This is a genomic window from Dyadobacter endophyticus (genome assembly GCF_014641595.1).
In the GTDB taxonomy this organism is placed as follows: domain Bacteria; phylum Bacteroidota; class Bacteroidia; order Cytophagales; family Spirosomataceae; genus Dyadobacter; species Dyadobacter endophyticus.
On the sequence record NZ_BMIA01000003.1, the window covers coordinates 1 to 230686 of the forward strand.

Here is a 230686-nt window from a genome sequence, read left to right on the forward strand (position 1 = left end):
GACTGATCCATAATGCGTTATGTTTTTGCCAAAAGTAATCAGGCGGCCGCTGCTAAAAAATATGCACTTGATAGGCCGGATACATTGTATCCACCACCTGAGCATTGGCGCTTACAGTTACGTATAGAAAGATTATAATTTGTTTTAATAGCGTCATCGGTATGTAAACTGTGAAAGCCCAAATATAGCGTGTTGTGATAAAGTTAGAAAAGTCGCGCCTCCTTGCACTATAGCAAGAACTTCGCAAAAAGCCACAGAACCCCTTGTTCTGTGTTTTCATCTTTAACATAAAATCCGTTATCTGAACAAAAGCGGATTTTCTCGGTTTTGTTCTACTTGTATCCAATATGTCTACCTATTCTTGTAATATGGAAAATTTCCTCAGGACTAAACTCCCGCCATTTCCCCGTGCGATCATCATATGAATAATGACCCGCTTCTAAAACCTGACCGTATAGCGTACCAAAATATTCCTTTAATGCGTTGATGTCGTTTCCGAGTATTTCGGCGGAAGATTCATATGACATGGTCCGGTTACCTGCCAACTTTATTGGGCTACTTTGGAGGCTACCATACTTCCAAATCCTTGAAATCACATAATGATTTAGTGAAGGGCATAGCCGAAGGGAGATTTCGATATTCTCGGGGACGGCGGTTTCTGAAAATTCATCGAAAAGGTCGTGTATCGAAAATTTGTCCTCATGACGTACCCGACGGTAGGCACCGACCAAAAAGGGAATAGTTGGCGAAACGTTCATTTCGCTTAAGAAGCTATACCAAAACATGCTCCAGTTATAAGGGTTAACTTGAAAGCCCTCTTAGACGGGCGCTGGGAACAAAAACTACGATCTCAAAAAGCTTAAAATCGGTGAGCTCAATAATTACATGGATTTTTCTCCAAATAGCTCACGCCGAATTTGCCAATAATCTAGCAGACAAAATAGCATGCTCCTTAGCTCAACGGTAGCCGTATTGTGTGACACGAAAAGGCGATTCATTGCTAACGACTCGAACTCCCTCGCTACATTAAAGAGACTTCTCGCCACATCATTTTTTGCGAAATATTCTCCCAATATCATTGTATTAAGCGCTTCAAACTGGCTATCAACGCTGCTCTTAAGTTGGCGAGCAATTGCTGAACCATCTTTTATGTTTTCCTCAATCAGGCCCATAGCAACATTAATGATTTTCTTTATACCGAGATTCCCTCTTGTACCATAGGTAAATCCTTCCTTCAACAATTTGCTTCGATCAGACTGCTCGTAGAAAGAGATTTCCTTCAAATTATAATCGATCGCTACGGCTATAAATGAGCAGATTAAGTAAAGACATCGCAAGGGCAATTCGCGACGATTTTCCTTAGTAATTGCCTGTTCAGCAAAAAATTTTGCGTGAGTCAACCATTCGTTACATGCGTCGAATGAAAGGGGGCTTGCCAATAAACTTTTACAAAGATTCAGACGCCCCTTCCAATCGCCATCTAATTTGCTTAGGGAGTATTCACTAATTTGCCGATATAGATCTTCGTCTGAAATCCTATCGAATTGATCTCCCGATGTAGCAAGTTTATTCAAAAAGTTCCCGTCTAATACGACGACACCTAGATCTCTTCCAAAATCTTTAACTTCCTGTCTCCTATCTGTGGTAGCAACGATCGCACTTGACGCCTTGGTTGCTATGCGCAATCCTTGAACCCAGAATATGCGCTCAATCGCTTGCGGAGTCTTCTTATTTTTGGCGTCAACAATTGTAACTTCTCTAGCAACAGATGATGTTCTGCCATACATCCAGAGATCTATATCTGTGACATCAAACCCTTCATACACAAACGGCACTCCACGAACAACGAAATACCCAGACCGAAGGAAGTAATTCCTCAATGTCTCTTCCATCCGGTATCCTTTAGGCGGTGTCTTATTAAGTATCTCAGTCATAGCTTTCCTCCAGTTCGAAGAATTGTTAACATGTCATTTGTTGCTTTGGGACTAAAACTAGTCTGTTTTTTTCGAACTTTCTCTCGGTTTTGTTCCGGTCCTTGAAATTTTGTGACTGCGGCAGATGGCAAGGCTGTAAGAGAATGTTCGCTTACATCTCCCTGTCTAATCGCTTGGAGGGCGAGTTCCCCAACTTCCTTTTTTAATAAAGTTAACATTGGCCCGTACCGGCCCTTCTTTGATCCGGGGGATACTCTCACTACGCCTTTCATCTCCAAAATTTTATAGTCTTCCGCAATCGCAGGAACCGGTCCGACCGGTTCACCTCTTACAAGAGTCGCGAGCAATGCTTCCACCATGGTAATTTGTCCACGGGAATTCGAGCTTTTCGTCATACCATAAGTAATTGAACTTACGAACGCTTTAGCTAAGTCAAAAGCATCATCTACCATTGAGTTACTGAACTTTGAAAAGGCGGATGGCAGCGTCATAAATCCGACATCCTCAGTCGAATTACTGACTACATTAATATCAAATATTCCAATGGCTGTAACCTTCTGGAAAAGAGCGTCCCCTAACATTGATTGTGCGGTGTCCACACTAATACATGCCTTTCTCTTCAACAGTTCGGTCATTTCAGTCAGCTTCGTTTGCTCGAAAGGTTTAAGAGAATCAAGAACGTTCTTTATTTTCTGAGCAGTATTTCGGCGAAATAGGTTGCCGTTGAAGAGCAACTTACTGTTGCCTACATCCTCAACATCAACGAAACCGATGCTTTCTGCATCAGAAAATAGCTGAGTTGTCTCGGCCGACGACAATTTAAATTCATCTGAAAGCCGCCCTGATAAGTCGCGCACAAACTCAGGGCTTAACGAAACATTCTCAGCTAGATCCAATGTCGCCAACTCGACTGGCTTTGGGTCAAGGGAATGAAAAATATCTGATGTATGGCTCAAAACAGTGCCGCCGGTCACACCAAGAACGGCAATTCCCTTAGACGCAGTGTCAATGTATTCTCCCTCCTTTAAAACTTCAACTAATTTAGGGAGCTCGAAGATCAGATTGATATTTGCAGCTTGCGCAAGCGCATTTAGGCGATCATTATCAATTGTAATGTTGTCATTAGCAGAAATTGCAGAAAGAAGGATACCAGCTTTGCCCGCTAAAAATGTTTTCTCGTAACCTGACTGATTTGTGACACTTTGTAGCTTATTCGTATTGTGGATCAACCAAGAACCTTCAGTTTTATTATCCATATGCATGCTTTAAGAGGGTTTTCCTAGTAAAGCTTTATTAATACAGATTCTAATGACTTCGAATTTTCGTTACATGATACCTTCTTATTTGAAATATTAAAGTTAGACTGGCTACAGGTAGTGTTGGGGAATTTGGCGGAGATAATGGGAAAATAGTATAAAAACGCAAATTATAATTGCAAGATGACGGTGTCGGATTCACGGACGCCGATTTTTAGGCAGAGATCCCGTAATGCGCGAATGCCGGTAGGGCGACGATTCGACATTTTTTTATTTATTACCTTTTGATCTACTATAGACTAATCCTGTTGCTGAGTTCCTGTCTGTGTGTTGGTCGAATCTTCCTGCCGGTTGGCGTTCCTCTATTCTCCATTCTGTCTGTCCTGAGTCGAAACTGTTTCTTTGAGCGTTTCCCAAGAGCTGAAGGGGTATAGAAAGTCCTAGGCAAACAACACGACGTTGATTGCCCGGACACCCCGCCAAAGTATGGTCGCAACAGTTTCCCAGTCGCGCCCCCCTTTCGCATCGTTCCAACCAATTCGAAGATCAACAGGTAGTTGGAATGTAGATATACTTACGGTTGCCTGTCCGTTGTAAGCTCTTCAGGTTATCCTTTGTCTCTGGCTGCGGTTATCGCCTACTGTCCCACGGTACCGCTAGTTCGATTGTCTGCCCGCCGTCTTAACATATCATGCTATCCCGACACAACCAATGCCATCTCGTAGCAAAGCAATCTATTGACTTAGAAGTTGAATTTATCAAGTCTGTCAAACTCGGTCATTCAATATTCTGTTATTAAATGACGATATTACGATAATGAAATGTAAGGCATTTTGGTTCCAGGTATTTGTCCGAATTTTGCCCTGGTCATTTCGAACTCATCTATTTTGAACTTAATGTCGATCGAGTTATTGTCCTCGCATTTCCGCAGCGATCTTATGAGTTCCGTAAATGACAAAATCTGTCTTGTCTCCCTTCGCCGTTTGCATCTGAGTGAACGAACGCTCAGTAAAAGGATTCCCTCTGATGACATCCATAGTGCCATTCTTGACGTGGTACGTTTGTTGTCCTACGTTAGAAATACCAGAAGGAGCGATTACAAGGCTTATTAATTGCAGAACCTCCATCGACGCTAAGTGTGAGCTAAAAGCGAAAACATTTTCCTTCGCTTCAACTATCGCTCTATCTTCCATACCATTTATGTAGTCTGGGTCATCCAACAAGCCATTTCGTTCGAGAGTTGCCATCGCCACGGTATATTGACCCCACTGTTCTAAGCATGGACGGCCTGGGCCAACAGTTTGAACTTTCCAATCCGCCCCTTTCATCTTTGTATTATTCGGGTTTGTTGAGACTTTGATGCCGCCGTCAATCACTGGAATCAGGTGGGCATAAGCAATAACATTGAGCACCTGTCTAGGCCAAGGTCTATCGACGCAGCTAAAAAGGACGTCGCAATCCAAGGCGGCACGAAACCCAGATTCTTCGCATACACTAAAAGGTACTTCAAAAATTGAAATCGAATCAGCAGTACTACTACGCCGTAGTCTCTTTCCGATCGCAGAGACTTTTAGCCTTCCGATATCAGATGCAAAAACGTTCATTAAACGATCCAGGTTCTTTGCTTCCACTCTGTCAAAGTCCAGTAGCACAATTTTTCTAAAACCTTTCCTTGCGAGGATTTCAGCAACCATACTCCCGACGCTACCAAGTCCAACAATTCCCACTGTAAGATTTGTGAGCTCTTTTTGTGCTTTTTCTCCCCATGCAGAAATTGTTCTTAGAAGCATCTCGTGGTTCAGTATACGTTGCTCAGTTGATGGTGAGAGCGAAACTTTTAGCCGCTCGCCAACTACTCGCACGGACGCGCATTGCTTTTTCACATAAGCGCGGCGTTTTGACTGATGTTTTGACCAGAACCTAGCACTCCACGTCTCATCAGAACCGATTGTTAGCCCTAGCAAAGGTAAACCAGTTGCGGCTATGGCTCCGGCGCTCAACCTAGATTCCGCTCTGATGTCATCCCGACTCATTGACTGCCAACCAGGGAAGGGATGAGAATGTAGAAACACTAGTCCTTCTCCTCGACTATTTGCGATTTGAAGTGCTCGCTGAAAGTAAGATGCGGTAAAAGAAACATTCCCATGAACATACCTGTCCCCTTCCTCTGGTAAGATAATTGATGAGATCAGGCCTGAAAATCTTTGTGTTCCCTTGCTTGGTGAATATGTAGCAAAACACAAATCCTCTTGTCCGTCCTCGCGAATCAGATGGTCGGCTAATGAGTGGTGAATATCACCACTCATTGCCACGCTATATGCCTGTTTCATTCGTTCAAAAGCAGGTTTCTTATGTGAGCCATGTACTCCTTAACCGTCAAACTGGTAGCAGTCCAGTTTGGATGTGGGCGGCTCCAGTAGATCCATTCTTGGCCAAAACCATTATAGTTCTGGATAGCATTACCTGGGTTAACCCAACCATCATCTATCGCCTTAAAATGAGGCCCAGACGGACAATTAGCAGGAAATTCATCTCCAATTTGAAACCCAAGCCATACCTTTTTCCCAGCATTTCTGCCAACATTCACAACATATTCTATGACGACCTGATTACCTGCAGGTTCCAACACCGCATATCCCTGTGCGGACAGTTGGGATACAAAATCTGTCTTCATCGTTTACGAAACTGGCATGTCACCACGGTAGATACTAATAAATCTTTTCTCTGGCTTGTGGGTAAGTACAATTTCCTCGTCGGGGTTGTCTTTATATGACTTCTGCCCCCCTCCTTCAAGAAGCTCAACCAGATAGTAGTCAGACGGTTTGTAAGTTGCACGTTTCAGAATCTGATTAGCTGTTAACGTTTTCCTGTCAGACGTTTCAGTGTCGTCATCAACGTAATAGTTGAAAACGATGCTTTCTTTAACGACAAATTTCTCAAAGCCCGGCTGGGATAAATCTATTTTATCGTTTGCATCGATGACTATCAGATCTGAATCATCAATGATCTGAAAGACCATCAGCTTCGTTTCGTTTTCGAGGCCAACCTTTCGTACAATTTGACTTCTACTAATGATCAAGTCATCAAATACGTGCGGGTCCCCATTAATTGTAATCAAGTACTTTTTCCCTAGCGGGATCTCAATGCCCTTCGCAATGAATTCTGCGACATTGACTACCTCGTCCCTGATCTCGGCCGATGCAGCATTAAATTCCAATGAGTTTTTCATCCTAAGTAGTGTTTAATGTTAGATGAATAGCTAGAACCCCTAGCTATCAACAGAACGAACACCGGAATGAAATCGTTTCATTACTGACACAGTTTTATGTGTAATACATGAAATAAAATCTTTCGTGAGACAAAAACTAGTATATTTGGCCAATTTGACACTTTAAAAAGTAGACAGACACGTAACATTTAACCAACTCTTATGCAGCATGAAGTCAATGTAAAGGCCTTAGGCGAGGCCATACAACGCCACCGAGACGCGAAAAAATTGACTGTGCGAGCAGCTGCTGAGCAAATGGAGAACGTCAGCGCTTCCACACTGTCACGGATTGAACGAGGAAATGTCCCAGATTTGGACACTTATATGAGGCTATGCCGCTGGTTGGAGGTTGACCCCTCATTTTTCGCGGTAGATGTTACCGATAAGCCTCAGACCGTTAAGGAATCTGCTTTGAAAACAGACGATATTATCGTACATTTAAGAGCAGATAAATTATTAAATCACTCGACACGGGAAGCACTTATTACCATGATAGAGGTTGCTTATGCCGCTGCCCGGCGAAATGTTTTACCGAATGAAACCCAACTCACTGAGGAAGGGATTTAAGCCACAAGCTGAATCTATTTCACTTGATCTTAGAAGTAGGCTAAATCTCAAGGCAACTGACGCATGTCCAGCTCGACAGGTAGCACATCTATTACAGATCCAGGTTGTTTCTATTCAAATGCTACGGAAAATTGCCGAACAGCATTTAACCATCGAATTCCCAAATAGTGCTCATTTAGACACGAGCCTGAAAACTCTTGAAAATCGAGATACGCAATTCTCAGCGATGGCAACGATCATTGGTGAGCATCGTATTATAATTTTCAATGAATTGAATTCCATTGCTCGTCAAGAAAGCGATATAATGCATGAGCTTGCGCATGTCATCTGTGAGCATCCTGGAAATTGTCTTTCTCAAAAACTGAGAAAATATGATCCGCAGCATGAAAATGAGGCAATTTGGCTCGGTGCTACAATTCAGATACCCGAAGCAGGACTGTTTCAACTAGTCAGGGAGGGCAGAACAAATCAACAAATTGCTGACAATTACGGATCTAGCCTGCAAATGGCAACCTACCGCCGAAATATTCTCGGTATTGATATTCGAATTTCGAGATCAAACAAGAGCACCACTGGACCAGTCATTAATAAAGCTTAATCTCAATTAATAAAACGGTCTGCAATCCTGCCTCCTAACTATGTTCAACATCCGTTGCCTACGAGTTACGCCTAGCGCACTTTAGCAGGATTCTTGGTCCAGCCCTCGATTTCGATACCTTCGTGTCTTAGATAATTATATAATGTTGTTTTGCTCCCAATTTGTAATTGTTTGCAAATTTGATTGATAGTATATTTTTTACTCAGGTAAAGCGTCGCAGCAAGGCTCGCGAGCTCTTGTGATTTTTTAGTAAGCCCTTTGGGTCTGCCTCCTACTCTTCCTCTGGCCCGAGCCGCTTCCATTCCTGCCAAAGTTCTTTCCATCAGAATCTCTCGCTCGTTTTCTGCAAACACGGAACTGAGCATGTACCATAACCTGCCCATCTTGGTGGACGTATCAATTCCCTCAGAAATACTCCGAAAGTCGACACCCATCTCCTTCCACTCGACCATCAGTTTGATGAGTTCATAGGTGGCCCTGCCTAAGCGGTCAATTCTCCAGACAACGATGACATCCCCCTTCCGTAGCTCGGAAACCATCTTGCCATACTCGGGGCGATCCTTCGATGCACCCGACACCTTCTCATGAAAAATCTTCTCGCAACCTGCCTTCCGAAGAGCATCAAATTGCAGGTCCTGGCTCTGCTCATTCTTCGAAACCCGTATGTATCCAAATATCATCTTCAATTACAGTTTAACCCCTAATATCGCAATATACTGTAATTAGATTTCGTGTACCACTAAAATGAACTCTCTTTAGACGGTTTTTGGCATAAAAATGAATACTTCAAACAAAGTGGGAAGAGTACAGAAATACGACCGTAAAATCGAACTTCAGAAGAACTTCGATAAGCGTTTAACTTTGCAACCGGTCACTGGGAACTGGTACCGACCCGCCGCCGTACTAGGTGCAAAAACAGAAGTTGGGGACAACGCTGACTATGGCCATCAGGTATGCCGGCACCTAAAGGATAGGGCATGGCAAGATCAACCGATTCGGAGCTGCCAGTTGTCTCGAATCTCATCACGGAGCATGACCGCGGCCAATACTATCCTGGGATTTTCATCCGGAGTGTACCTGATACAAAATTCAGGCGTGTAAACCTGTTTCATTCCCTCATAGACATATTCCACAGAAACCGTCTTATAGATATATTTCTCTCGAAATCCAGTAAGCTAAAAAAGTCCCGCCCCAACTCGGTCTTAAAATGGTCCGCCTGGACCTGGATATTCAAAAATATACTTTCCTTCAACTCGCCTACTTTGGCAAAAACGGGCATGTTTTCGTTCGGATTTTCCCATCTACTTTGGAAATTAACATCTACCAACAATTTTCCCGAAAACAACAGTACCTCCCAGCGTTGACACCCAACTGCTAGCCGATCTTTACAATGCTTTGCTGCTGTTCGCCCTATTGAATTATAACCTTGCCTGCCAAATTCGAGCTAAAAATCACTCAATCACTTGATTATCAATACAATAATGAAATGCAATAACAAGCTAAAAATATTTCACAATATTATTGGAAGTCAATTTTTTCTTAATATAATTGTATTAAATATTCGGTTACAAATTTCCCGCTAGCCGAAGCATCTCTAAGCACCCGCATAAAGTAATTCCCAACCCGATGGTGTATATCGGGTAGCAGTTCTATGCATCAATCAAAGACTCTATCAATATCACACAGAGTTATATTAATCGCATTTAACTCACTTGATTTCTAAATCGACAGGAGATTCATTTCGCAGAAACAATTGATACCTTATTCGAGCCCGTAACCTTAGGACTCTAACAGACCAATAGTACAATTTTTCACTTTCAACTAAACAGATTAAGAATGAAAACACTGCGACCTTCCATTTCAGGGCTGATGTTCTTTTTTGCAGCCATTTTTTCGTTAACACAATGTCATAAAGATGAGATATCATCTAAGCCAGATGAAAACAGCAAAATAAAAGATGATTTTGTTGTCTCGGCCAAAGAAGCTATTGAAGTCGCGCAGCAATTTACACTAACGAACGGAAAAGGGAACATGGATCCCAATGCAAGAGTTGGAGCAGTCATGGAGGTTACAGGTCAGCAAACCGTGCTGGACTCCGCCGACCAGAAGCCACTGATTCATGTTATCAACCTGAAAAAGGGGTATGCGATAGTTTCCGCTGATCTGCGGGCAATGCCTGTGATTGCTTTTTCCGAGGACGGTAAGTTTGATTTGAACGATGTCCCGAATGGAGTAAATCTCTGGCTCCAATCAGCGAAGGAAAAGCTGAAAGAAATTAAACAGAAAAATTTCAAAAGTAACGATATTGTTAATAAGGAGTGGAGAAAATATCTTTCGGATAAGAATGGTAGAGTTCAGGACACTAACTGCATTGAGTGGTACCAATATGGTCAATTCCAGTGCCAGGGCAGGTTTACAACTTTTGGCCCATTGCTTAATACAGGCTGGACACAATCTGGTGTTTCTTCATCCATGCTCATGCCTGGATTTAAAGATTGCGATGGGTGTGGTAGATATTTGGCTGGGTGTGGCCCGGTTGCTATCGCCCAGATTGATGAATTTTATCACCCAAATCCTGACAGGCCCAGAGCCACGTCAAGCGGCAACTGTGGATCCATGTTACCTGGTCAACAAAGCTTAGGAAACTTGATGAAATGGGCCGGGTATTACTCTAGCGCCAACTACGATTATCTCGGCACCTGTAACACAATGACTTGGCCCAGCGATATCCCAAATGGATTTACAGGACTGGGATATTCAAGTGGGGGTACCTCCTATGCCGCCAACAACTATGAAAAAATCAAAATTGATCTTACAGGAAACCATCCGGTTGTCTTCTCCGGTTCAACTTGCCTGACCTGCTTTAACGATTACCATATTTGGGTGTGCGACGGTCTAAGGGAAAACAATTACAGTGAATTCAATTGCGCAACGAAAACTTGTAATGAATGGTCATTCAGCTACTTACACATGAACTGGGGCTGGAATCGTTTAAATGATTGGTATGCATTTGGTTCTTATCATCCAGACGGAGCAAACTATGATGCAAACATGAAGGTAATTACAGGAATAAGACCTTAATTGAAGATTTATGAAAAATGTAATTTGGCTAATTTTACTCGTAATCCCGCTATTCATATCCTGTGAAAGGCAAAAGGGATTCGATGCTGCAGGACCGATTTCCAGCTACTTATCAGGAAAATGGCAACTGGAAAAGATTGTGTCCCCAACCCAAACAAAAATCGGGGAACAGATTGGATACGCTGAAATTTTGGAATCAGGAAATGACCAGGAAGATGACTACGACCGCATTTTCAAAGACGGCAAACTCGACACGACTTACATTTGGAGCCGAAATCCCGGCACTGATTCTGATGCAAAAAAGATGACCGTGTTGGTCAATTACGAGGGTGGTATCAAACGATTTTACAAAATTTACCGGCAGCTGGGCAAGCCAACAACGCTAGAAGCATCCTCCTATCTTTCAGAGGTAGGAGGCGCAGCAGATACGGTCAAGTACTATTATGTTCAGCTTCCATAATTGAACTCCGATGCGGTCCATCATATTTATGATAACCACGCTCCTATTTGTAATAGGAACATTGGATTTACTTGCGCAAGTTGACAGCATCCCCCAGAGACACGCTAATTCGGGCCCTACAAAACGCGCGAAAGCTATCTATGTGGAAGCATTAGGCAGGAGCAGTTTCGGCCTTTCCCTGCTCTATGATATGCGCCTTAGAAATGGACATGATGGTTTCGGGTTCAACCTTGGTATATCGCAACCAAAAATCGATCCACGCGCGACAACATACTCTTTCCCAATTTTCGTCAATCATATAAGCTCCGAGAAAAGGGTGGCACTGGAGATCGGTGGGGGGATTATCATTGCATATCGAAGGTGGTGGACAGAAGATCAAAACCAAGATATACACCGCTTCCATCAAATATCTGTACCCGCGATGGCAAATTTGGGGTTACGGATTCAGCCAATTAACACCGGGGTGGTATGGCGGCTATTTTGGGCTCCAAACTGGAGGATCGGGGCTGAATCTGATCTTAATGGAAAACTATTCTGGTTTGGAACTTCATTGGGAATTGGCTTCAATTAGCTATACCTAGTTGAAATAATTTCGTCTAATTTTAAGCCCATTTCGTCGAAATTATCGTCATGGAGAAACTAACAGTTTGATTTTTAATCTTTAAAATTCTACTATTATACGTTTAATTACTTATTTTTTCCCTCAATGATCATAGCCTATGAAACGAACAATCTTTGCGTTATTTCTATTCTTTGGAATACTGAATGTGATAATTCAGAGTTGTACTAATTTACCGGTACCCCTAGAACAAAACGGGAGTTTTATTTCCAAATCTTTTAAAATTGATGCTGTAAAGGACAGTTATCAAAGGACGATGTCACTTGGCTTAATTCAGACATTCAACGATAAGAGAGAAAGAACTCTTAAAAGGCAGGTAATGTGGGAGAACGCTTATTCCATAAGCACGCCAGATGGCGAAAAACTTGTGGTGCCATTTACCCTGGAAAATGAAATTTTTGTGAATGGTGGAAGTAAAAACAGGGATTCATACGGCTCCATAACCAGGCTCTTGGTATCCAACGAAGGCGGCAATTACAAATTTGAAACAGCAACATACCTTGCAGATTATCACTTGGATTCAACGAAAGTTTCAAATGAATGGTCAGGCCAAATTATCGTAGAAAATGCATTAGGGGATTTTGTAGATGCATTTTACGTTGACAATGGAAAGATAACGGGGTACGCAGTTAAAAATAGCCAAAATAGCAGAACAAACATACTGGTTTGTTATGAGATTGAATACTGGTCATGTGCATATGTGCCGTTAATAGGTTATTATGCACCTTGTCAATACATGTATAGTGAATTTAATCATTGTTATTCATCAACACCATCCGCCACTGGTTCTTCTGGTGGATATTTAACAGTTATCGGAAAAAGCGGAACGTCCGGCTCCGGGGGCGCTCCCTCGCCATGGGTTGATCGGTTTAGTGAGATCAGCAAAATGTCTGTATTTTCAGCATCTGCTAGGGTCGCGGTAAATGAAATCTTAGACAACTTAATGGGTAAGTGCTTAGGCAAGTCACTATTCGTTGGACTCGTGTCCAGGGAAACAAGAATCGAATGGAAAATCGACCCGGCGGGAACAACGCCAGGTGCCTATAATCCAGTTAACAAAACGATAAAATTTCAGACCGAGTCGCAAATTAGCCCAAACACCTTAGAGGAAGAACTTTTCCATGCGTACCAAGATAAGTATTACTCAGGCGGCACCACGCAATATCTTTCCACAGGCTCTCAGAATATTGAATTCGAATCAAAGCTATTTCGAGACATCATGGGTTTAATAGCGTCGGGCGGCGGGATGTCCAGTTTTACTGTCGGTGAACAATACAATAACCAATACATGTCATGGCTTCTCGATATTACGGATGGGGCGACAAAGGTTCCTGCAACATATTCCGTAGTGGCATCACAATATTTCTTTTGGTTGGATAAATTTGTGCAATCAAATCCTTTATACAATCAGCCTGGCATGACAACTATCAGCACATTTACGCCTGGCGCACTTTTTGATCTTATCGATAAATCAAGCTGTTCTAAGAAACCATGAAAATATTTTCTTTAATAATATTCGCATCGCTCTTTTTTCATTTGCCACTCAGTGCTCAACGGATTACCGAAGGTACAGCAAAGTCCGGTGATAACGAGTTTGTCATTAAGCGATCAAATAACCGACTCATAGTGGCCAACAAGAAAAATGGGTTACTAAAAACCTCCAATGAGATCCCGGATGAACTTAAGAAGTTAGGTATTTCCAGCTTCCTAACTTATAATCAAGATGAAGCCAATCAGGTTTTATCTATCATAAAAGATGACTTTAAGAAGCGTGGTAAGATTATCCCTTCGGAACGCCCACTTGGCGTGTTCTATGTTGGAAAAAATGGCAATATTTTGGAGATGGACTTCATCATCAGTGAGAACAGTATCCTTACTGCTGATGATATTAGTGCAATGGAGGTTGCGCTAAAAAAAGATTATCGGTTCAAAACCAAGGAAGCTAAGCTAGGGAATGCTAAATATGTTATCTGGAATACCGTTCTTAGACTAGACGAAATAGCCAGCAAGTAACGTTTGCGTTACACGGCTATATCTCCTAGCAAGAGGCACGGCATCGGAACTTTGACTTAAAGCCCAGTATGGAACTTTTGTGCCAGCTGGGCTTTATTTATTACACTTGTCAGTTACAATCTAAGCGGCAGCTTCTTCTTCGGTTACTTTTCGCTTTCTGCCCCTGGGCTTTCCTGTATATAGTTCCTTTGGCGCTTCGATTTCTATTGCCAACTCGTAACCAACTACTCCTTCGGTGTAGTTGAATATCGTGACTGTGAAAACATGCTTCGCAGCTTCATAGTCGATGCCGCCACGCTTCAATATAACAGAGAGCGCAATTCCTGAGCCTCGCCCGATCCTTGCAAATGCAAATGCACCTTCTTGTTCCTCGGTAGAGATCAGGTACAGGGATTTTATTTTTCGTTTCCCTTCCGCTGTTCCGACTTTGAAAAGGGCTGTTTCTGGCTCGACCCCGATCTCTTCGAGAGTAGCCTTAGGGAAAACAAGCGTTCCATTATCTGAAATATACCCGGATGGCTTAGGCTTGGCTTTCCCTGCCGCCTTCGAAACCGGCTCCGTATTGTCTTCGGGCGAAAAAAATTTGATTTGAGGTGTCTTCATTTGAAATGGATTATGTGAAAAAAATTGTCTACAAAATTGCGATCGCAGCGAGCTGCGCTAGATCCAGGATGAAAGAAATGTCTACAATTTCGCGCGAGATCTCCTGATTTTTTGACCGGATTCAGCGCTCGTTTGGCTACACTTCGCAAGGCTGGCGAGCGCTGCGGCGGGACTGTCTACATTATATGAATCGGATATCGCCATGACCTTTAATAACCGCATCCAGATCGGCATACAATTCCAGTACAGTTTTGTCGTAGGGATAGTCTGTGTGATTCAGAATCCAGTAAAGACAAGACCTGGTTCGTCCCCAATCCTCGGTTCCCATCGTAACCATATCTGATATCAATCCTTTGATCCCTACTTCGTGGGATGAATAGCCCAGAGCCAAATCGCCTCACCCAGACCAGGGGCAAGTACGCGGCCAAGTATGGACACGAGATCGACGACTGGTCAGCCCTGTTTCTGACAGAAACCCAGGAGCATTTTCAAAGTTTGGAAATCAGGGTCGGGAAATCCATTGCAGCCATCGACCGGGCTGCAATGGAGCTGAAAGGCAGGAAACGGTTCCTGCAGTTTCAAGACCGAGGCCAAGCCCTATTCTACGGTTTGGGTGTAAGCGCTCCTTATTCAATTGCTGGCATTGTCATATCAGTCTTGTTCTATGTATTGATACGCCATAGACAGCAGTATGCGGAGCACCAAAGGATTTTGGACGAGTATCAAAATGCACCGGCTTACAGGCAGATCATGGAGCAGGGAAAGATTATCGAGTATGATAAGATGCTGTACTTACAACTGACGCCTCTACCCAAAAAGGGGAAAGTCCAGATCGGTAAACACTATGTCTACGATTCCCAGGGCAAACGTGTGCTGGTACCGCTAGGCAGCCAGTGAAAGACAGCTGTATAGTAAAATCGATCTTAGAAAATGAGGTGTATAGTTAAAGTACTCTTAGTCCCAAAAAGTGTATAGCTATTCTGCGTAAGCACACTGTTTTTTCGAACGATTTCGAACAAAAGCGAACAACTTCAAACGCTTTCGAACGAATTCAAACACTTTCAAACAAATCCGAATTTTTTAGAATGGAAGCGAACGCTTTCGAACAGTTTCGAACGTGAGCGGTGGTTTCCTCCACAGCCAGCTATCGCCGGTACGTCGCAAAATGCGACTCCCCGGCGGGCTGGCCATGGGAAAACCCCTGGACCCCTGCTATTCGCCTATCGGCTCATAGCTAAACCAATAAAACACAATGAAAAATCAAATCAAGAAAGGCAGACCGCCCAAGGAAAAGGGCGCTGCCAAACGGGAGCACTTTTCGGTCTGGGTAAGCTCGGACCAGAAAAACCAAATCAATCAGCTCATCGAGAAAAGCGGGCTTTCTGCCAGTCAGTTCTTTCTGACTTTGGCGCTGGATATCCCTTTTAAAAGACCCCAGAAAAGAACGCTGCCAAAGGCCACTGCCGAAACAATCCGGATTCTCGAGCAGCTGGCCGGAATTCTATCGCTCGCTATTTTAAAGACCAAAGACCATCAGATGCTTTCGGCGCAGTGGCAGCAAGGCAGCCAGCGGGTACGTCTGCTCGCAGACCTTATCACCCGCTGGGTTTTTGAAAGCTTCGAGATCCGCAGCTTTCAAAAGACGCTTACTGAAATCGAGGCATGGATTCAGTCCCTGCCCGATTATCTGGGCCATGTCCTCGGAGCCGGGGAAAGCAAAGAACAAATCCTTGGGGAAGCCCAAGACATGTCCCGGTCGGCGCGCGAGCTGCTTTCAAAATATGAAAGCTACTACGCAGGCCCCTTCCAGGATCTTGCACCTGCCTGGAAAAACGAGGCGGCAGATATCGCCTCTGTCCACTACGAGATTGAAAATGCCATCAAAGAATTCATCCGGCAAACCAGCAAATGATCGGAAAAGCAGGACTGGGCAGCTACGCCAAAGGAATTTTGGAGTACTGCTATTATCAGAAAGGTCAGCAGACCACGGCAAGCGAGCAAAGTAAGCAGCAAAGCGTCAGAGGAGAGCTGGTTTACATTCAGAACCTTGCCCTTAAAACCGCTCCTGATGGGACGCTGGATCTGGACTACCTTGCCCGGCAGTACACAGACAACCACTCTAAAAACAAGAAGCTGGCCAGATACGTCTGGCATCAGTCGTTCAGCTTTTCGCCCGGCGAAAAGCCCGGCAACGACAAGATCATGCGGATCTGCAGAGAATTTGCCAAGGAGTTTGGCTTCGAGCAGAACCAGATGGTTGTCTTTAAACACGAGGATTCAGCCAATGAGCACTTTCATATTATCGCCAACCGCATCAATTATAACGGAAAGAACACCGCCGACCATTTCAAAAACTACGCGCGGACCGGCAAGTTCTGCCGCAGGATGGAACACGAGCTGAGCATTGTGCCGACGCATGATATGCGGATCAACCGCGCGCTGGGCCAGCAGATTCATTTAGCGGACAAGGCGAATTTGAAGCTTAAATCGTTAATTGACCGTTTGATCCCACAAGTCTCTTCGATCCAGGAGTTGAAAGAACACTTACTTGGGCATGGATACAAAACCTATGTGGGGCGGGGCATTGCATTTTTTCATATGCACAGCAAAATAAAGATAAAGGGTTCTGATATCGGCCGGGATTACTCGCTGGGCCTGCTGGAAAACCGGATTGGCTTTAATGCTACAACTACCCAGAATCCAGAGCTTAAAAAGAGGAAAAGGAAGCGCAAAGGCTTAGGGCTTCATTTGTAAATAATAGGCTAAACCAAACCGTTGCCTTATTTTAGCCTAAAATAACCCATAACACCATGAAGCTAAAAGCAATTAAGTTCTTTTCCCCAGAGGAAAACCTACCTAAGACCCAGCAGGCCAAGGCTGCGCCGCTGCCAGCTGGCTACATTTCCAGTTCCGGCAAGCTAGTTTTCCCGGCTGTCGCATTACGAGATCTGGGAATTGACCCTGAGTCTACAAATTTCAAGATCGGCACCCAGGATGGAAAAAGAAAAATCAAATCCTTATATATTGTTCCGGCTGCAAGTTCGGATCAAACCTTTTCCTTTGAGAAAAGTGGCAGGGGCCATGTAATTCCGTTGGCTGTCATATTGAAAAGGGGAGGCCTCAATTTCGAGGGTGAAAAACTGATCTTCAAGATCTCTACTTTTGATTTTGACAAGGCTACCAAAGGCTATGAGCTGACCATTGAAAGCGAAACGCCGAAACCGGAGTACACCGGAAAACCGCGTGGCAGAAAGCCTCGCGTACAGACGGCGTAGTATTCGCTTTATCGCAAAATATCTCCCAAATGAAAAAGCCGCAGGATCGCGGCTTTTTTGCGATTACTTATTTTTTAGAAGTTCTATTTTTTCTCGCTCGCTCTGCAAAAGACGTTCGTATAATTCAATCACCTTGTCCAGTGGGTTAAAATTGCAAACGTTGTATGAGCCTATCGGCCCCTGGTTTATACTGTTGTCGCTGAAATTGTTAAAGTAATTGAAGACTGCTTCTTCACTAAAATTCTTAATTCCTTCTGGGGTCACTCCAAGAATTTCTGCAATCTGCTCCAGTATCTGATCTTCCACCGTTTCGCTCTGCTCGATTTTCGATACGGTTTGCTGGCTGACGTTCAGTTCGTGCGCGACATACTCCTGCTTAAGACCACGTAATTCACGGATACGTGAGATCTTGTGACCGATATGGTCGGGTTTTGTTGCTGTGCTCATGGTTACAAATAAAGTAAATATCGCAATGAAGGTCAACCCAAAGTCCGGAAGTATTATACAAGCCGTGCGTAGTCGGATACAACCGCCCATGGTTCGCTACGTCAGACCTGATTGGCTCTTTGCTTCTAAAAGCTTGGATCATGGAAAATTTAGGTATCAATGCATCGCAGCCATCACAAAACTATAACGGCGAAGTAGCAGCAGCGCTTCAAGAGATCTTGGTGTTCTTTCAACCTGGGGATCTGGAATACTTGCGTGTGGATTTGTGGCATTGGTTGAAGGCGGTGACGGGTGAAAGGCCATTCCTTTTCCGTGGAGAGCCATCAACGGTTATCTCCCTGTATAAGCAGTTGTCCAAAATGATGGATACCGGAAGGCTGATCCTTGATACGACAGGGGCGCTTGGGGATGATAAGCAGCCCAACAATTTTCCACCATTTAGCGAAGAGCAGATTGCGAACGATTTCCAATATATGCGAGAGATCAAGCAGCTGGCAGCTAAATACGGAGGGACGATAAGAAGATTGTCGCTCTTGGAAGCTGAACGACCTGTGCTTGCAATTAGACGCTTTTTTAATGCTTACAGCCAGGATGAATGGAATCAGATTCTGGAAGACTGGGTCGAGTATGGTTTAAGCAAGATGAGTATCTGCGAGGCGACGGGAGAATGCAATGAGGTCTTCCAGTATGAGCTACTCGAAGCACTCATTGAAGCTTTTTCCATAATCTTGAAAGCGGAGCAAAAGGCCTTGCCGCAAAGGTGAAAGCTACGCAGCGACTTTCGATGCGTAGCCTTGATGTTTCTTGACTGTACCGCTTAAAATATCCACGTCCAAGCAGGCCTTTTACCACTGCACCGAAAGCATCTGATAGCCCTTGGTCTTCAAGGTGGCAAAAGACAAAACACCTGCAAGTTGTTCCGAGATCAGGATCGTGCCAGCAGTCGCTTTGGGAAGCGTTTTTTCCTGGGCCTTTTGAACGGTATTCTCAGCGCCGGTGTCAGAAAAACCTGGCTGGCTGAAAGCCCACCTTTCTCGATGAGCCCACTCACTTGTCGCTTCTGATCCATTCCTGCCCAGCTTATTGTGTGACACAATGGAAAAGCCGCCATTATTCCGTAAGCTTTGAGCGGCTTTCAGTAGTCATCCATAAATCGGGACACTTATTTAGCTGCTGTTATGACGAGTTTGCTTGCCAAATGTTAACTTGATTTAATTCCTATTTTCTCGCCAACACCTCGCTCAATGCTTTCATATCTTCGCCGACCTTTTTGTCAATTATTTTTGCGTAGTGCTGGGTTGTCCGTATGTTCCTATGTCCAAGCATCTTAGAGACGCTCTCCATTGACACCCCATTTGCCAAGGTGACCGTCGTAGCGAAAGTATGTCTAGCGAGGTGAAATGTTATATTCTTATCAATATGGCACAGATCTCCTATCTCCTTCAAATATGAATTCATCTTCTGATTTGACAGTACAGGTAAAAGCTGGTCAGCTAGTGTGCACTGCGAGTGATCTTTGTATTTATCTAGAATTTCCGCTGCGGGTGCCAGAAGGGGAACGCGCGAGGCGGTGTCTGTTTTCTGTCGTTTTATAGTAATCCAACGACTATTGTCCGTTCCTACAATTACTTCTCTTCGTTTGAGCTTGTGGACATCCGCATATGAAAGACCCGTGTAGCAACAACACAAAAATGTCCCGAACCTGATCCAAACGACTGGTCGGCATCTTTTTCACAACTACCTTGTTTAACTCTGCCTCCGTCAGCACCTCGCGATCAACCTCATGCTTACCCATTTTAAACGACTCAAATGGGTCTTTAAGCAGCCACCCTCGTTTCACACAGGACAAAACAATCTTCTTGAAATTGGCTAGGTATTTCATGGTCGTGTTGTGGTTGCATTTTCGTTGACTTTTTAGCCAAAACTCATAATCTTCGATAAACTGGAAATCTAGGCGGGTGATTTCAATGTCCTCAAGTTGGTATCGCCAGCGAATAAACTCGCGAGTATGAGTCATGGATGTCACATATCGTTTATGGGTGTTGTGTGAAAATTCGCTACCGACTAGCGCACTCAGCCTATCGTTGTGTTCCTGAAACAATTGTATAATCATCCTTTTATCCTGCTTCGCCCCACTTAGTTCGGCCTTTATTTGCTCAGACGTTACCTCAACTCCCTTCGAAACAAGCTCACGATAGATATCGTAAACCTTGCCTTGTAGTATGTCCAGATATGTATTCAATTTCCTGATTTCTTCCTTATTACCAGACGCCCGTCCCGACGATGGATTCCAACGAGCAGGTTCGCACTCCGATTTCACAGCAATTTCGGTGCGTCTCCCGTCAATCGTAATGCGCATGTATACTGGCAATTTTCCTTTTGATTTGCCAGATCTCTTTTTCAAGTAAAAGAGTAAACCAAAGCTTTTTGTCAACATAACATTCATGATTTGAGATTAAAGAAACACTTCATGTCGGCAAAAATCAAGATGTCTACCACACAAACAGGCTTTAAATCAGATAGTTACGACAATTTTGGTGAGCACTATATTAACTTCAAAATTGCTCACCGAAATGCTCACCAGAACTTTGAGAACTTTTGAAAGTTTTGGCAGGGCCGAAAAACGAAAAAAGTCTGTAAATCAGCGATTTACAGACTTTTGATAGCTTTTGGTATTGCTTTTCGTGGAGATGCGGGTACCGACACCTACGCCATTTCCGCTTCACTTTGACCGATTTTGACTATACCGTAGTCGATTATGTGGTCTTTATATTAGAATTAAGCCCTTTCGGAACTATCCCAGAATGTCACGGACCTGGTCCATGATATCAGGAATTATTGTTCCAGGGACGCGAACCGATATGTTCCGTGAAGTCTTGCGAACGCGTGGCAGTTTCAATGTATCTGCCGTTATGCGCTTACGAATTACACGAGTCATATCTGGGCAAAGGATCGCGCCCTCAGACTTTTTTAAAGAGCCGGCACTTTGCAGTACCAGCTTTTCCATCGCCTTCTCATACAAACCCTGAATAAACTCTTTCTCAGTTTGCAGCTTCTGAATTTCCTCCTTATGGGAAGAATCATCGTTTGGGACTTCTGTCGCAAAAATATCTCCGACTCCCATCAGCAGCCAGTCTGAACTAACCTTCGGGTACACTTCCTTGATTTTTGCATAAATCTCAACACTGGGGTTCTTGGTCTCTCCACGGATTACCTTATTTATTCTCTCCGTTCCGATTTCCAAATCTTTCGCAAGTCGATAGGAGGTAACTCCAAGCGCTTCGATAAGCCTTTCAAACTTTTCTTGCTCTGTCATGTATAAAAAAAGTTGTAGTTACGTAGGATAATACACAATAAAAGTTGTATATTCGTGACTATTATATGACTAATATACAACCATTAGTTAAAAAGCAATAAAATATGGACTCAAATTTTTTGAATGCGGCCCGCATTAAGAGAATAAAGGAACTCCGGGCTAAGCTCCCTGTGAGGTGCTCATTTGCCCAGATAATATCTCAAAATCTTGATAAACAAGGCATTAGTGTCCCGACTGAGCACATTTACCAGATGGTTCGAGGGCACCGTACCGTTAACTCAAAAGTGATCGAGGAGATGCAAAAATTAGTGTCCGAAGTGGGCGAATGCAACACGCTGGAACCGGCATAATACAACTTTCTTCGTGTATTGATATCGAAATGCTCTTCTTAAAATACGGCTGGGGATTGTCTCAGCCGAACCTCTCCCTCAGTCAAGTACAATGATCGAGCTGAATAATATCCGAATGCTATTGGGACTTTCCTGGAACGAATTCTACCTGTGCTATCTCGTAAATGAAAAGGCGGGATCGGATGGTCTGTGTCAGCTATCCCGAAATGACATTTCAGAAAACACTGGTCTATCAACGCGCGCAATCATTGATCTGGTTAAGAAAATAGAGGCTTTGGGTTATCTGCAAAATGTCTCAGGTAAACTAAAATGCTCGGACAAATGGAGGATAGCACTTCTAGAAGCGCGCGACTTTTCCGGATCGGCAAGTGAAGAAACTTCCGGTGAAGAAACTTCACCTATCACACCAAAAAGTGAAGAAACTTCACCGGCTATACATTCGATAGTGAAGAAACTTCACCATGAGGACTATACGGTAGGTGAAGAAACTTCACTTTCTCGAATTTCCGAGGTGAAGAAACTTCACCACTATACAAATGATAGTGAAGAAACTTCACCGGCAAATCAGGTCGAAGTGAAGAAACTTCACCGGCAAAACACAGAAAGCATTGTATATATCCCAGAAAGTGAAGAAACTTCACCGGAAGAAACTTCACTTGGTGACCTATATATATTAAATAATAATATTAATAATATATCTAAAGGGGTAAGTATAGAGAAAGAAAAGGGGTGTGGGGAAAAACAAAAATCGAAGCCTTTCGAAATTACCACCGACTCCAACGGAGTTTCAACCTGTCAAACTCTTCGACAAGCCTGCCTGACATACGACGCAACCCACCCCGGCCTTTACACGCCGGAAATGTACAAAGCCTTCATTCGACACTGGTCGGCTATTAAAGCTGGAAAACCTGCATGGTACCGCGAACTAACGCGAACAAAAGGCACGTGGGACCTACCGCTGCGCCTCTCCACGTGGCATCAAAACGATCTAAAATTCAATTCAAAATCAACCAATGGAAAATCAAACCAACGAAGCGGCGGCGCGCTACGCCCTACGTCCATCGCTGAACCATCTAAGCGAACGGGAGCTGGAAACGTTGCGCACGTGGAATTCTAGTGATTACGTTTTGCCGGAATTAACCGAGGAAGAAGAATTTGCGGTAAGGGAGGTAGCAATTAGACTCGCATTAGCAAAAGCTCGGCAAGACAAAGGGCAAGCGGAATACAATGCCGCCTATGCCAAAAAGGTCAACCAGGGGCCCGTTTTCCCTACGCTGGACAAGTACAAATTCAGAGAAGCCGTAATGACGATCGGACAGGCAAGATCGACGGATAGAAGCTGGCCTGATCCTTTTTCCATCGACGAAGAGAATAAAGGCGTCGTGAACACACTTTGCATGTACTTCACCGGCGATATGGACTTTTTGAAGCTGCGCCCCGATTTCTCCTTCTCAAAAGGACTTTTACTCATCGGGCCTATCGGATGCGGGAAAACTGAGCTTATGAAAATTTGCAACGAAAACCCGAAGCTATCATTTGCTCAGCACGATTGTCAGGACATAGTCGATGAGTACACCACGAAGGAAATCGGCGAAGATGTGTTTGATAAATATTGCAGTAGCCCGATAAACAAGAGCAACGATAAGTACTTCGGGCAATCGCATTTGGGCAGATTCTTCGATGATTTGGGCTCCGAATCGCTCGGAAATCACATGGGCAACATCCGCAACGTGATGGGCGAGATAATCAGGATACGCCACAAGGAACTTCCGCGCCACTTCACGCACTTTACATCGAATTTGGACATGGATGCCTTGAAATCCTTTTACGGGGAACGCGCCGCGGACCGTTTGAAAGAAATGTGTAATGTGATCGAGTATCCGTCAACCGCCAAATCCCGCCGACGATGAGCACGCACAGCGAGATACTTCAAATGCCTGACGGATCATACGCCTTCGTCGACGGTATTCCCGACAAATGTCAGCACGACGATAAAGGCGATCAAATTCTTTGGTCTGCGTCGGGGAAGACGATCCACTGGCACACATACCGTCAGTGGGCACACCTGCCGGCTGATACGCGGCACGAACTGGTATACCAGCATCACCACGACATAGACGATCCGGTTGTCGGCGGTTGTGTCAGCTGCTCGAAATGCAAGAAGCCCTTTTCACCTCCAATGTTCTGAGTTATGCCGATACAATACAAAGCCTATGGATGCCAGTTCAAATGTGGACGCAAACATTCCGAAGACCAAAAGAAGATCGTTCAGCACGAAACTACCTGTTATAAAAACCCGGATTATAAAACCTGCCTAACATGTACATACCAGGAAGCATATTGGGATGGATGCGACCACCCAGAGCGTCCGGGATGTCCACCTGAGCGATGGTTCGTTAGAATGTGCGATTTGCCCGAAGGCGACGAACTAATTGAATCCAAGTTACTCGAATTGAAAACGGAAACCGGATGGGTTAAGCCGATTGTACAATGTCCTTTCCATCAATCAAAATGAAATTCATCCCCCGCTCAAACTGCCCAACCCCCTACCTGGTTGCCATCGATCCCGACCTGAACAAATCCGGCTTGGCCGCTTGGAGTACGAAAGACCGCGAATGGATCATCGCTAAGACCGTCAGCATTGAAAACGTTCTTTCCGAGCTTTCAGAACTTCCGCCGACCGAAACCACGGTTTACGTGGAAGCGGGATGGTTGATCAAAAAAGCCAATCTTAGGGGCGGTAACTATCGCGCAGCTCAGGCGAAAGCCCGGAACGTCGGCGAGAATCACGGAGCTGGCAAGCTGATCTGTAAGTTACTGAAAGCGGCCGGGTACACGGTGACCGAATTCAAGCCACTGAAAAAGGGGGCATTCAAGACACTGGCCGGCGCCTGGTCCGACACCGGCCGCAGGTATGTCGAGAAAGAATCCGGGTTATCCCACCGAATGAATGACGATGTCCGGGATGCCATTTATACAGTTTTACATTTTAGGTAATTTGGCAATCATGAGATTGGTAGCTTTTCAATAGCCCAAAAAGTTTCCAATAAGTCCACCGACATGAACTCGGCGAGGACAAATTGATGATCTATCATAAGTTCCTTGCGCCGATTTTGGTTTCCTTTTGCAATGAATTCAGCGCTCCTTAAATAAGGGATTGCATTGACATACAAATTTTCTAAATCATGCCCCCGAGCAGTTAAAAACCATTTTGGAAGTAATATTACCTTACCATTTATAAGCTTACATTGAACCGATTCTTTCTCATTTTCGATGACTACATCGCACGTTTCCATGTTTTTTGTTTCCAAAATAGAAATTATTCGATTAGACATCTCTTGTAAATCTGCATCGGTAATTTCAAAAAAGGCAACTATGTTGAGATCTGGGAGGGAGATAAGTTGCTGGGCAAGTGGGCGATTAGCCTGAACTAAAAAAATTATGAACGCGATCGGATCAAATATGTAGTTCTCCAGGGAATGTCTTCTCCCTAAGCCACATTTGACAATTTTAGAGCCCTTTATAGCAATGCCCGAATTGTCTCCATCCACGACACCGCATATCATCCTATTGCCAGCATCATTTAATAATCTTACTAATTCGCCTACTCTCTGCTTTCCATTTCCCGTTGAAATTACTAATTTATCAGCCCCCTCATTTGATGTTGCTTGAACTTCAACAATATCCTTGGATCCAGAAGCCAGAAAGTGAATCAATATTTCTGAATTTAAATGATTTAAAAGTTTTGATAAAAGGATCTTAAAGAACATTTCGTCAAATTTATCTTCCACAAATACCTGTTTACAATGCTCGTAATAGACATTCAGCGATATGAGACCAGTCGTAAGTGACTTAATCGCATCGGACTTGGTAACTTTGGACAATGTTCCGGTTTTACGGGACATTTTGAATAAACTTGGCTCTGGTGTCAAGGCAATAGTAGATGGAGAATGGGTTGTTATTATCACCTTGACATTCTTATCTTCAATAAATGACTTCTTAAAAACCTTTAACATTTGATGTACCATTGATGGATGTAGGTAAGCATCAGGTTCGTCAAATAAAATAGCATCTGGAAATGGCTGATCATTTTTTGAATTATAAATCGCGAGAATCAATGTCATTAAAGTCCGTTCTCCTGACGAAAGACTTTCAAGTGAGATAGCTAAATCATTTTCCAAATTCACTAATTCTATTTCAGTGTTGATTAGCGAATCCGTAAGAATTGGAATTTTCAGCCTGTATCCAAAACCGACCTCCTCCATGGCCCGATTGAAAATTTGCCAAGGCGCTTCGCCTGGATCAAATCCAAGTTTTATTCTTATTTGGTATTGTAAATACAAGAATGTTAAATTTGTCTCAAAAACACCAGTATATCCTTGATCCAAATAAACTATGCATTCATCCAATGTGGCGGGGGTATATGGATTCTTTCTTTTTTCGAAGATCGATCTGATAGCCAAATAATCTTCGTGAGATATTTTTGATGGATAGGGGGCACTTGGGTGCTCCTTTTCATATTTTGTATCCAGAAGAAATCTAATATTTAATTCTTTTTCATTGAATTGACTGTGCCCTAGGTATGAAATGCAATTCAAATATGAGAGATAAATGTAAGGTAATCGCCCCCATTTATTCATGAGATCAACCATGTTATACGGGCGCCCAAGGGAGAAATTGTGCTCGTTCGGGCTGACCGAAACAATATTCCCAGTCTGAACACCATTGATGAAAAGTCGAAAATTATTGGGAATGTGGCTCTGTGTTTCTGGATCGAAAATTATTAAATTATTATTGGTTGATAGCAAATTTAATAGCTGCGTCTTTCCGGACCCATTCTCGCCAGTGATAACAACAAGGTCTGGCAAATCGTCAATTACAAATGGATTAATCGCTTTGAACTTTGCAATAGCTTCAATTCTCATTTTCTATATTAAAAGTTTTATGTCTCAATTATCAATACTAATTTTATGTCTCTTTCTAATTGCCTGATCTCAGACTTATATAATGCGTTAGAAACTTCATCTATGAGACTATCGTCTTTACCACGAATTATTCTTTCAGCCCAATATCGGCATTCGCGTTATCGTGACGACTACCTCCCTTTGGTGTATTCTTTACCCGAAAGTTCAGATCTCGGATTTGATCGATCGAGTCGCTCGTAAAGGATGATTTTATTACGTCCCGACTTCTCAATGCGAAATGTTTTTTTTACGACGCCAGACTCGGATTCAGCCTCCATGACGCCACCATTGATGGTGAATTTATACGTAGCGGTAGTGAACGTAGGTGCGGAGATTGTTTCGTATTCGTTCACAGCAGTTGCTGAACTCATAATATTGACCTCGCTTCTAAACGATATGGTTTCCGTCCAGTATTTACTACCCTTCCCGAGTAAAGAGTAAGTCCATTTGCCTGGTAGCATTTCTACAAGCTCCTTATCATCGACAGCGCCCGCCAATGTCGGATCAACATCATTTTTGGAGCACCCGCAAAGTAATAGAATGGCAATAAAGGGGTAGAGTAGAAATTTCATTTTGATAGGGTAAGGTAATTTTTTCAACGTTTGCTATTGCAGCTTTTGAAGAACAACGATGCCCTGAGTAAGGCTCTCTTCCATAGTAGTCGGATCTTTCAAGAAAAGTGTTCTGGGGCCGAATTTGTGAGGTCGCACGAACCAAGTAAGCCGCTTCTTCTCAACTACATACCCGATTTCAAGGCCTCCTTTATCGACATACTTGTTTTCCAGATAGTCGTGAGACTCCTTTACGTCATTCGAAGACATTTGTTTCAGATTATCGTATGCCTTTATCAAGTCTGCAAAATCTTCCGAGGCCACAGAGCCGGAATATTGACCACTCGTAACTTGGTAGTAGATCTTCGTCTCCTTTCCAGCAGCGACCTTTCTTATTCGGGTTTCACCATATGAAAGCTGCAAAATCATCCTCGTGAGGGCGAAATCTTCGATTTTGACAAATCCGTCGTGCTTCGAGACAAACTCATCGAAATTCGTAGGAGGGGACTTTTCTTCGACTTGTGCTACGCAGGTCGAGTAAATCAGAAAGAGCGCAATAAGGCAAGATAAAAATTTGAACATCCGATCGAAGAGTAAGTAGTAACTGACCGTAATCTTACCACAATCCTACAAAATGTCAAAATAGTTTTTATCGTAAGAGATTGACAATCAAATAAGTGCATATTTATACATTAAAAAGTGCATAAATAATGCATTTATTTTTGCACAAACGCTTGACTAATATACAACTATTAGTGTATATTTGTATCAAGCAATTCGGAAACGAAAAGCACTAAACCAAAAAACACCCGGCCAGCATAGCCGAACCGGATGTAAACATTATCTAAAATCATGACAAAGGTAAACAACTTCACCTCGCAAGCATTGAGCCTTGCAGACTTCACCCAGGATCTTTACGAATGCCTGGAACTTCCCTACGAAAAGGACAGCATTGTCCGCGGAAACCTGATCACGGTAACAGTTGAGACAGAGCACGGTGACTTCAAAATGTCGGTAGCAGTTCGGTTTGACGACACAGTTGAGAGCCTGAAAGAAAGATTTGACGCGCTGCTCGCTCAGGAATATGACATCATCGATAGCTACCAGAAATGGGAGGCCGACAACTACGAGCATGCCTTAGTAATTCAAGGTCGCGCATTCGATTCACTCACCTGTTAACCACCTCCCGGGAAACCGGGTTTATCCCTCACTGATCATGGAAGTAACATTTGACATCAGCAAATTTCCTGACCTGGTATTAGCAGCAAAGGAAATCCTCGAATACGCAGCCGGCAAAACAGAATCCGTAGACTTCAAAATGATTGACTCTGCCATTGCTGACCTGGAACGGGCACGCAAGACCTGCGAAGAAGTTCAGCATCTGCAAGCAGCATAAAACCCCGATCGGGTGAAACTCCCGATCACTCCACATTTCCTCATATCTAAATCTCAAAGCTATGTCAGTCGAATTACTTGACTCGCCAGAAGTCGAAAAACTGGCCCCGATTACAAAAGTTGAAACCGAAATCGCCCGGATGCAAAAGGAATACTCCGGCCTTACAATCAATGGCCAGTCCGATAAGGAAGGTTTCGCGAAAGTGGTTTCAGCACGGAAAGATGTAAAAGCCGTCCGTGTCCAGGTTGAGAAAGAGCGTAAAGCTCTGGTTGACGACGCTGTAAAATGGCAACGTCAGGTCAACGAGGCTGCCAACGGCATCAAGGATAAGCTCGTTGCAATCGAAGAGCCGCTGCAACAGCTGGAAGATGATTATTTGGCTGAAAAGGAGCGTATCAAACAGGAATTCGAGCGCAAGCGCAAGGAGAAAATTCAGAACCGCGTGCAGGTGATTATGTCGGTTACCGGCGTGAATTTCAACGGGGTTACCTATTCCCTCGGAAAGTTCAAAATCGATCAGTCAGAGATCGAAGCCATGGCTGATTCTGATTTTCAGTCAGAAATCGAATCACTCGAAGCTGAATATCAGATCATTCTTGAAGAAAAACTCGCAGCTGAACAGGCGGCAAAGGAAGAAGCTGATCGCCTTGAAGCACAGCGCAAAGAGCAGGAAGCAGCAGCGGCTGAAATTAAACGTCAACAGGAAGAAATTGCCGCCGAACGCAAAAGGCTCGAAGACGAGAAAGCTGCACACGAAGCCGCATTGAAACGTGAGCAGGAAGCACAGGAAGCCGAAGCCAGACGCATTCAGGCAGAAGCTGATCAAAAGGCAGCGGAAGAGCAACGTCGGGCCGAAATAGAAGCTGCACGTGTTGAAGCCGCTGAACAAGCTCGTATTGCCGCCGAATTGAAAGCAAAACAGGAGGCCGAAGCCAAAGCGGAAGCTGAACGCGTTGCGAAAGAGAAGGAAACGCGTAAACTAGCCCGCCGCCCGGATATCGAAAAGTTCAACGATATGACTTCGCAGTTGATCGCCCTAGCTGAAAAGTTCGAGTTCAAGACAATGGAGGGCAACGCTGCAAAGAATATCGTGTTGCAAAGCATTCAGTCAGCAATCGCGATTAACCCGCTAAACAAAGCCGAGTAATGCGCCAGGCCGCAATATTCATCACACTCGCAGTGGCATCAATGGCAGGCAAATACTTAAAATCTGCCATTGATACACTGACCTGGCCAGCACTGACCGGCATCGCTCTCACCATGTTTTCAGGCTTCTTCATTTTCACCGTCATGACTGCAAAATCTCCCGTTCAATTTAAATGGAAACCACAGGTTCGAATTTCACCGGAAGTAATGGAGCTACTGAGAAATCTATCTCACCTGATGGGAGTGCTCCTCATAATGGCTGCCACTGCGGTGATCCTTGTTGCAATTGCGGCTACTGGCCCCGACCTGACATTCACGGAAGCCGTGCTGATGATGATCAAAAGTCTGCCCCGGATGCTCGACGTATAATCATAACCGATCTCAAGAAAAATATCTCATGAGCCAACTATTAACATTTGAAGCCGCCTTAAAGAAAGTTGCACAGAAGCACGGCCACAAGACATTTGGGAATTTAATTTTTTGGGAAAAAGGAGACCCTTATTGGAAAGAAGCCGCCGAGCTTTATGCTCGATGGATGTGCAACGAGGCAGTGAAAGCGGATCGCAGCTTTGTAATTGACCAAATGGTTGCTAGCGAAACATCAAGGGTGATACACAAGCAAGTTGCGGGAAAACTACCACTCCCGTTCCCGGACGAGATCTAAAATATCAACCATTATCTAAATCACAAATACAATGACAACAATTGCAAAAACCGAAGACGTGGCAGTAGCCACCCGCCCATTGGGCCAAGTGTTTGATCTGACCGGCTCAGTAGTGAGCCTCCCCGACCTGAGCAAGGCGGTAGAAATGCCGCTCGATCTGATGTCCGATTATTGGACGCCGGAAAATCCGGGAGAAACCAAATTCGTGTTCTTTGACCGCATCGACGTATCGCAGGTACTTACCCAGGATGAAAGCCCCGTGTTGATCGATCTTGAATGTGCATATTTCCTCGAACAGGATAGCCGCATGGAAATCAAATCGGTTCGCAATGGATCGAAGCGTCTCGTCGGCGCGCTGCTCGCCCAGAATGTACAGCGCGGCACCGCGTTGAAGATCACCTATCTCGGGAAGAAAAAGAACCGCAGCAATGCATTCAAATCCGATAGCTGGTCAATCAAGCCTTTAATTCTCAACATCGACTAAAACCAACGGCAGGGTGTAACAGCCCTGCCGACCCAAACCGGCTATGAACTTCGATTTCTCCATGCTCCGCGACGCCCAGGAAGGGCCCGAGCTAAACCCGATCATCACTGACCCGACTCAGTACACTCCGCTTGAAGATGTGCTCACGTTCATGAAAAAGCGCAAGAAGGTGATGGACATCCGGCCCCTCCTACCCCAGCTAAGCCGCAACGGCCGAGTTCTGGAAGAAGACATGCAGATATACCTGGATGCAAAGGCGTGCTCATCCGGATCATTGAAAGAGGCTTTAAAATCGCCACTGCATTATCTGATATCAACTGAGGAAAAGCAGGTGCGACCAGAAAAAAGCCATTTTGAGCTCGGCACGTTTTGCCATACGGCTTTCCTGGAACCGGAAAAGTTCAACATGCTAGCTCTGGAACCGGCCGTGAGCGCTGCGACAAAAGAAGGAGTACAAAAGCTTATGGAGTTCTGGGAGGATCTGGCCACACAGAAGGATCCGGAAATCCCTGCCGAAGCCTACATGCAAGTGCTTGGCTCAGGCCTGAGCATTGACAAGATCGACGGAATGCGCAGCTACATCACCCAATTGAAGAAACGAACCGGAAAAGTGTCCGTCGATCCGAAATCATACCAGATCGTCGACCTGATCAAACGCAACTACTACCGGTATGGCGGCGGCATCATTCCCGAACTGCTAAAAGGATCCGTGCCGGAGGTGAGCATTTACGGTACCGACGAAGAAACAGGTCTGCCGGTTAAGATTCGCCCGGATGCGTTCCAGATCGAAGAAAACATCGGCTGCAATGCAATCATCAGCTTCAAAACCACGCACGCCGACAACATTGGTAAAATGCAGTACGACGCTGCCAAGTACATGTATTACCTCTCCGAGGCTATGTATTGCGAAGTATTCCAGCAGGTCACCGGCCGCAAATGTACCGGCGTGTTCTGCATCATGCTGCAAACAGTTTTGCCATATCTGCCCGTCGTGTTCTACTATGATGCCGATGACCTGGCCAACGGAAAGTACCGGTACCGGACCGCATTGCGAAATGTGAAAGAAGCCATCGCGAGAAACAGCTGGCCAGGCTTCGACTCATACGGTGAAGAAGGCGAAAGCGGCATCATCCGCATGAACCTTCCGGAATGGAGCAGAAGAGAAGTGATACCTCAAATCATCGAATAACCAATGAAAATGAAGTTCACGCGGCCCATCGCCTTTATCGACCTTGAAACGACCGGCACAGACACGGAAAAAGACCGGATCGTCGAAATCGCAGTTTGTAAACTCGATCCATCATCCGGCCAGTATGCGACATCCTGCCGGTTGATCAACCCGACAATTCCAATTCCGGCCGGTGCATCCGAAGTGCATGGCATCAAGGATGAAGATGTGGCAAACGAACCTACCTTCAAGCAGATTGCAAAAGGCCTGCTCGCTTTTCTCGAAGGATGCGACATTGCCGGATTTAACAGCAACAGGTTCGACATTCCGTTACTCTTCAACGAATTTCACCGCGCTGGCCTGTTCTGGGATTATAGTCAATTCCTGATGATCGATGTCGGGAATCTGTTCAAGATCAAACACCCACGTACTTTGTCCGACGCTGTTCGCATCTACCTGGGCCGTGAAATGGAAAACGCGCATAGCGCCGAAGCAGATATCGAAGCGACACTCGACGTTTTCCTTGCCCAAATCGAAAAGCACGAGAATGACGAAGGATTCCCTCAAACACTGGAAGATCTCGCCTTGTATACCAATTTCGATAAGAAAGTGATTGACCTGGGCGGCAAGTTCACGTACAACAACGAAGGTGAAATCGTACTGACTATCGGAGAGCACAAAGGCAAACCAGCCAAAGACTACATTGGATTTCTTCAATGGATGGTAGGCCCAAAAGCCAACTTCTCAGCAGACACCAAAGCCGTGGCCCAGCAGATAATTGATTCGGCTCGGCAGAAAACATGATTTAGTTAAGGGTTTAGGACCGTGCCGCCAGACATACTGCTTCGGCATCTGGCCCCGCGCCTGCGGGTATTTTAAAATTCAACTCAAACCTATCGATATCAGATGATCACTACCGTAAGAATACTTTACGCCGGAATATGGATGCTCGCCACGATCATCGCCGTGATAGCAATATCGCCCTGGCTCATCCTGCTCTGGCTGACAAAGCTTGTCAAATCAATTTTCAATATCTAAATCTCTCATATCATGCCGAGCTGGTACTTATCAAAAATCCGCTATCAGAAAGAAGACGAAGCGGGAAAACTTCAAACCATCGATGAAGCCTATTTGTTCGATGCGGTATCCTTCACGGAGGCCGAAGCAAAGTCATACGGGCAGATCGTAACTGACGCGAGCGATTTCAGCGTCCACAGCATTGCCCGCATGCGACTGGCTGACCTGTTTACTTACGAAGAAGGGGAACAGTGGTTCAAAGCGAAGGTCATTTACTTCTCCGTGGATGAAAAAAGCGGAAAGGAAAAGAAGATCGTCAATTACATGCTGGTCAACGCCGAAGGTATTCAGCAGGCCCTGGACCGTGTAAACGAAAACATGCGCAATTTCCTAATCCCTTATGAGATCACCGACATGATCCTCACTCCGATTTTGGATGTGTTCCCGCACAAATCGGAAGAAGATCAGGGGCCGGAAATCCCGGCCAACATGCGCCCGCTGGCCGAAGTAATGGCAGAGCGCCAGCAGCAAGAAGAAGTTTTTGAATAACCCACCAGTCCGGGGGAGCAATCCCCCGCCCTTTCACTCCTACCCCTATGGACAAGCAAAAGAAGAAACCTACGATTAAAAGCGACATTTCAACAATTAAGACCATCGCTGTTTCACACGACACATGCTTCTCTCAATATTTCTACCAAACTGGCGAGCAGATCAGGAGGCTGAGAAACGAAAATATCGTTCACGTCAAAATCCTCAGGGTTGCGCCTGTTGCAACGCCAGATGGTAAAATATTCTACCGGGATACTCCCATCGTGTTTTTCAATAATTGAATCCATGAGAAAGCTCAACTTCAAACAGTTCCGGCACCTGATGTCGGCGATGCTGTTCATCAGCGATGTGCTCGACAAAGACGAACAGATTCATCAGCTGTATGTCGAATACAAAGAGCAGGACAACCAGCCGGATCCTGTTGCATGGACTCGTGACGCGCTAGACGGATGCAAGCCAGGATCGCACGATATGTATATCCGCAGGTCATTCTCGCCGCGGACTTATCCGGAAGTGAAACCCGGGTGATGTCGCTTCTCGGAAAAGGGCATTACCTCAAATATTACCTACCATGAGAAATCCACCAATGACACTCGATTTCGCGCAGTTGTTCTTCCGAATGCGCAACATGCCAATGACAAATCATTGGCACATCGGAGCTGGTTACAAACCACGCCACAAGCTTGAAAACACGCTTTTCTTCGAAGTGATGAAGTGGAGAAATCGGACCAGTTTTAAACCTTAAACGATTAGAACCCCTATGAATTTCAAGACAATTTATATCGGCCAATACAATGCCACTGTTTGCTTGCGTCGGTGGAGAAATGACCTGATGGAAGAGTACGTTCATATCAATGCATTCGTGGAAGACGAAGACAACGAATACCTTTTCGAAGATCAAATTCTCTTCCCATCAGCCGAGCTCGCTCGATCTTTTGTGCAGGATTTCTCTGACGAATCTGCCTTCGATTGGCTTGAAGGGAAAGCGGATATTGAAGGAATTGAAAAGGAACCTTAAACGAGCCGAACCCATGACAACAGAGGAGCGAATAATTCGCGGCGACAGATTTGCAATAACTGGACGACCGGGAGTGTACAACGTGGACGCCGACGAAGATTTTGGTTGCCATTCGCTTATGCGATTCCATCAGGAAGATTCCCCTGGGAGCTATCAAGGCTTTGCTGACTTCACAAAGAAAACGATGATTTTCAATTACACCCTGCTTGGCAGGTTTGGTAAACTGATGATACCGTTGGCGAGCATTGACTTTGAAAAGCTCTAATACGACGACGATTTGCCCTTTTAACCACCTTAACAGAGTCGAACCCCTATGCATCCTGAATACATTGTAATAGATCTTTTTTGCGGAGCCGGCGGAACAACGCTCGGTTTCGATATGGCAATGATCAACGGAAGGAAAGCTGCATTTGTAGTAGCATGCGTTAACCATGATCCTTTGGCGATTGACTCTCATTGGGAGAATCACCCAGAAGTTTATCACTTCTTGGAAGACATCACCCTGCTTTACGGTCGCGTGCTGAATGGATTCCTGTTCATGACCGAACACATGCGCCAACTGGTCCGCATTGTCAATATTTACCGAGCCTTCTATCCGGAAGCAAAAGTGATCCTGTGGGCAAGCCTGGAATGCACCAATTTCAGCAAAGCCAAGGGTGGCAAGGAGCGCGACGCTGACAGTCGCACATTAGCCCACCATCTGGACCGCTACGTTGTTGCACTCGATCCGGATTACGTACAGATTGAAAACGTGGTGGAGTTTATGAGCTGGGGACCGATGAACGAAAAGGGCAAGCCGATTTCTTCGAAAAACGGGCGAGACTGGATACGCTGGAAGCAACACCTTTGCAGCTTCGGATACCGCGACGAATGGAGAGAGCTGAACAGTGCGGATTTTGGAGCCTATACCAGCCGTAACAGGCTGTTCGGAATTTTCGCAAAACCAGGTATGCCGATAATTTGGCCGAAGCCAACTCATTCGAAAAAGCCATCAAAGGGCGGGATGTTTGGCGATTTGAAGAAATGGAAGGCTGTGAAAGATGTGCTCGATTTCGATGATGAAGGACAAAGCATTTTCGGTAGAAAGAAGCCGCTGGTAGATGCCTCTCTCGAAAGGATCTATGCCGGTTTGGTTAAGTTTGTCGCTGGCGGCAAGGATGCATTCATTTTGAAATACAATTCGCTGAGCTCTGCCGGGAAGCACGTGCCGCCCTCAATTGATGAGCCGTGTCCGACAATAGCCTGTCAAAATCGACTTGGCATCGTTAATGCTTCATTCATTGCCAAATATTACAGCGGGAAACCAGCGGGGAAGGTGATTCCGGTAACCGGTCCTGCGGGAACTATTGCAACGGCCGGAACCCAGGCCCTGGTAAATGCCTCCTTCCTCACTAAGTATTACAGCGGCGACCCAGATAGTAAAGTTACCTCGGTAGAAGAGCCGGCAGCGGTCATCAGGACGAAGGATGGGCAATCATTAATTCAGTGTCAGCCGTTCATCCTCAATACCAATTTCAACAATGTAGGTAAATCGATCGATGAACCAGCCCCTACACTTGTTTCCAGCAGACGGCACCCCTATTTACTGTCACCTGCTTTTCTGACTCAATATTATAGCAGCGGCGGGCAGCTTGGATCAATCGACGAACCGGCCAGGACCTTAGGCACACGCGACACCATTGCCAAGATTCAAACCGAGTGGATTGAACGACAATTTGGGAAGTCGCAAGTTTCGTCCGTGGAAAGCCCTGCCGGAACGCTCATGCCGAATGACAAACATCGGCTTATCAGCTGCGACCCGTTCATTTTGAATCCCTCGCATGGCGGGCACACTACATCCACAATGCAACCGTGCCCGGTGATCATCGCTCGCCAGGACAAAGCGCCGCTGTACCTGATCCAGTTCGATATAGATCCTGAAATCGGAATCCCAGTTTATGACGACGATCCCGAAGTGATGATCCGGATTAAGATTTTCATGTCGATGTACGGGATTGCCGATATCAAAATGAGAATGTTGAAAGTGCCGGAGCTGCTTTGTATTCAGGGGTTCCCTGCAAACTACAAGCTGGCCGGAAACCAGTCGGATCAGAAAAAGTTCATCGGTAATAGCGTGGTCCCGCATGTGGTCAAAGCCTGGACCGAATCACTTGCAGCGTAAATGTAAACTTCATTGAAGTCGAACCCGCATGATGTAACTATTTAGATATTTTTGTCCACACAGGAAACTTTTCTACTTTCGGCATCTGTTGTATTGGGCTGGTTCACTCAGTTCCAGTGTAAAATACAATAAAATGGATATCTTTTTTGAACATGTCTACGTGACAAACTGGTTTGAAAATCATGTCTCGCAGCTGCGAGGAAATCTCATGAAAACCCTCGCCCAGGGTATTGAATCGGGGAAATTCGAAAAAACGTTCGAAGCGGAAGGGGTGGTTGTTTACAAGTATTTGGGAGGAAAGTACCCCGGGGACACTTTTATGTTTGATCGACGTGGGGATGACTACCATTTGCGCGGGACAACGAAAAGGCCGGATTTTTTAAATCCACGGGGACCAATAGTTTTCGATGGAACCAGAAGGATTTAAGGGCGAAAGCCCTTTTCCTTTTTATCGGCCTAGTATAATGTTTGACTCTCAGTGTAATATGTTTTCCCGCTGCCCAGCTTACCGACAATAATTTCCTCTCCCTCGGGCGAAGTTTTCTTTTTTGGATTGTGCACGAAGCGGTGATCCTTGTTTTCCATTTCAAAAACGTCATCCGAGGTTTTGATCTTCGCGAGCTCCTCGGTTGCTTCCACCGTCACAGTCTTAATTGCGTTGTGTAATTCTTTCACCTTGTCAGCCGGAATGTTCTTGGCAACAGAATAGGGCGAGATTTTCGCGCACCACAGGATTTCGTCGGCGTAGGCACTGCCGATACCCCGGATTTTATCCTGCTTCTGGATCACTTCCTTGATTTTGCCCGACGCTTTGGAAAGGTATTTTGCAAAGTATTCCAACGTGAAATCATCGCTCAGGATATCGGGGACATTGGGCACCTCGGGATTCAGTATCGGTTTTGCCTGTCCCATGCCATCCAGGACCATAACGCCCGCGCCGTTCTCGAATAGAAGTTCGAAGATCGGATTTTTCAGGTTCTCTTCTGTCGGCAGCAGGATCATTTTGCCGGTGAGCATCATGTGGATACCCAGCACATTCCCGTTGTCGAAATGTAGGTGTAACTCCTTCCCGTTCCTGTCGACATATTCGAGTTTGGAGCCCTTGAATGCCTCGTTGAATTCTTCGTTACTGGCTTTGACACGCTTTTTCCATAGGACGTCGATGCTCTTGAACTTCTGCCCTTTGAAATGCTTTTGAAGCGTAATTCCGACGATGTTGAGTTCTGGTACTTCTGGCATGGCTGTGGTGTTTATTGGTGAAGGTGATTTTATTGAATATGCGCAGTGAGGAATGCCGTAATATCAAGAAGATATTTCTCAACCGGGCTTACTTCCATTGGAAGCCTAAGAATTCCCATTTCTCGCACGGTGACGTTAAATGCTCCGTATGCATGAGCTTGCGACAGAGTGATCATCGTTTCCATCACTGAAACCGCGCGGTCAGTTACTCCAAACGTTAGGAGCTCGGGAGTCTGCAACTTGAAGACTGTTTTGCCTTTGAAAGTCATCAGCCGTTGTGGTTCTGCGATGTCCGCAGTCCCCTCCTTCACTCTACCGATCTCGATCGTGGTCAAAAAAGTGATCATGTCGCCTGCGTAGTCGGAAACATCAGTATGCACCAAAAGGCCATGTCGGGTGATATTTTCCTGGTTGATTGCGTCGAGTTGCGCTTTGTCAAAGTCAAATAGCTTGGAATCAGATGTTAAGATAAAAAAATCCATATGGTTTATCTGGCAGTGTTGAATTGCAACTTAAAAGAAGTTTTTCCTATTTTGTTGTCTAAACTCGATGTTCCATGGAAATAGATAAAAACTTTAAAGGGTACAAAACCTGGAAGGAAGGGTCAAAGCAGACGATCATCGGTGAGCCAGGCGATACCAAGGAAGATGCGATCAAGTTCATGCACGCCCACCTTGACTATTTTGATCTCAGGGGAGATTTCACTTTTAATGCCGGAAATATCGTCCAAAATGGAAACGAATTTATCTTCACTATGAACCGCTTGGGCCACGTTCAAGTACCCAGGAAATTTCGTCTTGGTAATGGAGTTCAAGTTGAAATTGATTAGACCTTAAAAAAGTGACAGCTGCGCCGGCGGAGTTTCATTCGCGATTGTCTGGTCCAACGGCGGCATTTCAGGATATATGAAAGGGATCGTTGGTTCTTCCGAAGTCCGAAAATCCTGCATTATGGTGCATGCTTGCATTTTTTCAGTATCGTACTGAGTGGTTGCAATCTCTGTGATCCGTTGCTCAGATAAATCACCCGTAATCCATTCCCAAGCCAAATTGCTGTCCAAAATCGTCGGCATTCGGTTCTTCGCATTGTGAACCTGTGACATCAGCTTATTTGCCTCCGTGGTGACGATGGTAACCGTTTCGATGTGCTCCCCACTTTTCCGATCCGTCCAGGGATTCCAAACGCCGGCCATGAAGAAGTATTCCTGATCTTTCAGGCTGACGAAATACGGGTATTTATCTGCTGTTTTTAATGGCTCCCCGGTCTTCTTATTCCGGCGATACACATGGCGCCAGTCGAAGAAACCAGTTGATAGCACAAGGCACCGGCGATTCAATGCAGCATCCCTGAACATCTTTTCGCGGCCAGTCTTTGGATCGATCGAAAGCAACTCTTCGCCGCGGGCATTTAGCGTCGTGATGCCTTGCTGATAACTTCCATCAGGCTTTTTATACCCGTTCCGGAATTCCTTCGCTCGGTCCCGGTCAGAAACATAATTCGGCAGGTATCCCCATTCCATTTCCACGATATCATAGTCGTTTTTGGAATAGTTGGGCTTGATAACAAAAATTGGGGCATAGTCGAAACCGTTGTTGATCGGCTTGGCCTGGTCGAGCTTGTACTTTTTGATATCCTTCTCAATGTCCTTCAACGTCACATACTCCGTTTTAAGGACCTTTTGCCTATTGTAGTTACACATTTTTCTGAACTTTAAAGTAAGCAACAATTTCACGGCCTATTTCAATGGCTTGGGTTTGCCGCTTCGGATCTTCCGGTACCGTCATCCAGTAACGCTTTCCGTCGGACAGCGTGGCCCTGGTGATAAACAAATCATCCTGGAAATCGGAGAAGATAATCCGGAAAACAGTTCGCTCCTGCATTTCAAGGACTTTGATATGAAGAATTACTCCGAAGTGATCTATCTCAAAATCGTCTGCCGTAAAAGCCATGATTACCTGTTGAATGTCTAAAGTAGTAAATCTGGTAAATCACCTTATACCTTTCGGTTGAATATTGTTGTGAACAATCTCGCAAATCCCTGAGAACGGGCCCTGCCAAAAGTAAATTTGAGATGGTGGATCGTTATACATTTCTTCGCAATAGACCCATTGCATACCCTCTTTAAAGATTATTTTGGTAATGACATAGCTACCGTGCGGGAGCATCAGTTTGTATAATGGAGCATTGCGGATTTGATGGAATAGAAACCTGTCAAGAATACTGATGTCGAGCGGGATAGACATCTCTTTAAATATGTTGATAATCCGCTCTCTGACCTCCATTCGCTCGATGAATACATCTTCCCGGCTACAATATTCGACTCCGAGCTTAAATCTGCCGTCGCCCACTTTTTCATCAAAAGGGCTCATGTGCGGCCCCAGGACCCTCACCTGAACATTATGGCAACCCACCGTCATCCCTTTGGGTAGGTATAACATGTCACCGACCTTTAAACTTCCGTATCGCATTGCTTGTTGATGAAATTTGTATCAAAAAAATGATAACAAAAGTATCAAAATGACATACAAGTTTCAAAACGATTTTTTAACTTTGGTTATCAAACACCAAACATGGGTCAGAACATGGAAAACATTCGTATAGCTCCCGAAGTCGATCTAGGCACCGACGAGGTTCAGGGTAGCGAAAAAGCCTGGGTTATTCAGACTTATGAAACCAAATTTCTTGTTAAGCCTGAGGTTTTTGTTAGAAAATTTCGTGAGATAGAGGCCGAATGGGATGAAATTTCCAAGAACGATGCCTCCCTAAAATTGATCGATGAAGAAGAGCTCGAACGCAAGAAGGATGAGTTTTTTGTCCGGCGATGTAAAGAAGAAAAGATCAGAATAAGCGTGCCCGTACAGCAGGTAGCATTCTACGATTTGCAGTTGGCAAAATACGTCGCACCCTACATTATCGGTAGTATTCCCCCCGTACTTATGGACACCAAGGATATCCATGTGCAAGTTGATAGGTACAGAAATGAAGCACTTGATAGAAAAATTCCATTTTATGTTACCCTTGAAAACGGGAAGCCTGCAACGGAAGACAATCCGTACGAAATATTTAAAATTCAAAGACCATCTCGTGACCCAGGCTATCCTGCGATTTATTCTGGCACTTTTTGGGCCAAAGATTCCCTTGAAGCGATAAGAGATGCCATATACCTGTCAACCAGGTGGAATGGCTAACAACGATTTCAACAACTATAATTCATCAACTACTATGAAATTTGGAACAGTTAAAAACGAGAAGGAGGAATTCGAGGAATTCAGCATGGAGGCAATGAAGCTGCAACTGGCCGCTGAATATACTGCCTGGCGGGAGGAAGTCGCGGCGAAATTGGAGCCGGTAGTATATCCGAACCATGCTTGGGTGGTATATGCCGGAAACGACACGCAGCAGCCGCAGGCCGCCTTCACCAACCGCGAGTACGCGGAGATTCTGGCCAGCCACATGCAGGGTGCGATCGATCCGGTTCTGCGCGAGCGAAGTGAGATCGATGCAATGGACATCAAAGTTGACAAGTATCTCGAACAGGTCAGCTTCGGCAAAATGCCATTTGAAATAATCCTGCGCAAGGACGGGGAAGTATTTGATGCATGGGGCCCGGAAGACGGCATGCCGACCATAGACACTCCGAAGGTTTCAGAATCGGACCGTCATATTCTGGGAGGAACATTCTGGGGCTGGACGAAAGGAGAGGCAATCGAAGAAGCTCAGAATCTGCTGGAAGCAATGAAGGCGGCAGGAGACATATGAAATTGAAGTAAGCATGAGAAATCATGTTTTAGAAGTGTAAATTTCGACACCTCGTATGCATTGTATGCGAGGTGTTTTATTTTTACGAGAAATCACGCCTTATGATCGAAATTTCTGTAACAATTACCGAAGATGATACTAATCCCATCATCACACATTCTTTGAGGATGCCGGTTGGCTTGATACCAAATATCGGCGAAGAAGTCTTGGTGTCAAACAACACTTACCCCTATCGGAGATTAATGATTACTGGAAAAGGGATAATTGTGATGGAGCGCGGATATGCCGTCGCGTGCAAAGCGGAACTAGTAAATGACGACGAATGACAGCACAAGAACTTAAAGAATGGTTTGATGGCCGGGAGCTCCCAGCGGAAACAGTGTGGATACACAAATCAATGAAAGTCGACGATCCAAAACGGTTCGTTGAGCTTCACTTCAATTCAATGGACGCCGATGGCAATGAGAGGGCGAATGAGCCGCTGATACTTCGGCTACTTTTGATGAAAAAATGGCTGGAAGAAAACGGACATGCATAAAAAAGGGGCTTCGCGCCCCTTTAATAATTCTCCCACTGAAAATGCATTCCATCTTTCGAGGCTGCCGACCAATCAGCACCACATATCCATCCAATATCTCTCCATACTTTCAGAAATGAAGCGGACCAGGTAACCTTTCCCCGGAACGGGTTCAGGCCCGCATTCAGATCAACAGCAATCCCCCAAGAATGCAGAGATATTCCAGAGCTGCCGCGCTTCGGTCGGATGTTGAAAACGCCGTCATAGCTTACAATTTCCGTATGCAGGCCGAGTTCAATAAGCTTTCGCAGGGTCTTTTCCAGAACATCCCGGATAAGCCTGTTTAAATAAATTCTGGAAGGCAAACAGGGAATGGCCGCACGGATGTCAGCCGGGACAATCCACAGCACCATCCATTTGCGTTCAAACCCGAGCCGGTCATTGTATGGATCGCCAAATTTGGCAATCAGTTGCGCTTGCGATTTCATGGCTGCGTCGTTTTGGCTTCTTCTTCCTCCCTGGCCATCGAAAGCAAATCTTTATAATCACCAGTCTGTCGGAACTTCCGGAATGGCGCGCTGAACCACTTCGGCAGCAGGTTCGGCAGTATCTGATCAATCAGATCGCACGACTTGATGAAATAGTACGTGAACATCACTCCGTATCCAGCGAAAATGAAATACAGCGCAACGCCTGGTACAGGATTGGCGCCATCAACCGATGACGTTACGATCTTGAAGACCACAGAAAGGATGATTGAAGCGATGTATCCGAGAAGGACGACCGAAACCATTACAACAAACTGCTCGACAGTCTTTCGCATAAATATCTCAGCCTTCGCCTCGCCAGACTTATAGTGCTTAACCAGCCCCAAAAAAGTCATCAAAGCAAAGCCGATGCCAGTAGCGGCAACCAGATCAATGGTCAAATCTTTTCGGTAGTTGAAGACCTGAATAAATCCCACTGTGGATGATGATAGCAAAAGGAAGGTGGGACTTGTGATCATTCCTTTTATTGTCAAACCGATAGATGCAAACATTGAGGTAAGGTTAAAATGCTCGAAAAACTTCATGTTTTTACAGTTATTGGGCTTTTCGCCCGGTTAAGAATCCCACTATTGCCCCGAAAATGGATCCATCTCGGAAACCTTTCCAATATTTGGTTCCAGTGGACCTGAGGGCGGCTTCGTATTTTTCCTTTTGCACGACATTTTGCAATTCGGACAGACGCAGCGCATTTCGGATGTCTTCGACTTCCTTTCCTCGGTATTCATAGGCTGACTTTAAACTGAAAAAAGTGGGTTTCAAAAGTTCGTATCGGTAGGCACTATCAAGGAGTGCGGCTTCGTAAACTGTCCTTTGCCTGGGCGTCGCGGTAGATCCTTGCGCCCAAACTGTCCCGGCCAGAAGGAAGAGAATCCCAGCGAACGTATTTGTGATGATTGATTTCATATTGCTGCTGATGACTTTTTGCTGTATCTGCATTCCGGTCGGCACGTCGTTTGTTTTCTCGGATTGTGTCGGCAAAACTCGGAGCTTCCGGGTTTGGTGTTGGCTGCCGGAAGCCGCGATACCAAAGGATGCAGGCAAGGGCCAGGATCACAACCAGCAACCCGGCGATGATTTTCCAGTGTGCGTCTCTCATGGCTTCGCCTATTGCCGTTTGTAAATCTGATCTACCATTTTACGCACTTCGATATTCTGCCAGTAGGTTTTATCGTAGCTGGAATCCGTGAAGATCGTCCACGCGTACTCACCCTCCAGAATGGTGGTGCCGGGGCCGTTAGCGGCTTCACTAACATACTTACCATCTTTGATCATCACCCCCACTCCCCAATCGCTCCAACCGCGCGAGGTCGGCGTTTTTAGGATATCGAAAACCCTTTCATTGAGCACGCGCCGACCCTTGAACATGCCTTTGTCGCGTATCATACCGATGAAGTTCATCCATTGGTTCACGCTGCATTGCAGACCATATCCGGCCAGCGGGTTCAATGGCTTACCAGGTATCGGCCCTTCGCTCGGATTGAATTCTGCATCGCCCATTTCGCATGGATCTGCGAGGATTTCCCGAAACAAATCCTTCCAGGCCTTTCCCGTCACGATTTCAGCCATGCGGGCCGCGACTTGGTAGGAAACGGAAGAGTACGAGAACGTCGCACCTGGTGTGAATTTCAAAGGGACATTCGCCAGCCAGTCTACGTACTGATCAAGTCGATCCATCCCTTCATGAGACTGGTCGTCAGGAATCCCGGAAAGGTGGCCCATAATCTGGCTGAGCGTGATTCCTGAGCCCTCCGCGTTCTTCCATGATGGAATTACATCGCCGACTTTCGTGTCGAGCGACAGCTTGCCCTTTTCTATCAGATAGGAGATAATTACACCCGTGACAAACTTGGAGTGCGACATCACTTTGAATCGCGTATCTTTCGTTTTGCCACCCTTCTCGAATGAGTACAGCTCGCCAGATGGCGACCTCAAATCAAATACGGCATTCCAATTGTAGGCGTTAGCGAGATTCGCTTCGACGTACGATTTGACCGGCGAGTAATCTTTCGACGGTTGCGGTGCCGGGCCGCCTCCATCACCTACCTCCGGGCTTACGCCGCCAAAGAAGTTATAGTCTGTGTATTTTACGAACTTGTTTTCTAGGTCGGTAATGTCCCCCATTAAGTCAATGCTCTGCCGGTATTTGTCCGTGACGTTCACAGTTACGGTATTGGAGGCATTGACATTCGGCCACTTGTATTCGTGGCCCACAAAGTCCTGTTTCAGGCGGTACAATGCAGGTTCAGCACCTTTTATTTCAGACACACACCACGACATTGCGAAATTCATAGCCATCAGCCCCCTCGAAAAGAGGGATCGGGTCGTATTTTCAAAAACATCGTAATAAATCCCCCCTACACAATACGGAGGCATCTTGCCGCGATTATTCTCCTTGTATGTGGTAACGTCGTCCACATCCTGCTCAGCCATAGACACCTTGCCCGGGAAAGTTCCCAGGTTAAGGGCGTTAACCTTAAATTTGGCTTTCTGATCGCCTATCCCGTCGCCATCACTTCCATACAGTCCGTCCGCTTTGGCAGCTATGTAATTGATATTAGGGCTCGCGATGGAGCGAAGTTGCTGGTTAGAAGTAACAGAATAGAAATAAGTGACAACCAGCTTATTAGTCTCGCTCCTTACAGCTTCCGCAAAGCTATCAAAGGCCTTTTTTATCCCGTAGGTTGTAAATCGGCCAAACTCAATCGCCAGTGAATCTTTATCGTTCCAATCTGGGTGCGGCCAGTCATTCCAAGTGCCCTGGATCATTGGCGGTCGGCCGACTTTTTTAGCTATGCCTCTTGCCCGCTGCCAGGTAGTAAACGTGTTCTGGTTGTCGTCTGAAAAGTCAGCGGCCTCTCGGTATTCTTTTCCGGGAAATACGTAGTTAACCTGCTCCCCGGCTCCGCCACCCCCAAGGGTGATGTAAAAAGATTTCTCATACGTAGCCATGAGCCGGGCGATAGATTTGATCGCCCCGGCTGACAAGGCATTGACACGATCATTCGCATACCCGGCATAGACAGAGCCAAAACCCTGCACCCCCTCAATGTAAGGAGTGCCATTGCTGCCTAAAATAATCTCGCTATCCTTGATGAATCCATCACCCTGCGCTCGGCGGCGCATAAAAACCACGCTCAATGAAAGATCACGAGCGCGGCAAAATTCGATCACACGCTTAAACCCGGCCTCCTGATAATTGCCCGGAGTGGGCTCGTAGGTATCCCACGGAACCCAAAGGGCAATTCCTGATATTCCGTATCCCCAACTGAATTTGGCCGCCTCAATCCGGTCTAACCACCCCTCGTAATAACTACCGTCGGGATTAAAGCCACCCTCTTTAATTCCATGCGTTGCATTTGGATCGAAACCACTGCCAGTGGTCCCCATAATAATCTGATAGGTGAACTTCCTATCCGTAGGAGGCGGCGAGTTGTTCCCCTCACCATTGCCGCTACCCGGATCGGTTGTACCGCCGCCCTGATCAGTCTTTATCTCAAAGGCTTTTATGTTATCAGGGGATTTGCAGGAAAACCCGCGTATTTTCAACGTATAAACCCCGTTTGATTGAGCCGGATAGGTCAACTGGACGCGGGCACTACTCGGCTTCTTGGTGCCGCGATAGAGCTGAGCACCGGAGGAATTCAGTATATCAAACTCCAATTCAAAAACATTGTTTGCATCAAACTCCAAACTCAGGCTGTTTGATTTGATGGCCGAAATGCTGATAATCTTCGGGTCTCTTCCAATTTCAGCGCAATTCTTGCGGGTATCCGGGGTAGGCTTAACAGTATCCGGTTTCGGACCGGTTACCTTAAACAGGCTGTCAGCATAGGCTTTCTGCTTTATCTCCGAAGCTTTGATTTTGGAATCAATGATCTGATCGATCGATTGGGAAAAGGCTGCGAACTGGATATAGCTCAGCAGCAGAAAAAGAAGCTTTTTCATAGTGTGGTATAAAAACAGAGGGAGACGAATCCCCCTCTGTCGATGGAATTATGAAGCGATGAGCTTGGCGGCGAAGATGCCGGAAACGCCGTGCAGGATATTGTTAGTATCCTCGGTGAACCATCCGTTTGGACGGATGTACATACCAGCAGGAAGGGCGATGGTCGCAGTAGCCACCGCGAAATCGTTTGCATCGCGCTTACGGGTAACACGCACATCCACATCGCGGATGTACGAGTTCGCCACGTTTTGCAGGATTGATTCTTCCTCGGGCAGGCTCAGGAACATGATGCGCGCCTTTTCGTCAACGGTATCGTCGCTGTTGGTAGGATCACCGAATTTCTCAGCAAAATCCGCATAACAGAACGTTTCAACCGCAGCGGCTCCGGAGTCGATCAAAAGGATCTGGCCAGCGCCGTACACAACATCGATCAGCTCGTCATAGTAGAAATCTACCGGCGTGCGACCAAACATTGTTCCCCAGTTGTAGCCGGCGTCGTTGATAGCCAGGATGCCTTCGCGACGCATTGCGCGCTGCGCCAAAGTGCCGCCGATCATGATCAGGTTGCCGCTGATCTTGTTGGCGATCTTGGTTTCATTGATGAAATCCCAGAACTCAGCTTTCAGTGAGCGGTCTGCGTTGAACGTCGGAACGTCAACGAGCGGAGCGGCGGCAGTCGGTGTTGCGGCACCAGGCGCAGCTGCATTTTTCCCGATACGTGCGATCAGGGAGCTCAATACATACTGTGCGAAAGGCTTCGCGATACCGCTGTCGAAGTCCTGCATCACTTGGAGAGCGAGGCGGTCAACCAGCGCGCGGTACTTAGGTTCGCCGATTTCACTGATTTTGCCGGAAACCAGGTTTTCCATGTAGGCAATCGCCTTAGGTTCGTAGAACTCGCGAGCGATCTGACGGTTGATTTTGATCTCTTTATAGAAATCATAGGCAACGTCGACTGTCAACGGATCAGAGAATTCCTCCCCGTTCAAATCGCGGGTTCTCTCGTCATATCCGGTTACCAGACGGGCAGGGTAAGTATTCACCTGCACTTTGGGAACTTGAATATCACGACCAGGGACGGTTCCCCAGATCACCGAAGTGGTATCCTTCGGCCCGTAAGGGCTGATCTGGCTTCTTACTTCCGCAACAGCAGGAGATAGCATAGCTTGGAGCGCTCCATATCGCCCGAATTTCAAGCCGTTGTTCGTGGTATGCATCAGGGCCGCTTGAACGGTCCGCGCAATACCCAGGTTTACATTATTTGGCATTGTTAGAATCTTTTACGGTTTACACTTCGCGTGGCACAGGGCGCAGCATATCGGCCTTGGTCACTTTTGGAGGGTCGTTTCCTTCCCGCTCAAATTGTGATTTCGGTGGCGTCGGCCCGGCGTTCTGCCTGAACTTGTTTTCCGAGAGCGCTTCTTCGAACATTTCGTCCAGCGTTACGACCTTTGCGCCTTTGATGTAAGGGGTTCCGTGCTCCTTTGTGACAACATCCAACTTGTCGGGGTTAATTTTGAGCCCTTTACTATCAATGTATTGCTTGATCTTCGGCAAGACGAGCATTTTCAGCGCGTCCTCGTTCGAATACGGTTCCAGGATGTCCTTTCTTCCTTGTAGCTTCGCAAGCACATTGAAGTCAAACAGCTTCCCTTCGTATTCGGATTTTACTTGTTCAACTGCGGCGGTTTTATCTGCTTCCAGAGTTTGCGCTTTCTGTTGAAGGGTGACAATTTCGGCTTTGAGCTTTTCCAGATCAGGGTTTTTACCGTCCGCCGCAGCGGTTTTGGCTTCCTCGATCTTGGCAGCAATCTGCGCTTTGATCTTTTGGAGCTTTTGGGTGCCTTTCTCCTTGGCGATGGTTTTCACATCATCACCGAGAAGGTCTGCCCAATCAGCGAGTCCATCATCGAATTTGTCAAGGTTTGAGGCTTTTGCAGCGATCTTCGCAAGTTCGCTGGTTGCCTGATTCGCCGCAGTATCAAACAGAGTTTGAATTGTGGCCGATACTTCGTCTTGTGGCAACTCGGCCAAAACGGCCGTTTGCTCGTCAGTCAATTTGACCCCGGCCGCAGCCAGAATCTTGGTGATATTGTCAGCTAATTTTGCCATGTGTGTAAGGTCGCAACCTTGATTATAGTGTTTGAAATGCCCGCAGGCGGTTTACTTGGTATTCAAAATCGGTGTCAGAATTCTATCACTTTCCCAGAATCGTCGACGTATCCGAACAGCTTCGCGCCTCTCAGGGTTGAATATGTCGGATTGCCTTTATCGTCTTTTTTGAGCCCTTGCCAGAAAGCGTATTTAACGTGCTGCTTGACGACCTCTTTGGTGATGGAGTTCTCGCCATCTTCGGAAACCGCTACCGGGTTTTTGAAGGTGACAACCACTTCGTCACTGGATTTCAGGTCGGCAATGGTTTTCTTTTTGGCTGACTTCTTAGCTTCGGCGGCAGCGGCTTTATCAGCGGCTTCCTTTTCCGCAGCGGCCTTAGCTGCTGCTTCTTCCTGCGCTTTCTTCTCGGCAGCGGCTTTATCAGCGGCTTCCTTTTCCGCAGCGGCCTTAGCTGCTGCTTCTGCTTTTTCTTCCGGAGTCATAACTCGGTTTTGTTTGATTGAAAAACTGATTACTTAAATGAGTATCCTGATTTACAGCACTTTACTCCTTGATCGTGTAAATCCGCAGACTGGATCCAGTCGCGGTGTAGGCGATGGCAGGAATCGGCTTATATCTGCCAGTTTTCGGGCTACGGATCGATTTGAAGATCAAACTCTTCCCCGCCGGTATGGAAACCGTCTGCCCGGCAACGACAATGGAGCTGGCCGCACTGGCATGATCATTCGCGACCTCGATGTAGCTGTAAGTGCTGGCCGCAAGTGTACCGGTGGTCGTGCTATTGATGATTGCCTGATCAGCAACCAGGTCGGCACTGGTGACGAAAGCGGCGATTACGTCACTCACTGTGGTTCCGTAGGTTGTGCCATCCGCACGAAGCACCTGAGATGGCAATAACTTCAATCCGAATCCGGTAAACGTGAAACCGATCTTGCTGCCACTAGGAGTGACTTTCAAATCGTTATCGGAACTGATTTTGTGCAGACCTCCATTGGCCGAATCAATACGGATCTGGGTGCCTGTGGTGCGATAAATGCGCCAGTTCTGGGCATTTGCAGCAAAGCCTACCAAAAGGCTTAGGGAGAAGAAAAGAGCAATGAACTTTTTCATAATTGATTGTTTGGTTTAATTGTTATTCTTTAATCTTTTGTAAAGCTGTTCGGTAATCGGCCGGAGCACATCAATACAGTTGTAGCCGCCGCAAAGCCAGAATATTGATTCCTTCGTGGTGCCGGGAATCTTGCCTTGCCAGTCTTCTTTAACCCATTCTTCCACTTCCTCTTTGGTGAAGACCTTCCCTTTGCGTTTCAGGCAAAAACCCCGACTATGCTGCACCGCAACGCCATCGTAATAGAAGTGCTTCAAGTCTAGCGCGGTGCCGATGGATCCTGAATAGTTCCGGTGAAACATCCACAGGCTTTGTTTTGCCTGGTTGTACACGTAATTGGCGGGCAGCTCGCTTTCGACTACGATTTCTTTCAGTTGCCGGCGCATGTCGGGCAGGCTTTGCCCGCGCATCACCGCGTTTTCCAGTGCCTGCGAAACCGGTTCGATGAATGCGGTTTCCGGGATCACGTCGATCAGCTGCGTTTTCACCCGGTCCAGGGCCTGCTGGCCAGCGGTATGGAAAAAGTCAGAATACTTACTCATTCCATACGGCTCGTAATAGCTTTCGATTGAAATGGAAACCTCCGTCATTCCCTTCAACAGCGCTTCGACGGATACATCATAACCTGCATTTGCCAGCACGGTGCGGAGAATCAGCCGGTACCGCGTCACTGTCTGCCAGTCCTGCATTCTGGTCGTCGACTTCATTTCCAGATCGTCCATGATGTCGATGATCGAATCCATGAAGGCGCGTGCTACTTTCTTGATGTTTGCCAGGAACGTGGTCAGTAACTTTTCCTGTTTGGTTTCCGCGACTTCAAGGAGTTCCAGCTCTTCCATTATTCCTGCATCTGATTTACATCCTTGGCATTGACCAACGGAGCCAACGTGCTCATTTCAATCGGTTGGCCGGCAGGTCGAACTGAGAAATATGCTTTGTTTGCCTGGATCAGCAATTCATATTGCTTTTCAATCGGCAACTGAAAGAATTTATCTTGCTTCAAAACCACATCGCGAAGCGCCGTTTCGAAATTGATCGAGAATTGCAGTTGCTCAACTGTGTGACTGAACTCTTCCGATTCTCTGTCCATCGTCAGGTAGGCTTGCGACAACAGAAATGACTTGGTTTCATCCGTCTTGTTGCGGTGCGGGTCAAGCTGCATTTTCACTCGAAACGTTTTGTATTCGGTAGAATCCTTGCCGCCCATTTGATTCAAATACCGCAGTTGAAGCATATCTTTTAACTCTTCCGAATAGTTGTTGGTCATGGCATCGTTCAGCTCTTCGCGGGTCATATCGATACTGCTGATGTCAAACCGCTTCGGCGATACGATGATCGGGACCTGTTCGCCGGCCTTTCCAATTGGCCCATATCGGATCGCGTCAGTTGCCGCATACATGGGTTGAAGCAAATTGCTGACGAAATGCTTTGAGGTATCCATCGTCATCTTTTCGCCCTCGTCACGGTCGTAATGCTTTGACGTGCCCGACGTGTTCATGAATATTTGGTCAGCGATGTGTCCTAATCCGACTGTCTGATAAGCTTCAATCATGTTGCGTCGGTATTCCTCCCGGAACTCCTTGATAGCGTTCGGTGATCGCTCTATCATGCCCGCTGGCGGAGTTGGCAGGTTTACCGGTTTTGTGTCGTCAAATCCTTCTGCCGCCGGCGTGCTGATCAGTATCTTTTCAAGATGGGAATCATAGATATCCCAGCCATTGCCGCCACATTTCGTACACTTCGTCGTGGTTGCCTTATCCTTTCCACTTCTGGTGGTGGTGAAAGACTTAATCTTGCCTTCTCCCGAACACACGCCGCATTTCTTTGTCACATACTGCCATTCGAGCGAACCTGTATGCAGTAGCGCTTCGATATCGATGTCGGATGATCGTTGCAAAACCGACTTTAACGCCGGGATGGCGTCGGCGACGTAGCTTTCGAAAAGCTTGAGCACTCCGTCTTCGCTGGTTTTGCGGATCTGCGAACCTAATTTGAAAACTGGCATTGTCCGGAAGTGATGCAGCGGGAATGCCTGATTGTAATCGATTTTCCCGCTTTCATCCTGGACCACCTCGATACCGAGTATCTCCCACGTCGTTCGCCCGCCGTTCGCTGATTTTTGTTCGGCAATGCAGTAGCTTTCTCGGTCGAAGAAATACAGGATCAGGCCTTCCTTTACCTTTTTGCTATTTACCAGTATGTCGCTCTTCGCCTGGGCGCAGATCACCGCCTTTTCACCTTCGGCATAGTACCAAACCTGATCGGACATCGCCCAGATCGGAACCACCTCGCGGTAATCGGTTGGGTTTTCCGGAATCTTTGGCAGCAGGACCGCGCACGCGTTCGGGTCGTCAATGAAATGCTGGATACCCTGTTCCCAGAACCATTGTTCAAGCGACTTCCAGGCGCCGAAGTTTTCTGTCGTGTAAAAGTTTAATGTCTCATTGAATGGAATTGTCGATTCCACTTGTGGGAATTCGATGGTGAAGTCGTCGGCGTTCCGGATCGCAGACAGCGTACGAATCAACCTTCGACGGAATGGCTTTGTCACGGCCTTATAAATAGCCTCACGGAATTTCCGGTGACTTGGTTTGTCTTTTTCTTTCGGACGGTCGACCTGAAGAAATTCAGGGTAAGCGTCACCGAAAACACTTTCAACGAGCTTTGCATGATCTATCGATTCCTGATAGAACTTGTGCAGAAGCTTTTTGTCTGGCTTCGTTTCCCCATGCTTTAACAGGTAGGGGGCTATGTCTCGTTGAAAATCCAGCATTTGAAAAGTGTGTGTTTAAAAGTGGCCCTCGCATTCAAGGAGGGCCATTTTCGGATGTCGCGCCATCGTTCAGATCATGAAATCGTCATCGAAATCACCTCCAAACGACGGCTGTGTTAGTTTACCAATACTTCGACGAATATTTCTCCTTTGACGCCAGTGGCGTTTACGCAGAAGATTTTATACACGTATTTGCCTGCTTGCAGGGTATTGGGAAGGGTCAAAGTGGCCGTACCGCTGTTGAACGATCCCTTTCCAGCAGGAGGCAGTGGCGAACCGTCTTGTTGGGTACAATACCAGTCAAGGCATGCATTTGCCGGGTTTGCTGCAAAAATGAGCGTCCCTGCATCGGCAAGAAGTTTCGTATACTTCTTACGGCCAGCGGTCGAGCACGTTGCCACGGTCACATCTTCGCTTGCGGTCGGATCGGCAATTACGAACTTCACGTCGTTTTTCAGATCAGTTATTGAAACACCAAATTCGACGGGCAGGAAGCCGGAAAGCGATTTGTACATGGTAGTGAAACCACCTGTAATCTTGGCATCCTTATTCGATTTCGCATTGGAAATTGCGGTGTAGGAAACGCCATGTTCGTCAAAATAGGCAGCTTCAACGCTGTTATTTGTGAACATGAACAGATCGAACTCCCGATTGGCCATCAGCATATTCAGGAAATTACGGGCTGAGTAGGCATGATATAGCCGCCACGCGGTCGTTCCGATCAAAGTATCAGTCAAACGGGGCCCGGCCACGTTTCCAAATACTTCCGCTTCGGCGGTCACTGCCGGATCCGCTTCTTGTCCGATGATGTCAGCATTTCCAAAGAAATAAGCGAGGTCTTCCTTACAAAGTCCCTTGATGATGCTTACGATGTTTGTACCCGAGACGGTTTCGGCTTCATAAGTGCCGCCGATGCGCAGGCCGACAGATGGATCGACAAACCCAAGCGCAATGTACGCGCCGAGCGTCTGATCTGCCTCGCTGTTATAGTTGTGAAGGCGCTGTAAGTCAACCCCCTCCGATGTTAAAAGATAACCTAGCATGAGCAGTTAAGTTTAAATGATTACTGTTCTGGTTTTGTGAGCACTTCTGCCCGGATTCTATATTCATTCGGGAGTGCCCCCGACAGTTGGATGCTGACTTTGCCGTCAACGACCTTGTAGGCTCCCTTGCGGATGTCATTCACAAAGAGCTTTATCCAGCCATTGAACTCGGGTACTGTGACATGAACCAGCGGGCCGGTTTTGTCGATCTCGATGATTGCTTTGGGCTTTTTGACCTTCGCCACAGACTTAACCACGTCAGCGACGTTTGCCGCCTTTTTTGCTTTCGCTCTCATGAGAAGTAATTGTTTAGTTTGATTTGCCTTACCAGCAGCTGCAATCCATCGCTGAGCTTTCTGCACCGGATGGTGTATTCTCCTTCGTCGACAAAATGTACCGGACCTTCGTATCGGCCAGTCTCTCCCGGCGCACTGCCGGTTCCTGATGCAATGGCCCAGGTATGCACTCCGTCGATTTGCACTTCCACAGGGACAGATGAATAAACTATGACGCGGACTGGACGAAGCCCTGGCGAGGTTGCATTTCCATAGTCGGCATGATAGGTCAAGTCGACAACGGTGGTTCCAAATTCCACCACGGCAGTCGGCATGGTCAGATTGTAAGTCTTAATGACCGCATCAGCCTCGGTCTCATTGATTCCCCAAATCTTGACCTGGTAAGCACCGTTGACGCTGTACACTTTGGAGGTCGAAGTTCCTATCACATCAGAATCGAACTTTGTTTTAAAGCCACCGATGGCGCCCTGAACGTCTTCAATAATAACTTGCACATTCCCGGCTTGGCTTTCGATCTGCCGGAGCGTGAAAGTGATCGGAGTGTTAATTACCCTGCCGATGGCGTCCATGTCACGGGAGATGTTTCTGCAGTTCGCTGGGTCGTATACGTCCGGCTGCTGCTCCCCTCCCGCTTCGAGATATTCTTCGTAAGGTTGCCCGTCAACGGTTTCGGGCGTTTTCCACCCAGTCGTTTCATTTTCGGAATCCACTACGATCACCGCACCGAAAGTATCTTGACCGAACGCCGTTAGATATGCTATGATCCGCTGCCCTTCGAATAGCTCGGGAGCGACCGTAACATCTACAACTCCATCAGTTGTTACGTCGGAACCGAGCAGGGATTTTGTCTCATCATCGTAAACCAACACGGCAGTGCCATCTGCAACATCGGCAGTAATTGAAACCGACGAGCTTCCCGCAACAAATCCAGATGTGATGATCGCCAGTTCCATTATCGCAGTGATTGAATAGCGCCCATGTAAATGTCTCCCATCTGTTTGAACCCGTCGGGGCTCAAATGCACGTAATCCAGATCGTTCAGCTCTCGCAGTGTTCCCGAATAATCAGCAAAGGGAAGTACCGGCTGTGGATCAAATCCATATATCCGGTCCACCGTTGAATGATAATCTGCCACAACAATCCCTTCCGCTTCACGGCCGCCGTAATCGGTGATCAAATTCTTGGCAAGGAGCCAATATGCCATTTTCCTGCGCTCGGTTTCGACGACGCCATAATCTCCTTGACGACCCGAACTGACCGGAATGCCAATAACCACTTTGATGCTGGCATTGTCGGCCTTGAAGCTGGTGATCATTGCATCCATTCTGGTTTTATACAAGGAGTAGATTGAGGTAAATCCAGCTGGATCCGTTACAGAAAAATCATTTGTTCCGAGAAGCACGTGAGCAATATCGATCGTTGGACAGCTGTACAGCGTGCGATATTTTGCAAAGTTGAACGTAAAAGTCAATCCGGTTACGGCAACCCACGCAGATCCATCCCACCGGCGATACTCGCTTGCAGAATTCACATACATCACATCATTCGTGGCCGGGGCCAATAACAGGCCGGACGTTCCGTCATAAAGTGCCCGGATTGCGGCGTCGACATAACCCGCATCGTAATTCGTGTTGCCAGCATTGGTAGGGTTTGCAATGGCTGCGATCCAGTAGGAGGTGTTGCCGTAATACTTGTAAGGTGACTGCGGCTGCATGAACGGAGAAAACAGGGTGGTGCTTACCGTGTGGTAGCTCGTCATTGTCCATCCACCTCTGCCTTCATGATTGACAGTAGGCGAGCTTTGTGTCGACGTACGCATGCCGTGGAAGGTGAGTCCGGTTGCTGATGCGCCGTTGTTCACCTTATCGACAAATGTTTCCCGCAGCGTAAAGCTATCGCCGATGTTCATTACCTTTTTCGCCGTGGTCAGATTCTGATCAACTGGCTGAATGGTAAAGTTTAGCGTATTTAAAAGATCGTAATCCTTGCCATACGATTTAACTGAGCCAGAGATGGCCGTCAAACTGGTGTTTCCAACAAGCTGCTTCCATTTGATCGATCTGCCGCGAACTGTTAATTCCGTCGTTGGCACCCCCGACAAGGTAATTTCAGTCCGAGCCTTGCCTTCCGTTTCATAGTACCGGCAAAGGTTTTCAAAATAAATCGATAGTTCTTTTTGTCTTGGAATGTAGATTTTAGGAGCCAGGACAGGAGCGGTTATCGATTCAGCTTTAACGAGCGTATTCTTAGGAATTACGGGGATAGTTCCAATCTTATCTATGTAGTAAGCGAATGACTCGAATGCGGTTTGAGATGACCCCAATTCGACCTGAAAAGTGGACCATGATGCCAATGCAACAGTAGCCCTGAGATACGCAGCTCCCGCTGGCGCCGTCTGGTTTTTGTTAACGTCCGAAGAATTGCTGCCGCTGATGTACACCTTGCTCGAATTGTACCAAGCGATTTGGTGCTTAAAGCTCAATGTGTAGGTCTGCCCCGCGGTTACAGGGATAAATCCAGTGCTATTGTATGAAGCATTGGCGGCCGGAATACCATTGTTGTACTGAATGAAGCTCCCCAACAAAACATCAGGATCATTCGGATTAGCAAGGTTCTTGCCAAATGTATAATTAAGATTGGTGGCTGATAGCTGGCTTGTCGGCGCAACCGTGTGGGATATGGACGCCACAGCCGAAGAGTCGGCAAGTTTCGCATGCTTAGGAAGCACCGGAATGATGCCTACTTTATCAATGTAGTACGCATATGCCTCATAGGAGGTTTGTGAGCTGCCAGATTCTACCTGAAAAGTGGACCAGGAAGTTGCCAATACCGAGCAGCGCAGATATGCTGCACCTGCCGGGGCGGTCTGCGTTTTATTCGCATCCGTGAAATTACTGCCGCTGATATAAACCTTGTTGGCGTCATACCATGCGATTTGATGTTTGTAGCTGAGCGTGTACGATTGCCCGGCCGTCACCGGGATGTACCCTGTACTATTGTACGTCGCGTTTGCGAATGGGATGCCGTTGTTGTATTGAATAAACTGACCGATCAGTACATCTGCATCATTGGGATTAAAACGGTTCTTCCCAATAACATAATTCAGGTTGGTCGCCGACAGTAATGAGGTCGGCAGAATTGTTGCAGCAAAGGAAGCCACATTGGCCGTGTCGGCGAGCCTTGATCTGATGATCTTGACGGGCACACTGCCAACGGAGTTATAATTCAGAGTGTATGCCTCAAATGATGTTTGCAAACTCCCTTCTTCTACCTGAAAGGTGCTCCATGATGCCAGGGCTACGGTGCAACGCATATAATAGGCACTTGCGGGTGCTGTCTGCGTTTTACTCGCATCTGAGCTTAATGATTGTGACAAGTAAACCTTATTCTGATCGTACCATGCAATATTGTGCTTGTAACTTACGGTGTATTGATGTCCAGGTATAACCGGGATGACATGCGTAACGTTGTACCCTGCGACCGCATCAATCTGCTTCCCATTAATGAATCTTCCAAGAAAATTATCGGCGCTGGCGAGATTGAAAAGGTTTTTCCCAGGGACGAGATGTAGGTTGTTTGCCGACAGAGGGAATGTTTCGGAAAGAGCATTTGAGACAAGGCTTGAACCGCTCGATGTGTTCAAAATACCTTTGAATGGCTCGAAATTGGTTTGATTCGTGCCCTTTTCCACCTGCAAAGTGCTCCACGTTAGCGAGGTGATATTTACGGACACCCGCATGAACTCGGCGTTTGATGGCGCCTGAGCCCAAACGGTTCCAATCAATGCCCCAGAAATAAATGTCTTGTTGGAATCGTACCAAATGACACGGCAGCCAAATGCATTGCCGCTTGAAACCGAAATATTTTGAAGCGGATCAATGTCAATAAAATGGCTGGTATTTTGATTGGCATTCGAAGTCAGGGCTCCCGATGTCTGATCAATAAAGCTCCCGATGACGTTATCTTCATCATTGACATTGAATAGGTTCTTTCCCGGCACAAACAGATCGGTCTTCCGAAATGTCACACCTGCATCTTTCAGCTCGGTTTTGCCAATTGTTTTAGGGCTGATAGCAAAAGGGATCCTGTCCCATTTCGTACCTGCGCTGATGATCTTGTCACCAACTCCCCATGCTGTCGATACGCCCGTAACCGAGTTTGTGCCGGCGACAACTACATCGTAGTATTTGCCTTTTGAACCAACAGGCGGGGTAGTCGTGGGAGTGCTGGTTGCACCTGTTTCCGAAACGGTCGCAACGCCTGTTGTAGCATTGTAAGTGCCGAGCCGGTCGGCGAGTGAAATTGTACCGTAGATCGCATCGATAGCATCAGCCGACGCTGTAAACACACTTCTGATCTTGGAAGCGGTTATCTGCTTTGCTGAATTGCTGGGTAAATCTTGGTTGATTTTTTGCCGAAAAGTGGCCGTTCCTGTCTGCGCAACACTAAGTTGTGAGATCAGAACCGAAATCGTCAGAAAACTCACCGAAAGCAGGCTTTTCAATCGTTTCGCAGTCATAGATTATAGTATGTGTCTTTGATTCTTCGCAGATGTAAATGATCTCAGGGATCGAATAGCAGGCGTCGGCCAGGCTCGTCTGAATTATCCAGTTGCTGCCGGTTTCAAACTTGATAAAACCTGAAAGTCGGACGCGCTGGCCTTTTGGGAGAAATGCGGTTAAATAGCGGTTTCCATCTCGATAAATTGAAAGGTTTACATTATCAAAAGTTTCAGCGATCAGCTGATAAGATGCAGTGTTAAGCAACTGCCAGTCTTCGATTTGCCTTACAATTTCAGATGAGCGTAGCCATATCTGTAAGCGACCAGCGCAGTCATGCGCCAAAACTTTGCAATATCCTCCGTAAGACCCTGATTGATAATAGTTTGACCTGTACCTTAAAAAGTTGTTTTTTTCTTTGGATAGCTCGACGATATCAGTGGTTGCTTGGCGCCTGCCGGTGCTGGGATCGAGCAAGGTTTCAGCATACTCGCCTGAATTATAGTACTGCTTGCCGCCAATTCGCAGATGGCTGTGTTTCAGAAAGCTCGCGATCGTTGTATGTAATGGAAGCAAACCGCCGATGGTAACCAGTTTGCTTACAAATTCGATTTTGGTGGTGGTCCGATCATAGCCTCCCATGAATTTCACAATCCGGTCTTCTTCGGATTGATGCCTTGGCGGCTGGATGAATACGGGCAGACGCATACGTTGTGTCAATCCGTTTTCGTAGTACTCGAATCCGAATACGTCACCTTGATCAGCTGCTTCGAAAATTTCGCCCTTCGCCTTTGACTTCACGATGATTTGATTACCGAGCGATAAAAGAGTAGCTTCTTCTGGCTTAGTATCGATCAAAGCAAGCCGGTATGTTCCCGGATCAATGTCACAATTGAACTCCGCTTCGAAAACATATTGAGAAGATCGGGCCAGGCGCGGCCCGTCGGAAATAGTCACGTCGGCAATATTGCTATCTTGGTACAGATAACCTTTTAACGCATATGCGTCGGGCGCTGCTGAAACCTCCGTTTCAACGGTGAAGCTGACAGAATCATAGCCGAAGTGCGAAGCGATATCAAGGGCGGTATCGCCGTCTGATACCGTATAGGCCAAATCATCCAAATGGAAAATATTTCCCGCTCGAAGATCCGGGCCGATAATGATTCTCCAACGCCTTACGGAGTGGCTCGGAATGTTTTGATAGCCGGTCAGCTTGATCGTCGGGCTATTGGTGTTGTCTACTGTTTGAATTCCAGCAATGAAGCTGACCTGAGGGATCACGCCTCCGTCTACAATGTAAAACCCACCGGTTTCTGAGTTGAAGTAATCTTCGATATCGGAAAGCGCGTCTCCGAGCAAAACGGTGTAGCTTTTTGTCGTTTTCCCTGTCGCCGACACCTGGATTACGTTGCCCGGCTGCAATGCGCCGTTGATTTTGATCAGGTAGCGATCGTCGCCACTCAATGCGCTATCAAATACAGCCTGTACGTTCAGTTTGTTGGTATTGGAGATCGTTCGCGTACCGGCTTCAACTGAAACGGTTACCGCACTATCTTCAAGCACAACGTACCGATCTCCCGTGAATAGTTTTTCACGGACAGATTGGGGCGTATCGCCCGCCACGGCGATGTAAGTTTCGCTATCAAGATTGAAGATATTACCTTCCAGAACGCTGGGTCCTATTTCTACCAAATAGCTGTCACTGGCCGGGTATGTAAATTCTCCCAGGTCGATTTTATCAATGCTCGGATTGTTGGTATTCGTGACGTCCGTTGTGCCCAGGCCGACGAGCAAGCCTTCATCGGCGAGCTTGAAAACACCCTGCTTTTCCCAAATTCGGATTCGCATTTTACTGCCATCGACATCACAAAGCACCTTGGTATAGGGGAGAGACTCGTAAAATTCTTTCAGTGCATTCATGTAGGCGGTTCGGGTGGTTTGCTGCCCCTTGAATGTGCCGATTACGATCTGTCCATTAGCGCGTTGGATGGCAAATTGCTTCCAAGTTCCGGGCGTAGGCAGCGCGTTGACCCAAATGCTTAGATCAACGTATTTTTCTGACTCTTGCGCTCGCACGCGGCCGATATGATACCGAATTGCGTTGACCTCCAACGGATCGCCGCATTGAGGTTTGTACAAAGGGCTGACCAAAGCAATGGCAGCGTACCGATGATCAATACCCTGAATCATCGATTTCGGCGCCAACCACCGCCAGGTGTCGCCGATTTGAGCTTCGAGCGAGTCATGGAGCGCCTTGGCGTGGAAGTATGTGTTGTCATTGCCATCTGCTTTGTCGAAGCAGATCACATGCTCATATATATTCATCGGTCAACTGGATTGCTTGAATGGATACTTTGCCGGAAGAAAATCGGTAGGTGTCTTCGTTGACTAGTGCGGCCCTGGTTTCGCCATCATGGTCGGTGTATTCAATAACTTCACCCATCTGGGAGTACTGCCGCATGGTCATTTCAGTTTCGATCATCACTGACCTGTCAGAAAATACCTGCGGGACTGATTCCAAGTCGACATCGGAGCTTTCGACCTCTCCGAAAGTAGACGCCGAGTAATTGCCGGTACCGGCCGCAAAAGATGCTTTTCCATTTATGCCGAGCACATTCGCCCACCGCTTTAAAATTTGGCGAGGTGAAAGTGAAGCATTGATCACGCTTTCAGCATTCAGCACGCCGGATACATCCCCGATTTTGGCGACATAGACATTGCCTGTCCTCTGGGCTTCAATCACGAACAATCGTTCATCCTGATTGGTATCGGCCTTGTCGGAGCTGGGATTTCTGCGCAGCACTTCCATTGCCTTGCCTGCCGCTGACAAGGAATTGACCACAACAGAAAGCGGGGATTTTATTTTTTGCTGGTTTGTGATATAGCTGCGACTTGTGCAAAACTCGTCTCGGCCGGCGGCTGTTTCAGATTGCCAGTTGGCATACCCTACTTCACAGGTTGAATGAAAAAAAGGCGATGGAGCATGTTCGAGCTTTTCATAGTCATAAACCCTGGAACGAGGTAGTTTTTTTACCATATCGGCCTTGGTTTCCAGATATAACTTCCCGTCTCGTTTCCAGCAAGCAAGGTTTTCAATGGCGTTGAAGTCGTCGAATAGGGACTTGAAGGAAACGAGCAAGGGGGATCGGTATCCGCGCAGGTTGCGCTCACTGGTTAGGACCCGCGAAGCCCCATTTCCTTTCGTCAGAAAATCGCTCGATACGGTAACGGTTCCATTGGTGAGCTTCTCAACCAAAGCCTCAAAGGCCTGCTTCCAGGTAAGACCCCAGATTAGCGATGATTCCGCATTCGAGTTTTCGTAAATAGTCAGAAAGCTCTCTGTACTGTACGAGGCCGTCATTCCGGCAGAACCAACGACGGTCACGCGCAGGTATGCCCCTTGCGGCACTTCGATTCGATCTGATATGTAAAAGTCCTGTTGCGATCCGGAAGCCGACAATATGGTTAGCGTTCGGCTATCCTTCACTGCGCCGTCCTGGGTTACTTCGGCAACGAAATTGACGTTGCCGGATCCGCTCCACATCCCTATTACCTTGCCTTGAAGAGTCAATACAGCTTTCCGGTCGGTACTGTTTCGATAAATCGGCTCGACGACTGATTGTGTGCTGACCGAAAGGCCGTTACCCTCCCCATTTTTCGAAGATGCCAAAGGAATGGAATGCTGCGTCCCTGATACGTAGAATGGGCTGGAAAGACCATCAGCGATCGAATATGCAATCCCGTCCGAGATTGTTTGTTCAGGAAACCTGATTTCAATTTTCGGTTCGATCGAAACAGTAAGGCCAGACAGCGATTCGAGCTCAGTATCTTCATCCCGGAAGCTAACCTTGAAGTATCGGCCATCGTCCGAATGGATGGCGAAATCAACCTCGCCCTGATAGATGATCTCACCACCTTCTTCCACTTCAAAGATCGCGCTGGCATTTATCCGGTGCTTCTTCCACAACGAAAGCAGGATGCTGCGTGCTTCGCCGGTAAATCCCACCTCGCCTACACCCAGAACCTTGGCGGTACGGTGCCGCCAGATACCGAAGTATCCTGTATGCCGCACCCTGGTCCAGTATACGCCAGTCCAGCCTATCGGCTCGTCGATTTGTGTCCCGTTCAGGTAAAACATCAGTCAGCCAGTTTATAATACTCGGTTGCGCGCCTGCGGTATCCTCGAAGATCAGCCTGTAATTTTCGGGCATTGGCCTTGATGTTCACGCGGGTTTGCGGCGTCTCGTTTTCCATATTGATCAGCATTCCGAGCGAATTCAGGATTTTGTCCAGTTCAGAGATGTCGAATACGGCAACGGGCGTTACGGTCTTAACCTTGCGCTCCTTTTTGGCTGACTTTTTCGAGGGGGTGGGCATATTAGTCTTTAAAAAATGTGTTGTAATAGTTGATCTTCTGCTGGTTTCGCATTTCAGAGATTCCTACTCCGTTCTGATCGACGTTGATGTTGACAAGGGATTTCTTTTCGAAAGCCTTTCTCATTTCGCGGATTTCATTTTCCAGCCGCTCAGTAGAAATTGAGGCTGGCCCGGACATTGAGAAGTCCGGTAGCACCATTTCCGGTATTTTCGGAATTTCTGTACTCGGTAGCCGGTCCATCAGATTCGCATATTGCAGGTATCCGTGCACCAAATCTTGGTTGGAGACTCTTGGCCCAAGGAATTGATTGAGGTATGTGGGCATTACGCGCTCACCTTCGTGAATACGGGTGTAGATTTCATCAATTCCGTAATTGGCGTCCGGATCCCATTTGTCCCGCGTCACCCAGGGATCACCGTGGAATCGTGGGCGACCAGGACGGTTTGGCGTTCCACCCCCTCCACCTCCATCTACCGTTGTCCCTCCCCCTACTGGAACGTTTTCGCGAGGCCTTGAAGGGCTGGAAGGACGGGATGATCCTGGAATGCCCGGAGCATAAATCTGGTACGCCCCTCCTATTCCAGAAAATGGATTTTGCATGTTTTCCAGCTCAATAACCTGAGACATAGCGATAGCATGCCCTTTCCCATTTCCTTTCCCTAGAGCGACAGCCGCAGCCGCTTTGAGCTCAGCAATCGCAAATCTTCGCATAGCCTCCCACTTCTGTTCTTCGATGGCGATCTGAGCCAAAGCCGCATTATGCTGAACTACCACCATAGCCTGTTGCATTTGAACCTGCGCATCATACAGCTTGGTTCTCAGCTCATCCAATGCACCTTGCAGATTCCATTCGATTTCTGAAACAGCATCCGCTTCCTGTGCTTTAACCTCCTGATTGGCAAGGGATGTTTCTTTTGTCACGTTGCCCTGAGCGTCCTGATATTCCTTGTGCTTATCAGTAATCAGTTGCTCGAAAGCGGTAACGATGCGGGCGACTTCTTCGGCAGTTGCACCTCGTTCCTGAGCAGCCTTCACCTGCCTGTCTCGCGCATCCATAAGGGCCTGAACCTCGCGAGCTTCACCGGCCTTCAAAAGCTCTTGCCGGTAAACGTCATCTTTCTGTAAGCGCAACTGAGAGTCGGAGTAAAATTGTTCTTCCTGAGCTTTAAGAGCCGCGTATTTTGCCTCAGTAGCTTCAATTTCTTTGTTTATGGCTTCTACCTTGGCATCGTAGGCGTCCTGAATCGCTTTTTGTTGTATTTGGAGCAGCTTTTCAATATTCGCAATTTCCTGATCGTATTTGGCTTGCTCCTGTTCCATTTCCAGGCGGCGCATTTCCTTCTCATCTTCGGCGAGTCGCTTTTTGGCCTGAAAAATATTGGTGATTCCATTAATGACAGCCGCGAAATACTTGCCCTCGGATAGCAACTGAGTGAACTTATTCATATTGGCATCCACCTCCTTCATGTTCTCAATGATGTTCTTCATGTTGGCGGCGGCGGTGTCGAAGGACTGCTTTGATTCCAAGGTCATCCGTTGTCTTTCGGCGTAGGTTTCCCACATAGCGGTCATTTGCTCCAATGAGTATTCGGAGTTTTCCAACTGATACTCGAAGGCCTTTTTGTTTGCCTCCATTGCATAATCGTAGAACTTATCGACCGCTTCGGTGGCAGCATCCCATGAGCTGGCCATTGCTTCATAATCAGCCTGTGACAATTGAGCCACCGCGTCCAAAGCGACATTGAAATACTCTTTAACCCGAGCGAGCTTTTCTTTGATCAGGGCATCGTGTTTATCGAAGTTTTCCTTTTCCGCATCTGTTATTTTTCCGGTTAGAACGGCTATGTCGACCAGAATTTGCTTGTATTTCTCTTGTTCGAGGACGCTGTCTTTGTAGGTATCTGCCAGTTGTTCAAGTGCCGCTTTTCTGTCTCGCATATTAGCCAACTCCAGCTCTCCGAAGCTGATGGATGCCTCCAAATACAATTCCTCGCGAGTTTTCCAGAAATGACCTTCATTGGCCGCCATTTCAGCGTACATGTCCTTATTGAGCTTAATGCGCTTCTCATTCTGCTCGGCCTGGATGTCGACGAGCTGTTCGTCCAACTCCTTAATTTTCTTGTTGTGCTTTTCAATATCCCATTCTTGGACCTCACGGAGGGCACGCAGTTTCCCGTCCTTCTTCTGATGTTGATCAACCTGATCATCAAGCCACTTTTTCAAGCTGGCCAGTTCCTTGGTAGCATATTCCAGGGCGAGGGCGCCACGCTTATTCGCCGATTCCTTTTCAATGGAAAGAATGCGGGCCTCCTGGTCCTCCTTGTCGGTGATAGCCCGCTTCGCCTGCTCGATTTTCAGCTTTTCCTCGGTATTGATGATCTGCATCTTAACCTCGTAGGTCTTCTGCATAGATTTCAGCTCGGCCAGGTCGTTTTCAAGGGACAGTTCAAGGCTGGTTTTTTTTGCCTTTTTCTTCTTATCCTCGCCTTCCTCCACTGCTTTCACCTGCTTCGACACCGATTCTTTCCCAAGGGCTTCGACCTTTTTATTGAATTCATCGACGGTGATTTCATGGTTTCGCAACTGCCGGCGCAGCTCCACAATCTTCTGGTTTTGCTCGGATGCATCGATTTTGACCCGAATACCGGCCTGCTCGTTCAGATTCTTGGTGATACTTTCTTGGACCTTTTTGGTTTCAGCTTCCAGCGTGCGGGCATTCATGATCATCTGCTGGGTCACACCACCATCGGAGAAATTACCGCCTCCAAGGGAAACACCTGTCTGACTTACACTTTGAACACCTGACTGGATCAGTTGCAGGCGGCGATTCAGTTCAGCAATGAACTGGCTGTCGTCCGAAAATTTCAGGGAGATTGCAGAGTTTTCTTCCCTGAGTTTCTTTACGATTTCATACCGCTGCTTTTCAAGGTCGATCTGCTGTTCGAGAAGGGTGTTATTCTTCGCATCGATGATGGCCAGCTGAATCTTTTCACGGTATTGGGCATTTACGCGCTTCAACACGGTTTCAAGTTGCGCATTACCCAACGCTTCGGCATCCAAGTGTTTGAACAGTTCGGGATATTTGGCTATCAACTCTTCCGTAGCCTTTTTCCGTTCGGCAGTACCGACAGTGAGGCCTTTCACCCGCTGGATGGCGTTCTCAATCTCCGTATTGGTCTTTCTCAGGTTTTCAGCTTCAATGCTTTGAGCTTCCGAAACCTCGATGGTTGCGGCCTTGAAGGTGTAGAAAAGGCTGATCAGCGAAGTAACGGCCGTAGCCACAAAACCAAATGGATTAGCCATGAAAGCCACTTTCAGCCCATTCAGAGCGCCCGAAAGGCTGGCCGTAACTCCTGTCAGTCCGACAGTAGCAACAGTGGATGCTTCAATACTGGCAAGTCCAGCGAGTGTCGTAACGTTATTCGCCTTTTTGGCCGCATCCACTGATAGAACGGCCGTACGGTAGCTGATCCAGACCGCTAGCGCTGCTTTCAATGCGGTGAGCGTGCGAGTGATTGCATTCTCGCTACCGATCGTCGCAGTGATGAACTCGCCGGTCGCCTTGATTCCGCTACGAATACCATTTTCAAAGTAATCGCCGATACGCGCCTTCGCCTGTGTGTACAAATCGCCAAGGTTGGATACCTGGCCGGCGAGCTGTTTAGACTGAGCCGCCATCTGGCCGTAATAGAGCCCACCCTTTTGGGTTGCATCCATCAGGGCCTTTTCAACTTCCACGAAAGTTAACTTGTGCACGGTAGCTAGCTTCCGGATCTCTTCGACCGGCTTCTGCATGGATTTTGCAAGGAGATCGTAAAGCGGCACACCATTATCGGTGAACTGTTTTATTTCCTGCGCCATCAGCACATGCTTGCTCTGCACGTCGGTGAGAGCTTTGGCAATGAGCGGTAGCTTCTGACTCCCAACGATCGCGGAGATGTCGCCGAGCATGTTGATGTACGGAATGAGCTTTTCCGTTTCAACGCCCATACCTTGCAGCTTCTTGGTAACCTCTTGAAGCTGGTCAATGTTGAACGGGGATTTCAGAGCGATGTTGATCAGTTTGGCATTCAGTTCTTCCGCTTTCAGGCGGGAGCCGAGCATTTGCTCCATCGAGGCGACAAAGCCGTCATTGGCCGATTTGGCCTTGATTACCTCCTGAACGTAAGTTTTAAGCTGACCAACTGCCCAGGCGCCAGCCGCGAGCTGGGCAAGTCCGGATAGCTGACGGGAAAGTAGGTCGTACTCCTTCCGAAGCGCGCCCATCATGTCCGTCTGCTGCTTTACGCCCGCTGACGAAGTAGAATTCGCTTTGGTTTGGGCAGAAGAAAGCTGCTCGATCTGTTCCCGCTGCCGTTGAATGGCCAGCGCAGTCGAAGTTGTGTTCTGCTGGGTAAGTTCGTTTTGTGTTCGTTGAAGCGAAATAAGCTGCTCCAACTGCTTATTGATATCAGGAATATTTGAGGTTGCCTCAATTATCCATCTTGTTCGTTTGTCTGCCACGGATCGCTGTCACGTTTGCGTCCTGGCCCTTGGCGAATTTGATCATTCTTTTGTTTGGCTTTTTTGTTCTGCTCGACGTAATAAGTCATCAGTTTATGGAACTCGTAGGCAGGTGTTCTAAGGTATCGTTCACATTTGCCCATGTCTCCGTTTGCGAGTTCAAGGAGTCGCGTAGTTCGCTGCTTATCTTTGAATACACGCCACTCTGCGATTGAGTGAATATCTGGTTCTGCAATATTTCCGACAGATTCAGATCCCTTATAGCATTCAGCAAAGATGTGTCTAAGGACACGGGCAAAGGATTCCATACGTTCTTTGCCCATCTCTGAAAAAAACCGATAAGCTCTTGCCTGGTTTTAAAGTCAGCAACTTTCTTTTGGTTGATCATTGGATCGTTGATCTCGGGATCGTCGTCGTCACGTAGGAACCAAATAGCCGATATCTCCCAAATACGTTCTATACTGGCGCCGATGTTCAGCCGCTGTTTGATCGTCTGAGCGCGGTATTTGGCCTGCATGATCAAGTCCAAGCAATCTTTCGGCTCGGTGTTGACTACCATTAGTGCCTCGGTCAGCACTTCATCGATCAACTGCATGCCAGCGTGCAGGTCCTCTTTCTTGGCAACGAAGCGATTGCTTTCGTCCAGGAAGTCCGAGAATGCATAAAGCCGTGATTGCGTGAGCTTTTCGCCTTTATTGGTGTAAACGAAGTAGTTGTGCCCGTTGATGATCAGCGGCTCGCCTTCCGGATTTGATTCCGTGGCGATTTTGACGGGCTCGACGTAGCCGCAATCGAGGGCGAATTGGAGTTGTGGGTGCATAGTGTCAGTCTAAATCGGTCAATCCTTCCAGAAACATGAGATCATCACGATCCAGGGTTGGCAGTGTGTATGAATAGGCAATTCTGAATGCATTGTATTCCGGGTTTTGTCCGAAATCTTCGCGTTTTATCCCCCAATAAGAGGTAAGGACCCGTTCCGTGTTGTTGTCGAATTCTGATGCGTAAATGTTGCTGGATTCCAGGCTTTCAAACACCGAGAATGCCAGCAGGCCGCCCGTTTTCGTTTTCCCAACACCAACAAGGCTACATTCAACAGTGTAAACCGGAATGTTGAAATCAGCCCTTGTTTTACGCACGCGATCAACGATGTGACAGGTTTGAAGATGGAATTTATCATCACGGACAATCCATTCGTCTGACTGATCATGAATGCGAACGCCTTTGTCCTGGCTGCTCCACACGAGTTTGCCGAGACCGTTAATCTGACAATCCCATACATTCTCCCCGCATTTCCGTGGCACATGACATGCCAAACTGGCGTTTATCGTACTGACGTGATGGTGGATCATTTTTTGTTAGATGGAAGTTTCATTTTAATCAAAACATTATGAGATATTTTATCGTCACTCTACTTCATTTCAGTAACGACCCAAAAAGATCCGAGTACATTTCCCATGGTATAGAATTACCAAAGTTTCCTAGAATCGCAGACTTCGCAGATACCGTGTTTCTTCAACATCACAAGCTGATTGAATCGGTCGCTGATCGGCCAGAGTTCATTTCTATCGTGGAAGTTTCGAAACAGGATATAATCGATGCTGAAGTGTAATTTAAGGGGCCTAGCCGCCCCTTAAATTTTCTCTATCAGATTTTCAATCCTTGACATAGCATCATCCATAATCTCATCTTCCTCCTTTTCGCTCGGGACGAATATCTCGGTACCGTAGTAGTTTTCAAGCCATTCCGCGCGCTCATCCATTTCGTCACTGGTGAAGCCAACGCCGACAGATCGCGGCGATCGCTCAGTTAGATTGTAAGCTGGCATCAAGTCCCCATCCATAAAAAGGTCCACGCGATCAATCTGACGGCCTTTTTCGCGTCGTCGGGCAGCATACCTTTTCGAATATCCGCCATCGGTCTTTTTGGCCTTAGTTTTAAGCGCTCTTCCGGTCGCATCCTCGCCTGCGCGCTTGATACGGTGAGAAACCACGACCACCACATCGGCCCCAGCGCGGAGCAACTCCCGCTCCAAATCTTCGTCGATGATCTTGCCAAGGCTTTGCAAGGATAGTGCAACTTCGTACACTTCGCGGCTGTCGGATTTCTGAATCATACATAATCGCCGACAAAGTATCCCTGCTGATCATCCGGCCGCGACACAAGCGCAAGCTTCTCCATTTCGAGCTGTCCGTAAATCTGACGGCACGCGCCGGCTGTTTCCTTTTTCAGATCTTCTTTAAGGTCAGCCAGGTTCTGAAATTCTGCCTCGCGATTCACAAGTGTGTACCGATTCGCTTTCTTGGATTTCAGTGCACGGTCAATGATGCCGGCACCGCAAAGTAATCCGTAGCACCGGCGCAGCTTGTCTTTGAAAAGCTCGGTTACCTTGTCCATGCTCAGCCTGATCTCGTAATCCAGCGCGACAAAGCAATCATCCATTTCCTGCATGTCGGCAAGTAGTGAAGGCTCGTCAGGATCAAAGCTGTGCAGGTCGTTGATGCTGTACATGCAATCAGCTGCCCATCCCATTGATTTAAGCGTCGCACCATCAGGAACGAGCACGCCGATGAAAATGGAGCGATTACCAGCCTTTGCACAATCCACGGTAACATTGACCGGGAATTCGAATGAGTCGGCAGTTACAGGCGCGGTGATGTCGGCGCCGATCTGCGTTCCTCTGTCCCCATCGTAAAGGCGAATGGTCAAATCAGTGGGCGCGTCGGATGCAAACTGAACGTAAAGAGCGCGGACATACAGCTGCTGGTACCGGCTCTTCGGCATGGTGACGGTCACGCCCACCATCGTATCGACTGTGAAGTTGAGCTCTTCGGGATCGCTGATCATGTCAGGCGTTTCCGACTGCTGCACTACCTCGCGGAAGTTAGCGCGCTTTGCAAACTCAGAGAGCAGGCAGGATTTGAGCTGATCATAGGCTTCTTCTTTTACTTCCTGCCAGACAGTTTCCAGGCCGGTGGGATCGTCGACAGACTTCTCATCAGATTCCGCAATTGCCTTGATCAGCTCCGCGCTGACATTCGGAAGACGGTTGACGAACATCCGTTCGGAGCCAGTATCTACCGGCGAAAGGCCGACAAGCGATTCGAGTGGGTTCATACTGCTTTTGGTTTGTATTGAGCTTCACGCATGGCAATGAGCCTGCGGGTGTGGTTTCTAATTCCATTGAAGAACCCCTGCCATGTCTTTGGCCGGATGCAGATAATACCTTCCGATCCGTAAAACGTTACCTGACCAATGAATCCGTTGAAGCGCATAAAGTGGCATTTATTCCCTTCTGTGCACTTGTGAGTAAAATCCAGCGCTCCCGAGCAACTTTCTTCCGTCATTTCATATCCGAAATACTGGAAAATGGTTTTAACATGCCGGGAATGCGGATCAGTGGCCAGGTCGAGCCGAAAGATGTGGCCGACTGTACTGTCAAAGAAGGCGATGTCTTTATTTTTGAGCCTCTTCATTGGTTCGGGTCGTTGTAAAAGTCGTGGTACGGCGCCCTTGTGTTCATTTCTTTGTAGAACCTATCTTTCACCGACCGCATCTTCGAAATTTGCCAGGCCAGATGGCGTAACGTGGAAGGTGTCATGTGGACTGTAAACGGGGTATTAGTTTTTGAATCGCTCATTCCACACCATGGGTTTTAAGTGCCATTTGAAACTGTTCACTGTGCGCGCCATACGGATCAAGGCCAGATTCACGGAATACTTCGGCGAACTGCTCTTCCAGGCTTTTCTGCTGGATGGACAGGTCGATAAACTTCTTCAAGGGCTTTGCCTGTTGGCTTGCAAGCGCCCGGCGTTCTCGTCTTGCTTGTGACATTATTGTACTTTTTGAAGTAGAGGTGTTTTTCTCATGGGATACTTTCAAACATTGGATTTTAGTAAGAACAATAGGCCAGCCAAATAGACTGGCTATTGTCACACCACATACACACTACTTGGAGTTAATCTTTCCAGGTTAGAGCCTTTACTGCCCACATTTGAGCTGTTTGGGCTTCTGTGATGGCAACGGAAGCCATCCGCATCACCTCGCCGCTGGTTGTTGTGCTTCTCAGATCATTAAGCTGATCGATGGCATCTGCGAAAATTTGCTTTGCCTTTCCTACTGCGTCGTCGCCTGATGGGTTAAATGATAAACCGACTGCTTTCTGACCAAATGTTTGATTGTCCATAATGTATGTTTATTGTTTAGTATGCGTTGTTTTTGGCATTGTTATCGTCTCCCTCGAACTCCTTCGGTACCGAAATTCCTTTTTTCACGTCTAGCCAAACATCCCAGCAGTATACCCAGACAAAATAGCGGCCAGTGTCTAGCAAGTGCCCTATATCGTTATCATCACAGAACTTCTTATCCATGTCGCCTTCCGCATCTAGCGGAACGGATATAATATCTGCCCAGAATTCAGTACAATCCTCGTCAATCTGGAAGTTGGCCCCGAGCTCCTTAGTAATCGCGTTCATCACAAACCGGCACTTCTTTCTGCGTGGATTGCTAACCAGCTTGTTATAAGTAAGGAATTCGCACCCGTGCTTTTTCAGATACCCATACACCAGCTTAAATGCTTCTGCGTTGCCTTTTGTAAGGGCGCTCTTGTTATTTCCTGATGAATCACCGCTGAAACTGATCTGATATTCGCCGTAGTCACTTGCTAAAATCTCGCAGATGGCTTCCAAATCAGTTTCTTCCGTACCTCCGATTCGTATTTCACGCAGGCACCTGACCTGCCATTGATCTTCTTCGTCAGTCCATTTCTGCCAGACCGTAACCGAATTTTTTACGTTGAAGTCGAACGAGAATATTACACCTTCTTCCTCGTTCAACTCCAGTTTTCGGGCATTCAAAGAGCGTTTTAGATGTAACAAATATGGATTTCCCGCCTTGATCACACCCCAATTCCCTAGCACGTTGATCTGATACTGATCGTCATCGAAAAGTTTCAGCCTTTCGTATTTTGCCAGGGTTTTCTCGTCGCGATAACCAAATGTTCCGCATGGACTGCCGACGGTCCAGTAATTGTCCTCGTAGATCGTCTTGATCAGTGCGCGGTTCCGCGTTTTATTGATTTTGACGAAACTGTGCTTGCTGGGCAGTTGATAATCTGTATCAAACCATTCGTCCTTGTCGATCAGATCTTTCTTTACCCAGCTATTTTCACTGACCGGATTCCAGGTTCCAAAGAACGCTTTCGCGACCTCTCCGCGAAACGATAATATCAGTTGCTCGTATTCTTCATAAGTAAAGTGGTTGAGCTCGTCGAATAAAACATAGCTGTAACCTTCGATACCTTTTGCCTTTTCGTCATCGTCCAGGCCTCGGAACACTATTTCATTTCCATTAACGGACCGAAACATGAAGTCCATCGGCTTGTACCCGTTTTGGAGTCTCGCCATATCGATGGCCAGCTTCATACTGGGCTTCACGGTCGTTTTAATCAGCGTGCCCTCCTTGCGGAATATCAGGGCATTTTGCAGCCTTAAAAGGCATTCAACCGCTATTAGCTGGCAGACGGTAACCGTTTTAGAGCTGCTCTTCCCGCCGTATATGTAAAATTCACTGATTCCTTCCTTTAAGAGCTCCCGGATGACGAAGTACAAGGGATTGAACCAGTTCTTTTTGAACCGAACTTTCTCATTCGTAGACATCATCGGCAGCCATGCCAAGTTTAACCTTATGATTGTTGTCAGTCTTATCGACCAGACCGAGATCGCGGCTGATAATATTGGCGTTCAGGAAGCCAGCAGCGGCAAGCGTAAATTTCTGTTCATAAATCGTTTCCTCTATACGCGTAATGACCCAAGAAAAACCTTGCTGATCTGCTTTTAGATTGTGTTTGAACTGCCTGAAATAGTCGGTGTTACAATCTAAATGGCGACAAAGGCCCTGCATTGTGAAAACGCGTGCCTTTGGCAGCTCAACTTCATCAGCATCCTTCCCACGGAAATCAACTTCCTTCAAATCATTGTCTTCACACCATTTGAAATACTCACATGCTGCTTCCCACATCAATTCAGGTGACGCGAAGAGAATGTCGCGGCCGTGTTTGCTGCGCTGCTCCCAGAATCGGTTACCAATCGGAGCGCTCATGTCGTTTCAACCGGTTTTTCCTCAAACACTCTGCAAGTGTGCGTCATCCGCACAAAGAAATGCCCGATACCACACTTGAAGCGTGGTGTCGGGCTTTGATTGTCTTTGCCAGGTGTTTGGGATAATTCGAGATGAAGGCAGTTATCGCAGATTGTAGCTGTGCGATTACGTTTGTAATCCTGGTCTGCCTGAGCCTCCTTGAACCTGTTGGCCATGAGAGAGTGTGAGTATAGAGTGGGTAGAGTCCAAAGATATAAAACTGAATCAATATTTTTTGATTCAAATAAAAAAAAATAAAGGCCAGTGGCCTTTACTGGTTACTGCATGAAGGTAATAAAGAGTCCCCACCAAATTAGGTTCTCAAAGGCTCGTTTGATCCATTTAATGAATCTGCCCTTAATTTCGATTTTGTCTTTTGTGATTAATATATGCATGGTTATCAAGAAATTTCAGAAAAAAAGATTTCCGATAACACACGGGCGGGACCATTCGCAAAAATCTATTGAAGATACTTTTTAGATTTCTAATGCCGATAAGACACGGCAGCTGGGGCGATGCATAGAGTACACCGAACGACCATTTTTAGTTCCTGCATTTTGTTATTAATTAAACAGGGTAACAATTTTTTTGCCGAAATCCGTAAGAGAGTAATGGATGTAATATGATTCGCGGCGGGAGACCATAATGCCAGCCTGCTCCATTTCCTTCAAATACATCGTGATCAGGTTTGCTTTAATACCGGTCCGCTCGCTGAGCTCGTCGGCGGTTGATTCTTTCAGTGCGTGTATTGAGGTAGCAATTTTGAGCTTCTTAACATTGGAGTAGACGCTCGAAATGATCTTGGTTTTATCTTCTTCTGTTAGTATACGTTCGGTCATAGGAGTGAAAATCTGTTCTGGGCTTACGCGAATTCTACTTTATCCTTCCATTCGGCTAAGATCCGGCGCTCCTTTATCTTTCCGTAGTATCTCACCTGCCTGGTTGTTGTATGGCCGAGCATGGAGGCGACAACTTCCTCCTTAATCCCAAGATCGTTCAAACACCAGTCGGTAAATGTCTTACGGGCTATTTTATTGGTTAGGTTCTTTTCGATGTTTACACCCGAGGCAATCAGTTTCAGGTAGTCATTCGACTTTTGGCCGGAAATTTTCGGCATTTTGTTTAGTCCACCATATTTATCGATCAACTCGACAACTTCACTACATAGCGGAAAGATCGCCTCGACGCCAGTTTTCACTCTTTTGATCTTCATGAACTGTATCCCTTGAAATAAATACCGGTCCGTCTCGATAACATTTTGATAGTCGGAGATGTGAAGGCCGGTGTAACACATAAAAACGAATGAGTCTGCTACCCTTTGGAGCCGGTCATTCCATTTGTGGGTTTTGATTGCTTCGAGCTCTTCCGCTGAAAGGCACGTCGTGTCCAGTTCCTTTGTCCATTCCAGTGCGGTACCGGCAAACGGACTGAAATCAGTCAATCCCTCGCGGATTGCATATCTGAACATTCCGATACATGCCTGCACAATCTTATTACAATAGTCACTGTGAAATCCCTTCCGGCTTAACCACATCCAGAATCCGGCCACGTGTCGGCGCTCGATTCTCGAAACGGGCAGGTCATTTTTCAGAAATTCTCCCAGGTAGTCGAAACACCTGCGGTACCGGTTCAATGTCGACTTTGCCCTACCCCTACCTTCTAGCTCTGCCCGGTATCGCTGGTTCAAGTCTGAATAATTACAGGAGATCTTTGCCTTCCCGGTGTAAAAGTCCTTCACCTCGTGAGCTGACAAAAACACACCCCTGGCCCTGGCCGAAAGATAAATCTCGTTGATCTCCGATTTTACTATTTCTAAGTGTCGATTCGTGTCAATGGAAGTTGTGGAGTTCCCTTTCACTCTCTGCACCTTACTGTCCCATTTTTTTGGATCGACCGAAACACCCACCGAAAACTCAGTGGCCTTTATCCCATCGATGGTGATCCTGCAATTCACTGGACAGACTCCTGCTTTATTGGTACTTGTTTTACGAAGGACGAAAAGTGTCCGCATTTTGATGATTTTTTTAAGAAGGGTGATCATGATGTCAAAATAGTTTTAACTAAAACTACAATGACACAGAAATACATTTAGTATCCTCATTTCGACTACATACTTTTTGCATGTAGTCGAATTTGAGACCACACAGTTTTGTCACCTGCGAGTCGCAAACCAGTCTTAACAAATCAGGCGAGGCTTCTGACCTCGCCTGCGGCTCAATTCTAATTGTAATAGTGGAGATGCGGGGAGTCGAACCCCGGTCCAGAACAGGGAAAACCTGCGCCTTCTACATGCTTATCCGTGATTAGATTTTCGAGCCAGACAAGGTGCACGGCGGACCCGCGTCTAAGCCTTAGATACTAGGGTCTCGTTGGTTTTACGCATCAATATACCAACCAGCGCTGCGGTTCGACACCTCTGGACCCACCCGGCAGCACGTGAGGTGGAGAGATGATGGCATTTGGTTAATCCTCCGGATTAAGCAGCCATGGCGTAAGTAGATTCGCCAGTTATTGTTTGAGAATATTATTTACGGGAGGTACTCTCAACTCCCGACATGCTTACACACAAGCCCTCAGCCCGCTGTCAATTCCAGTCACCCCCATTTTGGTAGCGCAGTCTCGGACAAAGCCAAAGTTTGATTGCAAATAAGGTTACGTTTTAAAAACCAGGAAAGTTCGCCTGAATTTTAAAATTTGTGAGCCCCTAAAATCAAGCCCCTGAAAAAGAACTATTTACCGAGAAAAATATTCAATCATTCAATCATTCAATCATTCAATCATTCAAAATTCTAAAACTCCCACCGGTAACTCAGCACCGGAATCAGTCCCAGCTGTTTTTGTCTGACTATCTTCTGCTGATAAGCATCGTAGTAGCTAAATGCCTCATTTCTTGTTCCGGACACATTTTGCAAGTCGAGCGCGAGCGTTGTACTGTATGATGTCCTGCTCTTTTTGAGGTAAATCCGCAGATCCGGACGGAAATAATCTTTCAATTTCGACGCGAATGGATCGCCGGACTGGTACATGGTCTGCTGACTTGTTTTCGATGCGTCAAGGTCAATCGGCGTCTCGCGGAACCCGCCCAGCCAGAGTATTTTGGTATTGATACCCCAAAGGCGTGAGCCGGATTTAAACTCTTTTCCTCCCGTAAAGCTGAATGTATGCCCACCGTCGAAGCGCCCCTTTTCCCGCTCGCCATTCATAACATAGGTGGCACTATACAATGAGCCGGAAGCCATCATGTAAAAATCCTGGCTCAATAGCTTCTGGTACGTAGCTTCCAGGCCGTAGTTGCGTCCCTTACCATTACTTCCGAGGCCCTCACCCACTCTCGTTTCAATGAGGTTCAAAGCAGAAAAACCCGAACTATTGGCCGGCACGTCGAAATGCTCCTGCCAGTAGGCCTCTATTTTCAGGCTGTTGTTCCTTCGAAAATTGCGTTGGTAGCTGACTACAAAATGATGCGCTTTGGCAGGCCGCAGATTGGGGTTTCCCGAAAAGCGGGTTGTGGAATAACTCGCGGCATAAAGTTGGGTAAGCGGCAACTGGCTGTGAAGGCCGTACGAGAAACTTAACTTTTGGTTTTCGGCCAGCTGCCAGCGCAATGCAGCCCGCGGTTCGAGCGTACGATGTGTTTGGGCACGCCAGAGGTCCACTTTACTAATGGTAGCGTTCAATCCGAGCTCGCCCACGACGCCGGGAGCGATCGGCAATGTCCATTCGGCAAACGGCTGAAAGAGCTTCGATTTTATTTCCTCATAATTGTACAGCGGTGCCAGGCGGTCGTACTGGAACGTAAAATAGCCTCCAACTTTCAGCTTTCCGCCGCCTGTAAACCGGTAGTTGAGGACCATATTACCATTGATCTTAACCTTATTAAGCGAATCATCTTCAATAGGATACGAATATTCAGGAACATTGGTATCACCTTTATAAAATGCTCGCGAGGTTTGTAGTCCCGACATGACAAACGCAGTATTCAATACAGCGCGGCCACCAATAGGAAGTGCATGCGTAACCCCCGCAGCCCCCATTTTGTTCTTATAAATGATATTATGAGAATCCTTGTAGAACTCCCACTTGGTAGAGTCTGGCTCTGCTTTGAAAGTGTTGCTGCTGATTCCACCCAACCCGAAAACAGTAATTTTGCCGCCTTTTTTCATCGGGAAATGCAGATTGAACGAGAGGTCCTGAAAACGAATGTCCTCCCCTCCGAAATTGACACCCATCGAACCCAGCAGACCAGTGAACGAGTAGCGGTAATTGGCCAGGTACGACGCCCTCGATTTCTTTGAAAAAGGCCCCTCCGCAGCAACGTCCAGCCCTATTAGCCCTGCCTGTGCCGTAAACTCATGCCGCTCATCATTTCCCTTTCTCAGGCGCATGTCCATCACGCCCGAGATCGCATTCCCATACTGTGCGGGGAAAGCGCCGTTCAGAAAGTATGATGTCGCCAGCAATTGGGTACTAAGGATATTCACGCCTCCACCAGCAGACGTCGGGCGGTCGCTGAATGTCCCGGCATTCGACAAATGGTTCGGATTCACGATTTCCACGCCTTCGAGCCGCCATTGCATGCTGTTGGGCGAGTTCCCGCGTATGACGAGCCCGTTGGCCTGGTCGTTGGCGGCGGCAACACCCGCAAAGGAGGTCGCTACACGCGCGGGATCGAGGTAAGTGGCCGCGTAACGCAGGGTTTGCTCGGCTGTAATGGCTTGCACGCTGTTGAATGCCGGCGGCCTACTGCCTGATACGGTCGCTTCCTGCAATTGCCTGCCGCTGGCACCGAGCCGCACTTCCTGCACATTTTCTTTTCCCGATTCGAGCAGTATTTCCGATATCACCAAAGTCTGATAGCCTACATATGAGACCGTCAGCACATGCCTTCCCACTTCCACACCCTCGAAGCGGAACGCACCCGATTCGTCGGTAATGCCGCCTTTCCCGTCGAGCTGCACCGTGGCCTGCGCCAGCGGCAAGCCAGAGTCGGCATCCTTCACACTCCCGCGCACAATGGATGTCAATTCCTGCGCATAAATAAAACTGGTGGAAAGCAGGAAAAGTAAAAGTGTACGGATCATAAGATTGTTAATTGACATTCAAAACTATCAGTTACAAAAATAGGCCGGATCGTTGCATCGAATATTTTTATTTTTCAATTTTTATTCTACATTTGTAGAGTATACTATATTTTTGTAGAGCAAAGAGCCACGGTCATGTCACTCACCAAAGCCGAAGAACAACTCATGGAATACCTCTGGCAAAAAGAGAAGGTCTTCATGAAAGATCTGATCGAATGCTTTCCTGATCCGAAGCCCGCCACCACAACGGTCGCGACACTGCTTAAAAGAATGCAGGACAAGGGGTTTGTAGCATATACCCTGTTTGGCAATTCACGCGAATACTATCCGCTGGTGGAAAAGAAGGACTACTTCTCGAAGCATGTGAATGGTATCATCAAAAACTTCTTCAACGACTCCGTTGCTCAGTTCGGCTCGTTCTTCGCGCGCGATACGAGCATGAGCACCCGTGAGCTGGAAGAATTACGGAACATCATCGACGAAGAAATCAAACGCAAACAAAATGGTTAGCTATCTCATCAAATCCATCGTGTGCTCGGGGCTTTTGCTTGTGGTGTACCATTTCATTCTCGAACGTGAGAAAATGCTGCGGTTCAACCGGTTTTATTTGCTGCTGGCGATGGTATTCACTTTGCTCGTCCCGCTTGCCACGATTGATATGCCCTCGCAGGTAGTCGAAGAGCTGGTTCCGGACAATATAGCCACCGTGCCGACCGTGCATACCGCAGCGGTTAACGCGCCACTCCCGGTTTCACGATATGACAAGCCTGTTATCCCCGATTACCTGCCCTGGCTGGCCTATGGGATAATCAGCACGGTTCTGCTCTTGCGGATCGGCATTCAAATTCTGACTGTTCTACGGTCCAAATCCGGCCGCAGGATAATTCCTTTCGAAACGGCGAAACTGGTGTTGATGCCCGACGACACACCGACCTACAGTTTTTTCAACTTCATTTTCATCTCGCAGAAAGCATTTGACTTTGAGGCTGTTCCAAAAGAAATTCTCGCACACGAGCTCGCGCATTCGAAGCAAGCGCATTCGATTGATATCCTCTTTACGGAAGTACTGCTTGCATTCTGCTGGTTCAACCCGCTGTTCCTGCTTTACCGCCGCGCCATCCGGCTAAACCATGAATACCTCGCCGACGACGCGGTGCTAGCTGGCCCTACCGGCGTGAAAGAATACCAGTTACTCCTGCTCGATACCCTCCTCGCCCACCGCACGACCGCACTTGTCAGTTCCTTCAATTATCCTGTCACTAAAAAACGATTAGCCATGATGACTACGAAGATTAATCTACGCAATCAGTTTATCAAAAAGGCATTGGTTGCATTGCTGCTACCGGTGCTGGCATTTGTTGTTGCAGAAAAGACCTATTCACAGCAAGCCGCAACGAAAAAGGAACCGACATCGGAAAGGAAAGCTGAAAATGTACCCGTGTCCGGCAATGAAGCTGTTTCCGAAGCCGAAATGGAGGATTTCTTTGCAACAATCGAGAAAAACACCCGGTATGTCACGAACAAAAAAGGCCGTACAGATCCTGTTACAGAAATCATTCCCGAACTCGAAAACCAGCTATATACAGTCTACGAAAGGATGAATGACACACAAAAACAGCAGGTTAAGGCGAAAAACATCTCGGTTTTCAGGATGAAAATTCCAGTGAAGAAAGCTCCCACTCCTGAAATATTCGAAAACTGGAAAAAACCAACGGTTTTCGGAGTCTGGCTCAACGGCAAACGAGTCCCTAATACAGAATTGAATAAATATAAGTATTCCGACATTGTAGAATACTGGCACAGCAAATTGTACGGAGCCGCGAAAAAAGGCCGCATTTACAAATACCAGCTGGAACTGACGACCAACGACTACTTTGACAAAACCTACGAAGAACGGGTCAATGACCGCGTCATTATCACCCGTGCAGGCTGGATAGGCACGAAACCGGCGACTATTAAAAAATAGGAATCAACCCCATTGGAGTCAAAAAAGCAGAATTAACGTTCTGCTTTTTTTCATGCCTCCCTACTACATATTATCGTACTTTTGGGCATTGGAATAAGCGTTCAAATATGAAAGTTGAAGATATAGAATCCTTTTTTAAAGATTTACAAGACCGCATTTGTGCTGCCATCGAAACTGCCGACGGCGGCGCCGCATTTCTCGAAGATCTCTGGCAGCACCATTCCGGCGGCGGCGGCCGCACGAGACTAATCCAGAACGGCGCCGTGATCGAAAAGGGTGGTGTGAATTTTTCGAGTGTTAAAGGCGAGGTTCATCCCAGGCTACGGGCGCAAATGAACCTGAGCGAAAACGAAAGCCATCAGTTTACAGCCACGGGCGTGTCCATCGTGATGCACCCGCGCAACCCGCACGTACCTATTATACATATGAACGTGCGCTATTTCGAGCTCGACAATGGCACCTGCTGGTTCGGCGGCGGGATCGACCTCACGCCGCATTACGTGGTCGAGGAAGACGCCCGTGCATTTCACCAGACCTTGAAAGCCGCCTGCGACAAGCACCACGCCGAGTTTTACCCTAAATTCAAAACCTGGGCCGATGATTACTTCTTCATCCAGCACCGCAACGAAACACGGGGAGTAGGCGGTATTTTCTTCGATTACCTCAAACCGGACGAGCCCGGCAACGGGCAAGGACTCTCCAAAACGCAGCTTTTCGAATTTGTAAAAGAAGTGGGTGAAAATTTCGCCCCTGTTTACACCGCATTCATGCAGAAATATGCAGATAAGCCTTTTACCGAAGATCAAAAACAATGGCAATACCTGCGCCGGGGACGCTATGTGGAGTTCAATCTGGTGTGGGATCGCGGCACGAAGTTCGGGCTTGAAACCAATGGCCGGACGGAATCGATCCTGATGAGTTTGCCACCTCAGGCCAACTGGGAATATAATTTCATTCCGGAGCCTGGTTCGGCGGAAGCGGAAACCTTAGGCTGGCTCCGCAAGGGCGTGGCCTGGTAATGTCCAGGCAACTTCCTTCTTGTAATACAAATGTCCGTTTTCAACCGTCAGCGGCGAATCGAAGTTGTTAGTGTAAAGCTGGCCGGTACCCAGTCCCTGCGGCAATGGATTGTTAAATTTGGCCGCATACTGCGCAATGGCGTTCAATCCGATGTTGGATTCCAATGCGGAGGTAATCCACCAGCCTATATGCAGCCTGTTGGCGATCTCGATCCATTCGCTTGTGGCCGTAAAGCCGCCCAGCAAAGTAGGTTTGAGAATAATAAAAGGCGGCGCCAGTTTTTTGAGCAAGGCAAACTTGTCGCGGTAATTGGTAATGCCTATCAATTCTTCATCCAAAGCAACCGGTACAGGAGAGGATGCACAAAGATCAGCCATCAACTCGTGCTGCCCGGCTTTCACAGGCTGCTCGATCGAATGCAGGTCGAATGCGCTTAGTAGGGAAAGCCTTTCCTTTGCATTATCTGCCGTAAATGCTCCATTGGCATCGACGCGCAAAGTAATCGTGCCTTTATCAAATCTTTGCCGAATGGCTTCGAGGATCCGGCATTCCTGCTCAAAATCGATCGCCCCTACCTTCATTTTTAGGGTAGTGAAACCCAGCGAAAGCTTCTCTTCCACCTGCGCCAGCATGTTTTCGTAAGAGCCCATCCAGATCAGCCCGTTCATCAGAATGCCTTCCCCATTATTAGAAAAAGCATTTTTGAAAAGGACCCGCTGACCGCCATTCATGATATCGAGCAACGCCATTTCGATGCCGGCGCGAACAGAAGGCAGGTTTTCAGGAATCAGTTGTTCAAGGATAATACCCAGGTTGAATGGAAACACATCCAGATCAAGTTCATTGAAAATCCCACATACATCCGCCAGCCGTGCCTCGAAATCCGGGACATCGTCGACGCTCAAACCTTGTAACGGCCCGCATTCGCCGTAACCGGCCACACCGGGCTTCTCCGAGTCGGTTACGATGATGATCCAGGAAGTTTTTTGTGTAAGTACCCCGCGAGAGGTGCCCGCTTCCTTGCGAAAATGAAGCGTATGTGGCTTATACACAATTTTTAACGGCATGATTTTGTGGTGTCAGATTTTAAAAGGGGCACAATATTAGACAAAATTTACGTAATTATGCACCAGGATGAAAGAGCTGCCCTGGATAAAAAATGCATTCCTGCCCCTCTCGTGGATTTACGGTGCCATTACCGACGTGCGCAACTTTCTTTTCGACAAAGGCATCCTCCATTCCGAAAAAGTACCGCAAAAAGTAGTCGTCGTAGGCAACCTCACCGTCGGCGGAACGGGCAAAACGCCGGTTATAGAATACCTTACCCGCTTACTTTCGAAACAAATACCGACTGCGATCCTCAGCCGTGGTTATGGGCGGCAGACGAGCGGCTTTGTCGAAGCAGATGGTAATGCCTCAGCAACAACTATTGGCGACGAGCCTTTTCAGTTTTATACCAAATTCGGCCAGAGAGCAATTGTTGCCGTGTGCGAAAAACGCGTGGAGGGTGCTTTGAAAATCCATGAAAGACATCCTCACGTCGAACTACTCCTGCTCGACGATGCATTCCAGCACCGAGCCATTCTCCGCGACATTAATATCCTGCTGAATGACTACAACAGGCCGTTTTATCAGGATTACCCCTTCCCTGCCGGCCGTCTGCGCGAGCGACGCCATGGTGCCGGGCGAGCCGATGCCGTGATCGTAACCAAATGCCCGGCAATGCTCACTGTTTTGGAAAAAGAAAATATTATTGAAAATATCCATCGCTATACCCGCGCTGCTGTACCGGTTTTCTTCGCGACCACCCGCTACGACGTCCCGCAGTCCTACGAAGGCGGGCCTATTGAGTTAAAGAATGTTAAAATAGCAGCCGGAATCGCAAATCCGCAGCCATTCGCCGCATATTTGACCACCCGGTTCAGCGTTACAGATCAGAAGGTTTTTCCGGATCATCACAATTACACGCCAAGTGACGTCGAAGACCTGATTAAGAACCTAAAAAACGATACTTTTGTGGTCACGACTGAAAAGGATATGGTCAAATTAAAACCGTTGGTTGTCTCGAAAGGCTGCGCAGCACGTTTTGCGTACGTTCCGGTTTCCGTGGATTTCGGAGACGCAGAAGGGGCTTTCAAACAATGGGTCACATCACAGACCGACAACCGGTTTTAAAACGGCAGAACGAGTTTCCCTCTATGAGAATTGTTTTATATAGCTTCCTGTGTGTTTTATGCAGCTTCCTCCTAACCATACCGACAGCCAGCGGCCAGGTGAAGCTTCCGGGCAACATAAGGATGCCAAGCGGCGGCGGAGGCGGGGGCGGTTCACGGGGGGGCGGAGGACAGTCGATCCTCGACGATAGCACCAAGAACGTCTACGGCCCGCAAACGACCCTGCATTTTTACGAGCACGATATTCTCTACAACAAGGATTCGGTACGCTACCTGGTGGACACCGGCCTGACCAACTTCCACCGCTGGATGCCCATGGACAAGGCCTGGGGCAAGCTCGCGGACCTGGGCAACCACGTGACGGCATCGCGCAACCTGCTTTTTCAGCCACGGGAAGACATCGGAACACAGCTCGGCCTCCGGTCTTATGACGCCTATGCGATTAAACAGGACGAAGTCGCTTACGTCGATACCAAATCGCAGCATACCGAGCTGGATTTTATGTCGGGCCCGAAAAAAACCTCGCTCGGAACGTTCGCTTATACCCAGAACGTCCATTCGCGGTTCAATTTCGGAATGCGGGCAACGCGCCTGACGTCCAACAAGATCTATGGTTTTGCCAATACCATCGGCTCAGCGGCGTTGCTCGGCCGGAACTGGACTTTTCTGGCACATACCAGCTTTTTTTCCAAAAACAAAAAATACCTCATCCTGGCACATTACCGGCACATGAATATGAAGGTATCGGAACAGGGCGGCGTGATCCCCAATGTCGACGAAGCGGGTGTGGTAGATAAATATTCCTACGACGGTGCCGCGAAGATCAGCGACAATGCCAACTCTTGGGAGCGCCGCCACGTTTTCCACGTTTACCAGCAATACCGGCTCCTCAACGGATTCCAGGTTTTCCAGCAAGCCGATTTCCAGAGTACCATCGACCATTATACCGACCTGAGTTTGACGCGTGGTCGTCAAAAAGGCATTTATCCGGCAACCAAATTTGATACCAGCCAGACCCGCCAGGACATTTATTACAAGCTTTTCGACAATAAAGTAGGTATTAAGGGGTTTTACGAAGGTTTCAATTACCGGGCCTACATCCGGCAGCGCTTTTACAGCATGCGGGGCGGCGCACAGTCGGTTAACGAAACGGGCGCTCCTTTTGCAACATACCGAACGGGGCTGAAATTCGACAATATCATAGGCGCCTGGCTGGGTTATTACCTGAAAGATTCGGTGCAGTACCTTACCGCGGAAGCCGATTTGAATCTGGGCAAGAATGTCGAATACCGCCTCAAAGCCGAGTTGAATACGCGTTGGGGGAAAGCCGGTTTCCAGAGCATTCAAACAGCCCCCGATCTGCTGGTACAGCGCTACCTGAACAACCATTTCGACTGGCGTAACAATTTCGACCCTACCAAGGTCCAGACGATCTTCGCGTCGCTGGTCCTGAAAACGAAAAAGATCGAGTTTGTACCCGAAGCGCAGATACACCAGATCAACGACTATATTTATTATGACACAGCCGCGGTGCCACGTCAGCTCAATGCAGGTTTCAGATTGCTGCGCGTTGGTTTCAATTCCGGCATTCATTTGAACCGGTGGAATTTCACCACGATGGGATACCTCACGCTAAACGATAATAAGGACGTGATGCGCATTCCGACGGTATTCGCGAGCGGAGAAGTCACCTTTGATTTTGTGTATGCCAAAGTGCTTTTCATCCAGCTCGGACTGGCGGCGCGTTACCGCTCCTCATACCTAGCTGATGCTTATATGCCCGTTACCCAACAATTCCATTTACAGAACAATACAAGATTAAATGAGAATGTTGTCGTGGATGGCTTCGCCAATGTGCGGATCAAGCGGGTAAGGTTATTCTTTAAAATGTCTTATCTTAACCAGGGCGGCAACTTCGGCCTTTTCCCGAAAGGTTATTATGTGACGCCCGATTACCTGGGTCTTGCAAGGTCATTTTCATTCGGGATCAATTGGCCGCTGTTCGACTAGGACAAACTTTTTGACCAATATGGCAACATCACTCACGACGCTCGGGCTGGAACTCCCGACAGATCCCCGCTGGACCGACATTGCTGCCATGCAGATCGGCGATGTATTGATAGACCACGCCTATTGCGAGCAAAAAGCCGCTTCCAGCTGCATCTCCCTGATCGTCCATTATCCTGAAAAAGCATCGCTCGTAGAAACCCTGACACCCATCGTAGCCGAAGAATGGGGGCACTTTCAAAGGGTTTTGAAGGAATTGAAGAAAAGAAATATCCCGCTGGGCCGGCAGCGTAAAGATGAGTACGTGAACCAACTCATGCAGCTCGTTACCAAAGGCGATACCAACAAAATGTTCCTGGACAGGCTGCTGATCTGCGGATTGATCGAAGCGCGTAGCTGCGAACGTTTCAAGCTGCTTTCGGAAAACCTGGAAGATGAATCACTGCAAAAGTTCTACCGCGAACTGATGATTTCGGAAGCCGGGCATTACCGCACATTTCTTGAACTGGCCGAAACTTACGTTCCGGTCGAAAAAGTAAGGGCGCGCTGGAAAGAACTCCTGCACGCCGAAGCCGAGATCATGCAATCGCTCTCACCACGCGGCGACCGCATTCACTGACATATCCCGCATTTCCGATGCCATCATTCCTGAACCTCGTCGCCAAACGCATTCTGGCCAACCATACCTCGCTCGACCACGTGCAAATAGTGGTACCGACGCGGCGGGCAGCCTTTTTTCTGATGCAGGAATTGGCCGGGGAAACCACCGAGGCACTTATGAGCCCTGGTATCATGGCGATCGACGACTTTGTGGAAAGCATTTGCAGCCTTGAAATCGAGGACCCGGTACACCTGCTGTTCGATCTGTACGAAACCTTCCGGGAGATCGACCCGGATGTGCAATTCGACCGTTTTATGGGCTGGGCGTCGGTACTGCTGGCCGACCTGGACAAGATTGACCAGTACCTCGTCAAAACGGATTTTCTTTTTGAATACCTCTCGGAGGCACACGCGCTCTCGCGCTGGCAGGAGAGCCTGCCGGAGGGCAAATCGCTGCAAGGCGAAGGCGGTTCGAAACAGTATTTCTCTCTTTTTGAGAATATCAACAAGGTATACCAATCTTTCAGGCAGCGGTTGCTTGCGAAAGGCAAAGCCTACCGCGGAATGGCCTATCGGGAGCTGGCCGAAGACATTAACAACCTGGTGGAAGGCTGGGCGGAGAACGAACGCATTTATTTTGCGGGTTTCAATGCGTTCACGACTTCGGAACGAACGATCGTCACAGCATTGATCAAAGCCAAAAAGGCTGAGGTCCTGTGGGATTCCGACCGCTATTATATGTCGGAAAATACCGTTGTGGAAGCCGGCAAGAGCCTTCGCGACTACCAGCGGAGCAAGGAATTCGGGGAATGGAACTGGACGGGCGACGATTTGCTTTCAACTGAAAAACACATTACCATTTACGGCGTGCCCAATGCGACCCTGCAAACGAAAGTAGCGGGCGAGCTTTATCAGCGCATGAAGCGCTTCGATCCGGACGACGCGCCTATCCCTACCGCCATTGTCCTCGCCGACGAGAACCTGCTGCTTCCGATGCTCTACTCCCTCGACGAAGCCGTGCGTGACCTAAACGTCACAATGGGCCTGTCCATGCGGAATTCGCTGCTTTACACCTTGGTAGACGGCATTTTCGAATTGCAGCAGAATGTGGTCGAGTTTCGGAGCAAGAGCGGCAAAATGATCCGGATCCCGAAATTCGGGCACAAATCCATTGATAAAATCCTGAATCACCCGTTTGTCAGGCATTACGAGTACGTAGCCCTTACGCCACTGGCCGACGGACAGACGATCATACAGCGAACGCTCCGGGAAATTACCGAAGGCAACCAGGTGTTCCTTAGCTCGGAGGAATTGGTTGTATTGGGCGACAACCACCCATTGTTTCAGATCCTTTTCACGCATTGGCAGAAAAACAATGCCCAGCAGGTGATCCGCGCGTTTTACCAGCTCATCGAGTTGCTGCGGGAGGTTTACAAGGATTACAAGAATGCACTCGAAACCGAATACCTCTATCTTTTTTACACATTACTCAAACAATTCGAACAGACGATCGAAGAACGGGCGGAGCTGATCACGCTGCGGACGCTCAAATCCTTTATGTTCGAGCTGATCCGCCAGACGCGCATTCCATTCAGCGGGGAGCCGATCAGCAACCTGCAAATCATGGGGATGCTCGAAACCCGCGCGCTGGACTTCGAACGGATCATTATATTATCTGTCAATGAAGGCATTATACCGCAGGCAAAGCGGCAGAACTCGCTGATCCCATTCGACGCGGCGCAGGCCGTGGGGCTGCCTACCCACCAGCATCAGGAAGCCGTAATGTCCTACCATTTCTACCGGTTGCTGCAACGCGCATCCGAGGTTCATATTCTTTACACCAGCACCAACGACGCACCTGGCGGAGGCGAGAAAAGCCGTTTTGTACGGCAGATCGAGTATGAGCTGGCCCAATACAATCCGCTCATCCGGATTGAGAACAAAACCGTCGTTTTTGAAGCCCGGCAACAACAGGAGCTGGAAGAAGTGGTACATAAAGACGATGCGCTTATCGCCGCCATCCGTGCCTATCTCGACGGCAAGGGCATTTACCCGACGCACCTCAACGAGTTCATCCGCTGCTCCATGCAGTTTTACCTCAAACACATTGCGGGTGTGAAGGAAAAAGAGGAAGTCGAAGAAGAGCTGGGCATGGACAAAATCGGCACCTGGCTGCACGCCTCGCTAGAACGCCTTGACCTTGAATTTTTCCTGCTCGACAACGACCCATCCGAAGAACAGATCACGACCGTGCTCCGCGAGGAGTTTGACCGGCTCTTCAAAGGTTATGTCACAGACCTGGGGCTAAACCGCATTTATTACCAGATCGGCGAGCAGCAGATACTGACCTTCCTTCGCCACCATATGGCGCAACAACCACGCAGGAAGATATTGGCGGCCGAACAGCCGCTGCACACGCGCATTCAGCTCGTGTTGCAGGGCTCGTACACTCCCGTGCGCCTGGGCGGGAAGATCGACCGCATCGAACTTGGTGAGGACGGTACGTTATATGTGATGGATTACAAAACCGGCAGCGTGGAGCTGACTGGCAAACAAAAACTCGCCGATCCGGTGGCCCGTGAAGAAGTGATCCGCTTCGATCCCGACCGGAAAATGGGCTATGTGCGCCAGCTATGGATTTATGAGTACCTCATGTACCGCCGCATGAAAGAGGAGAAAGGGCTGAACTTACGCGGTAACACCTACAATTTTGGCGACTACGCCGTCAAATCGGGCTTTTACTCCTTCCGCGACCCGAAAAACCTCATCTCCAACCCGCTGGAACTGACCGAGCAGCTGGCGCCGGAAGAGTTCATCGAAAAATCGGAAGTGATATTGACCGATATCCTCAATGTAATGCTCGACCCAGCTGTTCCGTTCCGCAAAACCGACGACCTCACTACCTGCAAATTTTGTGATTTTACCGGGATCTGTGGGCGGTGATTTGCTGCACGAAAAATACCCTTGAAGCCTTGCAACCATTGCCCGAACAAAGCGATCTTTTAAAAAAATCGTTTACGGTATGATCGTTATAGCAAAGTTATCCCTCTTCATTATCTGGCTAATGGCCTTTGTCGTAACCTGCCTTGTAATAGGCGTTACATTCCCGGTTATTGTCTTGTTCGACAAGTTTCAAATGCATTGCAAAGAAGTATCCCTATAATATCAAATCGAATGCCTCTCAAAAAATAAAGGCGGATGAGATCACTCATCCGCCTTTTTGCTGGATACTAATCCGATTATTTCTTCTTGAATTCCAGGTATTGCTCAAAGTCATTTACACCGCTGCTCGATTCTGAAAATTTGATGGTGATGTTTATCTGAGGCACGCCGCCACCGTTTACGAGCCTCGTACCGATGCCGCTGATCCGCTGGTTTAAAGCGCCCCCAATTGTTTGGGTTACATCCACTTTCTCGTTGATTTCAAAAGTATCCTGTGCTGTTGCCTTCACCGCCACCAGCGGGTATTGCTGTGTAATCGGAATCCTTGTACCTGATAACACAATCTCCGAGTCCTTGGTATAATTAATGCTCAGCTGGTTTTTTGACTCGGTAGTAATATCCCATTTATGATGGCTCGTAACTCCTGCATCCACTGTGGTAGTTTCATAAACGCCCACGATGTCCTTTGCATAATCCACTTCCGGCTCCGGGTCTTTCTTGTCGTCTTTGCAAGCGCCCATCAGAACTACCAGACAGCAAAAAATCAGCTTTTTCATACTTCAATTTTAAGAGTAAACAATTTTCAAATATAAACACGCATCCTAATTTTCCTACTATAACGGCACCACCCCTGGATACGCATACCGAGGCGATAATTTATTCATTTCAAACTTTTTCAAAACGGCAAGCGGCCCAAATCGACATTACCTCCCGAAATAATGATACCTACTTTTTTGCTTTCAAAAACGGCCCTGTTTTTTAAAACCGCCGCAGTAGATACCGCACCGGAGGGCTCAACCACAATTTTCATGCGTTCCCACAAATACCGCATCGCCTGGACGATCTCCTCGTCGGAAACCGTAAAAATGTCGGCCACCTCCGATTTGATAATCGCGAAGGTCTTGTCGCCCAGGTGCGTCAGCAGGCCATCAGCGATGGTATTAATGTAAGGAGCTTTTTCGATTCTGTCGCTTCTGAATGATAATACCGCATCTGCCGCCCCCTCGGGCTCGCCTGCGTAGACCTTCGTGTCCGGAGAAAAGTATTTGGCCGACAACGCCGTTCCGCTTAATAAGCCGCCCCCACCTACCGGCGCCACGATCGCATCAAACACCACACCTGCGTCCTCGATCAGTTCTTTCGCAGCAGTAGCCTGCCCTGCGATCACTTCATAATTGTTGAATGGGTGTATAAAAGTCGCGCCAGTGCGTGCGACGATCTCGTCGACCGTCCGCTGCCGGTCTTCCGGTGTGTTTTTGCAAAAAGTAATGGTCGCTCCGTAACCTTCCACGGCCGCTATCTTCACTTTCGGCGAATTTTCGGGCATGACGATGTAACATTTGGCCCCTACTTTCTCGGCCGAAAACGCGATCGCTTGGGCATGGTTGCCCGACGAATGCGTGATAACGCCGTTCGCGAGCTGCTCGGCCGATAGCGAAAGCACCGCATTAAGCCCGCCCCTCGCCTTGAATGCTCCTATCTTTTGCAGGTTTTCGCATTTGAAATACAATTCCACGCCGGAAACGCTGTTCAGGAATTGCGAAGTCATAATGGGTGTGTGATGAATGTAGGGCTTAACCAGCCCGTGGGCTGCCTCAATGGTCTCTCTGGTAGGTACAGTTCCTGTCATAGGGGTGTATATTATGAAAATTGTTCCTGCTATAAAAAGAAAAAGGGCCCGTCATGTTACCGACGGGCCCTCATCTGAAAAATTTCTCAGTTAACCTTATTTACCGGCATTTGGTGTGTAAAGGTTGAAGAACTGATCGAGTTTCGGTGTAATGATGATCTCCGTACGACGGTTCAGGCTGCGGTTCGGCGCTGAATCGTTAGCCACTTTGGGGAGATATTCTCCACGGCCGCCAGCGATCATACGAACCGGCTCAACACCGTATTTCTTTTGCAGGGTACGTGCGACAGAAGTTGCACGCAACACCGAAAGATCCCAGTTATCAGCCACTTTGTCCGTCGCGATAGGTACATTATCCGTGTGACCTTCGATCAGGATTTCGATTTCTTTGTAGTCGTTCAGGATTTTCGCCACTTTGGAAAGTACGGTTTCAGCTGCTGTGTTGATAACCGAGCTTCCCGATTTGAACAACATCTTGTCGGAAAGGGAAACGTAAACCACGCCTTTCTTTACTTCGATCTGAACATCTTCGTCGCTTACATCAGCCAATGAACGTTTCAGGTTCAATACCAGCGCCATGTTCAAAGAATCTTTGTGCTGGATGCTCTTGTTGAGGTCGCGGATCTGGGTACCTTGCTGGTCCATCATCGCGAGTGATTTCTTGATGCTTTCCGAACCTTCTTTCGAGATTACCGAAAGGTCCGACATGCGGTCAAGAAGGTTGTTGTTGTTCTTTTTAAGGAAGTCAACTTGTTCTTCCAGCTCTTTCAATTTTGCATTTTTGCTGGTCAGTTCGTCATTCTTTGCCTTCAAATCATTATTCAAGCCAGCAGTTCTGCTATCACAATCATTCAGGTCGGCTCTTGCTTTGTCCAGTTGGATTTGGATCTCATTGGCTTGCTTCTGTGCGGAAAGAAGTTTTTTCTTGCTTGCACATGAGCCCAGTACAAAGAGCATGGCAACGGCTAAAAGCGTTTGTTTCATAATCGTCTTAGGGTTGTTAAAAATAGATAAACACTGTTAAGTAAAACATTTGGTACTACACTGATCGCTATCAATAATCGAGCCAAAACTTAAAAAGTCATCACTCGGGGTGCATTCAAAACGCGAAAGTACAAAAAAAGGGAACAATGTCGTACCGACATTTTCCCTTTTTCACAATGTAATATAGTATTTTACCTAATAAGGCATTGACCAGAATGGATTCCTGCGCGCCTTGATACTGTCGCGAATGTGCGCCGTCACCAGTTCCTCGTATTGCTTATTGTTCAGTTTGCGCCCTTTTACCTTCTTGGGAAGGTTAATATCCTCTGCCGGAACCGGTTTCATTTTAATATCAATGGCACTGATCACGATATCGCCGTCATTGATATCCAGTTCGAGGATCATACCCGGTAAGCCGGTGTACATTTCCGGTCCGCCCGATACCGGCAGATCATTCGCAAACCATGCAGTGATCTTCTGGTCCTTGATGGTATCCTGCGTAACGGCCATCATACACATACGCCCCGCTACCTCCTTGATCTTGTTCATTACTTTCCAGCTGGGCGCTTTAAGCGAGTCCTCAACGATGTAAGTCCTGCCCAGCATGCCGATAATATCCGTTTTGGTCTCCTTCTCGAAGTTCCGGTAAATCTGGTAATCTTTCTCCGACCATGACCAGCCGTGTTCGTTCTCAACCACTTTCGGATAAGTGTAAACGCTCTGTTTTTCATTGAAATACAGGGTCATTTTTTGTTTGTACTCGTCGTCCTTACCCCAGGTCTGCTTCATCCGGTCTTTTTCTTCATTGCTGAGGAATGTCAAACGGGAATTGATCTTCGTCCAGTGGTATACCCTTTCGTAGGTGATCTCCCCTTCCAATTGTTGTGCGAATAATGGCGCGGAGGAAATTGCCATCATCAATATTAATATTCTGATTGTTCTCATGACCTGGTTTATAAGTATTTAAAAGAATCCATTACCACGTTTTACCGAAGCCGTCATACCTCTCATATTATAGGTAAAGCTCAGCATGAAATACCGCGACAATGTAGCCACACGACGTTCCGAGTAATAATTCTGGTTCGCATTCTGGCTGATACCCAGGTTTCTCTTGAAAACGTCGTTGGCTGTCAGACGGATCTCGCCTTTTTTGCTTTTCAGGATCAATTTATAAACTGAAAGGTTCAGGATCGGCACTTGTTGGTTAAAGCCAAACTGGTCGTTTTTATAACTCCGGTAGTTGAGACGGCCACTGAAATAGACTTCTTTGGGCATCTTGACATTCATCTCCGCATTATAGTTCGCGTTGACGATCTTCTGGTTCTGATTGGTATTGATCGAATACTTTGTATCGCTGATATTCCAGTTTGCACTGGTATAAAGCGTGAACACCTCGCTTGGCGTCAGGTCCAGCCGCGCACCGAAGTTGTACCCGTCCGTTTTCGTTTCGTTTTTGACGTTGTTAATATAAGTCAGGTTATTGCTGAAATTAATACCCGTATTCACGCCAAATGTCGCCTTCGTTTTCTTCAGCGGGAACCCGAACCCGATGTAGCTACCGTAATTGTCCCCGCCGCTCACGTTCATGGGTTTGGTAGTCGTTACGAGATCCTGGCTGATCGTCCGGTTGTACACGATCTGGTCCTCATTGTAGTTATAGAAGACGTTAATGTACAAGTTGGTGAAACTCGCCGGATTGAACATCTGGAATCCACCATACACATTGTGGGTCGTCTGCGGGATCAGGTCCGGATTACCTTCCACGATGTAAAGCGGATTGCTGTTATCCACGATCGGCTGCAAGTCGGTAATAGACGGCTCACGCACGTTCAGGCCATATTCCGCATAGAGGTACTTGTTGTTTTTGAGGCTGTAATTCAATGAAACGTTCGGTACCAGTTTCTTGAACGTCCGGTCTACCCGGGTCATGTTCGTCTGTGATTCATCGAGAGCGAACTTGCCTCTCAGCTCGAATTGCACGCCCGCGAGCCCCAATGCGAGGTTCAACCCCTTGTGTGAATAACGCACACTCGTTCCAAGCCGGTTAAAGGTGAAGTCATTGGTATAATAGCGCGTCAGGAACGGGTTCACTTTGTCCACAGTCCCTTCTACGTCGAACACATCCCTGTCGACCTTGTCTTTCCGCATACTGTAATTATAGAACGTCTCCCAGAAAAACTTCTTCGCAAAAGGCTCCACGTATGACAAGCTGCCTTTGAAATTCCCGCGGGTACTCTCGGTTTGCTGTAACTGGTTGATCACGCTATTCTTGGTAGAATCCTGCAAGAACAGGTTCACCGAGTTCTGGCGGCGGTCCTCATCCGAATTATTGATATTGTAACCTACACTGGCCGCGAAGTTCCGCCCCTTTTTCTTGAACTTGTGACGGTATAGCAGCAGGTTGGCCATTGCAAACGAGTTGTAATCGCTCAGGTTCTTGACGTCCGACCGGTTGGTAAGCATATTCTCGTTGCGATATGACCTCGTTTCGCTTGAATACTCATTATCCCCGGCATTGATCCGCGAGTTACTGATCAGAATGAGCGTGTTAAGCGAATCGATATTATGCTCAAACCGGAATGCCGGGCGATGGTTTCCAGTAAATCCGAGCGTTTTGTTTTTACCGTCGGTTAAATAAGAATCATTGTCTGTCAGGAAGTTCTCCGAGCTGGTTTGTACGTCTGTGATCGCGCGGGTCGAGTTGTAAAAATAGCTGGTACTCAGCTTCGTCTTCTTGGTATCGAAGTTGTAATTGGCCCCGCCTGCCCAGTTTTTGGTAAAACCTTCGGAACCCTGGCCACCCCAGTTGGGCTGGATCGTAATGTCGTCGCCACCATAGTAACGCCCGCTGCTAAAACCGAAATCACCGTCGTCGCCCCAATTGAACGACTGGCTGCCTTTGAAGTCCTGGTAATCGTTCCGCGCAATGCCCGACTGGTTGGTATTATTTCCAAAACCCAGCACTGCAAACTGCTGCTTATCATCGAAACGGTTGTAACTCACCTTCCCTTCGAGCCGCGAGTCCGTTCCGACACCCGCCACCGCCTTACCGAAGCCTCCCTTTTTGTGGCTGTCTTTCAATTCGAGGTTCATGGTCTTTTCGCGCTTGCCGTCGTCAACCCCCGTGGCCTTGGCCTGCTCTGTTTTTCCATTAAAAACCTGGACTTTATTGATCGCCTCCGCGGGCAGGTTCTTTGTAGCCATCTTCGGATCGTCTCCAAAAAAGCGCTTACCGTCTACCGTTACACGTTTGATCTCTTCGCCCTGCGCCCGGATGTTACCGTCGCCATCCACCTGCACGCCCGGTAGCTTGCGCAGCAGATCCTCCACCGACGAGCCCGGTGGTACTTTAAATGCTTTCGCATCGAATTCCACCGTATCGCCCCGGATACTTAGCGGCGCCCGGGCCGTTTTAATGACCACCTCATATAACTCCTTTTGCAAGACCTTCATTTTAGCCTTGCCAATATCCACAACATCCTGATTCTTAGGATCTATTATTTCCTGATAAGGAACATAACCCACGTAGGATACCTTGAAAATGTAGGTAATGCGTTTGAGGTTCTTCATTTCGAATGAACCGTCTTTGCTAGTCCTTCCGAAGTTGACGAGCGAGGAGTCTTTCGGTAACAGCAACATGATCGTCGCTTCGGGCAATACCGCTCCGGAAGTATCCGTCACGGTTCCTTTTAACGTAAATCGCCCTCCGGTCTGCGCGTGCGCAGCGAGCATGGGAAGGCATAACCATAACAGAAGTAGGATTTTTTTCAAGGCTAGTTTTTGGTGGTTATATGAGTAGAGGTTTTGTAACTGAGGTATTACATTTTTGCAATTATATGGAAAGCAAATCAAGTTTACAACTAAAAATATAGTTAAAAGCTGGTTTTATAAAGATTTGAGAAATATTTAACTTTTATTAAGAATAACAACTGTGAAAGTACTTAGTTTGGTATATATAAGTTACTTTAATCCGATAAATTTTTTGTTAAATTATTCGCGGCTGGATTTCATTGACCATATTTGCCCTTTAGTTGTTATTGTTTTAGTGTTGAAATGAAAAGTATCGGAGTAATATCGGACACACACGGCTACCTGGATGAACGCGTTTTCGATCATTTTGCCAACTGCGACGAAATATGGCATGCAGGCGATATCGGCTCGACGGAGATCGTGAGCCAGTTACAGGCGTTTAAGCCAACCCGTATTGTTTTTGGGAATATCGATACCCCGCAGGTGCGCGCGATCACGCACGAAAATCTGCATTTTGAAGTGGAAGGCTTCCGGGTGTGGATTACGCATATAGGCGGTGCCCCGCCGCGCTACAATCCACAGGTGATGCCTACATTGAAATCGAATACCCCCGACATTTTCGTTTGTGGCCACTCCCACATTCTCCGGGTGATCCGCGATAAGACTTTGAATAACATGCTGTACATCAACCCCGGCGCGGCTGGGCGTGAAGGGTTCCACAAGTACCGTACATTGCTTCGTTTCAACCTCCATGAAGGCCTCATCAGCCAAATGGAAGCCATCGAGCTGGGCAAACGCGGGGCTTTGGTTTGACAGCTGACCGGCGGTCGGCGGTCAAAACGTCACCTTCACCGTCTTCGTTTCCGAACCGCGTTGCAATACCGCTTCGACGGTCTGGCCCTTTTCGTGCTTACCCAGGATTTCCATGTAGTCGTAAATCGTCCCGATGGGCTCGCCTCCCAGCTTGGTAATAACATCACCTGCCAGAATACCAGCCTTTTCGGCCGGGCGGGCTTTCGACACACCGTCGATCTTTAGGCCTTTGCCGGTATAGCTGTAATCCGGCATTACGCCGAGGGTTACTTTGAAATTGCTGGTGGTAGTCGCCGAATGCGGGTTACCAGCCGTCAGGAACTCAGGCTCCGTGGTTTCCTTATCGAGGCCGTCGAGTAGTTCGGAAATTAACATTAATATGCTGGCTTCGCCTTCGTAATTGATCTTTTCGGAATCATCGGAAATTTTGTGATAATCGCCGTGCCCGCCGGTGAAAAACTGCACCACCGGGATGTTTTTGAGGTAAAACGAGGTATGGTCCGAAGCTCCTACACCGGATGAATCAACAGTATATTTCAATTTCTGCTGTTTGGCCAGCTCCGGGATCAGCTTGCCCCACACTTTGCTGGTACCCCAACCCGACACGATAATGCCTTTCTGTGCATCCAGCCGCCCGATCATATCCATATTGATCATGGCCGAAAAGGTATTCAGCGGAAGCGTGGGCTTTTCAACATAATGCTTAGAACCCAGAAGGCCCAGCTCTTCCCCTGAAAATGTAATAAACAGGTAGTTGTGCTTTTCCTTCACATTATTCCCGGCGAAATAACGCGCCAGTTCCAACACGCCGGCAGTTCCGGAGGCGTTATCGTCAGCCCCGTTATGAATTTTGTTCTTGCTGTCGGGCGAAAGCGAACTTCCCTGGAACCCCTTGCCTAAATGGTCGTAATGCGCGCCGATCACGATGGTTTTGGGTGCGCCATTATCCAAAAAACCGACCACGTTCCGGCCCGTCAGGTCATGTGCTTCCCCATCGATTCCGACAGATACCCCGAACGGCTGAAAATAGCCTTTTGTTCCCGCAGGTTTCAACCCGATCTGCCTGAACGCCGAAGCGATATAATTAGCGGCCCGCACTTCTCCAAGGCTGGCAGTCCCCCGCCCTTCAAGGTCATCGGATGCCAGAAATTCAATATGTTTCCGAATTGGTGCAGTCTGAAACCGCTGACCGAAAGTTTGCGAAGCGCAGGCGAGCGCGAGTAGGGCTGAAAAAGCGTATTTCATTTATAATACCTCCTGAATATCCGTTAAAAACTTCCTGACCCGCATCAGGCGCTGGATGAGCAATTGTGCTTCTTCCTTACGGCGCAGCTGTTCCCGCGTGCCTTTGATGGTACGGCCCTGCTTGTCGCGCTGGTGCATAATCTTGCGGATGATCTCAATGTCGCGTTCGGTGTAACGCCTGCGGTTGCGCGAATCGCGTTTGGGGTTCAGTTGCGGAAATTTCTTCTCCCAGAAGCGTAATGCGGAAGGCTCGCATCCCACCATTTCAGCAACCTCGTTGGTGTCGTAATATAATTTGGTATTGGGTTCCATAACTTTGAAGCGGTTATTACAAAGATAATCGCGCCCGCTGTTAAACCCGGTTTTCCGACAAATTTTTGATTTTTTCGAGCGCGGTCGTCGCAAACTCCTCCGAGGATGCATAATAGTCCCGCCCATCCGGCAACGCCGAAAAATCGCCTATCTCCAAATCCAGCATGGTCCCGCTCTCTTCCTCCGTGAGCCGGTAACGGTAACTGATATCATACTGGGAGGGCGGCTGCTCCCATTTCGAAACGTAAAGCGAGAAAACAAGCAGCTCGTTGGGCTCGTATCCGGTAACGGTCAGCCGCGTCATCCCCGACCAATCGATCACCTTGCCGTGTTCAAGATAATAGTCTTCAAAATCCTGGGGCAGATCGTCCCACTGCCGGATATATTTAGGCGCAATCAACACTTCCCACACCTTCGCCACAGGTGCTTCTATCATTATTTTTTTGCTGGCTATAAGCTCCTGTGCCATAAAACGATGTTTAGCTTTCCATTTTTTGTTTGGCAAAAAACTGTGCCGCATTAGGTATCCAGTAATATACTTATTGCAAGAAAAGACACACTTTTGATTATCTTTCCCTCCTCTGACACGGTTTTCCCTGTTTCTGTGTCACTTATAATAACATACTATTAACTCAACATTTCTCATCGGTATGGGACAAAGGCAAGACCCGGGCCGCGTTATTCGTGAATCGAAATTAAATAGTATTCAGGTACTGCGGGGCATCGCCGCATTGTACGTCACAATCTACCATTTAAAAGATGTAATGCCCAAAGATGCCGCTTTCAGGAAGGAATTTGAATTTATATTCGGATCGGGCCCGGCCGGTGTAAGCCTCTTTTTCGTGATCAGCGGTTTCATTATGGTTTTCATCACCAGTAATACCGTGCTCTCGGGAAGGAACATTCTGCGCTTCATAGCCAAACGGCTGATCCGCATCTGGCCCGCCTACACGGTCATTACCCTGGGCTATTGCCTGCTCCATAGCCGGCTCGCACCCAATCCCGAATGGCCTTCCGAGCTATTGCGCAGCCTTCTGTTTATTCCCCTGGGCAATACCCCACCCCCTTTTTACGGCTACGCAGTGCTGAATGTCGGATGGAGCCTCAACTACGAGATCTACTTTTATCTCCTGATAGCGGTTTCCATGCTGTTCTCGCGCTTGCGCTGGTATGCATTCTTCCTGATGATCGCCGTTACGCTGGTGGGTATCCCAACCTATTACGGTGTTTTTACATTGAAAGCGGATAAAATGAACGACCTGGGCTCTCCCTACCTAAATATGGTGACCAACCCGATCATCTGGAACTTTGTATACGGCGTGTTCCTCGGCCTGGTCTATTACAACCGCGCATTGCACGACGGTATCCGCACATTTCTATCCTGGAATATGATGGCCCCGACCCTCCTTTGCCTCGCAATATGGCAATTTCTTTCAGGGTTCCTGGGTGGCTTCGGCCCCTTTGAATGGGGACTTGGCTCAGTGGCTATTTTTGCCGTGTTCGTATTTCATTATCAGGAACGCATTCAAAAATTCCCGCCGTGGCTGGTCCGCCTGGGTGATATGTCGTTCTCCGTGTACCTGCTGCACGTGCCTGTCGTTGTGGGCCTGGGCTTTCTGTTCCGCAAGCTGGGTTTCCCGGTTTATGGAGAAGGCACGGCCATGTTTTTCCTATCGGTAACGGTGACGCTCATTGTTTCGCGCCTTTCCTACGAATACCTCGAAGTGCGGCTGACCTCCTATCTCAGCCAATTGTTGCTTGCCCGCGAAAGAGTTGCAGTAAAAGAGCCCGTCAGCCGCTAAGCTATTTGAGTCCGACGTCTTCAACGGTTTTGTAGGCGTCGTTCGTGATCTGTCGCGGGTTCCTCGACCAGAGCCGTTTCATGAAACCGGCGTAGCGGCCAATCACATATTCCTCGGGATAGCTCAGGTGATGGCCTTCCAGGTTTTCGTAATTGAGTTCAAATGGTGTTTTAAACTTCTTTAACTGATCCGCAGCCATTTTCGCCCCTTCCATAGGTAGGTAGGTAGGGCACGAAAGAAAGGTACCTCTATAATAGGGAAGCACATTATCCCCGATCCGCTGAAAAAAGACGGTCGGCATGGCGTTCGACGCATTGATATACTCGTCGTTGAATATCCCGTAACCCATCTGTGTGAGCAGCGCCCGCACGCGGAAAGGGCTGTCTTCGGCTTTCGGATCGAGGCGGCCCAATGCCTTGGTGATACCCGGCGCGAGCGCTTCAAAATCGGCTTCGTTCATATATACCAATGCAGTGACCGTAATGGCCCCCGCACTGCTGCCAGCCAGCATAATCTGCCGCGTATCGATACCGAATTCCTCGGCACGGTCCACAAAATAGTGGATAGCGGCATACGTATCCTGCACGGCCCGGTACACGGCGCGCACGGCCTCCTGGCTATTTCCTCCGCAGGCATACGTTTCGCTGGCGCCGTTGAACCCCAGCCGGTAGTTGATCGCCGCCGCCGCATAGCCGCGTTGGGCAAGCCCGCGGGCTTTCCCCATTTCGTTGCCCAAATCCCCGAACAGGAATGCCCCTTCGTGGACCATTAGTACAAAAGGACGGAATCGCAGGGTGTCATCTCCGGGAGCAACAAACTCGTAGTTCAAATCCGTGATACGGCCTCGGTAGTCGGCCGCTTTGGTAAAAATGCCCTTACTGGATTTCAGTTTGGCCTCGTCAAAAATCTTGCTGTTGCCAAACCGGGCGGTATTGGCGAGCGACGAGTCGGGATTCTTGGCCGGGATCGTGTCGATGATCACGGTATCGGGCTTATTAGGCACCGTCGTGTCGGGACCTTCGCCATCGATCGGTTTTGGAACCGGAGCCGGGTAACGACAGCTCACCAACATCCCGATCAGTATAACCAGACCATATGCCCAGTAAAGTTGCTTCACATTCGTAGGATTAATAATACTTGAACCGGCTTTTCAGATCGTGGTAACGGAAGAAAGCCGGGCATTGAGGCCCGGCTTTCCTGATTCTTTACGGGGCTATTTGTACGCGAAATTAACCTGTTTTCGCAATACATGTAACCTAATGCAGCCCCGATGAGTCAATTATTTATATTTTTCTTGATAGCGCTTGAATCAGTGCCCGTGCCCTGATCCGGCTGATGGTAGAAATACCCCTCGGTTTTGTTCTTTTTGGTGGCGTCCGCTTGCTCCTTTTCGGAATTGCCCGTCTGCATTCGTTTACCACACGAGATCACGAACAGGAACAGGGCGACCCCGGTAATAACGCCTATGGCTATGATCTTTTTCATGATTACTACCCGTTTAGTTTGCTGATTTGGGAAAACGGTTCTTTCACAAAAAAGATACCAGCACAAACCGTCCCTGACGACGCAGCAATGCTTCTGGTACGATTTTTACAAATGCGTGGTAGTCACCCACTATAAAAAGTCATGGATATCATCATCTTTCTCAAAGCAATAGGCAATCTCCTTTTCGCGGCAATACTGTTGCTGGCAGTTGCGTTTTCGTCGGCGTTCTCTGTTTTAACCTACATGTTCCGTGGCTCCCGGCTATCGGCAGCCGGAATCAAAAACCTTGTCAGGAAGAAATACACGTCGCGCTAGCCCCTACGAAAGCAAGTTTTGCCGTAGAAGAAATTCCAGCTGGCCGTTCACATCGATCAGCTTTTCGATCAGCTCCTTATTTTCTTCCCGGAGGTGGAATATTTCGTAAGCATTTTTAATAATAATGCGCAGTTGCTGCTCGTCCCAGGGCTTATTGAGATAGTAGTAGATGTGCCCCTTGTTCACGGCGTCGATCACCGCGGTAATATCTGTGTAACCCGTGAGCAGGATCCGAACGGGGTCGGAATAATCCTTTAAAACTTCGATCAGAAAATCCACACCCGTCATTTCAGGCATACGCTGGTCGGTAATGATCACGTGCACGACGTTGTGTTTCAGGAGTTCGAGCCCTTCGCGTCCTGATGTGGCAATTAAAATATTGAAATCTCTTCTGAAAGCGGCCTTGAATGAGTTGAGGTTGTTGATTTCATCATCTACATACAGTACGCTTATTTTTCCTTTTTCCATCCTGAATACTTGGTGCTTGGCGGGGACAGAACTCCTTCTACCACCGAACTAATTGATAATATTATAATATTAATTCTATATTCGCATCAACAGCCACAACACATTCGACAAATTTTTTACGCGATGCATTTGCGCAAGCTTCTGCTAATAAGAGAATTTTACGAACAAACGTCCAAATATTTCCCCCCCAATGTACCGGAGGTTAGTTTTACAAAAATAAATTCAGCAATTTGTGTAATTATTGAAGCGAGTAAAAATGCGTAATATACGAGATTCAGCGTATGCGATAGCCGGTTCGGTGAATTTTATACGAAGATCGGCACAATTTTGTGATTTGTTAAATCCGGCCACGGCCCATTGAAGGACAGGCTTCACAATTATTCTAAAATGCACCATAACATAGAGATCAACTATATCTACAAACCGGTTTTCATCTCCAAAGAGCGCTACGCAGATAAAGCAAATTTCCTCTCCTTCATTGAAGAATATCGCGGCAAGACCATCCTGGATTTATTTGCTTCGCAGAAACAGGAACTCATCCGAATCCGACATCCCAAAAAGCGGCTCACCAGCGCGGAAACCGAACAAAAATACCATGAATGGGTCGGCAACAAAGACGTTGAAACAGAGGGCATTTGGGTGTATTACCCTTGGTCGGAACGACTCCTTCATTTGGTCGATGAAAATGAATTCGTTGAGCTCAGGACCAGCCGCAACCAATACAAAATCACCCCCGCCGAGCAGCAGCACCTATCCAAACGGGCGATAGGCATCATCGGCCTGTCGGTTGGCCATTCGGTGGCGCTAAGCATTGCTACGGAGCGAGCCTGCGGCAAGCTGAAACTCGCTGATTTTGATACAATTGAACTGAGTAACCTCAATCGTATACGTACGGGCCTTCACAACATCGGAGTCAACAAATGCATTGTGACGGCGCGAGAGATCGCCGAGATAGACCCCTTTCTCGATATCGAGTGCTTTCCGGAGGGTATTACCAAGGAAAACCTCGACGGTTTTCTGCTCGACGGCGGAAAACTGGATATTCTCGTCGACGAATGCGACGATATTGCCCTGAAAATAAATGCGCGAATCCGGGCCGCACAACTGGGCATCCCGGTGGTCATGGAAACGAGCGACCGCGGGATGCTCGATGTCGAAAGATTCGATAATGAGCCCGAACGGCCTATTTTCCACGGCTATCTGCAAGGCCTCCCACTGGATAAATTCGAACATATTTCCGAAGAAGACAGGCTACCGCTTGTGTTACGCATCGTGAATGCGATCAACGGGTCCAAAAGGGGGAAGGTTTCGCTGGTCGAAATCGGCCAGAGCATTGGCACCTGGCCGCAGCTGGCCAGTGCCGTGACGCTCGGCGGCGGCGTAGTAACTGACGTTTGCCGGCGCATTCTCCTCAACCAGTTTCATGAGTCGGGCAGGTATTATATTGATTTGGAAGAGCTTGTTGCCGACAAAGCAGAGAAACCGCAAGGGGCACTACGAAACAATCCGCATGCTCCTTTTGACCTTTCAGAGGCTGTTCGTATAGCTGATTCGTTACCGCAAAAACAAACTGAGACAATTCCGGAAGGTATTCTGGCAGATATTGTGAATGCTGCCTGTCAGGCACCTTCGACCGGGAACGACCAGCCCTGGAAATGGCTTTATCGTCACGGCAGGCTATTTCTCTTCCACGACCGGTTCCGGTCGTTTTCTTTCGGTGATTTCGACCAGATCGCTTCGAACATTTCCTTCGGAGCTTCCTACGAGAACATATTATTAAAAGCCAATGAAGCCGGACTCGGCGTAAATGCTGAAATTTTCCCCCTTGGCGAGGAATCGCCCCTCATCGCCGCGATCGATTTCCAGGGCAACGGCAACGGTGCCGAACCTGTTTACGCTCCCGAAGCGGTAAGTGTCATCTACGAGCGGTGTACCAACCGCAACCCGTCGAATCCCGCCGCCATTCCGGAAGCCGCTTTCCAGCAATTAAAGGAAGCAGTTCAAAGCGTTGCCGGTGCGGCATTTCATTATTTTTCTGCCAAACAGGAAATAATGGCCATCGGCGAGATTATCGGCGAATGCGACCGGGTGCGCTTGCTGAACCCGGAAGGCCATTACGACTTCGTACACCGCGAAATGAAGTGGACACCGACGGAAGCCGAACTGTCCAGGGATGGCATCGACGTACGAACGCTGGGCCTCAACAACGCGCAGATAGCCGCCCTCTCGATCATCCGCGACCGTGAAATTTCCCAGACATTAAAGGGAGTTCAAGGAGGTGGCGCATTGGTCGACGCAGCGCTCAAATCGGTCAGTACGGCCTCGGCGCTGGGAATGATCACCATGCCGAAGTACAGTTATAAGAACTTTTTTCTCGGCGGAATGGCCATGCAGCGCCTCTGGCTTCGCGCCGAACAGTTGCAATTTGCGATCCATCCATTAATTTCCCCGTTTTATTTATTCCCCCGCATTACAAAAGGGGAAAATGCGGGCCTAGATGGGCTCGAAGCATCCAGATTACGCACGTTAAGAAAGAAATTCATGGAACTGGTTCCGTTCGAAGACGATGTTGCAGAAGTGTTTTTATTTAAAATAGCGCAGGCAGAAAAGCCCGGGATCAAAAGTTACCGATTGCCGTTGAGCGAAACACTTTTTATTGTAAACCCATAACAGTACATGGTAGCACATATTAAAGCATACCGTGCACCGGATGATGTAGAAACCAGCCTCAGATATGTTGAAGGGCATCGCAGGGTACTGGAAGCGTACGGGGTGAAACAGGTTACTTCCGCCAGCCATAACTGGTTGGAGGACCCGAATACTTATGTAATCATCGTGCAATCGGAAGATGGTAAATCCATCTATGGCGGCACGAGAGTACAGGTCCGCTCGGCGAATCTGAAAATGCCCATGGAGGATGCGATCGCGAAGATCGATAAAAGCATTTACAGTTATGTAGACAAGATTGGAGACCATAACGTGGCAGAATTTTGCGGGCTTTTCAATTCGAAGGAGGTAGCGGGTTATGGAATCGGAAGCGTATACCTCGGCAGAACGGCAATGGCCATTGCGTCGACGGTCGGGATAAAATACCTGATGGGCCTTTGTTCCCCTATCACCCTGGTTATCAGCCAGCGGATCGGGTTCGAAGTGCTGACCGACCTGGGCAACAACGGCACCTTTTATTATCCCAAAGAAGGCTTGATAGCCACATCGCTGATCGCCAGGGATCTGATTAACCTACCGTTTGCCACCGATGATGAACGTGAAAAAATATTCAGCCTGAGAACAAACCCTACGCAAACCGTCGTTGAAACGGGCCGTCGCGGGGACCTAACGATAATTTACGATATCAATAAATGGATGTAAAGTTCTACCGCGGGATTATTGGAACCTTCCTGTTACTCATAAGCTTGCTACATAGCGCTTATGCAGGCGAGGTTGTGTTCAAAGGTACGGATGTGACGATCGGCAAGCAGGTGGAAATCCTGGAAGACACTTCCGCGGCATTGACGATCGACGAGGTGAAGGCCCATGGAAAATTCACGCCCAGCTTTGAGGACACACCCAACTTCGGGGTCAGCGCCTCCGCGTTCTGGGTGCGGCTCAATATCAGAAATAACAGCGCCGAGGACAACCTGTTTCTCGAACTTGCCTACCCTCGTATCGAATCGGTTACATTATACTCGACGGAACGGGGCAAAGCTAAAAAGGAAACCATTTCCTGGAACGACGCCTTCGACAAGCGGCATGTCAAACACCAGAATATTGTCTTTAAACTCGATATTCCGCCACAAACGACCCAAACCTACTACCTGCGAATCCATGGAAGCGAGCAGATCGTAGTTCCGCTCATCGTCCGCAGCGAGATGGGCCTTTTCCAGTTCGCATTGACCAACGAGATCATATCCGGTATCCATATCGGTGTGCTTCTGGTGATGATGCTCTATAATTTTTTCGTGTATTTCTCGATCCGCGAAAAGAGCTATTTGTATTACGTTCTCTATATCCTGTTCATCGGACTTACCCAAACAACGATCACCGGGTACACATTCAAATTCCTCTGGCCCGGGACCCCGGCTTTCAATGAATACTCGATTATCCTTTTCCCGGCCCTCGCGGGGAGCTTTGCTTTGCTGTTCTTTCAGAACTTCCTGCACATCCGGGAACGATCCACAACCAACTACCGTATTATCACGGCGATTATCGTCACTTACGGCGTAGCGGTACTTTTCAACCTGATCGGGCTGAATATGGTCAGCTACCGGATCATCGACCTGCTGGCACCGTCCGCCGCACTTTTCGCGCTCGTTGTAGCCCTCATGCTCTCGATGGAAGGCTACCGTCCGGCCAAGTTTTTCCTGGTGGCGTGGTCGATGTTCCTGATCGGCATCGTACTTTACTCGCTTCGAAACCTCAACATCCTGCCCTACAACAGCTTCACCAATTACACGATGCAGGCGGGCACGGCCATTGAAGTAATCCTGCTGTCGTTTGCATTGGCGGACAAGATCAACATTTTCAAAAAGGAGAAGGAAATATCCCAGGCGCAGGCGCTACGCATTTCGATGGAAAACGAGAAGATCATTCTCGAACAGAACGCCTTCCTCGAAAAAAGCGTCAACGAACGTACAGCCGAGCTGCAATTTGCCAATACGGAGCTTAACCTGACCGTCACCAAACTGAAAGATGCTCAAACACAGCTGATCGACTCTGAGAAAATGGCCTCGCTCGGTCAGCTTACCGCGGGTATCGCACACGAGATCAACAATCCGATCAACTTTGTAAGCTCAAATATCAGGCCGCTGAGAAGGGATATCGACGATGTCCTGGAAATCCTCGATTCCTACGACGGAATCAGGCAGATCGATTCCATTGAAGGACTTCAGACCAAAGTGAAGGAGATCGAACGCCTGAAAGCAGACCTCGACCTGGAATATCTCAAAACCGAGCTCGGTACATTGCTGAAAGGCATGGAAGACGGCGCTCACCGGACCGTCGAGATCGTAAAAGGTTTGAAAATATTCTCGCGGGTGGACGAAACCGACCTCAACCTGGTCAATGTCAATGAGGGGATCGAATCCACGCTCATCATCCTCAACTACCAGATGGGGAACGCCATCACGCTCGTAAAGGAATTGGGCAATATCCCGAGCATCGAATGCTACGCAGGCAAGCTCAATCAGGTGTTTATGAACATCCTGACCAACTCGATTTATGCATTGCAAAAGGAGAAGCAAGAAGGCAAAACCCCGACTATCTGGGTGAAATCCTGGCTGAAAGACCCCGAAACCGTAGCGATCTCCATGCGCGACAACGGACCGGGCATGACCCAGGAGGTGCGTGCCAAAATTTTCGAACCGTTCTTCACCACCAAGCAGGTAGGCGATGGTACAGGCCTCGGCCTTTCAATTGTATTTAAAATTATCGAAGTTCACAGCGGTAACATTCAAGTAAACACGGAAGTAGGAGAAGGAACAGAATTTTTGATCACACTCCCTGTTAAAAGAAAGGCACGCCCAATCCCTGATTTTCAATGAGCGAAAAAGCTATAACCATTCTGTACATTGACGACGAGGAGCACAACCTGCATTCGTTCAAGGCTTCGTTCCGCAAACAGTACGATATCACGATCACTTCCTCCGTGGTAGAGGCAGAGCAAATGCTGGACGACAAGGACTTCTGCATTATCCTGGCCGATCAGCGGATGCCGGTCATGACGGGCGTACAATTCTTTGAAAAAATCAGGACCAAGTTCCCGAAACCCATACGTATCCTCATTACCGGGCATACGGATATCGGTGCGGCAATCGACGCGATCAACAAGGGGGAGGTTTTCAGGTTCATCGACAAGCCGTGGGATTATAACTATGTCGAAAATGCGATTTCCAACGCCTACGATATTTACAAAACCCGCGAGGACCTCAAACTGCGGAACATCGAACTGCAAAAGGCGAACGAGGAGCTCGACAAGTTTGTGTACAGCGCCTCGCACGACCTCCGCGCGCCGCTGATGTCGGTACTTGGCATCGTGAACCTGGCCCTCCTGGAAGAGGATGTCAAATCGCAGAACGAATACCTCGAACTGATCCGGCAATCGGTGAAGAAGCTGGATACCTTCATCATTAACATCATTGATTATTACAAAAATGCACGCGGCGTACCCGTCGTGACGGACATCAGCTTCGAGGAGCTCGTTACCGAGGTGCAGGCTACCATTCAATACCTGCCCGAATACGGCAACCTGAAAATGACCACGGACATCCAGGAGGACGGCATATTCCATTCGGATGTGATGAAGCTGCGCATTATTTTCAATAACCTGATCAACAACGCGATCAAGTTTCAGGACAAATCCAAGCCGAACCCGTTCGTTCACCTGACGGTAAAATCGACCGATTCCGATGCGCGGATCATCGTGGAAGACAACGGGACCGGCATCAGGGAATCGGATCAGGACAAAATTTTCAAAATGTTTTACCGTGCAGGCGCCACCAACAGCGGCTCAGGGATAGGACTTTATATCGTACACGAAGCGATCGCAAAATTGGGGGGTGAAATCAGCGTAACTTCAAAAATCGGCCAGGGTAGTATTTTTGAAATCAACATTCCTTCTATTAACAAATAACCCGACATGGAGCCACTGCTTAACTTCTTTTTGATAGATGACAGCGCATTCGACCTGTTCATCTACGAAAAGTTATTAATTAAAAGCGGGATTACGAGTTCAGTCAAAACCTTCAATTCGGCGCGCGACGCCCTCAAGCACCTTATCGGCCAGGCCGAAAACCTCCCTGATACCATCATCCTTCTCGACCTTCAGATGCCCGACATGAACGGCTTCGAATTCATCGACGAGTTCGGACAGTTACCTGAAACGCTTCGGCAGAAGATCAGGATCTTCATGCTCTCCTCGACCATCGACACACGGGACATCGAGAAGGCCAAAGCCAGCCAGTACATCATCGATCTGCTCCCCAAGCCGCTCGAAATCCCTTTCCTGAAAAAGAAGCTGGCCATCTAGACACCCGTAGTATAATTTTTTTAGTACATTAAAGTAGATGGACAGTCGGAGAATCCACTTGTCCTTTGCAATTACCCTGGTGTGACCTGAAAAGGCCTTTGTGCACTTTTTTAAGAAGTCGGTACTAACATTTACCCCTATCTGTTGAATGTCAAGCCGATAAGCTGACGGACGAAACGAACTATACCTCCACAATCTGTCCTATTATGTAACAATACGGGCCACCACTGTTTCAAACAATGTGGCGCTGGAAACCTGTTTTTGAAACATCACTATAATGTTTCAAATCAATAATAGGATTTTTTAAATATTAAAAGATTTTAGGAAGGGGCGGGTACATCTTTATTGTGAAGTCACGTACAACCAGTGTAAACCTTAACACAATGTTTTAATGAAAACTGATAGCAAGACCCTGGCCGAGATTTTGAAATTGCACGCACAGTACGTTAAAGAGGTTGAGTTCAGTGGTATCAAGCCCTTATCCATGGAGATTTACAAAACCAATTCCCACAATTTTGTACGCTGGATAAAAGACGAATTTCACCCCGGAAAGAAATTGCGTAAAGAAGCGCTTTCCTGATCAACAACAAAAGCACTTATTATACTCAACGTTCATAATATAGGCTGCCGGTGAATGGGAACACCGGCAGCTCTTTTTTTATAGCGCGTTCTTTGGTAAGTTTGGGTAGATAATTGGTTACCGTCCCGAATAGCACAAACAATATGATTTTCACGATTTTCAACCTGCTGAAAGGCCGTTTTTCCAAGGACGCCATCGAGGAAGCCAAGTCCAACGAAAAAGCGATGACCCGCCAGGAAGCATTGCAGCAGATGCGCAACATTGCCAGCCGCCGTTCGAAAAAGAACTAAGCAGCCCATATGCTAGCACCCCTGCCCGTAATAAGCGTCTTTGCCGTGCTTTCTGAAATAATGCTTATCGCACAAGCTCTGTTTGATGGCCACCGCCGCAGGATTGATCTGTAACGTGAGGTAAGCCATTTTCGCGATCTCTTCGAGCACGATTGAATTGTAAATCGCCTTGGCGGGGTCTTTCCCCCAGGTAAAGGGGCCGTGGCAGGCCACCAACACCATTTCAACTTCTTCATAACTCAGTTTTCCTTCCCCAAACAAATCGAGTATCTGGTTTCCGGTTTCGAGCTCGTAATCGCGCTGGATTCTTTCATCCGACATTATTTCCGTAACAGGAATTGAGGCCGTCAGGTGATCGGCATGGGTGGTACCGAGGTTAGGAATGGGCCGGATCGCCTGCGCCCACGCCACCGCATACGTAGAATGCGTATGACACACGCCCCCGATCGAGGAAAAGTTTTTATAAAGCAATGTATGGGTTTTGGTATCCGATGACGGGCGCATATTGCCCTCCACCAGGACATTATCCAGGTCCACGATTACAATGTCCTCCACCTTCAACCGGTGATAGGGAACGCCACTCGGCTTGATCGCCACCACGCCCGCAGCCCTGTCGACGCCGCTTACATTGCCAAAGGTCACGATCGCCAGTTCCTCCCGCGGGATTTCCATATTGGCTTCGTAAACCTGCTCTTTGAGATATTGATATTTTGACATTTTCGGGTTATCTGTAATAAGCTTCGCTCCAACGCAACTCGTTTTTCAGTTGCCGCAGGGTAGTATTTTTATCAATCACCACCAATTCCACACCCACCATTTCCGCAAAAGTCTCGATATGCTCGGTTGTAAGGTTCTGGCTGAAAGCGGTATGGTGCGCACCACCGGCATAAATCCAGGCCGCACAGGCTGTCTGCATGTCCGGTTGCGGCTTCCAAAGTACGCGCGCTACGGGAAGTTTCGGCAATTGCTCAGTCACCTCAGTGGCTTCTACCTCGTTCACAAGCAAGCGGAAACGATTACCCATATCCACGAGTGAAACATTGACCGCAGGTCCGGCTGGTGCATCGAACACGAGGCGTACAGGATCGTCCTTACCCCCTATCCCTAGCGCATGGACCTCAACAGATGGCTTACCCTTCGCGATGCTGGGGCAAATTTCGAGCATATGCGACCCGAGTACCAGGTTATTGGATGGGTTAAAATGGTAGGTATAATCCTCCATAAACGAGTTGCCGCCCGGCAGACCGCTGGCCATTACTTTCAATGCACGTACGATGGCTGATGTTTTCCAATCGCCTTCGCCGGCGTAGCCGTAACCCGCCGCCATCATCCGCTGCGAGCCAATGCCCGGCAGCTGTTTCATCCCGTGCAGGTCTTCAAAAGTGTTGGTATAACCTTTGAAATTTCCGTCTTTCAGGAAATATTTCAAACCCAGCTCGATCTTCGCGGCATCCCGCAAGGCCTGGTGGCGCTGGCCACTGCTTTCAAGACCGGCAGCTAGCTGGTAAGTATCGGTATATTCAGCGACCAATGCAGTAATATCCGCGTCGGAAACCTGGTCGATCACCGCAACCAGGTCCCCTACCGCGTAAGTATTGACCGAAAAGCCGAAAGTCATTTCCGCGGCTACCTTATCGCCGTCGGTCACAGCCACTTCGCGCATATTATCGCCGAACCGGACGAATTTAGCACCTTTCAGATCGTGGCGGGCAGCCGCTACCCTGGCCCACTGGCCCAGGCCTTCGGCGACGTGATCCTGCTGCCAATGTCCCACGATCACCTTGCGGTTGAGGCGCATACGCGTCATCATAAACCCGAATTCTCGGTCGCCGTGCGCCGATTGGTTCAGGTTCATGAAATCCATATCGATCTCGGCCCACGGAATGTCGCGGTTGTATTGTGTATGCAAATGCAACAATGGCTTTTGCAATATCTGCAAGCCCCTAATCCACATTTTAGCGGGGGAAAAAGTGTGCATCCAGGCCACGATGCCAATGCAATGGACGGTGCTGTTGGCTTCCTGAATGATGTTGTAAATCTCTTCCGGCGATTTGACAACCGGCTTGAAAATTACCCGCACAGGTACTTGCGGGGTTTGGCCGAGGTGCCGGGCAATGATCTGCGAATGTTCATCGACCTGGCGGAGCGTCGCCTCGCCATACAAATGCTGACTTCCAGTGATAAACCAGACTTCAAACTGTTTTAAATCAAGCATCAGGAAAATTGTAAATGTGCTTTTTGTAAAAAATCGTTTTCGATATAAACCCCAGCTTCCAGGTATCTCTGATAAAGCTGCTGATAAACCGCCGACTGCGCCTCCCGCGGCTCATATACCGCGTCGAATCCGGAGCTCATCGCCCCTTGCGCGTCCTGCAAGTTGGAATGAACGCCAGCCGCTACCGAAGCGAACATTGCCGCCCCCAGTGCACAGGCTTGCTCGGAGGCTGCCACTTTAATAGGCATATTCAAGACATCAGCCAGCGTTTGCATCACAAATGCGGATTTCTTCGCCACGCCTCCGATGGCGATCACCTGATGAATAGGTACGCCCTCGTTCCGGAAGCGCTCCACGATTGCTTTGGAACCATAAGCGGTAGCCTCTACCAGCGCTTTGAAAACGCGGGTACTGTCGCTTGCCAGGTTTAAGCCCAATAATCCTCCTTTGAGCGTATGGTTCGCGTCGGGTGTACGACGGCCATTCAGCCAATCGATGGCGATTATATCATTCGGAGTCACTGGCAACTTTGCAGCTTGCTCCGCCAAATGCGGGATCAGTCTCTGCGAAAGTTCAGATGCCTCTTCCTCCCCCAGCAAGGCACGCACCGGTTCGACGATCAGTTTGGAAAACCAGGCATAAATATCTCCGAAAGCCGATTGCCCGGCCTCCATACCCAGCATCCCAGGCACGATGGAGCCGTCGACCTGCCCGCAAATACCTTTGATTAGTAAATGCCCGACTTCCTCATTCGGGGCGACCAGCATATCGCAGGTAGAAGTACCGATCACCTTGCATAACGAATAGGGTTCGATAAGTGCGCCTACGGCACCCATGTGCGCGTCGAAAGCGCCCACTCCGATCACCACGTCGGCGGGAATGCCCAACTTCGCGGCCCACTCTTTCGAGATAGTGCCCATCGGGCGGTCCGAAGTTTCGGTATCGGCGAAAAGCCTGTCGCGCAAGCCGTCGAGCAGCGGGTCGAGTTCCTTAAAGAATGTATTGGATGGCAGTCCGTCGAAATCCTGGTGCCAGAGCGCCTTGTGGCCGGCGGCACAGCGGGAGCGTTTCAGAAGCAGCGGATCGGTTATGCCGGTAAGCTCGGCGGAAACCCAGTCGCAATGCTCCACCCAGGAGAATGCGTTTTCGCGTACGGCCTCGTCTACGCGCAGCGTGCGCAATATTTTAGCCCAAAACCATTCCGAAGAATAGATGCCGCCTACATATTTGGTAAAATCTATATCATAATTGTGTGCCAGCCGGTTGATTTCCTCCGCTTCCGCATTGGCGGTATGGTCTTTCCAGAGGATAAACATGCCGTTGGGGTTTTCGGCAAACTCAGGAAGCAATGCAAGCGGCGTGCCGTTCCTGTCTACCGCAACGGGCGTCGAGCCCGTCGTATCCACCGAGATACCCCGCACCTTTTGCCTTACCGCCGGCGAGGCCTGGCCCAACGCGTCGCGAACAGCGCCTTCCAGGCTATCGAGGTAATCCAGCGGATGCTGCCGGAATTGCGAAACGCTGGCATCGCAATACTTGCCCTGCTTCCAGCGGGGATACTCCCGCACGGCCGTCCCAGCCTGTTCGCCCGTGTTCGCATTGACCACCAATGCCCTCACAGAGTCGGTACCGAAGTCGATACCAATAACGTAATTCTCTCCCATAAATATCGGTTTCGGATGTTCTCAGACCAATTTGACGCATTTATTTAACTTATCAGCTAACAAATATAAATAAAATTGTTTTTAGTGTATTATTGACACAATTTAAATTTTATTGAAAGGAGGAAAGGGAAGATGGAGGAAAGGAGGAAAGGGAGGATGGAGGAAAGGGAGAAAAGGCGCGGAAGCCTGTGAATAGTATGTGCAAATCAAGAGATTTACGCCAGCGGGTCTACCAATGCTACATCGCTAAGCGATTTTCGCCCCACCCTCCCATTTCTCCACCCTCCCATTTCTCCATCCTCCCTTTCCTCCCTTTCCTCCCTCAATTACTCTTCATCGAATCCGGCATAAAGTTCCAGAACGAATGAAACTTGGTCTTATACCGCTCAGCGTCGAGTTTGTAAAGCGTTGCTTTTTTGGTGGCGCTGTTGTTGTTTTTCTGGCCGGTATCGATGAGCAGGCCCGTGGAAAGAAGCTTGCGACTGAAATTCCGGCGGTCGATCGGTATGGTGTAAATGGCTTCGTAAAGCTTCTGCAATTGTGGGATCGTGAAGCGTTCGGGCAAGAGCTCGAAGCCGATCGGGTGCAAGGCCGCGTTGTATTTGAGGTGTTCGATGGCGCGTAACACCATTTGTTCATGGTCGAAAATAAGTTTCGGACGCGCGTCGAGTGTGATCCAGGAGGCATTATGGCTTTTGACAGCCTCCGAATCATGGTCATCGATTTTGATCAATGCAAAAAATACGACGGAAACCGTCCGCTCGCCGGGGTCACGATTCGCTTTACCGAACGTTTCGAGCTGTTCCACGTAAATATCTTCGAGACCGGTAAGATTATATAGGATACGCGCCGCGCCGTCGGTCAGGTCTTCGTCGACGTTCAGAAAGCCGCCCATCAGCGACCATTTACCTTTTTCGGGTTCGAAATTCCTCTTAATCAGCAGCAGCTTGATATCCTTGCCGTCAAATCCGAAAATAATGCAGTCGATGGCCACGAGGATCCGTGAGGCCTGAGGATAGTTATTCATTTAATTAGCTACAAAAAACATTCCCACGCATATCCCGGAAAATGTTAAATTTATGTTAAGAAAGTAAAAAAAAGAGTGATAATACTTAATCTGTTTAAAGAGTTAAGTCACAAATTTAAGTACGAATTTTGTTCCGCTTCTCAGCGAGAATATCAGATTATTAAAAGGCTATCTTCATGATGAACAACTTCTACGCTACCTGTTCCGATGAAAATATCCTTGCGTTGATCAGTGAGCAGGACGATGAGCTGGCCTTTGCGGAGCTATATGACCGCTATTTCAAAAGCCTGTTCAATTACGCTTACTCGAAGGTCAACGACCGGTTTGCGGCGCAAGAGATTGTCCAGGAGCTTTTTGTAAATATCTGGCAGCAACGCCGCCAAAACCAGGTTCAATGCGGCCGGTCGTTCCTGTTTACGATTGCCAAACGACTCATCATATCTTTCTACCGCAAAGAATACACCCGCCAGCACCATTACGGCCAGTGGGAAATCCACCATGCCGAAACTTCCGATTTCGCCGATCAGCCTACCCTGGCCTCTGATCTGCAAAACCGCTACGAGAAAGGTCTCCATTTACTCCCCCCTAAATGCCACGAAGTTTTCACGATGAGCCGCCGGGGTCTTTCCAACAAACAAATTGGCGAAGCGCTGAACATTTCTGAAAAGACTGTCGAACAGCACATTACGAAGGCATTACGCATTCTCAAAGAACATTTGAAAGAGCATATGATCTGCGCTCTGGTCCTTTTTTCTTCTTTTTAAAAAAAATCTCAAAAACCACTAAGGGTTACCTTTCCCGCGCGCGACTTCTGGGTTGATAACATCCCCGATCCCATGAAGCCAAACGGTATTCCGCCCGCATTACTCGAAAAATACCTGTCCGGTGAATGCACCGACGCAGAAAAAGAAATGGTCGAAGCATGGTATGCTTCGCTGCAGGGAGAGCCGCGCTATCTGGACCATCTGCCCGATACCGAACAGGATGAAATACGACAGGAGGTATTCGGGAACATCCGGCGGGAACTGAATATGGTAGAAGAACGGCCGGTACACCGGTTACCCTGGCACTGGCTGGCGGGAATTGCAGCCTCTATACTCGTTGCTTTGGGTATTTTCTTTGCCGGAAACCTTAAAACTGTACAATTACCGGAGGTTACTGTCAAAGGGGCGAAATCGGATCCGTCAAAAGCATTGCCTGTAACCACTTTCAAAAATACCGGCAAACAGGTCGTCCGGCACAAGCTTCCGGATGGCAGCGTCGTGACCATGCATCCAAAATCCACCATTATGTATCATACCGCATTTGCCACCAACAAGCGGTTTGTTGAGTTTTCAGGAGAAGGTTTTTTCGATGTCAAAAAAGACAAGGCGCACCCCTTCAATATCAAAAGCGGGGATATGATTATTCGGGTGCTGGGAACGAGCTTCAACGTGAAGGCGATCGAAAGTCAGAAAAAATTTCAGGTGGATGTCGTGACGGGTAGCGTGCAGGTGACCGCATACGACAAAAAACTGGACAAACAGGAAGTGGTCCTGAAACCACAGCAGCAGGCATTGTTTGAACTGGATTCAAAACGTCTTATTTCAAAAACATCGCCGCTGCCGGCCAAAAAAGAGATTTACGAGCCGGTTACCATTGTATTTGAAGAAACACCACTCAAAAAAGTGATCGAACAGCTCGAAAAACGCTTCAACGTATCGATTTCACTGACGAATCCCGGCCTTGCCAAGTGCGGCCTCACGGCCAACTTCGAGTCGCAGACTTTCCCCAACATTCTTGAAATCCTCTGTACCTCGCTCGATGTAACCTACACCATTTCAGATAATCACATTACTATAAACGGAGAACCATGTGACTAACCTCTAATACGCCCACAAACTTATGAACCCGTCCGTACCACCGTAAAAAAGGCCGGAAGTGTACCACCACTACCCGGCCCCAGTGCCATCCTTTTTCTTCGTACCACCGTTTCAAAAGGATGTTTTATCCAACAGTGCCTAACCATCAGACAATCAAAATTATGCAAAAAACAGTACGTAACAAGCCGGTCGACTGGCGAAAAATTATGCGCATTGGACTGCTTCAATGGATTCTTGCCGTCTCGCTCGCAGCCGGCAGTTATGCGAAGGAAACTGCGGCCCAGTCAGTGCTGAGCAAAGACATGACGCTCACGCTCCGCAATGTTTCGCTCAAACAGGCCCTGAATGAGATCCAGACCCGTGCCAATACCCGCTTTGTGTACAGCAGCCGGGTTTCTGTGAAGGAAAACGTGACCATCGATGTGAAGAACCAGAAGCTTTCCAGGATTCTGGACCAGTTGCTGGCGCCCCGAGGAATTAATTATAAAGTAATCAATAACCAGATCGTGCTCGCGAAGACGCGCGTCAGCCGGGAAGAATCGGTGATCCCCGAACTGGAAGAAAAATTGCATCAATATGTATTGCCCACCGAAATCCAGGTGCGCGGGACTGTCAGCTCGTCGGACGGGCAGGGTAGGCTACCGGGTGTGAGCATCGTTGTGAAGGGAACTTCGCAGGGTACTACCACCGATGGCAACGGAAAGTTCGAACTCACCGTGCCGAATGTAGAATCGGCACTGGTTTTCAGCTTTGTGGGCTATGTTTCGCAGGAAATCGTGGTGGGTAACCGCACGGAAATCAATGTGACTTTGCAGGCTGATAATAAGGCGTTATCGGAGCTTGTTGTGGTTGGTTATGGAACGCAGAAACGCGTAAACCTGACCGGCGCGGTTTCTCAGGTGCAATCCAAAGACCTGGAAAACAGACCTTTGAACAACATGTCGCAGATCCTGCAAGGGATGGTACCTAACCTGAACATTTCGTTCAGCACAGGCCAGCCGGGCAAGGGAGGTTCTTTGAACGTACGTGGGGAGACGTCGGTTAACGGTGGCTCGCCGCTCGTGCTGATCGACGGTATCCCCGGTGACATCAACCGCATTAACCCCGGTGACGTCGAGTCCGTTTCGGTATTGAAAGATGCGGCCGCTTCGGCCATTTATGGTGCCCGCGGCGCTTTCGGGGTGATATTGGTTACCACCAAAACCGCGAAAAACGGCAAGACTACCGTGTCTTACAGCAACAACTTCGGCTGGTCGAAACCGACCATCAACACCGATTTCATGACCAATGGTTATGATTATGTAAAAATAAATGATGAGGCCTTTACCCGCGCGACCGGTAACAGCTATACCCGCTATTCGGAGGAGGATTACAAGGAAATCGAAGCGCGTCGTTACGACAAAACCGAAAATCCTGCGCGCCCGTGGGTCGTTACCAAGAATGTGAATGGCAAAGACATTTACAACTATTATGGTAACTACGACTGGTGGAATACGATATTCAACATGAGCCAGCCGTCGCGCCAGCATAACCTGAACCTTTCCGGCGGGACCGACAAGATCAACTATTTCCTCTCCGGTTCGGTGTATGAAAAGGACGGGATCATGCGGATCAACACCGACAAATTCACTTCCTATACCCTGCGCAGCAAGATCAACGCGCAGCTGACGCCCTGGCTGAAAGTGAGCAACAATACCATGTATTTCGATTCGAAATACAAATATCCGGGTCTCGAAGGCGGCGCCAATGCCAACTTCGTGGCCATCACCGTGCACGCGTTGCCTATTTACGCGCCGCGCAACCCCGATGGCACGCCTACCTACAACACCTTGAAAAACAACTATTCGATCGGTGACGGTTTGTTTGCCAACCTTTTGAAAGGAGTAGCAGGCGGCGAGCAGAAAGTGCACGAGCTAACGACCATTAACACTGTAGAGATGAATCTGGCCAAGAACTGGAACCTTACCGCGAACCACTCCTATTCGTTCTACATTACCGACGACTGGTACCGTTCGGCGGTGGCGACCTACTCTATCCAGCCGGGCATTCTCACCACCGTGCCCAACTACAACACCGACCAGTTAAAGAAAACTTTCTGGTTCGATCCGCAGAATGTGGTGAACGTGTTCTCGGCATACAACCATACTTTCGGCAAACACTATGTGAGTGCGACAGCGGGTATCAACTACGAAACACGTAAGCATCAGGTATTGGCCGGTTCGCGTAAAAATCTGCTTTCGGAAAGCCTCAACGACCTGAACCTCGGTACGGGCGAGCAGCTCTCAGGCGGCGGTGCCTACCAGTATGAGCTTTTCGGTGCATTCTTCCGCGCCAATTACGATTACGAGGGCAAATACCTGCTCGAAGTGAACGGTCGCTACGACGGCACCTCGCGGTTCGGCGAGAGCAAGCGTTTCGGGTTCTTCCCGTCGGTGTCGGCAGGATGGCGCCTGAGCGAAGAAAACTTCTTCGAACCGGTCCGTAATGTGGTGAATAACCTGAAACTCCGCGCTTCTTATGGAACCCTGGGCAACCAGCTGCCTCCGAACTTTAATAACAACCCTAGCTCGGCCAGCTTCTACCCTTATGTGCCGATGATGCCTACGGCGCAATCGACCTGGATCACCAACGGCCAGAAATTACAATATGTGAGCAGTCCGGCACCTATTTCAGCAGGATTGACCTGGGAATCGGCCACCACTTCCAATATCGGTATCGACGCGACTTTGCTGAAAAACCGCCTGAACGTTTCATTCGACGGCTACATTCGTAAAACCACGGATATGCTGATCCCCGGACAGGTTCTTCCATCGGTTTACGGCGCGACGGTTCCAACCCAGAATGCGGGTGATTTGCAAACAAAGGGATTTGAATTGTCCATTGCCTGGGCAGATATGGTTAAACTGGCCGGCAAGCCACTCTCGTATAATGTATCCTTCATTGTTTCGGATTCTAAATCCAAAATCACCAAATACGACAACCCCAACAAAGTGCTTTCGAGCCCTTACGTAGGCCAGACGATCGGTGAAATGTGGGGGTACTCCATTGACGGAATGTTCCAGAGCAACGAAGAAGCGCAGGCATTCAAGATCGACCAATCGTTCGTCAACAAGCAGCGCCTGAGCGCCCCGGGCGAATGGAGCAAGCTGCAAGCCGGTGACCTGCGTTTCGTGGACCTGAATGGTGACGGCAAAATCAACAACGGCTCCAACACGCTCGCAGACCCGGGCGATATGAAGATTGTGGGCAACAACCGCGTACGCTTTCGCTACGGCTTGAACCTTGGCGCTTCATGGAACGGCTTCGATATATCGGCATTGGCACAGGGTATCCTTCGCCGGAACTGGTATCCGGGCAACAATGCGGATAAGTTCTGGGGCCCCTATTCACGTCCCTACTACTCATTTATCCCGAAAGATTTCGGAAGCGATATCTGGACGCCCGAAAACCCGAATGCCTATTTCCCGGTGTTGCGCGGCTACACGGCCCTTAACGACGGTGGCGACCTCCGCTCGACCAACGACCGTTACATTCAAAACGTAGGTTACCTACGCCTGAAAAACGTCGTGATCGGCTACACGGTTCCGGAGCGCATCAGCAAGCTGGTACGCATTCCGAGGGCGAGGATCTACATCAGCGGCGAAAACCTGCTGACCTACACCCCGCTACGCTCGAAATACATCGATCCTGAGCAGTTCGACGGCGACGGAACCAATGGACGTACTTATCCATTGTCGAAAACGATTTCAGCCGGTCTCAACCTTACATTCTAATTCCGATGAAAAAAATACTTAGCATAATAGCCATTTCACTCGGCCTGGTGGCTTGCGACCTGGACCAGCTCCCGCAGGATGCGATCTCGCCGGAGACGTTTTTCAATACTGAAAACGACCTTTTGCTTTATACCAATTCCTTTTACAATGCATTGCCGTCCGCCGAAGATATCTACAATGAGGATGTAGATAATGTGATTAAAACGAGCTTGCGCGACGAGTTGCAAGGCACCCGCGTGGTGCCTACGAGCGGCGGTGGCTGGGGCTGGGGTAATTTGCGGAGTATCAATTATTTCCTTGCCAATTCCGGCAAATGCCCCGATAAAAAGGCCGTAGCCAAATACAATGGCCTCGCCCGTTTCTTCCGCGCCTATTTCTATTTTGGAATGGTCAAACGCTTTGGCGATGTGCCGTGGTACTCGACCACCATCGAGCTTGAAGACCAGGCGTTGCTTACCAAAGCCCGCGACCCGCGCACCCTCGTGATGGACTCCGTCATGGCCGATATCGACTACGCGATCGCCAACCTGGACGCCAGCCGCCAGGTGACCACCATTACCAAATTCACCGCATTGGCATTGAAATCGCGTATCGGCTTGTTTGAAGGCACGTTCCGCAAATACCACCCGGAATACAACCTGCCCAATGCCGACAAGTTTCTCGACGCATGTATTTCCGCTTCGGAAGACCTGATGAAAAACAGCGGCTATTCTATTTACAAGGCCACGCCGGCGACCGCCTACATGAAGCTGTTCTCATCCGACAATGCGATCCCCGACGAGGTGATCCTTGCCCGCGATTTCAGCGATGAATTGCAGGTTTACCATAACCTGAACTACTACACCATGACGGCTTCCTATGGCCGCCCGGGCCTGGAAAAGAAATTGGTGAACAGCTATCTGATGGCCGACGGCTCACGGTTTACCGATGTGAAGGGTTACGAAACCATGCAGTTCTATGATGAAGTTCAAAACCGCGATCCGCGCCTTGCGCAGACGATCCGCACGCCGGGGTACACGCGCATAGGCGAAACGGCTCAACTGGTACCGGAGTTTGGCGCCACTGTAACGGGCTACCAGCTCATCAAATTCGTGTCGGCACCCAAATGGGATACATTCTCGAAGGACATTACCGACATGCCGGTTTTCCGCTACGCCGAAGTACTCCTGAATTACGCCGAAGCCAAAGCCGAAAAAGGCAACCTGACCCAGGCCGATCTCGATATTTCCACCAAGCTCACCCGCGACCGCGTAGGCATGCCGAATATCAACATGGACCAGGCCAATGCCAAGCCGGACCCTTACCAGGCCGCACAATACACGCAGATCAGCGGTAAGAACCTGGGTGTGATCCTCGAAATCCGTCGTGAACGCCGCATTGAACTGGTGATGGAGAATTTCTTCCGCTGGGATGATATTATTCGCTGGAAAGAAGGGCAGGCTTTGACCAAACAATACAAAGGCATGTACTTCCCCGGTCCCGGCCAGTATGATCTCGACAAAAGCGGGACCATTGACGTTGTGATCTACGAAGGTACCAAGCCCGATATTAAAGGCGCGCAGCTTTTGAAACTGGGCAGCGATGTGTCGCTGGAAAATGGCGCGAAGGGCGGCAACATCGTCGTGAACGGCCATATTACCAAGAAATTCATCGAAAACCGGGATTACCTTTACCCGATTCCCAAGCAGGAGCGCCTGTTGAACACCAACCTGACGCAAAACCCTAATTGGGAGTAATGCATTTACCGACTATTCCTAACCCTTAATTTTTATGCTTTCAGACAGAAGGTCGTTTCTTGAAAAAATGTCTCGGATCGGGGCGCTGAGCCTGCTGCCGCTAGCCGGTTCGCAGGTTGCCAATGCAGCGGATGCGCCGCCCGTCGCTGACGATAAAAACCATTTCGTGGCCGGCCCCTATTTACAGAATATGGGTTCCGATGAGGTCACCATCATGTGGATCACCCATAAAAACTGTTTCAGCTGGGTCGAGTACGGTGCGGGTACCTACACCAGCAAGCGCGAATTCGGCTACAACAATGGGCTCATTGAGGCAAACAACCGGATCAATAAGATCACATTGACGAACCTTACGCCGGGCACTGAGCACAAATACAAGATCGTGTCCACGGAAGTGCTGGGTTATAAAGGCTCGAAAGTGGAATTTGGTGAAACCATTGCCAGCCCATTATACGGTTTCAAAACCTGGGGACAAAATGAGGATGAGTTCAAAATGGTTGTATTCAATGATATTCACGACCGCCCGCAGATCATCCCGCAGCTGCTGTACCGCCACGGCTACACCGGTAATACCAAAGACTACGATTTCGTGGTTTTCAACGGCGACTGTTTCGACTGGGTAACCGAAGAGCAGCAAATGGTGGATCATTTGATTAAACCGTCGGTGGACATTTTCGCGACGGAATTCCCGTTCCTGCTCACCCAGGGCAACCATGAATGCCGGGGTAGCTTTTCGCGGCACATCCCGGAGTATTACGCCTATCCTGACAATAAATATTATTTCTCTTTCACACGCGGGCCGGTCCATTTCATCGTGCTCGATTCGGGCGAGGACAAGACCGACGATAGCGTTGAATACGGCGGTCTGTCGGCATTTGACCGCTACCGCGAGGTGCAGAAGAAATGGCTGGAAAGGGAAATCGAATCACCAGAGTTCAAAAAGGCCGATTTCCGCGTGCTTTTGATCCACATTTCACCCTACCACTCGGGTGATTGGCATGGTACCCTACATGGGCGGGCACTGTTCGGGCCGGTTTTAAATAAAGCTAAAATTGACCTGCAAATTTCCGGGCATACACACAGGTACATGACGCACGAGCCCGATGCGGACCATAACTGGCCGATCGTGATCGGTGGCGGGCCGCTCGAAGGCAAGCGAACGCTCATTAAACTTCACGCTACCCGTAAGCAGCTGGACCTGAAAATGATCCGCGATGACGGCGAGCTCGTAGGCAAGTTCCTGATTCCTAAGAAGAACAAATAGCCAAGCCATACGGCAGTAAATCAACCGGTTTGCTGCCGTATTTTTTACACCTCCGGTTATTTAAAATATTAACCCAACATTAAATAATTGCCGCTGCTCAAACCGGATTTTTGCCCACAAAGAAAAATGGTACATTTGCTCCTGACGTAACCCATTTTTCGTGGAACAGGACTCGGTACTTTGGCAGAAGTTCAGGGAAGGCGACCCGCTTGCCTTCGAGCAACTTTTGCGCAACTACTACCGACCGTTGTTCGATTATGGAAGGCGTTTTGTGAGCGACCGCGACATTCTCAAAGACCTTGTCCACGATCTTTTTCTTCATTTGTGGGAACGCAGGGAGTCACTCGGCAAGACCGACCAGATCAAGCCCTACCTGCTTACCAGCCTCCGCAACCGCATATTCAAGAACAGTAACCGGCTCGAAGCCCGGCCGGAAGTATTCCTTGCATTGGAACACACGCCCGAGGATTTCCACGAAACGGCCAACTCCATTGAAAGCGAGCTGATTCTCACCGAATTCGCCGCGGAAAAGCTATCCCGCATTCAGCATATTATCCAGTCGCTTACGCCCCGGCAGCAGGAAATCATCCACCTGAAATTTTACCAGGACCTTTCCAATGAGCGCATTGCCGAAATCCTCAACATTTCGCGCCCGGCTACGGCTAATCTCCTGTATGAGAGCCTGAAAATGTTCCGTGAAAAATGGCTTCTGGTCGTAAGCCTGCTCCTGATTTTTCTCACGGGAGGGCACTAATCCAAAATTTTTTAAATTTTTTCTTCATTCTTCCATGATCCTGACGGTCGCGGAGGATTATACTATTAGAACACATTCACCTCAAACCGATGCATCCATTTTACCACTACAACCTGGAAGATTTCCTGACTGATGACGATTTCAGGGTGTGGGTAAAAAACGGCCAGCCGCGAAATGACTTTTTTTGGGCCAAACTCCGTTCGGAATTCCCCGAAAAGGCGCTGCTGATGGACCAGGCAGCCGAACTGATCCTTACCTGGGAAAAGCACCCCAGCGACCTCACACACGAAGAGCTCGATCACGAGGTGAACCGTATACTGAACGAATCCGTAAGAACAATACCCGCCCGGAAAACCGGCATTGTCCAGCTCCGTTGGTGGTATGCCGCGGCGGCGGTGCTTATGCTGGTGGGGCTTGGCTGGTTGATTTCCGGTAATAACGCATTTCAAAAAAGCGACTACACGTATAAACGCTACGTCTCCGCATCCCCTGTCCCGTTGAAAGAAATCTCCAACAGCGGCAAAAAACCGATGAAGGTAAGCCTGCCGGATGGCAGTGAAATACAGCTGATGCCCAATGCGTCGGTAAGCTATGCACCGGTTTTTGTTCAAAATCATAAAAGAGAGGTATTTCTCTCGGGAGAAGCATTTTTCGAAGTCCGGAAAGACAAGGCGAATCCTTTCTTTGTGTATGCCAATGACCTCGTCACACGAGTAGTTGGAACGAGTTTTACCATTAAATCTTCTTCGGAGCGCGTAGAAGTGATCGTTCGCACAGGGAAAGTGGCGGTAATGCAGGCAAAAGACCTCGCCGGAAATGAGTTGGGCGTGCCGGGCATCGATATGCCGGGCACCGTTATGCTGCTGACGCCCAATCAGCAGGTGGTATTTACCGCCGAACGGCCGGTTCTGGAACGCAGCATCACCGAAAACCCGGTGGCCATCGCGCACGCCGTTGCAAAGCCCGACTTTACATTTGACAACCAGCCGGTTGCGGAAGTATTCAGGCTCATGCAGGAAACCTACGGAATACCCATTTTATACGACTCCGTACGGCTCGGAAACTGCTCTCTGAGTGTTGCGCTGCGCGACGAGCCATTCTTTGATAAGTTAGGAATAATCTGCTCTACCATCGAAGCAAGCTACCAGGTAACCGACGGACAGGTCGTTATCACGGGGCAGGGCTGCGAATAATTCAAGTTTTCCTTTCAACCCAAACCACCCTTCTCCCTATGGCAAAATCTTGACCCAGATTCATTAAAAAGCCGGCAATGATTGCAGCATTACCGGCCTGATTTCTCCCGGTTCATTTCAACAGAAGGACAGTTCCGTCAAAATCGGAGCGCGGGAGGGCTTTGTCCAGAATTCATCAAAACCATTCGAATTTATGAAAAAAAGTAGTCGACCACTAACGTATCTGGTGACTGTGATGAAAATTGCATGCATACCGTTCATACTGACCCTGCTGTTCAGCAGCTTGTCGCTCGCCAGTAACGGGCTCGCACAAGAACTGCTGCAACGCTCCGTGACCCTGAAAGCCGAGCGCCAGGAACTGCGCCAGGTGCTCACAAGCCTCGAAAAGTCGACCGGCGTCCGGTTCTCGTACGTGCCCTCGCTCGTACGAAACCAGAAAGTGACCGTTACGGCTGAAAACCAGCGGCTATCCACCGTGCTCGACCAGTTGCTGGCACCGTTGAATATCCGCTATTCGGTTTCCAAAGATTACATTATCCTGAACCGGAAGCCAAGCAAAACCTCGGGCATAAACGACACGAGCCTGCTCGAAATATCCGGCGAAGAGGACCTCATCGAGCGGGTAATTCGCGGGAAAGTCATTGCCGGAGACACAAAGGAGCCGCTGCCGGGCGTAAGTGTGGTGGTAAAGGGCACCCAGCACGGCACCTCCACCGAAGCGAACGGGACATTTGAAATAGAAATCCCCAATGGCGATGCTCAGCTTGTTTTCAGCTTCGTAGGCTACCTCGCGCAGGAAGTGAATGTTGGAAATCAGTCCGAGTTGGAAGTGACACTTTTATCGGATACCAAATCGTTGCAGGAAGTGGTGGTAATTGGTTATGGTACAGTAAAAAAGGCCGATTTATCTGCCTCTGTTGCGACCGTTCCCGATATGGACCAGATCAAAAACCGGCCGGTATTGAATGTCGGCAGCATGATCCAGGGCAAAGTGGCTGGTGTGACGGCTGTCAGCAATGGCGGGCATCCCAACCAAACGCCCAACATTACCATTCGCGGTACCGGCTCGCGCGGGGGTGAAAGCGTGCTCTACGTGGTAGATGGCGTGCCTAATGCACCTTACAACCCGGCTGATATCGAATCCATTACGGTTCTGAAAGATGCGGCTTCGGCAGCTATTTACGGTGCATTCTCCGGTTCGGCCGGCGTAATCCTCATCACCACACGCCAGGCGTCACAAGGCAAGCCGAGCATCGAATACAGTGGTTTTATGGGTATGAAACAAGCCTGGAAACTGCCGCAGTCGCTTACCGCGGCGGACGAAGCCAAGGTTTCCAACCTGGCCTACACCAATGCCGGCCTTGCCCCGCTCGACGGCTGGGATGCTACCAAGAACCCCTACGCGCAAGTCACCCGCACCGACTGGATCGACGAAATCTTCCGCACCGGCCTTATTCAGCGCCATAATATCAGTTTCAATGCCGGTACCGACAAGTTTTCGACGCTTTTGCAGGGCCGCTACGAGCGCGACGAGGGCACGCTGATCAACACTTACGCTCAGAATTTGTCGGTGCGTTTCAATGCGATGTACAAGTTCACGGATAAGCTCAAACTACGTCAGGAGCTTTTTTACAATAACAATGATAACCGCGGGACCGAAACGACGAGCGGTTACAGCGGAACGGTACTTTCGGCCATTTACATGCCACGCTCGGCCACAGCTTATTATGATGACGGTACCTTTGGCGGTGTAGGCCCGCGCGACTCGCAGTACCTGGGTATCCACGGTGATGCGATCAGCCCCGTAGGTACACTGCTTCGCAACAGGCCCTACAACAAAAGCAACGATATGCAGTCGGTTACCGAGCTGGGTTATTCCGATATTATTCCCGGATTGAGCTTCCTGACCCGTTTCAGCTACCGCCAGAACAGCTCGCTCAGAAAGAGTTTCGAGCCAAAAAGAACAGAGCCGGGTAAGCCGAACAACCAAAATACCCTCTCCTACTCTACCGACCGTGGCTATCACTGGATTTGGGAAAATACGGCCAACTACTCCCGCGTATTCGGCCGTCACAACTTAGGCGCAATGGCTTCCATGACCGCGCAGGAAAATGGTAACCGCAATTTCAACATTGCCGCAAAAGGTTTCGAAAATGAAGCCGACTGGGCTCAATTCTTTGTAAATGCATCCATTTTTGACCAGAACCGGCCGGGTGACGACGAGTGGAAAGACCGCAATGCCTCGTATGTAGGCCGTCTGTCGTACAGCTGGGCCGACCGCTACTTTGTGACCGCCAGCTATCGCTACGACATTGCCGGCCGCCTCGCCGAGGGCTTCCGCGCCAAAGGCTATCCGGGTTTCACAGGTGCCTGGAAACTGAGTTCCGAGCCTTTCTTCAATGTAAAAGGAGTTGATCTTTTCAAACTCCGTGCAAGCTGGGGCCGCATCGGCAACATCGGCTCCATCGGAAGATATTATGGCTATCCTAACCTGACGCCCAATAACACCTACCAGGTTGGTAACGGAGCGCCTATCAGCAATGGTTTGTACGTCAATTCAAGGTTTAACCCCGAGCTGTCGTGGGAAACTTCGCAGCAGACGGATTTCGGTTTGGATATTAGCTTGCTGAAAGAAAAACTGACCATTACTGCCGATTACTTTAACAAACTGACCTACGACCTGATCAAGCAGCAAGACACCGAATGGACGAATACTAACGGCTATGGTGCGCCTTATATCAACCAGGGCAAGATCAGAAACACCGGTTTTGAATTTGCGGCCAGCTGGCACGATCAGATCGGCGAATTGGGCTACGAGATCGGCGGTAACTTTGCTACCCTCAAAAACCGTGTCGATTACATCGATGAAAACCCGAACTCGGTATGGACGCATGGCGATGCATGGAGAAGCATTCTGGTCCCATTCCGTTCCACGGTCGGTCAACCTTATTTTTCTTATTGGCTAATCAAAAATGCGGGTATTTTCCAAACCGACGAAGCCGCTGCGGCATACGTGGGGCCCAAAGGCGACCGCATTCAGCCTAATGCGAAGGCGGGTGATCTTAAATTCGTGGATGAAAACGGTGACGGCAAGATCGACGACTCAGACCGCGTGTACATGGGCAATGCATTCCCGAAAGTTACTTACGGTATTACGGCTAATGCTAACTGGAAAAACTTTGATTTCAGTATCTTCTTCCAGGGTGTAGGGGGTGTTAAGTTGTTCAATGCATTCAAGCAATCAACATTGAACGGTGCGGAGCAGGGCTACAACCGTTGGGACAAAATCCTCGACGCATGGTCGGAAACCAATACCGGCTCCGATATTCCCAAGATCAGGGCGAACGATCCGAACAAGAATTTCTCGACCAATTCGGACTGGTATCTTGAAAACGGTAATTACCTGCGTTTGAAGAACCTGATCATCGGTTATACATTCAAAAGCAAACCCGGCAAGCCTAACCTGCGCGTGTACGTAAGCGGCGACAACCTTCTGACATTCACCAAATACTCCGGCATGGACCCCGAGATCGGCAGTCAGCTCATCGACGGGCGCTATACCGCTCCCGGCCTCGACGGCGGTCAGTATCCGGTAGCACGTGTGTATTCAGCCGGTGTGAAGCTCAAATTCTAATACCCAGATTCGACCAAACAAAGACTTTGACTCATGAAACATATCATTAAAAATGCGGGTCTTGCCATTGTAATGGCCATAGGAGCATCCGCATGTACCGAAAGCTGGGTAGATACGAAACCCAACGGCTCCCCCACCACCGCGTTCTTCTGGAAAAGTGATGAGGACCTGAACAAGGCCGTGGCTGCGATGTACGCGCCAATGGGCTACGAGAATACCTGGGGCCGGAACCTGTTCTGGATGCAGAATGCCAGCGACGACATCGTGACCGGCCGCGTACGTGCGGAAAGCGACAATATCAAGAACTTCAACATCACCGGCCGGGAAGGCTCCATTGCCAACTGCTGGAACGATGTGTACTGGATGCTGAATAAGGCCAATCAGGTGATCCAGGGCATTCCGACGGCGACCGGCGTGTCGGATGCGGTAAAAAACCGCGCATTGGGTGAGGCTTATTTTATCCGCGGGTTCTCGCATTTCTGGCTTGCCTACTCCTGGGGCCATAAAGACCTCGGTGTTCCCTTCGACGGCCCTGAAAATGTGGAATTTGGCAAGCGGATACCACCGCAGCTTCCTTCCGTGACCGATAACTACGCGCAGATTATCAGCGATTTGCAAAAAGCCGCCGACCTGCTTCCCTTGTTCCAGACCTACGGCGCAGGCGACCAGGGACGCGCGCACAAGGCTGCTGCATTGGGCTATATGGTGAAAGTATATGCCTATTGGGCACAATATGATGCTTCCAAATGGGCATTGATCCCCGACCTGGCCGATAAGATCAAAAACGAAGGTGCACGTGCGCTCATTACGGGTAAAGGAACACCAGCCGCCAATTACCAGGCAGTGTTCACGATCGACAATAACTGGACGAGCGAATACATCTGGTCGGTAAACTCGGGCGTTCAGGGTGGTTCCATCTTTCCGGGTGTATCTTTGGAAAACAAAGGTTGGGGCATTTTCAATGGCTGGGGTTACTTCCAGCCCACCGAAGAGCTCTATGACGAGTATGAAGCGAAAGACCCGCGCCGCGAGGTGACGATCCTGAAATTCGGCGATAAATTCACTTATTTCGGAAAGGAGCGCTCCTACTTCTCGACCAACAGCCTCTCGGGCTTTCAGATCCGCAAATACATGGAGCCTTACAGCTACGGAAGCAACGAGAATGCGGGCAGCAACATGATGATCAATCAGAGCGGCGACGGCCCGTCGACCCGGCTGAACCTGCCGCTGATGCGATACGCTGAAATATTGCTCTTCAAAGCGGAAGCATTGATTAAACAAAACAAGAATGCGGAAGCAGCAGCGCCGCTGAACGAAATCCGCGCCCGCGTAGGTCTGGCGCCGATCGCGGTACCTACCCTCGCCGACCTCAAACATGAGCGCCGCGTAGAGTTGGCCTGCGAATGGACAGACCGCCTCGCCGACTTGAAACGCTGGGGCGATTACGACAAGATCAACATGCCGCTTCACGGTCGCATTCACGATAACAAAACTGACCCGGCCTCGCCTTACAAAGTGCAGGTGATCTGGCCGGCACGCAGCTTCGACCCGGCCAAACATATGGCCTGGCCTATGAATCCCGATGAAATCTCACGCAGCAACGGTGCCTACAAGCAGACGCCCGGCTGGTAATAATATTGCAGATTTGAATTTTCATCATGGGTTAACATTAATCGTATATTTTTGGCTTCACAACAGGAGACCCTTCGGGGTCTTTTGTTTTATAGTTAATTAATCATCTCTATACCCAATGAAAAAAATTACCCTTTACCTTTTGGCATTCGTTTCGCTCGCAACGGTGGCGTATGCGCAGAAAACCGCAACTATGAATGTAGGTTCGTACAACCTCCGCTACAACACCCCCAACGACGGCGTAAATGCCTGGCCCAACCGCAAGGAGAATGTCAAAGGCCTCGTTCGTTTCCATGAATTCGACATTTTCGGTGTGCAGGAAGCACTAGTGGGCCAGCTGAAAGACGTCGCCGAACTTCCGGAATTCGCCTACTACGGCAAGGGACGCGACGATGGGAAAGAAGGCGGCGAGCATTCGGCCATTTTTTACAAGAAAGCCCGTTTCAAACTGCTCAAATCAGGCGATTTCTGGCTGAGCGAAACACCCGACAAGCCCGGGCTGGGCTGGGATGCAAAATGCTGTAACCGCATTTGCTCATGGGCACAATTCGAGGATGTGAATACCAAAAAGAAATTCTATTTCTTCAACGTACATTTCGATCACCAGGGTGTGGAAGCCCGCAGACAGTCGGGGCATTTGATGGTGAAAAAGATCAAGGAAATCGCAGGAAACAATACCGCCATTCTCACCGGCGACTTCAACTCGACACCGGACACCGAGCAGATGAAAACGATCAGTGGCTTGCTCAACGACACGCACAATGTCACTAAACAAGCCCCATACGGGCCGGAAGGAACCTTCAACAGCTTCAAATTCGACGCAGAAATGAAGACCCGCATCGATTATATCTTTGTAAGCAAAAATGTAGATGTGCTGAAATACGGCGTACTAACTGATTCGAAAGAGCAGCGTTATCCATCAGATCACCAGCCGGTGTTGGTGAAGGTGGAGATTAAATAAGCACCTGGCGGTGTGTGCGTTCTTTGCATCAACCGGCCACCAACGTCATAAATGCATTTACGATAAAATTAATATTAAATTGTAAAGTCGTTCCCAATCTGCCTATCTCGTCGAAATGCAAATACTCCGTTTCCTGATTATTGCGATAACCGGCCTTTCTTTTACTGCAACGCAAAGCGTCAAAATCAAAATCGTTGCTCCAAAGTCCTGGAACGATAAAAACGCCATTTTGCTGACAAGGGAAAAGGGATTTGCTGCGGTAGTGCATTCCATCAAACTCGGCTTCGACACAACGCATTTGACCATGGACCCGGATCTGCTTCCGGACCTCTACCAATTCCAGGTTTCACAAAAGAAAGGGGCACTGACATTCTTCTTTGACCCAGGCACGGAAATCCGCCTGGATACCGGCAACCTGGCAAAATCGGTCGTGAGCCATTCCAGGAGCAATGAAGAATGGCAGAAGTACCAGACCCACGTCCAACGGCCTTCCGACAAGCGTCTGGACGGTTACCTACTCGCGGAGGCTCACGCTAAGAAAAGAAATCTGCCCGACAGCGTCCGCTATTGGATTGGGCTGCAGGCGGCGGAACGGGAAAAACTTTGGGATGCAACCGCTGAATTTATCACTGCTCATCCCCGGTCATATGTCAGCCTGTACTTGTTGAAGGTTGATTGGTTTGCACTAAAAGACAGGAGGTTATTTGAAAGACTTGACCCGTCGCTGGCGCATCATCGGAATTACCGGTTTTTGAAAGAGCGGAATAAGGGGATTGTGAAAAAATGATATCCGCAGCTCTTATTGAGCTGCGGCAAGGCCGCTGATAAAAACTTCATTTATAACAATCAAAAGGGCGACCGTTTGAACCTTCGAAACGATCGCCCTTTTTGATATTCTAAATCATTTCGGGATCTCTCCCTAACCATTACGGCTAACGCCCATCAATCAGCCGTTAATGTCGTTATAGTTTGGTTATTACTTACATTGGTCTCGCCACCACCACCTGGCTGGGGAATTGTAATCGACAGATTTTGTTTTGCACCAGCCGGCGTGCCCGCGTTTCGCGTGATATTGAAGCCTACGACAGAGTAATTACTCGCAGTAATTCCGTATTTGGATGTCACGGTGATATAACTATCAGACTCCACGAACGTCCAAAAATCATTGTTGGTAGGTACCCCATTGGATTGCCCTGCCTGGGTGCTGTATGTGATATTAAAACCCGGTAATTTCGAAACTTTAAAGTAGACGGAGCAATTGCTGTTTTCAGCCTTGATGTTATGTATTTTAACAGTAAAGTCTTTACTACCATTGGCTAAAAAAAACAGTGAATTGATGCTTATAGTTGGTCCCAGGTCGGGAATGCCGGGCATGATTGGATTTCCGACCGTGACTTGTTTAGTTGAAACCTGATTGGCGGGCAAAGAATAACCTCCCTTCGATAAACTGTAGTAAAAAGCATAATAGTCTCCGGGATCCACTTGTGTAGCGTTGTACACAACCTCACCTTGGTGGTCGTTGGTTTTAAACCACACTACCCTCGAATCATCGTCAGGATATTCTAATGCCGAGGTCAGATTCCCCTTTGGGTCTGCACATGAAACTGCGATGGATGTTTTCGTCAGTGGGACTTGCGTAGGTACATAATTGAATTTCAGTTCCGCCTGCGATACCGATGCACTATAACAGTTGAAATCCTTAGCGTAATAAAATGCATAATAAGGTTTTACATTCGCTGGATCCTGATTTGATATCGCAACACTCGCTGCTTGTTGCGGTGTCAAGGTCGGATCTGTTGAATTGGGGCCTGCTTTCCAAACTAGCTCAGCAGTGGGTGTAGTAGCGCTTTTAATGCCAACCGTCGACAAATCCAGTTTGTCATTTGGGAAAGGGGTTTCGATAAGCGATCTGGATAATTCAACCTGCGTATTGAGAAGCTGACAGTCAAAAGGGTATTTATCGATACTGAAATGGACATAGCCAGGCGTTTGGCCAGGTGTTTTACCTGAAAGTCTGAACCTAAGCGTTGAGGAAGCGGGTTTGAAAGTGATAACCCTCTTTGTCCAATGTTTTTTATTACTCGCATCAAAGGTAGTTGTTTGTGACGCTATAATGAAATTAGGATTTTGTCCAACAGTGCCAATTTCCATAGTTGCGGATTCGGCGTAGGGGGAAACCGGCGCAGGATAATCGTACATACCAATCGCAGAAACACTATATCTAAATACGTAGGTCTTATTAATATCAAATCCACTTACATCTATATAAAGCTTATCATTTTGTACCCCTTCGGAAGTCTTGAGCGAAACAAAAGAATTCTTACCCTGCCCAATTGGTAGTTGTTGAGAATAGAGTGATGGAGGAGTGTCCACCAGACTCATATAAATATCCCATAAATAATTCGGGGAATTTATATTAAGACCTGGTCTATCTACGTCCGATATAAAAGGAGTACCAATCGCATTATAATTGGCCGGTACACAATTTGCACATCGCACACCGGTAGTCGGAGAAAACTGCTGCGCGCTTAAAAGCAGCGAACAAAGAAGGAGGAGGCATGAAAATAGAATAGCTTTCATAAAACGGATCTAAATGTGTGAATGATTATTTGCGCAGCGTCCGCACTAAGACCATTGCTGCGGACGCTATCTGGTTGATTCGGGTTAATTACTAGTGGTAATGAATCCGGTGATGGTTTGGTTGTTACCGATGTTAGTCTCTCCGCCGCCGCCTGCGATAGGGATCGTCACAGAAAGATTTTGTTTTGCATCATCCGGTGTATCGCCATTTCGCGTAATCGTGAACCCGATATATGAGTAACCGTTTCCCGCAATGCCGGTCTTGGAAGTCACGGTGATGTAACTGCCGTTTTCCGAAAATGTCCAAAAATCATTGTTGGTATTAATGCCATTGGACTGCCCGGCCTGGGTGCTGTACGTGATATTAAAACCCGGTAATTTCGAAACTTTGAAATAGACTGAACAATTGCTGTTTTCAGCGTTACCATTCTGGATTTTCACTACAAAGTCCTTACTGCCGTTTTGAGAAAAAATCAATGAATTGATCGTTAATAAAGGACCAAGGTCAGGTATTCCGGCTGGAACGGCACTCTCGACGTGCACATGAGCGTTGGATACCTGGCCCGGTTTTAGAGAGTAAGCACCAGTCTGCCATTCATAATAAAATGCATAGTAATCGCCCGGCGGGACTGCTTTGGGATCGAAAACGGGTAGACCAGAATGCGTGTTATTATTAAACCATCGAACCTGTGTGACGGGGTTTTCTTCGAACGCTGTCAAATCGGCCGTAACCGCAGGGCAGGAAAGAAAAACATTGGTTTGAGGTTTCAAAGGAACTTGTGTGGGCGTATACATGAACTTCAATTCGGCATCCGACACCGACACGTTATAGCAATTGAAATCCTTAGCATAGTAAAAGGCGTAGTATGACTTTAAATTAGCAGGATCCAGATTGCCTACTGGAATGGCAGAAGCCTCCTCTGCCGTCAAAGTTGGATCTGTTGAATTCGGCCCTGTCTTCCAAACTAGTTCTGCAGCTGACGGAGTTGCACCTATAATACTAACAGTCGATAAATTCAAGGTATTGGTAGGGAACAATGCGGTAAAGGTATTTTGTCCTATCTCTACCTGAACATTTTGTAGCATGCAATCAATAGGATATTTATCGATGGAAAAATTGATGTATCCTGCCGACAGCCCTGGCGTTGTACCTGTCATTTTAAACTGAAGTACCGAACTTGTTGGCACAAATGTAATTACTCTTGTTATCCATTTATTCCTGGAAAAAGCGTCAATGTCGGTGGTTTGTGATGCTATCTCTACTGCATTTGGTCCGGTAGTGAAAATTTCCATTGTTCCAGATCCCCCATAGGGCGAGTTGTTTCCTGCTTCATAATGCACGCTAGCAGAAAGGACGCTGTAATGAAGCTGATAAGTCTGGCCAATCGTGAAGCCACTAACATTAGAAAAAACTCTGTCGTCATAAACCCCTTCTGATGTCTTCAAAGTAACAAATGAATATTGGCCACCACCAAAAGGCAAACCCTTGGAATAGTCAGATGGAGGATCTGGTAGACGAGGCCCCTGAATATTCCATTTATCAACCTGACTACCCGAGGGGCTCCATACGTCCGAAATACTTGGAGTATGTACCATCGAGTAACCTGCTGGATGGCAGTTAGCACAAGGCATTCCAGTAGTAGGCGAGAATTGCTGAGCATGTACACCTAACGAGCCGAGAAGCGTGATGCTCAAAAGTAAAGGTAAAATCGCTTTCATTTTATTATTGTTGAATAATGCGTGAAACATAAACTATTTACCCACCGCAATGCGATAATTGCTTTCCAAACCATCGGCATTTTTAATCCTGACGTTGTAAATGCCGGAAGCAAGCGATCTTACATCAATTTTAGATTCAGGTTTTTTAGCGGAAACGTATACCTGTCGACCGGTCTTGTCAAGAATTGTTACTTGTGTTACCGTGCCCCAATTATCATCGTTCAGATACAAATAGTCTACTACCGGATTGGGATACACGAAAGCTGATGCACCATCAAATTTCACACTCCTTATGCTGCTGAATGCGGTACTGCTGTCCTTGTCAATCATTTTCAGACGATATAGGTTTTCGCCTTTCAAAGGGTTCCGGTCAATGGCTTCATACGATCGGATGGTAGTGCTCTCCCCAGCCGATTGTACCGACTCTATGGGGATCCATTCTTTTCCCTTCGTGCTTCGCTGAACTTCGAAGCGGTCGCTGTTGGTCTCTTCGCTGGTAGACCAGGTTAATACCGCGCTGCTTTCAACTTTTTCTGCATTAAAATCCCGGAGTGTAACCGGCAAATTGACCATGACTGGAATGCTGGATGCGCTGTTATCATCGTTAGGATTATTTGATTGGAGCAATTTCTCAAACAACAAGGTACCTGAAACAGCACCTGTTCCTACTGCATTTCCCTGCACCAGAATGCGGAATTCAGCGCAATCGTCGAATGCGACAAGTGGCTTTTTACAAAGGACTTTTACATTATGACTATCCTGGCTGCTGTTGTCAATAAATACAATGCCAAAATCAGCAGCCGGCAGAGGTGTCCCGTCCAGCTTCGTTACGCCCAGTATCGTCAAATTAGTCGAGAAACTGACGAGCGCGGAGACCGCGTCGGAAGGAGTAGAGAGCCCGCCAGGATCATTGTTACACATGTAAACATCCATAATTCCCTGATGCCCATTCAGAATGGAGAGTTGCCCCGCGTTAATATTGATCCCCACATTTTGCGCACGTACCAACTGCGGCGCCAGTAAGACGGCCAGTGCAAAGAGCCTGAGCCACATTTTTCTTGTTTTCATAGTATGCTTGTTAAATAACTGATATAGTAGAAATCAAATTTCCGAGCTTTGATCCAGAGCAAAATCATTTGTTGAGCCTGAGGTGGGAAACGGTAACTTATCGGTATTTATCACCTTTGCTAAACGTTTCGTCAGCATGGAGGACCGATTAGGGAGTATTGAAAAAGGGAAACAGGCCGATTTGATCCTGATAAAAGGCGATCCTTTAAGAACATATAGGCTACCCGGAACGTTAGCAAGGTGATGCTGAACGGGGTTTGGGTTAAATAGGCAGGAATCACTACATTGCTTTCAAACAACAGACTATGAAAAATCTCCTTCTGATCATCCTGACCGCATTAATGCTCTGGACAGGCAACCAGGTCTTCGCCCAGGCCGAAGACGAAAAACTCGATCTTCCCGGTGATAATCTGAACCTGTATGCGGTTTTGAAGCTTTTCCAGGAATCGGAAACGCTGGAAAGCTTCGAGCGAAAGCTGAATGAGGAAGATTCAGAGATCAACAACCTCGACCTGAACGGCGATAATCAGATCGATTACATTCGTGTGGAAGACAATGTAGACGGCAACCTTCACACGATCAGCCTGAAAGTGGCCGTCAGCGAAACGGAAGATCAGGACGTGGCGGCATTTTACGTCGAAAAGAAGGACGATGGTGAAATATGGATACAGCTCATAGGCGATGAGGATTTATATGGGAAAGATTATATTATCGAACCCAATTCACAGTCGGGAACGGTCTCTGAAACGCCAAATCCCGGTTATAGCGGAAACCGGGAGGTTCAGCCCGCTGTACAGCAGAATATCACTTATGTTTCAAACTGGCCGGTAGTTCAATTTATTTTCGTACCAAGATATGTCGTCTGGCGGTCACCGTGGCGGTGGCATTACTATCCGTCGTACTGGCACTCCTGGCGCCCACGCTACTGGCATTATTACTATGGCTACCACTACCATTGGCATTACTATTACAACGGGCATTTCCGCCGCTGGCCCAGCTACCGCAACCCGGTTTGGCATACACATTATTACGGCGGCAACTTCCGCTCACGCTCAGCAGTGGTGCGTACGCGCTACACAAGAGGCGATTACCGCGCGACTTACTCCCGTCCCTCGTCTGCACGGCAGGGCTCCGCGTTATTTGTAAAACGAAACCCGAAAGCCCCTACCACGCGGGAAAGGCTCCCCAATTTTGACAAAACAGGCCGCCCGATGATCACCCGCCCGTCGACGGGCCGGCCAGGCACTACCAGGCCGGAAGTTGGTGACGGCAACACGCGACCTTCTGTGGAGAGGCCCGGAAGTGGCAATAGCGGCCGTCCGGGAACAGGTCGTCCAGATAATGGCCGACCAGACGTTACACGGCCAGGTACCGGTCGGCCAGATGTCACCAGACCCGGCACGTCGCGGCCCGTCAATCCTAGCCCGGGAGTAACGCGGCCGGATATCGAGCGTCCGACGCGCCCAGAGAGACCGGATGTTTCAAGACCAACACCAACACCCCGACCAGAAGTAACGCGGCCTGCGCCCACACCCCGTCCGGAAGTAACAAGGCCCAACATCGAACGTCCGGCGCGGCAGACACCTGCCGCCAGGCCAGTGCCAACACCAAGTCGTCCGGAAACATCGCGCCCTGCCACCCAGCCATCCAGCCGGCAGCAGAGCTCACCACGTTCGTCAAGAGAAGCGGAGCGGCCGTAGCCGCGGGGCAGTTAGGTAATTTACAAATCAGCCAGATACTTCTGCCCGCCCAGATACCGCATTTGGCGGACGATCTGGTTGGTACGCTTGTTCACATACGCAGAAGGGTTTTTAATCGAGAAGCGGATCGGGTTCGGCAGCACCGCGGCAATGCGCGCGGATTCGTAGCGTGTAAGGCGTTTCGCCGACTTATTGTAGTATCGCAACGAGGCCGCTTCGACACCAAAAGTCATTTTCCCCATTTCAGCTACATTTAGATACACTTCCAGAATACGCTCCTTACTCCACAATACTTCGATCAGCACGGTGAAATAGGCTTCCAGACCTTTGCGGATGTAACTGCGGCCGTGCCAAAGAAATACATTTTTGGCGACCTGCTGCGAAATGGTACTCGCGCCACGCGCCCGCTTGCGATCCTCTGTCATGGCATCGTAAATCTGGTCGAAGTCGAACCCCCAGTGGTTAGGAAAATTCTGGTCTTCGGACGCTACCACCGCCAGCGCAACTTCTTTTGAAATGTTTTCGTACGGCTCCCAGTCATGATGGATCTCGGTATCCTCGTCCTCGACAAACGCGTCGATCTTCCGAGAAATCATATAAGGTGTCACCCAAACGGGTAAAAACCTCAAAACAATCACCCAAACCACTGAAATCACAAAAAAAGCAAGGAAGATTTTGAGCGCAATAAATTGCAGACGGCGGAGCATAAAACTTTTTTACTTCTACAAACAGAAACCAAGTAACAAAAACAGCGTACAAAGAACAGAAACTAATCAGGTTTAGGCAAAGAAATAAGCGCCTTAATCGCCAAAATTTTAATTACGCTGTTTATGAATGAAGATTTACTCAGTTTTATCTGGCGCTTCCAGTATTTCGAAAAAAAAGAGCTGGCTACCGACGAAAATCTGCCGCTGTCCATTCTCCGCCCCGGCCAACGCAATACCGATGCCGGCCCGGACTTTTCTGACGCCCGCGTTTCTATCGACGGCGTGCTATGGGTGGGTAGCGTCGAAATCCATGTAAAGGCTTCCGACTGGCGCCTTCATGACCACGAGCAAAACGGTGCTTACGATGGTGTGATCCTGCATGTGGTTTGGGAAAATGATCAACCGGCCATGCGCCGCGATGGCACATTCGTTCCCACCTTATCGCTGAACGGGCTGGTAAAAGCGTCTATCTTGGAAAGGTACCGCTGCCTGCTCGACGAAAAGGATACTGTTCCCTGTAACCGCCAGTTTGGTGACGTAGAGCAGATCTGCAAATATTCCATGCTGGATAGGGTATTGCTAGAAAGGCTCGAACGCAAGGCGCTGGAAATTCAGCATTTGAACGAAACAAACCAGCAGGACTGGGAGCAGACAGCCTACCAATGGCTTGGCCGGCATTTTGGGTTCAAATTGAACGATGTGCCATTCCAGCGACTTACGGGGATTGTTCCCTGGAAAATTATCCGCAAGCATACCGACCGCCTTATTCAGGTCGAAGCATTGTTGTTTGGCTGTTCCGGACTCATCCCGGTGGATTCGGAAGACATTTATATTCGTCAGCTTCAACAGGAATTCCGGTTTCTGAGCGCCAAGTATAAGTTAGCGGACGACATCATGCAACCACACGAATGGAAATATGCCCGGTTGCGTCCCGCGGGTTTTCCTACGGTCCGGCTGGCACAATTTGCACGGTTACTATGCAATACCGGCGGTTTTCTGAACCGGTTTGTCGTTTCTGACCATTTCGATGAAGTACGTGGATTGTTCCGGATCGTGCAATCGGCCTATTGGCGGGAACATTACCTGTTTGCAAAAAAAGCGAGAGCGCAAGTGCCGGTTCTGGGTACGGATGCCGCCCACTTGCTGATAGTCAATGCCGCAGTGCCGTTACTTGTCGCCTATTCCAGGCAAAGACGACAACCCGAGCTGCTCGATAAAGCCATCTACTGGCTTTCGGAGATACCTGCCGAAGACAATCGTATTACCCGAGAGTGGGCGAGGCTGGGTATGCGCGTGAAAACCGCGGCGGACTCGCAGGCATTGATTGAGTGGTTCAACAATTATTGTACTCCAAGACGGTGCCTCGAATGCATGGTAGGCGCTGCGCTCGTCAGGGATTCCTAGCCGGGGGCACCTAGCCTTTAACCAGGTTAACGCCCGTCAGCAGAAATACCGTTCCCACCAGGAATGGCACGATCGATTCCCATTTGGTAACAGTAAGGCCCAGTACGGGCTTGTCCGATAAAAATGCGACGCATGCGAAAAGCAATACCGCAATACCTAAAATGGTGAGCAACGAACCGAAAAAACGTTTGAATTGAGCGTTTTCCATGAAAAGTGTCTATGAGGAGATTAAAAAGTTCGCAAAAATATTAAATATGCGCTGGCATTGGCGTGGTTACTATAAAAAATGTGCCTTACACACGCTTAAGACCCATTTTTTCACCCTCTCCGATCATGAATTCAAAGGCAGGACCGTATTCGTTGGGAACAATCCCTTCCAGGATCGCTTCGCGCACCGCTTCCTTGATAATGCCTACTTCCCGTGCAGGCTTCAATCCGAATGCTTCCATGATCATTTCCCCGGTAATGACCGGCTGGAAATTGCGGAGCTTGTCGCGCTCTTCCAGGTCTTTGAGCTTCTGCTCTACGAGGTTGAAATTACTGATGAAACGTCTCACCTTCTCCGGATTTTTGGAGGTAATATCTGCCCGGCACAGGTTCATCAGCGCCTCAATATCCTCACCGGCTTCAACAAGCAAACGCCGCATCGCCGAATCGGTAATTTCCTCTTTGGAAAGCACGATCGGGCGCAAATGCAGCCTGACCAGTTTTTTCACGAACCGCATTTTCTCGTTCAACGGCAATTTCATCCGGCGGAAAATCACCGGTACCATCCGCGCACCAACCTCCTCGTGGTTATGGAACGACCATCCATTACGCTTATCGAACTTCTTGGTGGCAGGCTTGGCAATATCGTGCAGAATAGCTGCCCAGCGAAGCCAGAGATCATCTGAAACCTGGCAGACATTATCCAGCACCTGCAAAGTGTGGTAAAAATTATCCTTATGTCCTTTGCCTTCAATGTGCTCAACACCCTGCAGTTCTACCAGTTCGGGGAAAATAATGGCCAGCAGTCCTGCGTGATAGAGTAGTTTAAAACCGTAAGAAGGAGTTTTGGAAAGGATGATTTTGTTCAACTCGTCGGAAATCCGTTCCATCGACACAATACTGATGCGCTCCTTCATTTTAGTAATCGCATCGAATGTGTCAGGTTCAATATCGAAGTTGAGCTGGCTCGCAAACCGGATCGCACGCATCATGCGCAGCGGATCGTCGGAAAAAGTAATTTCGGGGTCGAGCGGGGTGCGGATAATCCTTTTACGAAGATCGCTCATGCCTTCGAACGGGTCGACCAGCTCGCCAAAAGTACCTGCATTGAGGCTGATACCCATTGCATTGATGGTAAAATCGCGGCGGTTCTGGTCGTCGGCCAACGTGCCGTCTTCCACCGCCGGCTTACGGGAATCAGAACGATAGGACTCCTTCCGGGCGCCTACAAACTCAATTTCGAGGTCGCCTTGACGAATTTGTGCAGTACCAAAATTCTTAAAAACACTCACATGCACATCCGGCCCAAGCCTGTTGGCCACCATTTCGGCCAGCTCGATGCCGCTGCCGATGGAAACAATGTCGATATCCTTGCTATTCCTTTTGAGTATCAGGTCCCTGACGAACCCACCGATTATATATGCCTCCACACCCAGCTCCTTCGCAGCCGCGACAACTTTTTCCAGGACGGGGTATGGTGTCAATTGCTCTTTGAAATTCATGCCGCAAAGGTAGGGAATTCTTGTTCGACATGAAGCGCGGGGGGATTACTGAACCATTGATATTCGCGAATAAGCGTACAGACCCGACGTGCCGGTACCTAGACTTTTTCCACCCCAACCTTGACGGCTTCAACCGGCTTCGGTATCTCTATCGGATAATGCTCATTGTCGTAGGCTTCAATAAGATCAGCAAGCATACCTGCTTCGTCGCCTTCCGGCGTACCGATCGGCGCGTCAAAGACCTCATTAAATCTTTTCAGGGCCTGATCGAATTCCTCTTCTGTTTCGATTGGTTTAAGCATGATTAAATCAAATTTGCGTCGATTTTGTCGTATTTCTGATGCGTTCCGATAAAGCGAATAAAAATAAACTGCCTCTCAAATTCGAAGCGAGCAACTAACCGATAACTGTTGCCTTTGATGTTAAACACCATGCGACTATCCTTCAATATACTCACATGACAAAAAACTTCTTTGACATCAACAGGCGACTTCCATTCGGCCCTAACCGCCAACTCATACCATTTCCGGAGATACTCTTCCGAATCGGGGTGCTTTTCCCAAAAATTTTGCAGTGTGCGTTTCACGAAAACCCTCATGGATAATCTGTTTACTAAAATACAATGTTCCGGGGCATGGAACATCATTTAGACGTCAGAATATCGAAAGGGTAACGGTTTGTAGAATAAACTTTTTCAGGAATTCACCATAAAAAACGCCGTCCGCGGGAACCGGTCAAACAACTCATCTTTCAGCTCTTTGCTGAGTGGCAATTCGCTCACGGCGGATGCCATGCATTGCAGCCAGGCCACGGCGTCGTCTTCGGTGATGGTGTGGGGCATGTGACGGGCTCGCATCATGGGATGACCGTACACATCGGAGTAGAGTTGCGGGCCACCGAGGAATTGGGTGAGGAAAAGACGCTGCTTTTCCTTGATCAGGTCTTTGTCCGTTTTGAAAAGCCGGGAAATGAGCTCATGCTCAAAAACCTGATCGTAGAATTTATCGGTGAGTTGCCGCAGCGCGGCGTCGCCGCCAATGCGCTCGTATAATGACTGTTGTTCCATAAAATTAGCTACCGGATTCACTACCGGCCAACTTTACAACTCCGAAGCTACCGCCACAGGTTCCCACAGCGATCATGACTGTTATCAGTTCTCGAAACGCATATGCTTCACCGATTCCCCGGAGCGGGCAAGTTCGGTCAATGCTTCAATGCCGATTTCGAGATGCTGTTTCACATAGCTCGACGTCACTTTTTTGTCGCTTTCCTCGGTTTTTACACCTTCCGGCACCAGTGGATTGTCGGAAACGAGCAGCAATGCGCCGTGCGGAATGGAGTTTGCGAAACCTACAATGAATATAGTAGCGGTTTCCATGTCGATGGCCATCGCGCGGATTTCCCGCAGGTATTCCTTGAAGCTGTCGTCGTGCTCCCAGATGCGGCGGTTGGTGGTATAAACCGTGCCGGTCCAGTAATCGAGCTTCTGCTTTTTAATGGCGGCCGAAACGGTACTTTGCAAACGGAAGGACGGTAATGCCGGAATCTCAGAGGGCATGTAGTCATCGCTCGTACCTTCGCCACGGATAGCGGCGATCGGGAGGATCAGGTCACCTACCTGTGTTTTCTTCAAACCACCACATTTACCCAAAAACAACACAGCCTTTGGATTAATGGCGGATAATAAGTCCATTACGGTAGCAGCCATAGGGCTCCCCATCCCGAAATTGATAATGGTAATATCCTTCGCTGTCGCGGTTTGCATGGCGCGGCCCTGTCCCCGTACTTCCACCCCGAACTTTTCGGCGAACATGGTCACATAATTTCCGAAGTTGGTCAGCAGGATGTAACTTCCAAACTCCTCCACAGGCGTACCCGTATAGCGTGGGAGCCAGTTTTCGACGATCTGTTCTTTGGTGGTCATGAAATTAGCAGGTTTGTTGGTGAAGGCACCAGGGGTTGATTATCTTCGTTCATGGAATCATTGAACCTTCCCGGATTCGCCTACAAAGTTAAGCAGGTAAACGGGAAACCGCATATTTTCGACATCATCCGCAGGAAATTCGTAACGCTCACTCCTGAAGAATGGGTGCGCCAGCATTTCATCCATTTGCTCATCACGCATTATGGCTATCCCAAATCGCTTTTCGCGATAGAGACTGGCTTACAATACAATACGCTCGCCAAGCGTACCGACATCATGGTACTTTCCAACAATGCATTGCCATTCCTGCTGGTCGAATGCAAAGCCCCGTTCGTTAGTGTTTCAGACGCCACTTTCGCGCAGATCAGTCGTTATAATTTCACATTACAACCTCAATACCTGGCAGTTACCAACGGAATGGCACACTATTGCTTCCAGGCTGTGAACGGGCAAATCCATTTCATGGACGATTTCCCCCAATACCGCGATTTCAATTCCTGACCACAAAAAAAACCTGTCCAATACAGACAGGTTCTTTTAACATTCAGGTCATACAAATGCCGACGGTTGATACCAGGCAACCGCCTGCGGGTAATTATTTTGCAGCAACCAATTTCACGTCGATAGAGAAATCGTCGTGGATCATTTTGTCGCCGAGGTTATCGAAAAATGATTTCGAGTTGTATTTAATGTCGTATTTCGAACGGTCAACAACGAGTGTACCAGTCGCTTCCGCACCAGTAGCAGTAGTTTTAACGGTTACAGGGAAAGTTACCGGTTTGGTAATGCCTTTGATCGTCAGGTCGCCGGTTACATCGTAAACACCGGTTGCTTTTGGAGTAGCTTTTGTCACTACGAAAGTTGCAGTAGGGTGTTTTTCAACGCCGAAGAAATCGTCGGATTTCAAGTGTCCGATCAGTTTACCGTTGTATTCTTTGTCGGTAAGATCAGTACAAGTAATGCTGTTCAGGTCGGCAACGAATTTACCGCCGGTCAATTTAGCGCCGTCCAACGTGATCGTTCCTTCTTTCAAGGTGATTTTACCTGTGTGCTCGCCGGTAACTTTTTTACCCACCCAGGTCAGTTCGCTTTTAGCAGGATTCACTTTCAGGCTGGTGGCTTTTTTACCATTGTCTGCTGAAACAGAAGAAGATACAAACAACGCTACTGCAAGAGATGCGACAAAAAATTTAATTGATTTCATTGTAGTTTTGATTAAAAATTAAAGTGAATTATGGATTTGTGTTAATTGTGTTCTAAGCTTGATTTTCGTTTTCCCGCAGCTTGTCGAGCAATGCGCTGATCTGCTCGGCTTCCGCTTCGGAAATAATATTGAAACGGTTTTCCCAATCCTCAATAAACGGGTCCAGCACTTTCAGCAGGTCGAGCCCTTCTTCGGTAATCACAACGTCCACGGCGCGGCGGTCGCTTTCACAGGATGTCCGCTTGGCCAGGTTCTTCGCCAGCAGTTTGTCCACAAGCCGGGACGTGTTGGAACTCTTATCGAGCATGCGCTCCGTAATGTCGCTCACCTTGATCGGGTTGCCCTGCTGTCCCCTCAGAATCCTCAGCACGTTATATTGTTGTGGCGTAATGTCGTGCTCCTTGAAAGATTCCAGCTGCTTATATTCGAGCCACTTGGTGGTATACACCAGGTTTAATGCCAGCTTTTGGAAGGGGCTTCGAAATTTTTTTTGCTTTATATCAGTTTCAATAGACATAGCCAATCGGGTTAAATGCAATAATGATGTATATACATTTAATGTATTAACATCTATTGGCAAAGAAATAGTTCAGTCAGGTAAAAAATATTTTAAAAAATTTTATCAAAGGATAGAGAAATACAAGTAAGTAACTGATTTCCAATGACAAAAATTGAATACCAATAACAACCACCTGACTACCCCAATGACAACCACCTGACATGATCCCGTTAAAAAAACCGCTGATCCTCGCCTCCAACTCCCCCAGAAGAAAACAATTACTACACGAAGCCGGCTTTGAATTCGTCGTTGAAGTGCTCCCCACCGATGAAAGCTACCCCGCAGAGTTACCCGCAGAAGCGGTAGCAGGTTATATTTCACGGGAAAAAGCCGAGCAGTTCCGTGGCCACAGCCCCGAATCCCTGGTATTGACGGCGGACACGGTTGTGATCGCTGACCACCACATTCTCGGCAAGCCAGCCGACCAGGAAGATGCCTTCCGGATGATCCGGATACTTTCAGGCAGAAGCCACAAGGTTGTGACAGCGGTGAGCCTGTTGTCGGATGGTGAAATTCAAACCGTGGCCGATATAGCAGAAGTTTATTTCCGAAACTTGGAAGATTGGGAAATCAACCACTATATTGAGCAATACAAACCCTTCGACAAAGCTGGCTCCTATGGCATCCAGGAGTGGATAGGGATGGTCGGGATAGAGAAAATCGAAGGGTCGTACTACACGATTATGGGCTTGCCGGTCCAGGTCGTTTACCAGCTATTGAAACCGCATTTTCATTAATGCCCCGCTATGTTTGCAGACAGGTCAGCCAGTATCCCGAAAGTTTGTTATGAGATATTCGTCCGTTCTTTCTGCGATTCGAATGGCGACGGCATCGGCGACCTGAACGGTATTATTTCCAAACTGGATTACCTGGCCGATCTGGGTATCGAGGCGATCTGGCTCACGCCAATCCATCCTTCACCAAGCTACCACAAATACGACGTCACCGACTACTACGCCATCGATCCCGAATATGGCACGATGGGCGACTTCAGGCGTCTGCTCGCGGGTGCGCACGAGCGCGGGATCGCCATTTACCTCGACCTCATCGTGAACCACACCAGCACACTGCATCCGTGGTTCGAGGAAGCGCGCAAAAGCAAGGACAATCCCTACCGGCACTTCTATTGGTGGATGAACGAAGATCAGATCGATCACCTCGGTATTTCTGAACGGGAAACCTCCGACGATTCGCAGGTTGTCTACCCATGGCACAAGAACCCCGGTGACGACGAAAAGTATTACGGCCTTTTTTACAAAGGCATGCCCGACCTCAACTATCATTCGGAGGCATTGCGGGAAGAAATCGCTAAAATTATCCGTTTCTGGTTGAATGACGTGGGTGTAGATGGGTTTCGTCTCGACGCGGCCAGGCATATTTACCCCGAATGGGATCAGGAGCAGAGCACTAGTTTCTGGGAGTTTTTTTCAAAAATCGTGGGAGAAGTAAAGCCGGGTGCATTTACAGTAGCCGAAGTATGGGCCGAAACCGAAGAGGTAGCCCCCTATTTCCGCAACTTGAATGCCACTTTTCATTTCGATCTCAGCTTTGCATTGCAACGTATGCTCCTGGCCGGGCGCGATGAGGAGATCATCGACAAATTACAGGCGAGTTTTAATCTGTTCCAAAAATACAACCCGCTATTTGTCAATGCGATTATGCTTACCAACCATGACCAGGAGCGGATAGGGAGCGTTGTAGGCGGCGATATCGAAAAGATCAAACTTGCCGCCAGTATTCTGCTTACACTCCCGGGCCAGCCCTATTTATACTATGGGGAAGAAATTGGGATGCTGGGGAAAAAGCCAGATCCCTACATTCGCGAGCCTTTCCTCTGGGCGCCCGACCCCGACGATCCGCAATTGACCAACTGGATCACGCCGGAATTTACAACCCTGAAAACAGTGGCGCCCCTTTCGGAACAGACCGGCGATTTAAATTCTGTTTTCAATCATTACAAAAAACTCATACACCTGCGCAGAAGCGAGCCCGCGCTGAACCAGATCCTTGCGCCCAACCTGCAACCCGTGCGCCTGGGGGACGATCGGCTGCTCGCCTATTTCCGCCCGCACGTCGACCGGTCGCTCGTTATCATTCATAATCTCGGAGATACCGAAAGTGAATTAACAATACCCGAAGATAAATCGCTGTTTACCCAAGTGCTGTTCTCGACTGATCCATTGCATGAGACGAATCTGACGACGAAGCGGTTATCCGCACATTCGAGTATCATTCTGGCACCGGCGGGCAATACCCGCACTGGCGAAAAGCAGTAGGGAAGTACCGCACCGGTTCTTTATTGCTAAATCGTTGTCGGTACTGCAAATGCATTCCCTATGAAATCCGGTATTGTTTCCACCTGTCTGATCCTCCTTCTGACCTGTACTGCTATGGCGCAAAAGTCCTACCCTACGATGGGCAAGATCGTCTATGAAGATCCCTCATTCGAAAAATTGTTGTCCAAAGAGGCTAAAATTGAAGTGTTAGCTTCGGGATTCGAGTGGTCGGAAGGGCCGGTGTGGGTTAAAGACGGCGGTTACCTGCTGTTTTCAGACGTTCCAAAGAACAAGGTTTACAAATGGGATGAGAAGGAAGGTCTTTCCATATTTCTCGAACCATCGGGCTATACCGGCCGCGGCGTTTACAGTGACGAACCTGGCAGCAACGGCCTGATTATCGACAACAAAGGCCGCCTCGTTTCCTGCGAACACGGCGACCGCCGCATTTCGGCCATGCCTTTAAATATTGGTGGAAAAGTTACGCTGGCAGATAATTTCGAAGGCAAGCGCTTCAACAGCCCCAACGACGTGGTGCAGCACAGCAACGGCGATTACTACTTCACCGATCCGCCGTACGGCCTTGCCAAAAAACACGAAGACCCCACCCGCGAAATCCCGCAATTCGGCGTGTACCGCATTCATAAAGACGGCAAGGTGAGTATGCAGGCGAGCGACCTCAGCCGCCCGAACGGCCTCGCGTTCTCACCCGACGGTAAGACCTTGTATGTTGCCCAATCCGACCCCGAGAAGTCGATCTGGATGGCTTACCCGCTCGATGCGAACGGCAATGCGGGCAAGGGAAAGCTGGTTTACGATGCCACGTCCATGGGTAAAAGAGGCGTTCCCGGCCTGCCCGACGGCCTCAAAATTGATAAAGATGGCAACCTGTGGTCGTCCGGCCCGGGCGGCATGCTCATTATCAGCCCCGCCGGAAAGCTGCTCGGCCGCATCGAAATGGGCGAACTGACCTCCAATTGCGCCTGGGGGAATGATGGATCCACATTATATATGACGGTAGACGGCTACGTTTGCCGCATTAAAACCAATACAAAAGGCGCGGGCTGGTAATCAGTTTTTCTTCCTGTATTCGCGGAGCGTAGCATCGACGTCGCGTTTCACATTGGCCCAATCGGATTTGCCATTGCGGTAAATGTTGGTGTAAGTTTTGTAAAGCATCAGCCGGTCGTCACTGATCCTGTCGAGTTCTATGGCCATCACCTGCCGCGACGAAGATTTGGCATTTTTGTATTCGTTGAGCAGGTTATTGTATTTGTTTTCAAGATTATCCAATTCATACAGAACCACTTCCGCAAGCTTGTCCATTTCTGTATACTGGTTGAACAGCTGCTGATTATAACCCGCATTACCGCTTATGGGTGTAGTAACACCTCCTCCCGAACCATTACCGTCCACGACCCGGTCGTAATCCTTTCGATAATTCGGGTCGGCCGTTTGACTATCCCTTGTTCCCTCCGGAGCGCGCGAGGAGCGGTCGGTCGATGAAGTCGATGAAGAAACGCCGTGGCGTTGGTCGTAGCGCCGCTGCAATGCTGCGGAGCATGAGAAGGTTGCGACGGCAATAGTGGCGATCGCCGCCATGATAGAAAGTCTTTTCACCGATAATTCCGTTAAAAGTTATGCCTCAGGCCCGTGCCGAGATTGGGATTAAAGTAAAAGAATTTAGGAATAAATTCAAGATAACGATCATCCTTGACTTAAAATGACCCCTGCTTCTCAAAAGTCCATTTACTCGAAATCGGGGGTGCTGTTTTGTTTCCAGACCATTTTCTTTCTAATATTGGGGCCTCAATCAGGTACGCCGTTCCAATCAAACTAACACACCAGTGACCCAAATCAAGCAGAACAAGATCTTCAATCCCAAAGATATCATAGCCTATTTTGTTGTTGCGGGTACCGGTGCTTTGATCCAGTTAGTTTCCAGTAGTCTTATTCAGGATTGGTTTAATATCTCGTGGAGCGATTCCATTGTTCCTTCCTACATCATAGGTTTTTTCTGGGGGTTCACCCTCACCAAACTTTTCGCTTTCGACGCGCGCAAGAGCAACCAGACGCGCCGCGAAATGGTAAAATTCCTCATGGTATCCATGGTTTCCCTTTTCATTACCTGGGCGTTCACCATCGGATCTTCGAAAGTACTTGTCGATTACCTGGGCATGGAGGTTTATAAAGTGAAGTTCTCCTTCGCCAAAAAGGAAGTGAATGTGACCGAAATGGTTTGTTATGTCATCGGGATGGGGTTCAGCTTTATCAGCAACTACATTCTGCACAAAACCTTCACTTTCAAAAGCACCGGCTTTTACAATCGACTGAAAGTCCTGATCCGCTGACCGTTACAGCCTTTCGACAATCATAGCAGAAGCTCCTCCCCCGCCGTTGCAAATGGCAGCAAGGCCGTATTTGCCATTATTTTTCTCTAAAACGGATAGCAATGTCGTGATAATGCGCGCGCCGGACGCTCCCAGCGGATGCCCGAGCGACACCGCGCCACCGAAAACATTCACCTTCTCCACATCCAGGTTCAACGCCTGAATATAGGCCAATGCGACTACCGCAAATGCTTCATTTACTTCGAAATAGTCGATGTCTGAAATTTTCAATCCGGCTTTTTTCAACACTTTTTCCGTTGCCAGCACAGGGGTAGTCGTAAACCATGCAGGCTCCTGCTCAGCGTCCGCATAGGCGACAATGCGTGCGATGGGTTTCAGCTTTCGGGCATTCACCGCATTGCCGCCAGCCAGCACCAGCGCAGCACCGCTGTCATTGATCGTCGAAGCATTGGCCGCGGTAACTGTTCCATCCTTGGAGAAAACGGGTTTCAGTGTCGGTATTTTTTCAAATTTAACGCGCTTGTATTCTTCGTCTTCACGCACCGTGGTTATCTCGCCTTTGGCCGACGTGATTTCAACAGCTACGATTTCACTATCGAACGAGCCATTCACTGTCGCCTCCGCTGAGCGCTGATAGGATCGGATCGCGTATTCGTCCTGCGCTTCCCGCGAAATGTTGTATTTCAAGGCTGTCTTATCCCCGCAAACGCCCATACCGATCTGGTCATAAACATCCGTGAGCCCGTCTTTTAGCAACCCGTCGACAATCTCACCATGGCCGTAGGCATAGCCATTACGTGCTTTTGGTAAATAATAAGGAATTTGGGACATATTTTCCATTCCTCCGGCTACGACAATTTCCGCGTCGCCCAGCTGAATCGCCTGCGCGCCCAAAGCCGTTGCCTTCATCCCTGAGGCACAAACCTTGTTCACCGTCGTACAAATCACCGAAACAGGCAGTCCTGCATAAATAGCAGCCTGCCGCGCCGGCGCCTGACCAAGGTTAGCGGAAACAACATTGCCCATAAGCACCTCGTCTACCGAAGCGGGATCGATACCAGATTTAGAAATTGCGCCTTGAATGGCAGTCGCACCGAGCTTTGCGGCATGCACAGAAGAAAGTACCCCGCCAAAACTGCCGATAGGCGTACGTGCGGCGGAGAGGATGAAGGTGTCGGTTTGCATGATGAATGAGTGAATGAATGATTGAATGTATGGATGTTTCCGGTGAGTAACTATCCACTCACGTTCAATATTAACAATAACAAAAGAAACTATTCACTCATTCACTCATTCAAAATTAGCCCCTCATGACAACTCTTCCGAACTCTCCGGCAAATGATCATACTCACCTTTCCAGGCGTAGTAGCCGAAAATCACCAGCCCGGTGCAGATTGGAATGAAAATGAGGATGATGATCGACCATTGCAGGATCGTATTCGTTCGGGCGATGCCTTCCGAAGCGGCGGCAATTTTATCGGCTGCCTGCATGAAGAGGAATATAATGATAGCCGGACCGAGTACGATCCAGAGAAGTCCTAGTATTTTTTTTAAACCACTCATTTTGTATTGGTTATATAAATGTCAAATGCCTTTTAAAAGAGCTAATCCATCACATTGTCACCGCGGCGGTTATCGATGTAAACCGCTCCGATTACGAACGACAATGCTGCTATTCCGATGGGGTACCAAAGCCCCGAAAGCGGCGTAGAACCTTGGAATGAGGCGATTAATGTAGCAATGAACGGTACCAATCCCCCGAAAACGCCGTTCCCGATGTGGTAAGGCAGCGACATGGAGGTATAGCGGATCTGCGTCGGGAAAAGCTCAACAAGGAATGCGGCGATCGGGCCGTAAACCATCGTTACGAGGAGTATCTGGAAGAATACAAGTGCAATCACCATGATGTACGATTGCGTGGAAAGCGTCACGTCCTTGATCACCGTTTGTACACCAGGAACCTCGGCCAGCACGTCTTCGGTGGTAACCTCAACCTTCGATTCTTTGAAAGTCATGCCGTTTGTGAGGGTTTTTGTGACGGTGGTGGTGATCAGGGAGTCTGCCTTGTTGGGTACCAGCGCGCGCTCGATGACCGGCTCCGATTCGCTCAGGAGCATGGTTTTCTGCATTTCTTTCACGTTCGTGGCATCCAGAAAGTATTGGTAAATCGGCCGGTAGCAGATCACCCCGAGCGCCATACCGGTCAGCATGATCCATTTGCGGCCCACTTTATCACTCCACGAACCAAAAATCACAAAAAACGGCGTCGCGAAAACGATCGCCCACAGCAGAATGTACCGCGATTCGTTGAAGTCGAGCTTGCAGGTATTTTCGAGAAAAGATTGCGCGTAAAACTGCCCGGTGTACCATACTACACCCTGCCCCATTGTGGCACCAAATAATGCTACAAGCACCATCTTGAAATTCGCCTTCTTTTGAAAACTTTCTTTCAAAGGGTTAGCGGAGACTTTCCCTTCGGCTTTCAGTTTGGAGAAAACCGGCGACTCATGCATCTTCATCCGGATATAAATAGACACGACCACGAGCAGTATCGATACCAGGAACGGAATGCGCCAGCCCCAGTCGGCAAAGTTTTTTGCGCCCAAAATGTTTTTAGCCAGGACAATCACCCCTAATGAAAGGAACAAGCCCAGCGTAGCGGTCGTCTGGATCCAGCTGGTAAAGAAGCCCCGTTTACCTACGGGCGCGTGCTCGGCTACATAGGTGGCCGCGCCCCCGTATTCGCCCCCGAGCGCCAGCCCCTGCACCAGGCGAAGGATTAGCACGAGAATGGGTGCGGCATAGCCAATGCTGGAATAGGAAGGAATAAGGCCGATCAGGAATGTGGAACCGCCCATCAGCACGAGGGTCAGCAGAAATGTATATTTCCGGCCGATAAGGTCACCCAGGCGGCCAAATACCAAAGCGCCAAAAGGCCGCACAATGAAACCCGCAGCAAAGATCGCGAGTGTGTTGATCAGCGCAGAGGCACCGGCATCGCTCGGGAAGAGCTGTTGGCCGATAATGACCGCCAGGCTGCCGAAAATGTAGAAATCATACCATTCAATTAATGTACCTAAGGAAGAAGCAGCGATTACCTGCGTAATGCTTTGTGTAACATTGGATTCGGTGGAACGCATGGATTAGGAAAGGTGAGGAATTGAACAATTTAGGTGAATAAGTCACAACCCGCATTTCATTACTCATAAGTTCCACATAAAAACGCCCCTGGAAATGATCCAGAGGCAGGTATTAATTCTTAAATGGTTCTCAAAAATCGTCGTCATCATCGTCGAAATCGTCGAGTCTCCTAAGGAGTTCGTCACCGTCTTCGATAACTATTTCGCGATCATCTATATCTTCATCAAACTCGTCGATGACCTTTTCATCGCCGGTTTCCTCATCCAAATCCTCATCTTCGTCGTCATCATCTCCATAAGGATCTTGCGCTACCGGACGGGTCTTTTTTGTGCTCCCTTGGTAGTCAGGGAAAACAGCTGGTTCTAAAATCGCCTCGCTGATGTCAGCAAAGGCCAGTTCTCCACTTTCGCGTATCATGACAGTTTTTTGTTAAATGTTTTCAATGTTAAAAACGTACGACCTAAATTATTAAAATATTCCGCTACCATATCTTCTTTCCTGCCGAAAGATTTCATCAATAATTGACACTACAAAAATAATGATTTGGTAAAATGTAAAAACCTCTTGAAATTGCCAGCCAGAAAAAAAATCATCGCCTGTTGCACCGGAATACCTGCATCGCCGGGTAATTATCAGCACATCTGACTGCAAATGAACACACTTGGCAACACCTGAACCTGTTTTCCAATCCTAACCCTTTTTAATGAATGTTGAAAAAATTTGTTCTCATGGGACTGCTCGCATGCGGCCTCATGTACGGTGGACATGCCGCTGAGGTTATTCCCGACTCTTCCCTGACCGTCAGGAAAACGACCGACTTCCAAGTTAACGGCGAAGGCACCGCACCCAACTGGTCGGCCGCTCAATGGTTCAACCTCACCGTCCAGAAGGGCCCCAACCAGCCGGCGCCCGGCAAACAGCTCCCTACCCGCGTCAAAATCCTCTACTCCGACAAGGGGATGTACTTCCTCTTCGACTGCACCGACCAGAAACTGACCTCGACCATTATGGAGGACTTCGGCGCGCTGTTCAAGGAGGATGTGGTAGAAGTATTCCTCTGGCCCGACACTTCGGTGCCCATTTACCTCGAATACGAAGTTTCGCCGCTGAACTACGAGCTGGCGATCCTTGTCCCGAACATCAAAGGCCGTGCACAAGGCTGGAAACCCTGGCATTACACGGATCGCAACCGGGTACAGCACGAAACCAGCGCGCAAGGTGGGCAAAAGAAGAGCATGGCGGCCGTAGAAGGCTGGAAAGCGGAATTCTTCATTCCTTTCGCATTAATGAACCCAATTGCCAATGCAGCCCCCAAGCCCGGCGACAAATGGCGCGGCAATTTCTACCGCATCGACTACGACAGTGAAACAGCTTATTATTCCTGGCAAAAAACCGGTGGCAGCTTCCACGAATTCAATAAGTTCGGCACGTTGGTGTTTGAATAAAGGCATTATAATCTATCTCAACCTTTTCCCGAATCATGAAACGAACCATTCTTTCATTCATCCTTTTATTGTCGGCTATGACAGCTTTTGCACAGAAACCCAAAAAGGAAATACTGTACCTCGGTACCTATACGCAAAAGGGTGAGGGCATTTATGTCTACGAATTCGACCGCAGTGACTATTCTTTCAAAGAGTTGCAGGTATTGACGAGCAAAACAAGCCCTTCTTTCCTCGAATTTCACCCCAATAAAAAGTACCTCTACGCCGCTAATGAGGGCAATAGCACTGTTTCGGCCTACGCGATCGACCAGACTTCCGGCAAACTCACCGCATTGAACTCGCAGCCGTCGCAAGGCCGTGGCCCCTGCCATGTCAGTGTTGATCCAAAGGGCCGTTTCATTTATTTATCGAACTACGGAAGTGGTGACCTGGCCGTGTACAAGCTCAACCAGGACGGCAGCATCGGCGCATTGGCGGACACTATTCAGGACAAAGGCCGCCCCGACCAAAAGCCGCATATGCACTCCATTATCCCCTCTGCGGACGGCAAGTACATCTACGCTTCGGATTTGGGCATCGACAAAATCATGGTTTACTCCGTTGATCCACAGACCGGCAAACTAACGCCTGGCTCCGTTCCCTATGCAGAGGTAAAAGCCGGTGATGGTCCACGCCATTTCGCGATCCACCCGAACGGCAACTTCGGTTATTCTGCCTGTGAGCTGGCTTCGGTGGTCAATTCTTTCAAGATCGTGAAAGGAAGCGGTGCATTGGTGCCGTTCGAGCGGGTAACTATGCTGCCGTCGGATTTTACGGGTAAAAGCTACGCCGCCGACATCCATTTCTCGCCGGACGGAAAATTCCTCTACGCTTCCAACCGCGGCCACGAAAGTCTGGCCATTTACGCGGTAGACGCCAAAACCGGGAAGCTGACCGTCGCAGGCCACGCGGATACGCACGGCAAGCATCCGCGCAACTTCCTGATCGACGCCAAAGGTGAATTTGCCATCGTGACCAACCGTGACAATGACAATGCGGTCTTCTTCAAACGCGACGCCGCTACCGGCCAATTGACTTATACCGGGAAAGAGATCAGCACCCCCACACCCGTATGCGTGAAACAGCTGTTCCTGAATTGATTATTATCCCCTGATACCCTTGATGGAAATGGGTGCGGATGGCTGAAAAAACAATATGGAAGAATATTTTCAGCGATTTGTGCTTATTTCCATCAACTTTTTTAATTTTAGAATTCTTAATGCTATTCTTCGTTATTATTTAAAATACACCAAAGAAAATATTACTATTTTAATGTCTGGCACAAAAATTGACTTGTACAGATTCTAAATAAGGTAATAATAGCCGATCACTCCGGACGCCCCGACAAGGTCATTGAATAAAGTTTTGGAATTACCTGATACCCAATTTAGCCACAGTTTATGATGAACGGCCAGGATGATTTGCTTCTTATTTCCCTGATCAAGCAAGGAGATAACCGGGCGCTGGATTGCCTCTTCCGGAAATACTATTACTCGCTATGCCGTTTTGCCACCTACCTCAACAACCGTAAGGACCTCGCCGAGGAGATTGTAGCTGATGTCTTTTTCAGGATCTGGGACAAACGGGACAGCCTGACGGTCGAAAAGAATGTACGCTCCTACCTCTTCACTGCCACGCGGCACACCTGCATTAACTACATGAAGCAGGAAAAATACGTCATGGAAGAGCTCAGCGACGATATGATCGAAGAAACGCCCGGCCCGGACGACGAACTGATGTACCACGAGTTCGAAAGCCGCATTACTGACCTTATCAATTACCTCCCGCAAAAGAGAAAGGCGATCTTCCAGCTCAACCGCTTCGAAGGCTTTACCTACAACGAAATCGCCGAAATCCTCTCTCTTTCCGCCAAAACAGTAGAAAACCAAATGGGTAAGGCCATTAAACAACTGAAACTTCTGCAAAAAACTTATCAGATTTAAAAAATATTCTGACGGGATGGGGGTATCCCTATTTTTTATTTGTCCTAACATTAGAAAGCTCTGAATTTGATGTCCGATCACACACCATGGCCCCTTATCGCCAAGTATTTAGCTGGCGAATGCAGCCCGGAAGAAAAGCTGGCTATGGAATGGTGGCTTGAAGAATATGATAACCTGCTGTTGTTCCGGCAGATAGAAGCGGCCTGGAAGCAGGAAAAAGAACCGGAGAACGATCCGGCATTCAACCTGGAAAGCGGGCTTTCGAAGCTGCACGCAAAAATGGCGGAGCAGGAGTACGCGGCCGAAGAAGAAGCACCCGAAAGGCCAAGATTTTTCAAAATCGGCTCCTGGATGGCCGCGGCGAGTATTTTGCTGGCAACGGGGCTGGGTTATCTGGTCGTAAGCAGGCAGCACGATTCGCGAAGCACCGTCGGCGCCGTGATGGAAACCCGCACCAGCGGCACGAAGGACATTGTGAGTATAGAACTGCCTGACGGGACGCAGGTATGGCTCAATAAAAACAGTAAACTCGAATATCCCAAAGAGTTCGACGGTGACGAAAGACAGGTTTATCTGCAAGGAGAAGCGTTTTTCGAAGTGGTACCGAATCCTGAAAAGCCATTTATCGTCAAGAGCGACCGGATCTCGACGCGGGTTTTGGGGACGTCGTTTGATGTTCGTGCTTACAAGGGGGATGAGACAGCCTCTGTCTCCGTGGCGACAGGCAAAGTAGAGGTCAGTAAGGAAATTAAAAAGGGATCCCCTATTCGTATCACGCAGCTTACTCCGCAACAAGAACTGGTGATTAACACAGAAAAGGATGAAACGTATATAGATATCGTCAGCATATTCGACATTGGCGCTTGGCGTAAGGAACAACTTGTTTTTCGGAATAATACATATAGTGAAGTAATCGCCAGGCTTGAAGAACATTACGGTGTGACCATCACCCTGACGGACAAGAATTTAAATGATTGTCGTGTGATGGCTAACTTCAACGAAGGCGCCACATTAAAGGATGTACTGAAACTATTAAGCATTTCGAACTCATTCCGCTATAAGATAGAAGGTACTGAGGTTTCCGTTCGCGGCGGGGCTTGCAGATAAATCAAAAAAGACATATTCCAATTCAGGCCGACGGCCCTTGCGTGTAAACATGCATTTACCGATCAGTATAGCTATGTGCAGTTTTATATAATCCCTCAATTCCTAATTTAACCTTTTCTACCCAATCGTATGAGCAAATTGTTACCAGTACAACAACACCATGTCGCCAACCGGCATTGGAAGCTATTCGTGCTGATGGTCATGATCCTCGCAATCATCGGACCTGCCTTCGCGGTGAATCCAGGCTCAGTGCAAAGCATCGAAGAAGTGAAGATCTCGCTTTACCTTAGAGAGGCCACGCTGCAAAAAGCATTTCTGGCTATCGAGAAGAAAAGTGATTTCAAATTTGTCACAAGCATTGAGCGAATCGACAAAAAGAAACGCATTTCGGTTTCCCTGGAAAACAAAACGGTTAAAGAAGTTCTGGAAACCATATTGTCGGGCACAGGACTTGGTTATACGCAGATCAACAATAATATTGTAATCAACGACAAGCCGGTATCCCATACCACTGTAATCGAAACGACTGTTCCGGCCCCGAATATCAGGGCGCTTGCAAAAGAAGTGAGCGGTACGGTGAAGGACGCCAAAGGAGCGGGTATTCCGGGAACCAACATTCTGGTAAAAGGAACAACGACGGGAACAACCACTGATATAAATGGCAAGTTTTCGATCAATGTGAGCGATGACAATTCGGTCCTCATAGTTTCTTCTATTGGCTATTCCAGCCAAGAAATTACCGTCGGTAGCCGTTCGGTGATCGACGTCGTAATGCTCGACGATATAAAGCAGCTCGGCGAAGTAATTGTAACTGCACTCGGTATCGAGAAGGATGCCAAAAGCATGACTTATGCACAGCAGAATGTCGGCGGTGAGGAACTAACACGCGTAAAGGACCCTAATATGGTGAACTCGCTAGCCGGAAAGGCTGCCGGCGTAGTTATCACAAAGGGAACGGGTGGTCCTGGGTCTTCTTCCAAAGTGCTGCTCCGCGGTAACAAATCCATCACAGGTAACAACCAGCCATTGTATGTGATCGACGGGATTCCGATGAACAGTGCCAACGGAGCCCAGGGAAGCACTTTGTTCGATACCCGTGACGCGGGCGACGCGATTTCAAATCTTAACCCGGAGGATATTGAGAACATTTCGATCCTGAAAGGGGCTTCTGCGGCAGCATTGTATGGTAGTCAAGCCGCAAATGGGGTTATCCTCGTCACCACCAAAAAGGGCCGTAAAGGGCATGCATCGATCAATTTCTCTTCCACCGCCAATTTTGAAAACCCAATTGCATTACCGCAAGTACAAACTTCTTATGGGCAGGGCTACGGCGGTGTGGCCAATACAACGGTAAATGACAGCTGGGGGCCAAAAATCACCAACGGCAGCGACAAGCACCTGAAAGATTTCTTCGAAACCGGCAAAACTTTCGTAAACAGTCTTTCCATCACGAACGGTAACGATATTGGTCAATTCTATGTGTCATATGCGAATACCAAAGCGAACGGTATTGTTCCGGAAAACGATTACAATCGTCATAATGTAAACCTTCGTGGTACCACACAGCTCTTCAACAACAAACTATCACTCGACGCATCGGTCAACTACATCGAGCAGAAGGTCTACAATCGTCCGCAATCAGGTTTTTATTACAGCCCGATTTTCAGCCTTTACCTCTTCCCGACGGGAGATGATTTCTCCAAATACAGCGGTAACAACTTCGAAAAATGGGACCCGGCACGTTTGATGAATGTCCAAAACTGGCCGTACATCAAGAACGAAGCGAGCTCGAACCAAAACCCTTACTGGTTGTCCAAACGCAACCAGACCGACCAGTTCCGAAACCGCACCATTTACGCTTTCTCTGCCAAATGGGCGATCACGGACTGGCTGAACCTTCAAGGACGCACGACTTACGATAAAGTGCAAGATACTTACGAACTGCGCCAGTATGCATCGTCCGACCCGACCCTCGTGGGAAGCAACGGTGGTTACCGCAAGAACCTCACCAACACCGACCAGCTCTATTCCGACATTTTGCTGAGCGGCACCAAGACATTCGGTAAAGACCTGTTCCTTTCTGCGACCCTGGGTTTCAGCAACACGCAGAATACATTTTACGATTTAAATGTGGGGAATAATGGCGCGGCCAATACCCTGTCTTTCCCGAACTACTTTTCAATTTACGCAATGCAAAGCGGGACTGTAGGTGAAGTCTCGAAAGGGTATTTCAATGCGACCGAAAGCTTACAAAAAAGACTATCTCAAGCACTTTTTGGTACAGCTACGGTTGGATATAAGGAAACTTTCTTTCTGGACGTAACTGCACGAAAAGAATGGTCGTCTACGGTTAAGCAGTCCTTTTTCTACCCGTCAGTTGGCCTGTCATACGTGCTAACAGAACACTTGAAGCCAAGCAATATTCTTTCTTTCGCAAAGATTCGCGGCTCCTATGCTGAGGTGGGCAATGCATTACCATTTGGAGTCGCTAATTGGACGCCGCCCTATACGCTTTCTGTTGACGACAATGTCAACGGGCGAACAAACCTTCCTTTCTTTAACGGGAACGACACACTAAACCTTAAACCCGAACGCACACGCTCTTATGAAATCGGAACAGAACTGAGGTTTTTCAAAGATAAACTGAGCGTAAACTTTACTTACTATAATGCTACTACCTACGACCAGGTGTTCCAGATAGTAGCCCCACCGGGATCTGGTGCAACAAATTTCTGGATTAATGGTGGGACTATCCGGAATAAAGGATTTGAGTCGACAATCAGCTATAAAGCTGACCTTGGCGGCGGCGTAAGCTGGACGCCAGGCGTCAACTTTTCGCGAAACATTAACGAAATCAGAGAATTAAGTGACCGACTGACCGCGAACTGGTTTGTATTACAAGCCAGCGGCAGCACCAGGATGCTTCAACTTTTCCTGACTAAACCGGGCATTTCAAATCTTGGTGGACGGAAATACGGCTCGTATGGGGACCTTTTTGGTAAAACCTATCAGCGCGATGAAAATGGCAAGATCAAGTACAACGAAACCACAGGCCTCCCACTCCTTTCAACCGGTGCTGACCAGTACCTGGGCAATGCGAACCCGAAATTCCTGCTTGGATTTAATAACCAGTTCAAGTACAAAAATGCTACCCTCTCGTTCCTGGTAGACGGCCGGTTCGGTGGCAAAATTGCTTCTATGACCGAGCAATGGCTTGACTTCAAAGGCATTTCCAAAAGATCGGGCGATGCGCGTGATGCGGGTGGCGTAAATGTAAATGGCAAAACGATCCCTGCCGAAACCTACTACAACTTTATCTCAGGTAAGGGCGACGTGGCGGCAGCGGCGGAAGAGTATATGTTCAGCGCGACTAATGTGCGTATGCGTGAACTAGCCATCGGCTATACATTCCCCAAGGTATCGAAAGCGATCAAGGACATCAGCGTTTCATTTATCAGCAGAAACCTTTTCTTCTTCTATAAGGACGCGCCCTTCGATCCTGAAGTCAGCATTACCACCGCAAACGCTATGCAGGGAATCGAAGGGTTCAGCATTCCTGCTACCCGTTCATATGGTGTAACCGTTCGTGCAACCTTCTAATAACTATCGTTCTCATGAAACTCTTTATAGAAAAATATAAATTCAGCGTACTGGCCCTCGGATGTTTGCTTTCCGTATCGTCGTGTACAGATTATATGCAAACCCTGAATCAGGACGAAAAGCTGATTACTGATCAGGATCTCGTTCAGGACGCCAACGAAGGTGGCATTTTACTTCCGTTGATGATGAACCGAATTGTAGCGACGACTACGGCGGTTCAAACCCAACAAAATTTGCAAGCCGAGTCCTATGCGGGCTACCTGGAAACCCCCACGCCATTCTTAAATAATGAGAACACAACTACATACTTCATGGTCGATGGGTGGAATAATACTGCGTGGAACACGTCCACTACGAACATTATGGATCAATGGCTGCAAATGTGGAAAAAAGGCTATGAAACGAAGTATCCAGATCTATACGCTATTGCGTTGATCGTCAAAGTGGCAGGCGCTCACAGACTGGTCGATACCTTCGGCCCCTATCCGTATACAAAATACGGTACGTCTGCACAAGTCACTTTCGACTCAGAAGAAGAAGCTTACAATGCATTCTTCTCGGATTTGAATAAGGCAATTACGGCCCTCAAAGCTGCCGAAACGGCTAATCCCAATGCAGACAGAACCCGTTTTGCAAAATGGGACAAATCCTCACTTTCCGGAGAGTACACCAACTGGATCAAACTGGCTAACACATTAAAATTGCGCCTGGCTATCCGTATTTCAAAAGTCAAACCGGAACTCGCCAAGACACAAGCCGAGAGCGCAGTCGCCACAGATGCGGGAGGATTGTTGACCGATATCGGCTTTTCTGTAACCGGAGGCAATGAAAATCCCTATTATACCATGGCCAATGCATGGTCGGACACACGCCTCTCCGCGACGATAGAAACGTTTCTGACTGGTTTCAACGACCCACGTCTTGCAATTTATGCCATACCTGCTACTGATGCATCGGCGGGCGGAAAGATCAAGGGCATTCGTGCTGGCTCAGAAAGGCCCGATAAAAGCCGTTACCAATTTTTCTCACTACCGAATGTAACAACAAGCGCTCCCGTGAAGCAGTTGGATGTGGCAGAAAGCTATTTTCTGAGAGCTGAGGGAGCATTGCGTGGCTGGAATATGGGTGGCACAGCACAGAAGTTTTATGAGGAGGGCGTGCGTGCATCTTTCAAAGCTAATGGCGTAGGTGGTGTAGACGAGTATTTGCTTGGCACAACAACGCAGGCAGCCTACGTCGATCCTAAAAACACCAATAACAACATAGCCGCACAAACTAAAATCACAGTAAAGTGGGACGAGGCCGCGAGCTTCGAGACAAAACTCGAAAAGATCATCACCCAAAAGTGGATCGCATTGTATCCCGAAGGCACGGAAGCGTGGTCGGAGTTCAGAAGAACCGGCTATCCGAAGCTGTACCCGGTTGCCGTAACTAAAAATCCGGATCTACCTGCGGGGACATTCATTAAAAGATTGACTTATCCGTCAGTAGTGACCAATTCGGGTGGCGACGCAGTCAAGGCAGCCGTAGCAGCGTACCTTGGCGGAAAAGACAGCGCAGCGACCCCGATCTGGTGGGATGTAGATTAATGTTGGACGAGTAGTAAGCAGTGCCTTCCGGCAAATAATTCCGGAGGGCACTTTCACGATCCACTAATCGGAATAAAAAGGCATTGAAACGGGCATTGACCAAAGTATATTTTTTTAAATTCTGATTATTAAAAAAATTATCTTACCAAACGGAGTATTGAGGCCTATAAAATGCATCCTTGCTCTGCATACCGTCTAAACCATTCTGTAAAGCCTTTAACCAATCTATTCAGTCCTTAACCATTATGATAAACCGCAGAGATTTAATCAAGCATCTGTCCACAGTTCCCCTCCTGGGCGGATTTTTGGGCAATGGTACCGCAGAAGCTGCCGACCTGCTCGTCAAGGCGCCAGTCCGTAACCTCGCCAAAGAACTCGGCATCCGTACCTTTATTAATGCAGCGGGTACCTACACAATGATGACCGGGTCCCTCATGCAGGACGATGTGGTGGCTACGATCCAGGGGGCGGCCAAAGAATTTATGATGCTCGATGAAGTCCAGACGAAAGTAGGCGAGAAAATCGCCGCCATTACCCACGCCGAATCGGCGGTGGTGACTGCCGGGTGCTTCTCGGCACTTACGCTCGGGCTTGCGGGCGTGCTCACGGGTATGGACCCAAAAAAAGTGGAAGCATTACCGCATTTGGAAGGTACCGGTATGAAGTCGGAAGTGATCATTCAGAAAGGCCACAACATCGGCTATTCGCATGCATTGACGAACACCGGTTGCAAAATCGTCCAGGTTGAAACTGTGGAAGATTTGCAGAAGGCGATTAATGAGAAGACCGCATTGATGTGGTTCCTGCACATTCAGTCCGATAAAGGGCAGATCAATCACGAAAAATGGATTGAGATTGCAAAGAAAAATGGCATTCCTACTATGATCGATATGGCTGCCGATGTGCCGCCCGTTGAAAACCTATGGCGTTTCAACGACCTGGGCTTCGACCTCGTGTGCGTATCGGGCGGGAAAGCCATGCGCGGGCCACAAAGCGCAGGTATCCTGATGGGCAAAAAGCAGTACATCGACGCTGCACGCCTGAGCATGCCTCCGCGCGGATCGACCATCGGGCGCGGTATGAAGGTGAATAAGGAAGAGATCCTCGGCATGTACGTCGCACTCGACAATTTCGTGAAGATGGATCACAAGAAAGAGTGGAAAATATGGGAAGACCGCGTGGCAACCATCGAGAATGCTGTAAAAAGCGTGAAAGGTGTCGTTACCGAAGTCACTGTCCCCGAACTGGGCAATCATACCCCTACATTGAAAGTATCGTGGGACGCGGCGAAGATCAGCCTGCCAGTGAAAACCTTGCAGGAAAGCCTTCGCAAAGGCAACCCGTCGATCGAGGTAATGCCCGGCGAAAACAATTCGCTCACCATTACCACCTGGATGCTTAAAGCGGGCGAGGAGAAAATCGTAGCATCCAGATTGAAAGAAGAGCTGTCGAAAGCAGTTGTTTAAATATGTACAGTACCATTAATATTCCTAAACCCAACCTTTTCAAGAAGTAAAATGCAACACAGGTCTATCCTTTTCACTCTTCTGGCATGTCTGCTTGGCGTAGTTTCCCATGCCCAGACGTACAGCGTTCTGATTAAAGGCGGCACGGTGATCGACCCGAAAAACAATATCAACCAGGTAATGGATGTCGGTATTTTCGAAGGGAAGATCAGGAAAGTGGCGAAGGATATCGATCCGAAGGAGGCCCGCCAGGTAGTGGATGCCAAAGGGATGTATGTAACACCCGGATTGATCGATATCCATGGACACGTGTTTTTCGGTACCGAGCCAAACCATTATCTCAGTAATGGTTTGGTGGCGTTACCACCCGACGGCTTCACCTTCCGCGTAGGCGTAACGACGATCGTCGACGCGGGCGGTGCCGGCTGGGATTCGTTTTCAGAGTTTAAAAACAATGTAATCTTCAATTCCAAAACCCGCGTACTCTCGTTCCTGAACATCGTAGGACAAGGCATGCGCGGCGGCAACTGGGAGCAGGATACGGCCGATATGGACCCAAACCTGGCCGCGGGCGTCGCGATCAAAAATCGCAACGACGTGGTGGGTTTCAAAGTGGCGCATTTCCAGGGTAAAGATTGGAAACCGGTTGATAACGCAGTGAAAGCAGGAAAGCTGGCAAATATGCCGGTGATGGTCGATTTCGGTGGCAGCACACCGCCCCTCCCGCTCGAAGAACTGTTTATGAAACACCTTCGCCCGGGCGACATATACACACACGCATACACGCTGCTCGAAGGCAATATCAGAGAGACAATCGTGGATGAAGCCACGCAAAAAGTAAAACCGTTCGCACTCGAAGCCCGCAAGAGAGGCATTATTTTCGACGTAGGCTACGGCGGCGCAAGTTTCAACTACTCGCAGGCGATCCCGGCTATGAAAGCCGGTTTTTACCCCAACACGATTAGTACCGATCTCCACACCGGCAGCATGAACGGCTCGATGAAGGACATGCTGAGCATTATGTCGAAGTTCTATAATATGGGGATGGACCTGCCGTCGGTGATCAAAGCCAGCACCTGGGAACCAGCCAAAGTGATCCATCGGGAGCAGCTGGGCCACATTACCGAAGGCGCCATCGCCGACGTAGCCGTGTTCTCGATGCGAAAAGGCAATTTCGGTTTTTATGACAAAACCGGATATAAGGTAGAAGGCAAAGAAAAACTCGAATGCGAACTCACCGTCATGGGCGGAAAAATAGTTTATGATTTGAACGGCATTACGTCGCCGATATATTTGACTAAATAACATAGACCATGCATCATCGCATACTTAAACCCCTCTTTAATTGACCTATGTTAAAAAAACGCTTAAAATGGTCTGCCTCACTTCTTGTCCTGCTCGGGCTGGGGTTTACGCAGCACTCCGACCGGGAGTTGCCGGTTGTCAATACCAAAAATGGTGGTCTGTTCTTGCCGGACGGCTTTGAGGCTACTGTTGTCGTGGACAGCCTTCCGGGTCGTGCGCGCCATATTGCGGTGAATGACAATGGTGATATTTATGTGAAAGCGCGGTTTGCCGATAAGGGAGAGTCGGTAATCGCATTGCGCGACACCAATAAAGATGGGCGGGCCGATATCATCAAGCGTTTCGGCGGTGCCGCGAAAGAACGGGCTTACGGAACGGCCATGCGGATTTACAAGGGTTACCTGTATTTCAGCTCCGAGCTCGTGGTTTACCGTTACAAACTGACGCCCGGCCAACTGGTGCCCGACAGCCCGGAAGAGGTGATCCTCACCGACGACCACCCGCACGGTATGCACGAGCACATCGCCAAGCCGCTCACATTCGATGACAAGGGCTTTATGTATGTGCCTTTCGGTGCCAATTCCAATGCTTGCCAGGAACAAAACCGCACGCCCGGCTCCAAAGGGATGGACCCATGCCCGATCCTCGAGGATCACGGCGGTATCTGGAAATTCGACGCGAACAAGACCGGCCAGTTACAGAAGGACGGCACGAAGTTCGCGACGGGTTTGCGCAGTGTGGTCGCATTGGACTGGAATTTTCAGGACAACAACTTATATGCGGTGCAGCACGGCCGCGACGATCTCCTGCGCCTTTGGCCGCAACTTTACAACGGCTGGCAAAGCGCCATGCTTCCTTCGGAGGAATTTCTGAGAATTAAAGAAGGCACGCACGCCGGCTGGCCCTATTGTTATTGGGATCAGATGCAATCCAAAAAGGTATTGAACCCCGAATATGGCGGTGATGGTAAAATTGTAGGCCAGTGTGATCAATATGAAAAACCGCTGATTGGCTTTCCCGGCCATTGGGCGCCCAATGATATTCTTTTTTACCAGGGCAACCAGTTTCCCGAGCATTACAAAAACGGTTCGTTCATCGCATTCCACGGTTCCACCAACCGCGCACCCTACCCTCAGTCGAGCTATTTTATTGGTTTTGTTCCTTTTAAAAACGGCCAGGTTGCCGGTGAATACGAGATTTTCGCGGACGGTTTCGCGGGCCTCGACCCGATCGTGAACGTGAGCGACGCAGTGTACCGTCCGATGGGCATCTCCATGGGGCCCGACGGCGCTATTTATATCGCCGAAACCGAAAAAGGTAAGATCTGGAAAGTCACCTACAAGGGTAACAAGAAAAAGTTTGCCAAACCGGCGCTTGCGAAAATGGAGCAGCGTAAAACGATGTCACACATCCGCACGCCCGATTTTGTAAACGATAACCTGGATAAGGACAAACCCATCGCAGGCGGCAAGGTTTACAGCGTGTATTGCACGGCCTGCCACCAGCGTAACGGCATGGGCGACTCGCAACGCTTTCCACCACTGGGTGGGGCAGAATGGGTTACCGGCGACAAAGAGCGGCTGATCAAGGTGCTGTTGAATGGTCTGGAAGGCCCTATCGAAGTTAAAGGCCAAGCCTACAACAATGTCATGCCGCAGCACAGCTTTTTAAAAGATGAAGAAGTTTCGGAGGTGTTAACTCACATCCGGAGCAACTTCGGAAACAATGCAAGCCCTGTCACGACGGACGAAGTAGCCAAAGTGCGGGCCGCGATTAAATAGCAAGATATTACGCCATTCATCTTCCAACCCCGTTTAAGCGGATATTACTCTCCGGCAATTGAGTTTTCCTTTGAAGGGGTTGGAGGAAGAATGGCAAGTGTAACTAATTTACCATTTCTGTATATTCATGCCGAAAAATAAAATCATAATCGCAGGCTTCTTTATTCTTTCCGGAATCGGTCTGGCGGGTTTTTCTTCCGAGAAGAACGCTTCCACACACCACAATCAGGAGCCATGGAAGGCACCGGCCTGGGCTGATACCCTGAAAAGCCCTTTTCACGAGGAGCCACTTACGCTGGCCCAGGGCGAAGAACTGTTTACATTATATTGTTCCTCATGCCACGGCGAAGGCGGGTATGGCGATGGTGCCGCAGGCGGTGCATTAGGCCAGAAACCAGCCAATTTCCACGATACGCTGGTGAAGGCACAAAGCGACGGCTCGCTATTTTGGAAAATGTCGAACGGCCGCGGGAATATGCCGCCGTTCCAGGATGTGTTTACAGCCGAACAACGCTGGCAGCTCGTAGCGTACATCAGACATTTGGGCAAAAACGAATAAGATTTTTAAAAGAATACTTCGGCAATCGGCAGTCGGCTTTTCAGTTCAATAGCCGGAATCCGATTGCCACCTAAACCTCTTAAAACATTATGTTACAATACAGCCGCATCATCAAGTCCGGACTTACGTCGGCACTCGCACTGGGCCTGACGTTCCATGTTTTCGGACAGCAACGGGAAGTATCGACTTCCGTCCCCAAAGCACTTCGCGACGATATTACCATCGAAGAGTACATGAAAGTGGAACCGGAAGCGGTTCGCCTGATCCAGCACCCGGTTACCGGAGAAATGTACTATACTACGTTTTTTGGTGATGTGGTTAAAATCGTGGTCGAAAACGGCAAGCCGGTGAGTAAAAAGCTGCTATCCGTCGAAGATCACGGCATTCCCCGCTTGCAAGGCGCTGCTTTTCATGGCAATACCCTCTTTCTGGCAGGAAATGTGAGCGTCAACAACAATAAAGGCAATAAAGGCCGGATAGTCCGCTATGAAATGAAGCCCGGCGTGGGAACGCCCGGCGTCGACAAGCCTGAAATGACAGTTGTTTTCAATACCGTTGAATACGGGGCGAACAAAACGACGTTCGATCACGGCTGGAACGCGCTGGAAATCAGCCCGGACGGCAAATACATTTACGTAAACACAGGCGCACGCACCGACCACGGCGAGGTGCAGGACAATGGCGGCGAATATCCAAATGCGCGCGACAATGCACTCACAGCGAACATCTTCCGCTTCCCGATCAACTCCAAAGATCTCTTACTTTCAACGGATCTCGCCAAACTCAAAGCCGAGGGCTACATTTTTGCCGAAGGTATCCGTAACGCCTACGACATGGCCTTCGATGCCAAAGGCAATCTCTTCGCAGTTTCCAACTCCGGCGATTATGACCATCCCGAAGACATGTTCTGGGTACGCAAGGGACACCATTACGGCTTCCCCTGGGTAATGGGCGGAATCGACAACCCGCAGCAATTCCCCGACTTCCAGGCCGACCCTGAGAAAGATCCGTTCCTGAGCAAGTTTGCATTCGCATTCCTAATGAAGTATTTTCACAACGACCCGGACTTCCCGAAACGGCCGGCCGGTGTGAAATTCTCTCCTTCTGTTCAAAACCTTGGCCCTGATGCCAACGAGTATCGCGACCGCAAAACCGGCGCGGTAATGGATGGGGATACTACTGGTGTGACTGTGGGTACTTTCAATGCGCATTCGTCCCCATTAGGCATCTTCTTCGATACGCACAATGCATTAGGCAAGGAATTCACCGGCGACGGCTTCGTGATCCGCTACACCGGCGGCCCGCGTAACGGCGTCGTAAACCCGAACCCATTGCGCAGATACGGTAAGGACTTGCTTCACCTGGAAATGACCTACGACAAAAAGGCCGACAACTACAAAACCAAAACCACCAGCATCATCAACAACTTTACCGCCCCTACCGATGCGTTGCTTATCGGCAATACGCTGTACGTCATCGAGTACGGCGGCAAGCAAGGCGGCAACAAAGCAGGTGGCAGTCTCTGGAAGATCACCCTTCCAGCCAATGATAAACTGGCGAAAAAAGCCAAAAAGAAAACTTCGTAATACATCTCGTTCTACATATAACTTTAATCAATCCTGTTATGAAATCTGAAAGAAGGTCTCTTATTAAGAAACTCTTTGCTTCCGTTGCTGGCATCGCCGGCATTGGTGCTGTATCTAAAGTGCACGCGGAAGTAGCTGCACCTGCGCCCCAAAAAGAAGTGGGTGACGTGGAAATGTATCAGGACGTACCTCTTTTCTCGGGCCATACCAAGTTCAACAACCTTGTTTTCGTGGCTGGTAAAGGTGCCCACTTCGAGGGCGACATTACGGCTCACACCAAGCACGTACTCGACGAATTGGAAAAAGAGCTGATCAAAGCAGGTTCTTCGATGGAAAAAGTACTGAAATGCTCCGTTTTCCTCCACGACCTGAACGATTACAAAGCCATGAACGAAGCCTACAAAGGCCGCTTCGGCAGCAAGCCGCCATGCCGCACCACCGTAGCGGTGTATGGCGGCGTACCAGGCGACTCGCTCGTTGAAATCGACTGTATTGCTTACGTTTAGAATTTAGGAGGGAGGAAGGAGGAAAGGGAAAATGGAATTGCATTCAAATTCTCTCTTCTTCCTTCTTCCATTTCAGTACTACCTCTCGAACCTTTTTCAGTGTCTTTTCTCCCCTTCCTCCATCCTCCCCTTCCTCCTTTCCTCCTTTCCTCCTAATCCAAAGAGTAACCAATCCGGCAAAACGAACCACTTACCTCACTTTTCACAAACTTTAATTCTGGAATAATACAATTATCCAAGATTAAATTCGCTCACTAAAAATAAAGTCGGACTTATATTTTAGATTATCCCGATTAAACAGTTAATTTGTTTAACCTACCCGACAAGATTTGAACAAGAAACAACGCATCGCTGAGGAGAATGAAGTTCTTTTGAATCTCTGGCACCAAAGCCAGGCCGGGGACAGTCTGGCATTTTGCCAATTGGCCGATAAGCAATACCGCACTCTTTTCAACTACGCCTGCAATTTCACCTCCGACCGGGAGTTCATCAAGGACGCCATTCAAGACTTGATGATCCACATTTGGGAAAGGCGTCAGAATATTCAAATCCAGTTCGTTACCATTTATTTCCTGCGTGCGCTGCGCAACCAGTTGATGCAGGAATTCCGGCGCAGCAACGGTTCCCACCCGTTTCTTGACATCGATGAAGCCCACCAACTTTCAGACTACCAAACAGTTGAAACTGAAATTGAACGGAAAGAGCTGCTGAATGAGAATCAGGTCAAAGTGCGGTGTGCTATCGAAGAATTGCCCCGTCGCCAGAAAGAGGCTGTTTTCCTCAAATACTTTGAAGGAATGGACAACGAGCAGATCGCCGACCTCATGCAGGTAAACCGGCAGTCGGTCGCCAACTTGCTTTTCAAAGCCATCACCTCGCTCAAACGGCACATTCACCCGATCAGCAACCTGCTGCTCCTTTGCTTCGCGATGCAGTTCTAGACTTGCCGCCCCCTGAATTCCAGCATATAGATCCGGATAGCTCACTTATCTTTTCAGAAAACCGCGGCTGTAAGCAATCGGAAGCTATCTTTATGCATCCTTTCGTCAACAAAAGATAACCGATGCTACAAACTGCCAGTCGAACTCTCTGGATAGATTACCTCCGTTCATTTCTGACAGTTCTGGTGGTTGCTCATCATTCGTCGCTCGCTTATACCACTTTCGCGAGCTTTGATAAGGTTGCCTATATCAATTCCACCCATCCGGTTGTCGATACCCGTCGCTGGGTAGGACTGGATATTTTCGAAAACTTCAACGACGTATTCTTCATGTCGCTGATGTTCCTGATCGCCGGATTGTTCGTTGTCAAAAGCATTGAACGCAAGGGTGTCACCGCATTCCTTCGTGACCGGTTTTACCGCCTTTTCATTCCTTTTCTGGTTGGAGGCACCTTGCTCAACCTGCTCGCGCATTACCCTGCGTACCTGGTCGCACACGGAAGCGGGAGCCTGCCCGCCTACGTGACAGATTTCTTCGTTGTTGAGCAATGGCCCGTTGGCCCGCCCTGGTTCATCTGGGTACTGTTTGTGTTCAATGTGGTGTTCGCATTCATCTATTTAACCAACAAATCACTCCTGGGGAGCAAACCGCTCGCTGCTCAATCCGATGGCTCGATCACAAAAACTCATAAACCCGTAAAAACCCTGCTATACTGGTTCCTGTTCACCTTCGCATTGTACGTTCCATTCGCATTCTGGCTCGGGCCGGGAACATGGACTGGCTTCGGGCCATTCGATTTTCAGATCAGCCGGGCAGCATTATATTTTGGCTATTTCATACTTGGTACCTGGCTAGGTAAAGTACGCTTCAACGAATCTCTTTTCGGTACCTCTTCCCTACTCGTACGTCGCTGGCCGCTATGGCTGTCTCTGTGCGCAGGTGTATATACGTTGCTTACAATTATGCCGCCATTCCTGACCAATCTCGTCAAGCAGGGCACATTTTCCGAGATTACAGGCTACCTGATTTACTTCTCTATTTACATGCTATCCTGCACATTCAGCTGCATTGCTTTCCTTACAACGTTCCGTGCATTAGTTAAAAAGCCGAATGCCGCGTGGGATTCCCTTTCCGATCATGCTTACCTGATCTATTTGCTGCATTATCCGTTTGTGATCTGGGCCCAGTACTTACTACTAGAGCTACCCTTCACAGCATTTTTCAAGTTTCTCATAACATTGTCAGTTGCACTTCTCGGAAGCTGGGGGTTGGCTATTCAACTGCGAAAGGCAAAATTTGTTAAACAGTATCTTTAAGTCTGCAAAACCATATCATTTAGAACTTTTCAATACCTAACTGTTTGCAAATCGTCTCACAAAGCGATTTGTCTAACCTCGGGTGCCGCGGGACCGTGCTACGAAGGCTTTGGTCGTGATTAACATACAGGTCATGCTTTGCGCCATGCCGCCTGAGAAAACATCCGTGTTTTTCAAGATGCTTCATAAATTCGTTGCGTTTGACGGACATCAGGCAAATTCCAGCTCCTGCATCGATACAATATTTTTGAAGGTGCGCTGTGAATTGTTTTTTTCCAGAACGACATCTGAATCCTGGAAGTAGAGGCCAAGCGCGTCCTGAATGTTATCCATAACCTGCTCCACATTCGCTCCCTGAGTTACGACGCCCGGAATCTCCTGAACCTGTCCGATCAGCATCTCCTCTCCCTGCGTAATCACTACTGTTAATTTCATATCATCTTTCTTTAATGTCTAATTCGACGCTAAACAAATTTACAAAAATCCCGCACCACATCCGGCCAATGCTCCCCGGCACTTTCCAACCGAATCCTGCTAGGCTCTATATTTCAAAAGAAATCCGATTTTAATTATAGGAACAGATGCCATGTAGCGCTGCGAAAGCTGGGTAGTGAGCAGCCATTTATGTTCCAAATCGCCTGATTTCTTTCTAAAAATATAAAATGATATTTAAGACATCAAATTTTTGATCGCTTAAAAACCAAACAATGAATTTCCGGCTGGTACAGATATACCAACGGTCAAAAGGCACGCGGTTTACGCACTTCACCACATTTTATTTGCCCTTTCAAAACTTTTCAAAAATTAATTTCCGAAAGGAGAGTATTGACCCAATGTTCTCGCATCCTTATTAAAATTAGCCATATTATTATTTGCCCGATATGCTCGATTACCGCAATTTTCTTCCGGAGGAACTAGCCGCCGATCCATCTTTCAGACGCTGGGTGTTGTTCGACAGCCCCGCCGATGAAGCCATATGGGCCGAATGGCTGGAACATAATCCGGACAAACAGGATCTCGTTGATCGCGCCAGAAATTTTCTGATGGCGACGGAAGCGGCGTTCGATCAGATTTCGGATGAGGAAGTGGCTAATGAAATCTACCGGCTCTCGCACGCAATCGGCGAAAATAATGCGAAAAAATCTTCGTCATGGCTGCGTTTCAGGCCTAACTGGTACCATATGGCAGCCTCCGTGCTGATCCTGATGTTTGCCGGGTGGTGGTATAACAAGCAAACGCTTTCACAGAAGCAGTCGGACCAGTATAAGGTGATCCTGAGCCAGATCAGGGAGCCGCTGATCGAAGCGATAAACACGGGGAACGAAGCGAAACTCGTGATTCTGGAAGACGGCAGTTCGGTGCTGTTGCAGCCCGACAGCCGCATTACCTATCCGCGCCGGTTCGAGGGCCGCAAGCGCGAAGTGTTTCTGAAAGGAGAGGCGTTCTTCGAAGTGGCTAAAAATCCCGGCAAACCTTTTTACGTGTATGCACATACGCTGGCTACAAAAGTGTTGGGTACGAGCTTCAAAGTGAGCGCATTCGACGGCCAGGAGGTGAAAGTGGTGGTCAAAACCGGTAAGGTATCTGTTTTCCCGATGACGAAAGAAGCGATCGCCAGCCAGCATGCGGATGATAAACTGGGAGGAATGGTATTGACCCCCAACCAACAGATCACATTCGCACCCAATGAGTTACGTCTTACCAGGAGCCTTGTTCCGGACCCGAAACTGCTGGAATTACCCATTCAGAGACAGTCATTCGAATTTAAGGGGACGCCGATTACAGAAGTGTTTGCGGCATTGGAAAAATCATATGGCGTGAAGATCGTATTCGATGCCGAGGTAATGCAAAACTGCTATCTGACCGCGTCGCTCTCCGATGAGCCGTTATTCGAGAAGATCAACCTGATTTGCAAGACGATCGGCGCGCAGTACGAACAACTGGATGCCAGCATCATCATCAACAGCAAAGGATGTTAATGAAAATACCTTTCTCTCAATACTTTATGACAAATTCACCCTTGCCTATGAACATAAACCACTACTAATTTCCAGTCCCAAAAAGGTCGATGATGCTGCAACACCACCGACCCGATCAAATCCCCATGCTTGTGTACGCTTAACAGCATCTGAACGAGGCTGCTGTGGGAACCATTATGCCGAATTTTAACCCGACAAAAATCAAAATTATGTCAAAAAGAGTACAATTTCACCATGCTTTACAGAAAATCATGCGCATTACTCTGTATCAAGCCCTGCTCTCCATCGCGTTCAGCACTTTCGTTCATGCGAACGATGTGCGCGGACAACGTGTGTTAGAACAAAAAGTGACTTTGCGTTTAGCCAATTCCGAGATAGACAAGGCATTGGAGAAGATTGAGAATGTAACGAAGGTTAAGTTCATGTACAACCCTCAGATCTTTACTAATCAGAAAGCATCCTATAAATTTCAGGACGAATCATTATCCGAAGTTCTCAGTAAAATTCTGACTCCGCATAAAGTTACTTACGAAGTGGTGCAGGACCGCATCATCCTGCGCCGTGAACAGGCACCCGTTGAAGAAAATGCAATAAAAACGTCGCCCAAACGCAACGTTACAGGAAGCGTTAAGGACGAAACCGGCGCTGGCCTGCCAGGCGTGAGCGTACTCGTAAAAGGCACGCAAAGAGGAACTTCCAGTGACGCAGAAGGCAAATTTTTTCTGGATATTCCGGATGGCGAACTGGCGACTGCCGTTCTGGTTTTCAGTTTCGTAGGTTACACGACACAGGAAGTTGCAGTAGGCAGCCAAACGAGCGTGGATGTGCAGCTGGCGCCAGAGGCAAAGGCTTTGAACGAGGTGGTTGTTACGGCTTTGGGTATTTCCAAAGAGAAAAAGGCGCTGGCCTATGCAGTAACCGAGGTGAAAGGCAGCGAGTTTACACAGGCCCGGGAAAACAACGTGGCGAATGCATTGACAGGTAAAATTGCAGGCGTTAACGCAACCGGTATGTCGACAGGCCCTGGTGGTTCCAGCCGCATTATCATCCGCGGTAACGGATCTTTGAGCGGTAACAACCAGCCTTTGTACGTAATTAACGGTATGCCGATGGACAACAGCGTACCAGGCGGCGGCAATGCTTCGGACGGTAATGGTAACAATACCGACCGCGGTGACGGTATCGGTGGTATCAACCCCGACGACATCGAGTCGATCAGCGTTTTGAAAGGCGGCCCGGCAGCGGCTCTTTATGGTGCACGTGCTTCCAATGGTGTTATTTTGATTACTACCAAAAAAGGACGTGCACAAAAAGGTATCGGCGTGGAGTACAATGGCAACTTCTCGGTGGACAACCTTTCGATCATCCCTGATTGGCAATACGAATACGGGCAGGGTGTGGACGGTGTAAAACCTACTACACAAACGCAGGCAAAAAGCTCGGGACGTTTATCATATGGTGCCAAAATGGACGGCACGCCGGTTGTTCAGTTCGACGGTGTGGAACGCCCTTACTCGCCGCAGAAAAACAACCTGAAAAATTTCTACCGCACCGGAACAAACTACATCAACTCCATCTCGTTCACTGGTGGTAATGAAGTGGTCAACTTCCGTTTCGGCTTGAACAATACGAGTTCAAAAAGCATTGTACCTAATTCTTCTTTCAACAGAAGAATCGCCAACCTGAACCTGAATGCACAGCTGGGTAAAAAACTGAGCATTGAAACTGTTGTTCAATACAATATCGAAAACGGCCACAACCGTCCGAAAGTAGGTTATGCGGACTATAACCCGCACTGGGCAACTTACCTGGTAGCCAATACGGTGGACATCAGAAGCCTTTCTCCTGGTTATGACGCTACTACTGGCAAAGAGATCGAATGGAACCCCGTTCCTGCTGCCCCGAACCCTTATTTCGTGATCAACAAGTTCAAGAATGAGGATACCAAAAACCGTTTCCTCGGACAAGCGAACATCAAGTACGACATTCTCGACAACCTGTTCATTAAAGGTAGCGTGAGCCAGGATTACTACAATTTCAATTACGAATTCGTAGTACCGACCGCCAACGCGTACCAGCCACTGGGAACCTATGAAGCGAAGAAGGTAACATCTTCCGAAACCAACGGAATGCTGACTTTGAACTACTCAAAGGATTTCTCGGAGAATTTCAATTTCTCGGCACTCGTGGGTGGCAATATTCAGAGAAGCATCTACGACCAAACCGCATTCAATGGAGCAGAGTTTACAATCCCGGGCTTTTACAGCTTTACCAACCTGGCTACTTCGACGGTTATTCCTACCTACAACAAAAGCGGTATCAACTCACTGTTCGGTTCGGCGGATATTGGTTACAAAGGGTTTGCCTATCTGACCGTTTCAGGTCGTCAGGACTGGTTTTCGGTGTTGAACAGCAAGAGCAACAGCATTTTCTACCCTGCGATAGGCGGTTCGTTGATTTTGTCGGAGGCATTCAAACTGCCTGATGTGGTCAGTTTTGCGAAACTGCGCGGTTCATGGGCGCAGGTGGGTGGTGCTACGGTACTTCCTTACCAGATCTACCAAAGCTACGCTATGGCAGTGGGTGGCCACAACGGCCGTCCGGTGCAGCAGCTCTCTTCTTCCGTCGTGCCTAACCCCGATTTGAAACCACTGACTTCGACTACCTACGAAGCAGGTTTGGAAGCGAAATTCATGCATAACCGTCTGGGCATCGACATTACACTGTATAACCGCAAGACTACCAACGACATCGTTCAAAGCAATATCGCGTCGTCGGCAGGGTACACAGCCGCATTGTTGAACGTTGGTGAGCTGAGCAACAAAGGTATCGAGCTTTTGCTGACAGGAACGGCGATCAAGCAAAACAACTTCCTGTGGGATATCAGCTATAACATGGCCTACAACAAGAGTGAGATCGTGCAACTGGCTCCTAACCTGAACCAGCTGAGCATCGGAACCGGTGTGGGTGGTGGTTTGATCAACAACGTGGTTGGCGGTACTTATGGCGAAGTTTGGGGTTACAACAAACTCAAAGATGCGAACGGCAACACGGTGTTCAATACGGCAAGCAACTATGCAGTACGCGGAAACCTCGAGAAGCTGGGTAACGGTACGCCTCCTTGGACAATGGGTATTACCAACAACTTCAAATACAAAAACTTCTCGCTCAACATCCTGATCGACGGCAAGTTCGGAAGTGTGGTTTACTCCAACCTGTACCAGTATGCCTACCGCTTCGGTTTGCCGAAAGAAACACTTCCCGGCCGTGAAACGGGTCTGACTGTAACAGGTGTAACGCCGGAAGGTGCTCCATTCAGCAAAACATGGGAAAAGAAAGACATTGATACTTACTATGACAATGACAAGAACTACACAGGTATGTTCGTGTTCAACAACGATTTCGTGAAACTTCGCCAGGTGATCATTAGCTACAATCTGCCGGTGAACAATTTTTCGCTCCTGGGTACAAAGCTGCAAAGCGCCTCGCTGTCGATCGTTGGACGTAACCTTTTGCTGCTTTACAAAGACAAACGTAACAACTACTTCGATCCGGAGTCGAGCTACACCAATGGCAACGCGCAAGGTCTGGAAGCATTCGGTGTGCCGAGAACGAGAAACATCGGTGTGAACCTGACAGTGAAGTTTTAATCATTCAAAATCTTTGTCACGATGAACAAATTTCTGAAATTAACATATATGGCCGCGATGGCCGCCTTCATCTCTTCCTGCGACAATGGGTTTGAAGAAATGAATGTAAATCCCAATGCGTCCAGGGACGTCGTACCCGGTTTCCTCTTCACCAGGACGCAGCTCACGACGGTAAGCAACAACTTCACGGGAGCGGCTTACCTGACGATCGGTGGTTCTATGCAGCATTTTGCTACCTACAAAGAGGTACCTGCCGCGGGTGACAAGTATTTCAATTTCTCCTATTCGCAGGGAAGCTGGGCATTGTTTGGCGGTGATCCTGCATCCGCCGGGGCTGTGATCGACATTTTGCAGGTAATCGATGCTGTTAAAACTTCTCCCGAGGATATTAATAAGCTTTCGGTAGCACGTATCTGGAAAGCCTACCTTTTCCACCGCCTGACAGATCTGTACGGAGACATTCCATATTCCGAAGCTGGAAAAGCCCTGACTGAGAAAAACTTCACTCCGAAATACGACACCCAGGCATTCATCTATGCCGATCTGTTGAAAGAGCTGGACGAATCCATCGCGGCATTTGATAACAGCAAAGCGACGTTTGCGAATTCAGACCTGATTTACGGATCGCAAGGAACAGCCAATCAAATTGCGAACTGGAAGAAATTCGGATATTCGTTGATGCTCCGCCTTGGAATGCGGCTTACCGAGATTGATCCGGCGATGGCCGAAACCTGGGTAAAAAAGGCCATCGCGGGTGGCGTGATCACTGCTGATGCCGATATCGCAAAAATCGATTACGTGGATGGTTCCATTACTGCCAGCCGCAACTTCATTTCAGCTGGGTTGATGAGTACCGACTACGTTTCCGCGGGCGATGATAACGTCGAAGGTGGAAAATTTGCAAAGACATTTATCGACCATTTGAAAACGACCAGCGATCCCCGTTTGAATGTCATCTCCATCGTATGGACGAAGGCCTCTCCCACGGCGGCGTATGTCGCGGACACGGCAACTGCGCTGCAATCGGGAATGCCCAATGCGGCATTCAACGGAAAACCTGCCAACTTCGACCAATATTCCGAGCCTAATCCGGCAACGATCCTGAAATACAATGCTCCATTGCTGGTACTCACCCCCGCCGAAATGCACCTGCTGCTGGCAGAAGCAAATCTTCGCGGCTGGTATAGCGGCGCAACAGCCGAAGCATCGTACAATGCTGCTGTTACTTCCGGTTTGAAACAATGGTCACTGTTCGGAACGGCGGGTATCATTTCCGATGCTAAAATCGCGGCTTACCTGAAAGCGAACCCATTTAATGCGGCTGGCACAACCGCCCAGAAAATGGAGCAGATCGGCACGCAGAAATGGGTAACCCTATTCCTGGAAGACGAATACGAGATCTTCTCGAACTGGCGCCGGACCGGCTATCCCAAGCTGACTCCGACGAACTACCCGGGTAACCTTACCGGCGGCCAAATCCCGACCCGTTTCGTGATCCCTGATTCGGAAGAGCTATACAACAAAGTGAATTTTTACGAAGCGCGTACACGCCAGGGCGGTACCAACACGCTTTCGAGTAAAGTTTGGTGGGATAAATAAGCGGCCCATGCGCTGTTTGTTTATCAAATAAATGGCCGATACGGATTGCTGACCCAAATCGGCAATCCGTATCGCTGTTTACGACTCAAAAATTTCCGAGCTATGAGTGAGGAGTTTCAAGTGATTTTTTGTCTTAACTATAACAGCTTTTCCTAAACCAAAAACCATGATCAAAAAAGTATTCATTGCCGCCGCACTAATCTGTTGTGCAGGCATGGCAAACGCTCAGAAATATTCAATCGTGATCAAGGGCGGTCACGTCATTGACCCCAAAAACAATATCAACAGCATCATGGACGTCGCGCTGAAAGGCGATACGGTGATGCTCGTCGCCAAAAACATCGACGCCAAGGAAGGCGTGCAGGTGGTGAATGCCAAAGGGCTTTTCGTAACGCCCGGCCTGATCGACATGCACTCGCACAACTTCTTCGGCACGAAAATGGACCAAACTTACAGCAATGGCCCTAATGCCCTCCCACCCGACGGTTTCACGTTCCGTACCGGTGTTACCACGGTGGTCGACGCGGGCTGCGCCGGCTGGAAGTCGTTCCCTGATTTCAAGAAACAAACCATCGACGCCTCCCGCACCCGCGTACTCTCGTTCCTGAACATCGTAGGCGAAGGGATGCGCGGTGGCACATACGAGCAGAACGTAGAGGATATGGACGCCGCGGCTACCGCCAAAGTGGCAAAAGAATATCCGGAATACATTGTGGGCATCAAACTTGCTCACTTCAACGGCTACAACTGGACGCCTACCGACCGTGCCGTGGAGGCCGGCAAGCTTGCCAACATCCCGGTCATGATCGATTTCGGTGGCAGCCAGCCGGTTTTGCCCATTGAAGAGCTTTTCATGAAGCACCTCCGCCCCGGCGACATTTTCACCCACTGCTTCGGGCAACTCGCCAGCCGCGAACCGATCGTGGACGTGAAAGCGGGCAAAGTGAAGCCATTCGTATATGAAGCACGTAAAAAAGGGATCATTTTCGACGTGGGCTACGGCGGTATCAGCTTTGCATTCTCGCAGGCGATCCCGGCCATCAAAACCGGTTTTTACCCCAACACTATCAGTACCGACATCCACACCGGCAGCATGAACAACGCGATGAAGGATATGCTCAATGTCATGTCCAAATTCCTCGCTATGGGTATGGACCTGCCGGCGGTGATCAAAGCCAGCACCTGGGCGCCTGCGCAAGCCATTCACCGCGAAGAGCTGGGTAACCTTTCGGCAGGCTCTCGTGCGGACGTGTCCGTGTTGCGTGTGCTCGACGGCAAGTTCCAGATGAACGACACCGGCACATTCGGTTTCTTCGATTATACCGGCGCCAAGGTACAGGGCAAGCAGAAACTCGAAGCCGAAGTAACCATCCGTGCAGGACGTGTCGTGTACGACCTGAACGGCCTGACCAACCCGATTGTCGTTTCGAGAAGATAACCTGACAATGGGAGCCCCTAGCGATGTCACCGGGCGGGGCTTCCATTGATATTTTGCCTAATTTCACCTACTCAATATATCCCTGCCGTACTTTTTCTTGTCTTATGAAACTACCGATTCTCTCTTTGACGACGATCCTGACCTTAACCTTCGGAGGCCTGCAAACTGCGAAGGCACAGACTATGCCGAAAGAAGAACTGATTTTCCTGACCTCCGAATGGAAAGGCGAACGCTTCCCCGACGGCCGCCCGAAAATCTCCGACGACCTCGTCCGCCGCGCGAAGGAAATCAATATCGAAGAAGCCTGGGTAGTACTCAAAAACGAAGGCTATAACTGCCAGTTCGAAGGCAATTGGAAAATCGTGCACGACGACGTGGTGATCGCCGGCCGCGCATTAACCGCTCAGTTCATGCCATCACGACCGGATATTGAAAAGAATATCAAAGACCGCGGTGGCAAACAGGGCCGCATCGGCAATACCAATTCCTGGCCGATCGACATGCTCAGCAAAGGCGACGTATATGTAGCCGACGGCATGGGCAAAATCGTGGAAGGAACGCTGATCGGCGATAACCTTGCCAACTCCATTTTCGCGAAAACAGGCAATGGCGTAGTATTCGACGCCTCCGTACGCGACCTCGACGGCCTCTCAAAAATCCCGGGTTTCAACGCATTCGTCCGTGATTTCGATCCATCCTACCTCAAAGACGCTGTGGTGACCGGCATCAATACCCCTATCCGCATCGGCCGCGCCGTCGTGCTTCCAGGCGATTTGGTTTTGGCTAAAAAAGAAGGGGTGATCTTCGTGCCTGCGCACATGGTCGAGAAAGTGGTGCAAACTGCCGAGTTCATCGCATTGCGTGACAAATTCGGTATTCAAATGCTGAAAGAAGGCAAATACACCCCCGGCCAGATCGACAGCCAATGGACTGACACGCTGAAAAACGACTTCCTCAAATGGCTCGATAAAAACCCGAACGAAATCCCCATGAAGCGTTCGGAGCTCGACGAATACATGAAAAAAAGAACCTGGTAAACGAGTAATCCAGACTGGTTTTCAGCATTTCCTGTTTGGTAAAACTGACAGGATTTTTCTTTCGCATTTTTAAAATTGCATTTTAAATACATTTATATGAATATTTACAAGCTTCTATCCGGCGTCGCCGCGGTTTGCCTACTGATAGCGCTCTACCTCGCTTTCACCGGAAGCCTCCCCTCCGCCGGCCCCTTCTTTATTGCATTCTTCCTGTCGCTTGCCATCAGTTTCAGAGGTTATGAAAAATTGAAAGGTTTTACCTACACCACTGTCATTTTCGCGGCGGTAACCACGGCATTGTACTACCCGCAGCACTTCCTCACCGTCGGTGAATTCAAACTTTCAACCCTCATTACCCCATTGATCCAGATCATCATGTTCGGGATGGGGACTTCCATGAGCTTCGGCGATTTTGTAGGGGTAGTTAAAATGCCAAAAGGTGTGCTTATCGGCGTCGTGAGCCACTTTATCATTATGCCGACCATCGGCTATACATTGGCGAACATCAGCGGCTTCCCACCTGAAATCGCGGCGGGTATCATCCTCATCGGCTGCTCACCCAACGGAATGGCTTCCAATGTGATCTCTTACCTCGCGAAGGCGAACCTGGCATTGTCTATTACCATTACTGCCATTTCAACCATGCTCGCGCCGTTGGTAACACCGGTACTCATGAGCTTGCTTGCAGGCGCTTTCGTGCAGATCGACACTTTGCATATGATGTGGGATATTATTAAAATGGTGATCATTCCGATCGGCGCGGGATTGTTCTTCAACAAGCTGTTCAGCGGAAAAGTGAAATGGCTGGACGCTGCTATGCCGCTGGTTTCGATGGGTGGGATCGCGTTCATCATCGTGATCATCACCGCTGCCGGCCGCGACAGCCTTTTGTCGATCGGTCCCGCATTGCTGTTGCTCGTATTGATCCACAACCTCTCGGGTTACACGCTCGGCTACTGGTCGGGCCGCCTGTTCCGCATGAGCGAGCGCGATTGCCGTACGATAGCCATTGAAGTAGGCATGCAAAATGGCGGATTAGCTTCTGGTATCGCGAAGGAAATGGGGAAAATGGCCACCGTGGGCCTAGCCCCGGCCATTTTCGGGCCGTTGATGAACATTACCGGCTCCATACTCGCCTCCTGGTGGCAAGGCAAGCCCACCGGCGATGAAGAAACTTATGTAGAAACGGGCAGAGCCCATTAAAAGAAAACGAGGCGCAGTGTTAAGCTGCGCCTCGTTTCTTATTGTCACGTGTTGTTCAGTGTGGTCAGATGTGGTTAATAATAGTCAGGTGTTGTCAAGTTTTGTCATGCTGAGCGAACCGGGCCGCCGGGGCGGTCGAAGCACTAGTATAACGTTACAATTTCACCGTACGGACTGTCTTCGACCGCCCGGTTCGCTAAGACTGACATTTTTCGATTCTCCATTCTCCATTCTCCATCCTCCCTTTCCTCCTTTCAATCCTCTTCCAACAAAAGCTGCATATAAACCAAATCCAGCCACTGGTCAAATTTATAGGCTACCTCTTTGAGATATCCCTTCTCCACAAACCCATATTTCTTGTGAAATTCAATACTAGCACGGTTTGAAGCATCGATACATCCGATCATCGTATGCAGGCCCGATTCCTTCGCACGCTGGATAAGGCTACCGAGCAACTTCCCGCCCACGCCCATTCCGCGCGACTTCTCGTCGAGGTAAATCGAATGCTCTACACTGAATTTGTACCCGATTTTCGGGCGGAAAATATTATAGGACCCATAACCGATTACTTCGCCTTCCAATTCCGCTACGATCACCGGCATTCCGTCATAGAACATCTGTTCAAACCAGGCCTTTTGTTGTTCCAAGGTCCGGGGTTCGTAGTCATAAATAGCCGTGGTGTTCAGAATAGCGTGGTTGATTATTTCCAACAGCGAAGGCAGATCCTTAGGAGCAGCACTTCTGATGATCAAATCCATCAAAATAAAGCAGGTCGTTATACAGGTTTTTATATTAGGGTCAAAAATACCTTAATATTTTAAAAAATTTCACGTCTTATCCACGTTCCGTCTTACGTTTTTTTCTAATTCTTTTGAAAATCATGAATTTCGAATAGCTTTGCTTCAACTTTAGGGGTGTCCCGACATGCGGACTGAGATCATACCCTTTGAACCTGATGCAGCTAGTACTGCCGAAGGGAAAAGCAGGAGTTACCGTGCACGTAGCTCCGTCTATTCTTTCGTCACCGGTCCATTCCTAAGGTTTTTTGTATTTAAAAAACTGAACCAGGAATGGAAATCATCCTAAACGGCCAGGCAAAGCAAATCGCCGCCCCTTACACGGTAGGGCAGCTCGTATCCGAACTATTTTCGGCTAACGGCAAGGGCATAGCCGTGGCCATCAACCAATCGGTAGTCCCGAAATCCGACTGGCCCATCCGCCAGCTTTCCCCCAACGACCAGATCACGCTCATTACCGCTACGCAAGGCGGCTAGCATTGCATTGTCCTGTATCCCACCATTTTTAAAACCTGAAACATGAACATGAAGACAGAAAAAACGCCGGAAACCATCACGCGTGCCCCGTTTCCAAATTCGCAGAAAATATATGTTAAAGGGCAGATCCATGACATTTCCGTAGCAATGCGCGAGATTTCGCTGACTGATACGCGCATTCACGGCGGCGCGCGTCCGGGAAAACCAGGTGCGAGCGAGCCTAATGAACCGGTTACCGTTTACGACACCAGCGGCCCCTATACCGACCCGAATATTGAAATAGACGTCAAGAAAGGCCTTCCCGCATTACGTGCGGAGTGGGTACGCGGTCGCGGGGACGTGGAGGAGCTGGAAACGATTTCTTCTGAATACGGCCGGATGCGCCTCGCCGATGCAAAACTGGATCACTTGCGGTTCGCACATAATGCGAAGCCATTGCGCGCCAAAGCCGGAATGAACGTTTCCCAGCTGCATTATGCCAAAAAAGGCATTATCACACCTGAAATGGAATACATTGCCATCCGCGAAAACCAGCGAATCGACTTGCACTTGGCGTCTTTGAATGGCAAGGCAGGCGCTTTGGCACACCAGCACGCGGGCCACAGCTTCGGGGCAAATACGCCTAAAAGCCACATTACCGCTGAGTTTGTGAGAGAGGAGGTAGCCGCGGGAAGAGCGGTAATCCCCTCGAACATCAACCACCCTGAAAGCGAACCGATGGTCATCGGACGAAACTTCCTGGTGAAGATCAATGCCAATATCGGGAACTCGGCCGTATCGTCGAGCATTGAAGAAGAGGTGGAAAAAGCCGTTTGGGCTTGCCGCTGGGGTGCGGATACCATCATGGATTTGTCGACCGGCAAGAACATCCACGAAACGCGCGAGTGGATCATCCGCAATACGCCCGTACCGATCGGTACCGTGCCCATTTACCAGGCTTTGGAAAAAGTAAACGGCAAAGCCGAAGATCTGACCTGGGAGCTTTTCCGCGATACATTAATCGAACAGGCCGAACAGGGCGTGGATTACTTCACAATCCATGCGGGCGTACTGCTGCGCTACATTCCCCTGACCGCCAAACGCATTACCGGAATTGTTTCGCGCGGCGGGTCAATTATGGCAAAATGGTGCCTTGCGCATCATAAAGAGAACTTCCTGTACACGCATTTCGAGGAAATATGCGAGATCATGAAGGCTTACGACGTGGCATTCTCACTCGGCGACGGCCTGCGTCCCGGCAGCATTGCCGACGCCAACGACGCAGCGCAATTCTCGGAACTCGAAACACTGGGCGAACTGACCAAAATCGCCTGGAAACACGACGTGCAAACCATCATCGAAGGCCCCGGACACGTGCCGATGCATTTGATCAAGGAGAATATGGAGAAGCAGTTGCAGCACTGCCACGAAGCGCCATTCTACACGCTTGGACCACTGACGACCGATATTGCACCGGGTTATGACCACATTACCTCGGCGATTGGCGCGGCCATGATTGGCTGGTTCGGTACCGCCATGCTTTGCTACGTAACACCGAAGGAGCATTTGGGATTACCCAATAAAAAAGATGTAAAAGACGGCGTGATCACCTACAAGATTGCCGCCCACGCCGCCGACCTCGCCAAAGGCCATCCCGGCGCGCAGTACCGCGACAATGCATTGAGCAAAGCCCGCTTCGAATTCCGATGGGAAGACCAGTTCAACCTCTCCCTCGACCCGGATACCGCTCGTGAATTCCACGACGAAACGCTTCCTGCCGAAGGAGCCAAAATCGCGCATTTCTGCTCAATGTGCGGCCCTAACTTCTGCTCGATGAAGATCACCCAGGATGTGCGCGACTATGCGGAGGAAAACGGGCTGGGGACGGAAGAAGCGGTCAGTGAAGGAATGCAACAGAAAGCCAGGGAGTTTGCGGAGAGGGGCAGTGAAATTTATTTGTAATGGAAGAATTGATTGTCATAACACATCCGGAAATGCTACCCGGGGAGGCTGGGATGATCAACCAGCTTCTCGCACACGGGCTCACGCGCCTGCATGTGCGTAAACCTGAGTCGACGGCGCCGGAGCTGCGTGCACTGCTCAAACAGATCGATCCGCAGTTCTGCGAACGCATTGCTTTGCATCAGCATCATGCACTGGCAGGCGAGTTTGGAATTACCGGCCTGCATTTTACGGAAACCAACAGGCTGTCGCAGAGCCTGGAAACGTTGGAAGCACTGAAAAGCAGTGGAAACATGCTCAGCACTTCGCTACACGATCCTGCTGATCTGGAACAGCTTTCCCACTGCTTTGACTATGCATTCCTGGGGCCGGTTTTTGATAGTATTTCAAAGAAAAATTATAAGGCTGTATTAGCGAATGGTTTCCGATTGGAACGGTTCAATTTCCCCGGGAAGCTGATCGCATTGGGAGGAATAGACGGTACCAAACTTGATCTTGTCGCTTCTCTTGGGTTCGACGGTGTGGCGGTACTGGGTGCAATATGGATGAATACGGCAAATACCCTTGCGGAGTTCCGGGTACTTGCCTCAGCCCTGGCCGCAAGGCCCGGGTTAAAACCCGGCGGCAGGGGGATCGGTACCGGCCCCAGGTTAAAACCTGGGGTTGGGGGGGAAGACAGTCTGTTGCGCTATGCGGCCGCTGAAGCGGAGTACCCGCAAGCAAAAGTACTCGATTGCCCGCAGTTTCAACCGGCGGATCAGGAGCAAAAGTATAAATCTGGTTTAGTAGATAAATTGCATTTCATTTCCAATGAAACCAGCAACATGTCGCACATCGACAGCATCCGCCTTGCCCTGGAAGCGGGTTGCCAGTGGATTCAGCTGCGGGTGAAGAACCGCCCAGAAGATGAGGTGCTTCCTATCGCCCGGGAAGCTAAGCAGCTTTGCGATAGTTATGGCGCCAGACTCATCATTAACGATTTCCCCCGCGTTGCCCTGGCCGTCGAAGCCCATGGCCTGCACCTTGGCCTCACGGACATGCCCGTACCCGAGGCGCGCGCGCTCGCGGGGGAGAAAATAGTGATCGGCGGTACGGCCAATACCTGGGAAGACATCGTGCGGCGGGTACATGAAGGGGCGGATTACATCGGGCTCGGGCCGTTCCGGTTTACCAATACCAAGCAAAATCTCAGTCCAATTCTCGGCATCGGGGGATATCAAACATTCATACACCGAATGCGGCAGGCCGGTCATTCTACGCCCATTATCGCCATCGGCGGTATTACACTTCACGACATCGGCAACCTTCGCGAAGCTGGCATTCACGGCGTGGCCATGTCCGCGGCATTGATCGGCGCGACTGATCCCCAAAACACATACCATCAAATCCAACAAGCGTTATGCTAACCATTGCAGATAAAACATTTCGATCCAGGCTCTTTACCGGCACTGGCAAATTCAGCTCGGCTCAGGTGATGGAAGAGGCATTGCTCGCCTCCGCCTCCGAGCTGGTAACAGTTGCATTACGCCGCGTAGATGTTCACGACGCGGGCGATGATATTCTCAGCCATTTAGCCCACAACCACATCCATTTGCTGCCCAACACTTCCGGTGTACGCACGGCGAAAGAAGCGGTTTTTGCGGCCCAGCTCGCGCGGGAGGCATTGGAAACCAACTGGCTGAAACTGGAAATCCATCCCGACCCGAAGTACCTCCTGCCCGATCCCATCGAGACATTGAAGGCTACCGAGGAACTTGCCAAACTCGGCTTTGTAATATTGCCTTACATACACGCCGATCCGGTTCTTTGCAAACGGCTGGAAGAAGCCGGCGCATCGGCGGTAATGCCGCTGGGCTCACCGATTGGCAGCAATAAGGGATTGAAAACCATCGATTTCCTTGAAATTATCATCGAACAGAGCAAAGTCCCGGTGGTAGTGGATGCTGGTATAGGCGCGCCTTCGGATGCGGCGAAAGCGATGGAAATCGGGGCCGACGCCGTGCTGGTGAATACCGCAATTGCCGTGGCCGGTGATCCGGTGGCGATGGCCGAGGCATTTAAACTGGCCGTGCTGTCGGGAAGGATAGCTTACGAAGCGAGATTAGGTTCTAAAAGTAACCTGGCTGAGGCTAGCAGCCCTTTAACCGCATTTCTGGATGAGCTTTAAAGAAGAATTTGCGCGGCACTCGTGGGATACGGTCAAGGAAGAGATTTATTCCAAAACGGCCGCAGATGTGGAAAGGGCATTAACCGCGCCGAAAAGAACATTAGAAGACTTCAAAGCGCTGATTTCCCCTGCCGCCGCCGCATACCTGGAACCGATGGCGAGGCTGAGCCGCGAATTGACGCGCAAGCGCTTTGGCAATACCATTCAAATGTATGTGCCGCTGTATTTGTCCAATGAATGTACCAATATATGTACCTACTGCGGGTTCAGCCTGGACAACAAGGTGCGCCGCCGCACGCTCACCGACCGTGAGATCCTTCGAGAAGTGGAAGTGATTAAAGGCATGGGTTACGAGCATGTACTGCTGGTTACGGGCGAGGCGAATCAAACCGTTCATGTCGAGTACTTCAAAAAAGTCCTGCAATCGATCCGCCCGCATTTCGCACAGGTATCGATGGAAGTGCAGCCACTCGACCGTGATGAATATGAAGAACTGATCCCGCTCGGACTGCATTCGGTGCTGGTTTATCAGGAAACCTATCACCAGGAAGATTATCGTAAACATCATCCGAAGGGCAAAAAAGCGAACTTCAACTATCGCCTCGAAACGCCCGACCGGCTCGGGCAAGCGGGCATTCACAAGATGGGTTTAGGGGTATTAATAGGTCTGGAAGACTGGCGCACCGACAGTTTTTTCACCGCATTACATTTAAACTACCTTGAGAAAACTTACTGGCAAACCCGTTACAGTCTTTCCTTCCCGAGGCTCAGGCCTTTTTCCGGCGGCCTCGAACCAAAAGTAGAAATGAGCGATCGGGAGCTGGTGCAACTCATTTGTGCTTACCGGATCTTCAACGAGGAAGTCGAACTATCGCTTTCCACGCGCGAATCCGAGAAGTTCAGGAACCATTGCATCCAACTCGGTGTAACATCCATCAGCGCTGGTTCCAAAACTAATCCGGGCGGCTATGCGGTCGAACCCGAATCCCTCGAACAATTCGAGATATCGGACGAAAGAACGCCCGCCGAAATCGCCCGAATGATCCGCGACGCGGGTTATGAGCCGGTTTGGAAGGATTGGGACGCTGGTTTAATTTTGAATGACTGAATGATTGAATAAAGTCTATTCGGTCATCGCGCGGCGACCCGGTCATTCATTCACTCATTGACTCATCCACTTATTAACATGACCCCAATCGAACGCAAACGATACGCCAGGCAGATCATCATGCCGGAAATGGGCCTAACCGGACAGGAAAAGCTCCGTGCCGGTAAAGTGGCCGTCGTGGGTGCAGGCGGGCTGGGCTGTCCGGTCCTGCAATACCTGGTTGCGGCGGGTGTCGGTGAAATTGCCATTATTGATGATGATACCGTGGAACTCACCAACCTGCACCGGCAAATACTGTACTCTGCTGATGATATTGGTAAAAACAAAGCCATTACCGCAGTCGAGAAACTCTCGGTGCTCAATCCATTCGTTCGTCTCACCGCCTACCCCGACCGGCTGACTGCCGAAAACTCTGCGGACCTGCTTAATGGTTACGACCTGGTCATAGATGGTTCCGACAATTTCGAAACACGCTATCTCGTCAATGATTTTTGTGTGGAATTGAATAAGCCGTTCGTGTTCGGCTCTATCCTGCGTTTTGAAGGCCAGGTTTCGGTATTCAACTATCAGGGTGGCCCCACCTACCGCTGCCTTTTCCCAGACGCCGAAGAGGGTGACAATTGTGCAGAAGCGGGAGTAATGGGTGTATTGCCGGGCATTATCGGTACTTACATGGCGAATGAGGCGATCAAGATTATTGTCGGGATCGGGGAGCCGTTATCTGGCAAACTACTGGTCATCAATACCCTTTCAAACAATCACACGATTTTCCAGTTTTCGAGGTCGGAAACCGCAATTCCTTCAAAGTCTCCGGGCGCTCCGGCACCACAGCCATCTGTCGGAGACGGTACGCGTGAGATTTCTTATGATGAGTTCGAAGCCTTGCAAATAGCTGATCCCGAGCAGGTATTACTTGTGGATGTCCGTGAATATTACGAATTTGAAGCGGACAATTTCGGGGGCGAAAATATCCCGCTATCCGAAATCCCCGAAAGTATCGGCCATTTCCCTGCTGGAAAAAAAATCGTTTTCTACTGTAACAGCGGCAAGCGGAGTTTGCAGGCAGCCAAACTGCTTGCACAAAGCGGTTACGACGGTCAGGGCTTCTGGGCGCAACACTGGTAATCAATGCAATGCAGATCAAACCGACACCCCTCCTTTCCGGCATTGTGCGGCATTTTCTGGTCATAGAAAGTGACGCGAAATCGGCTATGCGGATATTTTCGGATGGAAACACGGGAGTGGTGTTCAATTATGGCGACGCGCTTTTTTATCAAAATGAAATGCATTCAGCGTCTGCAAGCCTGCCTGCCTGCTTTTTATACGGTCAGCTCGATAGATACCGCAACGTTTGGGCACAGGGAAGCATCCGGTTGCTCATTGCCGTACTTCATCCTTTCGGGGCAGCGGCATTGCTTAAAATGCCAGCGTCGGAGTTGCGAAACCAGATAGTCGGATGCGAAGATTGTTTCAAAACCGATGTGGCCTTAGTAAATGATGAAATCGCCACTTCATTTGTCATTCATGATAAAATCCGGGCGGCGGAGCGATTTTTATTGTCCCAATTGGCGGATTTCAATAGCAGTAATGCCCTGGTAACCCATGTCGTTAACATTATCCATACTCAAAATGGCCTGGTTCCGGTCGCACGGCTAGCCGCGTTAACCGGCACGACAGAACGCCAGCTTCAACGCAAATTTGAAGAACATATCGGTATCTCGCCGAAACGCTACGCAGGCATCACGCGCCTGCAATACGCGCTGCGAATGCTGCGAAAAAGATCCGGCGATTTGTCCTTAGCCGGGATAGCCTGTGAATCCGGCTTCTTCGACCAGGCACATCTTATCCGCGAGATGAAGGGGCTGTCGGGGCTCACGCCCGGCCAGTACCTCAGCCCTCCGAATGTCCTCGCCGCCAATTTGATCCGCCTCGCTCATTAGTTTTCGCCGCTTGTCGGGTTTGTACAATACATGTGCGATCCGTGCATTTACTTTTGAGTAAAAAAGCGAAGCTATGAAACCGATCAGAATTGCAACAGCCCAGTTTGAAAACAAAAGCGGCGACAAAGCGTACAACCTTAGCGTAATCCGCCAGCTCGCAGGAGATGCGTCCAAAGCAGGTGCAGACGTCATTGCATTCCATGAATGCTCGATCACCGGCTACACATTTGCGCGGCAACTATCACGCGAGCAGCTGCTCGAAGTCGCCGAACCTATTCCCGACGGTCCCAGCATTCGCGCCTTGCAGGACATTGCGGCGGAGCATCATATTGTGGTCCTTGCGGGTTTGTTCGAGAAAGATGCCAACGATAATATGTACAAGGGCTACGTTTGTGTCGACCAAAACGGCCTTGTTGCGAAGTATCGGAAACTGCACCCATTCATTAATCCGCACCTCACCCCTGGCAATGAATATGTAATTTTTGACCTTTTTGGCTGGAAATGCAGCATGCTCATTTGCTACGACAACAACATTATCGAGAACGTCCGAGCTACGAAATTGCTGGGTGCCGACGTCATTTTCATGCCTCATGTTACCATGTGCACCCCCTCCACGCGCCCGGGAGCCGGATTTGTCGACCCTGCCCTTTGGCACAATCGCGAAGCCGATCCGACCTCGCTTCGCCAGGAGTTCGACGGCCTTAAAGGCAGGGCCTGGCTCATGAAATGGCTCCCCGCCCGTGCTTACGACAATGCCGTTTATGCTATTTTCTCAAATCCGATCGGAATGGACGACGACCAGCTTAAAAACGGCTGTTCCATGATCCTGGATCCATTCGGAGACATCATCGCCGAATGCCGGAAACTCGACAACGATTTCACCGTCGCCACACTGACACCCGAGAAACTGCAGCAAGCGGGTGGTCATCGTTACATTCAGGCCCGCAGGCCGGAGCTTTACCGGGATATTCTCGGACAGGGTCATGTTTCTGAGCAAAGGGTCGTTTGGCTATAAAAACCTAAATTGGTTGAATCGACCCAGTAAATAATCTTCATCAGAGTGTAAACGAGCCAATTGGCAAGCAACGATTCAGGGTTTTAAGTAAAATTTAATAATCTATCAATTACGTAGATTAAATAGTTTTGCTATTTTTGTAAACTCTATATTCCACAATTCTAAAATTCACGGTAATGCTTGCCAAAGTGCTCTCGCTTAAACTGCCCTCGTCGCCGACCTGGTATATTGTTCCGGCTGCGGCCATTCTGCTGCTGCTGGGGCTGCTCCTGACCAATGGCGTCATCAGCGTCAACACCGAAGAGGTTACCGGCTTCCTGACAGGCGAATTTGCGTTGTACGTGCTGGTGGGCCTGGCGGCGCAGCTCGTGGACGGGGCATTGGGAATGGCTTATGGCGTAACTTCCAACTCGTTTTTGCTGAGCCTCGGCGTCACGCCCGCGGTAAGCAGCGCAAGCGTGCATTTCGCAGAAATGTTCACAACCGGCGCCTCCGCAATCTCGCATTTCCGTTTTAAGAATATCAACAAAAAACTGTTTAAAAGCCTGCTTATACCCGGCGTATTAGGCTCAATTACAGGCGCCTACCTACTGTCTGATGTCATCGACGGCAACGTCATCAAGCCATTTATTGCTTTTTACATGTTGGTACTCGGCGTGATCATCATCCGCAAGGCGCTGCAGAAGAACTTTGTTAAAAACAAAACCAAACGTATCAGCATCCTGGCTGCAACAGGCGGTTTCCTCGATTCGATTGGCGGCGGTGGCTGGGGACCGATCGTTACTTCTACCCTGCTCGGCCAAGGCCGCGATCCACGTTACACGATCGGATCGGTGAATGCTGCCGAATTCGCCGTGGCTTTCGCCAGCGGTATCACTTTTATGCTTTTTACGGGTGTCGACAGCTGGAAAGTTGTTTTGGGACTGATTGTCGGTGGCGTAATGGCCGCTCCGTTCGGCGCCATGCTCGTGGGCAAGATCAACCGCAAGCCGCTCATGCTGCTCGTGGGTGTACTGGTGATCGGCCTTAGCATCCGCACCATCCTGCTGAGCATTTAATAGCTGCCTTTTCGCGATATCCGGCGCAATTTGCCTAGTTTTGCACAAAACAGGCACATTATTATGCTCACCGATTTTGGTTATATCCTGCTCTTCATCATCGCCGCGCTGATATTGCTCGGCGTTATGCTAACCATCGCGAAGTTCCTTCGCCCGCATAATCCCAATGAAGAAAAATTAACCACGTACGAATCCGGTGAAGACCCGCTTGGCAACGCGAACATCCAGTTCAACGTGCGGTTTTACGTCGTAGCCCTGATTTTTGTTTTGTTTGAAGTCGAGTTACTGTTCCTTTTCCCCTGGGCGGTCGTTTTCGGAAATAAAGAACTAATCGAACAAACCGAAGGTCAATGGGGCTGGTTTGCAATGGCCGAGATGACCGTTTTCATCGGCATCCTCATCCTCGGCCTCGCCTACGCCTGGGCAAAAGGCTATCTCGACTGGGTTCTCCCCAAACCACAAATTCCAGAAGTTAAGTCCCCCGTTCCCGCGGATTTGTATGCGAAAGTGAATGAACGGTATAAGAAGTAGGTAACTAGTCAATCCAGTTTTCCAACCTCAGCTGGACCAGATTCTTAAAATCCCGCGTATTACGGGTGACCAGCGTTAGATTGTGGGCGATTGCTGTAGATCCTATCAGCAAATCAAATTCCCCCGTCGGAAGCCCGGCCTGCCTGAGAGTGACTTTCTGCCGTGCATATTCGTTAAAGCATTGTCCTATCAGCAATATTCGGCCTGCAAATGCAGCCCTTAGCCAATTGAGGTTTTCGCGGTTAGCCTCACGTCGGTTTGACGCACTGTTTTCCACACCGTACATCAACTCCAAAATCGTGATTTCTGATAAAAAACAAGAACTGATCCCGACTGCTTCTATTTTACGTTCGAGATCTTCATGCCCCTTGAACAGGTGAATACAAATATTTGTATCCAGAAGATAGCTCATAATTCTATGTCGCGTTGCTGATCGTGGCGGGCATTATAAATGATGGCTTCCAGTTCCTCAGCTGTTTCTTCCCCTCGCCAGCTACCTGCAAATCTCTTCAACGCGGCATACTGGTCTGTACTTCCTGCCACTTCAGATCCATGACTTTCCTTCACCGGCAGGCCCAGCCTTTCTGCAAGGCCTTTGAGCAAGGCAAAATCATTATCGCTTTGAGTTTCAATGGTGATCGAATGTGCCATAATTTACATTTTCAAGAAAAACTCTAATCAATTGGCCCGGGTTCCAATTTACAGGAAAACCACGAATTGCACAACTTCGTATTTTCCAAACCCCTTAGATATATAACTTTCTGATAAACAACCTCATAAATTATCGAATGGCTTGGTTGTTTTGTTGAATTATATTGACAGTTACTTAAAAAATGCCGACTTTTCGGGTTTGTTACCATTCCGTCATCATCAACAAAACAATATGGAAGCTTTTGCAAAAAACCTGCGTACAAAGCGGGAAAGAAAAGGATTTTCTACGGCCAACATGGCATCGTCGCTCGAAATCAGTGAAGAACAATACGACGAGCTGGAAAACGGACACGCCACTCCCACTGTCAATACCCTCAAACGGCTCTCCGAAATCCTTAGCACTACGGTGCCGGAGCTAATCACCGACCGTCCTGTGCAACAAATCGTTCGCGACATTCCAGTGGCGCATTTTTCGCCTGAATCGCTGAGCGAAATGGATAAGGACACTTACATTAAAATACTCGAAAACCAGTTACGTACGCTGCTGGCCGAAAAGAAAGGCGCGTGACCTAGTGCATTCCGCTCCATTTCTTCATGTGTGGGCGCGGGAAGAACACGAGTCCAAGCTGTACATAAAGCTGGTTTACTTTCAACCGTGACAGATCGTCGACCGTAACGTTGTCGCCTTTCCATTTGCGCCTTCCGAGAATGGGCTGATGATAGGTCAGTTTGCCACTCAGATACACTTTTTCGTGGATTTTAGGCAAGAAATCCATTTTATAATCAACCCCGATACCGCCGTGCAGATTAATATTGGCGGTATAGAGTTTCACGGCCTGATAGGCCGATGGGTTGTTAAACAGCTGTTGCGCGGACACGGAAGCATTGCTCTTGATGTTCAGCCTGTACACCATAAAATCGGCGCCGATCGGTATGGTAACGTTCCAGCGCGCGTTGTTCACGAGCTTCGGGCCACCGTCGGTACCGATGCCCAAGCCGTTCAGGTATGCCTTTCGCGTGTCACGGTCTGAGGTGTAATTGGTACTATTCATGACGATGATTCTGGTTTCCGAGAACCATTTTTCTGATTCTGTGCGACGTGCGAGCACGAGATTGCCCATGAACGAAGTAAACGGCTTTACCTGAAGGCGCGAAAGCTGGTCACGCAAGGTTTTGTTGTTGGGAAGCGCCCCCAATTCTACGTAAACCGCCATGCCGGTTTTGAAGATCCTGACGGTGGAATCGGACTGGGCCGACGCCGTTCCGATGCAAAAGGCCGAAAACAGGAAACTGATGAGTAGTTTATGTTTCATATAGTTGAAGTGTTGTGTTTGTTTTGTAACGCCGCCTGAAACCGATTCTTGCCAAATATGGTTAGTTTTGCAGGTGGATATAGCATTTTCAAGCAATATCCGTACCAAAATCCGGCATCTTTAAAATATTCATGAGCGAGCGAATAAAAACCGGCGACGGAGGCATTATCCTGACCAATGCGGAGGACCTGATGAATTGGGCCCGTCTGTCGTCTTTATGGCCAATGGGCTTTGGTTTGGCGTGCTGTGCGATTGAGATGATGGCTACCTACGCGGCCAATTACGACCTAGAACGTTTCGGGATTATGCCACGGCCTTCGCCGCGGCAGTCGGACGTGATGATTGTGGCCGGAACCGTTACCTTCAAAATGGCCGACCGCATCCGCAGGCTATACGAGCAAATGCCGGAGCCGCGTTATGTGATCTCGATGGGAAGCTGCTCCAACTGCGGCGGTCCGTACTGGGAACATGGTTACCACGTGGTGAAGGGCGTCGACCGCATTATTCCTGTGGATGTATATGTGCCCGGGTGTCCACCCCGCCCCGAAGCGCTTATCGGCGGCTTTATGAAGTTGCAGGAGAAAATCCGCGGCAAGCAGGAAGCCGCTCCCCAACTGTTTCTTGAAATGGAAGCCGCAGGCCAGCAAGCCGTTTTATCCTAATCCCTTATGATCACTTTTCAGGAAATCACCGATATCGTTACCAGTCAGTTCCCGGAATACGCTATTTCGCCGGACACTAAAAACCTGCAACCCGCATTAATAGTACCTGCGCAGGGTATTGCGGCTATCTGCCGGTTTTTGCATGAAGACGAAAGATGCTATTTCGATTACCTGGCCTGCATTACGGCAATCGATCATGGCGTCGCTGCCGACACGATGGAGCTGATTTATAACCTCACCTCGATCCCCTACGGATCGGACCTGGCCTTGAAAACGGTCTTTGCAAGAAATACGGCCGAAGGCACTTTACCTTCCGTACCGACAGTGAGTCACATCTGGCGCACAGCCGACTGGCATGAGCGCGAGGCATTCGACCTGATGGGCATCACCTTCGATGGGCATCCCGACCTGCGACGGATCTTACTTCCAGAGGACTGGGAAGGGCATCCGCTTCGAAAGGATTACAATGCACAGGAAAGATACCACGGCATTTACGTCCGCTATGAAGACGGTAAGGTCCTGGAACCTTCCTCCGACCCCGACAGAGTGTAACAATATAGTGTCAGTGCATTCGGGCAAATAATGGCACATATTTGGTAGCATGAAAAAGCCTCATTATTTTTCGTTACCAAATTTTAATGATCACCCGCATGCGCTTCATCCTACTGACGGCCCTCTTCCTCGGCTTTTTGCAATCAGCATTCGCACTCACCGATTCCCTCATTATAAAGGGTCGGATCAATAATCTCAACGGCAGGCTTTACCGCCAGGCTCCTTTCATTACTTTTTCACGTAATAACATCCTGCAACCGCAGTCGGAGTTGAGCAAACAGGCCGATTTGCAGGCCGACGGCAGTTTTCGCGTATCGCTTCCCATGCTATTCCCGCAGGAAGAAATCTATGTGGACTACGCCGGAAAGGCATTCACGACCTTTCTCGGGTCACCGGGAACTGTTGAGATAACCTTCAACGGGGATTCAATCGGCAAGGCCAAAAAGCTGTTTTACTTCGCCGGTGCCAATGCCGATGCCAATAATCAATATCCTTTATACCTGGCTGCCGAAAACCAGCGGTTGAATAGCAGCAGGACTTTGGGTACGGAATTTTTCAAGTCATTCTGGGAGAAAAGCCCTTCCGATGCCCGCTTTATCGCGGAAAGCCGCGGTGAATTTCGGCTTGGATCGGTGAAAGCGGCTACACAGAACACGGTGGCATCGCCCGTGTTGTATAACTGGGTCAGGTCAGTGACGGACGAAGAGCAATTGCAGATTTTATACGAACACGCAATGGGAAATCAATATCAGATCAGCAAGGCATTGCTCGACAGCCTGAAACGGCTTGACCGGGCTCCGCTGACCGGGCAACGGGTGATATGGGCGAACCGGTTTGGCAACTACGCGGATCAGCTGGTGGAGGGTAAAAAATTTGATAATCCGAGCCGGACGAACTCTCTGCCAGTGAAACTCATGGCGGCGCTGATCCGTGATAATTCGAAAAACCTTTCGGCAGACGATCGCCAGCATTTAAACCAAATCACAGCAAATGGCCTTGCCGAAAAGGGAGAACTCGATTTTATGAACAAACTTTTCGCACGTAATGAATTGGTTTTAAACCTGTTGTTTAACTATGAACGAGAGAGCCGCATTTACGGAGATCTGTTCGACAGTACGGCTACCGAATTCCTCAAAGTCCGTTACCTCGCCAAAAATCTTTACAAATACACCTACCCGCAACAGTTGCTGCTCAATAACCATATTAAATCCCGGACAGGTATTTCGCAGTTCAAGCAATCGCTCGACGAAATTGTACAGCTGGAAGTTAAAGACAGCGCGAATATCAGGAAACTGGTGGATTTCAAAAATGTGCGGACCGCGCCGGCAGAAGCGTTGCCCGGCTACTACCTTACCGCTTCAAACGACCGGGGAACTTCCTGGTTCAACGGCATTATGGATGGCCTGAAAGGGAAAACCGTATACATCGTCAAATGGAATATCGAGGATGCCAAAAGCCGTGAAGAACTGGATTTCATACCTGCCTTGCAAGCCAGGGTGCCCGAAGATATTGTGTTTTTGTTCGTGCATTTTTCTACCGACGATTATACCGTTTCCGACGCTATTCTCAGGCAATACATCGTCAGACACAGGTTAAAAGGCATTCATATGTCGATAAACGACAGTCAGGCGATGGACTTGCTGTTCAGGCTCAATCCGCTTGATTTCGCGACATTCTCCATTGTGAGGCCGAACGGCAAGTTTGCCACTAAAAATGCTCCGGCACCAAGCGAAACGGAAAAGACGGCCAAGGCACTGATTGAGGTCAGCCAGCAGTAAGTTATACCTCGCATTGGTGCGTTTGCGTTAAGAAACAGTTGATTTGGAATCCGGATAGTCCATGTGTAGATATTTGCTGTTGTTTCTGATGCTTTCCTTCGCCGCGTCGGCTCAAAACCCCGACAGCTTGGAAATGCACAGCCGCGACAGTATCCGCTACACCAATCTCAAAGCGCGGATGTCAAAAACCAAGTTTTCGCGCGCGGTTTACCGGCTCTTGTTCAGGGATGTATACAACCAGGGAAAGGTGACCGAGGTGAAGGAAATCGAGACGAACCCGTTTACGCCTTACGAGGGAATGGTCATCCGGAAGATTTACGTCAGGCAGCTCAATATCCTCGGCGAATCGGTTTACGATACCACCCGGAAAGGAAACCAGCTCGAAAGGTTTTTAAGTAAAAGTGTCCATACCAACACCCGGGAAGGGATTATCCGAAAGTCATTCCTGCTATTTTCGGAGGGCGACGACATCCAGGCGCATGTATTAAAGGATACGGAACGTTTGTTGCGTGCCAACAGAATGTTTGTCGATGCGCGTATCATTGTTATACCGCGAAAGGACGTAACCTGGATGGCCGACATCATGGTGCTGATACAGGACTCCTGGTCGCTCAATTTTTCAGGCAGTTTCAGTTCGTTCAAAAAATTCAGGCTCGGGCTGGAAAACATCAATGTCCGCGGGACTACGCACTCACAGCGAACGGCCATCAAATGGGATTCGACTTTCCAGTTCAGGGCCATTTACACGGTGCCCTACATTGGCAAAACCTTCATTACGGCCCAGGCCAGCTTCATTTTCGAGCGTGATTTGAAAGAACAATCGGTGCGGATGTACCGTCGCTTCATTACCACGGAGACCAAATACGCAGGTGCCCTGGAACTCGGGCATTATAATACGCGGCAGTACAAACGGGAGGTCGAAACCACCGATTCATTGCGACTTTTGCGCACCGACTACAAATACTACGATGTCTGGATCGGGCGGTCGTTCAAGTTCCCCTTTCCCGACAGCAAACTCGCCCAGAACTCGCGGATCGTGACCGCATTCAGGCATAACAAATACAATTACGATGAGCGCCCGGAGGTAGCGCCCAACCTCAACAAGAATTACTGGAATCGCACGGCGACGCTCATCAGCCTCGGGTTTTCAAACAGGAACTATAAGCGGGACGTTTTAATCTACGGCTTCGGGCGGACGGAAGACGTGCCGGTGGGCAGCCTTTTTGCATTAACGATCGGGCGCGAAAGTACCGAGTTCGGAGCGCGCGGCTATGGCGGCATTCAGTTCGCTACGGGCAAGTACCTGCCGCATAATCTGGGATACATGTACACACTGGCCAATTTGGGCACGTATTCCAAAAACGGGACGGCACAACAGGGGGTGATCAGCGCAGAGATCAACTATATCAGCAACCTGATCCCGTTCCGGTACAGCTTCTTCCGGCAGTTTGTCAATATAAGGTTCGCAAAAGGGATCAACCGGGACCCCCTCGATTACCTCAATATCAGTGGCGACCAGGGAATACGGGGCATCAATAACGACCGGCTCATCGGAACAAAAAAGCTGACCATCGGCACCGAAACCGTGTTTTTCTCCGACAAAAGCTTGTTAGGTTTCCGGATTGCCTATTTCGTATTCGCAGACATCGGGTTGGTGAATGGCGTGCCGCACCTTTGGAAGAGCCCGCTTTACCAGGGGTACGGGCTCGGATTACGCCTCCGGAATGAAAACCTGGCTTTCAATACCCTGCAGTTGCGCTTCGGATATTACCTCAATATCCCCGAGCTCTCCTCGCCTACCCGTTTCGCTACTTCGGGCAACGTTCCGCTGCGCCTGCGCGACTTCGACATCTCCGCTCCGGCCATTGCACCCTTTCAGTAGCGCACAAATTCGTTTTATAAATACCTGATTAATAATTAGATACACACAAATTTCAAAAATTTACACTTATTTCAAGCCACATCCTGTCCTTTTTCGGATATGAGAATTAACTTTGTGGAATTTTTGGACGTACCCCTGCTCGGAATCGTCAGGCAACTGCCAAAAGTTGTTCAAGTATTTCCTTCATTTCTACAAATTACCATTTACTGTGCCCAAAAATACGAGTATCAAATCCGTTCTGATTATCGGTTCAGGCCCCATCGTTATCGGTCAGGCGTGCGAGTTTGACTATTCCGGCTCTCAGGCAGCCCGTTCGCTGCGAGAAGAAGGGATTGAGGTAGTTCTGATCAACTCCAATCCTGCAACAATCATGACTGACCCTATCAGTGCAGATCATGTGTACCTGCTGCCGCTGGAAAAGAAGTACATCGTTGAAATTCTGGAAAAACACAAGGCGTTGGGCAGGCCCATCGACGCGGTGCTTCCCACAATGGGTGGCCAAACGGCGCTGAACCTGGCTATTGACTGTGACAAAGCAGGTATCTGGAAAAAGTATGATATTGACATTATCGGTGTGGACATCAAAGCGATCGAAACGACCGAGGACCGGGAGAAATTCCGCTTGAAAATGCTCGAACTGGGCGTGAACGTATGCAAGGGCCGCACAGCCCGCTCTTTCCTTGAAGGAAAAGAGATCGCTCAGGAAATCGGCTTCCCGCTGGTAATCCGCCCTTCATTCACCCTTGGTGGTACGGGAGGTGGATTTGTGGAAAAAGAAGAAGATTTCGACAAAGCGCTGAACTACGGCTTGCACGCGTCACCTGTACACGAGGTACTGGTGGAGCAAAGTGTAATGGGCTGGAAGGAATACGAGCTCGAACTCCTCCGCGACAGCAAAGGGAACTTCATCATCATCTGTTCGATCGAGAACTTCGACCCGATGGGTGTACATACCGGCGACAGTATCACGGTTGCACCGGCGATGACGCTTCCCGACACATTATACCAGCAAATGCGCGACCTTTCGATCAAGATGATGAACGGTATCGGCAAGTTTGCGGGTGGCTGTAATGTACAATTCTCGGTAAACCCGGCTGACGACAAGATCATCGCGATCGAGATCAACCCGCGCGTATCGCGTTCTTCGGCATTGGCTTCGAAAGCGACTGGTTACCCTATCGCGAAAATCGCTGCGAAAATGGCGATCGGCTACGACCTCGACGAGCTCATCAACCCGATCACCGGCAGTACTTCCGCATTCTTCGAACCTTCGATCGACTATGTGATCGTGAAAGTTCCGCGCTGGAACTTCGATAAATTCAAAGGTGCCGACCGCTCACTGGGTCTTCAAATGAAATCCGTTGGTGAAGCAATGGGTATCGGACGTAACTTCCAGGAGGCATTGCAAAAGGCTTGTCAGTCACTGGAAATCCGCCGGAACGGACTTGGCGCCGACGGCCGCGAGTTGCGCGACCAGGAGGCTATCAAGCACAGCCTTGCACACCCGAGCTGGGACCGCCTGTTCCATATTTACGATGCATTCAAAATAGGTCTGTCGTTCAAAACGATCCAGAACCTCACTAAAATAGACGCGTGGTTCCTCCGCCAGATCGAAGAGCTGATCGAGCTGGAACACGAAATCGAGAAATTCGACCTAGAAGACCTGCCGAAGGATTTGCTTTTGACAGCGAAACAAAAAGGCTACGCCGACCGCCAGATCGCCCATTTGATCGGCACGAAGGAAAGCAAGGTTTACGACCGCCGGAAAGCACTGGGCATCAAGCGTGTATACAAATGCGTTGATACCTGTGCAGCTGAATTCGAAGCAAAAACACCTTACTACTACTCCACTTTCAATACCTCGCAGGAGTTCCCAGACAACGAGTCGATTGTAAGCGACCGCAAAAAGGTTGTCGTGCTCGGCTCGGGACCAAACCGGATCGGCCAGGGTATCGAATTCGACTACTCTTGCGTACACGGTGTCTTGGCAGCGAAGGAAGCCGGTTACGAAACGATCATGATCAATTGTAACCCTGAAACCGTTTCGACCGACCCGGATATTTCCGACAAACTGTATTTCGAACCGGTTTTCTGGGAGCACGTTTTCGACATAATCGAGCACGAAAAGCCTGAGGGCGTAATCGTTCAGCTTGGTGGTCAGACAGCCTTGAAAATGGCTGAGAAACTGGAAAAATATGGTGTGAAAATCATCGGTACCAGCTACCACTCGCTCGACTGGGCTGAGGACCGCGGGCGGTTCTCGTCATTGCTCGAAGAATTGGGCATCCCATTCCCGAAATTCGGTACTGTAAGAAGCTCCGACGCTGCGGTTGAACTTTCCCGCACGCTCGGCTTCCCGCTGCTGGTTCGTCCAAGCTACGTTTTGGGTGGCCAGAGCATGAAGATCGTGATCAACGAGAAGGAGCTGGAACAACACGTGGTGAAAATCCTTCACGACATTCCGGACAACAATATCCTCCTCGACCACTTCCTCGAAGGTGCATTGGAAGCGGAAGCTGATGCGATCTGCGACGGTGAAGACGCTTACATTATCGGTGTCATGGAGCATATCGAACCAGCGGGTATCCACTCCGGTGACTCGCACGCCGCATTGCCTCCTTTTGACCTCACGGCCGACGAAATTCGCCAGATCGAGGAGCATACCCGCAAAATCGCGTTGGCGATGAACGTGAAGGGGTTGATCAACGTACAATTCGCGGTGAAAGAGGGCGTCGTGTATGTGATCGAGGCCAACCCGCGTGCATCGCGTACCGTTCCGTTCATTTGCAAGGCCTACCAGGAACCTTATGTGAACTACGCAACCAAGCTGATGCTTGGCGACAAAAAGGTGAAGGATTTCGACTTCAAACCAGTAAAAGAAGGCTGGGCGATCAAGATCCCTGTGTTCTCGTTCAACAAATTCCCGAATGTAAACAAGGAACTCGGCCCTGAAATGAAATCGACCGGTGAAGCGATCTATTTCATCAAGGATCTGGAAGACGAGTTTTTTCAGAAAATTTACGGCGAAAGGAATCTTTACCTGAGCCGGTAAATATAGCTCTTGAAGCAAAGTGCAAAGCCCCGGAATAATCCGGGGCTTTTTGCGTTAATCAGGTTTTGTAAACAGGAATAAAATAGTGGTCACATGCCCTCAGATATTCTGCATAATGTACTATTTTCGGGAATTAATTGTAACCACTCCCCTACATGTCTAAGTTTTACGCTTGCATTCTTGCAATGTGGCTTTGTGTTCATTTTACTGCATTTGCACAAACAGCTACCATTAGTCTCAGTTACGATAATTCTTCGAACATCTGTATAAACTCCACTTACCGGCTCGGTATCACAACGACCGGGACATTCGGCGCAGACAACAAGTTTTCTGTCCAGATCAGGAAAAGCGAGTATTCGTCGACCGTGACCGACGTCCCGGCAGTGCTGGTCAATGGCAGGCTAGAATTTACCTTGAAAGATTCGGCGAACTTTGCAGGAAGCTATGTGCAGTTCAGGGCCATTGCATCATCTCCGAAAACAGAAAGCGTATGGTCTGGCAGCATACAGATGTACACTAAGGGACGCATTATTCTCAATCCGGAAAATAAAACGGATACCTTAAATGCTTTCGATAACGCATCAATCCTTTTTGGATGGAACAGCGTCGGAGATGCCCGCGTGACATTGAACGACAGCACCAGACTCAACTTATCAAGCTACTCAATACCGTCTTCCGCCCAGCATACGGTTACCATTCCCGACAATTTCCCCGGCTACACCATTGCACATGCAGAAAACAACTGTGGCGCGATGCAGGTGAGCGGAACTTACCGGCCGGTTATCAATGCTACGTCCATCAAGATAGCCGGCGTGACACCAAGTGCGATCTGTGAGGGAAGCGACGTGCGTGTGTCGTTCTCAACGGCAGGGACGCCCTTTACGGCGCAAACCCGCTACCGGCTCCGGTTCACCGAAGTATACTATTCCAGCAATGCCCCGATCACGGTGGAAACGCCCGCAACATTGACCAACGGCGTGCTGGTAGCGACATTTCCGACGCAACTTCAAATTAAAACGAATAAGGAATTCACGGTCCGGATCATTACCGACAACCCTGCCACTCTATCGTCCGGGCCGGCAGTTCAGGTGTCGCTATGGCCCAAAACCGGTGCGACCTTCAATACCTCGAGCCAGACTTTGACCCAGTTCGGGCCTGCCAGTCTGGGCATTAATACCACGGGCCTTCCGCCCATGACCGTCGAGCTTACGGACGGCACAAAAAGTACAAGCGGCTATGGCACTATCGATATCCCGATTTTCCCGATCACTGATCAGGAGTACCGGATTAAATCAGTCACTTCCGGCTGCGGCACCGTGGAAATAACTAACCCTGAAACAGTCCGCATTAAAGTGAAGCCAGGCATCCGTATCTATGAGGGCAATACCGCTCAGACGTTGTGCTCGGGTTCCAACGCCCGTCTCCGTTTTGTTACGAGCGCTGCAATCACCGATGCCACGAAATTTACGGTCCAGGTCTATAATGGTTATACCAGTCAATACGAGACCTACAATGCTACACGCTCGGGCGAATACCTGGAATTTGCCTTGCCAAACCGTACAGGAGGAACATCCTATACTTTCCAGATCTATACTACGAACCCTGCAATGTCGTCGCAAATCGCTTCTGTGAATGTGCAAACGATGCCCAACCTGACCTACGCCTCCCGTCAGAACACGTTCGTATTCAAGCTACCGACGAAAGTTCAAATCGGTTATGAGTTTGAGGGCGGAGGGCCGTTCACGGTGGAAGCTCAGGACGGAACCGTCAAAACGTATGATAGCAATGTGTATGACGTGGAACAACTGTTTGTCCGCGAAAGCATGGATTATAAGATCAAGTCCATTGCAAATGGTTGTTTTAAAAACACCAATCCCCGAAATGTTCGCCTCACTGTCTCACCTTCTTCCGAACCGGGCATTTATCTGGAGCCTTTGAAAACGGCGATTTGCAGTGACGATAGCCTGGAAATTACTTTCGGCACGGTAGGGCAGTTTACCGCGGGAAACAGGTTTTCCATTCAAACTAACGCTCCTTGCTGTAACTTTCAGGCATTGCGTGTGGTAGAAAAAGAGGGTAAATACAAGATCAAACTTTCTATTCAGGCGCTCAGCGCCATCGAAACCGATATTCGTATCGCATCTACAAACCCCGTTCTTTTCAGTAATGAGGAACATATTCGTCTGCAATCTCCCCTTACCCAGTTTTACCTTTATCCACAGGCCAAGGCCGAAGAACCCTGGCGGTATGTTGCCAGCCCGAGCCCAGGGTGGGGACAAATTCTTTCACTTTCGGCCAACTCGCAGTTTCAAAGCATTGTCTACACAGAAAACGGGGTAGAACGGACTGCCACTTTCAACCAGTACAATTCTTCGATACCAACAAACCCAAAAACCGGTGAACTCTCGACTTACATCGTTAAGTCAGCCACCAATGCCTGTGGAACTTATCCTGTTGATCTCGCGACCTACATTCAGGCAATGCCCTACCGCATTCAGTTTTCTCAATACAATACGCCGAATTACTGCGCCGATGCCCCTTTGAGTATCCCTTTTGGAATTGTGGAAGGGAAATCCGACAATGCTACATTTACGCTGCAAATAGCACGTAGCGGCAGTTCTGAATACCAAACTATTATTACCGGCGAAAAGGGCAGTATTATCAAAACCACCGTCCCCAAAGGTATGGAGCCCGGCTACTATAATATCCGCCTGCTGTCTTCCGAAGGTTCTATTTCGGATCCGCTCGGGGTACAGATCTCCACGCCCCCGACCGCCATATTAACCCCTGGAAATTCCCAACCGAATCCTATCCGTATCGATGCAGGATCAGGTATTTCATTGCAAGTCAAAACCACCGGCACCGCACCTATTTCGACGGTTTTCAGCGATAATACCCGGCAAGAATTTTACACCGGGGACCAGAGCTGGTATACTTATCCGCTAAAAAGCCAGGAATACTCTATACGCTCCGTGAGCAATGTGTGTGGATATGGTACCGGTTCGGGGGCCGTCAATGTCATCGTCAACCCGAAACTGTCGTTGTACTCTCCATCGGGCAGCGTGTGCGAAGGCGGCACAGTTACCGTCAGCTACGAGCTGAACGGAGATGTGGATCTTTCTAATGAATACATCCGGTTTGGCATCTCGGATCAAGCCAGCTCAAACGTGATCATGCTCGATTCCACGAGATCGCTCAAAGGAATAAAAAACTTAACAATGCCGAATTCGCTACCCGGCAGCTATTACAGGATCATCTGTACCGTTGAAAAATACAAAATCCAGTCGACGCTTTCCGTTTACGTGACCACCAAACCCAGCGTCACACTCTTAGGTAACACGGTCATCAACGCCGGCGAAAGTACAACGCTGGTAATCAGATCGAACAAGTCAACCCCCGATGTGAACAAATTTGTATTGTCCGACGGAAGCAAAGGTGAAGTTTACTCGTCGGGTACCGCACAGGTAACTGTGTCTCCGCAAAAAACCACGACTTATACCATTTCTTCCGTCACGAACGGCTGCGGGAATGGTACAACCACCGGCTCTGCGACGGTGGAAGTCAATCCTCCTTCCGAACGCAGCATAACGGTCACAACGATAACTTCCAGCAGCGGTTACGGCCTTTGTACCGGCGATACCATTGCCATAGGCTACAAAACCGCTGGGTCGTTTTCGGCAGGCAACCAATTTACCGTTCAGCTATCCGACACTACCGGACGGAACTTCCGAGCCATCACCACCATTCCGGGCAGTAATCCTATTAAGGCAGTAATGCCTACCGACCTTGTGGCTGGTATCCTGTACCGAATCCGTGTTGTGGCCTCCGATGCGAATACCGCCAGCAGCGCCTATGCATCGCCCATGAATGTAAGCCAGAAGGCCAGGGCGAAATTTGCCTCCGAGACCGTGATTTTCGATGGGGTTAAAAATCCGAAGGTAACCGTTTTGCTCTCAGGTGGCGGTCCGTGGTATTACCAGTTCGGTACGGACGCCAACGTCATAAACCGGCAGTCGAGTGTACCGACCGATGTCGTGGAGCTCTTCCAGGCATCCCCAAGCCAATACTACCGCCTGTTCCGTGTCTCCAACAGCTGCGGCAATGGAATTATTGATTCGCCCTCCATCGTGAAGGTAGAGATTGTCACCGCCACCGAACCGCATGTCTCCGTCTATCAGGCGACAGTAGCTCCTAACCCGGCACAGGATGTTCTTGCTATAAGATCGGAGGACGGCACTGAAAAAAGCATCCGCCTCATTAGCCAAAACGGGAATGTGGTGCGCACCATCAAAACCCGCAAGCGCGAGGAGACACTTGATATCCGCGACCTTTCACCCGGCATTTACCTGCTTCATATAGACGCCAAAGGCAGGAAAGCGACATTCAAGGTGATCAAGCAATAAAACGCATTCATACCAAAACAGGAAAGCCCGGATCGCTCCGGGCTTTTTGCATTATATCAATTTTAAAAAATTTTCTACTTCACTTCCTCATAGTCGACATATTCACCGCCCTGGAACCGCGAAGAGTCATTGGCATTTGATGGCGTACTATCGACCCGAACGCCTCCTGGCTTGGTACGGGCCTTTTCCTGTTGCCGTTGTGCCCGGAATGCCCTTTCCTGTTGCTTGACCAGTTGCCTGCCTACTAGCAAGTGAAAAAGGAACCGTCTGAAAAACGGTACAAATGCGATCAGGAGCAGGAATATGAATAATATATTAAATACCAGTTTCATTTTTCAAGAATTTTTTACCTCAATCAATAACGTAAACCTAGCATAAATAGCACACGAATATAAGTAAAACCTCATGAAAGACGAAACCGGGCATTGAGCGGCGCTCTCGCATTACCGGCGGCTTTTATGCCAGATCGACCGCCTTGCTATTCTCTACCACGCGCTCGTAATACGCTTCGTAATGCGGCAGGATCTTCGCTACATCGAATTCGCGGGCCCTAGCCAGCGCGTTCGCTTTGAAAGTCGGCAGGTTAGCATCGTCGAGAATGTAGGCGGCGTGCTTCACCATATCCTCCACATCACCTACATCACTCAGGAAACCGGTTACGCCGTGCACATTCAATTCCGGGAGACCGCCCGCATTAGACGTAATAATAGGTACTTCGCAGGCCAGGGCTTCGAGGGCGGCCAGTCCGAAACTCTCGGATTCGGAAGGCATCAGGAACAGGTCAGCTACGGAAAGCACTTCTTCGATCGCATCGAGTTTACCCAGGAAACGGACGTCCGAAAGCATATCCAGGTCCTTGCAAAGGCGCTCGATCCGCATACGGTCGGGGCCGTCGCCTACGAGGAGCAACTTGCTCGGCAATAGTTTACGGAGCCTTTCGAAGATCATGATCACGTCGTCGATCCTCTTTACTTTCCTGAAATTGGAGGTATGCACGATCAGCTTCTCGTTATTGGGGCAAATGGCGAGTTTGAAATGATCCTTTTTCTGGCGGTTAAAACGGTCGAGATCGATAAAGTTGGGGATCACTTCAATATCTTTGGTGATCTTGAAATGATCGTATGTGTCCTTTTTAAGCGAATCAGAAACCGCAGTAATACCATCCGATTGATTAATGCTGAAAGTCACCACCGGCTCGTAGGAAGGGTCTTTTCCAACCAGGGTAATGTCCGTGCCATGCAATGTCGTAATTACCGGAATGTGAATGCCTTGCGCAGCCAGAATCTGTTTGGCGAGGTATGCAGACGACGCGTGCGGGATCGCATAATGTACGTGAAGTAAATCGAGCCCCGCATTGGCTACTACATGCACCATTTCGCTCGACAGCGCCGACTCATAAGGCGGGTATTGGAACAACGGGTAGGCGGGTATATTTACTTCGTGATAATAGAGGTTCTCATTAAAAAAATCCAGCCGTTGGGGCTGGGAGTAGGTAATGAAATGAACCTGGTGGCCGGCTTTCGCAAGCGCTTTTCCAAGCTCGGTAGCTACCACACCGCTTCCTCCGAAGGTAGGATAGCATACGATACCAATTTTCATAATAGGTCAGCAAATGGTTGAATGTCCGGATGAACAACCGTCCGGATAACGGTTTAAAATAGCTAACAACAAATGCAGGTTTTTTATCCCACAAATGGATAAAGAAGTGAAGAATTGTCGTTAATGGGATAAAATGAATAATTTTATTGCCTAAACCTTCTTTTTCCAGCGTCAAACTTCATGAATGTGTCGGCCAGACCCAAGATTACAACGTGGGATTATGTCACCGGGAGTGCACGGCTTGTGCGCATGACCAATCTGGTCATTGTGGCTCTGACGCAATACCTCACGCGCATCCTGCTCATTGGCCCACGGCATGAATGGAAGTCGATTGTCACCGATATCGACATGTTCGTCCTGGCACTCTCGACGGTTTGCATTGCCGCTGCCGGTTACATTATAAACGATTATTTCGATGTCAAGATCGACATCGTCAATAAGCCCGAAAGAGTGGTGGTGGGCCGCTACCTGAAACGCCGCTGGGCCATGGGTGCGCACCAGGTTTTGAACGTGGTCGGAGCCGTGCTCGGGTTAGTCGTCAGTCCGTACATCTTCATTATCAATGTTTTTTCGATCACGCTGCTCTGGTTTTACTCCGAGCGGTACAAGCGGCTGCCGTTCATCGGAAACTTTATTGTTTCGCTGCTGACCGGCCTTACCCTGCTCATACTCACCGTACATTACCCGGCCAACCGGCACCTGGTATTTATTTACGCGGTTTTCTCTTTCTTCATTTCGCTTATCCGCGAAGTAGTGAAGGATATGGAGGACATTCGAGGCGACGAGGCGCACGGCTGCCGCACATTACCAATTATCTGGGGGATCCGGCGCACGAAAACATTCCTATACTCGGTCATCGTCGTTTTTGTACTTACGCTGTTTGTGATGGCCCGGGCATTGCAGAACAACCTGCTTACACTTCTCTTCCTACTGCTCCTGATCCCGATCGCGTTGCTGGTAATGCGTCTCTATCAGGCCGATACCCGCCGCGATTTCAGGGAAATCAGCAGCCTTTGCAAGATCATTATGCTGCTTGGCCTGATCACCATGATCTGGGCATGAAGCACCGATTAATTTAACACTTCACGCCGCTTAATTAACCGGTTGAAAAGTTATATTTGGTCACCCCAAAACTAAATCGCTGTTACGAATATGAAAAAGTTTATCCTATGGAGCATCGCTTGTCTGCTGATGCTTAGCCTGGGCGCCAATGCCCAGGAATGTGCCGGCTTTACATTCAAAGAAGGAGGCGGATTTGAAATGAACAACTATGACGGAAAGGGCAAGGCGCTTGGAAAGCTTACCTATAAAATCGCCAAAGTAGCCAGGGAAGGCAGCAACACAGTGGTAACTATCGACATGGAATCCTTTAATACCAAGGGTAAATCCGAGCTCAAAAACACTTACCAGATGAAATGCGACGGAAACGTGCTGACGCTCGACGCCGCTTCGCTCGTCAGCCAGGAGCAACTGAAATCGTTTCAGAATATGGAGATGAAATTTACCTATGACAATATCGAAATCCCGTCCAAACTATCGGTAGGCGATAAGTTGAAGGATGCAGCTGTGAAAGGCGAAGGGAAGTCGGGCCCGATGACTGTGGTTTTCAATATGTTTATCAAAAACCGCACGGTGGCCGGCCAGGAAAAACTCACTATCCCGGCGGGAAGCTATGATGTTTACAAAATTAATTCGGACATGAATATGGAAATGGTGATGGGGTTTCCTGTAAAAATGGAGATGCAAAGCGTTTCCTACCGCGCACCCGGCATTATCTGGGACCTGAAAACCGAGACTTATCGCAAAGGAAAACTGATGGGGTATAGCGAGCTGGCCAAAATTTATTGATTTCAGACAAGTCTATATTAACATTCCCCTAAATAACGGCTTGCAGTTCGTCGGCAAGCCGTCTTTTTATAGCTTTGTCCGGGTATTTTGCTGACAATACTCCTTATCTATCACATAACAACTACGCTTAATAATGAAGAGAATTGCCATTTTTGCCTCCGGTTCAGGGTCCAATGCTGAAAAGATCTGCGAACATTTCGCTGATCGCGACGACGTGGATGTATCGCTGATTTTCACCAACAATCCCATGGCCGGAGTGATCAAGAGGGCGCTCAAATTGCAAATACCGGTTGTATTTTTTGACAAGAAAACTTTTTACCACACGGGGAAAATTCAGCAGATCCTCCAAAACGAAGGCATCGATCTCGTGGTACTGGCCGGCTTTATGATGCTCGTGCCACCGGTACTCGTCAATTCATTTCCGAATAAAATGATCAATATCCACCCTGCATTGCTACCCAAATACGGCGGCAAAGGCATGTACGGGCATTTTGTGCATGAAGCTGTGGTGAATGCCGGAGAGACCGAATCGGGCATCACGATCCATTACGTAAACGAGCATTACGACGAGGGCGACATCATTTTTCAGGCTAAATGCGATGTGATACCCGGAGATACAGCGGAAGACGTCGCACGCAAGGTACACGCGCTCGAATACGCGCATTACCCGCGTGTAATCGAGGAAATCCTTACCGGACAGTAAGTCATTACACCATGCTGTTCTTCCTGCTAGCGGTTGCTTTCACGGTCATGCTCTACCTGATCATGCGCGCTTACCCGCGTTACCGGGTGAATTCGTTCCACGCGGTGGTTTTCAACTATTACGCCTGCGTGCTCACCGGCCTTGTGCTCACGCCCGACCTCCGTGTATTTACAGAGGTACAATGGACGTCGGAAGGGACGGTCCTTACGATGGCGCTCGGAGCGATGTTCGTCACGGCTTTTATGCTCATCGGGCTTACTGCGCAAAAAGTGAGTGTGACCGCTACGTCGCTGGCAGGCAATATGTCGCTGGTGATTCCGGTTCTTTTCGGACTTTTCGTTTTCAGGAACAACAATAAAGATTTTACCGCGCTCAATTACCTGGGGCTTGTGCTTGCACTCGTGGCGCTGGCATTGGGTGCCATCCAACGTTCAACGAAAGGATCCGACACGGCAAATACCGCCGGTGCCGGGCAGGCGGCGAAGCAGGCATTGTGGGTTTTTCCCGTTCTGACATTCTTTGCCAGCGGCACGAACAATACCCTGATCAATTTTTTATCCTCCAAATACTACCCGTCCGGCCAGATCACCGTGTTTATGATCGTCGCCTGCTTTGGCGCTATGGTGATCGGCACGTCGATTCTCGTCTACCGGATCATTGCGCATGGCCACAGGTTGCATCTTCGGAGCGTCGTTGGCGGACTGCTGCTTGGAGTACCCAATTTTTTGTCGCTCTATTTCCTCCTGCTGGCATTGGCTGCGTTCGGAAACAGTGCGGCCTATGTATTCCCGATCTATAATATCCTCACCATGCTCGTTTCGGCCCTTGCGGCCTGGGCATTGTATAAGGAACGCCTTAATACATTGAATAAATGGGGACTTGTACTCGCCGTAGTCGCCATTGTACTGATTTCCTACCAGGAACTGAACCTGTGATCCTGCGAGCACTGTTTACCTACCATGACCGACACCGCCATCCTGCATATTCCTGAGCAAGACAAGCCGCTCAACAAGAAACAAAAAGAATTTAATGTGCTTTCGGAGACGATAGAAGCACTCGACCGCCAGTTGGCCGACCTTCAACAAGCGTACGACGAAATGTTGCGGCGGATACCGTCCGACCTCGACCCGCTGGTACGGGAATACCAGGGGTACCGGGCCGATATCGTCAACCTTTGGGACCGTACCTACGAAGCGGAGCACTTTCGGAAGGCCTATCAAACCAAACTCGCCTATCTGATCATTGAAAATGCATATGATCTGATTAAGAATCACGACCGTTCCGAGCTGAAACCCGTTTTCAATAAATATAGCGCGACAGACATCGATGTGCTGCTGGAAGAAGAGCGCCTTCGGGAAAGCGCACGGATTGAAGACCCGGCATTTTTGTTGGAAAGTGTCTATGAACCCGAGCCAGAGGTGTCGTTCCATGAACTTTCGGAAGAAGAGCAGCAGCGGATCAAGGCGGAAAGAAGAGAACAGCGCATGGACCAGCGGACGCGCGAAGCACAGCAGGCGAAGACAACCAAATCGGTGCGGAGCGTGTATATGGAGCTCGTAAAGACTTTCCACCCGGACCGGGAAACGGACGAAGGGGAAAAACAACGTAAAACCGAGACAATGCAGCGCATTACGAAAGCCTATCAGGAGAATAACCTGCTTTCGTTGCTGAAACTGCAAATGGAGCTCGAACAGATTGACCGCTCAGGCCTTGAAAACCTCAATAAAAACCAGCTCAGCTATTACAACAAGATTCTCCGCCAGCAAATCGAGGAATTGGGCCAGCAGAAGGTTTTGATACAACAGAAAATATCGGCGGTTTGCAGCCTCCCCTACCAACACGCTAATTCCCAGGTAACGGTGATTGCGAAATTCAATACTGTCATCAACGGGTTGAAGGTGGAGATCAAAAACATTAAGAAAACCTACAAACACTGGCTCGTGCCATCGCAGCTCAAAGCCTATCTGAAACCCTTCCAGATCCCGGATCAGCCAGAAGGTGAGTTAGAAGAATAGCCTCATAACGGCCGTTTTTGCGGGAAACGGATACAATACGTAGAGGTTTTTCCACGATATTCAGCACGAATTTAAATATGATTATACAAATATAGCTCCACACGGCCCTAGGGATAAGCTGGTTAAATGGAATCGTGCACAACAAGCATGATTGGCATATAATTTATGTCTAATAGCCTTGACGCACCCAAACTCATATTTAAATGAAAAATTGTATTTTTTTGCTGCTCGCAGTCGTATTTTGTAGCTCGCGGGCACAAGCTCAGGAAAACGTTTCCATAGGCCCGCTTGTAGGATTGTCGATTGCCAATTTCCGCGGCGATGTTTCGAACACGGACTGGAAACCAGGATTGACAATAGGTGGCTTCTACAATTACAGCTCCGAATCGGGCTTCGGTTTTAGCGGGCAGTTGCTTTTCACCCAGCTTGGCGCACAGATCAACAACAAGACCAACGAAATCAACCTAAACTACATTCAGGCTCCACTGCTGGCCACTTTCTTCTTCGGACGCTACGGTGACCGCGTTCGCCCCAAAATTTTCCTCGGCCCCAACCTCAATTTCCTGGTTGGCGCGAGGGACAAAAACGGCAACAATATCAACGGAGACTCCAACAACCGTATTTACGCCCCATTTGACCTCGGCCTTACCTTCGGTGCCGGATTGAATTACCGCTTGCAGGAAAAAATATGGCTGAATTTCGATGCGCGGTACGGTCTGGGATTGATCGACGTCACCAGGCTCGACAATGCAAAGGTCAAAAACAACAACTGGGGTATCAACGTGGGGCTGAGTTTCCCGCTGGGCACCTACAACAAAAATACGGGAAGACTACGTACGCGCTAACACACTATGATTCGTGAACAGAAGGGCATCCAAATTTGAGTGCCCTTCTTTATTTTTGTTCCAATGGAATAAAACGCACGCTGCCTATGCTTCAAAAGGATTTGTCGAAAATTGCCAAATGGGGCCTGGGAACAGCCGTGCTGATCTGGATGATCGGCTGGTTGATGCTGATTCCGGAAGATTTATCCGCTCAGATAGCAGCTATTTCAGCCGAAACCGTTAAAAATGGTCGTCTGATCGAGCAAACCGGCATATCCGCCCCCATTATTTCGTTTTCGGTCGGCGCTATGCGGCTTTTCGGGATCAACCAGCTCTCTCTGCACATTCCCGGTTTTCTGGCTATTCTGTTCAGTCTTTTTTGTGTTTATCAGTTCACCCGATCCGTTGCCGGTGCGGAGTCAGCCGTCCTTTCCGTACTGATTTTAGCCACGTCACAGGCCACTTTTCTGGTCAACAATGAGCTGGGAGATGCGAGTTACCTTGCAGCCTGTCTCATTTTTACAATATGGCAGATCAGCAGCTATGTCGAAACCAAAAAGATAACCAGCCTGCTGTTGTCCTTCCTGGGCACGGCCGGGCTCATACTTGTTAAGAACACATTCCCCGACAGCGCAGGCCAATGGCCTACCGACCCTCTGCTAACCCTTTTTATTACATTCTCTCCATGGACGATCTTTCTGATCCTCGCGCTTATCGACCTCGTTCAGCGAGTCATCTTCCCCGATTACAACCGAAACCAGAAGTATGAACTGATCGCCCTGATCGCGATCATTGCACCGTTTGTATTCAGCTACTTCAACCCATTCCCGGCAACTTTTGATGTGTACATGGCCTATCCGGTGGCCTCGGTGATTACGGCGGTGTACATCATCCGCCGCCTTGAAAGCGACCCGGCAACATTCTCAGGGCTGCTCGCTTATGTGCACGCCGTAGCAGCATACGCGGCCCTCGCATTACTGTTCTGCCTCGTCTGGTTCACTTTTCCCGCTGATAATTATTATGGATTGATTCATTTCATGGCGCTTCTCAGCGTCCTTACCTGGCTCATTTTCTTTTCACCTGTCCGCAACAAGCTCATAGTCGGCTGTGTTGTATTTGCAATAGGGGCCAATCTGGTACTCACCACCTATTTTTATCCCAACATTTACGAATACCAGGCGGCTGCTAAGCTCGGCATTATCGCGAGGGCGAATGGTGCCGGGCGCGACAGTCTTTACAGTTACCAGGCAGGCACGCCATATAGTCTGCGTTTCTACTCGGGTGTCCAGGTTACCGAAGTCGACGACTTTGGCAAGCTCGTGGGGACGAAGAACTGCCTGGTTTATACCCACCAAAATCTCCTGGGAGAATTCAAAGCCATCCGCCCCGACCTGAAGATTCTCGGAAGCTGTGAAGAATACCCGCGAAGGATTCTCGACTTTCGCTTTCTGGATCCCAACACCCGGGCTTCTTATGTGCAATCCAAAGTATTAATCAGACTGTAAATCAGCTGTTAGAAAAGATTTGTAGATTTTCATTTTATTTTACTTTGAAGTACAAAGTACTTTTTTAAATTTGAATCTTCAAACTTAAACGATCACCTGCCTTATGCAAACCATTAACACCAGATTGTCGCCCTGGCATATCGTTGCCGTCATTGTGCTTGTTCCCTTGCTGCTAACTGCTCTTGCCCTTTGGCACTGGAAACCGGGCGCTTTTGTACTCGCATCTGTGCTTGCACTTGGGGGCGCGCGCGTCGTGTACGAGCTCCTTACCATGAAGAAGATGGGAAATCGCGCTTATCAGCTAGCTTTCGGACTGGCCGTGGCTGCGGTGTTGCTACTCGTTTGGATGAATGTGGCCGTGGGCGGCATTCTCGGGGATAATCCCGCTAACATGATGTATTTTGGCGTATTACTGGTGGGTTTGATGGGGGCAATAATCTCGCGTCTGCAACCGAAAGGCATGTCGAACGCCTTATTTGCCACAGCATTTGCAATGATGTTGGCGCCGCTGGTCGCCTGGGCGATCGGTACGCCGGCTTTCGCTAATGGCCTGGCGGCCGTTTTTGCCTTGCATTCCTGCTTTGCATGGCTGTTTACTGGGTCGGCTTTGTTATTCAGGCGCGCCGCTCATACCCGGCAAGAATAGATAAAACCGGCGGTCATAATGCGTTCAGAGGGATTAGCAGTACCTTTGTAGTCTTTTACGAACTGCATTATGACTTTTGAAGATTTAAATCTCACCAAACCGCTTCTAAAAGCACTTTCCGAAGCGGGATATATAACACCGACTACCATCCAGCACAAGGTTTTTTCGGTAATGATGTCCGGCAAAGACGTCTGCGGCATCGCACAAACCGGCACCGGAAAGACATTCGCTTATTTATTACCGACACTCCGGCAGATCGAATATGCGAAAGACCGGCTGCCGCAACTCCTCGTCCTTGTACCTACGCGCGAGCTCGTCGTGCAGGTGGTCGAGGAAGTGCGGAAGCTGGCCGCCTATACCCCGCTGCAAGCGGTCGGCGTGTACGGCGGAGGCAATATCAAAGTACAAATGGCCGAACTCCACGAAGGTGCCGACATTGTGGTAGCTACACCCGGCCGCCTGTACGACCTTGCGATGAACGGCTCGTTGAAAACCAAATCTGTGAAAAAGCTGGTCATCGACGAAGTAGACGAAATGCTGAATCTCGGTTTTCGCCCGCAACTGAAAAACATCCTGGATTTGCTTCCCCAGCGACGCCAGAACCTGCTTTTTTCGGCCACTATTACCCAGGAAGTAGAAGCGTTGATGAAGACGTATTTCAATGACCCTGTACGTATTGAAGCGGCACCCGTCGGAACGCCTCTCGACAATATCGAGCAGCAGGCCTATTATGTTCCCAATTTTTATACAAAAGTCAACCTGCTCGATCTACTGCTGGACCGCCACGAGGAAATGAACAAGGTCTTGATTTTCGTGGCTACCAAAAAGCTGGCAGATCAGCTTTTTGGGCAACTCGAACTGGGCTACATGAACAAGATCGGTGTGATCCATTCCAACAAAGACCAGAACCACCGTTTCAACACCATCCGGCAGTTCCATTCGGGCAATTACCGCATCCTGATCGCCACCGACATTATCGCCCGGGGGCTCGATGTAGCGGAAGTTTCGCACGTATTCAATTTTGACATTCCAGAAGTCCCGGAAAACTACATTCACAGAATCGGGCGTACGGGACGCGCCGACCAGAAAGGCATTGCCATTTCCTTTATTACTGAACGTGAAAAGCCATTTCAGCAAGAAATCGAGGAACTGATGGATTTCGAAATACCCATCCTTCCATTGCCCGAAGATTTGAAAGTCTCCGAAGTGCTGCTGCCCGACGAGGAGCCTAAAATTTTCATGAAAAACATCGAGCTAAAACGTCCTAAACGTGAGGACGTGGGGCCCGCGTTTCATGAGAAGAAGGCTAAAAACCAGAAGGTTAATGTCCGTCGAGACCATGCCAAAGAAAAAATGGCCAAATACGGCCGGCCGATCAAGCGCTCGGGAAAGAAAAGTAAGTAATCGTCAATTGCCAGATATTCAAATCATTTTGCGGGATTTCTTGTTGAACCTGCATGAATATCTGGCAAATCTTTCAAAGGCTACGACCTTTCGTCAAGCCGTACCACCGGCAAATCGCATTTGCATTATTCCTTACCTTACTCGGTGCCGTTACGGCACAGGTAAACCCCTGGGTGCTCCGCTACACCGTCGACACCGTGCAGTCGATGCTCAACAAGCATTGGGGCATTCAACAAGGCAAGGAGCTGCTTCTTCAGATCACCGCGATACTTTTCCTTAAAGAGATCGTCAACACGTTCATCGTTTTCGGACAGCGGTATTTCGGGGAAAAAATCCGGATCAAAGTTTCCAGCGACCTCGCACAGAATGCTATTAACCGCATCCTGACTTATAATCTGGCATTTTTCAGCGATAATGAGAACCAGAAAGGCAAGCTGCAAACCCGTATCGACCGGGGCGTGGAGAGCCTCACGAAACTGATCCAGAACTTCTTTATCGACATTCTGCCATTGTTTGCCAACGCGGTCGTGGCATTAGGCATTATGTTCTCTGCCAATTTCTACGTCGGCTGCATAGCGCTGGCTATTCTGCCGGTTTATTTCTGGATAAGTTTTAAGCAGGCCGGCGAGTTGCAGGGCGTAAGGCGCAAGCTGAAACGGCAACGCGAGAATAAAAGCAGCGGGCTCATCAACCTCATCGAATCGGTGATCGTGATCAAGTCCTTTGTCCGCGAGAAGCTGGAAGGCGAAAAGCAGTACCGCCTGCAAATGGAGCTGATGGATTCGCAGCTTAAAACGCGGAAAACCAACTTTACCTACGACGGTATCAAGAGCTTTATCGAGCAAATCGGCGTGGTACTGATCATCATTCTCACGGCTTACCTCGTGCTCGACCAGCAAATGTCGATCGGCGCCATCATGTTCCATATCCTGTTATTTAACAATGTGTCCGCCCCTATTCGCCAGCTACACCGGATTTACGACGAGATGAATGACGCGCTTACCTATTCGGAAGGATTCTTTGACATCCTGGATGCCAGTGAATCGGTGGAAAGCAGCGGAAAAACGGTGAAAGACCCGTTTCGCGGTGACTATATCCTACGCAATGTGTCATTCGCCTATCCCAATGGCACCAAAGCGCTTTTCGGGATCGATATGGAGATTAAATCCGGGCAAACGACGGCATTGGTCGGGCTCTCGGGTGCCGGCAAAAGTACGCTTATTAATCTGCTTGTGGGTTTTTATGCGCAGGATTCCGGTGAGATCATGCTCGACGGCCAACCGCTAAAATCATATGATCTGCCGTTATTGAGGAATGCGATCGGAATGGTGCTGCAAAAGAACCACATTTTTAAAGGCTCCATCGCGGAGAATATCCGTTACGGAAAGCCGGACGCCACCTGGGAAGAGCTCGTGGAATCGGCCCGGAGCGCCTATCTGCACGATCAGATCATGGAACTACCCGGCGGGTATGAGACGGACGCGCAGCTGCTTTCCGGTGGCCAGCAACAGCGCATTGCCATTGCACGCCTTTTTCTTAAAAATCCACCCATTATCTTCCTCGACGAACCTACCGCCAGCCTCGACGCCATCGCCACCGAGCAGATTAAGAACAGCCTGGATGCGATCAAGAAGAACCGGACGGTCGTAATCATTTCACACAGCCTGGCACAGATTCTCGACTCCGATCAGATCTATGTCATGAAAAAAGGGCAGATCGTCGAATCCGGCAAACATGAAGATCTGTATGAGCAAAATGGTGTTTACAGGCAGATATTCAACGCTTCTGCCCGAAGCCTGAACCTCGGCAAAATGCTCGAAACCATGAGCAGGGAGCAGGATTAGAAAAATAAAAATATTTTTTCGTTTCAATGATCTGAAGTGGTCTCTCAATCGTATGTGGTTGCAAGATGAAGAAGAACCGATCCTGGCCTACGCGTAGTTTGCGCTACGCCGCGGTCGGAATTGACGATACAATTTAATTATTGTGGAGGGTAAGGTAATACATAGAGAGGGTGGCAAATGCCACCCTCTCTTTTTTTGTACATAAAAAAACTCCCAGGCCAGGCCTGGGAGCTAGATATTGGAAGAGGTCTATGTGATATTAATGTTTTTCTGTCTCTTTTTCAAGGTTAAACAAGTCGTTCAACACGTCGATCAGCGTTTCGGCTTCTCCTCTTTTACACGCCGCTTTTAGTTGAAGAACAGGCAGTTTGAGGATCTTCTGCATCATACTGGTGGTAATGCGTTCCACTTTTTCCAGCTCCGATTCGGTGAGGTTTTTTGTAAAACGGGTCAATTCTTCCTTGCGGATCTGTTCCAGCGCGCCTTTCAGCTTTTGGATCGTTGGCGAAACGATCATCTCGCGTGACCAGTCGTTAAATTCAACCACCGCTTCGTTAATGATCTCTTCTACGTGCGGTACGGAATCGAGCCTGCGCTGCAGTGCTTCATCAACTTTCGAGCGGATCGAGTCGATCGTGTAAAGCATTACGCCCGGAACTTCTTCCACTTCCGGCGATACGCTGCGCGGTACGGAGAGATCGATGAAATATTTGAATGACATGCCGCGGAGGCGCACCATCATTTCCTTGGTAAAGAAAGGTTCTTCACGCTGGATGGACGATACGATAATGTCGGCACGCGAAATTTCGGATTCAATATCAGCAAAATCCGCCACCCGGAATCCCAGCTCGACACCGAGCGCCTCGGCTTTGCTGCGGGTCCTGTTCACCAGCGTTACTTCCGCATCGGTGTTCTGGGATAGGTTACGGCATACATCCGTTCCGATCTCGCCAAGGCCCACCACAAGGATTTTGGGGTTTGGCATCAGCCCTTCGAGCAGCTCAACGGCCGCATAGGAAACGGAAGCAGCGCCATCGCGGAAGAAAGTCTCCTGCGCTACGCGTTTGTTTGCAAAAAATATCGTGTGAAGCAGGCGGTGCAAAAACGGCCCGGCCATATTCAGGTCGGCCGACCATTGATATGCATGCTTGATTTGATTCGGGATCTGCATATCCCCTACCACCTGCGACTGCAACCCTGTGGCTACGTGGAACAAGTGCTGGACCGCCGCATTGCCTTCGGCGAATTGTTCGAAATATGCTTTGAAACCTTCTACATCCTCAACCCCTTTTTCGATCAGCAAAAGCTTGATAATGTCTTCGTTAAGATCGTTGGCGGCGGAGTAATAGATTTCGGTGCGGTTGCAGGTAGAGACGGCAAGAACGTCGGAGATATCGAAAAAATCTTTCAGACGCAGCATAATGCCCTTTGCTTCCGCCTCATTCAATGCAAGCTGTTCCCTGATAGCAAGAGGGGCATTCCGATGTGATAAACTGACTGACTTGAACTGGTTATACATCACTTTGTCTAATTCGATTCACAAAAATACTGTACAAAAATCATAATATGAATGTGGAACTATGACCGTTCACTTATTTAGAAAGCATTTAAATAAAACTGTCGTAAGTCATACAAATTTCACACCGCGAAGGCATTCAAAACATGATTTTGGTCATATCCCGAACTGATCCGAGACGGTGATGAAAAACGGTCATGAAGCCACTAAGGTCAAATTATTTACGTTATTTGTAGACTATAACATTAACATCGGGCATATTGTGCCCGACCCTGAATGATCAGCGAAACCCCAAATGAAAAACCACGTTTCAAGCTGCACCCCGTAGCCATCCTGAACAGCCAGCGTCTGCGTCGTTCATTGATGGACACTTACGACCAGAAAAGCTTCTACAAATACGTGATCGGGATCATCCTGCTCATCCTGAGTATCGGTTCGCTCTTTTATACGGATAAACTGGTGCAAGAGCTTGAAGAAAGGGAAGAAAGGGAAGTGCAGCTCTATGCGGAAGGTCTGCGTTACGTCGTGAACAGCCCGCTGGATGAGAATTTCAATGTGATTTATCAGGTTATCGAGGATGCTGTAAATTTCTATCAGATACCGGCCATTTATGTCGACGAAAACAATATCCCCAACCCGAACAAGAACATTAAATTCCCGGTTAAAATAAGCCGGCAGGAACGTGAGCGCATTATCCAGGAAAGGCTGGAAGAAATGAAACTCGAACACCCGCCTATTCCGGTGGAAATTGGCAAAGGGCGGTCCGGAAAAATTTATTACAGCAACTCCTTCCTGCTTACACAGCTTCGTTACTACCCATTTTTACAGCTTTCGGTGATGCTGTTGATCGGTTACCTGGCCTATCTCGCATTCAGTTCGGCACGAAAAGCGGAACAGAATCGCGTCTGGGTGGGTCTGGCGAAAGAAACGGCCCACCAACTGGGCACACCGCTTTCGTCGCTCATGGCCTGGGTCGAGTATTTTCGCAGCGACCCGTCGATAGACCCGTCGATCGCCGAAGAAATTGAAAAGGATGTGATACGACTGGAAATGATCACGACACGCTTTTCCAACATCGGGTCGGTCCCGACACTGCGGCAGGAACCTCTCGCGGTGATTGTGGCCAACTTCATCAGTTACCTCGAAAGACGGGTTTCTTCCAAAGTGAAATTTGAAGTCCATAACCAGCTCGCCGAAGAGCAAACCGCGCTGTTGAACAAGAACCTGTTTGAATGGGTGATCGAGAATATCTGTAAGAATGCGGTGGATGCCATGGGCGGCATCGGGGAAATCCACGTTACGCTGCAAGCGCCCCCGCGTGCGAAGGAAATCTGGATCGACATTGCCGATACCGGCAAGGGTATGACCAAGGCGCAGGCCAGCAAGATCTTCAATCCGGGTTTCAGCACCAAAAAACGGGGATGGGGCCTGGGACTAACGCTGGCAAAACGGATTATCGAAAATTACCACGCCGGCAAGCTGTTCGTAAAAAACTCGGAGGTCGGAAAAGGAACGACATTCAGGATTATCCTGAATGCCGATATTATAGAAGAATCTTAAAAAGCTATTTCCAGAGTGGTACACTCACCACATCCGTCTCAGGCGTCTGGTTGCTGATGTGGAATGCACGATCGATAATGCGAACTTTGAATTTCATTTTCGTTGGAACAGCAGTTCCCAATCTCCGGAAACGTGCATTCAAATCCAGTTTCCCCTTGATAGGACCCGACTTCCCGTCCGTTTTAAGCAGCGGGAAAAACTTAAATCTGTCACCAGGCAAAATAGACTCAGACCAGGTGCTATCCTTATTCTGTGTCATTGTAACCAGCTCATAGATCGCTTCCAGGTTCCAGCCCGGTACTTTCAGGTATTTTTGGGTATAGGTCGAATCCTGCACTTCCGCGCTAGACGCGCCAAGATCGCCGTCGCCGTCTTCGAAATCAATCGTAATAGTTACAACTTCGGTTTCCTGTGGAACGCCAAGAACAGAGTCCATCCTCGTCTCCTGCGAGATGCCATTGTAGTATATTTTCGGGGTATCGCTGAAATCGGGAATGTCGACACAGCCCGCTGATGCAGCCGCCAATAGTATGAACAAGGAAACTTTCAGCTTCATATGAGTTCTATTTTTAACTTTGCTTTTTTAGTATCTACGAAAGTAAGCGGATTGGAACTTCAAAACAATAAAACCATTGCCGAAATACGGGCAGGCCTGCGGGAACAGATCGTAACCGTCGAACCGGTCGATTTTGAGCCGCTTGCGCTCAGGGTTTTCCGTTTTCAGGCCGAATACAATCCTGTTTACAAGGAATATATCCGGCACCTGGGCGTCGATCCCACGCGCATTACCGCACTGACCGAAATCCCTTTCCTTCCAATCCAGTTTTTTAAAAATCATCGCGTCGCTACGGGGCATTCTTCGGACGCGCATGTAGTGTTTCAGAGCAGCGGAACTACCGGACAGGCCACAAGTCACCACCATCTTTACGACGAACCGCTTTACAAAGCTATTTCCTATCGTATTTTCCAGCATACCTATGGCGACCTGAACCACTTTCATATTCTCGCCCTGCTACCTTCATACCTTGAACGAAACAACTCTTCACTGGTGTATATGATGCAACATTTTATTGAGGAGAGCGAATCGGAATATTCGGGTTTTTACCTTAATAATGCCGGTGAAATGCTACACCGCCTGCACCACCTTGCAGAGAACCCCGACGGAAAGGGCGTTCTGTTACTGGGCGTTACATTCGCCCTGCTGGACCTGGCGGAGAGCAGCTTCGATCTTTCGTTCCTGCAAAAAATCGAACACTTTACCGTTATGGATACCGGTGGAATGAAGGGGCGCCGCACGGAGTTGCTGAGGGAAGAGGTACACGACATGCTGACGGCAAGTTTTGGCGTGCCTGTGATCCACTCCGAATACGGAATGACGGAACTGCTTTCGCAAGGGTATTCACAAGGGAATGGCCTGTTCAATCCCGGGCATTCGATGCGCATTCTGCTACGCGATATCAACGATCCGTTTGCGATCAGCGATCACAACCTGGGTTCGTCCAAAACCGGCGGGATCAACGTGGTCGACCTGGCCAATCTGGATACCTGTTCGTTCATTGAGACGCAGGACCTGGGAAGGTTTGGAGAAAAACCCGGCACATTTTATGTGATGGGGCGTTTCGACAACTCGGATATCCGCGGCTGCAATTTAATGGTAATCTAAGTCGTTCAAATGTCCGGATTCGCAAATAACGATCGGTTACATTTTAATGTAAATTTAATCCCTTAAAGTGCGCTCTTAAATAGCCTGATACAGCGCTGGGCCCTATATAGAATCATTCTAACCAACTAACGAGTCAGAATATTTCCTAAATTAGCAGGCTGTTCAAAATTGCATTTATCAAATGTAGAATTACACTTTGGATTGTTAACCTATATTAAGTATATCAGATGAAAAGACGTGATGCCCTTGGTCGTGTGGCACTATTAATGGGTGGCACACTCTCCGCGCCCACCATGCTGGCTTTTCTGGAAGGCTGTAAGTCTTCTACGGAAACTGCCTCAGCGATGACCTTTCCGTTCTCCGCGGACCGCAAGGCACTTGTTTCGGAAGTGGCTGAAATTATCATTCCCAAAACAGACACCCCGGGCGCAAAGGATGCCAAAGTGGGTGAGTTTATTGAAATGATACTGAAAGACTGCTATGAGGCCAAAGATCAGGAAAGCTTTAACAAGGGTTTGGCAGAGTTAGAGAAGAAGGATTTCCTGAAAGCGAAGCCGGAAGAGCAAACCAAGATCCTGAAAGAAATGGAGGCCAATGCAAAAGAAGAGCTTTCCAAAGCAGGTGAAGAGAAGAAGAAATATACTGAGGCAGGCAAAGAATATACCGACGCCGGTGTGCCGTTTTTCCGTCTGATGAAGGAATTGACGTTGTTGGGTTACTTCACGTCCGAGCCAGGAGCTACCCAGGCGCTGGAATACGTCGCCGTTCCCGGTCGATACGACGGTTGCATCGACCTGAAACCGGGCCAGAAAAACTGGGCAATGTAATCCCAAAATATTCAAGTAAGTGGCTGCCAAGGCCATATTTAAAAAAATTTGAAGCATATTCATCATGAATCTGAACATAAAAGCAACAAAACAAGCCACTTATGACGCGATAGTGGTTGGTTCGGGCATAAGCGGCGGATGGGCCGCAAAAGAGCTGACAGAGAAAGGCTTGAAAGTCCTGATGCTCGAAAGAGGCAGGGATATCAAGCATATTGTCGATTATAAAACTGCCACCCTCGCCCCCTGGGAACTCGAACACCGCGGCCGGGTAACCACAGTGGCAAAAGAAGAATACTGGGCTGGTATGCGCACAGGCTATACCGCCAACGAAGAGCACCGCTACCTCTTCGAAAATGACAAAGAAAATCCATACGAAGAAACACGGAAATTCGACTGGATCCGTGCATACCACGTAGGGGGCCGCTCCCTGCTGTGGGGTCGCCAGAGCTACCGCCTGAACGCCGCCGACTTCGAAGCAAACGGCAAAGAAGGCATCGGCGTAGACTGGCCGATCCGCTATGCCGACATCGCGCCATGGTACGACTACGTGGAGAAATTCGCGGGTATCAGTGGTGCCAAAGATGGCCTGGATGTGCTGCCCGACGGCAATTACCTGCCTCCCATGCAAATGAACTGCGTGGAAAAGCACGTAAAAGGCGAGGTGGAGAAGAAATTTGCAGGCCGCCACATCATCATGGGCCGTGCTGCGCACCTTACCCAGCCGCAGGCATTCCATACCGAGCTCGGACGCGCGGCGTGCCAGTTCCGTAACATGTGTATGCGCGGATGCCCGTACGGAGGCTATTTCAGCACGCAGGCAGCTACGTTGCCCGCAGCGCAGAGAACCGGCAACCTCACATTACTCCCGGATACGATTGTTTCGGAAGTAATTTTCGACGACAAGCTGAATAAAGCAACCGGCGTGCGCGTGATCAACCAGAATACGCTCGAAACGAAGGAGTATTTTGCTAAAATCATCTTTATGAATGCTTCGGCCATCGCTTCTTCGTCGATCCTGATGAACTCGAAATCGAAGCGCTTCCCGAATGGATTGGGTAACGACAGCGACCAGCTGGGACGTAACATTATGGACCACCACCTGGCAGTAGGCGCAAGAGGCGATGTGGATGGTTTTGAAGACAAATACTATTTCGGACGCCGTGCGAACGGTATTTATATTCCACGTTATCGCAACTGGGGCAACGACAAGCGCGATTACGTACGCGGATTTGGCTACCAGGGTGGTGCGAGCCGCGAAAGCTGGGGCCGTGGCGTAGGAACAGACGGTTTCGGTGCCGACTTCAAAAAGGAAATCTCACAACCGGGCGGCTGGACCATGAATATCGGTGGTTTCGGTGAAATGATCCCTGACGAAAAAAACCGTTTCACATTGCACCCGACGAGAAAAGACAAATGGGGATTGCCCGTTGTCGTTTTCGATGCGGCTTATGGTGATAATGAGAAGAAAATGCGTCAGGACATGATGAACGACGCTGCTGAAATGCTTGAAGCAGCCGGCCTCAAAAATGTGACTCCTTATAATGACGAATCGAAACACCCGGGTATCGGCATCCACGAAATGGGTACTGCCCGTATGGGTAACGATCCCAAAACGTCCGTACTGAACAAGCACAATCAGGTTTGGGGTGCTGAGAACGTATATGTTACCGACGGATCGTTCATGACCTCGGCTTCCTGCGTGAACCCGTCGCTGACCTACATGGCGATGACCGCGCGCGCGGCAGACCACGCTGTGAAGGAGCTTAAAAAGATGAATGTATAACGGATTTCGGTCCGAATTGCAATAAAAACCTCGCAGGTAAATCCTGCGGGGTTTTTTCTTTTTGGAAGTAACCCATTCCGGCTATTTATCAGTATTGCCTAAAAACATTTCCTAAACCGCCTTATTTTGAGAGAAACCACTACCCTGCCGCCTCAACGAGTCTCGTCTGTCGACGCCTACCGTGGATTTGTGATGTTCCTGATGATGGCCGAAGTACTGCGGTTCAGCAGAGTTGCCGAGGCATTCCCGGACAGCGCTTTCTGGGCGTTCATGGACTTTCACCAGAGCCACGTGCCCTGGGTAGGATGTTCGTTACACGATTTGATCCAACCTTCATTTTCCTTTCTGGTAGGTGTGGCATTACCCTATTCGATGGCAAGCCGCGCAAGCAAAAGCGAATCGGTTTCGATGATGTGGCTGCACACGATCCGGCGGTCGCTAATCCTTGTGTTCCTGGGCATTTTCTTGCGCTCAATGCACTCAGAGCAAACCAATTTTACATTCGAAGACACCCTGACGCAAATCGGCCTCGGCTACCCAATCCTTTTTGCACTGGGATTTGCTTCCGAAAAGATCCAACGGGACGCGCTAGCCTGGGGCGCATTGGGTGTCATTCTGATCGGTTACGCGGCCGCATTTGCCTTGTACCCGCTCCCTGCCCTCGATTTCGACTGGTCGCAGACCGGTACTACCGCCGACTGGGAACATAACCTTAAAGGTTTCGCAGCGCATTGGAACAAAAATACCAATGCAGCCTGGGCATTCGACCGCTGGTTCCTAAACCTCTTCCCGCGCGAAAAGCCGTTCGAGTTCAATGGTGGCGGTTACAGCACGTTGAGCTTTATCCCTACACTCGGGACGATGATACTAGGTTTGATCGCCGGGAAATGGCTGAAATCGGCGACGTCGTATGCGTGGTTGCTGAAACGGTTTGTCGTAACTTCCGCTATACTTTTGATACTGGCACTACTGCTCCATTTCACGGGCCTTAACCCGATCGTGAA

217 protein-coding genes, 1 other RNA gene and 1 riboswitch (1 of these 219 cut by a window edge) are annotated in these 230686 nt (G+C 48.7%); of the genes, 123 read left to right on the top strand and 95 right to left on the bottom strand.

Annotated elements, in window-relative coordinates; all coding sequences use genetic code 11:
- Window positions 1–332: 332 nt before the first annotated feature.
- The 6 genes from IEY24_RS19690 to IEY24_RS19715 all read right to left on the bottom strand — a co-directional run bounded on the left by IEY24_RS19690 (window position 333) and on the right by IEY24_RS19715 (window position 6419).
- The gene (locus tag IEY24_RS19690) at window positions 333–785 is read right to left on the bottom strand and encodes a hypothetical protein (protein ID WP_188935272.1); all 453 of its coding nucleotides are present in this window, start codon (window positions 783–785) and stop codon (window positions 333–335) included.
- Window positions 786–881: 96 nt separating this feature from the next.
- Window positions 882–1934 carry a hypothetical protein gene (locus IEY24_RS19695; RefSeq protein ID WP_229222738.1) on the bottom strand — a complete coding sequence of 351 codons (1053 nt, stop codon included), beginning with the start codon at window positions 1932–1934 and terminating at the stop codon, window positions 882–884.
- Window positions 1931–3190: a hypothetical protein gene (locus tag IEY24_RS19700; protein ID WP_188937405.1), complete on the bottom strand. Its 1260-nt coding sequence runs from the start codon at window positions 3188–3190 to the stop codon at window positions 1931–1933. Before IEY24_RS19700 ends, IEY24_RS19695 begins: the two co-directional genes overlap by 4 nt.
- A gap of 908 nt (window positions 3191–4098) precedes the next feature.
- Entirely contained in the window at window positions 4099–5520 is a 1422-nt protein-coding gene (locus IEY24_RS19705) for a ThiF family adenylyltransferase (protein ID WP_188935273.1), read from the bottom strand.
- A complete protein-coding gene (locus IEY24_RS19710) occupies window positions 5517–5864 on the bottom strand; it encodes a hypothetical protein (protein WP_188935274.1) in 348 nt (115 codons plus the stop codon). The genes IEY24_RS19705 and IEY24_RS19710 overlap by 4 nt, the downstream gene beginning before the upstream one ends.
- A gap of 3 nt (window positions 5865–5867) precedes the next feature.
- Entirely contained in the window at window positions 5868–6419 is a 552-nt protein-coding gene (locus IEY24_RS19715) for a multiubiquitin domain-containing protein (RefSeq protein ID WP_188935276.1), read from the bottom strand.
- A 201-nt stretch (window positions 6420–6620) separates the two neighbouring features.
- On the opposite strand from IEY24_RS19715, the gene IEY24_RS19720 reads away from it, so the two are divergent.
- A complete protein-coding gene (locus tag IEY24_RS19720; RefSeq protein ID WP_188935278.1) occupies window positions 6621–7025 on the top strand; it encodes a helix-turn-helix domain-containing protein in 405 nt (134 codons plus the stop codon).
- Window positions 6994–7623: an ImmA/IrrE family metallo-endopeptidase gene (locus tag IEY24_RS19725; protein ID WP_188935280.1), complete on the top strand. Its 630-nt coding sequence runs from the start codon at window positions 6994–6996 to the stop codon at window positions 7621–7623. Before IEY24_RS19720 ends, IEY24_RS19725 begins: the two co-directional genes overlap by 32 nt.
- Before the next feature lie 71 nt (window positions 7624–7694).
- Here the strand turns inward: IEY24_RS19725 and IEY24_RS19730 are convergent, their stop codons facing one another.
- Window positions 7695–8303 (bottom strand): recombinase family protein, encoded by a 609-nt coding sequence (locus tag IEY24_RS19730; RefSeq protein WP_188935282.1) that lies wholly within the window; start codon window positions 8301–8303, stop codon window positions 7695–7697.
- Window positions 8304–9459: 1156 nt separating this feature from the next.
- Between IEY24_RS19730 and IEY24_RS19735 the strand changes: the two genes are divergently transcribed.
- The 4 genes from IEY24_RS19735 to IEY24_RS19750 all read left to right on the top strand — a co-directional run bounded on the left by IEY24_RS19735 (window position 9460) and on the right by IEY24_RS19750 (window position 13796).
- Window positions 9460–10704 (top strand): Spi family protease inhibitor, encoded by a 1245-nt coding sequence (locus IEY24_RS19735; RefSeq protein ID WP_188935284.1) that lies wholly within the window; start codon window positions 9460–9462, stop codon window positions 10702–10704.
- A 10-nt stretch (window positions 10705–10714) separates the two neighbouring features.
- On the top strand, window positions 10715–11164 hold the full coding sequence (locus IEY24_RS19740) for a hypothetical protein (protein ID WP_188935286.1): 450 nt from the start codon (window positions 10715–10717) through the stop codon (window positions 11162–11164).
- Between the two features lie 719 nt (window positions 11165–11883).
- A complete protein-coding gene (locus IEY24_RS19745) occupies window positions 11884–13278 on the top strand; it encodes a hypothetical protein (protein WP_188935288.1) in 1395 nt (464 codons plus the stop codon).
- Entirely contained in the window at window positions 13275–13796 is a 522-nt protein-coding gene (locus IEY24_RS19750; RefSeq protein WP_188935290.1) for a hypothetical protein, read from the top strand. The genes IEY24_RS19745 and IEY24_RS19750 overlap by 4 nt, the downstream gene beginning before the upstream one ends.
- 120 nt (window positions 13797–13916) lie before the next feature.
- Here IEY24_RS19750 and IEY24_RS19755 read toward each other — a convergent pair whose 3' ends face one another.
- On the bottom strand, window positions 13917–14399 hold the full coding sequence (locus IEY24_RS19755) for a hypothetical protein (protein WP_188935292.1): 483 nt from the start codon (window positions 14397–14399) through the stop codon (window positions 13917–13919).
- 372 nt (window positions 14400–14771) lie between these two features.
- On the opposite strand from IEY24_RS19755, the gene IEY24_RS19760 reads away from it, so the two are divergent.
- The 4 genes from IEY24_RS19760 (at window position 14772) to IEY24_RS19775 (ending at window position 17674) form a co-directional block, all read left to right on the top strand.
- Window positions 14772–15296: a hypothetical protein gene (locus IEY24_RS19760; RefSeq protein ID WP_188935294.1), complete on the top strand. Its 525-nt coding sequence runs from the start codon at window positions 14772–14774 to the stop codon at window positions 15294–15296.
- A 355-nt stretch (window positions 15297–15651) separates the two neighbouring features.
- Window positions 15652–16311, top strand: a complete 660-nt coding sequence (locus IEY24_RS19765; protein ID WP_188935296.1) for a plasmid mobilization protein — start codon at window positions 15652–15654, stop codon at window positions 16309–16311.
- Window positions 16308–17153 (top strand): relaxase/mobilization nuclease domain-containing protein, encoded by an 846-nt coding sequence (locus IEY24_RS19770; RefSeq protein ID WP_188935298.1) that lies wholly within the window; start codon window positions 16308–16310, stop codon window positions 17151–17153. Before IEY24_RS19765 ends, IEY24_RS19770 begins: the two co-directional genes overlap by 4 nt.
- A 56-nt stretch (window positions 17154–17209) precedes the next feature.
- On the top strand, window positions 17210–17674 hold the full coding sequence (locus IEY24_RS19775; protein WP_188935300.1) for a hypothetical protein: 465 nt from the start codon (window positions 17210–17212) through the stop codon (window positions 17672–17674).
- A 63-nt stretch (window positions 17675–17737) separates the two neighbouring features.
- Here the strand turns inward: IEY24_RS19775 and IEY24_RS19780 are convergent, their stop codons facing one another.
- Complete coding sequence (locus IEY24_RS19780) at window positions 17738–18121, bottom strand: helix-turn-helix domain-containing protein (RefSeq protein WP_188935302.1); 384 nt, start codon at window positions 18119–18121, stop codon at window positions 17738–17740.
- Window positions 18122–18261: 140 nt separating this feature from the next.
- Between IEY24_RS19780 and IEY24_RS19785 the strand changes: the two genes are divergently transcribed.
- Window positions 18262–18885, top strand: coding sequence for a hypothetical protein (locus IEY24_RS19785; RefSeq protein ID WP_188935308.1), 624 nt, complete (start codon window positions 18262–18264; stop codon window positions 18883–18885).
- A gap of 81 nt (window positions 18886–18966) precedes the next feature.
- Here the strand turns inward: IEY24_RS19785 and IEY24_RS19790 are convergent, their stop codons facing one another.
- From IEY24_RS19790 to IEY24_RS19800, 4 genes are all read right to left on the bottom strand, one after another.
- Window positions 18967–19215, bottom strand: coding sequence for a hypothetical protein (locus IEY24_RS19790; protein ID WP_188935309.1), 249 nt, complete (start codon window positions 19213–19215; stop codon window positions 18967–18969).
- 124 nt (window positions 19216–19339) lie between these two features.
- Window positions 19340–19810: a site-specific integrase gene (locus IEY24_RS32810; RefSeq protein ID WP_229222740.1), complete on the bottom strand. Its 471-nt coding sequence runs from the start codon at window positions 19808–19810 to the stop codon at window positions 19340–19342.
- Window positions 19728–20558, bottom strand: coding sequence for a phage integrase SAM-like domain and Arm DNA-binding domain-containing protein (locus IEY24_RS19795; RefSeq protein ID WP_229222749.1), 831 nt, complete (start codon window positions 20556–20558; stop codon window positions 19728–19730). The genes IEY24_RS32810 and IEY24_RS19795 overlap by 83 nt, the downstream gene beginning before the upstream one ends.
- A gap of 357 nt (window positions 20559–20915) precedes the next feature.
- Window positions 20916–21437, bottom strand: coding sequence for a hypothetical protein (locus IEY24_RS19800; protein ID WP_188935311.1), 522 nt, complete (start codon window positions 21435–21437; stop codon window positions 20916–20918).
- Between the two features lie 441 nt (window positions 21438–21878).
- Between IEY24_RS19800 and IEY24_RS19805 the strand changes: the two genes are divergently transcribed.
- The 4 genes from IEY24_RS19805 to IEY24_RS19820 all read left to right on the top strand — a co-directional run bounded on the left by IEY24_RS19805 (window position 21879) and on the right by IEY24_RS19820 (window position 24784).
- The gene (locus IEY24_RS19805) at window positions 21879–22904 is read left to right on the top strand and encodes a hypothetical protein (RefSeq protein ID WP_188935313.1); all 1026 of its coding nucleotides are present in this window, start codon (window positions 21879–21881) and stop codon (window positions 22902–22904) included.
- On the top strand, window positions 22801–23697 hold the full coding sequence (locus IEY24_RS19810) for a P-loop NTPase family protein (protein ID WP_188935315.1): 897 nt from the start codon (window positions 22801–22803) through the stop codon (window positions 23695–23697). Before IEY24_RS19805 ends, IEY24_RS19810 begins: the two co-directional genes overlap by 104 nt.
- Window positions 23694–23975, top strand: a complete 282-nt coding sequence (locus IEY24_RS19815) for a hypothetical protein (protein ID WP_188935317.1) — start codon at window positions 23694–23696, stop codon at window positions 23973–23975. Before IEY24_RS19810 ends, IEY24_RS19815 begins: the two co-directional genes overlap by 4 nt.
- Window positions 23976–24298: 323 nt before the next feature.
- Window positions 24299–24784, top strand: coding sequence for a hypothetical protein (locus IEY24_RS19820; RefSeq protein WP_188935319.1), 486 nt, complete (start codon window positions 24299–24301; stop codon window positions 24782–24784).
- 8 nt (window positions 24785–24792) lie between these two features.
- On the opposite strand, the gene IEY24_RS19825 is transcribed toward IEY24_RS19820, so the two are convergent.
- From IEY24_RS19825 to IEY24_RS19835, 3 genes are all read right to left on the bottom strand, one after another.
- The gene (locus IEY24_RS19825) at window positions 24793–26712 is read right to left on the bottom strand and encodes an AAA family ATPase (RefSeq protein ID WP_188935321.1); all 1920 of its coding nucleotides are present in this window, start codon (window positions 26710–26712) and stop codon (window positions 24793–24795) included.
- Between the two features lie 170 nt (window positions 26713–26882).
- Window positions 26883–27323: a hypothetical protein gene (locus IEY24_RS19830; RefSeq protein ID WP_188935323.1), complete on the bottom strand. Its 441-nt coding sequence runs from the start codon at window positions 27321–27323 to the stop codon at window positions 26883–26885.
- 33 nt (window positions 27324–27356) lie between these two features.
- Window positions 27357–27884, bottom strand: coding sequence for a hypothetical protein (locus tag IEY24_RS19835; RefSeq protein ID WP_188935325.1), 528 nt, complete (start codon window positions 27882–27884; stop codon window positions 27357–27359).
- Between the two features lie 270 nt (window positions 27885–28154).
- On the opposite strand from IEY24_RS19835, the gene IEY24_RS19840 reads away from it, so the two are divergent.
- The 16 genes from IEY24_RS19840 (at window position 28155) to IEY24_RS32815 (ending at window position 37332) form a co-directional block, all read left to right on the top strand.
- Complete coding sequence (locus IEY24_RS19840) at window positions 28155–28481, top strand: hypothetical protein (RefSeq protein ID WP_188935327.1); 327 nt, start codon at window positions 28155–28157, stop codon at window positions 28479–28481.
- Between the two features lie 37 nt (window positions 28482–28518).
- Window positions 28519–28698, top strand: coding sequence for a hypothetical protein (locus IEY24_RS19845; RefSeq protein ID WP_188935329.1), 180 nt, complete (start codon window positions 28519–28521; stop codon window positions 28696–28698).
- A 61-nt stretch (window positions 28699–28759) separates the two neighbouring features.
- Complete coding sequence (locus tag IEY24_RS19850; protein ID WP_188935331.1) at window positions 28760–29845, top strand: coiled-coil domain-containing protein; 1086 nt, start codon at window positions 28760–28762, stop codon at window positions 29843–29845.
- Window positions 29845–30213: a hypothetical protein gene (locus IEY24_RS19855; protein WP_188935333.1), complete on the top strand. Its 369-nt coding sequence runs from the start codon at window positions 29845–29847 to the stop codon at window positions 30211–30213. The genes IEY24_RS19850 and IEY24_RS19855 overlap by 1 nt, the downstream gene beginning before the upstream one ends.
- A gap of 28 nt (window positions 30214–30241) precedes the next feature.
- A complete protein-coding gene (locus IEY24_RS19860; RefSeq protein ID WP_188935334.1) occupies window positions 30242–30508 on the top strand; it encodes a hypothetical protein in 267 nt (88 codons plus the stop codon).
- Between the two features lie 31 nt (window positions 30509–30539).
- Window positions 30540–30992, top strand: coding sequence for a hypothetical protein (locus IEY24_RS19865; protein ID WP_188935336.1), 453 nt, complete (start codon window positions 30540–30542; stop codon window positions 30990–30992).
- Between the two features lie 43 nt (window positions 30993–31035).
- On the top strand, window positions 31036–32181 hold the full coding sequence (locus IEY24_RS19870; protein ID WP_188935338.1) for a PD-(D/E)XK nuclease-like domain-containing protein: 1146 nt from the start codon (window positions 31036–31038) through the stop codon (window positions 32179–32181).
- 3 nt (window positions 32182–32184) lie between these two features.
- Entirely contained in the window at window positions 32185–32964 is a 780-nt protein-coding gene (locus tag IEY24_RS19875; protein ID WP_188935340.1) for a 3'-5' exonuclease, read from the top strand.
- A 102-nt stretch (window positions 32965–33066) separates the two neighbouring features.
- A complete protein-coding gene (locus tag IEY24_RS32980) occupies window positions 33067–33198 on the top strand; it encodes a hypothetical protein (RefSeq protein ID WP_262892424.1) in 132 nt (43 codons plus the stop codon).
- Window positions 33199–33210: 12 nt separating this feature from the next.
- Window positions 33211–33726, top strand: a complete 516-nt coding sequence (locus IEY24_RS19880; RefSeq protein WP_188935342.1) for a DUF4494 domain-containing protein — start codon at window positions 33211–33213, stop codon at window positions 33724–33726.
- Window positions 33727–33773: 47 nt separating this feature from the next.
- On the top strand, window positions 33774–34007 hold the full coding sequence (locus tag IEY24_RS19885; RefSeq protein WP_188935344.1) for a hypothetical protein: 234 nt from the start codon (window positions 33774–33776) through the stop codon (window positions 34005–34007).
- Window positions 34008–34011: 4 nt separating this feature from the next.
- A complete protein-coding gene (locus IEY24_RS19890; RefSeq protein ID WP_188935346.1) occupies window positions 34012–34254 on the top strand; it encodes a hypothetical protein in 243 nt (80 codons plus the stop codon).
- Between the two features lie 232 nt (window positions 34255–34486).
- Entirely contained in the window at window positions 34487–34744 is a 258-nt protein-coding gene (locus tag IEY24_RS19895; RefSeq protein ID WP_188935348.1) for a hypothetical protein, read from the top strand.
- Between the two features lie 13 nt (window positions 34745–34757).
- On the top strand, window positions 34758–35009 hold the full coding sequence (locus IEY24_RS19900; RefSeq protein WP_188935350.1) for a hypothetical protein: 252 nt from the start codon (window positions 34758–34760) through the stop codon (window positions 35007–35009).
- Window positions 35010–35057: 48 nt separating this feature from the next.
- Entirely contained in the window at window positions 35058–36905 is a 1848-nt protein-coding gene (locus IEY24_RS19905) for a DNA cytosine methyltransferase (RefSeq protein WP_188935352.1), read from the top strand.
- 133 nt (window positions 36906–37038) lie between these two features.
- On the top strand, window positions 37039–37332 hold the full coding sequence (locus IEY24_RS32815) for a hypothetical protein (RefSeq protein ID WP_229222751.1): 294 nt from the start codon (window positions 37039–37041) through the stop codon (window positions 37330–37332).
- Between the two features lie 29 nt (window positions 37333–37361).
- Here the strand turns inward: IEY24_RS32815 and IEY24_RS19910 are convergent, their stop codons facing one another.
- Complete coding sequence (locus IEY24_RS19910; protein WP_188935354.1) at window positions 37362–38144, bottom strand: DNA-formamidopyrimidine glycosylase family protein; 783 nt, start codon at window positions 38142–38144, stop codon at window positions 37362–37364.
- Window positions 38145–38173: 29 nt separating this feature from the next.
- Entirely contained in the window at window positions 38174–38626 is a 453-nt protein-coding gene (locus tag IEY24_RS19915; protein WP_188935356.1) for a hypothetical protein, read from the bottom strand.
- A 74-nt stretch (window positions 38627–38700) separates the two neighbouring features.
- Here IEY24_RS19915 and IEY24_RS19920 point away from each other — a divergent pair, with 74 nt between their 5' ends.
- The gene (locus tag IEY24_RS19920) at window positions 38701–38973 is read left to right on the top strand and encodes a hypothetical protein (protein WP_188935358.1); all 273 of its coding nucleotides are present in this window, start codon (window positions 38701–38703) and stop codon (window positions 38971–38973) included.
- Between the two features lie 3 nt (window positions 38974–38976).
- Here the strand turns inward: IEY24_RS19920 and IEY24_RS19925 are convergent, their stop codons facing one another.
- Genes IEY24_RS19925 through IEY24_RS19935 form a run of 3 tightly spaced genes read right to left on the bottom strand, consistent with a single transcriptional unit; the run spans window position 38977 to window position 40582 of the window.
- Window positions 38977–39843: an SOS response-associated peptidase gene (locus IEY24_RS19925; RefSeq protein ID WP_188935363.1), complete on the bottom strand. Its 867-nt coding sequence runs from the start codon at window positions 39841–39843 to the stop codon at window positions 38977–38979.
- Window positions 39836–40093: a hypothetical protein gene (locus IEY24_RS19930; RefSeq protein ID WP_188935365.1), complete on the bottom strand. Its 258-nt coding sequence runs from the start codon at window positions 40091–40093 to the stop codon at window positions 39836–39838. The genes IEY24_RS19925 and IEY24_RS19930 overlap by 8 nt, the downstream gene beginning before the upstream one ends.
- Before the next feature lie 39 nt (window positions 40094–40132).
- Window positions 40133–40582 (bottom strand): hypothetical protein, encoded by a 450-nt coding sequence (locus IEY24_RS19935; protein WP_188935366.1) that lies wholly within the window; start codon window positions 40580–40582, stop codon window positions 40133–40135.
- A gap of 144 nt (window positions 40583–40726) precedes the next feature.
- Here IEY24_RS19935 and IEY24_RS19940 point away from each other — a divergent pair, with 144 nt between their 5' ends.
- From IEY24_RS19940 to IEY24_RS19955, 4 genes are all read left to right on the top strand, one after another.
- Window positions 40727–41332 carry a hypothetical protein gene (locus tag IEY24_RS19940; protein ID WP_188935368.1) on the top strand — a complete coding sequence of 202 codons (606 nt, stop codon included), beginning with the start codon at window positions 40727–40729 and terminating at the stop codon, window positions 41330–41332.
- A 34-nt stretch (window positions 41333–41366) separates the two neighbouring features.
- Complete coding sequence (locus IEY24_RS19945; protein ID WP_188935370.1) at window positions 41367–41903, top strand: hypothetical protein; 537 nt, start codon at window positions 41367–41369, stop codon at window positions 41901–41903.
- 101 nt (window positions 41904–42004) lie between these two features.
- A complete protein-coding gene (locus IEY24_RS19950) occupies window positions 42005–42229 on the top strand; it encodes a hypothetical protein (protein ID WP_188935372.1) in 225 nt (74 codons plus the stop codon).
- Window positions 42226–42441 carry a DUF6965 family protein gene (locus IEY24_RS19955; protein ID WP_188935374.1) on the top strand — a complete coding sequence of 72 codons (216 nt, stop codon included), beginning with the start codon at window positions 42226–42228 and terminating at the stop codon, window positions 42439–42441. Before IEY24_RS19950 ends, IEY24_RS19955 begins: the two co-directional genes overlap by 4 nt.
- Before the next feature lie 20 nt (window positions 42442–42461).
- Here the strand turns inward: IEY24_RS19955 and IEY24_RS19960 are convergent, their stop codons facing one another.
- The 31 genes from IEY24_RS19960 to IEY24_RS20110 all read right to left on the bottom strand — a co-directional run bounded on the left by IEY24_RS19960 (window position 42462) and on the right by IEY24_RS20110 (window position 78845).
- Window positions 42462–42908, bottom strand: a complete 447-nt coding sequence (locus tag IEY24_RS19960; RefSeq protein WP_188935376.1) for a M15 family metallopeptidase — start codon at window positions 42906–42908, stop codon at window positions 42462–42464.
- Window positions 42905–43459: a hypothetical protein gene (locus IEY24_RS19965; protein WP_188935377.1), complete on the bottom strand. Its 555-nt coding sequence runs from the start codon at window positions 43457–43459 to the stop codon at window positions 42905–42907. Before IEY24_RS19965 ends, IEY24_RS19960 begins: the two co-directional genes overlap by 4 nt.
- Before the next feature lie 290 nt (window positions 43460–43749).
- Window positions 43750–44064: a hypothetical protein gene (locus IEY24_RS19970; protein ID WP_188935378.1), complete on the bottom strand. Its 315-nt coding sequence runs from the start codon at window positions 44062–44064 to the stop codon at window positions 43750–43752.
- Window positions 44065–44072: 8 nt separating this feature from the next.
- Window positions 44073–46913, bottom strand: a complete 2841-nt coding sequence (locus tag IEY24_RS19975) for a serine hydrolase domain-containing protein (RefSeq protein WP_188935379.1) — start codon at window positions 46911–46913, stop codon at window positions 44073–44075.
- Between the two features lie 48 nt (window positions 46914–46961).
- Complete coding sequence (locus IEY24_RS19980; protein WP_188935381.1) at window positions 46962–48182, bottom strand: hypothetical protein; 1221 nt, start codon at window positions 48180–48182, stop codon at window positions 46962–46964.
- A gap of 19 nt (window positions 48183–48201) precedes the next feature.
- Complete coding sequence (locus tag IEY24_RS19985; protein ID WP_188935383.1) at window positions 48202–49026, bottom strand: hypothetical protein; 825 nt, start codon at window positions 49024–49026, stop codon at window positions 48202–48204.
- A 74-nt stretch (window positions 49027–49100) separates the two neighbouring features.
- The gene (locus IEY24_RS19990; RefSeq protein WP_188935385.1) at window positions 49101–49511 is read right to left on the bottom strand and encodes a hypothetical protein; all 411 of its coding nucleotides are present in this window, start codon (window positions 49509–49511) and stop codon (window positions 49101–49103) included.
- Window positions 49512–49572: 61 nt separating this feature from the next.
- A complete protein-coding gene (locus IEY24_RS19995; RefSeq protein ID WP_188935387.1) occupies window positions 49573–50139 on the bottom strand; it encodes a hypothetical protein in 567 nt (188 codons plus the stop codon).
- 15 nt (window positions 50140–50154) lie between these two features.
- Window positions 50155–50976 carry a hypothetical protein gene (locus IEY24_RS20000; RefSeq protein WP_188935389.1) on the bottom strand — a complete coding sequence of 274 codons (822 nt, stop codon included), beginning with the start codon at window positions 50974–50976 and terminating at the stop codon, window positions 50155–50157.
- On the bottom strand, window positions 50976–52910 hold the full coding sequence (locus tag IEY24_RS20005; protein ID WP_188935391.1) for a hypothetical protein: 1935 nt from the start codon (window positions 52908–52910) through the stop codon (window positions 50976–50978). The genes IEY24_RS20000 and IEY24_RS20005 overlap by 1 nt, the downstream gene beginning before the upstream one ends.
- 116 nt (window positions 52911–53026) lie before the next feature.
- On the bottom strand, window positions 53027–53953 hold the full coding sequence (locus tag IEY24_RS20010; RefSeq protein ID WP_188935393.1) for a hypothetical protein: 927 nt from the start codon (window positions 53951–53953) through the stop codon (window positions 53027–53029).
- A gap of 20 nt (window positions 53954–53973) precedes the next feature.
- Window positions 53974–54249 (bottom strand): hypothetical protein, encoded by a 276-nt coding sequence (locus IEY24_RS20015; protein ID WP_188935395.1) that lies wholly within the window; start codon window positions 54247–54249, stop codon window positions 53974–53976.
- On the bottom strand, window positions 54246–55202 hold the full coding sequence (locus IEY24_RS20020) for a hypothetical protein (protein WP_188935397.1): 957 nt from the start codon (window positions 55200–55202) through the stop codon (window positions 54246–54248). The genes IEY24_RS20015 and IEY24_RS20020 overlap by 4 nt, the downstream gene beginning before the upstream one ends.
- Window positions 55202–58768 carry an SGNH/GDSL hydrolase family protein gene (locus IEY24_RS20025; RefSeq protein ID WP_188935398.1) on the bottom strand — a complete coding sequence of 1189 codons (3567 nt, stop codon included), beginning with the start codon at window positions 58766–58768 and terminating at the stop codon, window positions 55202–55204. The genes IEY24_RS20020 and IEY24_RS20025 overlap by 1 nt, the downstream gene beginning before the upstream one ends.
- Window positions 58695–61073 (bottom strand): hypothetical protein, encoded by a 2379-nt coding sequence (locus IEY24_RS20030; protein ID WP_188935400.1) that lies wholly within the window; start codon window positions 61071–61073, stop codon window positions 58695–58697. Before IEY24_RS20030 ends, IEY24_RS20025 begins: the two co-directional genes overlap by 74 nt.
- Window positions 61060–62886: a hypothetical protein gene (locus IEY24_RS20035; protein ID WP_188935402.1), complete on the bottom strand. Its 1827-nt coding sequence runs from the start codon at window positions 62884–62886 to the stop codon at window positions 61060–61062. Before IEY24_RS20035 ends, IEY24_RS20030 begins: the two co-directional genes overlap by 14 nt.
- A complete protein-coding gene (locus IEY24_RS20040; protein ID WP_188935404.1) occupies window positions 62886–63125 on the bottom strand; it encodes a hypothetical protein in 240 nt (79 codons plus the stop codon). The genes IEY24_RS20035 and IEY24_RS20040 overlap by 1 nt, the downstream gene beginning before the upstream one ends.
- 1 nt (window position 63126) lies before the next feature.
- Window positions 63127–67629 (bottom strand): tape measure protein, encoded by a 4503-nt coding sequence (locus tag IEY24_RS20045; RefSeq protein ID WP_188935406.1) that lies wholly within the window; start codon window positions 67627–67629, stop codon window positions 63127–63129.
- 88 nt (window positions 67630–67717) lie between these two features.
- Complete coding sequence (locus IEY24_RS20050) at window positions 67718–68449, bottom strand: hypothetical protein (protein ID WP_188935407.1); 732 nt, start codon at window positions 68447–68449, stop codon at window positions 67718–67720.
- A 4-nt stretch (window positions 68450–68453) separates the two neighbouring features.
- The gene (locus IEY24_RS20055; protein ID WP_188935408.1) at window positions 68454–68978 is read right to left on the bottom strand and encodes a hypothetical protein; all 525 of its coding nucleotides are present in this window, start codon (window positions 68976–68978) and stop codon (window positions 68454–68456) included.
- A 281-nt stretch (window positions 68979–69259) separates the two neighbouring features.
- On the bottom strand, window positions 69260–69742 hold the full coding sequence (locus tag IEY24_RS20060) for a hypothetical protein (RefSeq protein ID WP_188935409.1): 483 nt from the start codon (window positions 69740–69742) through the stop codon (window positions 69260–69262).
- A complete protein-coding gene (locus IEY24_RS20065; protein WP_188935410.1) occupies window positions 69739–70743 on the bottom strand; it encodes a hypothetical protein in 1005 nt (334 codons plus the stop codon). Before IEY24_RS20065 ends, IEY24_RS20060 begins: the two co-directional genes overlap by 4 nt.
- Window positions 70740–71102: a hypothetical protein gene (locus IEY24_RS20070; protein WP_188935412.1), complete on the bottom strand. Its 363-nt coding sequence runs from the start codon at window positions 71100–71102 to the stop codon at window positions 70740–70742. Before IEY24_RS20070 ends, IEY24_RS20065 begins: the two co-directional genes overlap by 4 nt.
- A 160-nt stretch (window positions 71103–71262) precedes the next feature.
- The gene (locus IEY24_RS20075; RefSeq protein ID WP_188935414.1) at window positions 71263–71460 is read right to left on the bottom strand and encodes a hypothetical protein; all 198 of its coding nucleotides are present in this window, start codon (window positions 71458–71460) and stop codon (window positions 71263–71265) included.
- A gap of 124 nt (window positions 71461–71584) precedes the next feature.
- A complete protein-coding gene (locus IEY24_RS20080) occupies window positions 71585–71812 on the bottom strand; it encodes an Acb2/Tad1 domain-containing protein (RefSeq protein ID WP_229222753.1) in 228 nt (75 codons plus the stop codon).
- 16 nt (window positions 71813–71828) lie between these two features.
- Window positions 71829–73286 carry a phage terminase large subunit gene (locus IEY24_RS20085; RefSeq protein WP_188935416.1) on the bottom strand — a complete coding sequence of 486 codons (1458 nt, stop codon included), beginning with the start codon at window positions 73284–73286 and terminating at the stop codon, window positions 71829–71831.
- Window positions 73270–73725 (bottom strand): terminase small subunit, encoded by a 456-nt coding sequence (locus IEY24_RS20090; protein ID WP_188935419.1) that lies wholly within the window; start codon window positions 73723–73725, stop codon window positions 73270–73272. Before IEY24_RS20090 ends, IEY24_RS20085 begins: the two co-directional genes overlap by 17 nt.
- Window positions 73726–74327: 602 nt before the next feature.
- The gene (locus IEY24_RS20095; RefSeq protein ID WP_188935421.1) at window positions 74328–74603 is read right to left on the bottom strand and encodes an ArsR/SmtB family transcription factor; all 276 of its coding nucleotides are present in this window, start codon (window positions 74601–74603) and stop codon (window positions 74328–74330) included.
- Between the two features lie 23 nt (window positions 74604–74626).
- The gene (locus tag IEY24_RS20100; protein WP_188935424.1) at window positions 74627–75805 is read right to left on the bottom strand and encodes a phage integrase SAM-like domain-containing protein; all 1179 of its coding nucleotides are present in this window, start codon (window positions 75803–75805) and stop codon (window positions 74627–74629) included.
- A gap of 189 nt (window positions 75806–75994) precedes the next feature.
- Window positions 75995–76366, bottom strand: a transfer-messenger RNA (tmRNA) gene (ssrA, locus tag IEY24_RS20105).
- 187 nt (window positions 76367–76553) lie between these two features.
- A complete protein-coding gene (locus IEY24_RS20110; RefSeq protein ID WP_188935426.1) occupies window positions 76554–78845 on the bottom strand; it encodes a TonB-dependent receptor in 2292 nt (763 codons plus the stop codon).
- A 135-nt stretch (window positions 78846–78980) separates the two neighbouring features.
- Here IEY24_RS20110 and IEY24_RS20115 point away from each other — a divergent pair, with 135 nt between their 5' ends.
- The 3 genes from IEY24_RS20115 (at window position 78981) to hemF (ending at window position 81830) form a co-directional block, all read left to right on the top strand.
- Complete coding sequence (locus IEY24_RS20115; protein ID WP_188935428.1) at window positions 78981–79355, top strand: BlaI/MecI/CopY family transcriptional regulator; 375 nt, start codon at window positions 78981–78983, stop codon at window positions 79353–79355.
- Window positions 79348–80811, top strand: coding sequence for a M56 family metallopeptidase (locus IEY24_RS20120; RefSeq protein WP_188935430.1), 1464 nt, complete (start codon window positions 79348–79350; stop codon window positions 80809–80811). Before IEY24_RS20115 ends, IEY24_RS20120 begins: the two co-directional genes overlap by 8 nt.
- Before the next feature lie 107 nt (window positions 80812–80918).
- Window positions 80919–81830, top strand: coding sequence for an oxygen-dependent coproporphyrinogen oxidase (gene hemF, locus IEY24_RS20125; RefSeq protein ID WP_188935432.1), 912 nt, complete (start codon window positions 80919–80921; stop codon window positions 81828–81830).
- Here the strand turns inward: hemF and IEY24_RS20130 are convergent.
- Window positions 81798–82898 (bottom strand): o-succinylbenzoate synthase, encoded by a 1101-nt coding sequence (locus IEY24_RS20130; RefSeq protein WP_188935435.1) that lies wholly within the window; start codon window positions 82896–82898, stop codon window positions 81798–81800. The genes hemF and IEY24_RS20130 overlap by 33 nt on opposite strands.
- A 67-nt stretch (window positions 82899–82965) precedes the next feature.
- Here IEY24_RS20130 and lpxK point away from each other — a divergent pair, with 67 nt between their 5' ends.
- Genes lpxK through IEY24_RS20150 form a run of 4 tightly spaced genes read left to right on the top strand, consistent with a single transcriptional unit; the run spans window position 82966 to window position 89555 of the window.
- Window positions 82966–84006: a tetraacyldisaccharide 4'-kinase gene (lpxK, locus tag IEY24_RS20135; RefSeq protein WP_188935437.1), complete on the top strand. Its 1041-nt coding sequence runs from the start codon at window positions 82966–82968 to the stop codon at window positions 84004–84006.
- A 23-nt stretch (window positions 84007–84029) separates the two neighbouring features.
- Window positions 84030–86015 carry a putative porin gene (locus IEY24_RS20140; protein ID WP_188935439.1) on the top strand — a complete coding sequence of 662 codons (1986 nt, stop codon included), beginning with the start codon at window positions 84030–84032 and terminating at the stop codon, window positions 86013–86015.
- Between the two features lie 19 nt (window positions 86016–86034).
- Complete coding sequence (locus IEY24_RS20145; RefSeq protein ID WP_188935441.1) at window positions 86035–86631, top strand: MiaE family protein; 597 nt, start codon at window positions 86035–86037, stop codon at window positions 86629–86631.
- 17 nt (window positions 86632–86648) lie between these two features.
- Entirely contained in the window at window positions 86649–89555 is a 2907-nt protein-coding gene (locus IEY24_RS20150) for a PD-(D/E)XK nuclease family protein (RefSeq protein WP_188935443.1), read from the top strand.
- A 296-nt stretch (window positions 89556–89851) separates the two neighbouring features.
- Here IEY24_RS20150 and IEY24_RS20155 read toward each other — a convergent pair whose 3' ends face one another.
- From IEY24_RS20155 to IEY24_RS20175, 5 genes are all read right to left on the bottom strand, one after another.
- Window positions 89852–90331, bottom strand: a complete 480-nt coding sequence (locus tag IEY24_RS20155) for a hypothetical protein (protein WP_188935445.1) — start codon at window positions 90329–90331, stop codon at window positions 89852–89854.
- 119 nt (window positions 90332–90450) lie between these two features.
- Entirely contained in the window at window positions 90451–91404 is a 954-nt protein-coding gene (locus IEY24_RS20160; RefSeq protein ID WP_188935447.1) for a threonine ammonia-lyase, read from the bottom strand.
- A gap of 96 nt (window positions 91405–91500) precedes the next feature.
- Window positions 91501–92388: an OmpA family protein gene (locus IEY24_RS20165; RefSeq protein ID WP_188935449.1), complete on the bottom strand. Its 888-nt coding sequence runs from the start codon at window positions 92386–92388 to the stop codon at window positions 91501–91503.
- Window positions 92389–92583: 195 nt separating this feature from the next.
- Entirely contained in the window at window positions 92584–93333 is a 750-nt protein-coding gene (locus IEY24_RS20170; protein WP_229222755.1) for a GLPGLI family protein, read from the bottom strand.
- 18 nt (window positions 93334–93351) lie between these two features.
- On the bottom strand, window positions 93352–96159 hold the full coding sequence (locus IEY24_RS20175; protein ID WP_308420614.1) for a TonB-dependent receptor domain-containing protein: 2808 nt from the start codon (window positions 96157–96159) through the stop codon (window positions 93352–93354).
- 282 nt (window positions 96160–96441) lie between these two features.
- Here IEY24_RS20175 and IEY24_RS20180 point away from each other — a divergent pair, with 282 nt between their 5' ends.
- Window positions 96442–96951 (top strand): metallophosphoesterase family protein, encoded by a 510-nt coding sequence (locus IEY24_RS20180; protein WP_188935451.1) that lies wholly within the window; start codon window positions 96442–96444, stop codon window positions 96949–96951.
- Between the two features lie 21 nt (window positions 96952–96972).
- Here the strand turns inward: IEY24_RS20180 and IEY24_RS20185 are convergent, their stop codons facing one another.
- The 3 genes from IEY24_RS20185 to IEY24_RS20195 are packed head-to-tail and all read right to left on the bottom strand — an operon-like array spanning window position 96973 to window position 98977.
- Window positions 96973–98196 (bottom strand): M20/M25/M40 family metallo-hydrolase, encoded by a 1224-nt coding sequence (locus IEY24_RS20185; protein WP_188935453.1) that lies wholly within the window; start codon window positions 98194–98196, stop codon window positions 96973–96975.
- On the bottom strand, window positions 98197–98508 hold the full coding sequence (locus IEY24_RS20190) for a MerR family transcriptional regulator (RefSeq protein WP_188935454.1): 312 nt from the start codon (window positions 98506–98508) through the stop codon (window positions 98197–98199). It lies immediately after the preceding gene.
- Window positions 98509–98548: 40 nt separating this feature from the next.
- Window positions 98549–98977 (bottom strand): SRPBCC domain-containing protein, encoded by a 429-nt coding sequence (locus IEY24_RS20195; RefSeq protein ID WP_188935455.1) that lies wholly within the window; start codon window positions 98975–98977, stop codon window positions 98549–98551.
- Between the two features lie 181 nt (window positions 98978–99158).
- On the opposite strand from IEY24_RS20195, the gene IEY24_RS20200 reads away from it, so the two are divergent.
- A complete protein-coding gene (locus tag IEY24_RS20200) occupies window positions 99159–100310 on the top strand; it encodes an acyltransferase family protein (RefSeq protein ID WP_188935456.1) in 1152 nt (383 codons plus the stop codon).
- A gap of 1 nt (window position 100311) precedes the next feature.
- On the opposite strand, the gene IEY24_RS20205 is transcribed toward IEY24_RS20200, so the two are convergent.
- Together IEY24_RS20205 and IEY24_RS20210 are read right to left on the bottom strand one after the other, a co-directional pair.
- Complete coding sequence (locus tag IEY24_RS20205; protein WP_229222757.1) at window positions 100312–101427, bottom strand: carboxylesterase family protein; 1116 nt, start codon at window positions 101425–101427, stop codon at window positions 100312–100314.
- 158 nt (window positions 101428–101585) lie between these two features.
- Entirely contained in the window at window positions 101586–101795 is a 210-nt protein-coding gene (locus IEY24_RS20210) for a hypothetical protein (protein ID WP_188935458.1), read from the bottom strand.
- A gap of 141 nt (window positions 101796–101936) precedes the next feature.
- On the opposite strand from IEY24_RS20210, the gene IEY24_RS20215 reads away from it, so the two are divergent.
- The gene (locus IEY24_RS20215) at window positions 101937–102110 is read left to right on the top strand and encodes a hypothetical protein (protein WP_188935460.1); all 174 of its coding nucleotides are present in this window, start codon (window positions 101937–101939) and stop codon (window positions 102108–102110) included.
- Between the two features lie 3 nt (window positions 102111–102113).
- On the opposite strand, the gene IEY24_RS20220 is transcribed toward IEY24_RS20215, so the two are convergent.
- Window positions 102114–102578, bottom strand: a complete 465-nt coding sequence (locus IEY24_RS20220; protein WP_019940883.1) for a response regulator — start codon at window positions 102576–102578, stop codon at window positions 102114–102116.
- 387 nt (window positions 102579–102965) lie between these two features.
- On the opposite strand from IEY24_RS20220, the gene IEY24_RS20225 reads away from it, so the two are divergent.
- The 7 genes from IEY24_RS20225 to IEY24_RS20255 all read left to right on the top strand — a co-directional run bounded on the left by IEY24_RS20225 (window position 102966) and on the right by IEY24_RS20255 (window position 110472).
- A complete protein-coding gene (locus IEY24_RS20225; RefSeq protein WP_188935462.1) occupies window positions 102966–105248 on the top strand; it encodes an Rv1355c family protein in 2283 nt (760 codons plus the stop codon).
- Between the two features lie 6 nt (window positions 105249–105254).
- A complete protein-coding gene (locus tag IEY24_RS20230) occupies window positions 105255–105947 on the top strand; it encodes a hypothetical protein (RefSeq protein ID WP_188935464.1) in 693 nt (230 codons plus the stop codon).
- A complete protein-coding gene (locus IEY24_RS20235) occupies window positions 105938–108118 on the top strand; it encodes a sensor histidine kinase (RefSeq protein WP_188935465.1) in 2181 nt (726 codons plus the stop codon). The genes IEY24_RS20230 and IEY24_RS20235 overlap by 10 nt, the downstream gene beginning before the upstream one ends.
- On the top strand, window positions 108115–109206 hold the full coding sequence (locus IEY24_RS20240) for a hybrid sensor histidine kinase/response regulator (protein ID WP_188935467.1): 1092 nt from the start codon (window positions 108115–108117) through the stop codon (window positions 109204–109206). The genes IEY24_RS20235 and IEY24_RS20240 overlap by 4 nt, the downstream gene beginning before the upstream one ends.
- A 6-nt stretch (window positions 109207–109212) precedes the next feature.
- Window positions 109213–109602, top strand: coding sequence for a response regulator (locus tag IEY24_RS20245; protein ID WP_188935469.1), 390 nt, complete (start codon window positions 109213–109215; stop codon window positions 109600–109602).
- A gap of 391 nt (window positions 109603–109993) precedes the next feature.
- Complete coding sequence (locus tag IEY24_RS20250; RefSeq protein ID WP_188935471.1) at window positions 109994–110182, top strand: hypothetical protein; 189 nt, start codon at window positions 109994–109996, stop codon at window positions 110180–110182.
- Between the two features lie 143 nt (window positions 110183–110325).
- Window positions 110326–110472: a hypothetical protein gene (locus IEY24_RS20255; RefSeq protein ID WP_188935473.1), complete on the top strand. Its 147-nt coding sequence runs from the start codon at window positions 110326–110328 to the stop codon at window positions 110470–110472.
- Between the two features lie 12 nt (window positions 110473–110484).
- Here IEY24_RS20255 and IEY24_RS20260 read toward each other — a convergent pair whose 3' ends face one another.
- The 4 genes from IEY24_RS20260 to IEY24_RS20275 all read right to left on the bottom strand — a co-directional run bounded on the left by IEY24_RS20260 (window position 110485) and on the right by IEY24_RS20275 (window position 115378).
- Window positions 110485–111189, bottom strand: a complete 705-nt coding sequence (locus IEY24_RS20260; RefSeq protein ID WP_188935475.1) for an L-ribulose-5-phosphate 4-epimerase — start codon at window positions 111187–111189, stop codon at window positions 110485–110487.
- A gap of 7 nt (window positions 111190–111196) precedes the next feature.
- Entirely contained in the window at window positions 111197–112687 is a 1491-nt protein-coding gene (gene araA / locus IEY24_RS20265) for an L-arabinose isomerase (RefSeq protein WP_188935477.1), read from the bottom strand.
- The gene (locus IEY24_RS20270) at window positions 112687–114351 is read right to left on the bottom strand and encodes a ribulokinase (RefSeq protein ID WP_188935479.1); all 1665 of its coding nucleotides are present in this window, start codon (window positions 114349–114351) and stop codon (window positions 112687–112689) included. Before IEY24_RS20270 ends, araA begins: the two co-directional genes overlap by 1 nt.
- A 322-nt stretch (window positions 114352–114673) precedes the next feature.
- A complete protein-coding gene (locus IEY24_RS20275) occupies window positions 114674–115378 on the bottom strand; it encodes an NUDIX hydrolase (protein ID WP_188935481.1) in 705 nt (234 codons plus the stop codon).
- A 176-nt stretch (window positions 115379–115554) separates the two neighbouring features.
- Between IEY24_RS20275 and IEY24_RS20280 the strand changes: the two genes are divergently transcribed.
- From IEY24_RS20280 to IEY24_RS20330, 11 genes are all read left to right on the top strand, one after another.
- Window positions 115555–116142: an RNA polymerase sigma factor gene (locus IEY24_RS20280; RefSeq protein WP_188935483.1), complete on the top strand. Its 588-nt coding sequence runs from the start codon at window positions 115555–115557 to the stop codon at window positions 116140–116142.
- A 72-nt stretch (window positions 116143–116214) separates the two neighbouring features.
- A complete protein-coding gene (locus IEY24_RS20285) occupies window positions 116215–117240 on the top strand; it encodes a FecR family protein (RefSeq protein WP_188935484.1) in 1026 nt (341 codons plus the stop codon).
- A 161-nt stretch (window positions 117241–117401) separates the two neighbouring features.
- Window positions 117402–121013, top strand: coding sequence for a TonB-dependent receptor (locus IEY24_RS20290; protein ID WP_188935487.1), 3612 nt, complete (start codon window positions 117402–117404; stop codon window positions 121011–121013).
- A gap of 5 nt (window positions 121014–121018) precedes the next feature.
- Window positions 121019–122749: a RagB/SusD family nutrient uptake outer membrane protein gene (locus IEY24_RS20295; protein WP_188935489.1), complete on the top strand. Its 1731-nt coding sequence runs from the start codon at window positions 121019–121021 to the stop codon at window positions 122747–122749.
- Between the two features lie 34 nt (window positions 122750–122783).
- Complete coding sequence (locus tag IEY24_RS20300) at window positions 122784–124013, top strand: purple acid phosphatase family protein (protein ID WP_229222760.1); 1230 nt, start codon at window positions 122784–122786, stop codon at window positions 124011–124013.
- A 160-nt stretch (window positions 124014–124173) separates the two neighbouring features.
- Window positions 124174–124767: an RNA polymerase sigma factor gene (locus tag IEY24_RS20305; protein WP_188935491.1), complete on the top strand. Its 594-nt coding sequence runs from the start codon at window positions 124174–124176 to the stop codon at window positions 124765–124767.
- A gap of 89 nt (window positions 124768–124856) precedes the next feature.
- The gene (locus IEY24_RS20310; protein WP_188935493.1) at window positions 124857–125960 is read left to right on the top strand and encodes a FecR family protein; all 1104 of its coding nucleotides are present in this window, start codon (window positions 124857–124859) and stop codon (window positions 125958–125960) included.
- A gap of 193 nt (window positions 125961–126153) precedes the next feature.
- Window positions 126154–129594, top strand: coding sequence for a TonB-dependent receptor (locus IEY24_RS20315; RefSeq protein WP_229222768.1), 3441 nt, complete (start codon window positions 126154–126156; stop codon window positions 129592–129594).
- Window positions 129595–129627: 33 nt separating this feature from the next.
- Window positions 129628–131226: a RagB/SusD family nutrient uptake outer membrane protein gene (locus IEY24_RS20320; protein WP_188935495.1), complete on the top strand. Its 1599-nt coding sequence runs from the start codon at window positions 129628–129630 to the stop codon at window positions 131224–131226.
- 118 nt (window positions 131227–131344) lie between these two features.
- Window positions 131345–132187 carry an endonuclease/exonuclease/phosphatase family protein gene (locus IEY24_RS20325; protein ID WP_188935496.1) on the top strand — a complete coding sequence of 281 codons (843 nt, stop codon included), beginning with the start codon at window positions 131345–131347 and terminating at the stop codon, window positions 132185–132187.
- 115 nt (window positions 132188–132302) lie between these two features.
- On the top strand, window positions 132303–132974 hold the full coding sequence (locus tag IEY24_RS20330) for a hypothetical protein (RefSeq protein WP_229222770.1): 672 nt from the start codon (window positions 132303–132305) through the stop codon (window positions 132972–132974).
- Window positions 132975–133129: 155 nt separating this feature from the next.
- Here the strand turns inward: IEY24_RS20330 and IEY24_RS20335 are convergent, their stop codons facing one another.
- The 3 genes from IEY24_RS20335 to IEY24_RS20345 form a co-directional block, all read right to left on the bottom strand.
- Window positions 133130–134767 carry a hypothetical protein gene (locus IEY24_RS20335; RefSeq protein ID WP_188935499.1) on the bottom strand — a complete coding sequence of 546 codons (1638 nt, stop codon included), beginning with the start codon at window positions 134765–134767 and terminating at the stop codon, window positions 133130–133132.
- An 84-nt stretch (window positions 134768–134851) separates the two neighbouring features.
- The gene (locus IEY24_RS20340; RefSeq protein WP_229222772.1) at window positions 134852–136486 is read right to left on the bottom strand and encodes a hypothetical protein; all 1635 of its coding nucleotides are present in this window, start codon (window positions 136484–136486) and stop codon (window positions 134852–134854) included.
- A gap of 33 nt (window positions 136487–136519) precedes the next feature.
- On the bottom strand, window positions 136520–137554 hold the full coding sequence (locus IEY24_RS20345; RefSeq protein ID WP_188935500.1) for a T9SS type A sorting domain-containing protein: 1035 nt from the start codon (window positions 137552–137554) through the stop codon (window positions 136520–136522).
- Between the two features lie 305 nt (window positions 137555–137859).
- Between IEY24_RS20345 and IEY24_RS20355 the strand changes: the two genes are divergently transcribed.
- Complete coding sequence (locus tag IEY24_RS20355; protein ID WP_188935502.1) at window positions 137860–139254, top strand: YML083C domain-containing protein; 1395 nt, start codon at window positions 137860–137862, stop codon at window positions 139252–139254.
- A gap of 20 nt (window positions 139255–139274) precedes the next feature.
- On the opposite strand, the gene mtgA is transcribed toward IEY24_RS20355, so the two are convergent.
- The gene (mtgA, locus tag IEY24_RS20360; RefSeq protein ID WP_188935504.1) at window positions 139275–139961 is read right to left on the bottom strand and encodes a monofunctional biosynthetic peptidoglycan transglycosylase; all 687 of its coding nucleotides are present in this window, start codon (window positions 139959–139961) and stop codon (window positions 139275–139277) included.
- Between the two features lie 123 nt (window positions 139962–140084).
- Here mtgA and IEY24_RS20365 point away from each other — a divergent pair, with 123 nt between their 5' ends.
- Window positions 140085–141365, top strand: a complete 1281-nt coding sequence (locus IEY24_RS20365; protein ID WP_188935506.1) for a DUF2851 family protein — start codon at window positions 140085–140087, stop codon at window positions 141363–141365.
- Window positions 141366–141375: 10 nt separating this feature from the next.
- On the opposite strand, the gene IEY24_RS20370 is transcribed toward IEY24_RS20365, so the two are convergent.
- The 6 genes from IEY24_RS20370 to IEY24_RS20395 all read right to left on the bottom strand — a co-directional run bounded on the left by IEY24_RS20370 (window position 141376) and on the right by IEY24_RS20395 (window position 144998).
- Window positions 141376–141573, bottom strand: a complete 198-nt coding sequence (locus IEY24_RS20370) for a hypothetical protein (RefSeq protein ID WP_188935508.1) — start codon at window positions 141571–141573, stop codon at window positions 141376–141378.
- Between the two features lie 85 nt (window positions 141574–141658).
- Window positions 141659–143074, bottom strand: coding sequence for a CCA tRNA nucleotidyltransferase (locus tag IEY24_RS20375; RefSeq protein ID WP_188935510.1), 1416 nt, complete (start codon window positions 143072–143074; stop codon window positions 141659–141661).
- Window positions 143075–143172: 98 nt separating this feature from the next.
- Window positions 143173–143376 (bottom strand): helix-turn-helix domain-containing protein, encoded by a 204-nt coding sequence (locus tag IEY24_RS20380; RefSeq protein ID WP_188935512.1) that lies wholly within the window; start codon window positions 143374–143376, stop codon window positions 143173–143175.
- A gap of 2 nt (window positions 143377–143378) precedes the next feature.
- A complete protein-coding gene (locus IEY24_RS20385; protein ID WP_188937255.1) occupies window positions 143379–143672 on the bottom strand; it encodes a type II toxin-antitoxin system HigB family toxin in 294 nt (97 codons plus the stop codon).
- 96 nt (window positions 143673–143768) lie between these two features.
- Window positions 143769–144140 carry a globin domain-containing protein gene (locus tag IEY24_RS20390; RefSeq protein ID WP_188935514.1) on the bottom strand — a complete coding sequence of 124 codons (372 nt, stop codon included), beginning with the start codon at window positions 144138–144140 and terminating at the stop codon, window positions 143769–143771.
- Window positions 144141–144224: 84 nt separating this feature from the next.
- Window positions 144225–144998: an AMP nucleosidase gene (locus tag IEY24_RS20395; RefSeq protein WP_188935515.1), complete on the bottom strand. Its 774-nt coding sequence runs from the start codon at window positions 144996–144998 to the stop codon at window positions 144225–144227.
- Window positions 144999–145049: 51 nt separating this feature from the next.
- On the opposite strand from IEY24_RS20395, the gene IEY24_RS20400 reads away from it, so the two are divergent.
- Window positions 145050–145499, top strand: a complete 450-nt coding sequence (locus tag IEY24_RS20400; RefSeq protein WP_188935517.1) for a type I restriction enzyme HsdR N-terminal domain-containing protein — start codon at window positions 145050–145052, stop codon at window positions 145497–145499.
- A 94-nt stretch (window positions 145500–145593) separates the two neighbouring features.
- Here IEY24_RS20400 and IEY24_RS20405 read toward each other — a convergent pair whose 3' ends face one another.
- A complete protein-coding gene (locus tag IEY24_RS20405; RefSeq protein WP_188935519.1) occupies window positions 145594–146202 on the bottom strand; it encodes a YceI family protein in 609 nt (202 codons plus the stop codon).
- A gap of 52 nt (window positions 146203–146254) precedes the next feature.
- Complete coding sequence (locus tag IEY24_RS20410; protein ID WP_188935521.1) at window positions 146255–146719, bottom strand: MarR family winged helix-turn-helix transcriptional regulator; 465 nt, start codon at window positions 146717–146719, stop codon at window positions 146255–146257.
- A 203-nt stretch (window positions 146720–146922) separates the two neighbouring features.
- Here IEY24_RS20410 and IEY24_RS20415 point away from each other — a divergent pair, with 203 nt between their 5' ends.
- The 3 genes from IEY24_RS20415 to IEY24_RS20425 are packed head-to-tail and all read left to right on the top strand — an operon-like array spanning window position 146923 to window position 150108.
- Window positions 146923–147498, top strand: a complete 576-nt coding sequence (locus IEY24_RS20415) for a Maf family nucleotide pyrophosphatase (protein WP_188935523.1) — start codon at window positions 146923–146925, stop codon at window positions 147496–147498.
- 9 nt (window positions 147499–147507) lie between these two features.
- The gene (locus tag IEY24_RS20420; RefSeq protein ID WP_188935525.1) at window positions 147508–149037 is read left to right on the top strand and encodes an alpha-amylase family glycosyl hydrolase; all 1530 of its coding nucleotides are present in this window, start codon (window positions 147508–147510) and stop codon (window positions 149035–149037) included.
- 60 nt (window positions 149038–149097) lie between these two features.
- On the top strand, window positions 149098–150108 hold the full coding sequence (locus IEY24_RS20425) for an SMP-30/gluconolactonase/LRE family protein (RefSeq protein WP_438821074.1): 1011 nt from the start codon (window positions 149098–149100) through the stop codon (window positions 150106–150108).
- On the opposite strand, the gene IEY24_RS20430 is transcribed toward IEY24_RS20425, so the two are convergent.
- Window positions 150109–150657 carry a hypothetical protein gene (locus IEY24_RS20430; RefSeq protein ID WP_229222780.1) on the bottom strand — a complete coding sequence of 183 codons (549 nt, stop codon included), beginning with the start codon at window positions 150655–150657 and terminating at the stop codon, window positions 150109–150111.
- Between the two features lie 227 nt (window positions 150658–150884).
- Here IEY24_RS20430 and IEY24_RS20435 point away from each other — a divergent pair, with 227 nt between their 5' ends.
- On the top strand, window positions 150885–151388 hold the full coding sequence (locus IEY24_RS20435) for a GtrA family protein (RefSeq protein ID WP_188935527.1): 504 nt from the start codon (window positions 150885–150887) through the stop codon (window positions 151386–151388).
- Window positions 151389–151391: 3 nt separating this feature from the next.
- Here the strand turns inward: IEY24_RS20435 and IEY24_RS20440 are convergent, their stop codons facing one another.
- From IEY24_RS20440 to IEY24_RS20455, 4 genes are all read right to left on the bottom strand, one after another.
- Window positions 151392–152573 (bottom strand): acetyl-CoA C-acyltransferase, encoded by a 1182-nt coding sequence (locus IEY24_RS20440; protein ID WP_188935529.1) that lies wholly within the window; start codon window positions 152571–152573, stop codon window positions 151392–151394.
- Window positions 152574–152696: 123 nt separating this feature from the next.
- Window positions 152697–152951 (bottom strand): DUF6814 family protein, encoded by a 255-nt coding sequence (locus tag IEY24_RS20445; protein ID WP_188935531.1) that lies wholly within the window; start codon window positions 152949–152951, stop codon window positions 152697–152699.
- 41 nt (window positions 152952–152992) lie between these two features.
- On the bottom strand, window positions 152993–154528 hold the full coding sequence (locus IEY24_RS20450; protein ID WP_188935533.1) for an MFS transporter: 1536 nt from the start codon (window positions 154526–154528) through the stop codon (window positions 152993–152995).
- 130 nt (window positions 154529–154658) lie between these two features.
- A complete protein-coding gene (locus tag IEY24_RS20455) occupies window positions 154659–154946 on the bottom strand; it encodes a hypothetical protein (protein ID WP_188935535.1) in 288 nt (95 codons plus the stop codon).
- A gap of 290 nt (window positions 154947–155236) precedes the next feature.
- On the opposite strand from IEY24_RS20455, the gene IEY24_RS20460 reads away from it, so the two are divergent.
- The 14 genes from IEY24_RS20460 to IEY24_RS20525 all read left to right on the top strand — a co-directional run bounded on the left by IEY24_RS20460 (window position 155237) and on the right by IEY24_RS20525 (window position 173712).
- Complete coding sequence (locus tag IEY24_RS20460) at window positions 155237–155974, top strand: carbohydrate-binding family 9-like protein (RefSeq protein ID WP_188935537.1); 738 nt, start codon at window positions 155237–155239, stop codon at window positions 155972–155974.
- A 35-nt stretch (window positions 155975–156009) separates the two neighbouring features.
- Window positions 156010–157113, top strand: a complete 1104-nt coding sequence (locus IEY24_RS20465; RefSeq protein ID WP_229222782.1) for a lactonase family protein — start codon at window positions 156010–156012, stop codon at window positions 157111–157113.
- A gap of 300 nt (window positions 157114–157413) precedes the next feature.
- Window positions 157414–157956, top strand: a complete 543-nt coding sequence (locus tag IEY24_RS20470; RefSeq protein ID WP_188935539.1) for an RNA polymerase sigma factor — start codon at window positions 157414–157416, stop codon at window positions 157954–157956.
- A 69-nt stretch (window positions 157957–158025) separates the two neighbouring features.
- Window positions 158026–159063: a FecR family protein gene (locus IEY24_RS20475; protein ID WP_188935541.1), complete on the top strand. Its 1038-nt coding sequence runs from the start codon at window positions 158026–158028 to the stop codon at window positions 159061–159063.
- 129 nt (window positions 159064–159192) lie between these two features.
- A complete protein-coding gene (locus IEY24_RS20480) occupies window positions 159193–162663 on the top strand; it encodes a SusC/RagA family TonB-linked outer membrane protein (protein ID WP_188935543.1) in 3471 nt (1156 codons plus the stop codon).
- A 14-nt stretch (window positions 162664–162677) separates the two neighbouring features.
- Window positions 162678–164252, top strand: a complete 1575-nt coding sequence (locus IEY24_RS20485) for a SusD/RagB family nutrient-binding outer membrane lipoprotein (protein ID WP_188935545.1) — start codon at window positions 162678–162680, stop codon at window positions 164250–164252.
- A gap of 245 nt (window positions 164253–164497) precedes the next feature.
- On the top strand, window positions 164498–165718 hold the full coding sequence (locus IEY24_RS20490) for an aminotransferase class V-fold PLP-dependent enzyme (protein WP_188935547.1): 1221 nt from the start codon (window positions 164498–164500) through the stop codon (window positions 165716–165718).
- Between the two features lie 51 nt (window positions 165719–165769).
- Window positions 165770–167023: an amidohydrolase/deacetylase family metallohydrolase gene (locus IEY24_RS20495; RefSeq protein WP_188935549.1), complete on the top strand. Its 1254-nt coding sequence runs from the start codon at window positions 165770–165772 to the stop codon at window positions 167021–167023.
- 47 nt (window positions 167024–167070) lie between these two features.
- On the top strand, window positions 167071–168804 hold the full coding sequence (locus tag IEY24_RS20500; RefSeq protein ID WP_188935551.1) for a PQQ-dependent sugar dehydrogenase: 1734 nt from the start codon (window positions 167071–167073) through the stop codon (window positions 168802–168804).
- A 127-nt stretch (window positions 168805–168931) separates the two neighbouring features.
- Window positions 168932–169363: a c-type cytochrome gene (locus IEY24_RS20505; protein WP_188935552.1), complete on the top strand. Its 432-nt coding sequence runs from the start codon at window positions 168932–168934 to the stop codon at window positions 169361–169363.
- An 89-nt stretch (window positions 169364–169452) separates the two neighbouring features.
- A complete protein-coding gene (locus tag IEY24_RS20510; RefSeq protein ID WP_188935553.1) occupies window positions 169453–170949 on the top strand; it encodes a PQQ-dependent sugar dehydrogenase in 1497 nt (498 codons plus the stop codon).
- Between the two features lie 38 nt (window positions 170950–170987).
- Window positions 170988–171455: a RidA family protein gene (locus IEY24_RS20515; RefSeq protein WP_188935554.1), complete on the top strand. Its 468-nt coding sequence runs from the start codon at window positions 170988–170990 to the stop codon at window positions 171453–171455.
- A gap of 329 nt (window positions 171456–171784) precedes the next feature.
- On the top strand, window positions 171785–172396 hold the full coding sequence (locus tag IEY24_RS20520; protein ID WP_188935555.1) for an RNA polymerase sigma factor: 612 nt from the start codon (window positions 171785–171787) through the stop codon (window positions 172394–172396).
- A 122-nt stretch (window positions 172397–172518) separates the two neighbouring features.
- On the top strand, window positions 172519–173712 hold the full coding sequence (locus IEY24_RS20525) for an acyltransferase family protein (RefSeq protein ID WP_188935556.1): 1194 nt from the start codon (window positions 172519–172521) through the stop codon (window positions 173710–173712).
- 19 nt (window positions 173713–173731) lie between these two features.
- Here IEY24_RS20525 and IEY24_RS20530 read toward each other — a convergent pair whose 3' ends face one another.
- Together IEY24_RS20530 and IEY24_RS20535 are read right to left on the bottom strand one after the other, a co-directional pair.
- Complete coding sequence (locus IEY24_RS20530; protein WP_188935558.1) at window positions 173732–173923, bottom strand: type II toxin-antitoxin system HicA family toxin; 192 nt, start codon at window positions 173921–173923, stop codon at window positions 173732–173734.
- On the bottom strand, window positions 173923–174147 hold the full coding sequence (locus IEY24_RS20535) for a type II toxin-antitoxin system HicB family antitoxin (RefSeq protein WP_188935560.1): 225 nt from the start codon (window positions 174145–174147) through the stop codon (window positions 173923–173925). The genes IEY24_RS20530 and IEY24_RS20535 overlap by 1 nt, the downstream gene beginning before the upstream one ends.
- A gap of 446 nt (window positions 174148–174593) precedes the next feature.
- On the opposite strand from IEY24_RS20535, the gene IEY24_RS20540 reads away from it, so the two are divergent.
- From IEY24_RS20540 to IEY24_RS20565, 6 genes are all read left to right on the top strand, one after another.
- Window positions 174594–175691 carry a FecR family protein gene (locus IEY24_RS20540; RefSeq protein WP_188935562.1) on the top strand — a complete coding sequence of 366 codons (1098 nt, stop codon included), beginning with the start codon at window positions 174594–174596 and terminating at the stop codon, window positions 175689–175691.
- A gap of 251 nt (window positions 175692–175942) precedes the next feature.
- Window positions 175943–179341, top strand: coding sequence for a SusC/RagA family TonB-linked outer membrane protein (locus IEY24_RS20545; RefSeq protein ID WP_438821075.1), 3399 nt, complete (start codon window positions 175943–175945; stop codon window positions 179339–179341).
- Between the two features lie 21 nt (window positions 179342–179362).
- Window positions 179363–180940: a SusD/RagB family nutrient-binding outer membrane lipoprotein gene (locus IEY24_RS20550; RefSeq protein ID WP_188935564.1), complete on the top strand. Its 1578-nt coding sequence runs from the start codon at window positions 179363–179365 to the stop codon at window positions 180938–180940.
- A 166-nt stretch (window positions 180941–181106) separates the two neighbouring features.
- Window positions 181107–182378: an amidohydrolase/deacetylase family metallohydrolase gene (locus IEY24_RS20555; RefSeq protein ID WP_188935566.1), complete on the top strand. Its 1272-nt coding sequence runs from the start codon at window positions 181107–181109 to the stop codon at window positions 182376–182378.
- Window positions 182379–182482: 104 nt separating this feature from the next.
- Window positions 182483–183415, top strand: coding sequence for an RraA family protein (locus IEY24_RS20560; protein WP_188935568.1), 933 nt, complete (start codon window positions 182483–182485; stop codon window positions 183413–183415).
- Window positions 183416–183511: 96 nt separating this feature from the next.
- Window positions 183512–184618 carry a bile acid:sodium symporter family protein gene (locus tag IEY24_RS20565; RefSeq protein WP_188935570.1) on the top strand — a complete coding sequence of 369 codons (1107 nt, stop codon included), beginning with the start codon at window positions 183512–183514 and terminating at the stop codon, window positions 184616–184618.
- 254 nt (window positions 184619–184872) lie between these two features.
- Here the strand turns inward: IEY24_RS20565 and IEY24_RS20570 are convergent, their stop codons facing one another.
- Window positions 184873–185376, bottom strand: a complete 504-nt coding sequence (locus IEY24_RS20570; RefSeq protein ID WP_019940819.1) for a GNAT family N-acetyltransferase — start codon at window positions 185374–185376, stop codon at window positions 184873–184875.
- Between the two features lie 142 nt (window positions 185377–185518).
- Window positions 185519–185614, top strand: a riboswitch (TPP riboswitch).
- 74 nt (window positions 185615–185688) lie between these two features.
- On the opposite strand from IEY24_RS20570, the gene thiS reads away from it, so the two are divergent.
- From thiS to IEY24_RS20620, 10 genes are all read left to right on the top strand, one after another.
- Window positions 185689–185892: a sulfur carrier protein ThiS gene (gene thiS, locus IEY24_RS20575; RefSeq protein WP_188935572.1), complete on the top strand. Its 204-nt coding sequence runs from the start codon at window positions 185689–185691 to the stop codon at window positions 185890–185892.
- 48 nt (window positions 185893–185940) lie between these two features.
- Window positions 185941–187833 carry a phosphomethylpyrimidine synthase ThiC gene (gene thiC / locus IEY24_RS20580; RefSeq protein WP_188935574.1) on the top strand — a complete coding sequence of 631 codons (1893 nt, stop codon included), beginning with the start codon at window positions 185941–185943 and terminating at the stop codon, window positions 187831–187833.
- Window positions 187833–189239 carry a thiamine phosphate synthase gene (locus tag IEY24_RS20585; protein WP_188935576.1) on the top strand — a complete coding sequence of 469 codons (1407 nt, stop codon included), beginning with the start codon at window positions 187833–187835 and terminating at the stop codon, window positions 189237–189239. The genes thiC and IEY24_RS20585 overlap by 1 nt, the downstream gene beginning before the upstream one ends.
- The gene (locus IEY24_RS20590) at window positions 189233–190000 is read left to right on the top strand and encodes a thiazole synthase (RefSeq protein WP_188935578.1); all 768 of its coding nucleotides are present in this window, start codon (window positions 189233–189235) and stop codon (window positions 189998–190000) included. Before IEY24_RS20585 ends, IEY24_RS20590 begins: the two co-directional genes overlap by 7 nt.
- Window positions 189990–191108 carry a 2-iminoacetate synthase ThiH gene (gene thiH / locus IEY24_RS20595; protein WP_188935580.1) on the top strand — a complete coding sequence of 373 codons (1119 nt, stop codon included), beginning with the start codon at window positions 189990–189992 and terminating at the stop codon, window positions 191106–191108. The genes IEY24_RS20590 and thiH overlap by 11 nt, the downstream gene beginning before the upstream one ends.
- A 78-nt stretch (window positions 191109–191186) precedes the next feature.
- Window positions 191187–192233, top strand: a complete 1047-nt coding sequence (moeB, locus tag IEY24_RS20600) for a HesA/MoeB/ThiF family protein (RefSeq protein ID WP_188935582.1) — start codon at window positions 191187–191189, stop codon at window positions 192231–192233.
- 8 nt (window positions 192234–192241) lie between these two features.
- Window positions 192242–193048 (top strand): AraC family transcriptional regulator, encoded by an 807-nt coding sequence (locus IEY24_RS20605; RefSeq protein WP_188935584.1) that lies wholly within the window; start codon window positions 192242–192244, stop codon window positions 193046–193048.
- Between the two features lie 73 nt (window positions 193049–193121).
- The gene (locus IEY24_RS20610) at window positions 193122–194063 is read left to right on the top strand and encodes a nitrilase family protein (RefSeq protein WP_188935587.1); all 942 of its coding nucleotides are present in this window, start codon (window positions 193122–193124) and stop codon (window positions 194061–194063) included.
- 176 nt (window positions 194064–194239) lie between these two features.
- Window positions 194240–195121, top strand: coding sequence for a sulfite exporter TauE/SafE family protein (locus IEY24_RS20615; protein WP_188935589.1), 882 nt, complete (start codon window positions 194240–194242; stop codon window positions 195119–195121).
- 63 nt (window positions 195122–195184) lie between these two features.
- Entirely contained in the window at window positions 195185–195652 is a 468-nt protein-coding gene (locus IEY24_RS20620) for an NADH-quinone oxidoreductase subunit A (protein ID WP_188935591.1), read from the top strand.
- A gap of 4 nt (window positions 195653–195656) precedes the next feature.
- Here the strand turns inward: IEY24_RS20620 and IEY24_RS20625 are convergent, their stop codons facing one another.
- Both IEY24_RS20625 and IEY24_RS20630 read right to left on the bottom strand, forming a co-directional pair.
- Entirely contained in the window at window positions 195657–196064 is a 408-nt protein-coding gene (locus IEY24_RS20625; RefSeq protein ID WP_188935593.1) for a PIN domain-containing protein, read from the bottom strand.
- The gene (locus IEY24_RS20630; RefSeq protein ID WP_188935595.1) at window positions 196061–196303 is read right to left on the bottom strand and encodes a hypothetical protein; all 243 of its coding nucleotides are present in this window, start codon (window positions 196301–196303) and stop codon (window positions 196061–196063) included. The genes IEY24_RS20625 and IEY24_RS20630 overlap by 4 nt, the downstream gene beginning before the upstream one ends.
- A 232-nt stretch (window positions 196304–196535) precedes the next feature.
- Here IEY24_RS20630 and IEY24_RS20635 point away from each other — a divergent pair, with 232 nt between their 5' ends.
- Window positions 196536–196871 carry a helix-turn-helix domain-containing protein gene (locus tag IEY24_RS20635; protein WP_188935597.1) on the top strand — a complete coding sequence of 112 codons (336 nt, stop codon included), beginning with the start codon at window positions 196536–196538 and terminating at the stop codon, window positions 196869–196871.
- A gap of 1 nt (window position 196872) precedes the next feature.
- Here IEY24_RS20635 and IEY24_RS20640 read toward each other — a convergent pair whose 3' ends face one another.
- Window positions 196873–197616, bottom strand: a complete 744-nt coding sequence (locus tag IEY24_RS20640) for a hypothetical protein (protein ID WP_188935599.1) — start codon at window positions 197614–197616, stop codon at window positions 196873–196875.
- A 131-nt stretch (window positions 197617–197747) separates the two neighbouring features.
- Between IEY24_RS20640 and nuoB the strand changes: the two genes are divergently transcribed.
- The 6 genes from nuoB to IEY24_RS20670 all read left to right on the top strand — a co-directional run bounded on the left by nuoB (window position 197748) and on the right by IEY24_RS20670 (window position 209945).
- Complete coding sequence (gene nuoB, locus IEY24_RS20645) at window positions 197748–198278, top strand: NADH-quinone oxidoreductase subunit NuoB (protein WP_188935601.1); 531 nt, start codon at window positions 197748–197750, stop codon at window positions 198276–198278.
- Between the two features lie 9 nt (window positions 198279–198287).
- A complete protein-coding gene (locus tag IEY24_RS20650) occupies window positions 198288–198830 on the top strand; it encodes an NADH-quinone oxidoreductase subunit C (RefSeq protein ID WP_188937265.1) in 543 nt (180 codons plus the stop codon).
- Between the two features lie 98 nt (window positions 198831–198928).
- Window positions 198929–200608 (top strand): hypothetical protein, encoded by a 1680-nt coding sequence (locus IEY24_RS20655; RefSeq protein ID WP_229222793.1) that lies wholly within the window; start codon window positions 198929–198931, stop codon window positions 200606–200608.
- Window positions 200609–200669: 61 nt separating this feature from the next.
- The gene (locus IEY24_RS20660; RefSeq protein WP_188935604.1) at window positions 200670–202490 is read left to right on the top strand and encodes a BamA/TamA family outer membrane protein; all 1821 of its coding nucleotides are present in this window, start codon (window positions 200670–200672) and stop codon (window positions 202488–202490) included.
- A 208-nt stretch (window positions 202491–202698) separates the two neighbouring features.
- Window positions 202699–205542, top strand: a complete 2844-nt coding sequence (gene carB, locus IEY24_RS20665) for a carbamoyl-phosphate synthase large subunit (protein WP_188935605.1) — start codon at window positions 202699–202701, stop codon at window positions 205540–205542.
- A gap of 155 nt (window positions 205543–205697) precedes the next feature.
- On the top strand, window positions 205698–209945 hold the full coding sequence (locus tag IEY24_RS20670) for a T9SS type A sorting domain-containing protein (RefSeq protein WP_188935606.1): 4248 nt from the start codon (window positions 205698–205700) through the stop codon (window positions 209943–209945).
- Window positions 209946–210019: 74 nt separating this feature from the next.
- Here IEY24_RS20670 and IEY24_RS20675 read toward each other — a convergent pair whose 3' ends face one another.
- The gene (locus IEY24_RS20675) at window positions 210020–210277 is read right to left on the bottom strand and encodes a DUF4834 family protein (protein WP_188935607.1); all 258 of its coding nucleotides are present in this window, start codon (window positions 210275–210277) and stop codon (window positions 210020–210022) included.
- Window positions 210278–210401: 124 nt separating this feature from the next.
- Window positions 210402–211544 carry an N-acetyl-alpha-D-glucosaminyl L-malate synthase BshA gene (bshA, locus tag IEY24_RS20680; protein ID WP_188935609.1) on the bottom strand — a complete coding sequence of 381 codons (1143 nt, stop codon included), beginning with the start codon at window positions 211542–211544 and terminating at the stop codon, window positions 210402–210404.
- Between the two features lie 180 nt (window positions 211545–211724).
- On the opposite strand from bshA, the gene IEY24_RS20685 reads away from it, so the two are divergent.
- The 10 genes from IEY24_RS20685 (at window position 211725) to IEY24_RS20730 (ending at window position 222333) form a co-directional block, all read left to right on the top strand.
- The gene (locus tag IEY24_RS20685) at window positions 211725–212606 is read left to right on the top strand and encodes a geranylgeranylglycerol-phosphate geranylgeranyltransferase (RefSeq protein WP_188935611.1); all 882 of its coding nucleotides are present in this window, start codon (window positions 211725–211727) and stop codon (window positions 212604–212606) included.
- Window positions 212607–212696: 90 nt separating this feature from the next.
- Window positions 212697–213392 (top strand): TapB family protein, encoded by a 696-nt coding sequence (locus IEY24_RS20690; protein WP_188935613.1) that lies wholly within the window; start codon window positions 212697–212699, stop codon window positions 213390–213392.
- A 133-nt stretch (window positions 213393–213525) separates the two neighbouring features.
- On the top strand, window positions 213526–214095 hold the full coding sequence (gene purN, locus IEY24_RS20695; protein ID WP_188935615.1) for a phosphoribosylglycinamide formyltransferase: 570 nt from the start codon (window positions 213526–213528) through the stop codon (window positions 214093–214095).
- Window positions 214096–214106: 11 nt separating this feature from the next.
- On the top strand, window positions 214107–215030 hold the full coding sequence (locus tag IEY24_RS20700; RefSeq protein ID WP_188935617.1) for a hypothetical protein: 924 nt from the start codon (window positions 214107–214109) through the stop codon (window positions 215028–215030).
- A gap of 24 nt (window positions 215031–215054) precedes the next feature.
- Window positions 215055–216110 (top strand): hypothetical protein, encoded by a 1056-nt coding sequence (locus IEY24_RS20705; protein ID WP_188935619.1) that lies wholly within the window; start codon window positions 215055–215057, stop codon window positions 216108–216110.
- Window positions 216111–216313: 203 nt separating this feature from the next.
- The gene (locus IEY24_RS20710) at window positions 216314–216955 is read left to right on the top strand and encodes a porin family protein (RefSeq protein ID WP_188935621.1); all 642 of its coding nucleotides are present in this window, start codon (window positions 216314–216316) and stop codon (window positions 216953–216955) included.
- An 86-nt stretch (window positions 216956–217041) separates the two neighbouring features.
- Window positions 217042–218439: an ArnT family glycosyltransferase gene (locus IEY24_RS20715; protein WP_188935622.1), complete on the top strand. Its 1398-nt coding sequence runs from the start codon at window positions 217042–217044 to the stop codon at window positions 218437–218439.
- Window positions 218440–218542: 103 nt separating this feature from the next.
- Window positions 218543–219085, top strand: a complete 543-nt coding sequence (locus tag IEY24_RS20720) for a hypothetical protein (RefSeq protein WP_188935623.1) — start codon at window positions 218543–218545, stop codon at window positions 219083–219085.
- Between the two features lie 69 nt (window positions 219086–219154).
- Window positions 219155–220489 (top strand): DEAD/DEAH box helicase, encoded by a 1335-nt coding sequence (locus IEY24_RS20725; protein ID WP_188935624.1) that lies wholly within the window; start codon window positions 219155–219157, stop codon window positions 220487–220489.
- A gap of 53 nt (window positions 220490–220542) precedes the next feature.
- Window positions 220543–222333: an ABC transporter ATP-binding protein gene (locus IEY24_RS20730; RefSeq protein ID WP_188935626.1), complete on the top strand. Its 1791-nt coding sequence runs from the start codon at window positions 220543–220545 to the stop codon at window positions 222331–222333.
- A gap of 259 nt (window positions 222334–222592) precedes the next feature.
- On the opposite strand, the gene hemA is transcribed toward IEY24_RS20730, so the two are convergent.
- Window positions 222593–223852 carry a glutamyl-tRNA reductase gene (hemA, locus tag IEY24_RS20735; protein WP_188935628.1) on the bottom strand — a complete coding sequence of 420 codons (1260 nt, stop codon included), beginning with the start codon at window positions 223850–223852 and terminating at the stop codon, window positions 222593–222595.
- 273 nt (window positions 223853–224125) lie between these two features.
- Between hemA and IEY24_RS20740 the strand changes: the two genes are divergently transcribed.
- Entirely contained in the window at window positions 224126–225409 is a 1284-nt protein-coding gene (locus IEY24_RS20740; protein ID WP_188935630.1) for a sensor histidine kinase, read from the top strand.
- 4 nt (window positions 225410–225413) lie between these two features.
- Here the strand turns inward: IEY24_RS20740 and IEY24_RS20745 are convergent, their stop codons facing one another.
- A complete protein-coding gene (locus IEY24_RS20745) occupies window positions 225414–225965 on the bottom strand; it encodes a hypothetical protein (protein ID WP_188935632.1) in 552 nt (183 codons plus the stop codon).
- Window positions 225966–226016: 51 nt separating this feature from the next.
- Between IEY24_RS20745 and IEY24_RS20750 the strand changes: the two genes are divergently transcribed.
- The 4 genes from IEY24_RS20750 to IEY24_RS20765 all read left to right on the top strand — a co-directional run.
- Window positions 226017–227072 (top strand): LuxE/PaaK family acyltransferase, encoded by a 1056-nt coding sequence (locus IEY24_RS20750; RefSeq protein WP_188937267.1) that lies wholly within the window; start codon window positions 226017–226019, stop codon window positions 227070–227072.
- 227 nt (window positions 227073–227299) lie between these two features.
- Entirely contained in the window at window positions 227300–227899 is a 600-nt protein-coding gene (locus IEY24_RS20755) for a gluconate 2-dehydrogenase subunit 3 family protein (RefSeq protein WP_188935634.1), read from the top strand.
- Window positions 227900–227963: 64 nt separating this feature from the next.
- Window positions 227964–229682, top strand: coding sequence for a GMC family oxidoreductase (locus IEY24_RS20760; RefSeq protein ID WP_188935636.1), 1719 nt, complete (start codon window positions 227964–227966; stop codon window positions 229680–229682).
- A gap of 126 nt (window positions 229683–229808) precedes the next feature.
- A protein-coding gene (locus IEY24_RS20765) for an acyltransferase family protein (protein ID WP_369009294.1) crosses the window boundary here: on the top strand, window positions 229809–230686 show its 5' portion. It continues 328 nt past the right edge of the window; only the first 878 of its 1206 coding nucleotides appear in the window; it begins with the start codon at window positions 229809–229811; the stop codon falls past the right edge of the window.

Bases quoted from the DNA above. Each gene is read 5' to 3' on its own strand.
- IEY24_RS19690 (WP_188935272.1), bottom strand. From the start codon at position 785: ATGTTTTGGTATAGCTTCTTAAGCGAAATGAACGTTTCGCCAACTATT.
- IEY24_RS19695 (WP_229222738.1), bottom strand. From the start codon at position 1,934: ATGACTGAGATACTTAATAAGACACCGCCTAAAGGATACCGGATGGAA.
- IEY24_RS19700 (WP_188937405.1), bottom strand. From the start codon at position 3,190: ATGGATAATAAAACTGAAGGTTCTTGGTTGATCCACAATACGAATAAG.
- IEY24_RS19705 (WP_188935273.1), bottom strand. From the start codon at position 5,520: ATGAAACAGGCATATAGCGTGGCAATGAGTGGTGATATTCACCACTCA.
- IEY24_RS19710 (WP_188935274.1), bottom strand. From the start codon at position 5,864: ATGAAGACAGATTTTGTATCCCAACTGTCCGCACAGGGATATGCGGTG.
- IEY24_RS19715 (WP_188935276.1), bottom strand. From the start codon at position 6,419: ATGAAAAACTCATTGGAATTTAATGCTGCATCGGCCGAGATCAGGGAC.
- IEY24_RS19720 (WP_188935278.1), top strand. From the start codon at position 6,621: ATGCAGCATGAAGTCAATGTAAAGGCCTTAGGCGAGGCCATACAACGC.
- IEY24_RS19725 (WP_188935280.1), top strand. From the start codon at position 6,994: ATGAAACCCAACTCACTGAGGAAGGGATTTAAGCCACAAGCTGAATCT.
- IEY24_RS19730 (WP_188935282.1), bottom strand. From the start codon at position 8,303: ATGATATTTGGATACATACGGGTTTCGAAGAATGAGCAGAGCCAGGAC.
- IEY24_RS19735 (WP_188935284.1), top strand. From the start codon at position 9,460: ATGAAAACACTGCGACCTTCCATTTCAGGGCTGATGTTCTTTTTTGCA.
- IEY24_RS19740 (WP_188935286.1), top strand. From the start codon at position 10,715: ATGAAAAATGTAATTTGGCTAATTTTACTCGTAATCCCGCTATTCATA.
- IEY24_RS19745 (WP_188935288.1), top strand. From the start codon at position 11,884: ATGAAACGAACAATCTTTGCGTTATTTCTATTCTTTGGAATACTGAAT.
- IEY24_RS19750 (WP_188935290.1), top strand. From the start codon at position 13,275: ATGAAAATATTTTCTTTAATAATATTCGCATCGCTCTTTTTTCATTTG.
- IEY24_RS19755 (WP_188935292.1), bottom strand. From the start codon at position 14,399: ATGAAGACACCTCAAATCAAATTTTTTTCGCCCGAAGACAATACGGAG.
- IEY24_RS19760 (WP_188935294.1), top strand. From the start codon at position 14,772: ATGAATAGCCCAGAGCCAAATCGCCTCACCCAGACCAGGGGCAAGTAC.
- IEY24_RS19765 (WP_188935296.1), top strand. From the start codon at position 15,652: ATGAAAAATCAAATCAAGAAAGGCAGACCGCCCAAGGAAAAGGGCGCT.
- IEY24_RS19770 (WP_188935298.1), top strand. From the start codon at position 16,308: ATGATCGGAAAAGCAGGACTGGGCAGCTACGCCAAAGGAATTTTGGAG.
- IEY24_RS19775 (WP_188935300.1), top strand. From the start codon at position 17,210: ATGAAGCTAAAAGCAATTAAGTTCTTTTCCCCAGAGGAAAACCTACCT.
- IEY24_RS19780 (WP_188935302.1), bottom strand. From the start codon at position 18,121: ATGAGCACAGCAACAAAACCCGACCATATCGGTCACAAGATCTCACGT.
- IEY24_RS19785 (WP_188935308.1), top strand. From the start codon at position 18,262: ATGGAAAATTTAGGTATCAATGCATCGCAGCCATCACAAAACTATAAC.
- IEY24_RS19795 (WP_229222749.1), bottom strand. From the start codon at position 20,558: ATGTTGACAAAAAGCTTTGGTTTACTCTTTTACTTGAAAAAGAGATCT.
- IEY24_RS19800 (WP_188935311.1), bottom strand. From the start codon at position 21,437: ATGACAGAGCAAGAAAAGTTTGAAAGGCTTATCGAAGCGCTTGGAGTT.
- IEY24_RS19805 (WP_188935313.1), top strand. From the start codon at position 21,879: ATGATCGAGCTGAATAATATCCGAATGCTATTGGGACTTTCCTGGAAC.
- IEY24_RS19810 (WP_188935315.1), top strand. From the start codon at position 22,801: ATGGAAAATCAAACCAACGAAGCGGCGGCGCGCTACGCCCTACGTCCA.
- IEY24_RS19815 (WP_188935317.1), top strand. From the start codon at position 23,694: ATGAGCACGCACAGCGAGATACTTCAAATGCCTGACGGATCATACGCC.
- IEY24_RS19820 (WP_188935319.1), top strand. From the start codon at position 24,299: ATGAAATTCATCCCCCGCTCAAACTGCCCAACCCCCTACCTGGTTGCC.
- IEY24_RS19825 (WP_188935321.1), bottom strand. From the start codon at position 26,712: ATGAGAATTGAAGCTATTGCAAAGTTCAAAGCGATTAATCCATTTGTA.
- IEY24_RS19830 (WP_188935323.1), bottom strand. From the start codon at position 27,323: ATGAAATTTCTACTCTACCCCTTTATTGCCATTCTATTACTTTGCGGG.
- IEY24_RS19835 (WP_188935325.1), bottom strand. From the start codon at position 27,884: ATGTTCAAATTTTTATCTTGCCTTATTGCGCTCTTTCTGATTTACTCG.
- IEY24_RS19840 (WP_188935327.1), top strand. From the start codon at position 28,155: ATGACAAAGGTAAACAACTTCACCTCGCAAGCATTGAGCCTTGCAGAC.
- IEY24_RS19845 (WP_188935329.1), top strand. From the start codon at position 28,519: ATGGAAGTAACATTTGACATCAGCAAATTTCCTGACCTGGTATTAGCA.
- IEY24_RS19850 (WP_188935331.1), top strand. From the start codon at position 28,760: ATGTCAGTCGAATTACTTGACTCGCCAGAAGTCGAAAAACTGGCCCCG.
- IEY24_RS19855 (WP_188935333.1), top strand. From the start codon at position 29,845: ATGCGCCAGGCCGCAATATTCATCACACTCGCAGTGGCATCAATGGCA.
- IEY24_RS19860 (WP_188935334.1), top strand. From the start codon at position 30,242: ATGAGCCAACTATTAACATTTGAAGCCGCCTTAAAGAAAGTTGCACAG.
- IEY24_RS19865 (WP_188935336.1), top strand. From the start codon at position 30,540: ATGACAACAATTGCAAAAACCGAAGACGTGGCAGTAGCCACCCGCCCA.
- IEY24_RS19870 (WP_188935338.1), top strand. From the start codon at position 31,036: ATGAACTTCGATTTCTCCATGCTCCGCGACGCCCAGGAAGGGCCCGAG.
- IEY24_RS19875 (WP_188935340.1), top strand. From the start codon at position 32,185: ATGAAAATGAAGTTCACGCGGCCCATCGCCTTTATCGACCTTGAAACG.
- IEY24_RS32980 (WP_262892424.1), top strand. From the start codon at position 33,067: ATGATCACTACCGTAAGAATACTTTACGCCGGAATATGGATGCTCGCC.
- IEY24_RS19880 (WP_188935342.1), top strand. From the start codon at position 33,211: ATGCCGAGCTGGTACTTATCAAAAATCCGCTATCAGAAAGAAGACGAA.
- IEY24_RS19885 (WP_188935344.1), top strand. From the start codon at position 33,774: ATGGACAAGCAAAAGAAGAAACCTACGATTAAAAGCGACATTTCAACA.
- IEY24_RS19890 (WP_188935346.1), top strand. From the start codon at position 34,012: ATGAGAAAGCTCAACTTCAAACAGTTCCGGCACCTGATGTCGGCGATG.
- IEY24_RS19895 (WP_188935348.1), top strand. From the start codon at position 34,487: ATGAATTTCAAGACAATTTATATCGGCCAATACAATGCCACTGTTTGC.
- IEY24_RS19900 (WP_188935350.1), top strand. From the start codon at position 34,758: ATGACAACAGAGGAGCGAATAATTCGCGGCGACAGATTTGCAATAACT.
- IEY24_RS19905 (WP_188935352.1), top strand. From the start codon at position 35,058: ATGCATCCTGAATACATTGTAATAGATCTTTTTTGCGGAGCCGGCGGA.
- IEY24_RS32815 (WP_229222751.1), top strand. From the start codon at position 37,039: ATGGATATCTTTTTTGAACATGTCTACGTGACAAACTGGTTTGAAAAT.
- IEY24_RS19910 (WP_188935354.1), bottom strand. From the start codon at position 38,144: ATGCCAGAAGTACCAGAACTCAACATCGTCGGAATTACGCTTCAAAAG.
- IEY24_RS19915 (WP_188935356.1), bottom strand. From the start codon at position 38,626: ATGGATTTTTTTATCTTAACATCTGATTCCAAGCTATTTGACTTTGAC.
- IEY24_RS19920 (WP_188935358.1), top strand. From the start codon at position 38,701: ATGGAAATAGATAAAAACTTTAAAGGGTACAAAACCTGGAAGGAAGGG.
- IEY24_RS19925 (WP_188935363.1), bottom strand. From the start codon at position 39,843: ATGTGTAACTACAATAGGCAAAAGGTCCTTAAAACGGAGTATGTGACG.
- IEY24_RS19930 (WP_188935365.1), bottom strand. From the start codon at position 40,093: ATGGCTTTTACGGCAGACGATTTTGAGATAGATCACTTCGGAGTAATT.
- IEY24_RS19935 (WP_188935366.1), bottom strand. From the start codon at position 40,582: ATGTTATACCTACCCAAAGGGATGACGGTGGGTTGCCATAATGTTCAG.
- IEY24_RS19940 (WP_188935368.1), top strand. From the start codon at position 40,727: ATGGAAAACATTCGTATAGCTCCCGAAGTCGATCTAGGCACCGACGAG.
- IEY24_RS19945 (WP_188935370.1), top strand. From the start codon at position 41,367: ATGAAATTTGGAACAGTTAAAAACGAGAAGGAGGAATTCGAGGAATTC.
- IEY24_RS19950 (WP_188935372.1), top strand. From the start codon at position 42,005: ATGATCGAAATTTCTGTAACAATTACCGAAGATGATACTAATCCCATC.
- IEY24_RS19955 (WP_188935374.1), top strand. From the start codon at position 42,226: ATGACAGCACAAGAACTTAAAGAATGGTTTGATGGCCGGGAGCTCCCA.
- IEY24_RS19960 (WP_188935376.1), bottom strand. From the start codon at position 42,908: ATGAAATCGCAAGCGCAACTGATTGCCAAATTTGGCGATCCATACAAT.
- IEY24_RS19965 (WP_188935377.1), bottom strand. From the start codon at position 43,459: ATGTTTGCATCTATCGGTTTGACAATAAAAGGAATGATCACAAGTCCC.
- IEY24_RS19970 (WP_188935378.1), bottom strand. From the start codon at position 44,064: ATGAGAGACGCACACTGGAAAATCATCGCCGGGTTGCTGGTTGTGATC.
- IEY24_RS19975 (WP_188935379.1), bottom strand. From the start codon at position 46,913: ATGAAAAAGCTTCTTTTTCTGCTGCTGAGCTATATCCAGTTCGCAGCC.
- IEY24_RS19980 (WP_188935381.1), bottom strand. From the start codon at position 48,182: ATGCCAAATAATGTAAACCTGGGTATTGCGCGGACCGTTCAAGCGGCC.
- IEY24_RS19985 (WP_188935383.1), bottom strand. From the start codon at position 49,026: ATGGCAAAATTAGCTGACAATATCACCAAGATTCTGGCTGCGGCCGGG.
- IEY24_RS19990 (WP_188935385.1), bottom strand. From the start codon at position 49,511: ATGACTCCGGAAGAAAAAGCAGAAGCAGCAGCTAAGGCCGCTGCGGAA.
- IEY24_RS19995 (WP_188935387.1), bottom strand. From the start codon at position 50,139: ATGAAAAAGTTCATTGCTCTTTTCTTCTCCCTAAGCCTTTTGGTAGGC.
- IEY24_RS20000 (WP_188935389.1), bottom strand. From the start codon at position 50,976: ATGGAAGAGCTGGAACTCCTTGAAGTCGCGGAAACCAAACAGGAAAAG.
- IEY24_RS20005 (WP_188935391.1), bottom strand. From the start codon at position 52,910: ATGCTGGATTTTCAACGAGACATAGCCCCCTACCTGTTAAAGCATGGG.
- IEY24_RS20010 (WP_188935393.1), bottom strand. From the start codon at position 53,953: ATGCTAGGTTATCTTTTAACATCGGAGGGGGTTGACTTACAGCGCCTT.
- IEY24_RS20015 (WP_188935395.1), bottom strand. From the start codon at position 54,249: ATGAGAGCGAAAGCAAAAAAGGCGGCAAACGTCGCTGACGTGGTTAAG.
- IEY24_RS20020 (WP_188935397.1), bottom strand. From the start codon at position 55,202: ATGGAACTGGCGATCATCACATCTGGATTTGTTGCGGGAAGCTCGTCG.
- IEY24_RS20025 (WP_188935398.1), bottom strand. From the start codon at position 58,768: ATGACTGCGAAACGATTGAAAAGCCTGCTTTCGGTGAGTTTTCTGACG.
- IEY24_RS20030 (WP_188935400.1), bottom strand. From the start codon at position 61,073: ATGAATATATATGAGCATGTGATCTGCTTCGACAAAGCAGATGGCAAT.
- IEY24_RS20035 (WP_188935402.1), bottom strand. From the start codon at position 62,886: ATGTTTTACCTGAACGGGACACAAATCGACGAGCCGATAGGCTGGACT.
- IEY24_RS20040 (WP_188935404.1), bottom strand. From the start codon at position 63,125: ATGCCCACCCCCTCGAAAAAGTCAGCCAAAAAGGAGCGCAAGGTTAAG.
- IEY24_RS20050 (WP_188935407.1), bottom strand. From the start codon at position 68,449: ATGCACCCACAACTCCAATTCGCCCTCGATTGCGGCTACGTCGAGCCC.
- IEY24_RS20055 (WP_188935408.1), bottom strand. From the start codon at position 68,978: ATGATCCACCATCACGTCAGTACGATAAACGCCAGTTTGGCATGTCAT.
- IEY24_RS20060 (WP_188935409.1), bottom strand. From the start codon at position 69,742: ATGATTCAGAAATCCGACAGCCGCGAAGTGTACGAAGTTGCACTATCC.
- IEY24_RS20065 (WP_188935410.1), bottom strand. From the start codon at position 70,743: ATGAACCCACTCGAATCGCTTGTCGGCCTTTCGCCGGTAGATACTGGC.
- IEY24_RS20070 (WP_188935412.1), bottom strand. From the start codon at position 71,102: ATGAAGAGGCTCAAAAATAAAGACATCGCCTTCTTTGACAGTACAGTC.
- IEY24_RS20075 (WP_188935414.1), bottom strand. From the start codon at position 71,460: ATGTCACAAGCAAGACGAGAACGCCGGGCGCTTGCAAGCCAACAGGCA.
- IEY24_RS20080 (WP_229222753.1), bottom strand. From the start codon at position 71,812: ATGGACAATCAAACATTTGGTCAGAAAGCAGTCGGTTTATCATTTAAC.
- IEY24_RS20085 (WP_188935416.1), bottom strand. From the start codon at position 73,286: ATGATGTCTACGAATGAGAAAGTTCGGTTCAAAAAGAACTGGTTCAAT.
- IEY24_RS20090 (WP_188935419.1), bottom strand. From the start codon at position 73,725: ATGAGCGCTCCGATTGGTAACCGATTCTGGGAGCAGCGCAGCAAACAC.
- IEY24_RS20095 (WP_188935421.1), bottom strand. From the start codon at position 74,603: ATGACCGAACGTATACTAACAGAAGAAGATAAAACCAAGATCATTTCG.
- IEY24_RS20100 (WP_188935424.1), bottom strand. From the start codon at position 75,805: ATGATCACCCTTCTTAAAAAAATCATCAAAATGCGGACACTTTTCGTC.
- IEY24_RS20110 (WP_188935426.1), bottom strand. From the start codon at position 78,845: ATGATCCGTACACTTTTACTTTTCCTGCTTTCCACCAGTTTTATTTAT.
- IEY24_RS20115 (WP_188935428.1), top strand. From the start codon at position 78,981: ATGTCACTCACCAAAGCCGAAGAACAACTCATGGAATACCTCTGGCAA.
- IEY24_RS20120 (WP_188935430.1), top strand. From the start codon at position 79,348: ATGGTTAGCTATCTCATCAAATCCATCGTGTGCTCGGGGCTTTTGCTT.
- hemF (WP_188935432.1), top strand. From the start codon at position 80,919: ATGAAAGTTGAAGATATAGAATCCTTTTTTAAAGATTTACAAGACCGC.
- IEY24_RS20130 (WP_188935435.1), bottom strand. From the start codon at position 82,898: ATGCCGTTAAAAATTGTGTATAAGCCACATACGCTTCATTTTCGCAAG.
- lpxK (WP_188935437.1), top strand. From the start codon at position 82,966: ATGAAAGAGCTGCCCTGGATAAAAAATGCATTCCTGCCCCTCTCGTGG.
- IEY24_RS20140 (WP_188935439.1), top strand. From the start codon at position 84,030: ATGAGAATTGTTTTATATAGCTTCCTGTGTGTTTTATGCAGCTTCCTC.
- IEY24_RS20145 (WP_188935441.1), top strand. From the start codon at position 86,035: ATGGCAACATCACTCACGACGCTCGGGCTGGAACTCCCGACAGATCCC.
- IEY24_RS20150 (WP_188935443.1), top strand. From the start codon at position 86,649: ATGCCATCATTCCTGAACCTCGTCGCCAAACGCATTCTGGCCAACCAT.
- IEY24_RS20155 (WP_188935445.1), bottom strand. From the start codon at position 90,331: ATGAAAAAGCTGATTTTTTGCTGTCTGGTAGTTCTGATGGGCGCTTGC.
- IEY24_RS20160 (WP_188935447.1), bottom strand. From the start codon at position 91,404: ATGACAGGAACTGTACCTACCAGAGAGACCATTGAGGCAGCCCACGGG.
- IEY24_RS20165 (WP_188935449.1), bottom strand. From the start codon at position 92,388: ATGAAACAAACGCTTTTAGCCGTTGCCATGCTCTTTGTACTGGGCTCA.
- IEY24_RS20170 (WP_229222755.1), bottom strand. From the start codon at position 93,333: ATGAGAACAATCAGAATATTAATATTGATGATGGCAATTTCCTCCGCG.
- IEY24_RS20180 (WP_188935451.1), top strand. From the start codon at position 96,442: ATGAAAAGTATCGGAGTAATATCGGACACACACGGCTACCTGGATGAA.
- IEY24_RS20185 (WP_188935453.1), bottom strand. From the start codon at position 98,196: ATGAAATACGCTTTTTCAGCCCTACTCGCGCTCGCCTGCGCTTCGCAA.
- IEY24_RS20190 (WP_188935454.1), bottom strand. From the start codon at position 98,508: ATGGAACCCAATACCAAATTATATTACGACACCAACGAGGTTGCTGAA.
- IEY24_RS20195 (WP_188935455.1), bottom strand. From the start codon at position 98,977: ATGGCACAGGAGCTTATAGCCAGCAAAAAAATAATGATAGAAGCACCT.
- IEY24_RS20200 (WP_188935456.1), top strand. From the start codon at position 99,159: ATGGGACAAAGGCAAGACCCGGGCCGCGTTATTCGTGAATCGAAATTA.
- IEY24_RS20210 (WP_188935458.1), bottom strand. From the start codon at position 101,795: ATGAAAAAGATCATAGCCATAGGCGTTATTACCGGGGTCGCCCTGTTC.
- IEY24_RS20215 (WP_188935460.1), top strand. From the start codon at position 101,937: ATGGATATCATCATCTTTCTCAAAGCAATAGGCAATCTCCTTTTCGCG.
- IEY24_RS20220 (WP_019940883.1), bottom strand. From the start codon at position 102,578: ATGGAAAAAGGAAAAATAAGCGTACTGTATGTAGATGATGAAATCAAC.
- IEY24_RS20225 (WP_188935462.1), top strand. From the start codon at position 102,966: ATGCACCATAACATAGAGATCAACTATATCTACAAACCGGTTTTCATC.
- IEY24_RS20230 (WP_188935464.1), top strand. From the start codon at position 105,255: ATGGTAGCACATATTAAAGCATACCGTGCACCGGATGATGTAGAAACC.
- IEY24_RS20235 (WP_188935465.1), top strand. From the start codon at position 105,938: ATGGATGTAAAGTTCTACCGCGGGATTATTGGAACCTTCCTGTTACTC.
- IEY24_RS20240 (WP_188935467.1), top strand. From the start codon at position 108,115: ATGAGCGAAAAAGCTATAACCATTCTGTACATTGACGACGAGGAGCAC.
- IEY24_RS20245 (WP_188935469.1), top strand. From the start codon at position 109,213: ATGGAGCCACTGCTTAACTTCTTTTTGATAGATGACAGCGCATTCGAC.
- IEY24_RS20250 (WP_188935471.1), top strand. From the start codon at position 109,994: ATGAAAACTGATAGCAAGACCCTGGCCGAGATTTTGAAATTGCACGCA.
- IEY24_RS20255 (WP_188935473.1), top strand. From the start codon at position 110,326: ATGATTTTCACGATTTTCAACCTGCTGAAAGGCCGTTTTTCCAAGGAC.
- IEY24_RS20260 (WP_188935475.1), bottom strand. From the start codon at position 111,189: ATGTCAAAATATCAATATCTCAAAGAGCAGGTTTACGAAGCCAATATG.
- araA (WP_188935477.1), bottom strand. From the start codon at position 112,687: ATGCTTGATTTAAAACAGTTTGAAGTCTGGTTTATCACTGGAAGTCAG.
- IEY24_RS20270 (WP_188935479.1), bottom strand. From the start codon at position 114,351: ATGGGAGAGAATTACGTTATTGGTATCGACTTCGGTACCGACTCTGTG.
- IEY24_RS20275 (WP_188935481.1), bottom strand. From the start codon at position 115,378: ATGAATAACTATCCTCAGGCCTCACGGATCCTCGTGGCCATCGACTGC.
- IEY24_RS20280 (WP_188935483.1), top strand. From the start codon at position 115,555: ATGATGAACAACTTCTACGCTACCTGTTCCGATGAAAATATCCTTGCG.
- IEY24_RS20285 (WP_188935484.1), top strand. From the start codon at position 116,215: ATGAAGCCAAACGGTATTCCGCCCGCATTACTCGAAAAATACCTGTCC.
- IEY24_RS20290 (WP_188935487.1), top strand. From the start codon at position 117,402: ATGCAAAAAACAGTACGTAACAAGCCGGTCGACTGGCGAAAAATTATG.
- IEY24_RS20295 (WP_188935489.1), top strand. From the start codon at position 121,019: ATGAAAAAAATACTTAGCATAATAGCCATTTCACTCGGCCTGGTGGCT.
- IEY24_RS20300 (WP_229222760.1), top strand. From the start codon at position 122,784: ATGCTTTCAGACAGAAGGTCGTTTCTTGAAAAAATGTCTCGGATCGGG.
- IEY24_RS20310 (WP_188935493.1), top strand. From the start codon at position 124,857: ATGCATCCATTTTACCACTACAACCTGGAAGATTTCCTGACTGATGAC.
- IEY24_RS20315 (WP_229222768.1), top strand. From the start codon at position 126,154: ATGAAAAAAAGTAGTCGACCACTAACGTATCTGGTGACTGTGATGAAA.
- IEY24_RS20320 (WP_188935495.1), top strand. From the start codon at position 129,628: ATGAAACATATCATTAAAAATGCGGGTCTTGCCATTGTAATGGCCATA.
- IEY24_RS20325 (WP_188935496.1), top strand. From the start codon at position 131,345: ATGAAAAAAATTACCCTTTACCTTTTGGCATTCGTTTCGCTCGCAACG.
- IEY24_RS20330 (WP_229222770.1), top strand. From the start codon at position 132,303: ATGCAAATACTCCGTTTCCTGATTATTGCGATAACCGGCCTTTCTTTT.
- IEY24_RS20335 (WP_188935499.1), bottom strand. From the start codon at position 134,767: ATGAAAGCTATTCTATTTTCATGCCTCCTCCTTCTTTGTTCGCTGCTT.
- IEY24_RS20340 (WP_229222772.1), bottom strand. From the start codon at position 136,486: ATGAAAGCGATTTTACCTTTACTTTTGAGCATCACGCTTCTCGGCTCG.
- IEY24_RS20345 (WP_188935500.1), bottom strand. From the start codon at position 137,554: ATGAAAACAAGAAAAATGTGGCTCAGGCTCTTTGCACTGGCCGTCTTA.
- IEY24_RS20355 (WP_188935502.1), top strand. From the start codon at position 137,860: ATGAAAAATCTCCTTCTGATCATCCTGACCGCATTAATGCTCTGGACA.
- mtgA (WP_188935504.1), bottom strand. From the start codon at position 139,961: ATGCTCCGCCGTCTGCAATTTATTGCGCTCAAAATCTTCCTTGCTTTT.
- IEY24_RS20365 (WP_188935506.1), top strand. From the start codon at position 140,085: ATGAATGAAGATTTACTCAGTTTTATCTGGCGCTTCCAGTATTTCGAA.
- IEY24_RS20370 (WP_188935508.1), bottom strand. From the start codon at position 141,573: ATGGAAAACGCTCAATTCAAACGTTTTTTCGGTTCGTTGCTCACCATT.
- IEY24_RS20375 (WP_188935510.1), bottom strand. From the start codon at position 143,074: ATGAATTTCAAAGAGCAATTGACACCATACCCCGTCCTGGAAAAAGTT.
- IEY24_RS20380 (WP_188935512.1), bottom strand. From the start codon at position 143,376: ATGCTTAAACCAATCGAAACAGAAGAGGAATTCGATCAGGCCCTGAAA.
- IEY24_RS20385 (WP_188937255.1), bottom strand. From the start codon at position 143,672: ATGAGGGTTTTCGTGAAACGCACACTGCAAAATTTTTGGGAAAAGCAC.
- IEY24_RS20390 (WP_188935514.1), bottom strand. From the start codon at position 144,140: ATGGAACAACAGTCATTATACGAGCGCATTGGCGGCGACGCCGCGCTG.
- IEY24_RS20395 (WP_188935515.1), bottom strand. From the start codon at position 144,998: ATGACCACCAAAGAACAGATCGTCGAAAACTGGCTCCCACGCTATACG.
- IEY24_RS20400 (WP_188935517.1), top strand. From the start codon at position 145,050: ATGGAATCATTGAACCTTCCCGGATTCGCCTACAAAGTTAAGCAGGTA.
- IEY24_RS20405 (WP_188935519.1), bottom strand. From the start codon at position 146,202: ATGAAATCAATTAAATTTTTTGTCGCATCTCTTGCAGTAGCGTTGTTT.
- IEY24_RS20410 (WP_188935521.1), bottom strand. From the start codon at position 146,719: ATGTCTATTGAAACTGATATAAAGCAAAAAAAATTTCGAAGCCCCTTC.
- IEY24_RS20415 (WP_188935523.1), top strand. From the start codon at position 146,923: ATGATCCCGTTAAAAAAACCGCTGATCCTCGCCTCCAACTCCCCCAGA.
- IEY24_RS20420 (WP_188935525.1), top strand. From the start codon at position 147,508: ATGTTTGCAGACAGGTCAGCCAGTATCCCGAAAGTTTGTTATGAGATA.
- IEY24_RS20425 (WP_438821074.1), top strand. From the start codon at position 149,098: ATGAAATCCGGTATTGTTTCCACCTGTCTGATCCTCCTTCTGACCTGT.
- IEY24_RS20440 (WP_188935529.1), bottom strand. From the start codon at position 152,573: ATGCAAACCGACACCTTCATCCTCTCCGCCGCACGTACGCCTATCGGC.
- IEY24_RS20445 (WP_188935531.1), bottom strand. From the start codon at position 152,951: ATGAGTGGTTTAAAAAAAATACTAGGACTTCTCTGGATCGTACTCGGT.
- IEY24_RS20450 (WP_188935533.1), bottom strand. From the start codon at position 154,528: ATGCGTTCCACCGAATCCAATGTTACACAAAGCATTACGCAGGTAATC.
- IEY24_RS20455 (WP_188935535.1), bottom strand. From the start codon at position 154,946: ATGATACGCGAAAGTGGAGAACTGGCCTTTGCTGACATCAGCGAGGCG.
- IEY24_RS20460 (WP_188935537.1), top strand. From the start codon at position 155,237: ATGTTGAAAAAATTTGTTCTCATGGGACTGCTCGCATGCGGCCTCATG.
- IEY24_RS20465 (WP_229222782.1), top strand. From the start codon at position 156,010: ATGAAACGAACCATTCTTTCATTCATCCTTTTATTGTCGGCTATGACA.
- IEY24_RS20470 (WP_188935539.1), top strand. From the start codon at position 157,414: ATGATGAACGGCCAGGATGATTTGCTTCTTATTTCCCTGATCAAGCAA.
- IEY24_RS20475 (WP_188935541.1), top strand. From the start codon at position 158,026: ATGTCCGATCACACACCATGGCCCCTTATCGCCAAGTATTTAGCTGGC.
- IEY24_RS20480 (WP_188935543.1), top strand. From the start codon at position 159,193: ATGAGCAAATTGTTACCAGTACAACAACACCATGTCGCCAACCGGCAT.
- IEY24_RS20485 (WP_188935545.1), top strand. From the start codon at position 162,678: ATGAAACTCTTTATAGAAAAATATAAATTCAGCGTACTGGCCCTCGGA.
- IEY24_RS20490 (WP_188935547.1), top strand. From the start codon at position 164,498: ATGATAAACCGCAGAGATTTAATCAAGCATCTGTCCACAGTTCCCCTC.
- IEY24_RS20495 (WP_188935549.1), top strand. From the start codon at position 165,770: ATGCAACACAGGTCTATCCTTTTCACTCTTCTGGCATGTCTGCTTGGC.
- IEY24_RS20500 (WP_188935551.1), top strand. From the start codon at position 167,071: ATGTTAAAAAAACGCTTAAAATGGTCTGCCTCACTTCTTGTCCTGCTC.
- IEY24_RS20505 (WP_188935552.1), top strand. From the start codon at position 168,932: ATGCCGAAAAATAAAATCATAATCGCAGGCTTCTTTATTCTTTCCGGA.
- IEY24_RS20510 (WP_188935553.1), top strand. From the start codon at position 169,453: ATGTTACAATACAGCCGCATCATCAAGTCCGGACTTACGTCGGCACTC.
- IEY24_RS20515 (WP_188935554.1), top strand. From the start codon at position 170,988: ATGAAATCTGAAAGAAGGTCTCTTATTAAGAAACTCTTTGCTTCCGTT.
- IEY24_RS20525 (WP_188935556.1), top strand. From the start codon at position 172,519: ATGCTACAAACTGCCAGTCGAACTCTCTGGATAGATTACCTCCGTTCA.
- IEY24_RS20530 (WP_188935558.1), bottom strand. From the start codon at position 173,923: ATGTCCGTCAAACGCAACGAATTTATGAAGCATCTTGAAAAACACGGA.
- IEY24_RS20535 (WP_188935560.1), bottom strand. From the start codon at position 174,147: ATGAAATTAACAGTAGTGATTACGCAGGGAGAGGAGATGCTGATCGGA.
- IEY24_RS20540 (WP_188935562.1), top strand. From the start codon at position 174,594: ATGCTCGATTACCGCAATTTTCTTCCGGAGGAACTAGCCGCCGATCCA.
- IEY24_RS20545 (WP_438821075.1), top strand. From the start codon at position 175,943: ATGCGCATTACTCTGTATCAAGCCCTGCTCTCCATCGCGTTCAGCACT.
- IEY24_RS20550 (WP_188935564.1), top strand. From the start codon at position 179,363: ATGAACAAATTTCTGAAATTAACATATATGGCCGCGATGGCCGCCTTC.
- IEY24_RS20555 (WP_188935566.1), top strand. From the start codon at position 181,107: ATGATCAAAAAAGTATTCATTGCCGCCGCACTAATCTGTTGTGCAGGC.
- IEY24_RS20560 (WP_188935568.1), top strand. From the start codon at position 182,483: ATGAAACTACCGATTCTCTCTTTGACGACGATCCTGACCTTAACCTTC.
- IEY24_RS20565 (WP_188935570.1), top strand. From the start codon at position 183,512: ATGAATATTTACAAGCTTCTATCCGGCGTCGCCGCGGTTTGCCTACTG.
- IEY24_RS20570 (WP_019940819.1), bottom strand. From the start codon at position 185,376: ATGGATTTGATCATCAGAAGTGCTGCTCCTAAGGATCTGCCTTCGCTG.
- thiS (WP_188935572.1), top strand. From the start codon at position 185,689: ATGGAAATCATCCTAAACGGCCAGGCAAAGCAAATCGCCGCCCCTTAC.
- thiC (WP_188935574.1), top strand. From the start codon at position 185,941: ATGAAGACAGAAAAAACGCCGGAAACCATCACGCGTGCCCCGTTTCCA.
- IEY24_RS20585 (WP_188935576.1), top strand. From the start codon at position 187,833: ATGGAAGAATTGATTGTCATAACACATCCGGAAATGCTACCCGGGGAG.
- IEY24_RS20590 (WP_188935578.1), top strand. From the start codon at position 189,233: ATGCTAACCATTGCAGATAAAACATTTCGATCCAGGCTCTTTACCGGC.
- thiH (WP_188935580.1), top strand. From the start codon at position 189,990: ATGAGCTTTAAAGAAGAATTTGCGCGGCACTCGTGGGATACGGTCAAG.
- moeB (WP_188935582.1), top strand. From the start codon at position 191,187: ATGACCCCAATCGAACGCAAACGATACGCCAGGCAGATCATCATGCCG.
- IEY24_RS20605 (WP_188935584.1), top strand. From the start codon at position 192,242: ATGCAGATCAAACCGACACCCCTCCTTTCCGGCATTGTGCGGCATTTT.
- IEY24_RS20610 (WP_188935587.1), top strand. From the start codon at position 193,122: ATGAAACCGATCAGAATTGCAACAGCCCAGTTTGAAAACAAAAGCGGC.
- IEY24_RS20615 (WP_188935589.1), top strand. From the start codon at position 194,240: ATGCTTGCCAAAGTGCTCTCGCTTAAACTGCCCTCGTCGCCGACCTGG.
- IEY24_RS20620 (WP_188935591.1), top strand. From the start codon at position 195,185: ATGCTCACCGATTTTGGTTATATCCTGCTCTTCATCATCGCCGCGCTG.
- IEY24_RS20625 (WP_188935593.1), bottom strand. From the start codon at position 196,064: ATGAGCTATCTTCTGGATACAAATATTTGTATTCACCTGTTCAAGGGG.
- IEY24_RS20630 (WP_188935595.1), bottom strand. From the start codon at position 196,303: ATGGCACATTCGATCACCATTGAAACTCAAAGCGATAATGATTTTGCC.
- IEY24_RS20635 (WP_188935597.1), top strand. From the start codon at position 196,536: ATGGAAGCTTTTGCAAAAAACCTGCGTACAAAGCGGGAAAGAAAAGGA.
- IEY24_RS20640 (WP_188935599.1), bottom strand. From the start codon at position 197,616: ATGAAACATAAACTACTCATCAGTTTCCTGTTTTCGGCCTTTTGCATC.
- nuoB (WP_188935601.1), top strand. From the start codon at position 197,748: ATGAGCGAGCGAATAAAAACCGGCGACGGAGGCATTATCCTGACCAAT.
- IEY24_RS20655 (WP_229222793.1), top strand. From the start codon at position 198,929: ATGCGCTTCATCCTACTGACGGCCCTCTTCCTCGGCTTTTTGCAATCA.
- IEY24_RS20660 (WP_188935604.1), top strand. From the start codon at position 200,670: ATGTGTAGATATTTGCTGTTGTTTCTGATGCTTTCCTTCGCCGCGTCG.
- IEY24_RS20670 (WP_188935606.1), top strand. From the start codon at position 205,698: ATGTCTAAGTTTTACGCTTGCATTCTTGCAATGTGGCTTTGTGTTCAT.
- IEY24_RS20675 (WP_188935607.1), bottom strand. From the start codon at position 210,277: ATGAAACTGGTATTTAATATATTATTCATATTCCTGCTCCTGATCGCA.
- bshA (WP_188935609.1), bottom strand. From the start codon at position 211,544: ATGAAAATTGGTATCGTATGCTATCCTACCTTCGGAGGAAGCGGTGTG.
- IEY24_RS20685 (WP_188935611.1), top strand. From the start codon at position 211,725: ATGAATGTGTCGGCCAGACCCAAGATTACAACGTGGGATTATGTCACC.
- IEY24_RS20690 (WP_188935613.1), top strand. From the start codon at position 212,697: ATGAAAAAGTTTATCCTATGGAGCATCGCTTGTCTGCTGATGCTTAGC.
- purN (WP_188935615.1), top strand. From the start codon at position 213,526: ATGAAGAGAATTGCCATTTTTGCCTCCGGTTCAGGGTCCAATGCTGAA.
- IEY24_RS20700 (WP_188935617.1), top strand. From the start codon at position 214,107: ATGCTGTTCTTCCTGCTAGCGGTTGCTTTCACGGTCATGCTCTACCTG.
- IEY24_RS20705 (WP_188935619.1), top strand. From the start codon at position 215,055: ATGACCGACACCGCCATCCTGCATATTCCTGAGCAAGACAAGCCGCTC.
- IEY24_RS20710 (WP_188935621.1), top strand. From the start codon at position 216,314: ATGAAAAATTGTATTTTTTTGCTGCTCGCAGTCGTATTTTGTAGCTCG.
- IEY24_RS20715 (WP_188935622.1), top strand. From the start codon at position 217,042: ATGCTTCAAAAGGATTTGTCGAAAATTGCCAAATGGGGCCTGGGAACA.
- IEY24_RS20720 (WP_188935623.1), top strand. From the start codon at position 218,543: ATGCAAACCATTAACACCAGATTGTCGCCCTGGCATATCGTTGCCGTC.
- IEY24_RS20725 (WP_188935624.1), top strand. From the start codon at position 219,155: ATGACTTTTGAAGATTTAAATCTCACCAAACCGCTTCTAAAAGCACTT.
- IEY24_RS20730 (WP_188935626.1), top strand. From the start codon at position 220,543: ATGAATATCTGGCAAATCTTTCAAAGGCTACGACCTTTCGTCAAGCCG.
- hemA (WP_188935628.1), bottom strand. From the start codon at position 223,852: ATGTATAACCAGTTCAAGTCAGTCAGTTTATCACATCGGAATGCCCCT.
- IEY24_RS20740 (WP_188935630.1), top strand. From the start codon at position 224,126: ATGATCAGCGAAACCCCAAATGAAAAACCACGTTTCAAGCTGCACCCC.
- IEY24_RS20745 (WP_188935632.1), bottom strand. From the start codon at position 225,965: ATGAAGCTGAAAGTTTCCTTGTTCATACTATTGGCGGCTGCATCAGCG.
- IEY24_RS20755 (WP_188935634.1), top strand. From the start codon at position 227,300: ATGAAAAGACGTGATGCCCTTGGTCGTGTGGCACTATTAATGGGTGGC.
- IEY24_RS20760 (WP_188935636.1), top strand. From the start codon at position 227,964: ATGAATCTGAACATAAAAGCAACAAAACAAGCCACTTATGACGCGATA.